Here is a 224,128-nt window from a genome sequence, read left to right on the forward strand (position 1 = left end):
TTGCCAGTTTCATCGATGAGCACTTGCGGCATCACGCGCATGCTCTGGTTGGCTAATGCAGGTAGAATCACGCCCTGACAAAAATCGGGGCGTTTTTTTATGCGTATTGGCCACGGCTATGATGTGCACCGTTTCGCTGAAGGCGATTTCATCACTCTGGGCGGCGTGCGCATTGCACACAGCTTCGGACTGCTCGCTCACTCTGACGGTGACGTCCTCCTGCACGCCTTGAGCGATGCCTTGCTTGGCGCCGCGGCACTGGGCGACATCGGCAAGCATTTCCCGGATACCGACCCGAAATTCAAGGGTGCCGACAGCCGTGCGCTGTTGCGTCACGTCGTCGCACTGGTTCATGCCAAAGGCTGGAAAGTCGGTAACGTCGATAACACCATCGTCGCCCAGGCGCCGAAAATGGCCCCGCATATCGAATCGATGCGCGCGCTGATTGCCGCGGATCTTCAAGTAGAGTTGGATCAAGTGAACGTGAAAGCTACCACCACCGAAAAGCTCGGCTTTGTCGGTCGCGAAGAAGGCATTGCCGTGCACTCCGTTGCCTTGTTGCTGCGCGCATGAACGAACTGCAATTGCTCGGCCCGCGGGCTTACGGTGAGGCCCTCGGCACGGCGGTCCTGAAAGCGATCGCGGAAGATTTCCAGGTCGACGAAGTCCTCGACATTCCCCTCAGCGGCGAAGGCGAACACCTGTGGATCTGGGTGGAAAAGCGCGGCCTCAATACTGAAGAAGCGGCGCGACGGATTGCCAAGGCTGCCGGCGTGCCATTGCGCACCGTCAGTTATGCCGGGCTCAAGGACCGTCAGGCGTTGACTCGCCAGTGGTTCAGCGTGCAACTGCCAGGCAAGGCCGACCCTGATCTGTCAGCGGCAGAAAACGATACGCTGAAGATCCTCAAGACCGCCCGCCACAAGCGCAAACTGCAACGCGGTGCCCACTCGGCCAATGGTTTTACGTTGCGCCTGACGCAATTTTCCGGCGACAAGGTCGCGCTTGAAGAGCGTCTGCAATTGATCGCCAAACAAGGCATCCCCAATTATTTCGGCGCCCAGCGTTTCGGTCATGACGGCGGCAACGTCATCGATGCTCGCGCCTGGGCCGCGCGCAAGGCCTTGCCGGAGCAGCGCAACGTGCGCTCGCGTCTGCTCTCCACGGCGCGCAGTTTTCTGTTCAATCAGGTGCTGGCCGCACGAGTTGCCGATGGCACCTGGCAGCGTGCCCAGGTGGGCGATCTGCTGGCGTTCACCGACAGCCGCAGCTTTTTCCCGGCAGGCGAAGCCGAGTGCAGCGACCCGCGCCTGGCGATTCTCGATCTGCATCCGACCGGTCCGCAGTGGGGCGAAGGTGACTCGCCGGCCACGGGCGTTGTCCATGAACTGGAGCAGGCCATCGCCGCACGCGAAGCGGATTTGCGTGACTGGTTGATCAACGCCGGAATGAGCCACGAACGTCGCATCCTGCGGCTGCCCATTGGCGGGTTGACGTGGCATTATCCCTCGCTGGACATTCTGCAACTGGAATTCGTCCTGCCGGCCGGATGCTTCGCCACCGTATTGGTGCGCGAGCTTGTTGATCTGGTGCCGGTGGGGCAGACGGACAGCCCATGCGTATTCTGATTTCTAACGACGATGGGGTAACAGCACCCGGTCTCGCCGCGCTTTATGCTGCGCTGGCGGATTACACCGAGTGCGTGGTTATCGCCCCGGACCAGGACAAGAGCGGCGCCAGCAGTTCGCTGACGCTCGACCGTCCGTTGCACCCGCAAATCCTGGCCAACGGCTTTATCAGCCTCAATGGCACGCCAACCGATTGTGTGCACCTGGGCCTCAACGGCCTGCTGGAGCGCGAAGCGGACATGGTGGTTTCCGGTATCAACCTGGGCGCGAACCTGGGGGACGATGTCCTGTATTCCGGTACAGTGGCGGCGGCCCTTGAGGGGCGTTTCCTGAAACATCCTTCCTTTGCCTTTTCGCTGGTCTCACGCCAGGTAGATAACCTTCCCACGGCTGCCCATTTCGCGCGCAAACTGGTTGAAGCCCATGCTGATCTGGATCTGCCACCGCGTACGGTACTGAACGTGAACATTCCCAATTTGCCGCTGGACCGTATCCGCGGTATCCAGCTGACTCGCCTGGGCCATCGCGCCCGAGCCGCGGCACCGATGAAAGTGGTGGATCCGCGGGGCAAGTCCGGTTATTGGATCGCCGCGGCCGGGGATGCCGAAGATGGCGGCCCGGGTACCGATTTCCATGCAGTGATGCAGGGTTATGTTTCGATCACGCCGCTGCAACTGGATCGCACCTTCAATGATGCCTTCAGAAGTCTGGACGGCTGGCTGGAGGGGGTTGCGCTGATGGGTCGCGAACAAGACGATATGCTGCGCCGCGGCATCGGCATGACCTCCCAGCGAACTCGGGAGCGGCTGATCCAGCGCCTGTACGAAGAAGGCATCTCCAACGCCAGGGTGCTGGAGGTCATTCGCCGGACCCCGCGCCATCTGTTCGTCGACGAAGCGCTGGCGCACCGTGCCTATGAAGACACCGCGCTGCCGATTGGCAACAACCAGACCATCTCCCAGCCTTATATGGTGGCGCGCATGAGCGAGCTGCTGCTGGAGGCCGGTCCCCTCGACAAGGTGCTGGAGATCGGTACCGGGTCGGGTTATCAGACGGCGGTGCTGTCGCAACTGGTCGAGCGTGTGTTCTCGGTCGAGCGTATCAAGGTTCTGCAGGATCGGGCAAAGGAACGTCTGGTCGAACTGAACCTGCGCAACGTGGTGTTCCGCTGGGGCGATGGCTGGGAGGGCTGGCCGGCACTGGCACCGTACAACGGGATTATCGTCACCGCAGTGGCGACCGATGTGCCCCAGGCACTGCTTGACCAGTTGGCACCGGGAGGCCGGATGGTGATCCCGGTCGGGGCCGGCGAAGTCCAGCAATTGATGCTGATCATCCGCGAGGAACAAGGTTTTTCCAGGCATGTCCTGGGGGCTGTGCGCTTCGTGCCATTGCTCAATGGGCCACTGGCCTGAGCATTTGTTTCGGCACGCTGAATTCTCTTCGATTGCCTTTGTCTTACAGCGGCATCGTTGTGTTAAACGGGATTCATCGTCAGGCAGCAAACGTGTGCGCGACACCGATTCGCCACATTAAAGGTAAAGCGGGCACGGCCCGTTATACTTGCGACAGTTCATTACCGGACTCCGGTATTTCACATTTTCAGCCACCACAGAGGGAGCGGCGGGTGAGTCTCACAGTCATTGCGCAGCGTATGAGTAAAACGAGCTTTCAGCGCCTGGTGACTGGCCTTGTCTTGAGCACGTTGCTGGTCGGTTGTTCCAGCAACAAGTCCAGCGATGTTCGTGTCGTCGACCGCAACAACGCCGCAACCCAGCGTCCGGCCGTGACCACCGGACAATACGTGGTTCGGCCCAAGGACACCCTGTTTTCCATTGCCTTCCGTTACGGCTGGGACTACAAGGCCCTGGCGGCACGCAACAACATTCCCGCGCCTTACACCATCCGCCCGGGTCAGACGATTCGCTTTGATGGTCGTACCGATTCAACGTCGACGGCGGTGGTCAGTTCGTCCAGCTCAACACCTTCGTCGTCGAGTAAAACCACGGTCATCCGTCGTTCGGCAAACGGTACGACCACCAGCACCACGACGGTTGTACCGTCCGTCGCGAGCAAGCCTGCACCCGCTCCGTTGCCCCCTCCCGGGCCAGCCCCGACCGGCTGGGGATGGCCATCTAATGGCATTCTGATTGGAAAATTCTCTTCAAACGGTAGTTTGAATAAAGGAATTGATATCGCCGGAGATTTGGGACAGCCTGTTTTAGCTGCGTCTGATGGGACGGTGGTATACGCCGGGAGTGGCTTAAGGGGCTACGGCGAATTAGTAATCATCAAACACAGTGAAACCTACGTCAGTGCCTACGGACATAACCGCAGGTTGTTGGTTCGGGAGGGGCAGCAGGTCAAGGTCGGACAGACAATTGCCGAAATGGGGTCAACGGGTACAGACCGGGTGAAACTGCATTTTGAGATTCGCCGCCAAGGTAAACCTGTAGATCCGCTGCAATTCCTGCCACGTCGTTGATCGCTTACCAGCCTGTTCCGTCGCGTAGAGGGGACAGGCTCCAGCGTTGCCAGGGATAAAGGCGCCGCTTGAGCTTGAGGTCGAACTCACCAAAGGACTATAACAATGGCTCTCAGTAAAGAAGTGCCGGAGTTTGACATCGACGATGAGGTTCTCCTGATGGAGAGCAGCATCGATACGGATTCGATGTCGAATGATGAAGGGGCGGCTCCACCTTCCGTTCGTGCCAAATCCAAACACTCCGCATCCTTGAAACAACACAAGTACATTGACTACACGCGGGCACTTGATGCCACGCAGCTGTATCTCAATGAAATTGGTTTCTCTCCCCTGCTATCACCCGAAGAAGAAGTTCATTTTGCGCGCCTGTCGCAAAGTGGCGATCCGGCCGGGCGCAAACGCATGATTGAAAGTAACCTGCGGCTGGTGGTGAAAATCGCCCGGCGTTACGTCAATCGTGGGCTGTCGCTGCTGGACCTGATCGAAGAGGGCAACCTCGGCTTGATCCGGGCGGTGGAGAAGTTCGATCCGGAACGCGGTTTCCGCTTCTCGACCTACGCGACCTGGTGGATTCGCCAGACCATCGAGCGCGCAATCATGAATCAGACCCGGACCATCCGGCTGCCGATCCATGTGGTCAAGGAGCTGAATGTGTACCTGCGGGCCGCGCGGGAGCTGACGCAAAAACTCGACCATGAACCCTCACCCGAAGAAATCGCCAACCTGCTGGAAAAACCGGTGGGAGAGGTCAAGCGCATGCTCGGCCTTAACGAACGGGTTTCTTCGGTCGACGTCTCGCTGGGTCCGGATTCGGATAAAACCCTGCTCGATACCCTGACTGACGACCGTCCAACCGATCCATGCGAACTGTTGCAGGACGATGACCTGTCCCAGAGCATCGATCAATGGCTCTCGGAACTGACCGACAAGCAACGCGAAGTGGTCATACGCCGCTTTGGCCTGCGCGGTCATGAAAGCAGCACCCTTGAAGACGTAGGCCTGGAAATCGGCCTGACCCGCGAGCGGGTCAGACAGATTCAGGTGGAAGGCTTGAAGCGGCTACGCGAGATCCTGGAAAAAAATGGTCTGTCGAGCGAGTCGCTGTTCCAATAAGGCACTCACTGCTCAGGCAATGAAACCCCCGACTGGTTCGGGGGTTTTTATTGCCTGAGCAGAAGACCGAATCCTCTCGGAATTTTGGTTTCGTGCTGTAAGCCCAGGCTTACACTTGCGTAAGTGTTCGTTATTTTTACACCCTGGCAATCGTCCATGTTGAACGTTTTGTGTGTTCATCTTTTTGATTTATATAACTATTTTTTATTATTAATGACGTGTGACAGTTGGAATTCGCGCCAAGGGGCCATTGATCCCGCAGGGGAACACTCTAGTATTGAGGTTGTGTCGATGGACAGACACGTCCTTCAAGGATGAGGGATATGGATATCGCAGGACGCGATTCATCAGGACGATGAAAAGGAACACAGGGAATAGGGAAAAAATGTGGGCGGGTCAAACCGCCCCTTTTTTTGCCTGCAGAAAAGCAAAAAGGCCCTTGTGGGGCCTTTTCAGAGAACGCGGGGGGTAATCAGCGCTCGAGGTCTTTGAGCTTGCTGCCTACAGATTTGTTGATGACGCGATCAAACTCTTCTGCATCAGGCATCGAATCTTTCTTCTCGGTGATGTTTGGCCAGATATCGGCCAACTCAGCGTTCAGCTCGATGAAGTTTTCCATGCCGGCCGGAACCTCATCTTCGGAGAAGATAGCCACGGCAGGGCATTCAGGTTCGCACAGCGCGCAATCGATGCACTCATCCGGGTGAATCACCAGGAAATTCGGGCCTTCGTAAAAGCAGTCCACCGGACAGACTTCTACGCAGTCGGTGTACTTGCACTTGATGCAGTTGTCGGTGACGACGAAGGTCATTTCTAATTTTCTCCTCAGGCGCGGCTTGCTGCGCCCCTTCTCGTAGGGGTCGCCAGGTTCGGGAGCGATAGTCTGCTGGCCAGGCTATTAGCCAGCAGCATCCCAAACCGCGCGAGATTCTAACAGCTTGCAAGCCGCTGCGTTAGATCCGTGTCTTTAGTGTATAGAGCATTTCGAGAGCACGACGTGGCGTCATGTTGTCCAGGTCGAGCTTGGCCAGGTCATCCAGCACCGGGTGCGGCAGGCTGGCAAACAGATCGCTTTGCTGCGGAGCCGCTGGTTTGCCCTTGGCCGGTGCCGGTGTTTCATGGGGCAGGGCGGTGTCTTCCAGGCGGCTCAAATGCTCGCGAGCACGGGTGATGACCTCGCTCGGTACGCCTGCCAGTTGCGCAACGGCCAGGCCATAACTCTGGCTGGCCGGCCCGGGCAGCACGTGGTGCAGGAACACGATGCGTTCGTTGTGCTCGGTGGCATTGAGGTGCACGTTGGCCACCAACGGCTGGGCTTCCGGCAGGACGGTCAGTTCAAAGTAGTGGGTGGCGAACAGCGTGTAGGCACGCAGGTGCGCCAGGCGCTCGGCCGCCGCCCATGCCAGGGACAGACCGTCGAAGGTGCTGGTGCCGCGCCCGACTTCGTCCATCAGCACCAGGCTGCGCTCGGTGGCGTTGTGCAGGATGTTCGCGGTTTCGCTCATTTCCACCATGAAGGTCGAACGCCCGCCGGCCAGGTCATCGCTGGAACCGATCCGGGTGAAGATGCGGTCGACCAGCGACAATTCGCAACTGGCTGCCGGCACGAAGCTGCCGATGTGCGCCAGGAGCACGATCAAGGCGGTCTGGCGCATGTAGGTGGATTTACCGCCCATGTTCGGACCGGTGATCACCAGCATGCGGGTGTTGTCGTCCAGGCTCAGATCGTTGGCCACGAATGGCGTGGTCAGCACTTGTTCGACCACCGGGTGACGACCCTGGGTGATGCGCATGCACGGCTCGCTGACGAAGCGCGGGCAGTTCAAGTCGAGGTTCAGTGCTCGTTCGGCCAGGTTGCTCAAGACATCCAGCTCGGCCAGGGCGCCGGCGGTGTCCTGCAACGGTGGCAGCTGGCTGATCAGGTCTTCGAGCAACGCTTCGTAGAGCATCTTCTCGCGGGCCAGGGCGCGGCTCTTGGCTGATAGTGCCTTGTCTTCGAACGCCTTGAGTTCCGGCGTAATGAAACGCTCGGCGCCTTTGAGCGTCTGGCGGCGAATGTAGTCGGCCGGTGCCGATTCCGCCTGCTTGCTTGGCAGCTCGATGAAGTAACCGTGGATGCGGTTATAGCCGACCTTCAGGTGCGACAGGCCGGTGCGAGCCTTTTCCCGTGCCTCGAGGTCGATCAGGAATTGCCCGGCGTTTTCGCTCAGCGACTGCAAATCGTCGAGTTCGCTGTCGTAGCCGGTTTTCAACACGCCGCCATCACGAATGACGGCGGGCGGGTTGTCGATGATGGCTTTTTCCAGCAGTGCCGCCAGTTCCGGGTAGGTGCTGGTGATGGTGGCGAGTTGCTGGAGGTGCGGGGCTTCAAGCTCCGTCATTGCCACTTGCAGTTCTGGCAGGGCGCCGAGGGCGTCGCGCAAGCGGGCGAGGTCGCGGGGGCGGGCATTGCGCAGGCCGATCCGCGCAAGAATCCGCTCGATGTCGCCGATTTCCTTGAGCTGCGGTTGCAGCCTTTCGAAGCGGTAACTGTCGAGCAGGCAAGTGATCGAGCTCTGACGCGCCAACAGCACCGTCAAGTCGCGCAACGGGCGATTCAGCCAGCGGGTCAGCAGGCGACTGCCCATGGCGGTCTGGCAGCGGTCCACCACCGATTGCAGGGTGTTGTCGCGGCCGCCGGCCAGGTTGGTGTCGAGCTCCAGGTTGCGACGGCTGGCGCCATCGAGCACCACGGTGTCGTCCAGGCGCTCATGACGCAGGCTGCGCAAATGGGGCAGGGCGGTGCGTTGGGTTTCCTTGGCGTAGGCCAGCAGGCAACCGGCGGCGCCGATGGCCAGGGTCAGGTTTTCGCAGCCGAAGCCCTTGAGATCCTGAGTCGAGAATTGCTGGCACAGGCTTTTGAGCGCCGAGTCGCGTTCGAAATCCCACGGCGCGCGGCGACGCACACCGCGACGTTTTTCCGCCGGCAAGTCCTTGGGCCAGTCATCCGGGATCAGCAGCTCCACCGGGTTGACCCGCTCCAGTTCCGCCAGCAGGTTTTCCCAGCCCTTGATTTCCAGCACGCTGAAGTTACCGCTGGTGATGTCCAGCACCGCCAGGCCGAACAGGCGCTCATCACCCAGGACTGCAGCGATCAGGTTGTCCCGACGCTCGTCGAGCAGCGCCTCGTCACTCACCGTCCCCGGTGTGATGATGCGCACGACCTGCCGCTCCACTGGCCCTTTGCTGGTGGCCGGGTCGCCGACCTGCTCGCAGATCACCACCGATTCGCCAAGCTTCACCAGTTTTGCCAGGTAACCCTCGGCGGCGTGGTAAGGAATCCCGCACATCGGAATCGCCTGGCCAGCCGACTGTCCACGGGCGGTCAGGGTGATGTCCAGCAACTTGGCGGCTTTCTTCGCGTCTTCATAGAAGATCTCGTAGAAGTCGCCCATGCGGTAGAACATCAGCTGGTCCGGGTGCTGGTTTTTCAGGCGCCAGTACTGCTGCATCATGGGGGTGTGGGAGGACAGGTCGGAGACGGCTTTATTCATCGGATTGTCAGGAAGCTCGTTGAAAGAGGTGGGGCAAAAGCGGGGCAATGGCCGGGCTTTTCCGCGATGGGCGCAAGGTTACCATGGGCGGTCTGCCCGACGCAGGCGCCACGGCCGGGTGACATCTTTTACGATGCAAAAAACGTGATATGTATCGATTATGCAAATCGGCATTGTCTTCATCGAGAAGAGTAAGCACTATGCGAGATATGCAAAAACGCAACGTGTCTACCGTATTAAGAGCATTGCTCGATCAGCACGGGATCTCCCCCACGGAGCTTCACCGTCGCACCGGCGTGCCTCAATCCACGCTCTCGCGCATTCTCAGCGGGAAGATCGTCGATCCTTCGGATAGACATATTTCGAAGATCGCCGAGTATTTCTCCTTGAGCACCGACCAGTTGCGTGGCCGCGCGGACGTCTCGTCTGCCGCTAATGCCGGGCGCGCTCCAGTGCATTCGGAACTCAAGGATATAAGTCTGTGGGATGACGATACCCCTGTCGATGACGACGAGGTGTCGGTCCCCTTTCTTCGCGAGGTTGAATTGGCCGCGGGATCAGGAAGATTCGTCATCGAAGAAAGCGAGCGCTCTAGCCTGCGCTTTGGCAAGCGAAGCCTGCGCCATAACGGTGTGCAGTTCGACCAGGCCAAATGCGTGACAGTGCGGGGCAACAGCATGTTGCCGGTACTGCGCGACGGCGCCACGGTCGGGGTCAATGCCGGCAAGTGCGGCATTGGCGATATCGTTGACGGCGACCTTTATGCAATCAATCACAACGGCCAATTGCGGGTGAAGCAGCTGTATCGCCTGCCGACCGGTATTCGCTTGCGCAGCTTCAATCGTGACGAGCATCCGGACGAGGACTACACCTTTCAGGAAGTCCAGGAGGAGCCGATTGTTATCCTCGGCCATGTCTTCTGGTGGGGCATGTACGCTCGCTAACGCCCTTGCGCTCAGATAAAAACCGCTTCCCGAGCGGTTTTTTTTCGCGTGCTGAAAACATCGGATCATCTTTCAATGCGTTAATGCATTGACTGATTATGCATCAATGCATAATCTGCTTGCCTGTCTATTCAAGAACGCGGAGTGACCGTTCACTCAAGGAGGCATGAAATGACCGTTGAGCAATATGCATTGCTGGACATGCCTCTGTGGCTGCTCATCAGTCTGCCAATACTTGGTGGCGTTACCGGTGAAATGTGGCGTGCCGATAAAGAGGGCGTTCGTGGCTGGCCCCTTGTCCGACGCCTGGGCCTGCGGTCTGGCTCCAGCATGATCTGCGGCGCCTCGGTCATCATGCTGCTGCATGCCGCCAATGTTTCCATCTGGGCTGCCTGTGCGGGTGGTTGTTTAGCGGCGATGGCCGGTACAGACGTGGTTCTAGGGTTGTATGAGCGCTGGATGGCCAAGCGTATGGGGATCGGACATCTTCCGTCCGGTGACGTCGAAGATTGATTCCCCGACAGGCCTTTTCCAGAGCCTCTGGTTCTTTACATTTTGATCGGTCCTGTCGCTTGCAAGTGCGGTCTGCTCGTGTACGGTTAACCTCATCCCGCCCGATCAGGAGATGACCGTGAACGAAATCACCCAGCTCGCCGCCGAACTCGGCAGACGCCTGCAGGTTCTCAATGCCCACGTCACCACGGCGGAGTCCTGCACCGGCGGCGGCATCGCCGAGGCAATCACCCGTATCCCCGGGAGTTCGGCCTGGTTCGAGGCCGGTTATGTCACCTACTCCAACCGGCAGAAAACCCTGCAACTGGATGTCCCGGTGGAGTTGTTCACCACCGTGGGCGCGGTCAGTCGCGAGGTGGTCGAGGCCATGGTCCGGGGGGCGCAGAAAAAAAACAGCGCGTATTTCTCCGTGGCGGTCAGTGGCATCGCCGGTCCCGATGGTGGAACGGCGAACAAGCCGGTTGGCACGGTGTGGCTGGCCTGGGGCGTCGGAGACCAGGTGTTCTGTGAACGGCAGCACTTCCCGGGTAATCGTGACGACGTCCGCCGACAAACGGTGAAGGCCGCGCTAGAGGGGCTGCTGCGGTATGCCGCGGCAGAAATCTCAAATCAGGGGTAGGCGATCCGGAATCGCTGTGGAATAATACTGGCTACTTATACAGGTGTTGGCCGTCAGGCCTTATTGATTACGTGAGGACTTTAATGGACGACAACAAGAAGAAAGCCTTGGCTGCGGCCCTGGGTCAGATCGAACGTCAATTCGGCAAGGGTGCCGTAATGCGTATGGGCGATCAGGACCGTCAGGCGATCCCGGCCATCTCCACTGGCTCTCTGGGTCTGGACATCGCTCTCGGCATCGGCGGCCTGCCAAAAGGTCGCATTGTTGAAATCTACGGTCCTGAATCTTCCGGTAAAACCACGCTGACCTTGTCCGTGATCGCCCAGGCTCAAAAAGCCGGCGCGACCTGCGCATTCGTCGACGCCGAACACGCCCTCGACCCTGAGTACGCCGGCAAGCTGGGCGTCAACGTCGACGACCTGCTGGTTTCCCAGCCGGACACCGGCGAGCAGGCCCTGGAAATCACCGACATGTTGGTGCGTTCCAACGCGGTTGACGTGATCATCGTCGACTCCGTGGCTGCCCTGGTGCCAAAGGCTGAAATCGAAGGCGAAATGGGTGACATGCACGTGGGCCTGCAAGCCCGTCTGATGTCCCAGGCGCTACGTAAAATCACCGGTAACATCAAGAACGCCAATTGCCTGGTGATTTTCATCAACCAGATCCGTATGAAAATCGGCGTGATGTTCGGTAGCCCGGAAACCACCACCGGTGGTAACGCACTGAAGTTCTACGCATCGGTTCGTCTGGACATCCGTCGTACCGGCGCGGTGAAGGAAGGTGATGAGGTCGTCGGTAGCGAAACCCGCGTCAAGGTTGTGAAGAACAAAGTGGCTTCGCCGTTCCGTCAGGCCGAGTTCCAGATTCTTTACGGCAAGGGCATCTACCTCAACGGCGAGATGATCGACTTGGGTGTTCTGCACGGTTTCGTCGAGAAGTCCGGTGCCTGGTATGCCTATGAAGGCACCAAGATCGGTCAGGGCAAGGCCAACTCGGCCAAGTTCCTGGCGGATAACCCGGAAGTCGCGGCAAAGCTGGAGAAGCAACTGCGTGACAAGCTGCTGTCCCCTTCGTCGGTAGCAGACGCCAAAGCTTCTGCGGTCAAAGAGACCGAAGACGACCTGGCTGACGCTGATATCTGATCGAAGCGATGACCGCCGTACTCGATACACTCGTCGCGGTGCGGCGAACCGCAATGGACCTGCTCGCACGGCGCGAGCACGGTCGTGTCGAGCTGACGCGTAAGCTGCGTCAGCGCGGCGCTCTCCCTGAGATGATCGAAACAGCACTCGACCGGTTGACGGAAGAGGGGTTGTTGTCCGAAACCCGTTACCTCGAAAGTTTCGTTTCCTACCGCGCCCGTTCCGGTTATGGCCCTTTACGCATTCGTGAAGAGTTGGGCCAACGTGGCCTGCAGCGCACCGATATTGAACTCGCCCTGCGTGAGAGCGGTATCGACTGGCAGGAGCAATTGATCGATACCTGGCGACGCAAGTTCTCAGGGCAATTGCCGGCAGACGCCCGGGAGCGAGCCAAGCAAGGCAGGTTCCTGGCGTACCGTGGATACTCCATGGAAATGATCAATCGCCTGTTCAGCGGTCGAGGGATGGACGATTGAACTGAAACGGCCCGCTATATCGATAGCGGGCCGTTTTTTTATGCCTCACGAAACCTTTGATGGCTCCCGGGTGCGTTGTTGCACCTGGGGTTTTGATTGTGCCCAGTTTTCCGGCAGGTTGATGTAGTCCACAAGCTCGCGCAGGCGGCCATGATTGCGGGCGTTGAAGTTGAAGACCAGCCGCACCAGATGGCTGAACTCGGCTTCGTCATGTTCCTCACTACTGTAAACGTGTTGATGGAAATGATCGCTCAGGCACAGGTCGGCGAAAGCCTGCTGCATGTGTTCGAGCGCGTGGTCGCTGAGTGTGTGATTCATGCGAATCAGGAACTGATGCTTTAGCCAGCGACTGGAGTGGAAGTTGCTGTAGAACTGGTTGATGTGCTCTACCGCTTCATCGACGTTGTAGACCAGTTTCACCAGCTTCATGTCAGTGGGCAGGATGTAGTGGTTTGCCTCCAGTTGCTGGTGGATGAAGTCCAGTGCGCCTTGCCAGAATTTGCCGCCCGGCGCGTCGAGCAGTACCACGGGCACCAATGGACTCTTGCCGGTCTGGATCAACGTCAGCACTTCCAGCGCCTCATCCAGCGTACCGAAGCCACCAGGGCACAGCACCAGGGCGTCGGCTTCCTTGACGAAGAACAGCTTGCGGGTGAAAAAGAAGTGGAAAGGCAGCAGGTTGGTCGTGCCGTCGACAGTGGGGTTGGCATGCTGCTCGAAGGGCAGGGTGATGTTGAAGCCCAGGCTGTGTGTCAGGCCGGCGCCCTCATGGGCGGCGGCCATGATGCCGCCACCGGCACCGGTAATGACCATCATGTCCGAGCGCACCAGCGCAGCACCGAGCTCTCGGGCCATGCTATAGAGCGGATGTTCCATGGGCGTGCGGGCCGAGCCGAAAACAGTGACCTTGCGTCGCCCCTTGAATTGTTCGAGCACGCGGAAAGCCTGTTCCAGTTCGCGCAGGGCTTGCAGGGTGATTTTGGCATTCCAGCGGTTGTGGTCTTCCTGGGCCATGCGCAGCACGGTCAGGATCATGTCGCGGTAGATCGGGATGTTCGGGCTGTTGGGTGAAATCAGCTTGAGTTGTTCTTCGACCTTGCTGATGAGGTCGTGGCCGCTTTCTTCAAAATGACGGCTCAGGAGGTCATTCGGTTGGTAAGGCATTCAACTTCTCCTTCTGCACAGAACCCTCGGCCCGACAACGTAAGTCGGTGCCACGACACTTCATGTGTCGCTGTCTGCCCAGGCCCATGCCTGGGCGATCTACTTGACCCGAAAGGCATCGGATCATCCAAACAGGCTCTGTTTTCCCTTGAATGAAAAAACGTTCGCACTACACGACAAGCAACGGCCAGCCCCTTTCCAGCCTTGAAGAAGTATAGGTGGATACCCTGAAATCCAGGTCTTCACAGTTATTTGCGCTGCCTTGATCATTGCGCCACAAAGTCTTTCCTGGCAACCGCTTATTGACGATTTGCAAGGTGCTTTCACCGCTCGTCTGAACGCACGTCGCATGTGCTGCACTCTGATTTACTAAGTTACAGGTGCAACACAACAACTTTGCGTCAACGGCAAGGCGCACGGTACAAGCGATTCAAGGATTTATCACTCAAACATGAGTGAGGTGCAGGGAGGCGGGAAACCATGGCCAGAGTCGTTCTGGAGATCGATACGCAACTGTATCGATTGCTGAAGTCATCAGCCGAGACCCATCATTTGAGTCTCGAGGATGAGTGCTGCCGTCGTTTGCGCGGTGGCGAACGCCGTTCGCATTACTTGCAGGCGCTGCTGGCGGAACTGCGCGCCGAAGATGAACAGCGGCGCGCCAAATCCAGGTGATTACTTTTTCTTCTTCGCCGGTTGCAGGCAATCCGATTCCTGGAAGCTTGCGGAGCCGACCGGGCGGTTGGTCTTCACCTCGGTGAAGTCGTAACGCATGATCGCGCCCTTGGCCATCAGCTTGCGAAACCCTTCGTTTCGGCAGACAGAAGCTCCCAACTGGAAGTACACGGCTTTCGGGTCTGCACGCATCTTGTCGGCGTGGCTGCTCTGCACGCTCAGGTGGTTGATCAGCTGTTTGCCGTCAACGGTATAGCCTTGATCGAGAATGTCTTCGTTGATCGCTCGAGGAGTGCCGACGCTGCTCTGGGCGGCGACGTTTTGCAGCATTTTGTTCAGTTCCGTGTCTTTCAAGGACGCAGCCTGGGCGTTGAAGGATGACGCCAGCAAAATGGCCGCGGTAGGAACGATAAGGCGCAGCATGAAACTCTCCTGGTTCAGTGATGCGGGTTGGACCCGTCACGTGACTGTGCGTTCAGTGGCGGCGAATTATAGGGGAGGCGGGCTGGACGGTACAGGCTTGCGCCGGGCGCTCTGGTAAACTGCTGGCACTTTTTACCCTGTCGAGTGTTTTTCGTGTCGATTTCCCTTCTGTGTGGGCGTTGCCCGCCATGAGTCATACCCCCGCGCGCTTTGCCTTGAATGCCGTAGCCCGCTTGCGCGATCAGCGTGAGGAGGAGGGCATCAAGCCGATTCAGGCCCGCGGCTGGCGCGCGACGCGCTGCCGTGACTGCCGGGTGATCGAGAGCCACTGCCTGTGCGCATGGCGTCCGCAGGTCGCTACCCGTTCCGGCGTGTGCCTGATCATGACCAATAAGGAAGTGTTCAAACCGAGCAACACCGGTTGGCTGATCGCCGACGTGGTGCCTGACAACCATGCCTTCATCTGGTCCCGTACCGAGACCGATCCGAAGTTGCTGGCGCTGTTGTCCGACCCGCAATGGCAGCCTTACCTGGTGTTTCCGGGGGAGTACGTCGAACCTGAACGCGTGACAAACACTGTGGACGTCGATGGCACGAAGCGCCCGTTGTTCATTCTGTTGGATGCGACCTGGACCGAAGCGCGGAAGATCTTTCGCAAGAGCCCCTATTTCGATCGATTGCCGATCCTCAGCCTTCTGCCGGAGAAACTCTCCCGCTACCGGTTGCGCCGCTCGACCCGCAGCGAACATCTGTGCACGGCGGAAGTGGCGGCGCTGTGCCTCGACCTCGCAGGCGATATCGCCGCGGCATCGGCGCTGGACGCCTACTTCGATGTGTTCAGCCAGCATTACCTCGACGCCAAACACCAGTTGGACATGAACGTTTCGACCCCGGCGCACGCCGAGTTGATGCCCTATGTCCGGTCGGTCACCCCATTGATGGACTGATTGTCGCGCATACTGCAATAAAGTGTACCGGCCATGCTGCTTGACCACCCCGGCTTCGCTGGGCATGCTTGGCGCCGATTAGGGTGCTGCCGGAATTTTCGACGCCGTTTTTTGCGTTGAGCGTGCCTTGTCAGTGCAGCTGCGTGGCTGTGTCTTGACTTGCTTTGGCGAGGTCCGAATGCATCGGGCGTCCCATGAAAAACAGGATCATTTGAAAAATGGCCACATACGAAATCCTGATTGCCGATGACCACCCACTTTTTCGTAGTGCCTTGCATCAAGCGCTGACCCTGGGCCTCGGCCCGGACGTGCGTCTGGTGGAAGTGGCGAGCATCGCCGAACTGGAAGTGCGCCTGACGGAAAAGTCCGACTGGGATCTGGTACTGCTGGACCTGAACATGCCGGGGGCCTACGGTTTTTCCGGGCTGGTCCTGCTGCGCGGGCAGTACCCGCAGATTCCGGTGGTCATGGTCTCGGCCCAGGAAGAGCCAACCATCATGGTCAAGTCTCGCGAGTTCGGCGCCAGTGGCTTCATTCCCAAATCCAGTGACTTGAGTGTGATCCAGAAAGCCGTGCGCGCCGTTCTCGATGGCGACGTGTTCTGGCCGCCGCAGGCATTTGAAGCGGTCAGCGTCTCGGATGAGGCCAAGGCGGCCAGCGAAGGTCTTGCCAGCCTCACCCCGCAACAATTTCGCGTGTTGACCATGGTCTGCGAAGGCCTGCTGAACAAGCAGATCGCCTACGAGCTGAGCGTTTCCGAGGCGACTATCAAGGCGCACGTGACCGCGATTTTCCGTAAACTGAATGTACGGACCCGGACTCAGGCCGCGCTGCTCTTGCAACAACTTGAGTCAATTTCCAGCCATTAAAGGCTGGCAAATTCACGCTTTTTTGACTTTGGTTGAACTAGCTTTCCCACTTCTTTTTTGCCAGTTGCCCACTCTATGTCACCTTTCAAAGGCCAGACCGGCCTGAAACGTATTCTCAATGCTTCCGGTTATTCGCTGGACGGCCTGCGCGCAGCCTTCACCGGTGAAGCCGCCTTTCGGCAATTGGTGTTGCTCAACGTCATCCTGATCCCTTTGTCGTTCTTCCTGAATGTCAGCCGGGTCGAACAGGCGTTGTTGATCGCGGTATGCCTGTTGGCGTTGATCGTCGAGTTGCTCAACTCGGCGGTGGAAGCGGCCATCGACCGCATTTCCCTTGAACGGCACCCGCTGTCCAAGAATGCCAAGGACATGGGCAGTGCCGCCCAGTTCGTGGCGTTGAGCATGATTGCCCTGGTGTGGGCGGTGATTCTGCTTTAAGCGATCGTCGGCAGCACGATCTCGTCGCTGCGCTGGACCCCGGCGGTGAAGGCGCGGCACAGTTCGAGGAACTCGCGCATCGCCGAGGTCTGATACTTCTGTTTATGCCAGATGAAATAAAACTGTCGCGCCAGATCCAGATCCGGCGTCTCGACAGGCACCAGGCTGCCGCGGCGGAATGCGTCGCGCAAAGCCAGCCTGGAAATGCAGCCAATCCCCAAACCTGATTCCACTGCGCGCTTGATCGCTTCGGTGTGCTCAAGCTCGAGGCGAATGTTTAACGAAGTGCGGTGATGGCGCATGGCTTGATCGAAGGTCAACCGCGTGCCCGAGCCCTGTTCGCGCAAGATCCAGGCTTCGTGGCTCAACTCGTCCATGGTGGCCGTGCCACGCTTGGCCAAGGGATGCTGGGGGGCGCAGAACACCACCAGTTCGTCCTCGACCCAGCTTTGTACTTCGATGTCCGGGTGACTGCAGTCGCCTTCGATTAGACCCAGATCAATTTCATAGTGGGCCACTTGTTGCACGATATTGGCAGTGTTCTGCACATGCAGTTTCACCTGGCTTTCCGGGTGGCGTTGCATGAAGCTGCCGATCAACAATGTGGCCAGGTAATTGCCGATGGTCAGGGTCGCGCCCACCGCCAGAGAGCCGAAACCGGACTTGCCATTGAGCAGGTCTTCGATTTCCTTGGCCTGGTCCAGCAGCGCCACCGCTTGCGGCAACAGTTGTTTTCCGAGGGCGTTGAGGCTCAACCGTTTGCCGGCGCGGTCGAACAACTGGCAGCTGCACTGGCGCTCCAGTTCGGTGATCGAGGTGCTCGCCGCCGATTGCGAGAGGTTGAGCAGGCCCGCGGCACGGGACACACTTTCCTGCTGGGCGACGGCGACGAATACTTGAAGTTGACGGAGAGTAAATCGCATATCGATATAACCGATAACCCTTATCTTAATAATCCATTTAACAGATATTGTCTCTGCCTTTAGAATGCGATGCAATTGCGCATATCACTGGCGCAGGCAAAATCTCCAGGAGTCCCACGTACATGAGCAACATGAACCACGAGCGTGTCCTCAGTGTTCACCACTGGAACGACACTCTGTTCAGCTTCAAGTGCACCCGTGATCCGGGCCTGCGCTTCGAGAACGGTCAGTTCGTGATGATCGGCCTGCAACAGCCCAACGGCCGCCCGCTTATGCGCGCTTACTCGATTGCCAGCCCGAACTGGGAAGAGCATCTCGAGTTCTTCAGCATCAAGGTGCCTGATGGTCCGCTGACTTCGCAGTTGCAGCATCTGAAGGAAGGCGACGAGATCATCATCAGCAAGAAGCCTACCGGCACGCTGGTACTGGATGACTTGAAGCCTGGCAAACATTTGTACCTGCTCAGCACCGGTACCGGCCTGGCGCCGTTCATGAGCGTTATCCAGGACCCGGAAACCTACGAGCGTTTCGAAAAAGTGATCCTGTGCCACGGCGTGCGTTACGTCAACGAAGTCGCTTACCGCGAGTTCATCACCGAGCACCTGCCGCAGAACGAGTTCTTCGGCGACGCGCTGCGTGACAAGTTGATCTACTACCCGACCGTGACCCGTGAGCCGTTCGAGAACGAAGGTCGCCTGACCGACCTGATGCGCAGCGGCAAGCTGTTCAGCGACATCGGTCTGCCACCGATCAACCCGCAGGACGACCGCGCCATGCTGTGCGGCAGCCCGAGCATGCTCGACGAGACCAGCGAAGTGCTGAACAGCTTCGGCCTGAAAGTTTCGCCGCGGATGCGCGAGCCGGGTGATTACCTGATCGAGCGTGCATTCGTCGAGAAGTAAGCACCAGTAACAGCTTTGTTTTACCTGTGGGAGCGAGCCTGCTCGCGATAGCGGTGTGTCAGTCGACGTCAATGTCGACTGTTACCCCTTCGCGAACAGGCTCGCTCCCACAGTTGTTTCTGTTGTTCAGCTTATTGCAGGAATGACTTCCAGGACGCGGATCAGCTCCGGTGTCGGGTAGTGCCAACGCACATCGACATCCCAGAACTGCGCGCCGTATTCCCGCTCGGGTGCAGGCGTCTGATAGGCCGGGCGCGGATCTTGCGCCAGGCATTGCTCGATCAACTCGACCAAGGGCTCTGCAAGGCGCTGGGCATGCTCCTGGGCCTGTTGCAGCGCTGTGTCCGTCCACTGCACGGGAATCAGTTGCGGCGCAGCGCTGGCGATGCTGTTGGCGGCGGTGTCGATGATGTCGGCGTAGGGCACGTAGGGTTTGATGTCGAGAATCGGCGTGCCGTCCAGCAGATCGATGCCCGAGATCCACAGCCGACCGGCTTCGACCTTGTCCAGTTTCACCACCGACTGCCCGATGCCATTGGGGCGGTGGGTGGCACGGGTGGCGAACACGCCCATGGACTTGTTACCGCCGAGGCGAGGAGGGCGAACCTTCAGGCGAGGCTTTTCCTCCAGGGCCTGGTGGAACAGGAACAGCAGCCACACGTGGCTGACCTGCTCCAGGCCCTGCACCGCGTCCCCTTGATCGAACGGCGCCACCAGTTCAAGCACCCCACGGGCGGCCGGGGCCAGTTGCGGCTGGCGCGGAATGGCGAACTTCTCCTTGAAGCAGGAGCGCACGAAGCCGATGGGGGAAACGCTGTAGGTCATGGTTTGGGATCGAGGCGGAATCAGGTAGGGCATGATGCCGTAAAGATCAAAAGATCGCAGCCTTCGGCAGCTCCTACAGAGGAATTCGTACGGCGTAGGAGCTGCCGCAGGCTGCGATCTTTTAAAGGCTGAACCCGCCATCCAGCGGAATGATATTTCCGGTCATGTAGGCCCCAGCGGTGCTCGCCAGACTGATCGCCAGCGCCGCCATCTCTTCCTCGCGCCCCCAGCGCTTCATTGGAATCAGGGCAGTATCCTGCGCCAGCGCCTGTTCATCATTGCCAATGTGCCGGGTCATCTTGCTCGGAAAGCGCCCCGGGGCGATCACGTTGACGTTGATGTGCTGGCTCACCAGTTCGCGCGCCAGAATCCTCGACAGTTGGTGCAACGCGGCCTTGCTCGGCCCGTAGGCATACGCCTGCTCGCCGAAGGAGGAAATCCCCGCCACCGACCCGATGTTAATGATCCGCGCCGGATTCGCTTCGGAACCGGCCTTGCGCAGCAGGGGCAGGAACTGCTGGATGCAGTTGAACACCGAGGTCACGTTGAGCTGCATGACCTTCTCCCAGCCCTTGATCGGGTAGCTCTCCAGTGGTGCGCCCCAGGTGGTGCCGGCATTGTTCACCAGAATGTCCAGATGGGTGATCTGCTCGCCCAGGCGCGTGGCCAGTTGAAGGACGCCCTCTTCGGTGGCGAGGTTGGCCGCGATGGCGCGGCAGCGGCCAAGTGCACCGAGTTCGTCAGCGGTTTGCTGGCAGGCTTCGACGTCGCGGGCGCAGACGTACACGGTGGCGCCGGCCTCGACGTAGGCCTTGGCGATCATCTTGCCGATACCACGGGTGCCGCCGGTCACCAGGGCGGTGCGGCCTTGCAGGGAAAAGTAGGGATGCATGGCGAATCCTGAGAACTGAGGTCTTAATACCCTAGTCGTCAGCCGCCAGAAGCGGAGCCACTATTTTTACGCGGAATGAGGGGCCATATGGCCCGGCCTTGAACTGCATGCGTGCAGTTCAAGGCCGGCGGGCGTTTACTGCGGGCGAACGCGCAGGGTCAGGCCCTTGAGGAAATTGCGCAGCAGCTGGTCGCCACACGGGCGATAGTTGGTGTGGCCGAACTTGCGGAACAGTGCGCTCAACTCTGGCTTGGACACCGGGAATTCGGCGGCCTTGAGGATTGCGTGCATGTCGTCTTCTTTGAGTTCGAACGCCACCCGCAGCTTTTTCAGGATGATGTTGTTGGTCACCGGCACTTCGATCGGCTGAGGCGGACGGCTTTCGTCCTTGCCACGCTTGAAGATCACCAGGCCATCGAGGAAATGCGCCATGACTTCGTCCGGGCAACGTACGAAGCCTTCCTCGTCTTCCTCTTTTTTGTCGAGGTAGGTCAGCAGGTCTGGCAGGGTCACGTCCATGCCGCCGAGCTTGATGATCTCGATGACTTTCTTGTCGCTGATGTCGAGCATGTAGCGCACGCTGCGCAGTACGTCGTTATGAATCATGTGTGCAGTCCTGATATTCGGCTGTGGGCGTCGCGGCCAGGCGCGGCGCCGAAATGTGTGGCGGCGAGAAAAGCCTTAGAACTTCTCTTTGCCGGACAGGTAGCGCCATTGCCCCACAGGCACTTTGCCGATGGACACGCCGCCGATGCGAATGCGACGGATGGCGACGACCTTGAGGCCGACTGCCTGGCAAAGCAGGGCGATGATGCCCGGCTGCGGGTTCTTCATGGCAAAGCGCAGGCGGTTCTCGTTCTGCCAGCTGGCCTTGACCGCCGGCAACTCCTTGCCCTTGTAGGTCAGGCCGTGGTTCAGGCGGTTCAGGCCGTGGGCCACCATCTCGCCTTCGACCTCGACCACATACTCTTGCTCGATCTTGCTGGAGTCAGCGGTGAGTTTGCGCAGGATTTTCCAGTCTTGGGTGAACACCAGCAGGCCGCTGGCGTTGGCCTGCAGGTCGGTGCTGGCGGTCAGGCGCAGGAAGTGCCCGCGCAACGGGCGCTTGCCGTAGCGGTGCTCTTCGCTCAGGGTCTCGGCGCCGAGGGTGGCCATGGCAGTGTCTGTGTCCATGCCGGCGGGCACGTTGAGCAGCAGGGTCACCGGTTCCGGCGCGGTGGCCTTGGCTTCTGGATCAAGCTCGACTTTCTGGGTGTCGACCTTGAATTGCGGCTCGTCGATGACCACACCGTCGACGGTGACCCAGCCGCCCTCGATGAACAGCTCAGCCTCCCGACGGGAACAGCCGACGAGTTCGATGAGGCGTTTGGAGAGACGAATCGGGTCAGTCATGTCATGGCCGTAACAAAAAGGGGGTGGGCATTGTACCTGCCTGGCGCCGGTTAATCCCGGTTCCATTTGTAGGAGCTGCCGAAGGCTGCGATCTTTTGATCTTAAAAGCAAAGATCGCAGCCTTCGGCAGCTCCTACACGGGTATCGGTGTTGTGTCATCCGAGCCGTGATTTTTGCTGGTTTTGACGCATACGCATGTGCAACAACGGATACGGCTGCCCCATGCCATCGACCTCCGAGCGACCGATGACCTCGAAGCCCTGCTTGAAGTAGAAGCCGAGGGCTTGGGGGTTCTGTTCGTTGACGTCCAGTTCGTCGGCGTTCAGGTGTTCCAGGGCATAGCGCAACAGTTTCTTGCCCAGGCCCTGGCCGCGATGGTCAGGGTCGATGAAGAGCATTTCGATCTTGCCGGCCGCGACGCCGGCGAACCCGGTGATGCGCTGGTTCGAATCCTTGGTGCAGATCAGCATCACCGAGTCGAGGTAGCGGGTCAGCACCAGGTTCTTCAGCAGTTCGATGTAGCTGTCCGGCAGAAAGTCGTGGGTGGCGCGTACCGAGGCCTCCCAGACCCGGGTCAATTCTTCGTAGTCGCCGAGTTTTGGCGTGTGGATGACTGAATGCTGACGCATGCCCGTCTGCCTCTTGTGCAGTGGTTGATAGGAATCCTTTCAACCTCAAACAATAGCCGTAAAAAAGCCCCGCATCTCGTCAAGAGAGCGGGGCTTTGCGTGTTTTTTGCGTTTAGATCTGTTCAGCCCACAGATCGTATTCGTCGGCGTCGGTCACTTTGCACCAGACCTTGTCGCCCGGCTTGAGGTTGCTGCCGTTGTCGATGAATACGTTGCCGTCGATTTCCGGGGCATCGAAGAAGCAGCGGCCCACCGCGCCTTGCTCGTCGACTTCATCGACCAGCACTTCGATCTCGCGGCCGATGCGCATTTGCAGGCGCGCCGAGCTGATGGCCTGCTGGTGCGCCATGAAGCGCTCCCAACGGTCCTGCTTGATGTCGTCCGGCACGACTTCCAGGTCCAGGTCATTGGCCGGTGCGCCTTCTACCGGCGAGTACTGGAAGCAGCCGACGCGGTCGAGCTGGGCTTCGGTCAGCCAGTTCAGCAGGTACTGGAAGTCTTCTTCGGTTTCGCCCGGGAAGCCGACGATGAAGGTCGAACGGATGATCAGGTCCGGGCAGATTTCGCGCCAGTTCTTGATCCGCGCCAGGGTCTTGTCTTCGAAGGCCGGGCGTTTCATCGACTTCAGCACTTTCGGGCTGGCGTGCTGGAACGGGATGTCCAGGTACGGCAGGATCTTGCCGGCGGCCATCAGCGGGATCAGCTCGTCAACGTGCGGGTACGGGTAAACGTAGTGCAGGCGAACCCAGACGCCGAGGGTGCTCAGGGCTTCGCAGAGTTCGGTCATGCGGGTTTTCACCGGAGCGCCGTTCCAGAAACCGGTGCGGTATTTCACGTCGACGCCGTAGGCGCTGGTGTCCTGGGAAATCACCAACAGCTCTTTGACGCCGGACTTGACCAGGCGCTGGGCCTCGTCGAGTACGTCGCCCACCGGACGGCTGACCAGTTTGCCGCGCATCGACGGGATGATGCAGAAGCTGCAGCTGTGGTTGCAGCCTTCGGAAATCTTCAGGTAGGCGTAGTGGCGCGGGGTCAGCTTGATGCCTTGTGGTGGCACCAGGTCGATCAGCGGGTTGTGGTCCTGGCGTGGCGGCACGACATCGTGCACGGCGTTGACCACTTGCTCGTACTGCTGCGGACCGGTCACGGCCAGCACGCTCGGGTGTACGTTGCGAATGTTGCCTTCTTCGACGCCCATGCAGCCGGTCACGATGACCTTGCCGTTTTCCTTGATGGCTTCGCCGATCACTTCCAGGGACTCGGCCTTGGCCGAATCGATGAAGCCGCAAGTGTTGACGACCACGACGTCGGCGTCCTGGTAGGTGGACACCACGTCATAGCCTTCCATGCGCAGCTGGGTCAGGATGCGCTCGGAGTCGACCAGTGCTTTTGGGCAACCCAGGGATACGAAGCCAACCTTTGGATTGGCCGGCGCAGGAGTGGTGGACATGTCTAACCTCGGTATTTTGTGACGTCGTTTGCCGCATAGGGCAAAACCGACGGACGGGCGCTTGAACTGCGCCTCTGATCAAAAAGTGCGCAATTCTAGCGATGAGTCGCTCACTTGACCAGCTTTATGCAGGGAAATACGACGAGTGCTGCGCTATGCTTCGCGCCGTTACGCTTTACTGATTTTTTACTGTCAACAAAACGTCTGTAACGTGAAGTAAAACAGCGCATGCTGCACGACAAAGCATAGTGCTTCTTTCAAAGAGGCCAGGGTCTGAGAAGTAGGAGTGGTGGATGGGTCAGGCAAGTAGTCAGGCTGCGGGTGCCGAGCATTCGGCGGTCAAGCCGATCGGCATGCTGGTCGCGGCAGTCGGGGTGGTTTATGGCGATATCGGCACCAGTCCGTTGTACACCCTCAAGGAAGTGTTTTCCGGAGGCTACGGCGTACCGGTCAACCATGACGGGGTGCTGGGGATTCTGGCACTGATCTTCTGGTCGCTGATCTGGGTCGTGTCGATCAAGTACATGATGTTCGTGCTGCGCGCCGATAACCAGGGCGAAGGCGGCATCATGGCCTTGACCGCACTGGCCCGGCGGGCGGCGGCGGGGCACGCCAAATTGCGTACGTTGCTGGTGGTCTGCGGGCTGATCGGCGCGGCGTTGTTCTATGGCGACAGCATGATCACCCCGGCGATCTCCGTACTGTCGGCGATTGAAGGCCTGGGGTTGGCGTTCGACGGGATCGACCATTGGGTGGTGCCTATCTCACTGGTGGTGCTGGTGGCCCTGTTCCTGATCCAGAGCCATGGTACGGCGCGCATCGGCATTCTGTTCGGGCCGATCATGGTGACCTGGTTCCTCGTACTGGGCGCACTGGGCGTCTATGGCATCAGCCAGCATCCGGAAGTCCTGCAGGCGATGAACCCGGTGTGGGGCGTACGTTTCTTCATGGTCCATCCGGGCATGGGGGTGTCGATTCTCGGTGCCGTGGTGCTGGCATTGACCGGTGCCGAAGCGCTGTACGCGGACATGGGCCACTTCGGCCGCAAGCCAATCGCTCGTGCCTGGTTCATCCTCGTGCTGCCGGCGCTGGTGTTGAACTATTTTGGTCAAGGGGCCTTGCTGCTGGGCGACCCGGAAGCTGCCCGTAACCCCTTCTACCTGCTGGCACCGAGCTGGGCATTGATCCCGCTGGTCGGGCTGTCGACCATGGCCACGGTGATTGCCTCGCAAGCAGTGATTTCCGGTGCGTTCTCCCTGACCCGCCAGGCGATCCAGCTTGGTTACATCCCGCGCATGCACATCCAGCACACCTCCAGCGCCGAACAGGGCCAGATCTACATCGGTGCGGTGAACTGGGCGTTGATGGTCGGCGTGGTGTTGTTGGTGCTGGGTTTCGAATCCTCCGGCGCCCTGGCTTCGGCCTATGGTGTGGCGGTGACCGGGACCATGCTGATGACCAGCATTCTGGTGTCCGCGGTGATCCTGCTGCTGTGGAAGTGGCCACCGGTGCTGGTGGTGCCGGTCCTGCTGGGTTTCCTGTTGGTAGATGGTGTGTACTTCGCCGCCAACGTGCCGAAAATCGTTCAGGGCGGCGCCTTCCCGGTCATCGCCGGTTTCGCGCTGTTTGTGCTGATGACCACCTGGAAGCGCGGCAAGCAGTTGCTGGTCGAGCGTATCGATGAGGGTGGCTTGCCGCTGCCGATCTTCATCAGCAGCATTGCCGTGCAGCCTCCCCATCGTGTTCAGGGCACCGCCGTGTTCCTGACGGCACGCCCGGATGCCGTGCCCCACGCGCTGTTGCACAACCTGCTGCATAACCAGGTGCTACACGAGCAAGTGGTGCTGCTGACGGTGGTGTACGAAGACATCCCGCGGGTGCCGCCAACACGACGGTTCGAGGTCGATGCCTATGGCGAAGGTTTCTTCCGGGTGATCCTGCACTTCGGCTTTACCGACGAACCGGACGTACCGAAAGCGCTGAAACTGTGCCACCTCGATGAGCTGGACTTCAGCCCGATGCGCACCACCTACTTCCTCAGCCGCGAAACGGTCATCGCCTCCAAGCTCGAAGGCATGTCGCGCTGGCGTGAGGCGCTGTTCGCCTTTATGTTGCAGAACGCCAACGGCAATTTGCGTTTCTTCAATCTGCCGCTGAACCGGGTGATTGAGTTGGGGACGCAGGTGGAAATGTAAGCCTCATCAAAAAGCCCCCGTTGCCATTGCGGCAGCGGGGGCTTTTGTGTTCTAGGGCAAGAGTAAGTTCAAAAGATCGCAGCCTTCGGCAGCTCCTACATTGGAATGTGTACACCCTGTAGGAGCTGCCGAAGGCTGCGATCTTTTTGGGAGGCTCTATCAGATCACTCCTGAGCGGTCGTTTCGGCTTCCTTCACCTGCCGCTTCTCAATCACATCCACCAGGCGCTTGGCCAGCGCCGGATAGTTCTCGTCGAAGTGATGACCGCCAGGCAGTTTGATGGCTTCGCCCACCGCCGTCTTGTCGGTGCAGCCACTCTCGTCGGTTTCTTCCTCACCGTAGATGCACACTACTTTGGCGGCTGGCAGCTTGGCCATTTCCGGGCCGGTGGCGGCTTCCTTGCCGGCGTTGCCGAGCCAGCCTTCGACTTCGATCTCGAAGCTGCCGGTACGGGCGAAGGCCAGCAGGATAATTGCGTCGACGCGTTGCTGTTCCGATTCGGCCAGGCGGTTGTAGATCGCCGGCAGTACGTCGGCACCGAACGAGTAACCGGTCAGGATGAAGCGTTTGGTGCCCCATTTCTGCCGGTAGTGTTGCATCAGTTCAGCCAGGTCCAGCGCGCTTTGCTCCGGGCTCTTGTGCTGCCAGTAGTAGCGCAGGGTGTCGATGCCGACCACCGGGTAGCCGATCTTGGCCATCTCGCCCGCCACGTCGCGGTCGAGGTCGCGCCAGCCACCGTCACCGGACAGGAACAGGGTCACGGTGTCCCCGGCCTGGCCTGCTGGCACTTCGACCACCGGGATCTGCAGGCCGCCAGCGGCTTTGTCGCCGCCGACGAGGATCTTGCGCAGTTCGTTGTTCAGCACCTGCGGCAGGTTGATGTCGTAGTCGCTGATGCTGGTTTCGGCGTTCGGTTGATCACGCACAAAGCCGGCGCTGGTGTCGTCCGGGTTGTCGTTCCACGCCGCCAGCCAGTGGCCGTGGGCGGCGCTTTTGGGCAACAGGTGCGTGCAGCCACCCTTTTCCAGGGCCAGGTCGACCGAGACGGCCTGGGCCTTGTCGTCCTTTTGCTCGGACAACCAGCGCCAGGCCAGCACGGCGCCAGGGCCGATGCCGCTGACCAGGGTCGCCGGGCCTTTGAGTTCCCGCAGCCCCGATTGCAGGGCACGGCTTTGCAGCAGGCAATCCTTGGGCAGGATCACCTGGACAATTTGCGCCGAACCGCTGCGGCTCAGGGTCATCAATTGCTTGTCGCTGAGTTTCTGGTCTTCGTTGACCGCCACCAGCACCTGGGCGCGTGGCGTGGTGCCGGGGATGACACGGGTCATCACCGCACCATCGGCCGGGGTCAGCAATTGGAGGGTCGGTTCCGGTGCCGGGCGTTTCAGGTACCAGAAACCGCCTCCGAGAATCAGGGTCACTATCACCAGCGTGCCCAATACATACCGCAAGGAGCGTTGAATCATCAGCGTTTCACCAATCCGGTCAAGCCGCCCGCGATCAGGGCGGCAGTGTCGGCCAGCGCAACCAGCGGATCGAGTCCGGCGGGCACGGCCATATAACGGGGTTCCCAATCAGGCTGGAACTTGTCTTTGAAGCGGCGCAAGCCCTGGAAGTTGTACAGCTGCTCACCACGGCGGAATACCATCGAGCCCAGGCGCTGGGTCAATGGCGCGCCGCGACGGGGTTGCAACCCCGACAACGGCACCATGCCCAGGCTGAAACGCGCGTATCCATGGTTTTTATAATGTTGAATCAGGCCGACCATCATGAACTCCATGGTCAGCTTCGGGGCATCCGGATGCGCACGCATCAGGTCGAGGCTGGCCAGGTCATGGCCGTAGGTCTCGAGCAGGTTGGCGAACGCCACCGGGCGCCCTTCGAAACGAATCACCGCGATGCGGAAATGCTTGAGGTAGTCATCGCTGAAGCGGCCCAGCGAAAAACCTTTCTCGCGGACGTTCTTGCCGGTCAGCCAGGCATCGGAAATCACCTTGAGTTCTTCCATCGGCGCCAGGCCCGGCTCATGGATTTCCAGGGACAGGCCGTCACGGGTGCCACGGTTCCAGGTGTAGCGCAGATCCTTCATCTCCTTGCCCTTGGCTTCGAGATCAAAACGCTTGAGGTCGACCCGGGCTTCTTCGCCGAGCTTGATCGCGGTCAGGCCGATGTCCATGTAGTACGGCAGGTTCTCTGCACGCACTTGATAGAACACGGGACGGGCGTGGTGGATGTCGCACAGGTCGCGGAACTGCCAGATCATTTCCGCCCGTTGCTGGCCCGGGCCGATCGGGTCATACAGCGCCACCAGGCTGCGGCCGCGACGGGCGTACATCAGGAAGGCTTCGTCATTGGGGTGAAACAGCAGCGCCTTGTCACCGGTCAGGGCCAGGCCGCCATCCGGTTGGGCCGATGCCATGAGGATCTTGCTGGCGCGCTCCAGTTCGTCGGGCGTGGGCAGGTGAATAACCGGGCGCGCGGTGCGCAGCAGCCAGGTCAGGGACACCACCACCAGCAGCACAGCGGCGCCGAGCAGCGAACGCAGGCCGCGAGGGGCGTCGGCGTCCAGGGTGAACTGCCACCAGAGTTGGTGGCTGTAGGGAACGTCCTGGTAGGCGAACAGCAGCAGCCACATCGACGCACCGAGTACGCACAGGCTGGCCACCAGATACAAGGGCGAGAAGGGCAGTTCGGTCAGGCGGCTCGGGCGATAGAACGAGCGGCGGAATACCCCGAGCAGGCTCGCCGTCAGCACCATCAGGCTGGCTTCTTCCCAGTCGAAGCCTTTGAGCAGCGAGAGCAGGGCACCCACCAGCAATAGAATGGTGGTCAGCATCCACGCGGCCGACAGCCGGCGACGCAGCCCCTGGGCCAGCAACAGGCAAAGTACACCGACCAGGCTGGCACCGAAGTGCGAGGCATCGACCAGTCGATGGGGGATCAGAAAACCGATGTGTTCCAGGCGGGTATCGATTTCCGGGGTGGCGCCGGAGAACAGCAGGACAACACCGGACAGGAACACCAGCACCGCCAGTATCGGAGCCGCCAGGCCCGAGGCCGCGCGCAACGTCTGGCGTGTCTGGAACAGGCGCTGGCCTTCGTTGATCAGCAACAACAGGCAGGCCACCAGCAAGGGCAAGACCACATAGATCAAACGATAGAGCAGCAGGGCAGCCGCCAGTGGCGCAGCGCCCAGGGTGTCGGAAAAGGCCGCCAGCAAAATGGCCTCGAACACCCCGACGCCGCCCGGCACATGGCTGAGCACGCCCGCGGCCAGGGCCAGCAGGTACACCAGAAGGAAAGCACCGAAGGGCGGTGTTTCCGGCAGCAGCAGATAGAGCACCGTGGCAGCGGCGGCGACGTCCAGGGCGGTGATGATCAATTGCAGGAATGTCAGGCGACGCCCGGGCAGGCGCAAGGTGCGGCGTCCGACCCTGACCAGCAGGTTGTCCGGGTAAGGCTGTTCCGGCAGCCGACGACGGTAGATACCGATGGCCAGCACCGAAAACAGCACGAGCACGGCGCTCGCCACCACACCCAGCAACGTCTCGGAGAGACCCAGGGCGGTGGACGCGGCTGGCAGGTCACTGAGCGTTGCCAGGGCGGCCAGGGGTGGCAGGGCGCAACCCAGCGAGAGGCTGGCGAACAACGTCATGCGCGCGACTTCAGCCGCTCCCAGGCCATGACGGGCATAGAGGCGATAGCGAACCGAACCGCCAGACAACATTGAAAGACCAATGGCGTTGCCGATGGCAAAGGCCGTGAAACCACCCAGCGCCAATTCACGCGGTGCCAGGCTCACTCCGGCATAGCGGCTGGCCGACCATTCGTAGCCGAGCAGAATGATGAAGCCCGCCACGGTAGCGCCCAGTGCGCCCATCAAGGCAGGTTTTGGAACATCGAGGATCGAATCGTGCAGCGCGTAAAGGTCGAGTTCGCTCAACAGGTGGCGACAGGCAATCAGCGCGATCGCGAACAGCAGCAGGGTGACCGCCAGGCCAATGGGTTGACGGTACTTGCTCAATCGATCAAGCAGGCGCAGGCGCTCGGCATTGATCGGTTGTTCCGCTGTGACAGTGTCTTGTGAATCAGACGAGTTGGCGCGCATCAATCACCTCTTGGATTGTGCGCGACAGGATGGAGGTATCCAGCCAAGTTACCAATCCCTGTAGAAAAAAATAATCACAAATATTAACGCCTATCACCGGAAGCGGGGACGGCGCGTCATCAGTCGTGAAGGCTTCAGCCTGCGATAGAGCATAGTTCGAACCCGGCGCATGGGGGCTTCCAAAACGGCTTGCTACACAGTGACAGGTCATTGTTGCGAAAGGACTTTTTCAACAGATACAAAAAAGGCCACTCTTTCGAGTAGCCTTTTTTGATGTTTGGTTGCGGGAGCCGGATTTGAACCGACGACCTTCGGGTTATGAGCCCGACGAGCTACCAGACTGCTCCATCCCGCGTCTGTGTGGCGGCATTCTATAGAGATACGCCGGGGTGTCAACCGTTAATCCTGAAGCAGGTCAAATAAACGTTGAATCGCGGCAAACGGTCGCAGGGATGGCCTAAGTTTCGGAATCAGAACGATTTCCGGTTTCGGTCCCGTTGAGCCCCAGGCCTTGTTCCTGCATTCGGCGCTACAAAGCGAGCGCGCACAAAAAAGGCCACTCTTTCGAGTAGCCTTTCTTGATGTTTGGTTGCGGGAGCCGGATTTGAACCGACGACCTTCGGGTTATGAGCCCGACGAGCTACCAGACTGCTCCATCCCGCGTCTGTGTGGCTCATTCTATAGAGATGCGCTCGGGTGTCAACCTCCAATTCCGATAAAACCTCTTCCTGTTCAATCGGTTAGCATTCAAAAGGGGCGATCGACAGGTCTGTGAGGCAGGCAGGACAAGGCCTGCGCGTCTATTGAAAGTAATTTTTCGATTGAAAAAATAAATTCACAATCGACTCTTCCTACGAATGGAAAAGAACATTCAGACTACTGGTGCTATATACAGGTGTCGGTGAGATACTGTTTATCCGGCACGCCATGACGCCTTTTCTTTGCCATGAACACGGCTTTGCTATGACTCAACGCAAGATCATCCACGTCGATTGTGACTGCTTCTATGCAGCCATCGAAATGCGCGACGACCCACGCCTCGCCGGTAAACCACTGGCGGTGGGCGGGTCGGCGGACCGGCGCGGGGTGATCGCCACCTGCAATTATGAGGCGCGAGCGTACGGGGTGCGTTCGGCGATGTCCTCCGGGCATGCCTTGAAGCTGTGCCCGGACCTGACCATCGTCAAGCCACGCATGGATGCCTATAGAGAAGCGTCCAGGGAAATCCACACGATTTTTCGCGATTACACCGAGATCATCGAGCCGCTCTCGCTTGATGAGGCGTACCTCGATGTGTCGGACAGCGCGCATTTCGCAGGCAGTGCGACGCGAATCGCCCAGGACATCCGGCGCCGGGTTTCCAACCAGTTGCATATCACCGTGTCGGCGGGTGTGGCGCCGAACAAGTTTCTGGCCAAGATCGCCAGTGACTGGAAAAAGCCCAACGGCCTGTTTGTCATCACCCCGGATCAGGTCGAGGACTTTGTCAGCGGTTTACCCGTGAACAAGTTGCACGGTGTCGGCAAAGTCACCGCCGACAAGCTCGGCAAGCTGGGGATCATCGATTGCCTGCAATTGCGCGAGTGGGACAAGTTGGCGCTGGTGCGTGAATTCGGCAGCTTTGGCGAGCGACTCTGGAGCCTGGCCCGTGGGATCGATGACCGTGTGGTACACAACGATAGTCGTCGTCAGTCGATCAGTGTTGAAAATACCTACGACGTTGACCTGCCGGACCTGAAGAGTTGCCTGGACAAGTTGCCCGAACTGCTGGAGACCCTGGCGGGTCGCATGGCGCGAATCGACAGCAGCTATCGTCCGGGCAAGCCATTCGTCAAAGTGAAGTTTCACGACTTCACCCAGACGACATTGGAGCAGGCCGGGGCAGGGCGGGATCTGGGCAGTTATCAGTTAATGCTGACTCAGGCCTTCAATCGCGGTGGTAAACCGGTGCGGTTGTTGGGTGTCGGCGTGCGGCTGGAGGACTTGCGGGGCGGGTTCGAGCAGATGGAGTTGTTTGAGCGGTAAATTCTGAAAAAAAGATCGCAGCCTGCGGCAGCTCCTACAGAAGAACGCGATCTGTTGTAGGAGCTGCCGCAGGCTGCGATCTTTTTTGGCGTTTAGTTCAGCCCCGGATTCGCCACCAGTCGCTCGCCATTGCGGGCCAGTGACTTGAGGAATTCGGCCTGCAATTCTGGATCATTGCGCGTCAGTTCGATCAGGCTCTGTTCCAGTTCGCTGGCTTCTTCTTCAAGACCCAGTTCCGACAGGCGCTTGACCCGGTGGACCCACTGATTGACTTCGTCGCCTTCGAGATCGTCATAAATCAGTCCGTGGGCCTCATAGAGCTTGCTGCGCAAGGTGCTGCTGACGGCTAGCGAGGAGTCAGTGTGTACGTCGTCCTGGGCATCCTCGACACGGATCAGCAGCCGGCTCAGATGATTGATGTCATGTTCGGCGAACGGGTTGTCCAACAGGTTCAGGCGCAACACGCCGTTTTTGTCGGTGGTCAGTTCGAACGTTTCCTTGCCGGCCTTGACCTCTACCGGGCGCTCGCTCCAGGGCAGGCTTGAATACTCCGTGCGTTTGTCGCGCTGGACTTCATCAATACCGGCCAGGTTCTGCTGCGCGCGACCGTGGGACTGTACGTTCATGAACGGGTTGAGCCCGGCAAAACCGTAGCTCAGCCAGTCCTTGGTCACGCTGTCCGGCAGATTGCCGAGGGCGAATACGTTGACCACGTTGGCACCGACACCCGCCACCACGGCCACCGCGCCCAGCGGGATTTCGTAAATCTCCCGCCAGGGTTGGTACGGCGTGTAGCGGTCGTAGTGACGCGTGACTTCGTACTCGGTGACTTCGAAAGTCTTCTGCTCGTGGATTTTCACCCGCCGTTGCGGAAGCTCAAGCACCTTGGGCTCACCGACATCGATCTGCAGGCTGTGATCGAGCAATTTGCGCTCGACCCGTTCCTCGTGCTCGCTGCGTTGTGACATGTGATTGGCACAGCCGCTGACCAGCAGGGCGCCGCACAAGGCGGCGCCACCGAGGCCTAAGGTGTTTCGCTTGAACATGACGTCTCTATATCTGCTATCAGCGGCGGATGCGGGCCTGAAGGAAGGACAGCACGTCGGCGACCGGCAGCGCTTGTGCCTCGGCCTCGGTACGGCCCTTGTATTCCAGGTTGCCTTCGGCCAGGCCGCGGTCGCTGACCACGATCCGGTGTGGAATGCCGATCAGTTCCATGTCTGCGAACTTGATGCCCGGGCTGGTTTTCTTGTCGCGGTCATCCAGCAGCACTTCGAAGCCGGCAGCGGTCAGTTCCGCGTACAGCTTGTCGGTGGCTTCGCGAACTTGCTCGGTCTCGTAGCGCAGCGGCACCAGGGCAATCTGGAATGGTGCGAGGGTGTCGCTCCAGATGATCCCTTTTTCGTCGTTGTTCTGCTCGATGGCAGCCGCCACCACGCGGGACACGCCGATACCGTAGCAGCCCATTTCCAGGGTGACCGGCTTGCCGTTCTCGCCCAGCACTTCGCATTTCATCGCTTTGCTGTACTTGTTGCCCAGCTGGAAGATGTGCCCGACTTCGATGCCGCGCTTGATCTCCAGGGTGCCCTTGCCGTCCGGGCTCGGGTCGCCGGCCACGACGTTGCGCAGGTCGGCAACGGTCGGAACAGGCAGGTCGCGCTCCCAGTTCACGCCGAAGTAGTGTTTGTCATCGATGTTGGCACCGATGCCGAAGTCGCTCATCAGCTCGACCGAACGGTCGATGATGATCGGCAGCGGCAGGTTCAACGGGCCGAGGGAACCGGCACCGGCGCCAATGGCGTCGCGCAGTTCGCTTTCCGAAGCCATGACCAGCGGGCTGGCAACGCCTGGCTGGTTGCCGGCCTTGATTTCGTTCAGCTCATGGTCGCCACGGATGATCAGGGCAATCAGCTTGCCTTTCTCTTCTGCGTGCACCACGAGGGTCTTGATGGTTTTCTCGATCGGCAGGTTGAAGCCTTCGACCAGTTGCGCAATGGTCTTGGCGTTCGGAGTGTCGACCAGGCGCAGTTCTTCGCTCGGTGCGGCGCGGGAAGTTTCGCGAGGCACGGCTTCGGCTTTCTCGATGTTCGCCGCGTAGTCAGAACCGTTGCTGAACACGATGTCGTCTTCACCGGACTCGGCCAGTACGTGGAATTCGTGGGAGCCGGCACCGCCAATGGAGCCGTTGTCGGCTTCTACAGGGCGGAACTTCAGGCCCAGACGGGTGAACACGTTGCAGTAGGCCTGGTGCATGCGGTCATAGGTGACCTGCAGCGAAGGCTGGTCGGCGTGGAACGAGTAGGCGTCCTTCATGATGAATTCGCGACCGCGCATCAAGCCGAAGCGTGGGCGGATTTCGTCACGGAATTTGGTCTGGATCTGGTACAGGTTGATCGGCAGCTGCTTGTAGCTGCTCAATTCGTTACGCATCAGATCGGTGATGACTTCTTCGTGGGTGGGACCGGCGCAGAAGTCGCGACCATGGCGATCCTTGAAGCGCAGCAATTCAGGGCCGTACTCTTCCCAGCGCCCGGATTCCTGCCACAGCTCAGCCGGTTGAGTGCTCGGCATCAACACTTCGAGAGAGCCGGCGGCGTTCATTTCTTCACGAACGACGGCTTCGACCTTGCGCATTACCCGCAAGCCCATCGGCAGCCAGGTGTACAGGCCCGAGGCAAGTTTGCGGATCATGCCGGCGCGCAGCATCAGCTGATGGCTGATCACGACCGCATCGGAAGGCGTTTCTTTCTGTGTGGCGAGCAAAAATTGACTGGTGCGCATGGTTGGCCGTTATCGATTGCTGATGACGAGAAATGACGGAGCATTGTACGGGCGAGATCCGCTGGCGTACAGGCGTGCGGTCGGCGGTGTGGCAGGAGGGCGCGATTCACTCGGCCCTCCGCGATTTTTCCTGCGTAAGGGGCTACGACTCTTCGGCGACCGGGGTCTGCATCGGTTCCGGCGTCGGTGTCGGGCCTTCACGGCGGTTCTCCTGGAACCAGTGCAAGGCGATCAACAGCAGGGTCGGGACGCCTAGCAGGGCGGTGATCAGGAAGAAGTTGTGGTAACCGAATTTTTCCACCATGACTCCGGAGTAGCCGCCGATCAGGCGTGGCAGCAACAGCATGATCGAGCTGAGCAGGGCGTATTGGGTGGCGGAGAACTTGAGGTTGGTCAGGCTCGACAGGTAGGCGACGAACGCCGAGGTCGCCAGGCCCGAGCTGAAGTTGTCCAGGGAGATGGTCAGCACCAGCATGTTCAGGTTGGGGCCCATGTCGGCGAGCATCAGGAACAGGATGTTGGTCGCCGCGGATGCGACACCGCCGATGAACAGGATCGGCAGGATGCCGAAACGCACGATCAACAGGCCGCCCATGCCGGCGCCGACCAGAGTCATGATCAAGCCGAAAATTTTACTGACGCTGGCGATCTGGTCCTTGGTGAAGCCCTGGTCGATGTAGAACACGTTGGCCATCACGCCCATGACCGTATCGGACATCCGATAGGTGGCGATCAAGCCGAGCAGCAGCAGCGCTTGCCAGCGGTATCGCAGGATGAAGTCGTTGACCGGTGTCAACACAGGCGCCAGGCCACGACGGCCCATGGCCGAGAGGCACAGGGCGGTGAGGGTGGTGTAGAGGATTGCGCGCAGGAAGGCGCGGTCCTCCAGCAACAGGTCGAGCAGGCTCACGCCCTGGAACAACACGCTGGCGAAGTCGGTGTTGTAGAGCTGGGTGAACATGGCTGGCACCGAAACCAGCAGCACGATCAGCACAAAGACCGATGCCAATTGATGCGCGAAGCTGTAACGACCGGCCTGCAGTTGTGTGCGCAATGGCACCGGCGGTTCGCGCATGAACAGGCTGGTCAGCAGTGCCGGAACCATCAGGGCACCGAACAGGATGTAAGTGCCGGCCCAGGCCGAGTGCTTGTAGTTGAAGCCGGTGGAGCCAAAGCCTTCGGCGAAGTAGAGCGCGCCTGCGGTAGCCAGCAGCGCAGCGACCCGGTAACCGGACATGTAGCTGGCGGCGAGTGCGGCCTGGCGGTTGTCTTCGGCGATTTCCAGGCGGTAGGCGTCGACCGCGATGTCCTGGGTCGCTGATGCGAAAGCGACGACGACGGCAATGGCGATCAGCCACGACAAATGCTTTTGCGGGTCGCAGAAACCCATCCCGATCAGGCCGAGGATGACCAGTGCCTGAGACAGCACGAGCCAGGATCGTCGTCGACCGAGTTTGCCGAGCAATGGCAGTCGCCATTGGTCGAGCAGGGGTGACCAGACCCATTTGAAGGCATACGCCAGGCCGATCAGGCTTGCATAGCCAATGGTTTCACGCGCCACGCCAGCTTCACGCAGCCAGACTGAAAGTGTCGAAAACACCAGCATGTAGGGCAAGCCGGCGGCGAAACCAAGCAGCAACAGCACGAGTGTCGAGGGGCTGGCATAAGCGGCGAGCGCGGCGCGCCAGGTTTTACGGGGCATGGGCTGGAGTCTGCCTCAAGAAATACGGAAACAAAGCGCGCACTCTAACCGCTGTGCTCTACCGGACGCCAGCCATGGCGCTGAATATCAACACGATTGTTCTGGATACTGATGCCCTCCATGCGTAATCGTGCGCGCTGCTCATCACCCGAAGGACTGCCCGCCGGCAGGCTGATACGCCCGTTTGCACCGAGAACACGGTGCCAGGGCAGCTTGCTGTCGCCGGGCAGTTGACTGAGGGTGCGACCGACCCAGCGGGCGGCGCGACCCAGTCCTGCAAGCTCGGCCAGTTGGCCATAGCTGACGACTTTGCCCTTGGGTACTTGGGCCAGTGTCAGATACAGCGCCGTGCGTCGGATTTGCGCTGCACTCTCGGGGTCTTCGGTTGGATCGGTCACGTCCGTCAGTCCTCGGGGAGATTGCTTTACCCTCTGTAGAGTAATTCCTGCGCAGGAAGTTGAGAAATGAACTCAACAGAAATAGTCGGGTCAGTCCTTGTCATGGCCTTGTTCCTACGGATAATGCCGACTTTTCTCGCAAGCCTGAGCCTGTATTTTGTTTATGTTGTCCAGATCCCTGCTGTGTCTCGCCGTCCTTGGCGCATCCTCTCCCTTGCTCGCCGATACCGTGTGGTTGAAGAACGGTGACAAGCTGAGCGGCAAGATCACGCTGTTCGATGGCGGCAAGCTGCTGATCCAGACCGAGTACGCCGGTGCGGTGACGATCGACTGGAAACAGGTCAAGACCCTGGACAGCGATCAGGAGTTGCTGGTCAAGCAGGATGCCTACACTGGCGAGAAGGCCAAGTCGCTGATAGCGGCGGACGCCGGCAAGGTCACGCTGGCCAACGGCGAGACACCAAAGACGGTCGAACTGGCAAGCATTCAGCAGATTCTCAAGCCAAAACCGGTGGTCGAGGATCTGGTGTGGAAAGGCAACGTCGATGTCGCGCTGGATTATCAACGGGCGGAAAACGACACCGATGACTACGACATCGATTTCAAGACCAGTGCGCGACACGGTCGCTGGCGGCACACCGCTGAAGGTGAATACAACCGTGAGTTCCAGGACGACGTGGTGACCACGGACAACTGGCGGGCCGAGTACTCCATCGACCGATTCCTGACCGAGCAATGGTTCTGGCAGGGACGTCTGGTCTACAAGCGCGACAAGGTCGAGGATCTTTCCCGGCAGCGCACGGTCGGTACCGGTCCCGGCTATCAGTTCTGGGATAACGAACTCGGAGCATTCTCCCTGGGCTCGCTGGTCAACCGCACGGATTATGAATTTTCCGATGGCAGCAATGAAAATTTCTACGCCCTGGCCATGACGTGGGACTACAACCGCTATCTGGTTGGCAAGCGTGTCGAGTTCTTTACCAATGGCGAGGTTGGCAAACCGCTGTCGGATGTAGCCGACTACGCACTCGATGCCGAGATGGGGTTGCGCTACAAGGTGACTGACTGGGCTTCGCTGAACCTGAAGGCGGAACGCGACATCATCAGCGGCACCGACGATTCGGATCTGGACAAGACACGCTACACCGCAGGGTTTGGCGTGACCTGGTAGGACGCTAAAAGATCGCAGCCTGCGGCAGCTCCTACAGGGGAGTTATGTTCACCCTGTAGGAGCTGCCGCAGGCTGCGATGTTTTTTACCTATGAAAAACACATAGGCACAAAAAAGCCCCGCTGTTGAGGGCGGGGCTTTTTACTAAAGCAAGTACAAGTTAGATAACTTGAACTTCTTCAGCTTGCATGCCTTTCTGACCGCGGGTAGCGATGAAAGAAACCTGTTGGCCTTCTTTCAGGCTTTTGAAGCCGTCGGATTGGATAGCTTTGAAGTGAACGAACAGGTCGTCACCGGATTGTGGAGTGATGAAGCCGAAGCCTTTTTCATCGTTGAACCACTTAACGGTACCGGTTTGGCGATTAGACATGGTGTAACTCCTTGAACAAAGATAACTGCGACTCAGGAAGAACCCTGGCCGAGACTGAGTGCAAAGAGCAGGAAAAATTCTTGTAGATGGTTGGATCGAAATTCAACATATCGTGTAGAGATTCTCAGTGACACAAGCAGCACAGTGACGCCACCTTAACCCTTTTTCCGGGACGTGCCAATGCTTCTTGCACAGGTTTCTCTGTTTTAAGGATCGGCGGTGTGACGGTTCGTCGCCAGAGCCCGTAATTCCTGCCTGTTCGGCGAGAATTGCACCGCGGACTTTGAACCCGGCGGCGCGCCCGGTAAGATGCCGGACAGAATTTTTCGACCTCGCTATTCAGGACACCCGCCATGAGCATCAAATCGGACAAGTGGATTCGCCGCATGGCGCAGGAACACGGCATGATCGAGCCTTTCGTCGAGCGCCAGATGCGCGGCAGCGACGATAGCCGTGTGATCTCCTACGGCGTGTCGAGCTACGGCTACGATGTGCGTTGCACCAATCATTTCAAGGTGTTCACCAACATCAATTCGGCCATCGTCGACCCGAAGAACTTCGACGCCGGCAGCTTCGTCGATATCCATAGCGACGTGTGCATCATTCCGCCGAACTCGTTCGCCCTGGCCAGCACCGTCGAATATTTCCGCATTCCGCGCAACGTTTTGACCATTTGCCTGGGTAAAAGCACCTACGCGCGCTGCGGCATTATCGTCAACGTCACGCCGCTCGAGCCTGAGTGGGAAGGCCATGTGACCCTGGAGTTCTCCAACACCACCAATCTGCCGGCGAAAATCTACGCGAACGAAGGCGTGGCGCAGATGCTGTTCCTTGAGTCTGACGAAGAGTGTGAAGTGTCCTACAAGGACCGTGGCGGCAAGTATCAGGGCCAGCGTGGCGTGACCCTGCCGCGCACCTGAGTCAACCGTCTGACAAATGTCGGGAATTCCTGAGCGGGCGTACACTCTATGGGGTGTACTGTTCCGATCCGCGCAAGGCGGGTCGGGCCATCGCTCAGGAGTGCCGAATGAAGATCGATCCGCGAATCAGTGCCGAACTGGCAAGGCTTGAACCCAATCAGGTTGGCGTTCTGGCCTGGTCCTTGTTGGCGCACCCGCCCGTCAGCATGGCAGGGGGTATTCCCGGCCAGCCTGATCCTGATACCCCGAATGAGCAGCCTAACGAACCGGGTGAGCCTACGCTGCCGGATGAGCCGCCGCCTGCACCTGTCGCCTGATTCTCAGTTATTACAGATCAAAAAAATGTGGGAGCGAGCCTGCTCGCGATAGCGGTCGATCAGTCAACTTCAATGCTGGCTGTACCGGCGCTATCGCGAGCAGGCTCGCTCCCACAGGTTTTGCTGTAGTCGTTACTTCAGGTTGCCGCTGAGGAACTGCTTCAACCGCTCGCTTTTCGGATTGCCCAGCACGTCTTCCGGCGCGCCTTCTTCCTCCACCAGGCCCTGGTGCAGAAACAAGACCTGGCTCGACACTTTGCGGGCGAAGCTCATTTCGTGGGTCACCATGATCATGGTCCGGCCTTCTTCGGCCAGGCCCTGGATCACCTTGAGCACTTCACCTACCAGTTCCGGGTCCAGCGCCGAAGTCGGCTCGTCGAACAACATGACCTCGGGCTCCATGGCCAGTGCGCGGGCAATCGCTACCCGTTGTTGCTGACCGCCGGACAGGAAGGCCGGGTATTGGTCAGCCACACGGGAAGCCAGCCCCACCTTGTCGAGGTAGCGCCGGGCGCGATCCTCGGCTTCTTTCCTGTCGCAGCCCAGCACCCGGCGCGGCGCCATGGTGATGTTTTCCAGCACCGTCATGTGGCTCCACAGGTTGAAATGCTGGAACACCATGGCCAGGCGGGTGCGAATCCGCTGCAGCTCATCGGCGTCGGCCACGTGCATGCCGTGGCGATCCTTGATCATGCGGATGTTCTGCCCGTCGAGGCTCATGGCGCCGTCGTTGGGTTGTTCCAGGAAGTTGATGCAGCGTAGAAAGGTACTTTTACCCGAGCCGCTGGCGCCGATCAGGCTGATGACGTCGCCGGTCTTGGCCTTGAGCGAAACACCTTTGAGGACTTCATGATCGCCGTAGCTTTTATGCAGGCCTTCGATGGTCAGTTTGTACATGGGGCGTGCATCCTCAAGGCGAAAGTAGATAGCCGCTGCGATAGGCTTCGGTGCCCGCGACATGGGCGATCACCATGCCGGCAGTGGCCATGCGGCGCAGCGAACGGGCATACATCAGCCCGGCTGTGGCGCAATGAACGGGAGTGACCAGATCGTTGACCGGATCAATGATCTCGGCGATCAGTTGCCCGGCTTCCAGGTACTGGCCCGGTAGCGCGCTGAACACCAGCAGGCCGCCCACCGGTGTGGCCACCGGTTCTACGCCGGCCAGCGGTGTCGCCGGGTAGGGCAGGTCGGGCAGGGGCGCGGTTTCGCCGGCGATCGCGCCGAAATGGATCAGGTAGTCGATCAGTGCCTGGCAATCGCGGCTGGCCAACGGGTGATTGACGTCGCCCTGGCCGCGCAGTTCGACGGTCACTGAAAAGCTGCCCGGCGGAATGTCGAAGTGCTCGCCGAAGCGTTCCTTCAACTGCCACCAGAGCAGGGTGAAGCATTCGTCGAACGACTGACCACCGGAATCGGTTGCCAGCAGGCTGGCTTGGGCGCCGATATAGCGGGCCAGCGGCTCGACCCGCGGCCAGGCATCCGGCGTGGTGTAGAGGTGAGCGACCGCTTCGAAATCGCAATGCAGGTCGAGCACCATGTCGGCGTCGCAGGCCAGTCGTTGCAGGGTCAGGCGCTGGGATTGCAATTGGGTGCCGGCGGTCTGCCGGGCCAGCGCATCGCGCAGGTTGCTGCGGATCAGTTGCAGGTTGTGCTGCGGATCGTCACTGAGCTTGCCTTCGATCGCGTTGCCGACTTCCTCACTGAGGTCGACGAACCAGCGGTTGAAGTTCTGGCCGCTTTCCAGTTCGTAGCGACCCAGCGGCACATCCATCAGTACCTGTTCCAGGCCCACCGGGTTGGCGATGGGCACCAGCACGATTTCGCTGCGCAGGCGACCGGCGGCTTCCAGTTCCGCCAGGCGTTGCTTGAGGTGCCAGGCCACCAGCATGCCGGGCATTTCGTCGGCGTGCAGGGAGGCCTGGATGTAGATCTTGCCGTTGGCCGGTTGGGGGCCGAAGTGAAAACTGTGGATTTGTCGTGCGGTCCCGGGCAGCGGGGCCAGCAGGTCATGTTTCTGGTGGCGCATCTGTTTTTCCTGAAACTGGTTGAGTCCTAGTGGGTCGGCCCGAGGAAGGCCAGCCATCGGCGTTCGGCAAGGCGGAACAGGCCGACCAGCGCAAAAGTGACGGTCAGGTAGATCAGCGCGGCGATGCCGAACGACTGGAAGGTCAGGAAAGTCGCCGAGTTGGCGTCCCGCGCGACTTTCAGGATGTCCGGGATGGTCGCGGTGAAGGCCACGGTGGTCGAGTGCAGCATCAGGATCACTTCGTTGCTGTAGTACGGCAACGAGCGACGCAAGGCCGACGGCATGATCACGTAGGCATACAGCTTCCAGCCGGTCAGGCCGTAAGCCTTGGCCGCTTCGACTTCGCCGTGGTTCATGCTGCGAATGGCCCCGGCGAAAATCTCCGTGGTGTAGGCGCAGGTATTCAGGGCGAAGGCCAGGATCGTGCAGTTCATCGCATCGCGAAAGAATGCGTCCAGTACGGGCTGGGCCCGAATGGCGGCCAGGCTGTAGATCCCCGTGTAGCAGATCAGCAACTGGATATAGAGCGGCGTGCCGCGGAACAGGTAGGTATAGAACTGCACCGGCCAACGGATGTAGATGCGCGGCGATACACGGGCGATGGACAGCGGGATCGACACGATAAAACCGAAGAAGATCGAAGCGCTGAGCAGCCACATCGTCATGGCCAGGCCGGTGATGTTGTTGCCGTCGCTATAGAGGAAGGGTTTCCAGTATTCCTGCAGAAGTTCGATCATCGTACGGCCTCCCGGGTACCGGCGGAGTAACGACGTTCGAGCCAGCGCAGAATGAAGTTGGATGCGCTGGTGATCAGCAGGTAGATCAGCGCGGCAAGCACCAGGAAGTAAAACAGCTGATAGGTGCTTTTACCGGCGTCCTGGGCAGCCTTGACCAGATCGGCGAGGCCGATGATCGACACCAGGGCCGTGGCCTTGAGCATCACCATCCAGTTATTGCCGATACCCGGCAGGGCATAACGCATCATCTGCGGGAACACCACGATCCAGAAACGCTGGCCGCGCTTGAGGCCATAGGCGGTGGCCGCTTCGACCTGACCCCGTGGGACGGCGAGAATCGCGCCACGGAAGGTTTCAGTGAAATACGCACCATAGATGAAGCCCAGGGTGATGACCCCGGCACTGAACGGGTTGATCTCGATGTATTCCCATTCCATGTAATCGGTAAAAGAGGTCAGCCAGGTTTGCAGGCTGTAGAAGATCAACAGCATCAGGACCAGGTCCGGAACGCCGCGAATGAGTGTGGTGTAGAGTTGGGCAGGCACGCGCATCAGTTTGACTTTTGACAGCTTGGCACTGGCGCCGATCAGCCCGAGCAACACGGCTACCAACAGTGACAACGCCGACAACTTGATCGTCATCCAGGTGCCTTGCATCAGCAGCGGACCGAAGCCCTTGAGGCTGAAGGCAGAGAGCCCCAGATTTTCTAATAGGTTTTCGAACATAAATCAGCAACCTGATCGGATGAAAAAAGCGCCCATCGAAAGATGGGCGCCGGGCATTATTTGCCGCTGTACAGATTCAGATCGCCAAAGTGTTTCTTCTGAATGGTGGCGTAGGTGCCATCATCGTGTAACGCTTTGATACCTTTATCCAAAAGTGCTTTCAGCTCGGTGTTACCTTTCTTAATGCCGATGGCCGTTTTGGCTGGCAGCAAAGCGTTGTCGACCGGCTTGCTGACGTCGTAGTCGGCACCCTGTGGCGACTTCAGGAAGCCCAGTTCGGCTTGCAACATGTCCTGAATCCCTGCGTCGAGACGACCGGAAGTCAAGTCGGCGTAGACCTGGTCCTGATTGGCGTAGGCCTGGGTTTTCACGCCGGCCTTGTCCAGAACGGCTTTGGCATAGGCTTCCTGAATGGTGCCTTGTTCGTAGCCGACGGTCTTGCCCTTGAGCGAGGCGACGTCTTCGGTCACGCCAGAACCTTTCTTGGACACGTAGGCGGTTGGGCCGGAGAACAGTTCGCTGGAGAAGTCGATGACTTTTTCACGGGCTTCGGTAACGGTCATCGACGAGATCACACCGTCGAATTTATTGGCTTTCAGGCCCGGGATCATACCGTCGAAGTCACTTTCGACCCATTTGCACTTGACCTTCAGCTCGGCGCAGATCGCGTTGCCCAGATCAATGTCAAAGCCTACCAGGCTGCCATCGGCCGCTTTCGATTCGAACGGTGCGTAGGAAGGGTCAACGCCGAAACGCAGTTCTTTGTACTCCTTCGCCATGGCGGAGCCGGCAGCCATGCACAACGCCAGTGCAGAAAGGGTCAGCAATGCTTTTTTCATTATTCAATCCCTAAAAACCAATATGAGCGCTTGTGGCGCAGAATTATTGTTACTGGAAAGCGTAAGACCTGTTGAAAGTAGCAATTTCCGAACCAGAGTGCCGAACAAGCGTTTTAAAAGGTGCTTGGAAATGGCCGGAGACAGATTTATGCACGAAAACGGGCGCAGGGAAATGGGTGCACCAAATCATCTCGCCACAAAAAACGGTTTGACTGAGCAGGGGCACCAGGCTCTCCACCGGGTGACACGACTCATCCTCGCGTCAGCGCAACGGCGATAGCGGTCTGACATTCAACCTCAATGTGAATGTCAGACCGCTATCGCGAGCAAGCTCGCACAACTAAAGGGCGCGGTTACTTTCCTGGGGTCAGCGTCAATCGCGCCTTGCCGTAGGCGTTGTCGAAGTTCTGCGGCTGCATCGGCAGGCTCATGTACTGGCCCTTGAGCCACGGCTCGATGCTGTTGAGGTAGTTCGGGCTGGCCGGGTTGCCGGACTGACCGGTGCCGTTCTGCGCCATCAGCGGTTCGGACTGGCCGAAGTCGACGATAAAGCGCATGGCTGGCGCCAGCGTGGTGTTGAAGTCCTGCCCCCAGGCGAAGGCGGCGGTGTTGAGCGTGGTGTGATCGCCACCGGCCGGCAGCGGTCCGCGTACGGTCTGGCCGCTGCTGTTTTTCCATTCATAGCGATGCAGTTTGCCCCACTGCCAGGCTCTGTGATCACCGCCCAACTGGCTGTCGCCTGTGCTGATCGCGGCGGCGAGGCTGCGAGCGAGGATCGCCGGCTTGTCTTCTTTCTGCGCGGTGCGCACGTCATCCCAGAACGGGCTGTCCTCACGCCCGAGCAAGTGATCGGCCTGGGCCGCGAAGGACAACTTGCCGTCGGCGACAAAGGCTTTCCACGCCGAGCTGGTTTCCGGGCCCAGTTCGTCGAGGAAGATCTGCCGCGTGCTTTCCTGCAGGAACAATTCGTAGATCGCCGCATCGGTGGAGCTCGGGCTGAGCTTGCCATCGAACGCCATCAAGCGGCTGTAGGCTTCATGTGCCTTGGTGCGATCGGCCGGCGGCAAGGCGTCCATGGCTTGTTTGAGCGGCTGGGCCATGCCCGGCGCTTCGAACATTTTCTTCAGCTTGGCAGCGAAGGTAGTGGTCTGGTCGTATTGCATGGCGATCAGGCTGCGGCTGTCGTGCTTGCCGGCGCCGGCCAGTTCGGCCAGGCGCTCGCCGCGCTCCGGAGCGGCCCAGGAATTGGACAACTGCATGCCGTAGCCATGGGGAATGACTCGCTGATTGGCGGTGCCGAGCCAGCCCTGGGCCGGGTCCTGGTCGTACGGGTGCAGCATCGGGTCGGCATAACCGTCCCAATCGTATCGTCCTTCCCAGCCCGGCGAAGGCAGCAGGCCTTCGCCTTCGCGGCGGTTCGGGTAACGGCCAGTGACTTGCCAGCCGATGTGACTGGCGTCGGCGAACACCAGGTTCAGCGCAATGGCGCGGATTTCGCGGCTGGCATCCGAGGCTTTCTCGACACTCTGGGCGCGGGACAGGTCGAAGAGCGCGTCCAGGGTTCTGTCGTCGGTGAAGTTCGGCGTCTGCAAGGCCAGGCCGAAACCATTGGCCAGCGTGGTGCCCTGGGCGCTGTTGAGCAGAGGGCCATGGCGGGTTTCGTACACCGCTTCACGAATCGACCGCTGGCCTTTGACGAAATAGGTTTCGTTGCGCACGATCGCCGGCTGCCATTTCCCGGCGTTTTCGTAGGTAAGCCCGTTGCCCAGGCGCTTGATTTTCTCCAGGAACAGGTCCTGGTTGTCGCCCATCACGGACGTCATGCTCCACGCCACTTTGCCGTTGAAACCGCCAAGCACCATCGGCAGCCCCGCGATGGTCACGCCGGACGCCTGATACTTCGGCGCGCGAATCTGCACGTAACTGAACAGCGAAGGCACGCCCAGCGGGCCGTGAGTGTCACTGGCCAGCAGGCTCTTGCCGCTGCGACTGCGTTGCGCGGCGATGGCCCAGTTGTTCGACGAGGTGGCGCCTAGCAGGTTGAGGTCCGATAGTTGTCCGGTGGCTTTGCTGAGTTCAGCCAGCCCCGGTACTTGCCCGTTGAGCTTGAGGCCTTGCAATTTTTCGCTTTCGGCGACCGGCAGTTTTTCGTCGGGAGCCGACGGCGTCAGCCACGCCAGTTTGTCGGTGGTGACGGTCTGGGCCAGTACCAGCGAGGAAACTTCTTCCGGCAGGTTGGTCGACTGGCTGAAGTTCAGCAGGCAGAAAATCAGCGCCGAATCCTCCGGCTGCCAGTATTCAGGCTTGTAGCCGGTGGCCGCCAGATCCGCCGGCAGTTTGTCGCGGTAGCGGAACAGGTAGGCGTTGACCCCGCGCGCATAGACTTCGAAGAAACGCTTGAGGCGCGGCGAAGAAGCCTTGTACAGCTCGCCAGCACTTTTCTTCAGGTTGACCGCCCGCATGTAGCGGTCGGCATCCAGCAGGTCGGCGCCGTGCATCTCGGCCAAACGGCCCTGGGCCAGCAGGCGCAGGGTGACCATCTGGGTGATGCGGTCGCTGGCATGCACGTAACCGAGAGTGAACAGCGCGTCGTGGAAGCTGTTGCTTTCGATCAGCGGCATGCCCATGGCATTGCGACGCACCGAAACGCTCTGCGCCAGGCCTTTGAGTGGTTGTACGCCGGAGGTTGGCGGGAGGGTGTCCTGGGCGTTGAAGTTCTGACAACCGGTCAGGCTCAACACACCGGCCACTGCTGCGGCAACGCCGAACCGGGGTAGAAAATGAGTAAGGGCTGGCGAGGCCATGGCAAAGCTCCTGCGGGGGTGGTAGCGCAATAAAGGCGCTACGTTAGTGAGCAGGCGATGGCCGCGCAAGCGGGGTAAGAGGTTATTTCAGGATTTGTCAAAGATCGCAGCCTCAACAGTGGCTTGCCAGCCGTAACTGGTGATATTGAAGTGCGACACGCTCAACAATCCAGGAAGACAGTCGGCATGGAGCTCAAGGCAAACGCGGCACTGGTCATCATCGATCAACAAAAAGGCATCCTGCATCCAAGGCTCGGTCGCAGGAATAATCCGGAGGCCGAAGCGCGCATGCTGGAAATGCTCGGCCATTGGCGGCGTACCGCCCGGCCGGTGATCCATGTGCAACACCTGTCCCGCTCGGAGGACTCGGTATTCTGGCCACTGCAGTCGGGGGTGGAGTTTCAGCAACGGTTCGAGCCAATGGCCGGTGAACGCTTGATCCAGAAGCAGGTGCCGGATGCGTTCTGTTCGACCGGGCTGGAGGCGCAGTTGCGCGAGGCGGGGATCGGGCAGTTGATCATCGTCGGTGTCGCAACCCACAACTCGGTGGAGTCCACGGCGCGTACCGCGGGCAACCTGGGGTTTGATACTTGGGTGGCCGAGGATGCGTGCTTTACCTTCGACAAGGCTGATTTCTTCGGCCATGCCCATAGCGCCGAAGAGGTGCATGGGATGTCGCTGGGGAATTTGCACGGTGAGTATGCGACGGTGGTCAGCAGTGCACAGATTCTGTCAGCCGACTAAGCACCTGTAGGAGCAAGCTCGCTCCCACAGGAGAGGATGGCAATTCAACAGGCGAAGCAAGTCTTCGCCAGAAGCATCAAGCGCCGTGGCACTTCTTGAATTTCTTGCCGTTGCCGCATGGGCACGGATCGTTGCGGCCGACGTCTTTCAATGCGTTGCGCACCGGTTCCTGGTGAGCGTGGCCGCAGTTCGGACCGTGGACATGGCCGTGGTCGTGATCATGGTGGTGATGGTCATGATCATGATCGTGGTTGCAGTCAGGGCCGTGGACATGGGGTTGCTGGGTCATCGGTGTTGCTCCGGAATTAAATCGGCGGCGATTATCACGCCATTGCGCGCCAGGTGCACGTAGTGGGCGATGAATATACCGGTTTCCAGTTCACCTTCCAGACGATAGGGAATAGGCTGATCGGATTTTTTCAGCAGTTTGGCCATTTCACGGACCTTGGACCACAGGTTGGTGCGGATCGGCACCTTGAAGTAAGCGCTGTGCCTGGGGCTGATGGTGAACCAGTGTTCGTACTCGCCATCGGCCAGCAGTATGTCACCCAGATGAACGCGGTACTCCAGGCTGCGCACCGTCAGGTCGCTGTCGTTGGGGTTGTCGATGCGAAAATGCAGGAGGAATTTCTGTTCCAGCATTTTGGCGCTGACCACCTCGATCTTCACCAGATGGACCTCGGGGTCCGGCAAGTCGTCGGCGAACCACGATGCACAGCCGCCGAGTCCCAGTGTCAGGAACAGCGTAAGCAGACAGCGTGCGCCGCGGCGGATGATCATCGTGGTGTTTCTCCCTTGAGCCCAGTCTAGACCCAAAAGATCGCAGCCTTCGGCCGCTCTTGCGCGGTGGACAGTCATTGCTTGTCCTAGCTGCTGAAATACCCCGCACAACACTTCTTGAACTTCTGCCCACTCGTGCACGGGCAGGGGTCATTGCGCCCGAGTTTGAGTTGCACGGTGGGGTCGATGAAATACCAGCGCCCGGTGTTCTGTACGAACGATGAGCGCTCTCGATGACTGTGCTCGCCATTACTGTCGTGCCAGCGCGCGGTGAAGGTCACGAACGCGTGTTCAGGCTGGCCGCCCAGCACTTCGGAGCTTTCGACCTCAAGGCCCAGCCATGTGCTTTGCGCACTCCAGTCGCTGATCGATTGACGGTCCAGGCCGGCCTGTTGGGCGGGCAGGGTGGTGGCTACCAGATAGTCGACCAACCCCAGCACATAGGCGCTGTAGCGCGAGCGCATCAATGCTTCTGCGCACGGTGCCGGGTGTCCGGCATGATAGTGACCGCAGCAGGCGTCGAGCAGGGTGCCGCTGCCGCATGGGCAAATGGATGTACTCATTGCATTACCACCAGTATTTCCCGAAGTTTTCCGGATTGGCCCAGAAGCGCGAGTTGAGCCAGTCGGGGACTTGTTTGTATTCAAGCAGATCGTAGGTGAACAGGGTCAGCACCTGTTCGTCCCGTTGGAAGCGTTCGCTGGCTTGCAGGGCCAGGGAGAAAAAGTCCGTTTCCTGCCAGCCACAGGCCGGCAGGTCCACCAGTACTGCGATGCGGCTGGCGTTGAGGTTGCGGATGCCGCCCAGCAGGTTCAGGCCGTCGCGCTTGGGCAAATGCTCCAGGCAATCGACTACCAGGGCCAGGTCGAAACGGCGGGCCGCCAGCTCGGCCGGCAGTGGCCCGGGGGCCGCGGAAGCGACACAGCTATCCGGGTGAGCGAGTTTGAAAGCCTCCAGTGCCGGGAATTCGCTGGCGCCGATCAACAACAGGCGTGCGGGGGCATATCGGTCAAGTAACGCGGCCAGTGCCTGTTGTGGCGTGCGTGAAGAAATACCTGCAGTCATCGAAGATCCTCAATCAGATCTGCCAAGACTAGCCTGCCCTAACGTTCGGGCCTAGAGCACCCTGGCGACAAAAGCGCCAACCTGCCGTTAATACGCGAATAAACAGCATGGCCTATTGCTGGCGGAGTTTAAAACTCGGGTCTTTACTACCTGAATCGGTTCTAAGCCGATCCCTCAGGAGAAAACTAGATGAGCATAGTTCGGACAGCATTACCCTTGGTTCTGCTAACCAGTGTCTTGACTGGTTGCGCAGGTTTGCAGAAAACCGACTGGCCGACCTGTGCGGCAGTTGGTGGTGTCGTGGGGGCGGGCATCGGTGCGACCGAAAGCTCGGCATGGGCAGGGTATGGTGCTCTGCTCGTCGGCGGTACGGCAGCGGCTTATTGCTGGGTGCACGGTGATGGCGATGAAGACGGCGATGGCGTACCGGATAGTCGCGACAAGTGCCCAGGCACGCCAAAAGGCGTTCAGGTCGATGCCAACGGTTGCCCACCACCAGCGCCTGTGGTCGAAGAAGCGGTTGTGGTTCAGGAAGAAACCATCGTCATCCGCGATGTTCACTTCCAGTTTGACAAAGCCACGCTTACCTCGTCCGACAAACAGGTACTCGACAAGATTGCCACTCGCCTGAAAGCCGAAGCCCCTACCGCTCAACTGACCGTGACCGGCCATACCGACAGCGTGGGCAGTGACACCTACAACCAGAAACTGTCGGAAAAACGCGCCCACTCGGTGGTTGAATACCTCATCGAGCAAGGCGTACCTCGCAGCAACTTCGTGTCGGTTGTCGGTGCCGGTGAAAGCCAGCCGGTTGCTGACAACAAAACCGCTGACGGTCGTGCACAGAACCGTCGTACCGAAATCAAAATCCAGCGTTAAGTCCCCCTCGCATCCGCGCCTTGTGCAGTCGCGGATGCGGGTCTTTACTCCTGTGTAACCGGTATTGGCCGGACACAGGAGCTTTCAATATGATCGTTCTCACAAGGACCGTCTTGCCGGTTCTGCTACTTGGCAGCCTCTTGACCGGCTGCGCGACCCACAGCGATGGCACTGCCCCCCTCAATCAACGCACCTGGCCAATTTGCAGCCTCATCGGCGGCCTGGTCGGTGGTGGTCTGGGCGCAATCGAGAGTGGTGCCTGGGCCGCGGGCGGGGCAGCGCTGGGTATCTTGTCCGGCGGCTTGATCTGCTATGCCCAGGATGGCGACGAAGATGGAGACGGCGTTTTCGACCGACGCGACCGTTGCGCTGATACCCCTGCCAATACCCCGGTCGACCATCGGGGCTGCCCGGTGCCGCAATACCCGGACAGCGTCCAGGTCGAGCCTGCGCAATCCGAAGTCATTACTCTGAGCGATGTACTGTTTGTCTTCAATCAATCCGAGCTGACCCCGACAGCGAAGAGTCAACTGGATGCGTTGATGAGCAAGTTCGAGGATGCCGATGTGGTCAGCATCAAGGTGGTCGGCCATACCGACAGCGTCGGTTCGGATGCCTATAACCAGGCCTTGTCGGAGCGGCGTGCCAGCAGCGTGGCGGAATACCTGTTGAGCCAGGGCGTGGCGCCGAACAAAGTCACCAGCGAAGGCCGGGGTGAGAGCCAACCGATTGCCAGCAACGAAACCGAAGAAGGTCGTGCGAAAAACCGTCGCGTGGAACTGCATATAAACCGCTGAGCCAAGAGATAGAGCCGTCGGGCGACGGGTATGATCGCTACGACGGCCGTTTGGCGGCCTTCATGAAGATTTTTCCGTTGCCCTCTGGCTTATCCCGCGTGGAAGCCGTTACTGTGCGCGCAAACAATAATTCTCATCGGGGGCGCGTATGAACGTCATATGGGGACTGGGGCGGTTACTGACCTTGCTGTTCTGGGCGGTAGTGCTGGTCAATCTGCTCACACCGTTTGTCTTTCCGCTGCACCCGTTGGTCAACCTGGCCGGCGGCCTGTTGGGGTTCATCCATCTTCTGGAAGCGTTGCTGTGCTATCGCAGCCTTCGAGGTCGCGCCCATCCCTGGCTTGACCGCCTGAAGATCGTCATTTTCGGCGTATTCCACCTGCAAACCATTCCAGCTCCCAGCGCTTCGAAGGCTTCCCATGCGTAAACTCTGTCTGCTCGTCGCACTCATCAGCCCATTGGCCAGCGCACAGGTGGTGAGTGTCGAAACCAACTCGCTGATGCGCTTGCCCAACACCGCCAGCACCCTGCAACTGGAACGCCTGGTGGTGGCCGATTACGGCACCTTGCTGATTCCTTCGAACGTCACGGAAGTCACCGTGGGTGAATTGCATCTGGGGCGTGAAGCGCGCATTGCCATCGTGCCGGGGGAACAGGCGCTGGCGCTGAAGGTTCGTCGCGCTGATTTGTCCGAAGGCAGCCAGATCACCTCCCGTGGCTCACCCGGGACTTACCAGAAGGCCGCTCGATCCGGACGCAGCCTTGATTTGCAGATCAAGACACTGAACGCAGCGCAATTGAACGTTGATGCTCGCGGTGGTGCGGGCGCACCGGGGTTCATTGGCCTTGACGGGGCCAACGGCCAGGAACCGGGCTGCACCTGGGGGCAGGCGGGGCGCGGTGCCGATGGCAGTGATGGTAGCAATGGCCAGCCGGGAGCACCGGGGGCGCTGGTCAAGCTGGCAGTGCCGCACGACTTCCCGGCGGACCGGATCAAGGTTCAGGTGGCGGGCGGTGCCGGTGGCCTGGCCGGCCCTGGCGGCAAACCGGGGGCGGGTGGCAAGGCCAAGGGTTGCCTGATCTACAAGGCCGATGGCGGCAAGAGCGGTAAACCCGGGGCTGACGGGCAGCCCGGGCCGGAAGGGGCTGCGGGTTCGGTGACGGTTCAGCGCTTGTAAAACTTACCAGGCCCTCTGTGGCGAGAGGGCAATCCCCCCCTGCCACACCCGTCCGGCAGATTCAGAACATCGGCCGAGCCGCAGCAATCGCTACCAAGGCCAATCCCACCAACAGATTGATCCCCACCAACTTGCGGATCCGCCCCAGCACCGCTGCACCAACGGGCCAATCCTGCTCGGCCACGGCAGTGCGCAGCTCCGGCAGCATCAACGCCTGAATCCGGATAAACAGCGCGGTCATCACCACATACAAGCCCATCATCACCTGCACATAACGTGGCGCAGTTTCAAAGCCACCGAAGTGCATGTGCAGCATGCCCACGCCGCTGACCGGCAACAGCACCACCGCCACCCAGACCCAGCGGAAAAATCCTTGAAACACTTCTACCCACAGCTTCAGCCGGGCAGGGCCTTCCAGTGCCGTCACCGCGGCGGGGCGCAGGACCATCCAGGCGAAAAACATGCCGCCGACCCAGACCAGGGCGGCCAGTACATGCAGGCTATAAATGAGGCTAAAAGGTGTCATTGGGTTACTCCGTTCTGCGCGGGATTCATTAGCGGGGTATGATAGCGACCAAACCGAACCACTGAAAATTTATCCAGCGTTTTTGCGCCCGACAATCCATGATCAGCACTGAACTCAAAACCACGATCCAGGGCGCCTACTCGCGTTTTCTCGAAGCCAAGAGCCTCAAGCCGCGTTATGGCCAACGCCTGATGATCGCCGAAGTCGCCAAGGTCCTGGGTGATATCGACACCGACGACGAAGGCCGGCGCAGTGGCGACCCCGCGATTGTCGCGGTGGAAGCTGGCACCGGTACCGGCAAGACCGTGGCCTACAGCCTGGCGGCGATTCCCACGGCGAAGGCCGCCGGCAAGCGCCTGGTGATCGCCACGGCCACCGTGGCCCTGCAGGAGCAGATCGTCTACAAGGACTTGCCTGACCTGATGCGCAACAGCGGGCTGAACTTCAGCTTCGCCCTGGCCAAGGGGCGCGGGCGCTACATGTGCCTGTCCAAGCTCGACATGTTGCTCCAGGAAGGCCACGCGCAGACCGCCACTGCTCAGTTGTTCGAAGAAGAAGGCTTCAAGATCGAGGTCGACGAGGCCAGCCAGAAGCTGTTCACCAGCATGATCGAGAAACTCGCCGGCAATAAGTGGGACGGCGACCGCGACAGTTGGTCCACCGCCCTGGAAGACGCCGACTGGGCGCGCCTGACCACCGACCACAGCCAGTGCACCAACCGTCATTGCCCGAACTTCGGCCAGTGCGCCTTCTACAAGGCCCGCGAAGGCATGGGCAAGGTCGACGTGATCGTCACCAACCACGACATGGTGCTGGCCGACCTCGCCCTGGGCGGCGGTGCCGTGCTGCCGGACCCGCGCGACACCATCTACGTGTTCGACGAAGGCCATCACCTGCCGGACAAGGCCATCGGCCACTTCGCCCATTACACGCGCCTGCGCTCCACCGCCGACTGGCTGGAGACCACCGCCAAGAACCTCACCAAGCTTCTGGCCCAGCACCCGCTGCCGGGGGACCTGGGCAAGTTGATCGAGCAGGTGCCGGAGCTGGCGCGGGAGATCAAGACCCAGCAGCAGTTCATGTTCACCGCCTGCGAGCAGATCGCCGACTTCAAGCCCGGCGAAGACGTCGAAGGCCGCGAGCGCCCGCGTCACCGATTCGTCGGCGGGGTGATCCCCGAGCACATGCGTGAAATGGGCATCGAACTGAAGAAGGGTTTCGCGCGGCTGACCGATCTGTTCACCCGCCTGACCGAGTTGCTCAAAGAAGGCATGGATGGCGAGGTCAACATTGGCATCGCCAGCAACCAGGCCGAGGAGTGGTATCCGCTATTCGGTAGTCTGTTGTCGCGTTCTTCCGGCAACTGGGAATTGTGGACTGCCTTCACCGTCGAGGACCCGGAAGACAACCCGCCGATGGCCCGCTGGCTGACCCTGGCCGAAAGCGGTTCGCTGTTCGACATCGAGGTCAACGCAAGCCCCATCCTCGCGGCGGAAATGCTTCGCCGCAACCTGTGGAACGTGGCGTATGGCTGCCTGGTGACGTCGGCGACCCTGACGGCCCTCGGCACCTTCGACCGCTTCCGCATGCGCGCCGGCCTGCCGAAAAAAGCCGTGACGGCCGTGGTGCCAAGCCCCTTCCATCACGCTGACGCCGGTGTGCTACGGGTGCCGAACCTGAACGCCGATCCCCGTGATGCAGCGGCGCATACCGCCGCGATCATTCGTGACCTGCCTGAATTGGTCGAAGGCTCGCGGGGCACGCTGGTGCTGTTTTCCTCGCGTAAACAGATGCAGGACGTGTTCGACGGCCTCGACCGCGACTGGCGCAAGCAAGTGTTCATCCAGGGCAACCTGTCGAAACAGGAAACCCTCAACAAGCACAAGGCGCGGGTCGATGGTGGGGATTCCAGCGTGTTGTTCGGCCTGGCGAGCTTCGCCGAAGGGGTCGACTTGCCCGGTGCCTATTGCGAGCACGTGGTCATTGCCAAGATTCCATTCTCGGTACCCGATGATCCGGTCGAAGCAGCGCTGGCCGAGTGGATCGAAGCCCGGGGCGGCAATCCGTTCATGGAAATCTCCGTGCCGGATGCCTCGCTGAAGCTGGTCCAGGCCTGCGGTCGCTTGCTGCGCACCGAAGAAGACCGCGGCACTATCACCTTGCTCGACCGGCGCCTGGTGACCCAGCGCTATGGCAAAGCCATCCTCAATGCGTTGCCGCCGTTCCGTCGAGAAATTTCCTGAAGCACCGGTGGGCAGTTTTGCCCGCCGCGTTGTCTATCTCTCTGCCATCGCTTTTCCACTGGCCCATTGAAGGTCGTTAGGGAGAATTTCGTTCTCATGATTTGCCGTTCGTTGCCTGCTGTTTTTGCCCTGATGTTCGCAACACCGCTGTTGGCCGCCCCCGCCGGCCAGCAGACGCTGTTCAACTTCGTGCGCCCCGCCGACGTGGTCCAGGTGGCGACTCAGGACGCCAGCCTGCCGCAATCCAACGCCGAGCAAACCCCCGAAGGCGAAGTGCTGCGCCGGGTGACGTTCAACCCGGTCGCCCGGCCGACGTTGCGCCTGACCCCGCAAACCGGCGCCTGGGACTGGTCGCAGTCGGGCGTCATGAGCCTGCGGATCCAGAGCGCGATGGACTGGGCCTTGACCCTGTACGTGACCATCCAGAGCAACGACGGCAAGACACTGGTCAGTCGCGTCGATCTGCCGGCGGGGCCTGCGCAAACCCTGTTGGTGCCTTTGCAAGCGACATCACCGCTGAGCCTGGGCATGAAGGCTGGCCCGCCTATGCCGATGACCGTTGAGGGGCAGCGAGTGTTGCTGGCCAGCAGCGCCGGTGAGCTGGATCGCAGCCAGGTGGTGTCGGTGAGCCTGTCGATGGACCAGCCCAAAGCCGCGCAAAGCATCCTGCTGGAACGCTTTGGTGTGCAGGACGGCGGGTCGGTCACCCAGGCCGTTTATGGCGGTTTGGTGGATGCTTACGGTCAGTCGACCCGGGCCAGATGGCCGGAAAAAGTCAGCAGCGACGAACAACTGAAAAGCGCCGCCAGCAAGGAGCAGCAACAACTGAAAACCTGGCTGGCCGAGCGCGAAAAGTCCTCCCTGGACAAGTTCGGTGGATTGACCAAAGGCCCGTCCTTCAAGGCCAGTGGCTTTTTCCGCACCGAAAAGCGCGACGGACGCTGGTATCTGGTGACACCGCAGGGCCATCCGTTTTATTCGCTCGGGGTTAACACCGTCGCTGCAGACGTCAACCCGACCTACGTTGCCGGTCGTGAATGGATGTTCGAATCCCTGCCCAAAGCAGATGACGCACTCGCCAGCCACTATGGCGAAGGTGACAACCGTGGCGGCAATGGTGCCGATCAAGGGCGTGGCTACAATGCCGGTCGCTGGTACGACTTCTACGGTGCCAACCTGCAGCGCCTGTATGGCGATCCGTGCGCGGAGGGTAGCGATACCAAGGCCGGTGTCGCCGCGGCGGCCAAAGCCGATGCGATTGAAGCGACAGCGACCAAGGCGGCGGAACAACCCGTTGTTCCTGCAACCGCCGAGTCTGGCATCGCCGAAGCGGCCAAGACTGAAGCCACGGTGGCGGATGCCACCGAGCAAAAACCTGCCGAACCGTGCAAGGCGCTGTTCGACGAGCAGCGCTGGGCCAGTCACACCCTTGATCGCTTGCAGGCCTGGGGCTTCAACACCATCGGCAACTGGAGCGTACCCGTACTGGGCGACGCTGATCGCGTGCCGTACACCTTGCCGCTGTCGATCGTCGGCGACTACGCCAGCATCAGCACCGGCACCGACTGGTGGGGCGGCATGCCCGACCCGTTCGACCCGCGTTTCGCCATGGCCACCGAGCGTGCAGTGGCGATTGCTGCCCGCGACCATCGTGACGATCCTTGGCTGATCGGTTACTACGCCGACAACGAACTGGCCTGGGCCGGTCCAGGCGATGACCCGAAAGCCCGTTATGCCCTGGCCTACGGCACCTTGAAAATGACCACCGACGTGCCGGCCAAGCGCGCATTCCTCAAGCAACTGCGTGACAAGTACCGCAATCAGGCGGGCCTGTCGAAGGCCTGGGGCATTGAGCTGCCAGCCTGGGAACTGATGGAGGATCCGGGGTTCGTACCGCCGCTCCCGAGCGCCGAGCACCCGGAAATCGAAGCCGACTTCAAATACTTCCAGAAGGTCTTTGCCGACACTTACTTCAAGACCATCTCCGACTCACTCAAGTGGCACGCGCCGAACCAGTTGCTGCTCGGCGGCCGCTTCGCGATCAGCACACCGGAAGCCGTGGAGTCCTGCGCCCAGTACTGCGACGTGTTGAGTTTCAACATGTACACCCTGCAACCCCAGGATGGTTACGACTTCGCCAAGCTGCGCAGTCTCGACAAACCGGTGCTGATCACCGAGTTCAATTTCGGTTCGGCCGATCGTGGCCCGTTCTGGGGCGGCGTTACGCCGTTGGCGAAGGAGGAAGACCGCGGTCCGGCGTACGCCAACTTCCTCAAGCAGGCATTGAGCGAGCCGTCGATTGTCGGCGTGCATTGGTTCCAGTACCTCGATCAACCTGTAACCGGACGCCTGCTTGACGGTGAAAACGGTCACTTCGGGTTGGTGGGCATCACTGATCTACCGTTCCAGGGTTTTGTCGACAGTGTTCGCAAGAGCAACCTGGCGACAGTCGAGCAACTGGGCAAAGAGGCCGAGAAGGCTGCAACCGCCGCCGACAAAGCCAGCCACGACGCCGAGGGCGGCCGCAAGGCCGAGGCCGGCAAGGGGCCGGGGAAAGGCGCGGGTGGGCACTCCGGCAAAGGCCATTAATCGCTGAAACCGTGTCATCGTTCTTCGCGAGCAGGCTCGCTCTCACTTTGGAATGCATTCTCCTGTGGGAGCGAGCCTGCTCGCGAAGGCGTCATTGGCATCACCACTGCATTTCAAGTTGATGGCAGGGCGACCGCCCGGCCCAACCCTGTTCCCAAAACCCTCAAGGGCTGGAACAATGCCGACCACTTTGTAGAGCGTTAATCCGGGGAGTTGCGGGTGCAGATTCAGGGTCATTACGAGCTTAAGTTCGAAGCGGTGCGAGAGGCGTTCGCGGCGCTGTTCGACGATCCCCAGGAGCGTGGCGCCGCGTTGTGCATCCAGGTCGGTGGCGAAACCGTTGTCGATCTGTGGGCCGGCACTGCCGACAAGGACGGGGCCGAGGCCTGGCATCGCGACACCATCGCCAACCTGTTCTCCTGCACCAAGACCTTTACCGCCGTCACCGCGCTGCAGCTGGTGGCCGAAGGCAAGCTGCAACTGGATGCCCCGGTTGCGCGCTACTGGCCTGAATTTGCCGCAGCGGGCAAAGCGTCCGTCACCCTGCGTCAACTGCTCTGCCATCAGGCCGGTCTACCGGCATTGCGCGAGTTGTTGGCCCCCGAAGCCCTTTACGACTGGCAAACCATGGTCGACGCCCTGGCCGCCGAAACGCCGTGGTGGACGCCGGGCGAAGGCCACGGTTACGCGGCGATCACCTATGGCTGGCTGATCGGCGAATTGCTGCGCCGTGCCGACAGTCGCGGGCCGGGTGAATCCATCGTCGCGCGGGTCGCCAAACCGTTGGGCCTGGACTTCCATGTGGGCCTGGCCGACGAAGAGTTCCATCGCGTGGCCCACATTGCGCGGGGCAAGGGCAATGTCGGCGATGCCGCGGCCCAGCGCCTGCTGCAAGTGACCATGCGTGAGCCAACGGCCATGACGACCCGGGCGTTCACTAATCCGCCGTCGATCATGACCAGCACCAACAAACCCGAGTGGCGACGCATGCAACAGCCGGCCGCCAATGGTCATGGCAATGCCCGCAGCCTGGCCGGATTCTACGCCGGCCTGCTGGACGGCAGCCTGCTGGAAAGCGAAATGCTCGATGAATTGACTCGCGAGCACAGCCTCGGCGAGGACAAGACTTTACTGACCCGGACCCGTTTCGGCCTGGGTTGCATGCTTGATCAACCGGATGTTGCCAATGCCACCTTCGGCCTTGGCCCGCGGGCGTTTGGTCATCCGGGTGCCGGCGGCTCCATCGGTTTTGCCGATCCGGAGCACGATGTGGCTTTCGGATTTGTGACAAATACCCTGGGGCCGTACGTCTTGATGGACCCGCGCGCGCAAAAGCTGGTGCGGGTTCTGGCCACTTGTCTGTAAAAGCGGCTATCGGGTTCCAGGGCTGGAACCCGATAACCTTTTCAGTTTCAAACCGTCTGCTTCTACCGGCCAATGTGGCCTGATTTTTTTGACTTCATTTTTGTGGATATCCAATGTCATCCAATAAAACCCTCGCTTTGGCCCTGTGCTTCGCTATTACCGGTTGCGCACAGACTCCACAGAAAGACGCGACGGCACCTGTCGCCAAGACTGAAAGCGGCAGCCACTGGTACTGGCCGTTCGGTTCCGACGACAGCGCCGGCAAGCCCGTGGCCAAGCCGGAGGTGAAGCCCGCAGTCAAACCCGTTGCGGCGGCCAAGGCTGAAACCGATAGCGGTAGCAAGTGGTGGTGGCCGTTCGGCGGTAGCGAGCAGAGCACCGCCAAAGTTGTGCCGATGCCTGACCCGAAAGTCACCCAGGCCTGGCTTGACGACTACGAACCGCGACTGCGCGAGGCGGTCAAGGGCAGCAACATGCAACTCGAGCGCCGCGAAAACGTGCTGGTAGTGACTGCACCGGTCGAAGGCTCGTTCAACCCGGATCGTCCGGCCATGCTGCTGCCGGTCACACTCGGTCCGTTCACCCGCGTTGCCAAGATCCTTGAAGCCGATCCAAAGACCGCTGTGTTGATCCTCGGCCACAGCGATACGTCCGGCGCGGCGCCGGCCAACGTCAAGCTGAGCCAGGAGCGTGCCCAGTCCGTTGCGGCGATTTTCCGTCTCAGTGGCTTGCAGCGTGATCGCCTGATGCTGCGTGGCCTGGGCGGTGACGCGCCGCGTGCCGCCAACGACAGCGTGCAAGGGCGTGCGTTGAACCGTCGCGTGGAACTGCTGGTGACCCCGCAAAACACCATGGTCGCGCTGCTGAGCAAGTACAATATGCCGGCTCCGGCACCTGTGACCATGGTCGCTGCCGCGGACGCCAAGCCGGTCGTCAAGCCTGTGACACCGGCCCCTGCGACTAAAAAGGCTGCTGTTCCAGCGACGAAAAAAGCGCCCGCGAAAAAAGCGTCGGCCAAGAAAGCACCTGCGAAAACCGCAACGCCGGCAAAAAAGACCACACCAGCCAAAGCCTCCACGGCTGACAAGAAAGTCGTCGCCACTGATACTGCAAAGCAGTGATTCGTTAACCAAAAGGAATGCGCCATGACCCAGGGCCTGGCTGATATGCGTCGTGACTACACCCGTGATGGCCTGACCGAGGCACAAGCCCCGGCCGAGCCGTTCGCACTGTTCCACCAGTGGTTCGCCGACGCGGTGAAAACCGAGCAGGCACCGGTGGAAGCCAACGCCATGACCCTGGCCACCGTTGACCAGGACGGTCGACCGCACTGTCGCATTCTGTTGCTCAAGGGCCTGGACGAGCAGGGCTTCACCTTTTTCACCAACTACGAAAGCGCCAAGGGCCAGCATCTGGCCGCGAATCCGTTCGCGGCCATGACGTTCTTCTGGCCGGCGCTGGAGCGCCAGGTGCGTATCGAAGGACGGGTGGTGAAGGTGACGCCTGAGGAGTCCGACGCCTATTATCAGGTCCGTCCGCTGGGCAGTCGCCTGGGGGCCTGGGCGTCACCGCAGAGCCGGGTGATCGCCGGTCGTGGCGAACTCGAAGCGCTGCTCAAGAATACCGAGCAACGTTTCAGCGACACCCAGCCCCATTGCCCGGAACACTGGGGCGGTTATCGCCTGCTGCCGGAACGCATCGAATTCTGGCAGGGCCGCCCAAGCCGCCTGCACGACCGCCTCAATTACCGCCAGCAGGGCGCCGACTGGATTCTTGAACGTCTGGCACCCTGAGCAGTCTACCGATCGGGATAGCCTGCCGCAGCGGCCTCCAGCCACTTCGGCAGGTCTCGACGCTTGATCTTCTGCGCCCGGGCACTCGCCAGTCGTTCGAGCATGAAGGCTTTTTTCTGCTCGTCCTTGCCCGCCAGCGCTAGCGCCAGGTCGCGGTCCATCCAGCGTTTGATCCGCACGTACAGCCACCAATGGAAGTACAAACCGGCAACAGTCGTGACGACGATGATAAAGTAGTCCATTGAAATCCTTGGCCAGTGGGGCAGTTTTCAGAGTTTGCCGCTACTGTGTGAGTTCGTGGAGGCGCCTTAACGGAGCCTGAATCAAAACAATTTTACCCGGGCGATGCCGTGACAGGCGTCAAGCCGCGGAGTTTAATGAACAACTGTTTCTTTGGAGTTGATGCTATGCGTAAGTCTGTCCTGCTGGTTGCTTCCTTTTCCACGATGGCGATGTTGCTCACTGGTTGCCAATCGAGCCTGACCGGTGACTCCTACTCCCGTGACGAGGCGCGTCGCGTGCAGACCGTTCGCATGGGCACCATCGAAGCATTGCGCCCGGTGAAAATCGAAGGCACCAAGACCCCGATCGGCGGCGCTGCAGGCGCAGTGGTCGGTGGCGTTGGCGGCAGCTCCATCGGTGGCGGCAAGGGCAGTATTGTTGCGGCGGTCATTGGCGCAGTCGCCGGCGGCCTGATCGGTTCGGCCGCGGAAGAAGGCCTGACCCGCACCCAGGGTGTGGAAATCACCGTGCGCGAAGACGATGGCAGCATGCGCGCCTACGTACAGGAAGTTCAGCCGAACGAAGTGTTCCGTGTTGGCGAGCGTGTGCGCATCGCAAGTGTGAATGGCACCAGCCGCGTTTCGCACTAAACGCAAACACTGGATAAACAAAAAACCCGATCAGGTGACTGATCGGGTTTTTTGTTTTGCGGCTCAGGCGAGTCTTGATTGGCGCCAGGGTTTATTGCGGTTTATCAGGAGGCCAGCGCACTGTTCTTGCGGCTCGCCATCGCCGTCACCACATAACCGATCAGCGCCGCCAGAATCGAACCGGTCAAGATCCCCATGCGGTCCATCCCGGCGAAATCACTCACGCCCGGCTCGAAGGCCAGCGAGCCGACAAAGAGGCTCATCGTGAAACCAATGCCACAGAGAATCGCCACGCCCAGTATCTGACCCCAATTGGCGCCTTGGGGCAGGGCGGCGATACCGGTTTTCACCGCCAGCCAGGTCAGGCCGAAGACGCCGACGGTCTTACCCAACAGCAACCCGATGGCGATGCCCATGGGGACGTGGTGAGTGAAGCTTTCAACGGTGACACCGCTCAGGGACAGGCCGGCATTGGCAAAGGCGAACAGTGGCAGGATGCCGTAGGCCACCCACGGATGCAGGGCGTGTTCCAGGGCCAGCAATGGCGAAGGCTCGGCATTTTTCGTGCGCAGCGGAATGCAGAAGGCCAGGGTCACGCCGGCCAGCGTGGCGTGGACACCGCTCTTGAGCACGCAGACCCAGAGGATCAAGCCAATGATCATGTACGGCCCGAGCTTAACCACGCCGAGCCGGTTCATCCCGATCAGCGCCGCAATACAGGTCGCGGCCAGCGCCAGGGACAGGGTCGACAGCGCGCCGGAGTAGAAAATCGCAATGATGATGATCGCGCCGAGGTCGTCGATGATCGCCAGGGTCATCAGGAACAGTTTCAGCGATACCGGAACCCGTTTGCCCAGCAGCGCCAGCACGCCAAGGGCGAAGGCGATGTCGGTGGCGGTCGGGATTGCCCAGCCGTTGAGGGCCGCTGGCGTGTCGCGATTGAGGTACCAGTAGATCAGCGCCGGCACCACCATGCCACCAATGGCGGCGGCACCGGGCAGGACGATTTGCGACGGTTTGGACAACTGGCCGTCGAGGACTTCGCGCTTCACTTCCAGGCCGATCAGCAGGAAGAACAGCGCCATCAGGCCGTCGTTGATCCAGAGCAACGCCGGTTTGGCGATTTTCAGCGCGCCGATCTGGGCCACCACGGGAGTGTCCAGCAGGCCGTTGTACAGCCACGACAGCGGCGAGTTGTTGATAATCAGAGCCAGAACGGCAGCGGCGATCAGTAACAGACCGCTGGCAGCTTCCAACTGAAAGAAACGCGTGAAAGTGCTACGCAGAGGCAAGGTCGCTCTCCATCTGTGAATTCAAAAGGTGTTACACCCTAACAAGTACTGTTAGTTGTTAAAACAAAAGTTATATTCTTTTTTGTTATATGTCGTTACAGACTGATCCCTCAGCATCGACCTGAGCCTAGCAGTTGCCGGGCGTATTGGATTTCAGCTGTACCTGTGCCGGACGCGGGTTTTTTCCTAAGCTTGTTGGATGAGCCTTTTCAAAAGGCCGACTCCTGCCCGATACAACGAGAAAACCATCATGAGCGACAACCGACAGTGGTCCCGCGAAGCGATCCGGATCATCGAAGCCGATTTCCAGCGCAGCGCCGACACCCACTTGATCCCCTTGCCGCTGCCGGGTTTTCCAGGCATCGAGTTGTACTTCAAGGATGAGTCCAGCCACCCCACGGGTAGCCTCAAGCATCGCCTGGCCCGTTCGCTGTTCCTGTATGCGCTGTGTAACGGCTGGCTCAAGCCCGGTGCGCCGGTCATTGAAGCTTCCAGCGGTTCCACGGCGATTTCCGAAGCGTACTTCGCGCGTATGCTGGGCTTGCCGTTCATTGCGGTGATGCCGGCGACCACGTCCAAGGAAAAGATCGCGCAGATCGCCTTCTACGGTGGTCAAAGCCACCTGGTGGACGATCCGACCCGGATCTATGCGGAGTCCGAGCGTCTGGCTCGAGAACATGATGGACACTTCATCGACCAGTTCACCTACGCCGAGCGCGCCACCGACTGGCGGGCGAACAACAACATTGCCGAGTCGATCTTTCAGCAGATGCGTTTCGAGCAGCATCCCGAGCCGAGCTGGTTGATTTCCAGCCCCGGAACCGGCGGCACCACGGCCACCCTGGGCCGATATGTGCGTTATCGCCAGTATGGCACCCGCGTACTGTGTGCCGATGCCGAGCGTTCGGTGTTCTTCGATTACTACCAGACCGGCGATGCCAGCCTGCGACTGGACCACGGCTCGCGTATCGAAGGCATCGGCCGGCCACGCGTGGAAGCGTCGTTTCTGCCCAAGGTGATCGACGCGATGGTCAAGGTGCCGGATGCCTTGTCACTTGCGGCCATGCACTACCTGGCGGAGCGTCTGGGACGGCATGTGGGTGGGTCGAGCGGGACCAACCTGATCGGCGCACTGATGGCCGCCCAGCACATGAACGCAGCGGGGGAGACGGGCTCGATGGTGGCGATTCTGTGTGACAGCGGCGAGCGCTACGCCACGACCTATTACGATCAGGACTGGCTCAAGGCTCAGGGGTATGAGTTGAGCGGTTTGGTGGCTGTTGTGGCGGCGACGGTGGAGCGGGGGGAGCCGTTGCCGGCGAGCGTGCTGCGCGCCAATATCTGACACAAATGAAAAGATCGCAGCCTTCGGCAGCTCCTACAGGAGATGGTGTAAATCCTGTAGGAGCTGCCGAAGGCTGCGATCTTTTACTTTAAACCTTAAGCCTCCAGGCCAAGGATATCCCGAGCCACAGCCTCGGCAATGCGAATCCCGTCAACACCCGCCGACAGAATCCCGCCCGCATAACCGGCGCCTTCACCGGCCGGGAACAAGCCCTTCACGTTCAGGCTCTGCAACGACTCGTTACGGGTAATGCGCAACGGCGAGGAAGTGCGGGTCTCGATGCCGGTCAGCACTGCGTCGTGCAGCGAGTAACCACGAATCTGCTTCTCGAACGCCGGCAAGGCTTCGCGAATCGCTTCGATGGCGAATGCCGGCAGCGCCAGCGCCAGATCACCCAGGGCTACGCCCGGCTTGTAGGACGGCTCGACGCTGCCCAGTTCGGTGGACGGTTTGCCCGCGATAAAATCGCCGACCAGTTGCGCCGGGGCTTCATAGTTGCTGCCGCCGAGCACGAATGCGTGGGATTCCAGGCGTTCCTGCAACTCGATACCGGCCAGCGGGCCGCCCGGATAATCGACTTCCGGGGTGATGCCGACGACGATACCGGAGTTGGCATTGCGCTCGTTACGCGAGTACTGGCTCATGCCGTTGGTGACCACGCGGTTCGGCTCGGACGTCGCCGCCACCACGGTGCCGCCCGGGCACATGCAGAAGCTGTAGACCGAACGGCCGTTCTTGGCGTGGTGCACCAGTTTGTAGTCGGCGGCGCCCAGTTTCGGGTGGCCGGCGTACTTGCCCAGGCGCGCACGGTCGATCAACGACTGGGGGTGCTCGATGCGGAAACCCACCGAGAACGGCTTGGCTTCCATGAACACGCCACGGCCGTGGAGCATGCGGAAGGTGTCGCGGGCGCTGTGGCCGAGGGCGAGGATCACGTGTCTGGAGTGGATCTGCTCACCGCCATTGAGTTCGACGCCGACCAGTTGGCCGTCTTCGATCAACACATCGGTGACACGCTGCTGGAAGCGCACTTCGCCGCCCAGGGCGCGAATCTGCTCACGCATGTTTTCCACAACGCCAGTCAGGCGGAACGTACCGATGTGCGGCTTGCTGACGTAGAGGATTTCTTCCGGGGCACCGGCCTTGACGAATTCGTGCAGGACTTTACGGCCGAGGAATTTCGGGTCCTTGATCTGGCTGTAGAGCTTGCCGTCGGAGAACGTCCCCGCGCCGCCTTCACCGAACTGCACGTTGGATTCCGGGTTGAGCACGCTTTTGCGCCACAGGCCCCAGGTGTCCTTGGTGCGCTGGCGTACTTCGGTACCGCGCTCGAGGATGATCGGCTTGAAGCCCATTTGTGCGAGCAACAACCCGGCGAAAATCCCGCACGGGCCGAAGCCGACAACGATCGGCCGCGCGCTCAGGTCGGCTGGTGCCTGGCCGACTTCTTTGTAGCTGACATCCGGCGCCACGCTGACGTTACGGTCATCGGCAAACTTGTGCAGCACCGCCGCCTCATCGCGAACTTCAAGGTCGATGGTGTAGATGAAGCACAGTTCGGAGGACTTTTTGCGCGCATCGTAGCTGCGCTTGAACAAGGTGAAATCGAGCAGGTCATCGCTGGCAAGCCCTAAGCGCTGCACGATGGCAGGGCGCAGGTCTTCTTCGGGATGGTCGATCGGCAACTTGAGTTCGGTGATTCGTAACATGGCGGGATCCGGTTCGCGGGGCGCACAACTGCGCCAGGGCGTTTGAAGCCCGCGATTATAAGCCTCAAAGGCGCAGGCCCGTGAGGCTTAAACGATCAGTCGTCGCGCGATCCGCCGAAATACCCGCAGCCGCGCTGCACCTGACCGTCGATGCGCAGTTCGGCGCTCATGTGCTGGATGCTGCCGGTGCTGCTGTCGACGCAACGTTGCGGTGCAACCCACAGTTCGATGTGCTGGTTGTTGGCTTCGGTACTGAGGTTGAAACGGCCATCGCCCAGTTGCTCCTCGACGTAAGGCACGGCCAGTGGCGGCTGGCCGGCCCGGTCGAGGACCATGCCTTTGCCGCTGACTTTCACGCTCCACTGCGGGGTGTGGCCGGCGGCGCGCAGGATCAGCAGCTTGAAATTCGGATCGTCGCACGCGTTGCCCGAGCGCTCGACGCGGTACAACTGCTCCAGATCGAGCTGGCCGTCACCACCGCTGCCGGCCACAACCCGCCCGCGCACGTCGGCAAACAGCTTGCCCTGCTTGTCCGCCAGGTTTGCGGCCTGCTGCAGGACGCTGGTACCGCCCGTGTCGTTGACCACGTAGCGGTTTGTCTGGTTGCACGGCTGGAACAGCAGTTTGCCGTCCGCCGCGGTCAACTGGCCTTGCATGCGTGTCTGGCCGACATGGGAGGCGTTCTGCCGCTCACCCTCGAACAACTGGCAAGCGGCGAACAGCGGAAGCAGGGCAACGAGGACTAAGGAACGGGCAACACGCATCTTGGGGTCTCCTGACAAGTGCCGCCACGTTACTCAGCCTGACCGTTCATCACAACCCGTTATCGTCTCCACTTTGTATTGGCGCGGAAGGATCGCAGCCTTCGGCAGCTCCTACGGAATACGCGCACGCCTCTGTAGGAGCTGGCGCAGCCTGCGATCTTTTGCTTTTCAGATGTGAAAGGTCTGACCTGTTTGCAGGCCTTCCACGCTTTTGGCGTAGGCCAAAGCCACATCCGCCGCAGGAACCGGCTTGAAGCCACGAAAATACGGCGCGTATTTGCCCATGGCTTCGACCAGGACATTCGGGCTGATCGAATTCACACGCAGGCCGCGGGGCAGTTCGATGGCGGCGGCGCGGACGAAGCTGTCCAGCGCACCGTTGACCAGTGCTGCCGAGGCACCGCTGTAGATCGGATCGTGGCTGAGCACGCCGGTGGTGAAGGTGAACGAGGCACCGTCATTGGCGAACTCGCGGCCAATCAGCAGCAGATTGACCTGGCCCATGAGCTTGTCTTTCAGGCCCAGGGCAAAGCTTTTTTCTGTCATCTCGTTGAGCGGTGCGAAGGTCACGTTGCCGGCGGCACACACCAGTGCATCGAATTTGCCGGTCTGCTCGAACAGTTTGCGAATCGAGGCGCTGTCACTGATGTCCACTTGAAAGTCGCCGCTGGTGCGACCGATGCGGATGATTTCGTGACGTTGCGACAGTTCCCTGTCGACGGCCGAACCGATGGTGCCATTTGCGCCGATCAAAAGAATTTTCATGGGGGGGATCCTCGTGTGGGTTGAACGAGGTTTCAGTTTAGGGTGGTTTTTTCTCCGGATAAGCGCACTAATAGGCAACCTTTGGTTTTCAAATGGAAACAATCCATGAGCGAGATGGATGACTTGGCGGCGTTCGCGGTATTGATCGAAGCGGGGAGTTTTACCCTGGCGGCGCAGCAGCTCGGTTGCAGCAAAGGCCAGCTGTCCAAGCGCATCAGCCAGTTGGAAGCGCAGTTTTCCGTGGTGTTGTTGCAACGCACCACCCGCCGCTTGAGCCTGACCGCCGCCGGTGCTGCGTTGTTGCCCCAGGCCCAGGCGCTGGTGGTGCAAGTCGAGCAGGCCCGCCAGGCCCTGGCGCGTCTGAAGGACGACATGGCCGGCCCGGTGCGGATGACGGTACCGGTGTCGCTCGGGGAAACCTTCTTCGATGGCCTGTTGCTGGAGTTCTCTGCCAAGTATCCCCAGGTACAGATCGAGTTGGAGCTCAACAACAGTTACCGAGAACTGTCCCGCGACGGCTTCGATCTGGCGATTCGTTCCGACGTGGCCATTGACCAGCGACTGGTGGCGCGTCCACTGCTGGCGTGGCAAGAACTGACCTGTGCCAGCCCGGCCTATCTGGAACAATACGGTGAACCGCAAACCCCCCAGGCGCTGGCCGAACATCGCTGCCTGCTCAACAGCCATTACAGCGGTCGCGAAGAATGGCTGTATCACCAGCAGCACGAGTTATTGCGGGTGCGGGTGTCGGGGCCGTTCGCCAGCAACCACTACAACCTGTTGAAGAAAGCCGCACTGGTCGGCGCCGGTATTGCGCGCTTGCCGTCCTACTGTTTGCCAACGGAACTGGCCGACGGGCGTTTGCGATGGCTCCTGCGCGATTATCAGACCCGCAGCATGCCGATGTACCTGGTGCATCCGTATCAGGGCGGATTGCCCAAGCGCACGCAGGTGCTGGCGGATTATCTGATCGGGTGGTTCAAGCGCAGTGGGGAGGTGCTGGATCGGCTTTGAACCATCACACGGACCCTGTAGGAGCCGCCGAAGGCTGCGATCTTTTGACTTTGGTTTTTTAAGATCAAAAGATCGCAGCCTTCGGCAGCTCCTACACCGATCTCATTCGCAGGCATAAAAAACGGCCCGCAAAGGCCGTTTTTTTGTTTACCGCAATGGCTCAACCACCGAGGTACGCTTCGCGCACTTTCGGGTCGGTCAGCAGGGCTTCACCGGTGCCTTGCATCACCACCCGGCCGTTCTCCAGAACGTAGGCACGGTCAGCGATTTTCAGCGCCTGGTTGGCGTTCTGCTCGACCAGGAATACCGTCACACCGTCCTTGCGCAGCTGTTCGATGATGTCGAAGATCTGCTGGATGATGATCGGTGCCAGGCCCAGGGAAGGCTCGTCGAGCAGCAATAGCTTGGGCTTGCTCATCAGCGCACGGCCGATGGCGAGCATTTGCTGTTCGCCGCCGGACATGGTGCCGCCGCGCTGGTTGAAGCGCTCTTTCAGGCGTGGGAAAAGTCCGAGAACCTTGTCCATCTGTTCCTGATAGTCGCCCTTGGCGGTGAAGAAACCGCCCATGGACAGGTTTTCTTCCACGGTCAGGCGGGAAAACACCCGGCGACCTTCCGGCACAACCGCGATGCTCTTGCGCATGATCTGCGAGGAGTCCTGGCCGACCAGTTCCTCACCCATGTAGCGGATGCTGCCGCTGTGGGCGCGCGGCGAACCGCAAAGCGTCATCAGCAGCGTGGACTTGCCGGCACCGTTGGCGCCGATCAGGGTCACGATCTCGCCCTGGCGGACTTCGACGTTGACGCTGTGCAGGGCCTGGATCTTGCCGTAGAAGGTGGAAACGTTTTCGAACTGCAGCATTTACGCTTCCCCCAGGTAGGCTTTGATCACTTCAGGATTGTCGCGGATCTGTTCCGGCGTGCCGTTGGCCAGGGGCGTGCCCTGGTTGATCACGACGATGTGGTCGGAAATGCTCATGACCAGCTTCATGTCGTGTTCGATCAGCAGCACGGTGACGTTGTGCTCTTCACGCAGCATGCTGATCAGCGCCTTGAGGTCTTCGGTTTCCTTCGGGTTCAGGCCGGCGGCCGGTTCGTCGAGCATGAGGATGCGCGGGCGGGTCATCATGCAGCGGGCGATTTCCAGGCGACGTTGCTGACCGTAGGCCAGGGTGCCGGCCGGACGGTTGGCGAACTCGCGCAGGTTGACCTTGTCCAGCCAGTACTCGGCGTATTCCATGGCCTCGCGCTCGCTCTTGCGGAACGACGGGGTCTTGAACAGTCCGGACAGGAAGTTGGTGTTCAGGTGACGATGCTGGGCGATCAGCAGGTTCTCGACCGCCGTCATGTCCTTGAACAACCGCACGTTCTGGAAGGTGCGCACCACGCCCTTGAGGGCGATCTTGTGGCCGGGCAGGCCTTCGATCGCCTCGCCGTCGAGCAGGATGCTGCCGCCGCTCGGCTTGTAGAAGCCGGTCAGGCAGTTGAACACGGTGGTCTTGCCGGCGCCGTTGGGGCCGATCAGCGCAACCACTTGTTTCTCTTTCACGCTCAAGGCAACGCCGTTGACCGCCAGCAAGCCGCCGAAGCGCATGCTCAGGTTTTCTACTTTGAGGATCTCGCGGCTCATTTGCGCAGCTCCATGTGAGGACGTTGCATGGGCAGCAGACCCTGAGGGCGCCAGATCATCATCAGTACCATCAAGGCACCGAACATCAACATGCGGTACTCACTGAACTCACGCATCATTTCCGGCAGCAGGATCATCACCACGGCAGCGAGGATCACGCCCAGCTGCGAGCCCATGCCACCCAGCACCACGATGGCGAGGATGATCGCCGACTCGATGAAGGTGAAGGACTCCGGCGTCACCAGGCCTTGACGGGCAGCGAAGAAGCTACCGGCAAAACCGGCGAAACTCGCACCCAGGGTGAAGGCCGACAGTTTGATGATGGTCGGGTTCAGGCCCAATGCGCGGCAGGCAATTTCGTCTTCACGCAACGCTTCCCAGGCACGGCCCAGGGGCATGCGCAGCAAGCGGTTGATGACGAACAGCGCACCCAGGGCAAGCAACAGCGCAACCAGGTAGAGGAAGATCACCTTATTGATCGAGTTGTATTCCAGGCCGAAATACTCATGGAAGGTCTGCATGCCTTCCGCGGCCTTGCGTTCGAAGGTCAGGCCGAAGAACGTCGGTTTCTCGATGTTGCTGATGCCGTTCGGACCGCCAGTGAGGCCGGTCAGGTTACGCAGGAACAAACGGATGATTTCACCGAAGCCCAGGGTCACGATCGCCAGGTAGTCGCCACGCAAGCGCAGCACCGGGAAACCGAGCAGGAAGCCGAAGGTGGCTGACATCAGGCCGGCGATCGGCAGGCAGATCCAGAAGCTCAGGCCGTAGTAGTGCGACAGCAGCGCGTAGCTATAGGCGCCGACGGCATAGAACCCGACGTAACCGAGGTCGAGCAGACCGGCCAGGCCGACCACGATGTTCAGGCCGAGGCCGAGCATCACGTAGATCAGCACCAGCGTGGCGATGTCCACCGCACCGCGAGAGCCGAAGAACGGCCAGACCAGGGCACCGGCGATCAGCGCGATGATGATCCAGCGCTGAGTGGTCGGCAGGGTCAGGAAGTTGCTGGCCTTGGCCGGGATCAGCGGCATGCTCGGCGAAGAGCGCCAGGCCGAGCTGATCTGCTGGTCGAATAGCACACGCAGGAACATCAGTACCGAGCACACCGCGATGGTGATCAGGGTGGCGTCGCTGGTGCCATGAACTTCGAGGTTGATGCCGACGATGGTCAGCTTCAGACCGAGTACCGGGTAGGCCACGGCCCACACCAGCAAGGCACTGAACAGTGCCTGTTTAAGATTCCTAGTCATACCTTCTCAACCTCCGGACGGCCCAGCAGGCCGGTTGGCCGGAACAACAACACCAGGACCAGCAGACCGAACGCCACGACGTCCTTGTACTGGTCGCCGAAGATATCGGCACCAAAGGCTTCCGCCACGCCAAGTACCAGCCCGCCGAGCATGGCGCCCGGAATACTGCCGATACCGCCCAGCACGGCTGCGGTGAAGGCCTTGAGGCCAACCAGGAAACCGGCGTTCGGGTTGATCACGCCGTATTGCATGCTCAGGAGCACGGCGGCAATGGCTGCCAGTGCCGCACCGATGACGAAGGTCAGGGCGATGATGTTGTTGGTGTTGATACCCAGCAGGTTGGCCATCTTGATGTCCTCGGCGCAGGCGCGGCAGGCGCGACCCAGGCGAGAGCGGGAGATGAACAGGGTCAGGCCGAGCATGGCGACCAGGGTCACCACGAACACCACGATTTGCATGTAGGAAATCAGCACTTCATGTGCGCCACCTGGCCCAAAGGCAAAGTTGCCCGGAATCAGGTTGGGGATGGATTTGTCCTTGGAGTCTTGCGCCAGCAGAACGGTGTTCTGCAGGAAGATCGACATGCCGATGGCGGAGATCAGCGGGATCAGACGGTTGCTGCCGCGCAAGGGGCGGTAGGCGATCCGTTCGATGCTGTAGCCGTAGGCACTGGTTACAACGATGGTGGCGAGAAAAGCGGCGGTCATCAACAGCGGCACGCTGTCGAGTCCCAGCATGGCCAGCCCGGCGATGGCGATGAACGCCACGTAGGAACCGATCATGTACACCTCGCCGTGGGCGAAGTTGATCATTCCAATGATGCCGTAGACCATCGTATAGCCGATGGCGATCAGGGCATACGTGCTGCCAATGGTCAGGCCATTAACCAGCTGTTGGAAGAAGTGATAGATGTCAGGCATTACAGCGCTCCTAAAAACCTGATACGCATTTCACTGGTGGAGTCATTTTCCCGCCCGGGCCCCGTGGATCTGCATCCACTTCGAATCCGGGGTTTGCCAGCGAACCGCTGATGACGGTTTTGAGATTTTCAGGTGGGGAGACTGGCGGATCACGCCAGCGCGGCCCAGATACGTTCGTAAAACAAAGCCCACGGCACGCCGTGGGCTTTGTTGGCAGTCAGTCAGGCAATGCCTTACTGAGGCTTGGCTTCAGTTTTTGGTTTGCCGAAGTGCCACTCGTAAACCACGAATTTGAAGTCTTTCAGGTCGCCTTTTTCGTCGAAGCTCAGGTCGCCGGTAGGCGTCTTGAAGGTGCCGGCGTGGATGGCTTCAGCCACTTTGGCGGAGTCTTCGGACTTGGCAGCCTTGATGCCGTCGGCGATCACGGTCACAGCCGAGTAGGCCGGGAACACGAACGGACCGCTCGGATCTTCTTTCTTGGCTTTGAACGCATCAGCCAGGGCAACGTTGGCCGGATCCTGGTCGAAGGATTTCGGCAGGGTCACCAGCAGGCCTTCGGAAGCGTCCTTGGCGATCTGCGAAATGGAGTCGTTACCCACGCCTTCCGGACCCATGAACCTGGCTTTCAGGCCTTTTTCCTGGGATTGACGCAGGATCAGGCCCAGCTCCGGGTGGTAGCCGCCGTAGTAGACGAAGTCGACGTTGGCTTGCTTGAGCTTGGAGATCATCGACGAGAAGTCTTTGTCGCCGGCGTTGACGCCTTCGAACACGGCGACTTTCACGCCTTTGCCTTCCAGGGTTTTCTTCACGGCGGTGGCGATGCCTTCACCGTATTGCTGTTTGTCGTGCAGAACAGCAACGATCTTCGGTTTTACGAAGTCGGCAATGTAGTTACCGGCGGCAGGGCCCTGGGCGCTGTCCAGACCGATGGTGCGGAACACCATTTTGTAACCACGGGCGGTGATGTCCGGGCTGGTGGCAGCCGGGGTGATCATGATCACGCCTTCGTCTTCGTAGATGTCCGAAGCCGGTTGAGTGGAGCTGGAGCACAGGTGACCGACTACGAACTTGACGCCGTCGTTGACGACCTTGTTCGCGACTGCCACAGCTTGTTTCGGATCACAGGCGTCATCGTATTCAACGGCTTCGAGTTTCTTGCCGTCCACGCCGCCCTTGGCGTTGATTTGCTCGATGGCCATTTTGGCGCCACTGAACTGCATGTCGCCGTATTGGGCTACAGGGCCGGTCTTGGGGCCGGCGATGCCGATCTTGATGGTGTCAGCTGCGAACGAATGGCTGGCAACCCCGGCCAGAACCATAGCGGCAAACAGTTTGGAAATCTGCTTAGTAGCCTTAGTCATAGTGCTCCACTCTTACTGTTGTAGTTTTTATAGTCCTGGCGCCGAAAGCAGCAGAACCGGGTCAGATATCTGCGACATTCCCCGGAAAAGTCCCTCGGCAACTGTACCGGTACAGTGTAGAGCGCCGATTGTCAGCCTGGGAAGGCAGCGCCGGGGGACAAAACCTGCAAGTGTCGCTTTATTGAAAGTAAAAGACAGAATTGCGGCGGGGTGTTGAGGGGCTTATAGCCATATTCAGTGCATTCCCTGGCTTTCCTGCGCTTTTCATTTCGGTCACTCAATTGCATCCGGGTTTTTCTGCCAGACCACCGACGTTATCATCTACGTCGATTTCTTTTCCGGACAGTCCCATGAATCAAGAACCTAGCACCCTCTATGCCAAGCTGCTTGGTGAAACCGCATCTATTACCTGGAAAGAGCTGGAGCCGTTCTTCGCCAAGGGTGCCCTATTGTGGGTCGATCCTGGCCTGGATCTGATCGCCGCCGCCGAGGCCGTGGCCCAGGATGAAGGGGAGAAAGTGGCTGCCTGGCTGGCCGCTGACAAGGTCGCCAAGCTGTCTGAAACGCGGGCGCTGGATCTTTTTGAGCGTGATCCGCAGTTGTGGGCCGTGGTTGTTTCGCCGTGGATTCTGATCCAGGAAAGAGCGCAGGTATAAAAGGCCGCACCTGATTGGTGCGCTTCTTTCGGAGGGAAAAGTGTGTAGCCGAGTAGCGTGATGGCATGTTGCCGTAGAGAAAGGCCACAGCCTCACGGTGACGTAAACGTAACGGGAACAGTTGGGAGGGCAGCTGAACGTCTGCTCAATTGTTTCTGAATGTTGGATAAAAGATCAAAAGATCAGATCAAAAGATCGCAGCCTTCGGCAGCTCCTACAAAGGCGCGCTGCGGTGTCATGTGAACCGCAGCCCGTAGGAGCTGCCGAAGGCTGCGATCTTTTCAGGCATACCTCATCAAGCCGTCTTGCCCGTATGGTTATTCAACGAAATAACCTTGGTCTTGCCGATGCGGTGACGGTAGATCTCACGCAGGTACTTGATCGATTTCTTCACGCAATCCCGGGACAGGCGGATGTCATTGATCGAGACAAATTTTTCCTTGTCGTTGATCAGTTCGCGGTACTTCTTCTCGTACATCGGCTTAATCGCGTACCAGTTGGTATCGAGGATCTTCGCCGGGTTCTCGAATTCGTTGAGCAATTCGTCGATGCGGTCTTCATCGAATTGTTCGTTGATGATGAAGTCCAGGATCGAGTTGTCCAGGGTCTCGTCGAATCGGTACGGGTTTTTCGCGAAGCAGCGCTTGATGAACGCCACGATCAGCGTCAGGAAGTCGTCCGACAGGCACGGGCTCTTGGCGATCAGGGTGGTCAGCGACAGGTTGGCCGAAGCACCGATCACCAACGCGTAGCGCTTGAGTGTAGTGTTGGGGAACAGGCTGTTGAGGTGGGTCTTCAACCGGTTCAAATCCATGTAGGACAGCTTGTAGTCCTTCGGCAACGAAACGATAGACACCACCGACGAGCAATTCTTGAAGAAGTGCAGGTCATGCAGGGCCGCCGCGTCGTAACCCGAGTTCTTGTACTGTTCCAGCGACGCGCGATAGCGCTTGGACTCGATCGGCAACAGGCTGATGCCTTCGATGGCCTGGGTGACCTTGTTGAAGTGCGGCAGATCGATCGAACGGAAGAACAGGTCGTCGATGTTCAGGCGCTGCGGCTCTTTCTCGAACACTTTGAATTTGTCGCTGCTCGGTGCCGGGGTTTCCGGCACCACGGACTCGGCGTAGGCAATCGCCACCGGGCCGGCCAGGCTCATGAACAGGTCATTGGCGTCCAGGCGGATGGTTTCGCCGATATCGATGCCGGCGCGACGGAAATAGTTCTGGTCGTAGTCAGTCGTAACTGCCTGCGCCGTCAGAATGTTGAAGATCTGCTGCGAGATGTACTGGTTGGCGTGCTTTTCCATGGCATTGACATCAATGTTCTGGATGTTGCCGTCATCGTTCTCTTCGGCGTAACGCATGATGTCGTTGGAGATCAGCATCATCGCGTTCCACGGGCGGATGCGGCCCATGACGCTGGCTTCGCTGCTGTCTTCGTTGGCGAAGTTGTAGGAGAAGTCCCACTCTTCCGACAGGTATTTGCACAGCAGTCGACCGGCGTTGATGTGCAACGCCTCGGACATTTCACTGCGGTGATCGGAAATGTTCGGCAGTACACAGATGCCACTGGTGAAGATCGGTTCGAAGACGAAGGAGTGGCCGCTCTTGCTGTCGTGCTCGTCCATCGGCTTGGTGTCGAACGTCTTGTTCATATACGAATGCTGCTGGGCCAGGCCGAATTCCGAGGCCATGCCCGAGCCGGTACCGCCGCCGGCACTGAAGATCGAGAAATACAGGCGCGACTGGTTGGCCTTGATGCCACAGCTGTCGATCAGGTACGAGTGAATCATCTTCCAGTCGGGGCTGGAGAAACGCTGGGTGTCCTTGTTCAGGATGATCTTGGCCAGGTACTGGCCGAGGATCGGCGCGTTACCGGCGCCACCGGCATGGACTTCCGACAGGTCCATGATTTTCATTTTGCTGTAGTCGCGCAGGAAGCCGCTTTTTTCGCCCTTGCGCGAGAAACGGATGCGTCCGGCGATGTCTTTGTCCAGGTCCCCGAGCATCACCAGCGGCTCGACCAGAAACACTGGCTTGGTGTTTTTGTTCTGGCCCAGGCGCAGGTTGTTACGGATCCACTGGGCCGGGCTGTAGCCCTTTTCGGTAAAACGCTTGTCCGGCGACAGGCGATCTTCGTTGTTGAATTCGTTGAGGTAGAACTTGCGGGCGTTATACACAAGCTCCGCCACGTCCAGCGCAATGTTCGAGCCGCAGCGGCCCAGGCCGATCAGACACACCGACGGGAATTCCTGATCGCTGTGCTGTTCGCTGTCGCCTTCCAGGTGCGGTGCGCGCGGGAACACCATGTCGCGCAGGCCGTCGAGGTTGTCGAGGATGCGGTCGGTGTTGGTTTCGGTGAAGTAGAGGTATTGCTGGGTCGCCAACGGGCGCGATTGAATCAATGGCTTCGGTGATGACGGGCTGTTGGCCGCGGGGCTCAACGTCAGATCGGTTACCGCAGTGGCCGGGTTGTTTTTAGAAGTCATTGTTCGCCATCTACCTGGGCTGATTGGTTGGCCGACTCGCAGTCGTCGAACCGTCACGGAATACAATCGCGTCTTTTTTCAGCGCGTACTTGGACCATGCCTTGGTCTTTAGCCTGAGCATTGCTCGGGGTGAATCCTTTCCTAAGTCATGATGAATCGGCCAATATTCGGTGATCTTTAATCAAGAAGAGGCAAAATGATGTCAACGCTACCTTCGCTAGGGTTTGCCGGGATCGGCCTGATGGGGCTGCCGATGTGCCGGCGCCTGCTGGCCGCGGGTTACCCGCTGGCGGTGTGGAATCGCAATCCGGACAAGTGCAGGCCGCTGGTGGAGGCGGGCGCGCGTCAGGTCGCCAGCCCGGCCGAGCTGTGCCGGCACGCTGACGTGGTGATGCTGTGCCTGGCGGATACTTCGGTCGTACGCGAGGTGGTATTTGGTCCGGCAGGCGTTGTGGAGGGCGCAAAAAAGGGCCAGCTGCTGGTGGATTTCTCCAGCCTGGAGCCCAACGCCACGCGGGAAATGGCCGCAGAACTTGCCGCTAGAACGGGCATGGGCTGGCTCGACACGCCGGTGTCCGGCGGCGTGGTCGGTGCCGAGGCTGGAAGCCTGGCGATCATGGTCGGCGGTGAATCACAGGATCTGGAGCGGGTCCGGCCTGTGCTGTTGAACCTGGGGCAGCGTGTAACACACATGGGCGGCGTCGGGGCAGGGCAGGTGACCAAGGCGTGCAATCAGATGATCGTCGCCTGCAATGCATTGGTGATTGCTGAAGTGGTCGCGCTGGCGGAGCGTTCCGGGGTCGATGCCAGCCTGATCGCCGAAGCGCTGGCCGGCGGCTTTGCCGATTCGAAACCCTTGCAGATCCTGGCCCCGCAGATGGCGCAAAACCGTTTCGAGCCGGTCAAGTGGCACGTGCGCACCTTGCTCAAGGATCTGGATACAGCGGTGAAGTTTTCCCGTGAGCAAGGCTCGGCAACACCGATCAGCGGCCTGGCCGCGCAGTTGATGCGCCTGCATGGAAGTCAGGGTTTCCTTGAAAAGGACCCGTCTACATTAGTGCAGATGTACCGTGAGCCAGGCTCAGCGTCGTGACGGTGCAGGTGTCCTTGCGCTGGTTGATTTCGTTCAGCACCGGAAGCAACTCGACCAGTGGCACCGGCCGGCTCAGCAGATAGCCTTGAACGAAGTCACAACCGTGGTTTTCCAGGAATTGGTACTGCTCGAAGGTTTCGACCCCTTCGGTGACCACTTGCAGGTGCAGGGTATGGGCCATGACGATGATCGCCTGGACAATCTCCATATCCTGGGTCGCCTTGGGAATGTCCTGGATGAACGAACGGTCGATTTTCAGCGTGTTAAGCGGCAAGCGCTTGAGGTAGGCCAGGGATGAATAGCCGGTGCCGAAGTCATCGATCGACAGCGAAACGCCGAGAGCGCGTATCTGCCGCAGTAGCACCAGGGTGTTGGCGATATTGCCCATCAAGGCGTTTTCGGTAACCTCCAGTTCCAGCCGGTGGGGCTGCACACCGGAGGCTCGCAATGCGTATTCGATTTCATCGGCCAGTTCTTCGCGCGCCAGGTTCAGGGGCGAACAGTTCACGGCGATCTTCAGGTCCTCACAGCCTTGGCGCGACAACTCGCCCAAGTCTTCGCAGGCCTTGCGCAGCACCCAATTGTCCAACTCGGCGATCAGGCCGTTGGCCTCGGCAATGGCGATAAAACGATCCGGTACGAGGAAACCGTGGACCGGGTGTTGCCAGCGGATCAAGGCTTCGAGTTTGCTGACCTGGCCGGTCTTGAGGTCATAGATGGGCTGGTAATAGAGCATCAAACCGGTGTCTTCACGCAGGGCGTGGCGCAACTCTTCTTCCAGTTGCAGCTCGAGTGTGGCGCGGGTCTTCAGGTTGGCGCTGAAAAAATTCAGTCCATTGCGACCGCTGCCTTTGGATTGATACAGCGCCAGGTCGGCGTTCTTCAACAGTTCCTCACAGGTCTTGCCGTCCTCCGGAAACAGGCTGATGCCGATGCTTGTGGTCATGACCATGCGCCTGCCGGCCAGCTCGATGGGCTCCTTCATCTTGAGCATGATGCGTTGGGCCATATGCCGCGCTTCTTCACGATCACGCAGGTCGATGAGCAGGCAGAACTCGTCACCACCGAAGCGCGCGACCACGTCCTCGTGACTGCGAATCGAGCTCTTGATGTGCCCGGCAAGCACCTTTAGCAGTTCGTCACCGGCATCGTGGCCAAGGCTGTCGTTGATCCGCTTGAAATGGTCGATGTCCAGGAACAGGACCGCCAGCATTCCACCTTCGTTGGTTTTCTCGATGAGTTTTTCGGCGAAGATCTGGTTGAACCCGCGGCGATTGATCAGGTTAGTCAGCGCGTCGTAGTGCGCCACCTGTTGCAGCGACATGCGCGCCTGGTCCAGCTGGCTGAGCAGGGAGTTGACCCGTTGCAGGTCGTGGTCCTTGTGTTGCAGTTTTTTGTCCGCCAGTGCCGCGCTGATGCTGCTGCCGATGATCAGCAGGGCCATGACCGTCACGGTCAGTGCCAGTTGCAGGTGGCTGTGTTCGCCCGATTGCTCCGGCACGCTGTCGCTGGGCAGCACCAGGTTGAAAGCGGCCATGGCCGTGAGGTGCATGCCGAGGATACCCGCCCCGAGCACCAGGCTGGCGCAGCATTTAAAGAGCTGATGCAGCATGCCGACGCCGTCGCGCAGATACCATGCCAGCAATAAGGCGGCCAGCGCGGCACCGATCGCGATCGCGATGGAAAGGGCAAACAGGCCCGGATGGTAATAGACCGAGGCCTCGGAGTGCATGGCCGTCATGCCCACGTAATGCATGGTCGCGATGCCCAGGCCGATTCCGATCGATGCCTTGAGACAGCGCTGCAAACTCAAGTCCGGGAGGCTGAGGGTATGCATGGCCAGCCACGCGGCGAGCAGCGCGATGGTCAGCGAAAACAGCGTGACAGGCAGTTGGTAGTGAAGATCGACAGGCGCCTGGAAGGCCAGCATCCCGACGAAGTGCATGGCCCAGATACCGCCGGCCAGGCATCCGCTGCCCACCCAGCGCCAGAGTGTCTTGGACGCGGACTTTTCAGCGTGAGCAACCCGTTCGGCCATGTCCAGTGTCGCGAAACAGCCGACACAGGCGACCAGATAAGCCAGCAGCACCAGAAAAGGGTCATGTGTGCAATTGAGTATGACCTGCCCGCTCTCTGGTAGCTCGGTAATGAAATGCAAACCAAGCCACTCCATAGCATGCCCCATCGTTATCCTTCAGGCCGGCGCAAGCAGCGACGGCGAATGCCTTGGAGTATAGAGGGCGTGGATGGAGCGCAAGCGGTAGTGGCACATTGGTACCAATGATTTTGACATTAGCCTGATAGCGATTAGTGCTAGTAGTCAGGCGATTTGCTTCTGAGGCGTCTCGAACGCAGGTTGCAGCGCCGGCAAGCCGAAAGCGGCACGGGCCGCATCGCAATCGGGATTGGCCAGGCCATCGACCCAGGAAGCGTCGAATTCCCGACAGGTGCTGGAGCGTTTTTCGTAAATCGAGCACTGCACCGTACTGCCCACGTCTCCGACCAGGCTGGTGCAGCGTACGGGTTTGCAGCCGGTGCCGAGCATCGCGACCCGACTGGGGCTGATCTGCTCGACAAGCTCATCGGGTACCGTCCCCCCGGACGAGGCGCATTCACCCCAGAAAAATGACACGCGAAAGTGAGAACAGCAGGCACCGCAATTCAGACACGGACTGGCTTCGGACATGGGCAATTATCTAAGGAGAAGTGGAGACACAGGGGGGGAAACAAGGCCGCTATTCTAGGCTTCGCCAACGGCTTGGGAAGGGGGGCTCAAAGGTATTTTTCATAGACCGGACGGGCTACGAAATACCCTGTGGGAGCGGCGGTGCGCGATGGGTTGATATCAGCCTGGCGAATAATGAAAGACAGTCGTGGCCGGCCTGTCTAGATTGCAAAGTCCGGGGGCAGTGACGCCCCAAAAACAATAAAAGAGACGGACCCATGCAGAACTCGACCCAAGCGGCCAATGCCTGGCGCATTCTGTTCCTGTTGTTCCTGGCCAACTTGTTCAATTTTTTCGACCGCACCATCCCGGCCATCATCATCGAACCCATTCGCATGGAATGGCACCTCAGTGATTTCCAGTTGGGGATCATCGGGACGGCATTCACCATCGTCTACGCCATTGCCGGCTTGCCGCTGGGGCGCATGGCCGATACCGGTTCGAGGAGCAAACTGATGGGCTGGGGGCTGGCGGTGTGGAGCGGGTTGACCGCCGTCAACGGCATGGTGGGCAGTTTCTGGAGTTTCCTGATCGTGCGCATGGGCATCGGCATTGGCGAGGCCAGCTACGCGCCAGCCGCCAACTCGCTGATCGGCGACTTGTTTCCGGCTCACCGCCGGGCGAGGGCCATGGGGATCTTCATGTTGGGGCTGCCATTGGGGCTGTTGCTGGCGTTCTTCACCATTGGCTGGATGGTCAAGGTCTTTGATAGCTGGCGCGCGCCGTTCTTTATCGCGGCGGTACCCGGGCTGATCCTGGCGATCTTCATGTTTTTCATCAAGGAACCCAAGCGCGGCGCCGCCGAGAGCGTTCAGGTTTCGCAGGAAAAGATCGATCGACCGATCCGGCGGGTACTGGCTGTGCCAACCTTCCTGTGGCTGGTGATGGCCGGCCTGTGTTTCAACTTCGCTACCTATGCCTGCAATTCGTTTCTGGTGCCGATGCTGCAACGCTACTTCCTCATGCCGTTGCAGGATGCCGCGGTCGCCACCGGGGTTATTGTCGGTGTGACCGGGTTGGTCGGCCTGACCCTCGGAGGCTGGATTGCGGACAAGATTCACCAGCGGGTCGCCAACGGGAGGCTGTTGTTTGCCGCCTTCAGCCTGGTGATTTCGACGGTTTGCACCGCATGGGCGTTGCATTCCGGGCGAATCGAGATCGGTGTGTTTGTTGCGGTGTTTAGCCTGGGTTGGTTGTTTGCCTACAACTTCTACACCTGCGTGTACACGGCGATTCAGGATGTGGTCGAACCGCGTTTGCGGGCAACGGCGATGGCGCTGTTCTTTGCCGGGCTGTACCTGTTGGGCGGTGGCCTGGGGCCGGTAGTGGTCGGGGCCTTGTCGGATCACTTCGCCCACACGGCGATGCTTGCGGCGGGCGCGGAGCAAATGACTGAGGCGTTTAAAGCGGTCGGCCTGCATGACGCGATGTACCTGATACCGGTGGCGTTGTTGCTCACCGTGGTGTTTCTGTTCCTGGCTTCGCGGTGTTTTGTGAGGGACGCCAAGCGGATGAAGGACGGGTTGGTGGCGGTGGTTGAGCCTGACAGTTCTGCGGTGACTGCTTAACCGCTATCGCGAGCAAGCTCGCTCCCACAGGTATCTCATAGGCACTGAAGATCCAATGTGGGAGCGAGCTTGCTCGCGATGAGGCCATCAGCAGCACTACTGAATTTGAAGTAAACAAAAAAGGCCCGCATCGCTGCGGGCCTTCTTTTCATAGCGGTGGAGGAGGGTTGTTAACCCGCCACCAGCACCCGAATCGCTTCCAGTCGCAGCGCAGCCTTGTCGAGCATGGCCAGGCCTTGCTCGCGTTGTTTGCGCAGGGCCACCAGTTCGCTGTCGCGCACGGTCGGGTTGACCGCTTGCAAGGCGGTCAGGCGCGCCAGTTCTTCGTCGGTATCGGCGGCCAGGCGACGTTGCGCCTCGGCGACACGTTCAGTGTGGCGCGGCAGGATCTTCGCTTCACCGGCGTTGATCCGTGGCGTCAGTTGGTCACGCTGGGCCTGGATGAACTTGTTGGCGCTGGCACGCGGCACGCTTTCGAGCTGGTCGTTCAAGGTCTCGAACGACACTCGGGCCGACAGGTCGTTGCCGTTGGTGTCGAGCAGGCAGCGCAGGGCGGCCGGCGGCAGGTAACGGCCCAGTTGCAGCGAGCGCGGGGCAACCACTTCGCTGACATACAGCAGTTCCAGCAACACGGTGCCCGGCTTGAGTGCCTTGTTCTTGATCAGCGCCACGGCGGTGTTGCCCATGGAACCGGACAGCACCAGGTCCATGCCGCCCTGGACCATCGGGTGCTCCCAGGTGATGAACTGCATGTCTTCGCGAGACAGCGCCTGGTTACGGTCGTAAGTGATGGTCACGCCTTCGTCATCGCCCAGCGGGAAGCTGGCGTCGAGCATTTTTTCGCTCGGCTTGAGGATCAGTGCGTTTTCCGAATGGTCTTCGCTGTCGATGCCGAAGGCGTCGAACAGGGTTTCCATGTAGATCGGCAGCGCGAACTGATCGTCTTGCTCAAGGATATCCTCCACCAGCGCATCGCCTTCGCCCGCGCCGCCGGAGTTCAGCTCCAGCAAACGGTCGCGACCGGTGTGCAGCTCGGCTTCCAGACGTTCACGCTCGGTGCGGGCTTCGTCGATCAGCGCCTGCCATTCGCCATCGTCGGCTTCTTCGAGCAGTGGCAGCAGGCGCGGGCCGAACTGGTGCTGCAAGGCGTTGCCGGTCGGGCAGGTGTTGAGGAATGCGTTCAGCGCTTCGTGGTACCACTGGAACAGGCGCTCTTGCGGGCTGGTTTCCAGGTATGGCACGTGCAGTTCGATGATGTGCTTCTGGCCGATCCGGTCCAGACGACCGATGCGTTGTTCCAGCAGGTCCGGGTGGGACGGCAGGTCGAACAGCACCAGGTGATGGGAGAACTGGAAGTTGCGACCTTCACTGCCGATTTCCGAACAGATCAGCACTTGCGCGCCAAACTCCTCATCGGCGAAGTAGGCAGCGGCGCGGTCACGCTCGAGGATGTTCATGCCCTCGTGGAACACCGTGGCCGGGATGCCGGAACGCACGCGCAGGGCGTCTTCCAGGTCCATGGCGGTTTCGGCGTGGGCGCAGATCACCAGTACTTTGGTGCGCTTGAGCATCTTCAGCTGGTCGATCAGCCATTCGACGCGCGGGTCGAATTTCCACCAGCGTTCCTCTTCGCTGGCGTCCGGTTGGGCCTGGAAGCTGACTTCCGGGTACAGCTCGGCGTGATCGCCCAACGGCAGTTCGAGGTATTCGTCCGGGCACGGCAGCGGGTACGGGTGCAGCTTGCGCTCCGGGAAACCCTGCACGGCGGCGCGGGTGTTACGGAACAGTACGCGGCCGGTGCCGTGTCGGTCGAGCAGTTCGCGCACCAGACGGGCGCTGGCTTCAGTGTCGCCATCATTGACCGCGGTCAGCAGGGCTTCGCCTTCATTGCCGAGGAAACCGTGGATGGTCTTGTGCGCTTCAGGCGACAGGCGTCCCTTGTCGAGCAGTTCCTGAACGGCTTCGGCCACCGGGCGATAATTTTCGCTCTCGGCGCGGAAGGCTTGCAGGTCATGGAAACGGTTCGGGTCCAGCAGGCGCAGACGAGCGAAGTGGCTGTCCTGGCCCAGTTGTTCCGGGGTGGCGGTCAACAGCAGCACGCCGGGAATGGTCTCGGCGAGTTGCTCGACCAGCGAATATTGAGGGCTGACCTGATCTTCATGCCACACCAGGTGGTGAGCTTCGTCGACCACCAGCAAGTCCCAGCCTGCCGCGAACAGCGCGTCCTGGGCCTTCTCGTCGTCCACCAGCCACTCAAGCGCGACCAGCGCAAGCTGGGTGTCTTCGAACGGGTTGCTGGCATCGCTTTCGATGAAGCGTTCTTCGTCGAACAGAGCGACCTGCAGGTTGAAGCGGCGGCGCATCTCGACCAGCCACTGGTGCTGCAGGTTTTCCGGAACCAGGATCAGCACGCGGTTGGCACGGCCCGAGAGCAATTGGCGATGGATCACCAGGCCGGCTTCGATGGTTTTGCCCAGGCCCACTTCGTCGGCGAGCAGAACCCGTGGCGCGATACGGTCGGCGACTTCGCGGGCAATGTGCAACTGGTGCGCGATCGGTTGCGCACGCACGCCGCCCAAGCCCCAAAGGGCGGACTGCAACTGGCGGCTGGTGTGTTCCAGGGTGTGATAGCGCAGGGAGAACCAGGCCAGCGGGTCGATCTGGCCGGCGAACAGACGGTCGCTGGCCAGGCGGAACTGGATGAAGTTCGACAGTTGGGTTTCCGGCAGGGTGACCACTTCGTTCTGTCCGTTGAGGCCGTGGTAAACCAGCAGGCCATCGACGTCATCGACTTCGCGAACAGTCAGCTTCCAGCCTTCGAAGTGAGTGATGGAATCACCGGGCGAAAACCGCACACGGGTGAGGGGCGCATTCCTTAGCGCGTACTGGCGAGTGTCGCCAGTGGCCGGATAGAGCACGGTCAACAAGCGGCCGTCCTGTGCCAGAACGGTGCCTAAACCCAGCTCGGCTTCGCTGTCACTGATCCAGCGTTGCCCCGGTTGATACTGCTGCGCCATGCTGCCTGACTCCCACCTGAAAAAGCGGGCTATCTTAACGGAATGAGGGCTTGAGGGCCAAAGGACTCTCAGAAAAACTCACAGTCATACGTTAGTCCACCTGTGCATGACGCGCCGCCCGGTGCACTAATGAGTGCCAAATGAGTCACAGTTTGCGACCGATGGCTCAAGTCGCCATCCCCGCAGCCGACAGCCTGCTGACAGGAGACTGAAAACCATGCTGCCACCGATGCTCCCCTTGAGTGCCGTGCCGATCACTTCACAGACCGACCCGATCCGTCAGCGTCCGGATATTCCTCCGGTGGTGCCGGTGCAGGAAAGCTCCAGTGAAAGCACCATCGATCTGCAAAAGCGCAATCCTGAAGAGGACGGGCTGGTGCTGCGCGAGGAACAGCGCCGCAGACAGGAGCAGGAACGACGTCGCCACGAGGCCGATCATGACCCCGAGGCTCACATGGCGATTCCCGGGGATGAACTCAATGCCGATAACACCGTGCCGGTGGCACCGCTGATGGAAGATCAGCCGCGGCAGGGGCTGTGGGTCGATATCGAGATTTGAGCGCAGGCTGGTCAGCTCAGTCATCAAGCCGCATTATTAACGCAGGGTTGCCGACCGCTACGGCAGCTGAAACTCATTTCAAGCGATGCACTGACCGCCATGAGCCAAGACGACAAACTGATTGACCTCAATGCCGAGCGCGCCAAGCGTGTTCATGACCTCAATGAAAAGCGGCTCAATGAAGTTCGCCAGGCGTTCGAACAGGCCATGCCGTTGGGCAAGGCTAAAAAAGCCGAAGAACAAACCGAAAAAACGCTGAAATCCCCCCGCATTCATTGATGCGGGTCAAACTTCTCCCTTCCTCTTGCCCAGTCTCGGGCGACATTGATCCCGGTCAATATTCTCTCCTGCCCGATTGGTTAACTTAGCCCTATCGCAACAGGGCAGGTACAGGAGACGCGTCATGTTTTTCGACAACGTGGTGATCGCCGGAGTGCTGACTGTCAGCCTCATGTTTGTATTTTTTGCAGGGTTCGGACTTTTTATCTGGAAGGATTCACACAAGCGGAAATAACCGCAGTTCTTTCCAGATGTAATGAGCACGCAAGGCATTTTGGGCAACTTCGGTTGCCCTTTTTTTTGCCTTTGAAAATCTGCCGGAGTGCATGGAGCCACTGTGGGAGACTTAAGTGTTTGGCAATAAAAAAGGCGCGTTCCTTGCGGAGCGCGCCTTTTCTGATTTGGCTGCTTATCAGCTGCCAAGGGCCTTCGAGGCCAGCCAGAACAACCCGGCCGACAGGGCCACGGTGGCTGGGAGGGTCAATACCCAGGCCAGCAGGATGGTTCTGACAGTGCCGCTTTGCAGGCCGCTCTTGTTGGCGACCATGGTGCCCGCCACGCCCGAGGACAGCACGTGGGTGGTGGAAACCGGCAGGCTGAAGATGTTGGCCATGCCGATCAGGCTGGCGGTGGTGATCTGCGCCGACATGCCTTGGGAGTAGGTCATGCCTTGCTTGCCGATTTTCTCGCCAATGGTCAGTACCACGCGTTTCCAGCCGACCATGGTGCCCAGGCCCAAGGCCAGTGCAACCGCCAGGATCACCCAGAACGGAGCGTATTCGGTGGTGGTGGTCAGGTCCTTGCGCAGTTTGTCCAGGTCAGCCTTTTCACGGGGGGCGAGCGTTGGCAGCTTGCTGACTTTCTTCGCCGTGTCGTCCAGGCAGAGCAGGTAGCGACGTACTTCGATGCGGCTTTCCGACGGCAGCGAGTGGTAGTCGGCTACACCCTTGAGGGTGCCGAGCAGGGCGGTGATGGTCGGTTCGGTCTGTTGCGGGTTGCAACGGAATTTCTCCGGCAGATCGCCATCCAGGCTCTTGCCCAGGGCCAGGAACTCGCCCAGTGTTTCGGAATTACGCTGGTAGAACTGGCTCAGGTGCAACGTGGCGTCGCGAGTCCGCTCGATCTGGTAGGTCGTGCTGTTCAGGTCGAGGACGAACTGCGCCGGCACGATACCGATCAGGACCAGCATGATCAGGCCGATACCTTTCTGGCCATCGTTGGAACCGTGCACGAAACTCACGGCCATGGCCGAGATCACCAGTACCAGGCGATTCCAGAATGGCGGGTGCTTCTTGTCGTCGATCTTGCGGCGCTGTTCCGGCGTCTTGTGCATCTTCGACAGTGGACGCCACCATTTAAGGCCGATCAGGATCAGCGCGGCGATCAGGAAGCCGGCCATCGGCGAGAACACAAGCGACATGGCGATATCGATCGCCTTCTGCCAGTTCACGCCATCGGCCAACGGTATGTCGTTGATCAAGGCGTTCGCCAGGCCCACACCGAGAATCGAACCGATCAGCGTGTGGGAACTGGACGCGGGAATACCGAAGTACCAGGTGCCCAGGTTCCAGGTAATGGCGGCGGCGAGCAACGAGAACACCATGGCCAGCCCGTGACCGGTGTTCACATTGATCAGCAGTTCTACCGGCAACAGGTGGACGATGGCATACGCCACGCCGACCCCGCCCAGCAGCACGCCGAGGAAGTTGAACACACCGGAGAAGAACACCGCCAGATGAGGCGGCATGGCTTTGGTGTAGATAACGGTCGCCACCGCGTTAGCGGTGTCATGAAAGCCGTTGATGAACTCGAAGGCGAGGACAAAGGCCAGGGCGAGCAAGAGGCTCACAAGCACCCAAGCATCCAGTCCGCTGAATAAATCGATCATGAAGGTTTTCTGACCCGGTCATAAGGGGGCGCGATTATGCCAGAAAAGACTGCTAATCAATGCACTAGCTGCTCATCGGTAACATTCTTCAACGAATTTTTTTGCCGCCGTGCCTGAAAACCCACGGTTTTGCTGCGTTTTTTAAGCCATTGATTTAATTGAAAAAACACACTGTCACAAAACCTTCACGGCCCGTTAAGAGGGGCTTGAACGGATGTGAGAAAAATCTGAGAAATAGGTCAGATCCCGGAATTCTGTCGGATTCGGCGACGGTGATGGCCGCTGCCCGCTCGTAGCGGGCGCGAAAGGCAGCATCCATACATCCCGCTTTTAGCGGGTGCAGAGGCAGGCCTTTGTCAGGATCAGGCCGAAGCAGTCATGGCTCTTCGGCTTTGAGTTCCTTTTCCATTTTTTGAATTTCCTGCTGGAAAACCTGATCCTGAACAGTGGCGCGTTTACGCCAGGGTTTGCGTTCCGGTTCGGGCTGAGCGGCGTAAGTGGTGACTTCTCCGCCGTAAACTTCCTTGTAACGTTGTTCCTGGCGCTCTAGTTCCGCGCGCAGTTCGTCTTTCGTCACAGTGCTACCTGATTGAGTTGGGATAAATTCTGGTGAAAACGCGCTGCATCAAATCGTTTGATCACGTTCGTCGAATGAGACAGTGCCGTCAAGGCATCGTTTTTGACAACAACGTGATCAATACTTCCATGTCACAGGCGGCCACGGCACCAGAGATAAACAGCTGACGTAGCTTCAGTTTCCTGGTTCGGCAAGCGCATCGGCAAGGCTGTGCAATGCGAATCTGGCGCTTGCAACGGGCAACGGCGATGGATCAGCGCATTGCCGGGCAGCGGGTTCGGCAAGTAAAAAACCGGAGCGCTACTAAATTGTATTATAGCGGCCGATTTGAAGAACACTATCTCCAAAGAGTTAAAAGTTGTTCTTGGTGTGTGACCGTTTTGTTGCCTGCAACTTTACAATGAAGTAGAGCGTCGACTGATACCAGATCGCTGCGATGCCTTTCTGACGCCATTAAGTCAGGTAAGTTTCGGTAATTGGATTGCCCCATTAAGTCCTGTGCCGAGTCGACGTAAACATAGGGGCGAGAGTCGGCGAAAACCGGGCGTCGGTGGATCGGGTTGTTCATAGGGTGGATTGCGATTATCGGTCGATCGTTCGATAATCGCACGGAGTTGGCAGGCCGGGCTTGAGCGTCAGGCGCCAGCCCTTTGTAATAGTCGCTGATCCGAATGGGTAAAAGGACCTTGTATGAACGATCAAATGCGCAATTCCTTCGCTTCAGTGGCTCCTCCCATCGTTGCCTCACCAGCCAAACGGATCCAGGCACTGACCGGCGACCCGGATTTCATGACGTCCCTGGCCCGTGGCCTGGCCGTGGTGCAAGCGTTCCAGGAGCGCAAGCGGCACCTGACCATCGCCCAGATCAGCCACCGCACGGAAATCCCCCGCGCCGCCGTGCGCCGTTGCCTGCACACCCTGATCAAGCTCGGCTACGCCACCACCGACGGCCGCACCTATTCGCTGCTGCCCAAAGTGCTGACCCTCGGTCATGCCTATGTGTCATCCACGCCGCTGGCGGTTTCCGCCCAGCCTTACCTGGACCGCATGAGCGAACAACTGCACGAGGCCTGCAACATGGCCACGCTGGAGGGTGATGACATTTTGTACATCGCCCGCTCCGCGACCACCCAGCGCCTGATTTCGGTGGATCTGTCGGTGGGTGGGCGCTTGCCGGCCTATTGCACGTCGATGGGGCGCATCCTGCTGGCCGCGCTGGATGACACGTCCCTGGGCGAATACCTTGACCACGCCGAATTGCAGGCCAAGACCAGCCGCACGATCCACACCCCCGAGGCGCTACTCGAATGCCTGCAAGAAGTACGACTGCAAGGCTGGTGCATCGTCGACCAGGAACTCGAGCAAGGGCTGCGTTCGATTGCCGTCCCGGTGTACGACGCTTCCGGGCAGGTGGTTGCGGCCCTAAACGTCAGCACCCATGCGGGGCGGGTCAGCCGCAATGAACTGGAGCAGCGTTTCCTGCCCGGTTTGTTGAGTGCCAGCCGAGACCTCAGCGCCCAGCTGTTTGCCTAAGCTGTTCGATAAACGCACAGAGTCGCGTTTATCGAATTGACGCTGTTTCCTCCGGATCATTACTGTCGCGGCTTCGTCAGCATCTGCTGACACCGTTCGACTGCGATCCGTGGAATAAAAATAATGAACCAGCCTCAGTCTGCTGTAGGTAACTGCCTCGACGTGCAGTCCTTCATCAATGCCCAACCCATTTCGCGCTACCAGTGGCGCGTGGTGATCCTGTGTTTCCTGATTGTCTTCCTCGATGGCCTCGACACCGCGGCCATGGGTTTCATCGCCCCGGCCCTGTCCCAGGACTGGGGTATCGACCGCGCCAGTCTCGGCCCGGTGATGAGTGCGGCGTTGATCGGCATGGTCTTCGGCGCACTGGGCTCCGGCCCTCTGGCTGACCGCTTCGGGCGAAAAGTCGTACTGGTCGGCGCGGTGCTCTTGTTCGGTGCCTTCAGCCTGGCCTCGGCCTACAGCACCAATGTCGATCAGTTGCTGGTGTTGCGCTTCCTGACCGGCCTGGGTCTGGGTGCCGGCATGCCAAACGCCACCACGCTGCTGTCGGAGTACACCCCTGAGCGCAAAAAGTCCCTGCTGGTGACCAGCATGTTCTGCGGCTTCAACCTCGGCATGGCTGGCGGCGGATTTATCTCGGCCAAGCTCATTCCGGCCTTTGGCTGGCACAGCCTGTTGCTGATCGGCGGAGTTCTGCCGCTGATCCTCGCCGTCGTTCTGCTGTTCTGGCTGCCGGAGTCGGCGCGTTACCTGGTGGTGCGCAACCGCGGCACGGACAAAGTGCGCAAGGCACTGGCGCCGATCGACCCGACGGTAGTGGCCCAGGCGTCCAGCTTCAGCGTGCCGGAACAGAAATCCGTGAAGGCACGCAATGTGTTCGCGGTGATCTTCTCCGGTACCTACAGCACCGGCACCTTGCTGTTGTGGCTGACTTACTTCATGGGCCTGGTAATCGTTTACCTGCTGACCAGTTGGCTGCCGACCCTGATGCGTGACAGTGGCGCGAGCATGGAGCAGGCCGCCTTCATCGGCGCGCTGTTCCAGTTCGGTGGCGTTTTGAGTGCGGTAGGCGTGGGCTGGGCAATGGACCGGTTCAATCCGCACAAGGTCATCGGCACTTTCTACCTGCTGGCCGGGGTGTTTGCCTACGCGGTAGGGCAGAGCCTGGGCAACATCACAATCCTGGCGACCCTGGTACTGGTAGCCGGGATGTGTGTCAACGGTGCGCAATCGGCAATGCCGTCACTGGCGGCGCGGTTCTATCCGACTCAGGGGCGGGCCACCGGCGTGTCGTGGATGCTCGGCATCGGCCGCTTCGGCGCCATTCTCGGGGCGTGGATGGGTGCGACGCTGCTGGGGCTGGGCTGGAACTTCGAGCAGGTGCTGACGGCGCTGGTGATTCCGGCGGCGCTGGCAACGACGGCGGTGGTGATCAAGGGCATGGTCAGTCATGCGGATGCGACCTGATTCCGGTTTGAAATAGTGGTGTAGCAGTAAAAGATCGCAGCCTGCGGCAGCTCCTGCAGGGGAATGTGTAAATCTGTAGGAGCTGCCGCAGGCTGCGATCTTTTGGGGGGCAGGCTATAAAGATAGCCAGGCAACAATATGTTCGATAATCGAACGGTTAGTCGATTATCGGATTGTTTGGCGTTTTGCACGGGCTTAATCTTCAGTCATTCCGGCGCTGCGCATCGGCGCCTTCTTCCACTGTCGGTTAACAATAAACGGGAGCCTGCCCCAATGGCTGAAATCCTTTCGCTGCACGACGCGGTGAAGCAATTCGTAAACGACGGCGATACGGTCGCGCTCGAAGGCTTTACTCACCTGATCCCGACGGCGGCGGGTCACGAAATCATTCGCCAGGGCAAGAAAGACCTGACCCTGGTGCGGATGACCCCTGACTTGATCTACGACCAGTTGATCGGTGCCGGTTGTGCTCGCAAGCTGATTTTCTCCTGGGGCGGCAACCCGGGTGTCGGCTCCCTGCATCGCCTGCGTGACGCCGTAGAGAAGCAGTGGCCCCACGCGCTGGAAATCGAAGAACACAGCCATGCCGACCTGGCCAATGCCTACGTCGCCGGCGCTTCCGGCCTGCCATTCGCGGTGCTGCGTGCCTACGCCGGTTCCGACCTGCCGAAGGTCAATCCACTGATCAAATCGGTTACCTGCCCGTTCACTGGCGAAGTGCTGGCCGCCGTGCCTTCGGTGCGCCCGGACATTACCGTGATTCACGCGCAGAAAGCCGACCGCAAGGGCAACGTGCTGCTCTGGGGCATCCTCGGCGTGCAGAAAGAAGCCGCACTGGCCGCCAAGCGCTGCATCGTCACCGTTGAGGAAATCGTCGACGACCTCAATGCACCGATGAACTCCTGTGTATTGCCAACCTGGGCCTTGAGCGCGGTTTGCCACGTACCTGGTGGTGCGCATCCTTCCTACGCCCACGGTTACAACGAGCGCGACAACCGCTTCTACCAGGCCTGGGACCCGATTGCCCGCGACCGTGAAACCTTCACCGCGTGGATCAACGAATACATCCACGGCAGCGCTGACTTCAGCGAGTTCCAGGCCAAACTGGCCGCCGCTTCGGAGGCGAAGTAATGACTTACACCACCAATGAAATGATGACCGTCGCCGCCGCTCGCCGTCTGAAGAACGGTTCGGTGTGCTTCGTCGGTATCGGCCTGCCGTCGAAAGCGGCCAACCTGGCGCGCCTGACTTCCTCGCCTGATGTGGTCTTGATCTACGAATCGGGTCCAATCGGTGCCAAGCCAAGCGTACTGCCGCTGTCGATTGGTGACGGTGAACTGGCGGAAACCGCTGACACCGTAGTCCCGACCGGCGAGATTTTCCGTTACTGGCTGCAGGGCGGGCGCATTGACGTCGGCTTCCTCGGCGCGGCGCAGGTCGACCGTTTCGGCAACATCAACACCACCGTCGTGGGTGATTACCACTCGCCGAAAGTGCGTCTGCCAGGTGCCGGTGGCGCGCCGGAGATTGCCGGATCCGCCAAGAGCGTGTTGATTATCCTCAAGCAGTCGTCGCGCTCCTTTGTCGACAAACTGGACTTCATTACCTCGGTCGGCCACGGCGAGGGCGGTGATTCGCGCAAGCGTCTCGGCCTGCCAGGCGCCGGTCCGGTAGGGATCATCACCGACCTGTGCATCATGGAACCGGAGGAGGGCACCCACGAATTCGTGGTCACCGCACTGCACCCGGGCGTGACCCGCGAGCAAGTGGTTGCGGCCACCGGTTGGGCGATTCGCTTTGCCGACCATGTCGAGCAAACCGCCGAGCCGACTGAAGTCGAACTGACCGCGCTGCGCGACCTCGAGGCCCGCACCGCTGCCGCACACGGCCAAGCCCCCGGAGAAGCGTGATGCGTGACGTTTATATCTGCGACGCGATTCGTACCCCCATCGGCCGCTTCGGCGGTGGCTTGTCGACGGTGCGTGCCGACGACCTGGCTGCCGTGCCGATCAAGGCCTTGATGGAGCGCAACCCGTCGGTGGACTGGAACGCCGTGGACGAGGTGTTCCTCGGCTGCGCCAACCAGGCCGGTGAAGACAACCGTAACGTCGCGCGTATGGCGCTGTTGCTGGCGGGCCTGCCGGAAAGTATTCCTGGCGTGACCCTCAACCGCCTCTGCGCTTCGGGCATGGATGCCATCGGCACCGCGTTCCGCGCCATCGCCAGCGGCGAGATGGAGCTGGCGATCGCCGGTGGCGTCGAATCGATGTCCCGTGCGCCGTTCGTGATGGGCAAGGCCGATGCCGCGTTTTCGCGCAACATGAAGCTCGAAGACACCACCATTGGCTGGCGCTTCATCAATCCGTTGATGAAAGCGCAGTACGGCGTGGACGCGATGCCGCAGACCGCTGACAACGTGGCCGACGACTACAAGGTGTCCCGCGCCGATCAAGACGCGTTCGCCCTGCGCAGTCAACAACGCACGGCCGCTGCGCAAGCCGCCGGGTTCTTCGCCGAAGAAATCGTTGAAGTGCACATTGCTCACAAGAAGGGTGAAACCGTGGTCAGCCAGGACGAACATCCTCGCGCCGACACCACCCTGGAAGCCCTGACCAAACTCAAACCGGTCAACGGCCCCGACAAAACCGTCACCGCCGGCAACGCCTCGGGTGTAAACGACGGCGCCGCCGCGTTGATCCTGGCCTCGGCCGAAGCGGTGAAAAAACACGGCCTGACTGCCCGCGCCAAAGTGCTGGGTATGGCCAGCGCTGGTGTTGCCCCGCGTGTAATGGGCATTGGCCCGGTGCCGGCGGTGCGTAAACTGATCGAACGCCTCGGTGTGGCGGTCAGCGATTTCGACGTGATCGAACTCAACGAAGCCTTTGCCAGCCAGGGCCTGGCGGTGCTGCGTGAACTGGGGATCGCGGACGACGCGGCCCAGGTCAACCCGAACGGTGGCGCGATTGCCTTGGGCCATCCATTGGGCATGAGCGGTGCGCGGTTGGTAATGACCGCTTTGCATCAACTGGAAAAAACCGGCGGCAAGAAAGGTCTGGCGACCATGTGCGTCGGTGTCGGCCAAGGTCTGGCTTTGGCGATCGAGCGCGTCTGACGCGCTCTGAAGACTTATAAGAACTGAGGAATGTTTCATGACTGACAAGCCTGGTTACCGTCGTCCGCAGGAAGGCACTCAACCGCCGTATCTGCATCCGACCTACCAATCAACCAACCTGCGCTCGCCGTCGAAACCGTTGGTGTTCCTGCCGCATTCGTTGTCGGAAATTACCGGTCCGACCATCGGCGCCGAGCGCGTCAATGAGAAGGACAGCGACCTGACCGCCCAGCACGAGGGACAGCCACAGGGTGAGCGCATCATCATCCACGGTCGCGTGCTGGATGAAAACGGTCTGCCGGTGCCCGGGATTCTGGTGGAGATCTGGCAGGCCAACGCCGCCGGTCGCTACGCCCATGCCCGCGACCTGCACGACGCACCGTTGGACCCGAATTTCACCGGCACCGGCCGCACCGTGACCGATGCCGATGGCTGGTACCAGTTCCAGACCATCAAGCCTGGTGCCTATCCGTGGGGCAACCACCACAACGCGTGGCGCCCGGCGCACATCCATTTCTCGCTGTTCGGGCCGAGCATCCTGACGCGTCTGGTGACGCAGATGTATTTCCCGGGCGACCCGTTGCTGGCGTACGACCCGATCTACAACTGCGTGCCCGATACCAGTGCCAAGGAGCGCTTGATCGCCGCGTTCGATCTGGAAAAAACCATCCCTTCCTATGCCCTCGGTTATCGCTGGGACATCGTTTTGCGCGGCCGCGACGCCACGCCGATGGAGAAATAAGATGACGCTGACTGCTACCACGTCCCACACCGTCGGGCCGTACTACCACATCGGCCTGACCTGGCTGAACCGCGAAAACCTGACCGTCGAACAAACCCTGGGCGAACGGGTGGCGATCACCGGGCAAGTGGTCGATGGCAATGGCGACATCGTCAACGACGCGATGCTGGAAGTCTGGCAGGCCAACGCCGCCGGCAAGTATGACCACCCGGAAGACGACCAGGACAAACCCCTGGACCCGAACTTCGAAGGCTTTGGCCGGGTGCCGGTGGATGCCGAAGGGCGTTTTCGTTTCACCACCATCAAGCCCGGTACGGTCGAGGGGCTCAAAGGCACGACCCAGGCTCCGCACCTGGTGGTACTGGTGTTTGCCCGTGGCCTGGTCAAGCACTTGCTGACGCGGATTTACTTTGATGGCGAAGCCGCCAACGTCAACGATCCGTTACTGGAATGCGTGCCGGCCGAGCGTCGCCATACGCTGCTGGCCAAGCGGGATGCGGCGGGTGTGTACCAGTGGAACGTGATTCTGCAGGGCACCGATGCCGAGACGGTGTTCTTCGACTATTAAGTGAACACCATCCCCTTGTGGGAGCGGGCTTGCTCGCGAAAGCGGTATGTCAGGCAACATTTTTATCAACTGACACTACGCCTTCGCGAGCAAGCTCGCTCCCACAGTGGATTTTTGTTGCTGACGTATTGTGGAACGGGAGTGTTGCTAAGTGTGTCTAGACTCTCACTGTCCCCAAAGAGTGAAAAAACAATGACAACACCCACTGCGTCCATAGCTCTTTATACCGGCGAAGAACGCAAGAAGCGGATCTTCGCCATTGTCGGTGCCTCGTCCGGCAACCTGGTCGAATGGTTCGACTTCTACGTCTACGCCTTCTGTGCGATCTATTTCGCACCGGCCTTTTTTCCGTCCGATAACCCCACGGTGCAACTGGTCAACACCGCTGGCGTGTTTGCCGCCGGGTTCCTGATGCGACCGATTGGCGGCTGGATTTTCGGGCGGTTGGCGGACAAGCACGGACGCAAGAATTCGATGTTGATCTCGATTCTGATGATGTGCTTCGGCTCGCTGCTGATCGCCTGCCTGCCGACCTATAACAGCATCGGGGTCTGGGCACCTATCCTGTTGCTGTTCGCCCGTTTGCTGCAAGGCTTGTCGGTGGGCGGTGAGTACGGCACTACCGCGACCTACATGAGTGAAGTGGCGCTCAAGGGCCAGCGCGGTTTCTTCGCCTCGTTCCAGTACGTGACCCTGATCGGCGGCCAGTTGCTCGCGGTGTCGCTGGTGGTGATCCTGCAACAGTTCCTCACCGAAGATGACCTGCGTGCCTACGGCTGGCGGATTCCCTTCGTGGTGGGTGCCATGGCGGCGCTGGTTTCGCTGTATCTGCGTCGTTCGCTGAAAGAAACCACCAGCAAGGAAATGCGCGAAAACAAGGATGCCGGCAGCATCAGCGCGTTGTTTCGCGACCATAAAGCCGCGTTCATCACCGTGCTCGGTTACACCGCCGGTGGCTCGCTGATTTTCTACACCTTCACCACGTACATGCAGAAGTACCTGGTAAACACCGCCGGCATGCCGGCCAAGACCGCCAGCTACATCATGACCGGCGCGTTGTTCCTCTATATGTGCATGCAACCGATTTTCGGCATGCTCGCCGACAAGATCGGCCGGCGTAACTCGATGCTCTGGTTCGGCGCCCTCGGCACGCTGTTCACCGTGCCGATCCTGTTGAGCCTGAAAAGCGTGACCAGTCCATTCCTGGCCTTCGTGCTGATTACCGTGGCGCTGGCAATCGTCAGTTTCTACACCTCCATCAGTGGCCTGGTGAAAGCCGAGATGTTCCCGCCCGAGGTGCGTGCACTGGGTGTCGGCCTGGCATATGCGGTGGCGAATGCAATCTTCGGTGGTTCGGCGGAATATGTGGCCTTGAGCCTCAAGGCCGTGGGCATGGAAAACTCCTTCTATTGGTACGTCACGGTGATGATGGCGGTGGCATTCCTGTTCAGCCTGCGCCTGCCGAAACAGCCGAAGTATCTGCAGCAAGACCTTTGATCTTCACGCGCGGGTCGCAAAGGCCCGCGCCTTCAGGAACTGTTTATGAACCAGCGACCGGGCAATCAATTGTTCGATGCCTATTTCACTGCCCGCGATATGCGTGAGGTGTTCTGCGATCAGGGCCGGGTCCAGGCCATGCTCGATTTCGAAGCGGCACTGGCCCGGGCCGAAGCGCGGGCAGGGTTGATTCCGTCGAGTGCTGTCGCGCCGATTGAAGCGGCTTGCCGTGCCGGGCTTTACGACTTTGCGGCGTTGGGCGAGGCGATTGCCACGGCCGGGAATTCGGCGATTCCGTTGGTCAAGGCGCTGGGCAAACAGATCGCGGCCACCGATGCCGAAGCTGAGCGCTATGTACATCTGGGCGCGACCAGCCAGGACGTGATGGACAGCGGCCTGGTGCTGCAACTGCGCCGCGCGCTGGAACTGATCGAAGGCGACCTGGCACAACTGGGGCAGACCCTCGCGTCCCAGGCCCAGCGCTACGCGACCACGCCATTGGCCGGACGCACCTGGCTGCAGCATGCGACGCCGGTCACCCTTGGCATGAAGGTCGCCGGCTGGCTGGGGGCAGTGACCCGCAGTCGTCAACGTTTGGCCGAACTCAAGCCGCGTGTGCTGGTGCTGCAATTTGGCGGCGCGTCCGGAACCCTGGCGGCCCTTGGCGAGCAGGCCATGCCGATTGCCCAAGCGCTGGCCGAAGAGCTGCAACTGACCTTGCCCGATCAGCCGTGGCACACCCAGCGTGATCGCGTGGTGGAGTTCGGCGCCGCGCTCGGCCTGATCGCCGGCAGTCTCGGCAAGCTTGGGCGTGATATCAGCCTGTTGATGCAAACCGAGGCCGCCGAAGTGTTCGAACCCTCGGCGCCGGGCAAGGGCGGTTCCTCGACCATGCCGCACAAGCGTAATCCGGTGGGCGCGGCGGTGCTGATTGGCGCGGCGACGCGTGTGCCGGGTCTGCTGTCGACGCTGTTCAGCGCCATGCCTCAGGAACACGAGCGTAGCCTGGGCCTGTGGCATGCCGAGTGGGAAACCCTGCCGGAGATTTGCTGCCTGGTGTCGGGCAGCCTGCAGCAAGCGCTGTTGATCGCCAAAGGACTGGAAGTGGATGCCGGGCGCATGGCTCGCAACCTTGATTTGACCCAGGGCCTGGTGCTCGCCGAAGCGGTGAGCATCGTCCTCGCGCAGCGGGTTGGGCGCGATACCGCGCACCATCTGCTGGAGCAATGCTGCAAACGCGCCGTTGCCGAACAACGTCACCTGCGCGCGGTCCTCGGCGACGAACCGCAAGTGACCGCCGAGCTGTCGGCGGCTGAACTCGATCATCTGCTGGACCCCGCCCACTATCTCGGTCAGGCCCAGACCTGGGTCGAGCGGGCGGTGGCTGAACATTCTGCATTGACTGCCTGAAGGAGACTTGCTGTGGCTTTTGTACAACTCGCCGAGGGCGAACTGCATTACCAACTCGATGGACCGGTCGATGCGCCGGTGCTGGTGCTGTCCAACTCCCTGGGCACGGACCTGCACATGTGGGACGCGCAGATCCCGGCGTTCACTGAGCATTTTCGCGTGCTGCGTTTCGACACCCGTGGTCACGGCCAATCGCTGGTGACGCCGGGCCCGTACAGCATCGAGCAACTGGGCCGCGACGTGCTCGCCTTGCTGGATGCCTTGCACATCGAGCGCGCGCATTTCTGCGGATTGTCCATGGGCGGGTTGATCGGCCAGTGGCTGGGGATCAATGCCGGCGGGCGCCTGAACAAACTGATCGTGTGCAACACAGCGGCAAAAATCGGCGATCCGTCGGTGTGGAACCCGCGCATTGAGATGGTGCTGCGCGATGGACAGGCGGCCATGGTTGCCCTGCGCGATGCGTCGATTGCCCGCTGGTTCACCCCGGATTTCTCCGAAGCCAACCCGGCGGCAGCCAAGCAGATTACCGACATGCTCGCGGCCACTTCGCCAGAAGGCTATGCGGCCAACTGCGGGGCGGTGCGCGATGCCGATTTCCGCGATCAGCTGTCTTCGATCAAGGTGCCGTTGCTGGTGATTGCCGGTAGTGAAGATGCGGTAACGCCACCGTCCGGTGGGCACTTTATTCAAGAGCATGTGCACGGGGCCGAGTACGCCGAGTTCTACGCCGCGCACTTGTCCAACGTCCAGGCAGGCAATGCGTTCAGCGAGCGCGTGCTGGCGTTCCTGTCGGCTGACTGAGGGTTTTCCTGTGGATGAGAAACAACGTTACGACGAGGGGATGGAAGTCCGTCGCGCGGTCCTCGGCGACGCCCACGTCGACCGCAGCCTGACCGCCCTGACCGAGTTCAACTCGGAGTTTCAGGAAATGATCACCCGCCACGCCTGGGGCGACATCTGGACCCGCCCGGGCCTGCCGCGCCACACCCGCAGCCTGATCACCATCGCCATGCTGATCGGCATGAACCGCGAGGGCGAACTCAAACTGCACCTTCGCGCCGCCGCCAACAATGGCGTGAGCCGTGGCGAGATCAAGGAAGTCATCATGCAGAGTGCAATCTACTGCGGGATTCCGGCGGCCAATGCGACGTTCCACCTGGCCGAGTCGGTGTGGGATGAGTTGGGGGTTGAGTCGCGGGAATAGGGTGGCAGCTTCAAAAAAGATCGCAGCCTGCGGCAGCTCCTACAGGGGTAAGTGAACACCTGTAGGAGCTGCCGCAGGCTGCGATCTTTTGATTTTTAAAGCAGGCTGATCGGATAGCTGATGATCACGCGGTTCTCATCGAACTCGTTGTTGCTGTAGTCGCGACGCATGGTCGAGTTGCGCCACTTCAGGTTCAGGTCCTTCAGCGCACCGCTTTGCACGGTGTAGCCCAGTTCACTTTCCCGTCCCCATTCCTTGCCATCGGTGATGCTACCGGTGTGCACATTGTCACCGCTGATGTAGCGGTTCATGAGGGTCAGGCCCGGTACGCCCACGGCGGCGAAGTTGTAGTCGTGGCGTACTTGCCAGGATTTCTCCTGGGCATTGTCGTAGCTGGAGTTGTAGCTGTCGTTGGCCAGTGTGCCGCCGCTGGTGCCGTTGACCCGCATCCAGGCGTTGTCGCCGGTGAGTTTCTGCAGTCCGACATAGAAGGTGTGGCCGCCGTGCTTGGCCGAAAACAGGCCGTACAGGGTCTTGTTGTCCAGCTCGCCGGCCTGGGCGCTGCCGTCATCCTTGCCGTAGAAGAAACCCAGGTTGGCGCCCAGGGTCCAGTCGCCGATCGGCTGGCTGTGGATCAGATTGATGAATTGCTGGCTGTAGATGTCCTTGAGCTCGGCATTCCACAGACCGATCTGGGTGCGCTTGTCGTTGAACACGTACTCGCCGCCCTGAAAGTTGAAACGGTCGGAGGTGAACGCGGCTTTGCCGGTCATCGACATGTCATCCATGCTGCTGTCGTCCCGTGGGCTGTTCTGGCGGAACTGGCCGCCGTAGAGCGTCAGGCCATTGATCTCCTTCGAGGTGATCTGGCCACCACGGAAGGTTTGCGGCAACGAGCGACCGTCGTCCGAACGCAGGATTGGCAGCACCGGCATCCACTCGCCGACTTTGACTTCGGTCTGCGACAGCTTGGCCTTGAACGCCACGTTGGTGCGGCCAAAGTTGTCTGCCGGGCGACCGTCATGATTCAGCGGCAGCAGTTGCGTACCGCCGGTGCCTTTACCGCCGTCGAGCTTCACCGAATACAAACCGAGCACATCCATGCCGAACCCGACGGTGCCCTGGGTGAAGCCGGATTTGGCGTCGAGGATGAAACTTTGCGTCCACTCTTCAGCCTTGCCCTGAGCCTTGGTCGGGTTGGTGAAGTTGCGGTTGATGTAGAAGTTGCGCAGGTTCAGGTTGACCTTGGCCCCTTCGACAAAACCCGACTCCTCGGCGTAGGCGGGCAGGGCGGCGCTGGCCAGGGCGGTGGCGATCAGGCCGGGAACGAAATACTGCGCGGTGGAAGACGTCATGAGCTCGGGTCTCTCTAATTCTTGGGGATAAAGCGCGGTGATGCCGCAACCCGGGGTTGCAGACGAATATTCGAAATCAGCACAAAACGAAGCGGGTCAGCCGGAGAGGGCAGGGCGCGGGGGCATGGTGTCGAACCTGTTGTTATTGGTTTTGTGGTTCGGATGGTGCGTGGAATGTACTGGATGGTTCAATCGTAATAAACGTGTTTTGGGCGATTATCGAACGCAAGATTGATTCGGGTTTTGTGGTGTGTTGGCCGGCCATAACGGACAACAAAGATTTTCAGACTGCCAACAAAAAGCCCACCAATCGGTGGGCTTCGTGTTTTCACAGCGCTATCAGAAGTACTTCATCTTCGGCGCTTCTTCTTTCAACGGCTCGTTCTTCGCCGTCTGTTCGTTCCAGCCACCACCCAGGGCCTTGTACAGGTTGACCTGGCTGACCAACTGCGCCAGACGGTCGGTGATCAACACCTGTTGCGCACTGAACAGCTGACGCTGGGCATCGAGGAAGGTCAGGTTGCTGTCGACACCGATGCGGTAGCGACGCTCGGCCAGGCGGTAGTAGTCCTGGTTGGCATTGACGAAATCTTTCTGCGCCTGCAACTGCTGGACGTAGGTCTGGCGGGCGGCCAGGCCGTCGGCGACTTCCTGGAAGGCCGTTTGAATGGACTTCTCGTAGTTCGCCACGCCAATGTCTTTCTGGATCTTCGAGTAATCCAGGCTGGCGCTCAGGGCGCCGGCGTTGAAGATCGGCAGGTTGATTTGCGGCTGGAACAACCAGGTGCCCGAGCCACCCTTGAACAGACCGGACAGGTCCGGGCTCAGGCTGCCCGCATTGGCTGTGAGGCTGATGCTCGGGAAGAACGCAGCCCGCGCCGCGCCGATGTTGGCATTGGCGGCCTTGAGGTTGTACTCGGCCTGAAGGATGTCCGGACGACGATGCAGCAGGTCCGACGGCAGGCCGGGCGGAACGTCGCTCAGCAGGTCGTCGTCAAGCGGTTTGGCTGCTTGCAGGTTGGCCGGGACGCCGGTACCGAGCAGCAGCACCAGGCTGTTTTCGTCCTGGGCGACCTGACGGGTGTACTTGGCCAGTTGCGCACGGGCGTTTTCCACCGAGGTACGCGACTGCGCCAGGTCCAGGGCCGAGGCGACGCCGACTTCGTTGCTGCGGGCGGTGAGCTTGTAGCTCTCCTCGAAGGCAGCCAGGGTGTCCTGGGTCAGCTTGTACAGTTCCTTGTCGGCCTGCCAGGTCAGGTAGGCATTGGCCACGCTGGCCACCAGGCTGATCTGCGTGCTGCGGCGGCCTTCTTCCGTGGCGAAGTACTTCTGCAGCGCTTCTTCGTTCAGGCTGCGCACCCGACCGAACAGGTCGAGTTCGTAGGCGCTGACGCCAACAGTTGCCGAGTAGGAACTGGTGATGCCTGCTTCGCCGGTCTGCGAAGCGTCAGCCGGAAGCCGCTGACGGCTGCCGGTGCCGTTGGCCGAGACGGCCGGGAACAGATCGGCACGGGAGATGCGGTATTGAGCCGCAAACGCGTCGATGTTCAGGGCCGCGACACGCAGGTCACGGTTGTTTTCCAGGGCCACCTGGATCAGTTGTTGCAGCGCCGGGTCATGGAAAAACTGCTTCCAGCCCTGCTCGGCAGCCGCTTGCGCCGGTGCCTGGGCCGGCGAGTATGCCAGGCCCTGCGGGTACTGGCCCGCCACCGGCGCTTCGGGCTGCTGATAATCAGGTATCAGCGAGCAGCCACCGAGCACGAAGGCGGCGACTGCCAGGGAGAGTAGCGACTTGCTCATTGGCCAGCCTCTTTAGGAGTTTCAGTAGCATCATCCTGGTCGGCGATTTTGCGCTGGCCTATGGACGACACGGTGACGAAGAACAGCGGGACCCAGAAGATCGCCAGCACAGTCGCCGTGATCATACCGCCGATCACGCCGGTACCGATTGCATGCTGGCTACCGGAACCTGCGCCCGTGGATATCGCCAGTGGTACCACACCGAGGACGAAGGCGAGCGAGGTCATGATGATCGGTCGCAGACGCATGCGGCAGGCCTCGATCGCTGCATCGCGCAGGCTACGCCCTTGTTCGTGCAGTTCCTTGGCAAATTCGACAATCAGAATGGCGTTTTTCGCCGCCAGACCGATAGTCGTCAACAAACCTACCTGGAAGTACACGTCGTTGGACAAACCGCGCAGGCTAGTGGCCATCAGTGCACCGATGATCCCCAGCGGCACCACCAACATCACCGCGATCGGAATCGACCAGCTTTCATACAACGCCGCCAGGCACAGGAACACCATCAGCAGCGACAGGGCGTACAGCGCCGGTGCTTGCGAACCGGACAGACGCTCTTCATACGACAGGCCGGTCCAGGAAATACCGACACCCGCCGGCAGTTTCCTGGCGATGGCTTCGACTTCGAGCATGGCTTCACCGGTGGAGTATCCCGGAGCCGGGGCGCCGAGGATTTCCATCGCTTCCACGCCGTTGTAACGGGCCAGTTTCGGCGAACCGTAGATCCACTCGCCCTTGGCGAACGCCGAGAACGGAACCATGGTGCCGGTGGCGTTACGCACGTACCACTTCTGCAGGTCTTCAGGGCTCATGCGAGCACCGGGCTGGCCTTGCACGTAAACCTTCTTCACACGACCGCGGTCGATGAAGTCGTTGACGTAGCTACTGCCCAAGGCAATCGACAACGTGTTGTTGATGTCAGCGATGGTCACGCCCAGGGCGCTGGCCTTCTCGTCATCGATCTCCAACTGGTATTGCGGTTCGTCGTTCAGGCCGTTCGGACGGACCTGGGACAGGATCTTGCTTTGCGCCGCCATGCCGAGGAACTGGTTGCGCGCCTGCATCAGTTTTTCGTGGCCGATACCGGCACGGTCCTGCAGGAACACGTCGAAACCGGTGGCGTTACCCAGTTCCAGTACCGCTGGTGGCGCGAAGGCGAACACCATGGCATCGCGGAAGGTGAAGAAGTGCTGCTGGGCACGGGCCGCCACCTTGAACACGTTGTTGTCGGCGTTACGTTCGTCCCACGGACGCAGCATGATGAACGCCATGCCCGAACTCTGGCCACGGCCGGCGAAGTTGAAGCCGGTCACGGTAAACACAGAGTTCACCGCATCGCCTTCGCCGCCATCCTTGCCAGGGCGCAGCAGGAATTCACGCATTTCATCCACCACCACCTGGGTGCGCTGGGCCGTGGAGCCGGCCGGGGTCTGCACCTGGGCGAACAGTACACCCTGGTCTTCTTCCGGCAGGAACGCCGTTGGAATGCGGGTGAACAGCCAGATCATGCCCACCACGATCAGCAGGTACGCCAGCAGATACGGGATCTTGCGCTGCAGGATATTGCCGACACCGCGTTCGTAGCCGCGAACGCCGCGGTCGAAATTGCGGTTGAACCAGCCAAAGAAACCACGCTTGGGTACACCATGCTCGCCTTTCGGGATCGGTTTGAGCATGGTGGCGCAAAGCGCCGGGGTGAAGATCAGCGCGACCAGTACCGACAGGGCCATGGCCGAGACGATGGTGATCGAGAACTGCTTGTAGATCACACCGGTGGAGCCGCTGAAGAACGCCATCGGCAACAGAACCGCCGACAGCACCAGGGCGATACCGACCAGTGCGCCCTGGATCTGGCCCATGGATTTCTTGGTGGCTTCCTTGGGCGACAGGCCTTCTTCGCTCATTACCCGTTCGACGTTTTCCACCACGACGATGGCGTCGTCCACCAGCAAGCCGATGGCCAGCACCATGCCGAACATGGTCAGGGTGTTGATGCTGAAGCCGGCGGCCGCGAGGATCCCGAACGTACCGAGCAATACCACCGGCACAGTCATCGTGGTGATGATGGTGGCGCGGAAGTTTTGCAGGAACAGGAACATCACCAGGAACACCAGCGCGACCGCTTCGACCAGGGTGTGAACCACGCCTTTGATCGATTCGGTCACCACCGGGGTGGTGTCGTACGGGAACACCACTTCCATCCCTTCAGGGAAGAAGGGCTTGAGGCTGTCGATGGTCGTGCGCAGGGCTTTTGCGGTGTCGAGAGCGTTGGCACCGGTGGCCAGTTTCACCGCCAGGCCGGAAGCCGGGGCGCCGTTGAACTGGGCGTTGATGCTGTAGTTCTCGCCACCCAGACCGACTTCGGCGACATCCTTGAGGCGAACCTGGGAGCCGTCCTTGTTGACCTTGAGCAGGATCTTGTCGAATTGCTCCGCGGTCTGCAGGCGGGTCTTGCCGATGATGGTTGCGTTCAGCTGGGTGCCGGGCAGGGCAGGCAGGCCGCCGAGCTGGCCGGACGACACCTGGACGTTTTGCGCGGCGATAGCGGTCTTGACGTCGATCGGGGTCAGGTTGAAGTTGTTCAACTTGGCCGGGTCGAGCCAGATACGCATGGCGTACTGCGAACCGAACACCTGGAAGTCACCGACACCGGCGGTCCGCGAGATCGGGTCCTGCATGTTCGACACGATGTAGTTGGACAGGTCGTCCTTGGTCATGCTGCCGTCACGCGACACCACGCCGATCACCAACAGGAAATTCTTCACCGCCTTGGTGACGCGGATACCCTGTTGCTGCACTTCTTGCGGCAGCAGCGGGGTGGCCAGGTTCAGCTTGTTCTGGACCTGAACCTGCGCGGTATCGGAGTTGGTGCCTTGCTCGAAGGTCGCGGTAATGGTCATGGTGCCGTCGGAGTTACTTTCCGACGAGACATAACGCAGGTGGTCGATACCGTTGAGCTGTTGCTCGATCACCTGAACCACGGTGTCCTGAACCGTTTGTGCCGAAGCACCCGGGTAGGTCACGGAGATCGCAATCGCCGGAGGCGCAATGCTCGGGTACTGGTTGATCGGCAACCGGAGGATCGATAGTGCCCCGACCAACATGATCACCAGGGCAATTACCCAGGCGAAAATCGGACGGTCGATAAAAAATTTCGACATGGTTTACTCCCCTTTGCCGCCAGACGCTTTATCAGCTGCCTGGGCGGGGGCCGGGTTCTTTGCGGCTACGTTGGTCGCTTCACTGGCCTTGACTTCGATGCCGGGTTTGACGAATTGCAGACCTTCGGTGATCAGGCGATCGCCGGCCTTCAGGCCGTCTTCGATCAGCCATTGGTTGCCGACGGTGCGGTTGGCCTTGAGTTGACGCAGTTCGACCTTGTTGTCCGGGCCGACAACCAGTGCGGTTGGCGTCCCCTTGAGATCGCGGGTCACGCCTTGTTGCGGGGCCAGGATCGCCGCGCTGTTCACACCGGCCAGCAACTTGGCGTGCACGAACATGCCAGGCAGAAGGGTGTGCTCAGGGTTCGGGAAGATGGCGCGCAGGGTGACAGAACCGGTGGTCTGGTCAACCGAGATTTCGGAGAACTCCAGCTTGCCGTCCAGCTTGTACTCGCTGCCGTCTTCGAGGGTCAGCTTGACCGAGGCTGCGTTATCGCCGGCCTTTTGCAGGCGACCGCTTTCCAGCTCACGGCGCAGTTGCAGCAACTCGACCGAGGACTGCGTCACGTCGACGTAGATCGGGTCGATTTGCTGGATCACCGCCATCGCGTCGACCTGGGCATTGCTGACCAGCGCGCCTTCGGTCACCGAGGAGCGGCCGATGCGGCCGGTCAGCGGGGCATAGACCTTGGTGTAGCGCACGTTGATCTGTGCGGTCTGCAGCGCGGCTTCCGATTGCAGGCGATTGGCCACGGCAGTGTCGTATTCCTGACGGCTTACGGCTTGTTCGTCGACCAGTTGCTTGTAGCGGTCGGAAATCGACTTGGTCGAACGCAGATTGGCTTCGGCGCTGGCGAGCGTTGCTTCATAAATCGACGGGTCGATCTGATAGAGCTGCTGGCCGGCCTTGACGTCACTGCCTTCCTTGAACAGGCGCTTGAGAATGATGCCGTTGACCTGCGGGCGGACTTCGGCAATGCGGAACGCACTGGTACGGCCTGGCAGATCGGATGTCAGGGTGAAAGCTTGCGGTTGCAGAGTCACGACGCCGACCTGAGGCGGTGGGGCGGCCGGTGCTGCCTCTTCCTTTTTGCATCCGCTGAGCAGCGATGCCAGGGCGACGGCGGCGACCAGAGCGGTAACAGCTGGCTTGAATTGCATGAAAATCCTCGGGTCAGGCGCGCAAGGTGCGCACTAGAAAGGTGGAAGGTTGAAAAATGTTTGCCGAGTGGATAAGTAGCTTGCTAAGGAATATACTTACGTACATGGCTGTTTGTAAATACCCAGGCTATGTACCCGCGCCGTTACACAAGCCGTTGAAAGGTTGAAATTGTAGGCCGGGGACGCCCCCCCAGAACGTTCGCCCCACTTTTATTCAGCCGATGTTCAGGCATCGCTGAAGCACCCTGATTGAGGTTGTACTGCCATGGTCCGTCGTACCAAAGAGGAAGCTCAGGAAACCCGCGCGCAAATTCTCGTGGCGGCCGAAAAGGCCTTTTACGAGCGAGGCGTGGCGCGCACCACCCTGGCGGACATCGCGACCCTGGCCGGCGTCACTCGAGGGGCCATCTACTGGCATTTCAGCAACAAGGCGGATCTGGTGCAGGCCATGCTCGACACCCTGCATGAGCCGCTGGAAGAAATGGCCAAGGCCAGCGAGAGCGAAGACGAACTCGATCCCCTGGGCTGCATGCGCAAGCTGTTGATTCATTTGTTTCATCAAATTGCGCTGGACCCGAAAACCCGACGCATTAACGAGATTCTTTTTCATAAGTGCGAATTCACCAATGAAATGTGCGATCTGCGCCAACAACGGGTGTCAGCCAGCCTCGAATGTAATGTGCGGATCGGCCTGGCCCTGAGCAATGCCGTGAACCGTGGCCAGTTGCCGGAAAACCTCGACACTGCCCGCGCCGCGATCAGCTTGCATGCTTATATTGATGGCATCCTGTACCAGTGGCTGCTGGCCCCCGACAGTTTTGAATTGCACGCCGAAGCCGAGCGTTGGGTCGATACCGGTCTGGATCTGTTGCGCTTTAGCCCCAGCCTGCGCAAATAAAGCAAAATGCGTAATCGGCGCCTTGTGTGTCAACCGTTGAAGCCGAAGATGAACAGTTCTTCACGCGCCCTTCCACAATGGGGTGCTTTTATATACTTACACTCGGCAGGTTGACAGGTAGCAAGCTCAGTAATTTGTAGTGAATTTGTGTCGAGTGCTGTGAGTACCTGCCGATGATCGTGGGGATAGTGTCAAACCGTCACATATTAAAAAGCCCCGGCTCTTTCGAGTCGGGGCTTTTGGTTTTCAACAGTTGTCGATTACAGCGTCGGGTAGTCGATGTAACCAACCGGACCCGGGGCGTAGAACAGTTCCGGGCGCGCTTCGTTCAGCGGTGCATCAGCCTTCAAACGTGCCGGCAGGTCAGGGTTGGCAATGAAAGGTACGCCGAATGCGACTGCATCGGCCTTGCCGCTGGCGAGCAACGCGTTGGCGCTGTCCTTGGTGAAACGCTCGTTGGCAATGTAAGGGCCGCCGAAGGCTTCCTTGAGTTGTGGACCGAGGCTGTCGGCACCTTCTTTCTCCCGCGAGCAGATGAAGGCAATGCCACGCTTGCCCAGTTCGCGAGCGACGTAGGTGAAGGTTTCGGCCAGGTTGTCGTCACCCATGTCATGCAGGTCGGCGCGTGGCGACAGGTGCACGCCCACACGGCCGGCCCCCCAGGTTTCGATCGCCGCGTCAGTCACTTCCAGCAGCAGGCGGGCACGGTTTTCCAGGGAGCCGCCGTAGTTGTCGGTGCGCTGGTTGGTGCTGCTTTGCAGGAACTGGTCGAGCAGGTAACCGTTGGCGGCATGGATTTCCACACCGTCGAAGCCGGCGGCCTTGGCGTTCTCGGCACCGACGCGGTAAGCGTCGACGATGTCGGCGATTTCAGCGGTTTCCAGGGCGCGCGGCACCGGGAAGTCGGCCAACGGACGCACCAGGCTGACGTGGCCCTTGGGCTGGATGGCGCTCGGGGCGACCGGGGCTTCATCGTTCAGGTACAAACCGTGGGAAATGCGACCCACATGCCACAGTTGCAGGAAGATCTTGCCGCCCGCGCCATGGATCGCCTTGGTCACGTTGGACCAGCCACGCACCTGATCGTTGGACCAGATGCCCGGGGTGTCCGGGTAGCCGACGCCCATTGGCGTGACCGAAGTGGCTTCGCTGAGGATCAGGCCGGCGGAGGCGCGTTGCACGTAGTACTCGGCCATCAGCGCGTTGGGCACGCGACCTTCGTCGGCGCGGCAGCGGGTCAGTGGCGCCATGATGATGCGGTTGGCCAACTCGAGGTCGCCCAGTTTGATCGGATCGAAAATAGTCGTCATTTAATGGCTCTCTTTTGGAGATCAGTTAGAAGTAGCTGGGGCCAGATCGGGATTGCCGCTCTGACGGAAAGTAATCAGGGTCACCAGCAGGGCGAGTACCGCCAGTACGGCTGCCGCGAGGGGCACGCTGGTCAGGCCGAAGCCGTGGGCGATCACGCTGCCGCCGACCCAGGCACCCACGGCGTTGCCGATGTTGAAAGCGCCAATATTCAGGGTCGACACCAGGTTCGGTGCGGCCTTGCCGAAGGTCACCACGTTCACTTGCAGCGCCGGTACGGCGGCGAAGCACGCGGTGGCCCAGAGGAACAGGGTGATTTCGGTCGGGATCAGCGCGACACTGGTCCAGGTCAGCACGGTGGACACCACGGCCATGGTGATGAACACGCCGATCAGCGTCGCGGCCATGCCTTTGTCGGCCAGCTTGCCGCCGATGATGTTGCCGACCGTCAGGCCCAGACCGATGAGCATCAGGGTCCAGGTCACGCCACGGGGCGAGACGCCGGTCACTTCACCCAGCAGCGGGGCGACGTAGGTGAACAGGGTGAACACCGACGCGGCAAACAGCGCGGTCATGCTCAGGGACAGCCAGATGCCGCCGCCCTTGAGTGCGGCCAGTTCGGCGCGCATGTCGAGTTTTTCTTCATCACGCTTGGCCGGCAGGAAGCGGATCAAGCCGATCAGTGCGATCACACCGATCACGGTCACGGCCCAGAAGGTCGAACGCCAGCCGGCTTCCTGACCGAGGGCGGTGCCCAGCGGTACGCCGAGGACGTTGGCCAGGGTCAGGCCGGTGAACATCAGGGCCACGGCCGAAGCGCGTTTGTTCGCAGGCACCAGTCCGGCGGCTACCACCGAACCGATACCGAAGAAGGCGCCGTGGCACAGGGCGGTGACCACACGGGCGAACATCAGGACGTTGTAGTCGCCGGCGACTGCGCAAAGCAGGTTGCCGACAATGAAGATGCCCATCAACGCCACCAGGGCTGCCTTGCGCGGCAGTTTGGCGGTGGCCAGCGCCATGAACGGCGCACCGATGGCCACGCCCAGGGCGTAACCGGTCACCAGCCAGCCGGCACCGGGAATCGACACACCGAGGTCAGCCGCCACGTTGGGCAGCAGGCCCATGATGACGAACTCGGTGGTGCCGATGGCGAAGGCGCTCAAGGCCAGGATGAGTAGCGAGAGGGGCATTGTTTAATTCCTTGTCGGCCGTTAAGGGTCAGAGCTCTTTACTGAAGGTTTTGAGGAACTCCTGAATGGTTTCCTCGTTACGTTTGAAAAAATGCCACTGGCCGACTTTACGGCTGCTGATCAGGCCGGCGCGTTGCAGGGTCGCCAGGTGTGCGGACACCGTGGACTGCGACAGGCCGCAACGTTGATCGATCTGCCCGGCGCAAACGCCGTGCTCGTTACTATGGGACTGGTCGGGAAATTCGACGGTCGGGTCCTTGAGCCAGTGCAGGATTTCTCGCCGTACTGGGTGTGCCAGGGCTTTTATTATTTCGTCGAGATTGATGGTCATGATGTGGGCTCGTGATGTTTAAAACGCTATATCGCGATGAGGCGAACTTTAAATCGGTATTTCGCGATATACAAATATGATTTGGCTCTGACCAGCTCACGTTTCGGTATATCGAGTTATAACGATATGGTGAGTGTAACAAGACAAGGGGGCAGTGCTAAGCTGCGCCCATGAACTATCTCGCACATCTTCACCTCGGTGGCCAGCGTCCTGGCCAATTGCTCGGCAGTCTGTATGGCGATTTCGTCAAGGGACGGCTGCAAGGGCAGTTCGCTCCGGAAATCGAGGTGGCTATCCAGTTGCACCGCAGCATCGACGTGTTCACCGATCGCCACCCGCTGGTGGACGTCGCGTTGTCGCGTTTTTCCCTGACCCGTCGTCGCTACGCGGGGATCGTGCTCGACGTGTTTTTCGACCATTGCCTGGCTCGTGACTGGACTCTGTACGCCGACCGGCCGCTGGAGCTGTTCACTTCAGACGTGTACCGGGTGCTGTCCAGCGAACGACAACTGCCGGAGCGGCTGGCGAAGATTGCGCCGCACATGGTGGCCAATGACTGGCTGGGTTCGTATCAGGAATTCGAAGTGCTGGAGCAGGTGTTGCGCGGGATCTCGCGGCGCCTGACCCGGCCGGAAGAACTGGCGGCGGCGATGCAGGAGTTGCGGCGGTTGTATGAACCGTTGAGCGAGGACTTCAGGTTGTTCTATCCGCAGCTACAGGATTTTGCCCGGAACTATCCAACACCATAAAACCAATGTGGGAGCGGCGGTGCGGCGATCCGACTTGCTCGCGAAGGCGTAGTATCAGGCGACATTGATATCGGCTGATACACCGCTTTCGCGAGCAAGCCCGCTCCCACAGGGTACTTCGGTGAATCGGAGATTGAATCAAGCCGCAATGGCAGGGCGCATCGGTGCGCGCTGAGGTTCTGCGACAGCTCCAAACAACGCCTTCTGCACCGCCTGCTGTGCCTCGAACGCCAGGGCCGCGCGTTCCCGACCTTCGCAAGCGATTGGCTTGAGCAGATGAATCTCCGCGCCGCCACGGTCATTGGCAAACAAGCGCATCAGATGCGAAAGCAAGTCATCGTCGCCAATGAACGGCGCCAGCGCGCAAGGCTGGCCGTCGCGCACATAACGAATCGCCACCGGCTGCATCGCCACTTCGGAATCGATGGCGGCGGACAGCAAGCGGCCGTGGAAAGTACGCAGCGAACGGCCGTCGGTGGTGGTGCCTTCCGGAAACATCAGCAGGGGGTGTGCCTGTTCCAGGTGACGGGTCATCTGCTTGCGGATCAACTGGCTGTCACCCGAGCCACGGCGGATAAACAGGCTGCCGGCCTTGGCCGCCAACCAGCCTGCCACCGGCCAGGTGCGCACTTCGGCCTTGGACAGGAACGACAGCGGCGTGAGCATCCCCAACAACGGGATGTCGGTCCAGGACACGTGGTTGCTGACCCACAGCATCGGCGTCTTCGGCAGCTCGCCGTGGACGGTCACGTCGAAGGGCAGGGCGTTGCTCAGGCGGGCCATGAAAAAACGCGACCAGCGCTGACGACGCGCCATCGAGTGGGCCAGGCCCAGGCGCTCGAACAGCCCGAACACACTGGCCATACAAAGGCCCAGCGTCACCACCAGCAGCACTCGCGCGATTCGCGCGTACACCCGCAGCCGGCTCATTACACAGCCGCCTTGAAGTGTTTGGCGTAACGCGGGCACAGCTCGTCGCGTTTGAGCAGGATGAACACGTCGGCGACCTGGAAATCTTCGTCCCAGCATGGCTCGCCGCAGATCTTGGCGCCCAGGCGCATGTAGGCCTTGAGCAGCGGTGGCATTTCGGCGATCACGTTCGAAGGGATGGCCAGGCTCGGCAGCGGGTTTTTCGGTTCGGCGCGCAGGTGTTCGGTGCACAGGTAGCGTTCGCGCAGACGCTGCATGATCGCGTGGGCCTGTACACCGCCGTCCTGCATCGGAATGCTCGCGCAACCCATCAGGTAGCTGTAGCCGCCCTGGTTCAGGACTTCGGCCAGTTCGCCCCAGAGCACGGCGATGGTGCCGCCGTTGCGGTAGGCCGGGTCGACGCAGGTGCGACCGATTTCCAGGATCGGGCCTTGCAGGTGCACCAGGCCGTGGAGGCTGAATTCTTCTTCGCTATAGAATTTGCCCAGGCTGCTGGCAGCCGTGTGGTCGAGCAAACGGGTGGTCGCCACCAGACGGCCGGTATTCAGGTCACGCACACCGATGTGGGCGCAGTGAACGTCGTAGTCATCCATGTCCAGACCCAGTTCCGCGCCTTTGAGCTTGGCGTTGAACTCACCGCTGAACACGTTGAAGCGCAAGGCCTGGGCCTCCTGCAATGCCTCGGCGCCCACCAGGCGTTCGGCTTGCAGGCGGCGTTCGTTGCCGGTGTCGCTGATGCGGGCGATCTGAGTCATGGCGAATCTCCGTGCGGGCTGCTCACCTGTCTTTGGGCTACAGCGAATCGACTTGTCTAGCCGTGTTGTGCAAAGTCAGGCTATGTAGCCCCGGTGTCATCGCCATTAAGCTTTGGTGATGCTTATATGACAGCCCTCGAGGAGCCCCTTATGCCCTGGCAAACCCTGTTGAACCGCCGTGATCGCTTGCCCGCCAACCCGGATCTGGCCGAAGGCTTCGCGACTTTGTTGCAGCAGTTGGGCACGGTCGCGCCGTTTGAACTGGCGGTGCTTGGCGGGCGGCTGATGGCGACGCCGGGGCTGGCGTTTCTGGTGGGGTATCAGGCGGCCTTGCGCATGCTCTGGCCAAGCGCGCCACTGAGCCTGGGTGCGCTGTGCGCCACCGAACAGCGCAGCCTGCGCCCGGCCGACATGCAAACCCGGTTGAGCGGTTTGCGCCTGAGCGGACGCAAGGATTTCGTCACCGCCGGTAATGCAGCCGACTGGCTGCTGGTGGCTGCGCGCAGTGAGGAGCCCGGCGCAGATCCACGCTTGAGCCTGGCGGTGATCTATCGCGACGAGCCGGGTGTGCGGGTGGAAAAGCTGGCGCCGATCCCGTTGATGCCGGACATCAGCCATGGCCGCCTGTTTCTGGATAACGCGCTGTGCGAGTTGCTCGCGGGGGATGGTTGGGACGCGTACGTCAAACCGTTCCGCACGCTGGAAGACATCTATGTACTGAGCGCCATGACGGCGTGGTTGTATGGCGTCGGTCAGGAATGCGATTGGCCGCAAGGCTTGCAACTGCGATTGCTGGGGTTGCTGGCGGGGTGTGCGGAAGCCAGCCGCCAGCCACCGACCCATCCGGCCGGGCATGTGATGCTTGGCGGGTTGTTTGCTCTGTTCGATGGGCTCAAGGCTGAGGTGAATGAAGCGCTGGCTGGAGGGCCTCCAGAGTGGGCGACGATGTGGCAGCGGGATCAGGCGGTGATGGATTTGGCGGCAGGGGCTCGGGGCAAGCGGTTGGCCAAGGCAATGGCAGACCTCTGACGATTCCGGGTAGGAGCTGCCGAAGGCTGCGATCTTTTGATCCTGTTCTTTTCGGTATGGCCAAAGAGCAAAATCAAAAGATCGCAGCCTTCGGCAGCTCCTACAAGGGTCGCGTGAGTGTCATTTAACTGGGCTAGGCTGATCCGGTTATTCCCTGTGAGCCCCCGCCATGCCCAAAGGCTTGTCCCTGATTTTCCTGCTGTTGCTCAGCCTCACGGCCCAGGCTGAAAACTGGCCCGCCGAGCAATGGCCGACCGCCCCGACGCCCGCTGGCCCGGCGCTTCAAGCCCTGGAAGCCTATGCCTTCCCACCCCGCGACGACACTACTCGCCAGGGCATTCGCACCGATGCCTTGCTGGTGATCCGCGACGGCCAGTTGATCTACGAACGCTACGCCGGCCCGACGACGGCCGAGACGCCGCACCTGACCTGGTCGATCAGCAAGAGCCTGATGGCGACGGTCCTCGGTGTGGCCTACGGCGAAGGCTTGTTCAAACTCAGCGACCCTGTGGCGAAGTTTTATCCGCCCCTGCAAAAATACCCCGACATGACCATGGCCGACCTGCTGCACTGGGCCTCGGGCCTGGACTGGCAGGAAGACTACGAATACGCGCCGCTAAAGTCTTCGGTGGTGGCCATGCTCTACACCCGTGGTCACCACGACATGGCGGCGTTCACCGCGGCCCATGCGGAGTACGCAGCGCCCGGCCAGGCATTTCGCTACTCCAGCGGTGACAGCAACCTGTTGTCCGCCGCATTGAAAACCATCGTCGGCCCCAGCCGCTATCCCGACTATCCGTGGACTGCGCTGTTCGAGCCGCTGGGCATTCGCCATGCCATTTGGGAAACCGATGACACGGGCACTTTCGTCGCTTCTTCCTATGCCTACCTCACTGCAAGGGACCTGGCCCGGGTCGGTCTGTTGATGGCCCGCGAGGGGCGCTGGGCAGGCAAGCAATTGCTGCCCAAGGACTGGGTGGCGTTCAACCGCGAGCTGTTCACTCACTATCACGCCGGTCAAGACGATGCCGTCCCCGGCGGCCAGTGGTGGCTCAATCGAGCTGTTGAGGGCGTGGCACGACCCTGGCCCGATGCCCCCGCCGACACCTTCGCCGCGTTGGGTCATTGGGGCCAGGCAATGTATGTGATCCCCAGTGAACAACTGGTGATCGTCCGCTACGGCGATGACCGTGACGGTCGTTACCGGCACAACCAATTGCTGCAGCTCGCGCTCAAGGCCTTTGCCGGGAAGGTGCGGCCATGAGCGGTTTCATTCGTCGTCGACCGGTCAGTTCCCTGTTGCTGATCCTGCTGATCGCCTTGCTCGGCTGGATCTGGCACGAGCGGGTGGCGTTGTGGGCGTTCCCCGACATCATCAGCGCCTACACCGCCAAGGAATACTGTTCGTGCCGCTACGTGATGAACAACGACGCCGAGTACTGCCGCGGCTATGTGAAACAGTGGCTGCCCGCCAGCGGCTTTACCGATGACCCGTTCGGCAAGCGCGTCACGGTCAGCGGCATGGGCCGCAGCAACAGTGCGGCGTGGATCGGCGAGCGCCAGGGCTGCCGCTTGCGGCCCTGATTTCCCTTCAGGTTCCACTCTGTGGAACCACATTCGATTGTCCTGGCGCGCGACTCGCGGTTATCTGGCGGTGAGCGCGACCTGCTGTCGCGAAATCACAGCGAACAACAAGAACGGGACTACACCCGGCCCGAGGACAATCGTCATGACCCGATATCAGCACATCCTTGCCTGGCTCAACGACGTGGCCAGCGACCTGCACGCCACCCGCCAGGACATCCACGCCCACCCGGAACTCGGCTTCGAGGAAAACCGCACTTCGGCGCTGGTGGCCAAATCCCTGGCGGATTGGGGCTACGAGGTGCATACCGGCATCGGCAAGACCGGTGTGGTTGGCGTGCTGCGTAACGGCAGCAGCCCGCGCAGACTCGGCTTGCGGGCGGACATGGACGCGCTGCCGATCAACGAGAACACTGGTGCAACTTACAGCAGCCAGCATCAGGGCTGCATGCACGCTTGTGGGCATGACGGCCACACCACGATGCTGCTGGGCGCGGCGCGCTACCTGGCGGCGACCCGCCAGTTCGATGGCACCCTGACGTTGATTTTCCAGCCTGCCGAAGAAGGCCAGGGCGGTGCCGAAGCGATGCTCGCCGATGGCCTGCTCGAACGTTTCCCCTGCGATGCGTTGTTCGGCATGCACAACATGCCGGGGCTACCCGCCGGCCATCTGGGTTTTCGTGAGGGGCCGATGATGGCCTCGCAGGATTTGCTTAACGTCACCATCGAAGGTGTCGGCGGCCACGGTTCGATGCCGCATCTGGCAGTCGACCCGCTGGTGGCGGCGGCCAGTGTGGTCATGGCCCTGCAGACCGTGGTCGCGCGCAACATCGATGCGCAGCAGGCGGCGGTGGTCACGGTGGGCGCGTTGCAGGCCGGGGAGGCGGCCAACGTCATTCCACAGCAGGCGATCCTGCGCCTGAGCCTGCGGGCACTGAATGCCCAGGTGCGCGAGCAGACCCTCGAACGCGTGCGCGCAATCATCGAATCCCAGGCCCGGAGTTTCGGATGCAGTTCGCGCATCGAACATCGCCCGGCCTACCCGGTGCTGGTCAACCACGCGGCCGAAACCGAGTTCGCCCGGCAGGTCGGTGTCGAGTTGGTTGGCGCTGATGCGGTGGACGGCAACACCCCCAAACTCATGGGCAGCGAAGACTTCGCCTGGATGCTGCAACGCTGCCCCGGCGCCTATCTGTTCATCGGCAATGGCGTGTCGCGGCCGATGGTCCACAACCCCGCCTATGACTTCAACGACGACATCCTGCTGACCGGTGCCGCGTATTGGGGCGCGCTGACCGAGAGCTGGCTCAAGCCTGCCTGACTCCTGGCACTTTCTACTGCCGCTGGACCGGGTGCGCGCTGCCGTGCCCGCCGTTTCCCAACAGGTTCTGGAGAGCTCCCCATGCACACTTCGAGCACAGGCGTTTCGCGCACCCGGCAGGTGGTCGCCGCGGTTATCGGCAACGCGCTGGAATGGTATGACTTCATCGTTTACGGCTTTCTGGCCAGCATCATCGCCCGGCAATTTTTCCCCTCTGACGACGAATACGCATCCTTGCTGATGGCCCTGGCAACTTTCGGCGTCGGCTTCTTCATGCGTCCGGTGGGCGGCATCCTGCTGGGGATGTATTCGGACCGCAAAGGACGCAAGGCGGCGATGCAGATGATCATTCGCCTGATGACCGTATCCATCGCACTGATTGCGTTTGCGCCGAACTACGCCGCTATCGGCATGGGCGCGCCGCTGTTGATCGTGGTTGCGCGGATGCTGCAAGGCTTCGCCACAGGTGGCGAGTACGCCAGCGCCACGGCGTTCCTGGTGGAGAGCGCCCCGGCACACCGCAAGGGTTTGTATGGCTCGTGGCAATTGGTCGGGCAATGCCTGGCGGTGTTCTCCGGGGCGGCGATGGTCGCCTTGTTCACCCACCTGCTGTCCCCTGAGGCACTGGAGAGCTGGGGCTGGCGGATTCCGTTTGTGCTGGGCTTGCTGATCGGCCCGGTGGGCTTGTGGATTCGCAAGCACATGGAAGAACCGGAAGAATTTCTCGAAGCACGCAAACAGGCCAAAGGCGCGAGCCCAAGCCTGATGCAAGTGATCCGCGAACACCGACGCAGCATTCTGGTGTCCATGGGCCTGGCCTGTGGCGCGACCGTGTCGTTCTACGTGGTGTTGGTGAACATGCCGACTTTCGCCCATAAGAATCTCGGCCTGCCGCTGGATCAGGTGCTGCTGGTGCAAATGCTCGCGGTGGCGCTGATGACCGTGATCATTCCCTTGTCTGGCGCACTGTCGGACCGCCTCGGCCGCCGCCCGGTGTTGATGGCCTTCACCCTGGCGTTTTTCCTGATGGTTTATCCCTTGTACGTGTGGGTGGCGGCGGCGCCATCGGTGGAGCGTTTGCTGGTGATGCAACTGTTGCTGTGCAGTGCGATCGGTGGTTTTTTCGGCCCGGCTCCGACGGCACTGGCCGAGCAGTTCCCGATCGAAGTGCGCTCCACCGGGGTGTCGGTGGCTTACAACGTCGCGGTCATGGTCTTCGGCGGGTTCGCGCCGCTGATCGTCACCTGGCTGAGCAAGGTTTTGGCGACTCCGGTGGCGCCATCGTTCTACGTGTTGTTCGCCTGCTTGCTGACGTTGCTCGGCACCTACTGCATGCAGGAAGCACCACGGGCAAAAAGATCCGTTGAACTCAATCTTGGGGTGAAACCTTGAGCAGCAATCCGATTGTTGAAATGGAGGCCGATGCGCTGTCCCGGGCCATTCATGGGCGGCAGGTGTCCTGTCGCGAGGTGATGCAGGCGTATCTGGCGCAGATCGAACGCTTCAATCCACAGGTCAATGCGCTGGTGTCCCTGCGTCCGGCCCAGGCGTTGCTGGCAGAGGCCGACGAGCGTGATAGCGAACTCAACCGGGGTCAGTCCCGAGGCTGGATGCACGGCATGCCGCAAGCGGTCAAGGACCTGGCGGCCACCGCCGGTTTGCGCACCACCATGGGCTCGCCGCTGTTCGCCGAGCAGGTTCCGCAACACGACGCCATCAGCGTGGCGCGGGTGCGCGACTGCGGGGCGATCATCATCGGCAAGAGCAACGTCCCGGAGTTCGGCCTCGGCTCGCAAACCTACAACAGCGTGTTTGGCACCACCACCAACGCCTACGACCCGACCCTGGTTGCCGGCGGCAGCAGCGGCGGGGCGGCGGTGGCGCTGGCGTTGCGCATGCTGCCGGTGGCCGACGGCAGCGACATGATGGGCTCGCTGCGCAATCCGGCGGCGTTCAACAACGTCTATGGATTGCGTCCGTCCCAGGGGCGCGTGCCGTTCGGGCCCGGGCCGGAAATGTTCGTCCAGCAACTGGCCACTGAAGGCCCGATGGGCCGCACGGTCACCGATGTTGCCCGTTTGCTCGGCACCCAGGCCGGGTATGACCCGCGCGTGCCGTTGTCGCTGACTGAAGACCCGGGGATATTTCATCAGTCGTTGCAGCAGGATTTCAGCGATGTGCGACTCGGCTGGCTGGGGGACTACAACGGCTACCTGCCGATGGAGCCCGGCGTCATGAGCCTGTGTGAATCGGCGTTGCAGGACTTCGCCGCCCTGGGTTGCAAAGTCGAGGCCTGCCAGCCGGACTTCTCCCTGGAACGCCTGTGGCAAACCTGGCTGGTGCATCGCCACTGGCTGGTGCAAGGCAGCCTCGGCGGGTTGTATGCCGATGCGCAAAAACGCGAACGACTCAAACCCGAAGCCCGATGGGAAGTCGAGGGCGGGCTGCGTCTGACGGCGGCGGATGTCTATCAGGCCTCGGTCAGTCGCAGCGAGTGGTATCGAGCGCTGAACGAATTGTTCGAACGTTACGACTTCCTGCTGCTGCCTACCGCCCAGGTGTTTCCTTTTGATGCACAAACCCCTTGGCCGCGCGTCGTTGGCGGGCAGGCCATGGACACCTACCACCGCTGGATGGAGGTTGTCATCGGGCCGACCCTGGCCGGGTTGCCGAGCATGAATGTGCCGGTGGGATTCAACCAGGCCGGACTGCCGATGGGCCTGCAAATCATAGGTCGGGCCCAGGCTGACCGCGCGGTGTTGCAACTGGCGTTTGCCCATGAGCAGTTGACTCAATGGGTCAAGCGCAGGCCGCCCGGCTGTCTGCAAAATGCCTGAGACTGGCCGACAGGCCCGCATCTTGCTGCGCAAAGTGAACATCCATGTGCGCTTAGGGAGATCGAACCTATGGAGAGCAAGGCAGAATCCGGCAGCGTGCGTTCCGTCGAGCGCGCCCTGGCGATTGTCGAGTTGCTGGGTGAGCATCAGGCGTTGGGGCTGGAGGAGTTGCACTACTTGACGAACCTGCCCAAGGCCACGGTGTCGCGCATGTTGCTGACGTTGCAGGAGCGGGGCTGGATCTATCGCGGCCTGAGCGATCGGCGCTACCGGTTGTGCGCCAAGCGCCTGTTTGGTGACAGCCAGCAGCGCTTCAAGCGGCGCCTGGTGGAGAACGCCGCGCCGCTGTTGCTGGAGTTGAGCGAGCGCACCGGGCTGGTGGCGGACTTGTCGTGTTTTGATGGCGAGCGGATCGAGGTCATGGAAAGCGCGATTCCCACGGTGCTGCGCAAGCGATACCCGAACAACTGTCAGATCGTCGGCCAGCACGCCAGCCTGTTCCATTCGGCCATGGGCCGGGCGTGCCTGGGCGAACTGGACAGCCATGAAGTGGAGCGTCTGGCCAGCCGTGAGCGAGTGACGGACGAAGCCTTGTTCAACACCACTGAGCAGGCATTGCATCAAGGCTTCGGGCAGCGCACCGAGGGTTATTGGGAGTATCCGGTGCGCCTGCCGTTCCTGATTCGCGCGGTGGCCCTGCCGATCCGCACCGATGGCCGCCTGGTCGGCAGCATGGCGCTGCACTGGCCGATGGATCAGGCGCCGGTGGAGCGGGTACTCAACCTGCACCTCAACAGCCTGGCCGCGACCATTGGTAATGTGCAACAGGCGATGGCCTGAGTGGAACTTGTGATGGTTTAGAGACTCAAGGCAACACATTTCTTGCAACCTGTGTCAGGCCGGTTAAGGTTCAGCACAGGTTTCTCTGCCTGACGAGTCTCTATGTTCAAGCGCTCCGCCCTCCGATCCCTCGTTTTTCTGCTACTGACGGGTGCCGCATTGTCGGCCCGCGCCGACTGGTACCTCGACGGCGAGTCTTCGCGCCTGTCGTTTGTCAGCACCAAGAATGCCAATGTCTCTGAAGTGCAGCGCTTCCTGGTCCTGCACGGCAAAGTCGATCCCGAGGGGCTGGCGCAGGTGGAAGTCGAGCTGGAGTCGATCAACAGCGGCATCCCGCTGCGCGATGAGCGCATGCGCAAGGAACTGTTCCAGATCGACCGGTTTTCCGACGCCTTGATCACCACGAAAATCGATCTGCGCCCGATCAACGACCTCGCTCCCGGCGCGCAACTGGAGTTGCGCCTGCCGCTGACCGTCGACCTGCATGGTCAGAAACACACGTACAACGCCCAATTGCTGGCGACCCGGCTCGATGACCGGCGCTTTCAGGTGGTGACCCTCGAACCGCTGGTGATCAATGCCGAGGATTTCGATTTGGCTCCCGGGTTGGAAGCGTTGCGCAAAATGGCCGGCCTGTCGGCGATCAGTCTTTCAGTGCCGGTGAGTGCGGTACTGATATTCACGGCGCGCTGACATGGCCGGAGCGATTTTTCCCTGGCGTGAAGGCAACCACTTCGAACTGCTGATCGATGGTCCGCAATTCTTCCCGCGCATGCTGGTGGCGATTGCCCGTGCCGAAGAACAGGTCGAACTGGAGCTGTATCTGGTGGAGGCGGGTGCCTGCGCCGAAGCCATGGTCCAGGCGCTGGTCCAGGCTGCCGAGCGCGGTGTGCGGGTGCGTTGCCTGTTCGATGACTACGGCAGCCTCGCGTTCACACTGACCTTGCGACAGCGCCTGATGGCGGCCGGGGTCGAATTGCGTTTCTACAATCGCCTGAACTGGCGGCGCTGGGTTGGTAATTTCTACCGCGATCACCGCAAGCTGTTACTGGTGGACCAGAGCCTGGCCGTGGTCGGCGGCACCGGTGTCACCGACGAGTTCTGGACACCGGGCGAAGACGTCAGCGAATGGCACGAAGTGATGGTGGAAATCACCGGGCCGCTGGTGCTCGACTGGCAGTTGTTGTTCGATCGTCAGTGGATTGCCAACCGCCATCGACGTGCCTGGCGACCGGCCTCGCATTTCGGTCTGCCGCGCCTGCCACGGGTGCCGTCCGTCGGCGAGGGCATGGGTCGGGTGGCCTATGCCGACGCCCGTCAACACCGTGACATTCTGCAATCGCTGGTGCGTGCCCTGAACAGCGGTCAACGACGGATCTGGCTGGCCACGCCGTACTTTCTGCCGACCTGGAAAGTCCGCCGTTCCCTGCGCCGGGCCGCTGCCCGTGGCGTCGATGTGCGGTTGCTGCTGACCGGGCCCCGTACCGACCATCCGTCCGTGCGCTATGCCGGGCATCGCTACTACCCGCGACTGCTCAAGGCGGGGGTGAATATTTACGAATACCAGCCGTGCTTCCTGCACCTGAAAATGGTCCTGGTCGATGACTGGGTGAGCATCGGCTCGTGCAATTTCGATCACTGGAACCTGCGCTTCAACCTGGAAGCCAACCTGGAGGCCCTGGACCCCGGATTGACCCGCTCGGTGGCGGCGAGTTTCGAACGGGACTTTGGGTTGAGCGAGCAAGTCAGCCTGGAGGAATGGCAGCGCCGACCGCTGTGGAAACGGGTCAAGCAGCGGGTGTGGGGATGGGTGGATCGGGTGGTGGTGAATCTGCTGGATCGACGGGGATAACCCGTATTTTTTGACCACCACAAACCACTGTGGGAGCAAGCTCGCTCCCACAGGGTTATTGCGGTGTTTGATTAATTACAGCAACTCAAAACTCTGCTGCGTCACGTCCTCTGAATCCAGGCCGATCTGCACGTTGAACTTGCCCGGCTCCGCCGCGTACTTGAGCTGGGTGTTGTAGAACTTCAGATCGTCCTCGGTGATGGTGAAGTGCACGACTTTCTGTTCGCCGGCCTTGATCATCACCTTCTGGAAGTTCTTCAGTTCCTTGATCGGGCGGATCATCGAGCCTGCCACGTCCTGGATATACAACTGCACCACGGTTTCGCCGTCGCGCTTGCCGGTGTTTTTCACTGTGACGCTGGCGTCGAGCTTGCCGGTCTTGTTCAGCGTGGTCGACGACAGGGCCATGTCGCTCAGGCTGAAGTCGGTGTAGCTCAGACCGTAACCGAACGGGTACAGGGGACCGGTGGTGTCATCGAAGTACTGCGAGGTGTAGTTGCCCGGCTTGCCCGGGGTGAACGGTCGGCCAATGGTCAGGTGGTTGTAGTAGGTCGGAATCTGGCCTACCGAGCGCGGGATGCTGATCGGCAGTTTGCCCGACGGGTTGTAGTCGCCGAACAGCACGTCGGCGATGGCGTTGCCGCCCTCGGTGCCGCTGAACCAGGTTTCCAGGATGGCGTCGGCCTGTTCCTTCTCTTCGAGGATCGTCAGCGGACGGCCGTTCATCAACACCAGTACCAGCGGTTTGCCGGTGGCTTTCAGGGCCCGGATCAGCTCGCGCTGGTTTTCCGGGATGTTCAGGTCGGTGCGGCTCGACGATTCGTGGGACATGCCACGGGATTCGCCGACGGCGGCAACCACCACATCAGCATCCTTGGCCGCTTTTACCGCTTCGTCGATCAGCACCTTCGCCGGGCGCGGGTCATCCACCACTTCCGGGGCGTCGAAGTTGAGGAAGTTCAGGTAACCGAGGATTTTCGGGTCGCTGGTGATGTTGGCGCCCCGGGCGTAGATCAGTGTCGATTTGTCGCCCAGGGCGTTGGTCATGCCGTCGAACAGGGTCACCGATTGAGCAGGGCGACCGGCGGCGGCCCAACTGCCCATCATGTCGATCGGTGCCTTGGCCAGCGGACCGACCAGGGCAATTTTCGCTGTTTTCTTCAGGGGCAGGGTTTCGTTGCTGTTTTTCAGCAGCACCTGGCTGCGGCGTGCCACATCACGGGCCTCGGCGCGGTGCAGGCGGCTGTCGGCGTAGGTGTCGACCGGATCATCCTCGGCCTTGCCGATGCGCAAGTACGGGTCCTTGAACAGGCCCATGTCGTACTTGGCGCCGAGCACCGCACGCACGGCGTTGTCGATGTCGCTCTGCTGGATCTCGCCGGCCTTCAGCAGCCACTGGCAGCTCTTTGCCGTACAGGGTGTCGTTCATGCTCATGTGGATGCCGGCCTTGATCGCCAGCTTCGCCGCTTCGCGACCGTCGGCGGCAACGCCGTGCTTGATCAGTTCGAAAATCGCCCCGTGGTCGCTGACCGCCAGGCCCTTGAAGCCCCACTCCTTGCGCAGCAGGTCGTTCATCAGCCAGGTGTTGGCGGTGGCCGGCACGCCGTTGATCGAGTTCAGCGCGACCATGACCCCGCCCGCGCCGGCATCGATGGCGGCGCGGTACGGCGGCAGGTAGTCCTGGTACATCTTGACCGGGCTCATGTCGACCACGTTGTAGTCGCGGCCACCTTCAACGGCGCCGTACAGGGCGAAGTGCTTGACGCTGGCCATGATGCTGTCGGCGGCGTTGGCGCCCGTGCCCTGGAACGCCTTGACCATCACACCGGCAATGCGCGACACCAGGTAGGTGTCTTCGCCGAAGCCTTCGGAAGTACGGCCCCAGCGCGGATCGCGGGAGATGTCGACCATCGGCGCAAAGGTGATGTCGAGGCTGTCAGCCGCGGCTTCCTTGGCGGCGATGCGCCCGGACAGGCCGATGGCGTCCATGTCCCAGCTCGAGGCCAGGGCCAGCGGGATCGGGAAAATGGTGCGGTGGCCGTGGATCACGTCGTAGGCGAAGAACATCGGGATCTTCAGGCGGCTGCGCATGGCCGCGTCCTGCATCGGGCGGTTTTCCGGGCGGGTGATCGAGTTGAACGTACCGCCGATGTTGCCGGCCGCGATTTCCTTGCGGATCATTTCGCGCGGCATTTCCGGACCGATGCTGATCAGGCGCAGTTGGCCGATTTTTTCATCGAGGGTCATTTGCTTCATCAGGTTGCTGACGAAGGCTTCCTTGTTCTCCAGGGGTGCGGGCGTCGTGGCGGCCAATACGTTATGACTGGCCAGGCTGACGAACAGGCCCAGCAAACACAGCTTCTTCATGAATAGTTTTCTCAAGGGCCCAAACGGCGATGTACACGCCGGCCAGCCAAAATTTAGGGAGCGTCTATTGTTGTTCGGGTGCCGGCTCAAAAGACCAGAGCCAAAAAACACAGCCAGATGGCGGATGCGTTTTCGCGCAGGGCCTCTTTTTAGCCCATCGGCCCGTTGCAATCCAGAGGCGCGGGCGATTATGCCCCAAGAGCCGGCCCAGAAGGTTTCACGGTCGGTTTTTTCATGAAATGCACAAGGGAGCATCATCCTGATGAATGTAAGTCCAACCTACCGCTCGCGTTTGCAGGTCGTCACGCTGCTGATGCTGGCCTCGTTGCTGACCGCCTGTGGCATCAACAACATCCCTACCCTCGACGAACAGGCCAAGGCCGCCTGGGGCCAGGTGCAGAACCAGTATCAGCGGCGCGCCGACCTGATTCCCAACCTGGTGGAAACCGTCAAGGGCTATGCGGCCCACGAGAAGGAAACCCTGACTGCCGTCATCGAGGCCCGGGCCAAGGCCACGTCGATCCAGGTGGATGCCTCGACTCTGGATGATCCGGAAAAACTCAAGCAGTACCAACAGGCCCAGGATCAGCTCAGCGGCGCCTTGAGTCGTTTGATGGTGGTCTCCGAGCGTTATCCGGATCTCAAGGCCAACCAGAACTTCCTCGCCCTGCAATCGCAGCTTGAAGGCACAGAGAACCGCATCAGCGTGGCCCGTCGCGATTTCATCCTCGCGGTGCAGAAGTACAACACCGAGATCCGCACGTTCCCCGGTCGCCTGTGGCACACCGTGATGTACAGCGACCTGCCGGTACGCGAGACCTTCGAAGCCACGCCGGGTTCGGAAAAGGCCCCCGAGGTCAAATTCTGAATCAACCCTGTAGGAGCTGCCGTAGGCTGCGATCTTTTGACTTTGATTTTTTCGCGAGCGCTAAAGGTCAAGATCAACAGATCGCAGCCTGCGGCAGCTCCTACAGAGCCAGGCTTGGAACGGAAGAGGTTGCCAATGCGTGTGTTTAAAACGGTCCTGTTGCTGTTGTTGTGGGTGGTGGCGATCGCTGCCCGGGCCGAGCTGAACTTTCCGGCGCTGACCGGGAGGGTGGTCGACAATGCGCAGATGATCGAGCCATCGGTGCGCCAGCAGCTCACCCAACAACTTCAGGCTCATGAGCAAGCCACCGGCGAGCAGCTTGTGGTCGTGACGTTGCCGGATTTGCAAGGCACCGACATCGCCGACTTCGGTTATCAACTCGGGCGCCACTGGGGCATCGGGCAGAAGGACAAGAACAACGGTGCCCTGCTGATCATCGCCCGGGACGAGCGCCGGCTGCGTATCGAAGTCGGTTACGGCCTGGAGGATCGCCTGACCGATGCCCAGAGTTCGGTGATCATCAACCAGGTCATCACCCCGTCATTCAAGACCGGCAATTTCAGTAAAGGCATCAGTGACGGCGTAGCGGCGATGCTGGTGGTGCTGGGCGGCACCCCCCTGGACGAACCCTCCACGGCGTATGAATCCAGAGGCGATCCGGGGGAGGATTTCATCGCGCGGCATCCCGGGTTGTTCGTGTTTTTGGTGATGTTATTCATCCTGACTGTTTTTGTGTGCCAGATGCTCGGTATCCTTCCTGCCGGCCGGGGCGGCTCCGGTGGATCCGGGGGCGGCTTTGGCGGTGGTGGATTTGGCGGCGGCGGTGGAGGGGGAGGTTTCAGTGGCGGCGGGGGCAGTTTCGGCGGGGGCGGTTCGTCCGGCGGCTGGTGATAATAAAAACGAGCAGGCACTTCACGACATGGCATTACTGACTGAACACGAACAACGCAAGGTGGCCGAGGCCATTGCCCGGGTCGAGCGCGAGACCGACGCAGAACTGGTGACCGTGCTCGCGGCCCGCGCCGACGACTATGCGTACATCCCGTTGCTGTGGGCCAGCCTGCTGGCGCTGCTGGTGCCGGGCATCGTGCATTACTTCACCGGTTGGCTGACCCTGCACAGCCTGCTGCTGGTGCAGTGGGCCATCTTCATCGTGCTGTGCCTGGTGTTCCGCCTGCCGAAAGTCACCACCCATCTGGTCCCGCGCTCGGTGCGACACTGGCGCGCCTCGAACCTGGCGCGTCGGCAGTTCCTGGAGCAGAACCTGCACCACACCGAGGGCAGCACCGGCATGCTGATTTTCGTTTCCGAGGCCGAGCGTTATGTGGAGATCCTGGTGGATGAAGGGATTTCCAGTCGCCTGGACAACAAGAACTGGGACGCGATCGTCGCGACGTTCACCCAGCAGGTTAAACAGGGGCAGACGTTGCAGGGCTTTGTCAGTTGCGTCGAGGCCTGTGGCGAGTTGCTCAAGGTGCATGTGCCGGTGACCCATGTGCGCAACGAGCTGCCGAATCGTCTGGTGGTGTTGGGTTAAGCCAGGGCTTCATCCACTTTTGTAATGCGCCGCGACACAGTTGCGGAGCGTTGTCCGCCGCGGAGCTTGTCTTCAACATCTCTCTCATGGTGCGCGCCCTGCGATGGGCGTTCTGTATAGAGGGAGTTCTTATGAAAACGCAACAATCGCTGGATACCCGGGTGGAGGATGCACCCGCAAACGCAATGTTTACTCCGCGAGTGCAACTGACAACGAAAGAGACACAAGCCCTGGAGTGGTGCCTCAAGGGCAAGACCACCTGGGAGATCGCCAGGATTCAGAGTTGCTCGGAATCCACCATCAACTTCCACTTCTCCAATATCCGTCGCAAGTTTGCCGTCAGATCTCGCAACGCTGCCGTGTTCAAAGCGCTGGAGTCGGGAGCCATCACTGTTGATCCATCGCAGTCGCGAGATAATCCATGAGCCTGACTGATTCGACCTACAACAGTATCAGCGGACTCATGGTGGGGTTGGGTATTGCGACGTTGCCGGTTATCAATGGAGAAGTCCTGTTCGGCGCGACGCTTGGCGCGTGGCTGGTCACGACCACTCGCGCCAACTTCAAGGCCTGGCAACGCATCGGTTCCTGGCTGTTGTCGGCGGGTGTCGGTTACCTGTTTGCCCCGGTCGCCCAGCCACTGGCGCCTTTTCTGACAGCCGGTGTGACGGCCTTCCTGTGCGCGCTGCTGGTCATTCCCATCAGCATCAAACTCATGCAGTGGATCGATGGCGCCGGCCTCGGTGACATCCTTCGTCATCTCAGAGGGCGAGGGCAATGACCTTTGAGATGGCGGCTCTGGTGTGGGTGACGGGGGTGGCTCACCTGATCAGTGCGTTCAGGCTGGCGTGTTACCAGCGCGACGAGCTGCGTTACAACTGGCGCGACAGGATATTGATCAGCTTGTGTGGCGCAGTGTTTTGCCATGCCGGCATCGATGTATTGCTGACATTCCTGCCGGTGAGCCCATGGCATGCAGGGGTGAGTGTTTTTTCATGCGTAATGATTGTTCGCAGTAGTGGCAACATTATTGTTTTGTGGCATGCCTTCAAGCATTGAAGCGTCGGACTTCAAGTCAGGTTTTGTTCGAGTGTCCAAGTGTTGCCAGGATGGCGGCCATTTCCGAAAGTTGCGTTTCCAGATCCCTCAGGCGTCGCTTTTCCTCCAATGCGCTTTGTATTGCGCAGCGGTCATCCTCATCAAGCAATCGCCACAGCGAAAGGATGGTGTTTTCCTGTGTTGTTGCAGTTTCCGCAACATTTGCAGTCGCGTTGACATGGGTTTGCCGCAGCATCGGCCCCTCGCCCAGCAGCAACCAGTCAAGGGAGATGCCGCGAGCTTGTGCAATGTCTACGCATAATGAGTATGGCGTGCTGTCACGGCCTTTCCAGCTACTGAGTGTCTGGGGGCTGATCTGTAGTGCAGTAGACAGGGAAGCGTCAGTTTTTGTACCCGTTACTTGCTTCAGGCGGGCCAAAACAGCTTGTGATTTTTTGCTACGCAATTTGAGCCTCTTCCTTTTGACATATGCTTTTTGAGTGCTTAACGTATGCGTAATGAGTACTTTTTTTCTTGTAAGTAATCAATCATCAACTATGAATCAGAAGAATACGATGTCGAAACTTCCTAATGGTATCAGGGTGATTTCCTACGAGCTTGGCTCGTATCTATTACGTGTCCGCCCGTTGCACTTCCTTTTGTCTGGCGGACGTTATTTGCAGCACCGGACTTTTACGAATTGTGTTTCAAACAGTATTGCGTTTGATCAATTCGATTACCACCGGATGGCCCAAGGGAAACATATATGAGTACTTACAAGATGGTGTGCCCGCACTGCCTGAGCAGGATGCGCATACGTACCAGCGAAGGACGGCATATTTTCCTGCGGGTGGCGTACCTGCAATGTACGTCGGAGGCCTGTGGCTGGTCGGTGCGGGCCGAGTTCGAAATGACCCATGAGCTTTCCCCCAGTGGCATGCCCAACCCGGCCGTGCATTTGCCGTGCGCCGGGCCTGATTTGCGCCGCGCCGCGAAGCCTGTCGCCGAGAGTGCTCCGGCGGCGCAAGCGCAACAGGAGCCTTGAGCATGAAGGAGGTTGATGAACAGGCCCATTTGAATGCGGAACTATTGGCCATAGCTCAGGCGTTTCTGGCCCGTCATGAAGGCGAGGGTGTGATTGATGATCAAGTGTTGTTCTGCCGTGCGGTGAGGCATTTGCAGAGTCTGGATATGCCGATGCACCAGGCGGAGCGGCTGGTCAGCCACGCGTACGGATTACTCAAGTCCAGCAACGATCGCCGACGTCTGGATCTGGCTGCAAGCTCCGAAACTGTCGCCGTGGTCACTGATCCGGTCAACGGTCTGACGTGGGCGGTGCCGGTAGGGTTGATCGTCAAGTTCGTCATCAACTCGCCGACCAACCGCAAACTTCGACTGGTGGAGCCATGATGTAGCGATGGTTGGATTCAGGTCCCGATCGGCGGGAACGGGGCCTGGCGCAAAATTACTCCGTGCCCAAAACACTCGTCCCCCCTAAAATACCCGGCATTCCCCGATTCGTATTGCCGAGGCCGTTTTTCCATGTCCGTCACCGCCACTCCCGCCAGCCTCGCGCCGGATCATCACGCCCAGTTCATCGACCTGCTGCAATCGAGCCTGGAGCACAACGCGTTCATCAAACTGGTGCTGGCCAAGTACGTGGGCGATGAAACGGACCTGCAGCGGATCATCATCAAGCCGGTGACGGTCAAGGCGCAGCCATGCCTGTCCTTCGTCTACCGCTACAAGACTCGCGATATCACCAAGAACCTGCCGCTGGCCGAAGGCGTGGCGAGCATTGCCGGGCTGCTGCCGGCGTCGTTCAAAAATGCGCATTTGTTGTCGTTGACCGACGAAGCCCAGCTCGAATACAGCAAAAAGGGCAAGTCATCGCTGTTCAAGAGCCAACCTCAGCAATTGCGCGAAGTGCCATCGGCCGAGCACAACCGTGAGAAAAACCGTTTTCTTGACCTGAGCCGGCCGTTTCTCGCCGACCTGGGTGTGACCAACAAGCAGCATGAGCTGATCCCGGCGATGTCGCGCAAGTGGAAGCAGATCAACAAGTTCATCGAAGTGTTCAGCCATGCGCTGACGTCGTCACCCCTGGCGCTGGACAAGCCGGTGCGTGTGGCGGACTTCGGATCGGGCAAGGGCTACCTGACCTTCGCCATCCACGATTACCTGCGCAACACCTTGAAGGCCGAAGGCGAGGTGACCGGCGTCGAACTGCGCGAAGACATGGTCAGCCTGTGCAACACCGCCGCCGCCAGGCTTGAACACCCCGGCCTGGTGTTCAAGTGCGGTGACGTGCGTAGCGTGGCGCCGAGCGAGCTGGACGTGATGATCGCCCTGCATGCCTGCGATATCGCCACTGACTATGCGATCCACACCGGCATCCGTTCCGGCGCTTCGATCATCATGTGCTCGCCGTGCTGCCACAAACAGATCCGCCTGCAAATCCAGAGCCCGGCGCTGCTCAAGCCGATGCTGCAGTACGGCTTGCACCTGGGCCAGCAGGCCGAGATGGTCACCGACAGTTTGCGCGCGTTGTTCCTTGAGGCCTGCGGCTACGAGACCAAGGTGTTCGAGTTCATCTCGCTGGATCACACCAACAAGAACAAGATGATCCTGGCGGTCAAGCGCGCCGAGCCGGTGGACCCGGCCCAGTTGCTGGCGAAGATTCAGGAGTTGAAGGATTTCTATCACATCAGCGAGCATTGCCTGGAAACATTGCTGCGCGCTGACGGTTATTTGAGCTGACCCAAAAAAGATCGCAGCCTGCGGCAGCTCCTACAGTGGTCCTGTGCATTCGTAGTAGCCGGTTGTTACCCACCCCACCGGATAAGGACTACCTTGAATACTCCTGCACGCCCACTTCCAGAGGAGTTCTCCCCATGGCTGCGAAAAAAATTCTGATGCTGGTCGGTGATTACGTCGAAGACTATGAAGTGATGGTGCCGTTCCAGGCGTTGCTGATGGTCGGCCACACGGTACACGCCGTTTGCCCGGACAAAGCCGCCGGCCAGACCGTGCGCACGGCGATCCATGACTTTGAAGGCGACCAGACCTACAGTGAAAAACCCGGTCACCTGTTTGCCCTGAACTTCGATTTCGCCAAGGTCAACGCGGCCGATTATGACGCGGTGCTGATTCCGGGCGGACGCGCGCCGGAGTACCTGCGCCTGAACGAAAAAGTCCTGGAACTGGTGCGCGCGTTCGACAAGGCCGGCAAGCCGATCGCTGCCGTGTGCCATGGCGCGCAGTTGCTGGCGGCCGCGGGTGTTCTCGAAGGTCGCGAATGCAGCGCTTATCCGGCCTGCGCTCCGGAAGTGCGGCTGGCGGGCGGTACGTATATCGATATTCCGGTGACGGACGGCCATGTCCAGGGCAATCTGGCCACGGCTCCGGCCTGGCCTGCGCACCCGAACTGGCTGGCCGGTTTCCTGGGATTGCTGGGTACCAAAATCACGCTGTAACGAGGCCGTGTCCATGTGCGAGCTGTACGTCAAAGCCGACCCGATACTCTACGAATCGCGCTCCCGCTCTCTGCGCATCTGCGGGGTGGTCACCACCCTGCGGCTGGAGAATCAGTTCTGGGACATCCTCAGCGAAATCGCCGAGGTCGACGGCATGACCACCAATCAGTTGATCGCCAAGCTGTATGAAGAGGTGATGGACTACCGCGGCGAGGTGGTCAATTTCGCGTCGTTCCTGCGGGTGAGTTGTACGCGGTATTTGAGCCAGCGACGGACGTCGGCACCGGAGCTGTCGGTGGTGCGGGCAGTGGTGAAGTAGTGAAAACTGCCGTTCAGGCGACAGAAATCCCGGCTTGGTCTTTACTGTGAAGCGCGAAACCTCTCAATCGCCAAGGAGAAACAGCATGTCCGGATGGTATGAAGTGAGCAAAAGCAGCAATGGCCAGTTCAGGTTTGTCCTCAAGGCAGCCAACGCCGAGACCATTCTGACCAGCGAGCTGTACACCACCCACGCCGCCGCCGACAAAGGCATCGCCTCGGTCCAGGCCAACAGCCAGCTGGATGAGCGCTACGAGAAGAAAACCACCAAGGATGGCCACCCGTATTTCAACCTCAAGGCGGGCAACCACGAGATCATCGGCAGCAGCGAGGCCTATTCCTCTGATGCCGCCATGGAGAAAGGCATTGCCAGCGTGAAAACTAATGGCCCGAGTAAAGTGGTCAAGGACAAGACCTTGCCGGTGCTTTGAACGCTACCTTCACATCCAGTACAAATCCTGTGGGAGCGAGCTTGCTCGCGATGGCGGTCAGACAATCAACATCTGTGTTGAATGTAATGGCCTCATCGCGAGCAAGCTCGCTCCCACAGGGGTAATGCGATCCGACAATGGCGCCAGCCGCGTCGCCGCTAAACCTCGACAGGAACCGTGAGCTTCGTGCCGCCCAACGCATGGCTCTTGGAATCGAAGAACCGCAACTCAACCCCCGTCCCCTCAAACACCTTCGCGTAATGCCGCTTCTGATGCTGGATGAAGGCCTTGCTGCGCGGGTAAATCGAGATTGCCACCACCTGTGGTTTCGCCAGGCGCAAGGCATGGATGATGTGGCTGTCCTGCTCCCCCAACGCATGGCCGAAGATGCACAGCGCCTGCCCGTGACCGAGTAATTGCTCGTAGCAGAACGACAGATAGTCCGAACTGCGAATGGTCTTGAGCTTGTCCGCACTCGGGCCTTCGTTGACGAACAGCGGTACGTCGTCCAGGGTCTTGATCGTGTTGTTGATGGCGAAACTGCCCAGCAAGGTGCCCTCGGTCGACATCAGCTTGCGCGCCGTACCATCCTGGTTGCGCACCAGATGCAGACCGCCGTGCAGGTACAGCAAACGGGTTTTATCGGTGGCGGTGTCGCTCAGGTCGAAACCGGGCTCGGCCCCCTGGAACAGATCGCTGATCGCTTCTGGCCGGTGTTGCACTGCCCAGTAGTTGAGCAAGTCGTAGTTGGTGGTGAACACCGTGCGGTAACTGGCCAGTTCCTGATTGATGGTCGCCAGTGTCGAAGGCACCACCAGCCGCCACGGGATATGCACCGCATGCACGGTGTTGATCAGCGCTTCCTTGATCGCGTAGTAGCGATTGCGCGGGGCGGCGGAGCTGACAGCCAAGGCCTTGTTGACCCGGCTGGTGATTTTCAGGGCGCTCAGTACCTGTTCGAAACTGCGGGTCTGCATCGCATCGAACACGCTCAGCTCGGACGGGCTCAGGGGTTTTTCTTCAACGGTGCGGGCGTTTTCGAACAGCGACTCGTAGCCGAAATCGTCCCACACCGCGCGACTGGCACCGTTGCCCACCAGCAAACCACTGAACGAAGCGGTGCTGCGCAAGGCGTTCCAGTCTTCAAGTTGAGCATCGACATCCTGGAAATCGGTCATTGCGGTCTTCGTCTCACGGCAAAAGGTCTGTGGGCGGCGACTTTATCACGACCGGTGACCGGACTACGGCACGACGCGGGTGAAGAACGCTATGCTGCGACTTCGCCTGAGCCGACTCGCCGAGTACCTGATGCTGCAAAAAAGCCTGATCCGCCGTCTCGACCTGATCACCCTGCAACTGTTCGTCGCCGTGCATGAAGAGGGTACGCTGACCCGCGCCGCCTCGCGCGAAGCGATTGCAGTCTCGGCGGCGAGCAAACGCTTGATGGAACTGGAGGAGGCGCTGGGCATCAGCCTGTTCGTGCGCCAGGCCAAGGGCATGTCCCTGACGCCGGCCGGTGAAACCCTGCTGCACCATGCCCGGCAGATGTTGTTTAACGTCGAGAAAATGGGGCTTGAGCTGGGGGAGCACAGCCACGGTGTGCGCGGCTATGTGCGGATGCTCGCCAACCTGTCGGCGATCATTCAGTTTTTGCCCGAGGACCTGCGGGATTTTTCCGAGCGTCACCCACAGGTCAAGACCGATCTCGAAGAGCGCCCCAGCTCCGGGGTGATTCAGGGGGTGCTCGACGGGGTGGCCGACTTCGGGATCTGTTCCATCGACAGTGACATCAAGGGCCTGCACAGCGTGCTGTATCGCCAGGACAAGCTGGTGGTGTTGATGCCGCCGTACCATTCATTGGCGGGCCGGTCGAGCGTGGCGTTCGCCGATACGCTGAGCAGTGATTACGTTGGCTTGCATGCCGCCAGTTCGATCAACATGCGCACCCACGCGGCGGCGCGCGAGGCCGGCAAGGTGCTGCGGGTTCGTATTCATGTGCCGGGGTTCGATGCGATGTGCCGGATGATCCAGGCCAACATGGGGATCGGCATTTTGCCGCACAGGGCTTATGAATTGTTTGGCCGGGCACTGGGTTTGCACGCGGTGCCGTTGACGGATGAATGGTCCGATCGGGCCTTGATCCTGGTGGTGCGCGATGAGGCGTTACTGTCGCCGGTGAGCAGGATGTTGTTTGAGCATTTGCGGGGGCCAGCCTGATAGTTCTTCGCTGACTAGGCCGGCCTCTTCGCGAGCAAGCCCGCTCCCAGACTGGATCTGTGTAGCGCTGAAAATCCCTGTGGGAGCGGGTTTGCCCGCGAAGGCGGCCCTGAGGTCGCGACAATCTCCCCGAGCGTTCGCATTTCGCGAACGCTCGTTGCCAACTGAAGGTTGGATTCCCGAGTCCCCTGTCCTCTAGCCTTGGCGCATATTCCAAGAACAAGAGGTACCCCGCGATGACTGCCCCCTTGAGTGCGATCAAAGTGATCGAGATCGGCACGCTGATCGCCGCGCCGTTTGCGGCGCGCATGCTGGCCGAGTTCGGCGCCGAGGTGATCAAGATCGAAGCCATGGGCCAGGGCGATCCCCTGCGCAAATGGCGCAAGCTGCATGAAGGCACCTCGCTGTGGTGGTACCTGCAATCGCGCAACAAGAAGTCCCTGGCGCTGAACCTCAAATCCCCCGAAGGCATCGAACTGGTCAAGCAACTGGCGACCAGCGCCGATGTGCTGATCGAAAACCTGCGTCCTGGCGCCCTGGAGAAACTCGGCCTGGGTTGGGACGTGTTGCACGCGCTCAATCCCAACCTCACACTGGTGCGGATCTCCGGTTACGGCCAGACCGGCCCGTACCGCGATCGTCCCGGTTTCGGTGCCATAGGCGAAGCCATGGGCGGGATTCGCTACACCACCGGTACCCCCGGTTCGCCGCCAGCGCGGGTTGGCGTGAGCCTTGGCGATTCCCTGGCGTCGCTGCACGCGGTGATCGGTGCGCTGATGTCGCTGCTAAGGGTCAAGACCGGGCAGGGCGGCGGGCAGATCGTCGATGTGTCCCTGGCCGAAAGCGTGTTCAACGTCATGGAAAGCCTGGTGCCGGAATACGACATGCTGGGCCATGTGCGCGAACGCAGCGGCGGCGCCTTGCCGGGCATCGCGCCCTCCAACACCTACCTGACGGCCGACGGCGCCTACGTGGTGATTGCCGGCAACAGCGATCCGATCTACAAGCGCCTGATGCAAACCATCGGCCGCCCCGATCTGGCCGATGCGCCGGAATTCGCCCACAACGACGGGCGTGCAGCCAAGAGCAATCTGCTCGACGCCGCCATTACCCACTGGACCAGCAGCCTGCCCATCGACGAAGTGCTGACCGCCCTTGAAGCCGCCGAGGTCCCGGCCGGCCGCATCTACTCGGTGGCCGACATCGTCGCCGATCCGCACTATCAGGCGCGGGACATGCTGCTCAATGCCGAACTGCCCGGTGGCGCCACGGTGAAGATGCCGGGCATCGTGCCGAAACTCTCCGAAACTCCCGGCGGCGTGAATTGGTCCGGTCCCGGTTTGGGTCAGCACACCGACGGCATCCTCGCGCAATTGGGCCTGACCGCGATGGACATCGAACGCCTGAAAGTCGAAGGAGTGGTGCAATGATCAGCGATTATTCCGACAGACTGATCGTGCAGGAAGTGTCCCCGCGCGACGGATTGCAAATCGAGCCGACCTGGGTTGAAACCGACGACAAGATTGCCCTGATCGATCAACTGTCGCAGGCCGGATTCAGCCGCATCGAAGCCGGTTCGTTCGTGTCGCCCAAGGCCATTGCGGCGCTGCGCGATGGCGAACTGGTGTTCAAGGGCATCGCCCGGCAACCAGGGGTGATCTACGTCGCGTTGATCCCCAACCTGAAGGGCGCGCAACGGGCGCTGGCGTGCCGTGCCGATGAGCTGAACCTGGTGATGTCCGCCAGCCAGACCCACAACCTGGCGAACATGCGCATGCGCTGTGAAGATTCGTTGGCCGCGTTCGGCGAGATTGTGCAATTCGTTGGCGACAGTCCTGTGCGACTCAACGCCAGCATCGCCACCACCTTCGGCTGCCCGTTCGAGGGCAAGATCGATGAGGACCGCGTACTGCAAATCGTCGAGGCCTATCAGGAACTCGGCATCCAGGGCATCACCCTGGCCGACACCACCGGCATGGCCAATCCGCGTCAGGTCGACCGCTTGGTGCGGCGAGTGTTGCAGCGTGTATCGCCAGTGGACCTGACCCTGCATTTTCACAATACCCGCGGCCTTGGGCTGTGCAACGTGCTGGCTGCCTATGAGGCCGGTGCCCGACGCTTCGACGCGGCTCTCGGTGGCCTAGGCGGCTGCCCGTTTGCGCCGAGTGCATCGGGAAACATCTGCACCGAGGATCTGGTGAACCTGTGCGATGAAGTCGGTATTCATACCGGCATTGATTTGCCGCTGCTGCTGAAACTGTCCCGAGGACTGCCGGCGCTGCTGGGTCATGAAGTACCGGGGCAACTGGCCAAGGCCGGGCGCAATTGCGATTTGCACCCGATCCCCACCTGACACCGCAGAGCCCCTGTGGGAGCGAGCTTGCTCGCGATGACTGAGTCACAGTCAACATCAATGTTGGCTGACCCGACGCAATCGCGAGCAAGCTCGCTCCCACAGTAAAAGCACTACCGCTGAGATACTCAACCAGACAACAAAAACAATCGGACACCCACGGGAAGTCCGCCTGGAGAAACGCAATGAGCCTTAATGCACTGGAGGCCGGCGCGAGCCCGGCCGTTAGCCACGACGAAGAAAAAGCCCTGGTCAGCAAAGTTGCCTGGCGCCTGATGCCGCTGATCATGGTCTGTTACCTGTTCGCCTTTTTCGACCGCATCAACATCAGCTTCGCCAAGTTTCAACTGCAGGCCGACCTGAGTCTGAGCGACACCGCTTACGGCCTCGGTGCCGGGTTGTTTGTGGTCGGTTATGTAATTTTCGAAGTGCCCAGCAACATGATGCTGTACAAGGTCGGCGCCCGGCGCTGGATCGCCCGGATCATGATGTCCTGGGGCCTGGCCACGGCGCTGATGGTGTTCGTCAACAGCGAATGGCAGTTCTACGTTCTGCGCTTCGTGATCGGCGCGATGGAGGCCGGTTTTGCCCCGGGCGTGCTGTATTACCTGACGTTGTGGTTCCCGCAGCACTATCGCGGGCGCATCACCTCGATGCTGTTCCTGGCGTCGGCGTTCGCCGGCCTGGTGGGCGCGCCGTTCTCGGGCCTGGTGCTGCAACACCTCGACGGCGTGCTGCAAATGCGTGGCTGGCACTGGTTGTTCCTGCTCGGTGGCGTGCCGTGTATCGGCCTCGGTTTGCTGGTGCTGACCCTGCTCAAGGATCGCATCGAAGATGCCCATTGGCTGACTTCATCGGAGAAGACCCTGCTGGCCAGCCGCATCGCCCGGCATGAGCCGCACAAGAGCGGTGGATCGCTGCTCGCAGCGCTGCGGATTCCGGGTTTCCTGACCTTGGGCCTGATCTATTTCCTGATTCAGGTGGCGTCCTACGGCTTGAATTTCTGGGCGCCGCAACTGATCCGCAGCGCCGGTACCGAGAGCCCGGTGATGATCGGTTTGCTGACGGCCATCCCATACATCTGTGGTGCCATCAGCATGGTGGTGATCGGACGCCTGTCCGATGCTACTGGCGAGCGACGCAAGTTTGTCGCCGGTCTAGTGGCGGTCGGTGCGATCGGGTTCTTCTGCGCGGGAATCTTCGCCAACCACACGACTTTCCTGATTGTCGCGCTGGGCCTGCTGGGTGCCGGGATCATCGCCTCCATCCCGAGCTTCTGGACCCTGCCGCCGAAACTGCTGGCCGGTGCCGGTGCGGGCGCTGCGGGCGGGATCGCGGTGATCAACACCCTGGGCCAGTTCGGCGGCATCGTCAGCCCGGTGATGGTCGGCCGGATCAAGGACCTGACCGGCAGCACCACACCGGCGCTGTATGTCATTGGTGTCTGTGCGTTGATCGCGGTGGCGCTGTTGCTGTGGGGGCTGCCGCAGAAGTTGCGCACACTCGACAAGTTTTAAAAGATCGCAGCCTTCGGCAGCGCCTGCTCGGACCACGCATCCCCGTAGGAACTGCCGGAGGCTGCGATCTTTTGACCTTCAAGAAGTCGCTGTCATCGCTTTTTGCGCCGCGTCACTGAACTGAATCAACACCACCCCGGCCATCAACAGCACCACCCCAACCACCTTTGGCAAAGTGACCTGTCGCTCCACCAACCCAAACCAGCCGTAGTGATCCAGCAACAGCGACGCCACGACTTGCCCCGCCAGCGCCAATGCCATGAACCCCGCGGCACCCAGCTTGGGCAGCAGTACCAATGCCAGGGAAATAAAGATCACCCCAAAAGCGCCACCGGCCCACATCCAGAGCGGAGCCTTGCTGATGAATGCCAGTGACGGCAATGGCAAGCGCATCGCAACGATGATCGGCAGCAGCACGATAACGCTCACCAACAGCGAAGCGAGCGTCGCCCACAACGGATGGCCCAACCCGCGTCCGAGGTTGACGTTGATCGCGCTCTGAAACGGCACCACCGCCCCGGCGATCATCGCCAGCCCTATCAGGCCGGCCCAATGCAACGTACTCATGATCGATCTCCAACAGGTTTTGCTGGACTCTAGGGTATTCGTCGCGCAGATTTAAATTCCGTTTTGTTATCCAGAACATGCAGCAAATGAATGATCTACGACGCATCGACCTCAATTTGCTGGTGATCCTCGACGCTTTGCTCAGCGAGCAGCACGTGACCCGGGCGGCCGAGCGTCTGCATTTGAGCCAGCCAGCAGTCAGCCATGCGCTGGCGCGCTTGCGTGACCTGCTCGGCGATCCGCTGCTGGTTCGCGCCGGTGCCGGCCTTGTACCGACTGCGCGAGCGCTGGAGCTGGTGGCACCGCTGGCCGAAGCCTTGGCCCAGGTGCAAGCGCTGCTGGCGCCGAACGCCTTCGATCCCGCGACCACCCGGCGGACCTTCCGCCTGGCGATGTCCGACTACGGCGCCGCCATTGTCTTGCCGGGACTGATCCGAACCTTGCGCCGCGAAGCGCCGGGCATCGACCTGCAAATCAGCCATGGCAGCCGCGAAAGCATGCTCGAAGGCGTGCTCAATGGTGACATTGATGTCGCCGCCGGGGTTTTCCCGGAAATGCCCAACGAATTGCGCAGCACCCCACTCTTCGAAGAGCACTACGCCTGCCTGGTGGACCGCAATAGCTTGCCCGCCGACGGTGGTCTCGACCTGCCCACCTACCTGGCTCGGCCCCATGTACTGCTGGAAATGCGCGGCAGCGGCACCCCGGAGATCGAACGCGCGCTGACCGCCTTGCGCGAACGCCGGCGTGTCGCCATCAGCCTGCCGCACTGGAACGTCGCCCCGCAGCTCATTAGCGGCACCGACCTGATCCTCACCGTCGCGTCGCGCGGCTTGCGCGATATTGGTGAGCCTTCATTGGTTGTCGTGCCGCCGCCGTTTCACATTCCGTCGTTCACCTTTGTGTTGGCGTGGCATAAACGGCGGGGTGGGGATCAGGCATTGAACTGGTTGAATGAGCGAGTCGTGCAGGGGGCCACCGCTGAAGAATTTCTGTCGCGATCAGGCAGCTGACAGTTGAAGACCTGATATAGACTGGTGGCCATTCACCATGCCGTTCATAAGGACTTTCCATGACCCCATCGTTGCTAATGGCCGTGCTTGCCTCGGGTTTTATCTACGGCATCACCCCGGGGCCGGGTGTGCTGGCAGTGTTCGGCATAGGCGCGGCCCATGGACGACGGGCCGGGGCGGGGTTTCTGTGCGGGCATTTGCTCGGCGATGTGGTGTGGTGCAGCACGGCGCTGATCGCGATTGTCGGTGCGCGGGAGATCGGCAGTACCGCGTTCGACGTGCTCGGAGTGCTCAGTGGCCTGTACCTGTTCTGGCTCGGCTGGCGTGCGGTGCGCGCCCGACGCAGCAGCGCGGATGCGCCACAGGGCCCGGCGCGACAGCCGTTCTGGCACGGCATTGTGTTTGGCTTGACCAACCCCAAGGCCTATCCGGTGGCGGTGGCAACGTTCACGGCATTGCTGTCGAGCCGCGCGGAACTGCTCAACTGGTCAATGCTGCCGGGGCTGATCGCACTGAGTTTCGTCGGCGGGTTGCTCGCCTACGCCATTCTCATTGGCGTTGTCGGTGCGCGGCGGGTGCGCAGCCTGTACCAGCGTCATGAATTGGCAATCACCCGGTTGTGCGGGGTGATGTTCATCGGTTTTGCCATCAACGCGTTGGTACATGCGTTGCCGGGGCTGATGCCGAACAAGGCTTGAACGAGATCACAAGGATGCAAGACTGACAGGGCAGGGATGATTGATGAGCGCTGTATTATCGGGACACCCACGCTGAACCATGGAAAACCGGAATTCCGCGCCGCTGGCGAGTTATATCGATCTGTTACTGGATGCCGTCTGTGCGGTGGATAAACAGGGCCGCTTCGTTTTTGTCAGCGCGGCGTGCGAGCGTATTTTCGGCTACAGCGCCGATGAGATGATCGGCGAGGCGATGATCGACATGGTGCACCCGGGCGACCGCCAGCGCACCCTCGACGCCGCCCGGGAAATCATGGACGGCGAGCCCAAGCTCAACTTTGAAAACCGCTACCTGCGCAAGGATGGCAGCGTGGTGCACATCCTCTGGTCGGCACGCTGGTCCGAGGACGATCAGTTGCGCATCGCGGTGGCACGCGACATCACCGAACGCAAGCAGGCCGAATCCCGGCAGGCAGCGTTGTATGCGATTTCCGAGGCTGCCCATGCGGCAGAGGATCTGCTGGCGTTGTTCAAACGCATCCACCTGATCATCGGCGAATGGTTGCCTGCACTGAATTTTTCCGTGGCGCTGTACGACGAGCACTGCGCGCAGCTGAATTTCCCTTATCACGTCGATGACCACGAGCCTCAGCCCGAACAGCCCGGAACCATGACCGGGCGTCTGTGTGCCGAGGTAATCCGCACGGGGTTGCCGATCCTGTTGACCCCGGATCAGTACCCACCTCCCGCCGGCTTCGAAATGCTGCAGGACGAACAGAACGCACCCTGTTGGTTGGGTGTGCCGCTGAATTCGCAAAACGGCACCATCGGCGCGTTGATCGTCAAAAGCATTCCGGGCGGCGAGCGCTACACCGAGCAAGACAAGGAACTGCTGCAATACGTTTGTGCCCAGGTCGCGACCGCCATCGAGCGCAAGCAATTGCACGCCCGCCTGCAACACATGGCCCAGTACGACCAATTGACCCAGTTACCCAACCGCGAGCTGCTGCGCGACCGGCTCAAGGTATCAATGCAAGCGGCCCGGGAGGACGGCGGGCGCATGGCGCTGTTGTACGTCGACCTCGACCGCTTCAAGCAAGTCAACGACACCCATGGCCACGCGGTCGGCGACATGTTGCTGCAAGCGGTGGCCAACCGGCTCAAGGGCTGCGTGCGGGAAACCGACACCGTGGCCCGCATCGGCGGTGATGAATTCGTGGTGTTGTTGCACAGCATTCACGCGGCGGACGATACCGATATCGTGGTTGAAAAAGTCCGTCAGGTCCTGGCCCAGCCCCTGCGACTGGACGGGCATAGCCTGAACATCCAGCCAAGTATCGGCGTCGCCCGATACCCCGATCACGGCACCGAAGAGAAGCAATTGTTCCGGCATGCCGACGAGGCGATGTACTGCGCCAAACGCGAGCATCACCTGCGACTCGTCTGAAAACCCGGGCACCGTTCGTCGTGGCATCCACGTAATTTTCTAAACCTTTTGGAGCGCGCAAATTCAGATTCTATGCGGGCGCAAGCTCGCCGCGACTACTACCAAGAGGAAGAGAATCATGCCTAATTCAAGAAACTCGAACTCGGGGAACTTCGCCAACGATCGAACGAAGGCCTCTGAAGCCGGTCGCAAGGGAGGGAAAACCACTACCACGACCGTCGATAAAGATCCGACGAAACCCGACATGGGTCGCAAGGGCGGTCAGAAATCCCGCTAAGGGGTTCAGGTGGTTTTGATTGAGAGGCGGGGGCGAAAGCTCCCGCTTGAATTTGAAGAGGAGGGCGCGACCATGAACCGGATGGCCACCCGATTATGTAGTACCAGTCTTGCCACGTTACTGGGCCTGTTTGCCAGCGGCGTCTTTGCCCAGTCGACTGCCGAATTCATCGACGAGGCCTCGGCAAAAGGTATCGCCGATATTGAAGCAAGTCGCCTGGCGCACCAGAAGGCCGAGTCCAAAGAGGTCAAGGACTACACCATTATCGTCATCAACGACCGTACCACCGCGAACCAGCACCTGGCGAAAATCGCCAAACAACTGGATATACCGGTCGCCCCCCGGGAAGAGATTGTCGAAAAGGCCAAAGCCCTGATGCCACAGGTCATGGACGGGGCGACCTACGACGAGGCCTATACCGCCAGTCAGGTGAAGACCACCCAGGAAGCCATCGATCAGTTGCAGCAGGAGGCGCAGACCACCGACGTGCCGCAAATCAAGGCATTCGCCGAAGAAACCCTGCCTAAATTGCAAAATCATCTGCAAATGGCCAAGGCGCTGCAAGCCAAAAGTTGAGCGCAAGATTTGAACATGAACGGCGCGGGGCTTGAGTCACGCGCCGTTTTTCTGTTCAGCACTGATCCAGATGTGGCTTGGGATTATGCGTTGGGTTCAGGCCATCGAGGTCGAACACCTGGTTCTCGCCCATGGCGCGGTAGTGCCTGCGCAGCGCCTCCAGTTGCTTGAGGTCCAACGCCTCAAGCCCGAGCATGGCCTTTTGCGCCTCCTTGTTCACCCGCAACAACTCATCGACTTTCAAGTGCAGGATGTCGGTGTCGCGGTTCTGCGTGTTCTGGATCAGGAACACCATCAGGAACGTGATGATGGTGGTCGAGGTATTGATGATCAGCTGCCACGTATCGTTGAAATGAAAAATTGGCCCGCTCAGCCCCCACAGGAAAATCAGGAGCAACGCGCTCATGAACGTCTTGGGGCTACCGGCCCAGAGGGCGAGTTTCTGCGCGATTTTTGCGAATTTCATGACCGAGTTCCTTTTGAGGGGGGCGCCTGATTTTTCAGACAGTGGCGGCGGGATGAAAATTCGGCTGGTGTTGCAACCCAATGAAGCGTGGAGGTGGGCAAGATCTTAATTTTGGGTGGGAATCTTCCTTTGTGTCGGTTTGTGTCTAGTATCAATGGCAGTCAAATTGCCAGCATGTGTTCACACGGATCGAAACCGGAAAAGAGGCTACTCATGGAATTCTTCGAAAAGTTAACAAGTCTCGCTGCCAAAGTTCGTTTGCAGAGCGCTGCCATTCAAACGGAAGAAGCGACCAAGAATGCTTTTGTCATGCCCTTTATCAGTACGGTACTGGGCTACGATGTTTTCGATCCGACGGAAGTGACACCTGAATTCGTTTGCGATATTGGAACGAAGAAAGGGGAGAAAATTGACTATGCAATCATGAAGGCTGGCGAGGTTCAGATCCTCATCGAGTGTAAAAAAATTGGTGAGCCGCTGCACATCAATCATGCCTCCCAACTGTTTCGCTATTTCCATGTCACCAGCGCTCGAATCTCCATTCTCACCAATGGCCAGGTTTATAAGTTTTTCACTGACCTGGACGCTCCAAACAAAATGGACGAGAAGCCATTCCTTGAACTCGACCTGCTGGATATCGACGAGTATTCCGTCCCAGAACTGGTGAAACTCACCAAATCTGCATTCGATGTGGAGTCGATTATCAGCGCCGCAGGTGAGCTGAAGTACGTCAGCCAAATCAAGAAGGTGATTGCTACTCAGGTCAGCAAGCCTGACGACGACTTTGTGAAAGTGTTTGCTTCTCGGGTTTACGACGGGGTGATTACTCAGAAGGTCCGCGAACAGTTCCATGAACTGACGAGAAAAGCTGTGGTGCAGTTTCTCAATGACCAAATCAATGACAGGCTCAAGTCGGCAATGAGTGGCACCATCCAGCCTGCGCTGGCCTCTTTACCAGTCGCTACTGGTGACACTGAACAACCCAATGTTCGAGATGAGTCGGAGGACAAGGTTCTGACGACATTGGAAGAGCTGGAGGGCTATCACATCGTCCGGGCTGTGGTTCGGTCGGTTGTTGATGCCAAGCGGATTGTTCAGCGCGACACACAGAGTTACTTTGGTATCCTGCTCGACGACAACAACCGTAAGCCGATCTGCCGACTGCACTTCAATCGATCACAGAAATATATCGGTATATTTGACGAAGAGAAGAATGAAACCCGGCATGCAATCAACTCCGTTGATGACATTTACGAGTACTCGGATCATTTGAAGAAGACTGTCGGGTATTACGATTAACGTTGTTATCCAGTAATTAAAAGAACCGGCCAATAGTGCCGGTTTTTTTGTTGAAGGGCTCATCGACGTTCTCCACCAAAGGTCAGGATAGGGCAACACCCTCCAGTCGAGGTATCGTAGCGATCCGGTTGCTGGTCTCGGCCAGAACGACATACCGACAGGAGAACGCAATGAGTTGGTCCGCCAAACAGTACGTCGCTTTTGAAGATGAACGCACCCGTCCCGCCCGTGACCTGCTGGCGGCCGTCCCCGCCGGAGACGTGCGCTCGGCCATCGATATCGGTTGCGGGCCCGGCAACTCCACCGAGTTGCTGGTGGAGCGCTTTGCCGATGCCAAGGTGCGTGGGCTGGACAGTTCCAGCGACATGATCGAAGCCGCTCGCAAGCGCTTGCCGCAAGTGCAGTTCGACATCGCCGACATCGACACCTGGAATGACAGTGGTCCCTTCGATGTGATTTTCGCCAACGCGGTGTTGCAGTGGGTGCCGGATCACGCGACTTTGCTACCGTCGCTGGTGAGCAAACTGGCGCCGGGTGGCAGCCTGGCCGTCCAGATGCCTGACAACCTGAATGAACACTCGCACCGCTTGATGCGCGAAGTCGCCGCTGATGGCCCATGGGTCGGCAAACTGGCAGGCGCCGCGGGGCAGAGGACTGAAATGGCCGATGCCAGTGGCTATTATTCGATATTGAAAGCCTGTTGCACCCGCGTCGATGTCTGGCGCACCACTTACCATCATCCGCTCGCAGGCGGCGCGTCTGGCGTGGTGGAGTGGTTCAAGGGCAGTGGCTTGCGGCCGTTTCTCGATCCGCTGGACGAGGCGGAACGGGCGCAGTATCTGAAGCAATATCAGGTTGCTATCGAGCGGGCGTATCCGGCCCTGGCCGATGGTTCGGTGCTGTTGCCGTTTCCGCGACTGTTTATCGTCGCGACCCGCTGATGCAAAACAGGGACAGTTGATGAGCGTCAACTGTCCCTTTTTACCGCTTGGAAAAATCACTGCGGCTTGTTCTTTTTTGAGCGTCGGGCACTCAAGTACTCAAAGGCAAACGAGGCAAAGCCGAACAACCCGATCAATGAAATGATCATGATTCCCAACTCTGAATTGTGCATGTTGATCTCGAGGCGAAGGATGAGCCGGGAGAATAAGGGAACTGTTGCCGGGCTCAACGCAGCTCTACGGCTTCTTTACTCGCTTGCGGTGATCTATACGCAAAAGATATGAGCGTCTGGGAGGCGACGAGTAATTGCAACCTGTGGTGAGGGAGCTTGCTCCCTCGCCACTATCGACCACGCTATCTCTTAACTGACCGCGTTTGGCCGATGTGACGTCAGGACGGTTCTGCGTCCATTCGGCGAGCGATCACATCCAGTACATCGCAACCGTCACGCAAGGGCACACAGCACAGCAACGCAAAGTCACTGAGTACAACCGAGTCAGAGGTCAGGTCGCCGCGCATCGCGAGGTTTTCAAGAAGCTGCGTCACGGCGCGAATTCTGTAGCTGGCGGTGCTGAGCAGGGAGTGCAGGGGTTGGGTGGTATTGACATACAGGGAGGGAAGGTCGTCGGCATTGCTGGTTAAAGCCATGAACTCTTTCATGAGTGATTCCTTGAATTGAGGTGAACTACCACTCAGTGTCGCCAAACAATGGGTGGCAGCTGTACGCAGGTTGGCGAACCGGGACAAGGCAAACCGGCAGACCCATAGGTCTCCCACGCACAGCCACCATAAACAGGTAGCCAAGTGCGTTCAGAAACGCTCCGAGATAGCTCGGAGGTTTCTATGCTTTGCCATCGAGTCGCCAAACCCGATACGCCATTTGGGCGCGATCGGACTATAGGTCTCATGGCAAAGGCACAGCAATGCGCAAGTGTACGGACAATTCCCAGTGTCGTGTAGGACGTTGCTTTTTCTGGCGTTGATCTCCGTTGGGCCTTTAAAAGTGGGCGCTTAACACTAGCGTTGACAGGCGCATCACCAAATCTCGCGCACAAAAAAAACCGGTCACCCGGACCGGCTTTCTCCTGAGTTGCAGATGTAAGCTATCCAGTTCTACCGGAGATCACTCTTCACCGGCCCCCATCAATTGATCCTCAAACGCCGAACGCACTGCATCCACAACACGTTGCGCCATGCGCTCATCTTCAAGTATTGGGTACCCTTTTTTCAGCTTGCCGGAGACCTTCCAACCGTTTTCCTTGATCGAGCGGATGATGCGATTGGCATCCTGATCCGGCATCTCGAGCACTTCTTTGAGTTGTTCCTGCGCTCGCTGAAAGATCACCAGTACTCTGGCCTCATCTGCCATCTCCGTACGAATCGTATGTTCGACAACGCGTGCGGTGTAGAGAACGTGCTCGGTCAGGTCTGGGTACCGCCAGGCAAAGCTTGCGTCTACGTATTCATCGAAGTTGAAATTGCTAAGCGTTCCGTCCTCGTAGGTCTCCAGTTCGCCAAACCGATAGGCTGCCGCGTAACGGCGCATGAACGGTCGTGAGAATACTTCAAGCGTACGATCGTAGCCGGCCCTGAAGTCGATCGAGCTGGTGATCGTGGCTGACACGGGCAGGATCACTCCATCGGGCACTGCCTCGTCTCGTATCAAGGTGTCGTTGATCAGGAAGCGATGAATCCGGCCGTTACCGTCACGCATGGGATGGATGTACACGAAGCCGAATGCAAGCACTGCGGCACGTGCTACTGACTCCGCTCCACGTGTAGCTATCTCGAACTCGTTGAGGCCGTCCAATAACTGGGCAAGATCTTCAAAGTGCGGGGCAATGTAATGCACGATGTCCTCGCGCATTGTGGCCTGACCTACAAATACCGGGGAGCGCCGCAAGCCGAGCCCAATGGCATCTCGACCCAGAATGCCGGCTTGCAGGGAACGTAGGCTGTCATTGCTTAATGGGGCTTCGATATGGCCGCAGTGCTGGGCAATGACATGCGCAAAACGCTGGATACGATCAGCCTGGTCGGCCTCTTTTTCGATGAGAAAGCTGGCTCGCGACTCCTTGAACGTCAACCAACTGGCCGTACGCATCAAGATATCGGCACCAAAGGTTCGATCCAACTCCTTCAACGCCGCGCCGAGATCGAATTGCAGAGCCTCTTTGACTGCCGCCGTACGACGAACCAAAGGGCAAAAACCGGGCGTACCGGGCAGGTTGTTTTTGACTCGCCAACGTCGAACTCGTGGTGGTTCGCTACGGGTGAGGTAGTCCTGCGCAGAAAGTGCATCGACATAGCCACCGTTGGTTACATCCGGCACATCCAGGCTTAGCCCTGTCAGCCATTCGTAGAGAAACCCCGTGCGGCGAGCGTATTGGCCGAAAGGCTCCCGTTGGCACCAGGCTACGATAGGGGCGGGACCGGTCTTCGCAAACAGGCGGGCAAAGAATTCGAGATGAATCTCTTCGTACTTGAGGCCGAATTCGAAATGCCCTGAAAAATCGTCGGCAGGCCGGTAGCTTGGGGGATACTGATTCTGCGTATGCCCGCTACTTTCGCGACTGACACGTGTCGTGCCAATCGTCGATTCGACGCGCAGTGGCTGTGCCAGAGCGATGTCGTACTGGTTTGCGAGTGCCTTCAAACCGACCTGCATTGATGAAATCCTTTACTGGGGCGATAAAAACGCTAACAAATGCCTGATCCTACGCGAAAACGTTAATTTTGCGGAGGTGAAAAGGCTAACGGTCACCGAAATTCGCTAACAAATCCCCATCTTGCGAAAAAAACGCTAACGGGACTTTTATAGTAGTCGCTTCTGCGCAGGAGCACTTTGCGTATGGATGGGCACCAGGTAAGCCTTCTAAACGGAAAAGTTGCGGAAGGTTCGGATGAAGGGAACCCCCTATACCTGCGAGTCCCTCAAATTGCGGACATAAAAAAACCGGCCATCAAGGCCGGTTTTTTCTGTCTCTGCATCCCCGTCAAAACCACCCTGACGTGAGATCAAAATTCGATTGGAGCGGGTGAAGGGAATCGAAGCGTCTAGTAAATACTGGGTCTTTGTGGTGATTAATGGGTAAGGCATACATGTAGGCATACAAAGTGCTGCCTGCTGTGTACTGGTTTCGAGTAGCAGACCCCGCAATTCAATAGGTCCTAAGCGTGGTAAAGACCCGACCAAAGACAAGTAACGATGACAGATAACTGCCCTCTCCTAAGGGGAAGGTTGGCAGTTCGAACCTGCCCTGGGACACCATATAATTCGGGCATCTCAAGACTTTTCCCTGACAGATCGGTTTAGCTGTGACAGCAGGGTGGCAGCAGGAGGCAAAAGAAAGCCCCGCCGGGCCATGCTCGGGCGGGGCTTTTTTTCCAAACACTTTCGCGGCGAAGATTACCCATCAACCAGTATGATGGGTGTGAGCCTGCAACGAACCCAGGTCCCCGGTGTGGATCAAGACGGCTCCTTCAATCACGTTTGGGTCGATTGATAGGCGCGTTGCAGCAGCTGATCGGTCTGGCTGAAGTCGAACACTGAAGCGTCCAGCGGACACAGCGGAGCGACTTCTAGGCAATTGCACAAACTTGCCCATCCATCGGCATTCATTCTGGCCAGCACGCTTTGTGGTCATGACCGGCAGAGATCGACCCATTGCGGTCGGTCAACATTGGGTGAAATTGGCCGATTGTTGCCTGTCGCGATGGGCCGAAATCGACTGTGGATTCAACCGCGTCATGCAGCCATCTAGTTAACAGGTGCGAACGCTTTAGGCGTTTTTTCAGGAAAATTCAATTTCAGATGAGGTCAGTCGCGCAAATGGATCTCCAGATCCAAACACCCAACCTTCAGGCATTGTCGTTTTCCAGCCACGCTGTTTTTCCAGCCGATCTTTTTCTTCTTCTGAAATAAGAACAATCGCAAGATGCCTGTCGATCATTTTTGCCACATCTTCGATCATCTTGCCTTCTTCATACATTTTTATGCTTTGGTCACGGATGAGGACACATGGCACAACGTGCTCTCTATAACTCCCACCGCTCGATGACTTCCCGCATATTAGCCACTCATCAGGAATTACGTGCTCAAAAATCCGGGTGCTGCCAACCCTGCCTTCCTCCCAATGATCACGAAAAATTTCCGCAAGTCTTTTTATGGCTCTCTGCTTCTTTTCCAGTAGCGTATGTTTAGTCATGTTGGTTGCCATTTTTGCTCCTGGCTTATTTGTTTTATTTATGCCTACAAATTCTGGGGCGGTTCAGAATGCGTAAACCGCAAAGTCCTCTCTCATAGTGGATGCCGACCTAAGGTACAAATCGGATCGTACTTTTGTTAATTGTCTTCATTAATCGTGGCTTACTCAAACCAGCCCCGATGGTATCGAAGATACTCGAGCGATATATTCTCTTTGAGCTGGTGTCATGTTGGGTGTGATCACGCCTGATTCTACTCGGTCTGACTGACAGCGGCCGACTGCGTTCCGTCATAGTGTCTACAAAGTCATGAGGGCAACTTACATTGACATAAGTTGCCGAAACGCAGTAATCGATCAACGAGGCAGGGCGCGATATTGCCCGGCTTTTTCTTCCACTCGGGCGTACCTCACTGCAGCGGTGCCGGAGAGCGCCCGAGACGCATTGTTTTCTAACAGCAAAGATTTTATGGGACTGATGATGTGATTTTGAACATCGTTCGGGCTGTTGATATCCGTTAGGCGTAGGCTATAGCACCACTCGCTGTCGTATTGCGTGTGTACCCAGCGAAATAGGCGTTCATCCTCAAGAACCAAGTCGTACCCAGTGTCCAGATCGATGGGAAAGCCCATCTGTATGTCTTCGAAGTCAATTGGGTTACCCCACTGTCCTATATGCAGCAGTGGTTCGTGATTATCATTTGCATTGACTCCTTCGCCTGTAAGGCTGATCTGAACCACAAGATAACTACCCGTCGAACGTTTCGGTTTGGAAATGATCGGTAGTGAAATACCGAGCTCGGTATAAACCCATTCGTGTTCATCAGTCGTGCGGCTGTCGATCCATTTACCTCCGGCCTTATAGCGCTTGGCGACTTCCGGAGACAGCATCGCACGGCTCAGTTCTTCTCTGATCAGATTAGCCAGATGTTCACATTCGGCACCGAGTCGGGAAACAAATCGAATTGCGTCTGTGATCGATTTACCAGTGTCGGTCGGGGATGTCACTGTTCTGAACTCCAAATGAAAGAAGGCAAGTGGGTCTTTAGCGTAGGGCAGACGGGCGGCTCCAGCGTTTTGAAGCCGTTTATGGGACTCCAGAAAGATGGCGATTGTTGAAGCGAGGGAGGGGGCGATAGATCCCTGAATCCCTGGAAACGCCTAATGCCCAGGTTCCTGAGAAGGGTAGTCACTTGGAATTTCCATTTCTCCAGTCCTGCGTCTCTTGAACAATCCAACTGTTTCAATACGTCGAGAATATTGATCCAAGACCGCAGGATCAAGCGGCCTTTCCAGATATTGTCTTGACTCATGGCATTTAGGCCAGCACTGATCTCAGGCGCGATGAAAACGTGGTGCGCAACTTTACGCTCGGCGTGAGTCAGAAACTCGCTCCATTGTCGGTGCAACTGATCATTGCCGCTTAGCGGGGCGTTCCATTTGAATTCCACCAGCACGATGCGGTGTTCTCCTGTTGGCCAATGCAACTCGACAAGGAGATCTGGTTCGATAGTTCGGCGTGGCCAGAACTCCATCTGAACACGGCTGATGGGGCCTGACGGAAGTGCTAATTCTTCTCCGACGTCACGTTCAATTAGCGCTCTCCAAAATGAGCCACTGGCTTCAGAGGGGAGGTAGTCCAACGGGCCCATGATTAAAGAGGTTATCTCATCCTCTTCGCATACTCGTTTTTCACCTACATCGCGGTGTCCGAGGTAGCGTCTATATAGGTGACTTTTTCCGTGGCAGAAGGAGTGGAGCATTCCGTTGGCTTCGCTTGTTGGAGTAAACAGTGATAATCGCGTTTTGCGCTCTTCTTGGCTAGGAGCATGCGATGCGATTTCCCGGCGCGAATGCAAAGCGTAGCAGTGACGAAGGCTAGGGTTCAGGTTGCCTGAACGGAAGACCGCTTTTGGCCGGTTGCTGTCTGTCAGGAAGGTCCGATTCCGACCCATTGCATACATTCGCTAACGACAACAAATGGCTGATAGTCGTAAGCGTCTGGCGAACACACCTATGAATGTGTTGAACCGAAGATAAGGGCATCAGCATTTCAATTGTCCATAGGCTCGGGCCATGACTTCCCAGGTTCTCGCGTCGGCAGGAATCAGATGCTCAATACGCAGCGACTCCATCGTAATGTCGAGAGGCATGCCAAATGTTGTAAAAGTTGACATGAATTTCAGTTCCCCGTGCCTTGAGTCGAGCCGCGTCAGTACCAACGGAGGCAGTTCGTTTGTCAACGTGGAAGCCTCTTGAGGCATGGGGAGGCTTTTCAGAAGCGTAGCGAGCCCCGGGTTGCTCAGGGCCTCTCTAGCTGCCCTTTGCCAAGCAATCAATCTGATTTCCTCGACGTTGTTCAGATGATCGCCCAACCCTCCAGGCTCCAGCAGCGTTACCAACAGATTTAGGCCTTCTGCCGCATCGGCACTCAGGCCGACCAGATCGAACAGCACTCCAGTGCTGGCGTTGGCTGCCAATATCTCCCACTGACTCCCCAAGACAATCGCTGGTGCGGGGTTGTTGGCATGAAGGAGGTGAGTTATAGCGTCACGAACAGCCTCCATGCTTGGCGAGGTAAGAGGTGTTGCTTCGTAGCGCGGTGCATAACCACTGGCGAGAAAGACACTGTTGCAGTGCTCTAGAGGCGCATCGAGTGCCATGAGTAGGTTATGCAGAGTGCCTGGGCTTGGCTTGGCGCGCCCTGTCTCGATGCAGCTGAGGTGGCGCTGAGAAATACCTGACATCAAGGCGAGGTCGAGTTGGCTCAATTTTGCCTGACGTCGCAGTTGACGCAACTGCTCACTTGCAGTGATGGAGGGTGTCGTTCGAGGAAAAGGTCGGGGGCTCATTGTTCGACTCTGACGGCGCGAATTGGCTGAGTCCATGACCTGTGAGGTCATTGATCTCGTCGTGACAATATCACTACCTTGTCAGCGTTGATCATCGCTTCTTGCTCAAGGAGGACAAATGAAAAGACCCTACCTCTCACTTGCCACATTGGTGATTTTTTCCTTGTATACGGCGGGTACCATGTTCGTTGCCGATCAATCGCTCATCGACTTCGGCCTGGAGTTAATATCCAGCCCGGACACTGCCCAAGTAGTTATTGACCTTTACCTGCTCGGCGTCCTCGCTTGCATCTGGATGTATCGGGACGCTCGTTCCAAAGGCCGATCTGCGGTCTCTCTTGTGCCTTACTTTCTGATAACGGCAGTCTTCGTATCGATTGGCCCATTGCTTTACCTCGTTATCAACGGATTCGCCAAGAAGAAGCTGCCTACGGATAGCACCGGTTACAGCATCAATATTTCGCGCAATCTCGACTAAAAGGAATGAAGAGGAAGTCCGTTGGCGTTTGGCAATTCCTTTGTTTCTAGATGTCCGGCCAACACGCCTTGCGTGATTGAATGGGCGCCCATCGATGCGGCAGCAACTCCGTAATCTCACTCGCCCGCTGCGTCGGCAGGCGAGTCAGAACATCCTTCAAGTAAGCATACGGATCATGCCCGTTCATGCGCGCAGACTGGATCAAACTCATGATTGCTGCCGCCCGTTTGCCGCTGCGCAGTGACCCGGCGAACAACCAGTTGGAGCGCCCAAGTGCCCACGGTCTTATCTGATTTTCGACCGCGTTATTGTCTATGGGCACAGCACCGTCATCGAGATAGCGCGTCAGTGCCATCCAGCGCTTGAGGCTGTAATCCAGAGCTTTGGCGATAGCCGACCCTTCGGGTACAAGGTCGCGCTGGGCCATCATCCAGGTATGGAGTGCGTCGATAAGGGGCCCCGCTTTTTCCTGACGTACTCGCCAGCGTTCTTCGTCGGTCATCTCCCGCGCCAGCCGTTCAATTTCGTACAACCCACCAATTGAGTGCAGCGCCTGCTCGGCCAGTTGGCTTTTGTTCGTCGCGTGCAGATCAAAAAACTTGCGGCGGGCGTGGGCCATGCAGCCGATTTCAGTGATGCCTTGCTGGAAGCTTGCTTTGTAACCACCAAAATCATCGCAAACCAGCTTGCCATTCCACGCGCCAAGGAAGTTGCGTGCATGCTCTCCCGCACGGCTTGGACTGAAGTCATAAACGACCGCCTTGAGCGCCGAATATGGCGTAGTGCAGTAGGCCCAGACATAAGCACGATGCGTTTTCCTCTCACCCGGGGCGAGCATCTGCACCGGCGTTTCGTCAGCGTGGATCACGCCTTGAGCAAGCACTGTTTCGCGTAGCGCATCGACCAAGGGCTGGAGCTGCACACCGGTTTGACCGACCCATTGCGCCAGTGTCGATCGGGCGATGGCGAAGCCGGCGCGGCCAAAGATTTTCTCTTGCCGATACAGCGGTAAATGGTCGGCAAATTTGGCCACCATCACGTGAGCCAGCAGCCCTGCCGTCGGGATGCCCTTATCGATGACCTGGGCGGGAACCGGTGCCTGAGTCAGTGTTTCACACTCGCGGCAGACCCATTTCCCGCGCACATGCTGCTCCACCGTAAACACGCCCGGCGTGTAATCCAGCTTCTCGCTGACGTCCTCGCCAACCCGCTGGAGCTGGCAGCCGCAGGCGCATTGGATGTTGTCGGGTTCGTGATAAATCACGGTACGCGGAAACTGCGCAGGCAAGGAAACACGCTTGGGCTGCTTGCGTGGTTCAGCTTGCGCAGCCGGCGGATTCAACGCCTTCAGCTCGGCTTCAATGGCCGCGATGTCGGTGTCGAGCAAGTCGTCGAGCAAGCTGCCTTGGTCGGGACTCAATTGCTCACTGCGCTTGGCAAACTTGTTACGTTTGAACCAGGCGATTTCGTGGGTGAGTTGCTCGATGATGGTTTGGTCGCGGTCGTTCTTCTTGCCCATCCTGTCGACTTGCTGTCCGAGCGAATCAACCTGGGACAGCAACTGCGCAGCGAAAGCGCGCAGTTGGTCGGGGGTCATCTGATCGAGATTGGGCGAGGAAGTCATGCCCTGGATTTTACCAAAGCGGATCGCCTGCGGCAGCAGGCCGAGGCGCTAATTACAGCTTCTAGAGCAATGTGATTGCACCGCCAGCCCCAACGCGTTGCCAAGGCAGACCGAGCACCAAAGCCTGAAGTTGCTCGGCATCCAGCTCCATCTCGCAGCCTAGTCGAATGCCTGGCCAGTGAAACTTTCCTTGGTTCAATCGACGAGCAGCCAGCCAGACGCCAATCCCGTCATGCACCAGCACTTTCATACGAGTGGCGCGGCGGTTGGCAAACAGATAAGCACAGTGCGGCTTCGCCGCACCGAACACCGCGATCACTCTGGCTAACGCGGTCTCGGTGCCGGCACGCATGTCCATGGGCTCGGTGGCAAGCCAGATGGCGTCGATGCGAATCATTGCGTGAGTCCACGGACAAAGCGAGCGCAGCCTTCAGGATCAGACATCGGCCATTTCACCGTGATCGATTGCTCGCCAAGCGGCAGCTCAATAATCGCCAAAGCTTCCGTCTGCCGCTTGGGTGCAGCTCTCAACGGAACGAAAGCCGGCAACGCTGCTGGCGGCTGGTCTCGGTAAAGCGGCAGCCACTTGCGGATCATGTTGGCGTTGATGCCGTGGCTGATGGCGACGCTGGATAGGGTTGCGCCCGGTTGCAGGCATTCCTGAACAACCTGGGCCTTGAAGGGTTTCGGATAAGAGCTTCGATGGCGCATGGAACTCCTGACGTTAAGGCCGATAGCGTCCGCTTAAAAATACGCGGACACCATCGCCCTTAATGCTGGAGTTCGGAAGGTGACTTCCCCAGACGCTTACTGATAGTCGTCATTCAGGCGCCATCATGACCGAGAGTGTCATCTTGATGAACTCTTCGTTTTTGTCGATGGCTTCCAGGGCTCCGCGCACGTTGTCAGCGACATCGGCTGACCCGCGTTGCTCGACCCAGTTTGAAAGCTCCAAGATGGCAGCTTCCAAAGCGAGCTGATTTTCATTGAGTTTGAACAGCAGGGAAGGGAGCAGGTCTGCGTTGGACATCTCGATTCCTCCGTGGAAAAGATCAGCGTAGTCCTTTAATGCCGTATTGTTATTCCCGCTCTAGCTGACGGGCATCTGATGTCACCGCCTCCATTATTGAGACCAGTTCCTCAAGCAGTACTGCGTAGTGGTGTGTCAGGTAGAGAGCAATGGCTTGATTTCGAAGAAGACGCATGAGGTACCCTTTGGCCACTACCAAGACCAGCATCGTTTCACCCAAGGTATCTTCGACTTGTTTGTAGTCGTGTTGCAGGTTTTCCATTTCCCGCTCCATGCGTGCAACATCCACTGCACTGACTTCATTGGCTGGCTTTTTCTTGTGTTCAATCAGCATCTCAGGACGAGACGCCGCCAACACCATTTGAGCGTAATTCCTGGTGAAGCAATTGGCCGAGATCATCATTTCAACCGTTTCGATCTGCCGAATTGGTTTCATCTGGCGAAGGCAGCGAAATACATCCTGCGACACCATTCGAACCTTAAGCATCTCCGCTGCCTCTGGTGCGATGCCCCGCAGTAGATTTTCTCGTGCGTGGACTCGATCCACATTGATACCTAGCACTGTTGCAATACGAGAGGCTTCGATACCCTTTTTCAACGCAGAGACGATCATTTTATGTTCTTGTATTGGCGTTAGTCGGTTGATTTGCCGGTTGTAAGTAAAGCCCTCGTCATCCGTAGAAATCAGGCAAAGGGCCTCAGTCGCACCGAGTGACTTGAGTGCTTCTAACCGAAGGTGTCCATCTAACAACATGAACGAAGATATCCCACCAGCGATGACCTGCTTGGGATGAACCACCAATGGTTCAATCACGCCGAGCTCTTTTATCGAGCTCAAAATACAGGCGTATTTTTTACTACCTAGCATCAGGTGATCGACCTTCCGTGATGGAAGAATCTGTTCCACCGGAATCGCAATGACACGTTGCTCGAAAGCCTGCTTGATCTCTGCCATCACTGCTTCTCCCCAAATATTCGGTCTGCGAGAGGCTTGGGTAAATCGGGGATTTCTTCGTTGCGAAGCAGGGTGCTAAAGTACTCATCGGCCATTAATTTGCGCATGGCCGTAACGATGATCAGCAGCCGTTGCTCGTTGATGTCCGACTTTTTGATCATGATTTTCTGGCGCCGCACTTCCTTTTGATAGGTGTTAAGGAGCTTCTGAGGTGTTGTCTTCTCCGTGTTCGCCGGTATTTGTCCATACTGCTTGCCGAAGATTCTCCGTCTATCAATCAAACGGCGTACTTTCATCAGTTGCTCGCCTTTCAGTAGACCGCTTTCGTAGGCGTCAATCATGGCTTGTTGGACTTCACTGTCCTTAGAGCGCGCGATGCCTATGGCCAGTTTTATGGACAGCCATCCTTTCTCGACTGCCGCAATAAGTCGCTCCTCTCCTTGGCGTAACAACACTAGAATTCCTTGGATGTAGCCACTATCGAGGCAGGTTTTTCCGGCTATTTGCTGACAGGTGTAGCCACGTTCCGAAAGAATTTGGATCGCAGTCAAAAGCTCGCGATTGGAATGCTTCCTGCGCGCCAGGTTCTCCACCAGACCGATCAGGTATCGATCCGCCTCGCTAGCACTCACAACGATGCAGGGTATTTTTTGCTCACCTAATGCTTGAAATGCCTCAAATCGACCCTGACCACAAACTATCTCAAACGCTTCACTGCCATCGGTTGTGGGCGCGACTGTTATCGGACGCTTAAGGCCTAAGGCTGAGATGTTTTCGACCAATTTGGCGAAGACTTGTTTGTTGCGTGCCCGGGGATTGAGTACACGGATGTCTTCCAGTGGAATGAGACGAATCGCCGACTCCTCTGCGACATGCATCCGGGCTCTGCGAGGGGTTTGAATTACTGTCATGCCACTCTCCTGTAATCAGCTCGACGCGTCAGTTCCGAGAGGATGTCCAATGTATCGAACCGGTAAATCTCGAGGCACGCCTGATTGTTTTCCGTCAGACGTAAGTGAGGGGATGCCATGTCGATGGTAGGTAGGATGTAGTAGTCCTGAGCTGCTGCTTCGAGCTCTTTCATTCGTACGGCGACGGTCAGGTCAGGATTCAGGCCTAAGTCGAAACGAATGTTCCAGCGCTTATAGCCAGCGATTGAAACCTGGCAGCGACATAGCACGAGAGAAATGGACAACTCCTGATTAACCAGCATGAGGTCGGTGTTCGGATCAACCGTAACATGGCCACCCACCTCTGCTACTTTCAAAATCGTTTGCTGAAGTAGCAGAGGGTGCATCTCGCGAAGTCTTTTGTTAGCTTCGATGTATTGGTAGTCGCGCGCAGGTGTGTAACCGATTAGGGAATAACAGCGAAGCAAGCTTCCAAATCGATGCTGGTAGGCACTGCTTGAAGGGCACCCCTCTGCCTCATCAATGACAAGACCCGACAAAAAACCGCGACGTTCATAGATGGCCTTCAATACGTGCAGCATTTCCTCATCGGGCATTCGATACGAGCGCGTTTGAATGATCGACTGGGCGGCTTGAAAGAGGATCGAGTTGACGATAGGGCTGAAGGCACCATTCGCCCGAACCCACTCATCGGGCGGGTTTTGGGTTCGCGTCTGTTTAAGTTTGAACGAGCTATGGTTCCACACGTTATTGCCGACGTACTTCTCGTTTATCAGTACTTGGTGCACGGTGCCCCGAGACCACTTTCTAGAACGATCATTGAGCACGCCTTGAGCATTTAACCAATCGGCGATCTCACGCTCACTTCTGCCTTCCTCCACGAACAGTCGGTAGATGTGCAACACCATTTCGACTTCGCCCGGTGGGCCAGGTACTAAAATTACGCGGTCTGTTTGAATGCTTTTATGTTCACCTACGCTCAGTTCGTTTTTTGGTGAACCGGTGCTGTCGATTAGTTGCCGCCTGAGTCCAAATCCCGCTGGCCCACCCTGACGATAACCAAGTTCGATGAGCCGAGACTGTCCTGCGAAAACCTTCACCGAGAGCTCCCGGCTGTATTCACCCGCCATCATCCGCTTCACGCTTTTGACGATGTTGGATACCGGCGAACCATCGTTGGTGAACTGCTCTGCACAGTATTGAACCGAGACACCTGCTTGTCTGCACCGCACTTCATAGCTGGCGCTGACGTCTGGATCTTGGAAACGGCCCCAGCGGCTGACGTCGTAGACCAGAACTGTCGAATAGTCGGCGCGACCACTCTCTACGTCGAAGAATAGTTGCTTCAGCGCATCTCGACCCTCCAGGCGAAGGCCACTTTTACCCATATCCGTGTAAACCTTAACGATCTCAAGAGCGTGGGTAGCCGCATAAATGCGAATGACGTCGAGCTGATTTTCGGTCGAGTACTGCTGGTGCTCGGTGGACATGCGGACATACGCGGCTGCCAAGGTCGTGCTTGATCCATTGTGAGCATCACCCGCGCTAATGAGCGTGTGCATCGACAACATCCTCAATCTAACCCACGGCTACTAGGGCGATATCAAAGCCGTGATTAGTCGCCACGTTTTTCGAAACAGCTCTATTGAAGGTAGAAGACCGGGGAGAGAAAAATGTTCACGAAAACGGGCAATTCTTTTCTGGCTCCAGAGCAATATGCAGCGGAGATTGCTAAAGCTCTTCATACGGAGCTTGGTGAATCGCACCAGGCGACGAAAACATTGATGCGTTGGACGTGCGCGAACGAGCGGACAGTTAAGAATTGGCTGGCCGGTAGTAATGGCCCGCGAGGCGAGCATTTGGTGGCACTGGTGAAGCACTCTGACCACGCCTTAGCTGCGTTTCTCGGAATGGCAGGAAGACCGCATGCATTGACTGCATCGGAGCTCCCATTGCTCAGGCAGAAGCTTCAAATGGCGTTAGAGGGGATTGATGCGTGCCTAACGCTTAGAGATTAATCTTTGCAACCTGACGAAAAACAAAAAAATTCACTTGTTGGAGTGACCGCTTTTGGCCGTTTTCTGTCTGTGGTCGAGGGCCGAAATCAACCGGTAAGCCGAGCCAGGGTCAGCGAATGAGACTACGAATAACGGCATTTATGGTAAATCCTGGGTTCCGCGGCGCAGAGTGCGATCATTTAGGCGCAATTGGCGTCCCTCCATTAAGCTCAATTCTCTTGGGATTAAATGAGCGACAGTCCGTGAGCCAGTCAATCGTCCCCCCCCCTTACCAGGGTTATGCGTGCTCGTTCTTCCTGACGCTGTGCTTGCTTCTGTCGGTCAGTTCTGTGCGTGCCACCGAAGATATCACCGCGATTCGACAAAGGGCCGAACAGGGCGATGCCGCTGCTCAGTTCAACCTCGGCCTCAGCTACGCCATCGGTGAGGGTGTGGCGCAGGACGCGAAGCAGGCGCTGGCCTGGTACCGCAAGGCCGCCGAGCAGGGCTTGGCCGAGGCCCAGTTCAATCTGGGTCTTAGCTACGCCAGAGGCTATGGTGTGGCGCAGGACACAAAGCAGGCGCTGGCTTGGTACCGCAAGGCCGCCGGACAGGACCATGCTACTGCCCAGTACAGCGTTGGATATAACTACGCCATGGGCTATGGCGTGGCGCAGGACGCGCAGCAGGCGATGACTTGGTACCGCAAGGCCGCCGAACAGGGCCTGGCCGAGGCCCAGTACGCCATTGGCCTCAGTTACGCCAAGGGCGAGGGCGTGGCGCAGGACGCGCAGCAGGCGATGGCCTGGTACCGCAAGGCCGCCGAACAGGGCCTGGCCGCTGCCCAGTACGCCGTTGGCCTCAGTTACGCCAAGGGCGAGGGCGTGGCACAGGACGCGCAGCAGGCGGCGGCCTGGTACCGCAAGGCCGCCGAACAGGGTTATGCCGCCGCACAGAACAACCTTGGTCTCAGCTACGCCAGCGGCGAGGGCGTGGCGCAGGACACACAGCAGGCGGTGGCCTGGTACCGCAAGGCCGCCGAACAGGGTTATGCCGCCGCACAGAACAACCTTGGTCTCAGCTACGCCAGCGGCGAGGGCGTGGCGCAGGACGCGCAGCAGGCGGTGGCCTGGTACCGCAAGGCCGCCGAACAAGGCCTGGCCGAGGCCCAGGTCAACCTTGGCGCCAGATACGACCAGGGCGAGGGCGTGGTGCAGGACGTGCAGCGGGCGGTGACCTGGTACCGCAAGGCCGCTGAGCAGGGCCATGCCCCTGCCCAATACAACCTCGGCGTCAGCTATGCCAAGGGCGAGGGCGTGGCGCAGGACGCGCAGCAGGCGGTGGCCTGGTACCGCAAGGCCGCCGAACAGGGCTATGCCCCTGCCCAATACAACCTCGGCGTCAGCTATGCCAAGGGCGAGGGCGTGGCGCAGGACGCGCAGCAGGCGGTGGCTTGGTACCGCAAGGCCGCCGAACAGGGCCATGCCCCTGCCCAATACAACCTTGGGCTCAGCTATACCAATGGCGCAGGCGTTGCACAGGATTCTCAGCAGGCGGTGGCTTGGTACCGTAAAGCCGCCGAACAGGGCCATGCCCCTGCCCAGACTAACCTTGGGCTCAGCTACGCGCGAGGTGAAGGCGTTGCGCAAGACTCTCAGCGGGCGGTGGCTTGGTACCGTAAAGCCGCCGAACAGGGCCATGCAGCTGCCCAGGCCAGCCTTGGTTTTAGCTATGCCAAAGGCCAGGGCGTGGTGCAGGACAATAAGCAAGCGGTGGCCTGGTACCGTAAGGCCGCCGAACAGGGCGATGACACTGCTCAGGCCAACCTTGGTTTTAGCTATGCCAAAGGCCAGGGCGTGGTGCAGGACGATAAGCAAGCGGTGGTCTGGTACCGTAAGGCGGCCGAACAGGGTAATGCCGCTGCCCAATTCAACCTCGCAAATAGTTTTACCAAAGGCCAAGGTGTTGTGCAGGACGATAAGCAGGCGGTGGTCTGGCTACGCAAGGCCGCCGAACAAGGGTATGCCGCTGCCCAGTACAACCTTGGGCTCAGCTTTTCCAACGGCGAGGGCGTTACACAGGACTCTCAGCAGGCGGTGGCTTGGTTCCGCCAGGCTGCCGGACAGGACCATGCCGCTGCCCAGTTCAGCCTTGGGCTCAGCTATACCAACGGCGAGGGCGTTACACCGGATTCTCAACAGGCGGTGGTTTGGTACCGCAAGGCCGCCGAACAAGGATACGCCGCTGCCCAGTACAACCTTGCCGTCAGTTACGTCAAAGGCGAGGGCATCGCGCAGGACTACCAGCAGGCGTATGTATGGTCATCGGTCGCTGTTGCAAATGGATATTCCGATGCCAATCAGTTTCGCGATCAGATCGCTGAGGGACTATCCAAATCCCAACTGACTGCGGCGCAAAGATTAGCGGAGCAGTATTTTGACGAATACCAGCCAAGGCGCAGGCTCAAGCAGGTGCAGCAACACTGAGTGCGGAATTTTCCTTACGTCGTCGCGTAACTCCTGAGTTATGCGACGACTCATTCGGGCCTGATGGTAACGGCTTTACGATGTCGGATGAGTCTGTCGCAGGTATTCAATTATCTGCGATATGACATGCGACAAATGTGGCATTGAGACGGAGGATGTTAAACCGATACCTGTCACGACTGACCGGAAATGGCCGATCGCAGTCATTCCGGCGCCATCATCACTGCAAGCGTCATTTTGATGAATTCTTCGTTCTTGTCGATCGTTTGAAGGGCACCGCGGATATTGCCGCCGATCTCGGCCGCTCCACGCTGCTCAACCCAAAGCTTGAGCTCCATGATGGCAGCCTCCAGAGCGAGCTGGTTTTCGTTGATCTTGAATAGCAGGGAAGGGAGCAGGTCTGAGTTTGGCATCGCGATTCCTCCATGGAGGTTTCAGCGTAGCAGCGGTATTAGGAAGTGACGAACGGTGGACAGGACGTCTAGAGAGGGAATGAAGCTTGTACCAACCTTTGTACCACTGATCGTGTAAAGCAAGTTGAAACCGGGTATTCCAAAGTAAGGGTGTGGCCGGTTTCATTGGTCCTGAGAACTTTTCCTTAGCTGACCCAGCTAAACAGCGGCATCGGCTAGGACATCATGCAGGCAGGTATTACCTTGGCCGGCTACGCGCACAACACCAGCGAACCCATCATCCGCAGCATCTACAATGCGTTGGATCGCTTGGGCTCTAATGGCAGGCAAGTGTAGCTTTCCATAGGCGCTCCTATCGCAACAGCGGGTGCGGCCCCCTCCTGTACAGGTCATATCCCGAAAGAACGCGCACATGCGTTCTGTAGTCCGGGACGCCCGGGCGCACTAGCACTAGGGATAATGAGGATGTAAATCAAAAAAGGTTGTCGTCATGATGCTCCCCTATGGTATTGGCCGCAAAGCCTTTCTTATTGGTGCATTCATGCGCTGGTTAAGTCCCTGATCCTGAGGACTGTGGTGGTTGAGCAGTTGGCGTGCCTGGCAGTTGCGCGAATGCCAAGGCCTGCACCGAGCAGTTCCGTAACGCGCTTGTGCAGATCTTCGTCAATCGGCCGGCCCTGATACTTACCGGCAGCTTTGGCCTTCTCGATACCCTGGGCCTGACGCTCGCGGCGTTGCTCGTAGTCCTTGCGCGCAATGGCGGCCATCATTTCCACCAGCATCGAGTTGATAGCACCAAGCATCCGCCCGGTGAACTCGTCGCCCTTCGTGTCCTGCATTCCCTGGTGACTGGTCGGGAGATCGAGCGCGACGATGCGCAGACCCTTGGAATCAATCGTGGCCTTGAGCTTCTGCCAGTCCTCCACCGGCAAGCGGGAGAGCCGGTCTATCGACTCCACCAGCAGCACGTCACCCTTACGTGCATCTTTGAGCAGACGCAGCAACTCAGGCCGGTCTGCGGAGGCGCCGCTGGCATTCTCCAAATACACACTCGCGATGACCTTGTTATGTTCGCTGGCGAACTGGTCAAGCGAGGCTTGGGCGCGGCTGGCGTCTTGTTCTTCGGTGGATGCTCGGAGATATGCGCGGATGAACATGATGTGCCTTCCGTATCACTTAGGGTGTTCTACTAATACTGTTGCACTATGAGTGTCACTTATCAAGCGGAAAGGGCAAATAAATTTGAATGTGCGCGTATCAGCTAAGGCATACCCTTTGTTACGTAGATAGGGTGAAAGCTAAATAGTGGCTTCAGTTGCCCAGGCCGGTGCTCGCGGGCGTACTGCTCCGAAAACTCTGGTATGGAGTAATCGTGGATTGCTAGAAAATCAGAGCGACTGAGCCCCAAAACCTGCAACCGTTCGCCAGAGCAGAGCGATAGTAATGGCAGCGTGTAAATGGCGAGCAACAGACTGTGCGAACGTCAGCAGCTTCAGCAGCGCACTGCGCCCCCTTTCAAGGTTAAAATCAGAACCTAACGAAAAGCCAATTTATGGCTTTTAATTTGTCTTTTAAATGGCTATATTGTCGACCATCAACACAACACGAGTGATGACGACATGCAAACCGCGCATCTGCAAAATCGAATGAGGCAACGTGGCATTTCAGAAGCCATGATCGGGGCGATTCTCACCCTTGGTGACTGGAATGCCCGGGGAGACAGACTTGTACTCCCGGAGCGCGCCATTGCCCCCTTGCTCCAACAGAAACGTGAAGAACTGAAAATGCTCGAGCAGCTGGCACGGCGTGGTGGTGCATCGCTTGTCATCGAGGGCGAGACCCTGATCACCGTCTACTCCAATACTAAGAGAACACATTCATGAGTCCTGAAAACGCCAGAAGCTTTTCGGTAAGCAAAGGGTCGATCCTCGATGGTGATTACAGCCTTGAGATACACCCCGACGCCTTTGCCGACACAGCCACCCCCGAATCGCTTCAACGGGTAAAAAGCGAGCGCAAATACAATGTGCGTATCAAGCAACACGACCTGTATCTGCTCGATGCCCTGACAGAGCACGAAGGCGTCTCACGCTCAGTGCTGATTAATAAGCTCCTGCATGACGTGTTGCTCGATGAGCTGATGAGCATTCCTGATCGAGACGCGCGGGCGCTGCTGGCCAAAACCGCCGATGAGCGCGCTGCTTACGATGCGTTGTCCCGACCTTGGGTATTCGATGCCATCGGTTCTGAGTGCCAGCACCTGTTGAAGAACATCCTGGCGTTCAACGTGCCGTATGAAATGATGCCGGATCCCAGCGCGCCTGAAGATGCCTACAACAGCGAAACATTCATTGGAATCAAAAAAAAGCTGGCAGGGGTGAAAAAATGAGCATCGGTATTCTTTCGACCGTCATCCAGGCTATTGGCGAAGCCCAGATAGAAGCACGGGCAGAACAACACACCATGGTCAATGTACGCCCCGGCGAAAAAGTCTCAGCTATGCTGGATCTAGTGGCTGAACTGTCCGGAAAAAGTGCAACTGGGCTTGTCGCCGAAGTCCTCTCATCGCGTCTGCAGGCCTATGTGGCCTCCACCTTCGAGTATGCCGATTCGATCATGGATGCCGCTGAACAAGCACTCAAGCAGGATTGCATGTTCCAACCTGGGTGCGCGTTGGACCTGTTGGCAAAGGCGAACGTGATCACTGTACAAACCGGGCTGCAGAACAAGCGTCCTTCGCTGTAAATACGCCACTCGGCCTAGACATAGCGCAATGAATTGGCAGATTCAAGGAGGGGACGTGGAAGTCAAAGAAGCGCAGGTTTACTTGACCAACAGCAGCATGGGTGCATTGAAACATCTCTATTTCGAATCGATCGACCAAGTGGATGAGCACGTCAGAAAGGCGGTCTATAAAGAAGACCTGGCCTGGATACTTTCAACGATAGAGTTGAAGTCGTTGTATGCCGAGTTGCTGGTGGCGTCCGGGATTGAACAATTCAGGATCTCGGGCACCAAGGCACAACGAAATGATGGCAGGCATCTGTTCAGAAGCAATGGGCCGCTGAAATATCACTTCGACAGCTCCTGCGACTACCTGAAGTCGGACTATTTGAATTTCACCATTCCGCCGGAAATCGAAGCCAAGGGCCCCGACGAGATCGAAAAATTCCGAGTGTTTGCAGAGGCAAACAAACACCTGTTGCAGGGTGATCAGGAAAAATTCCTAAACTCATTAGAAGCCCAGTTCTTGCTCAAAAACAGACCACAAAGGATTGAATACATTAATTCCGGCCAGAGCGAATTCAGTCTGCTTACTCTGGCGGCCCTGGAACAGGCACTGGAACAACACCTTCGCGAGGCCAAGGCATTTCAGGCGGCGCACCCTGAAGTCAAAAATCGGACCTTTGCGCCAAGGCGCGTGGTTGATAGCCCCCAGGCAAGTGACCTAGACAGGAAATGGCATAATGCCTACAAACGGGTATTGAAATCCATGCTTAGCCAGTATTACCGGAAAAGTCATGATCGATCTCATCAGGAGAGCTTTCTGAAATCGTTGGGCTTCGAAGCTTGCAAGGCGTGCTTGAAAGCCACCACCAGGGGCCTGTAGACGTCGAGGTGAACGCGATCGAAGATATGGCCTCTCAGGGTTTGTCCCAAGGATCGGCCGCGACCCCAAGCAGGCCCTCGCAAGGGCCACAATCGACCGATTCTGTTGAAAAAGTCGGTCTGCCCAAACTGCCTGATCATTGACTGGTGAAAACGCCTTTTTTGCACGCTGCTACGTGAAATCCGAGTCCGGGAAGCCCTGCCAAAAGTAAAGATTTCAATCTCGGACGCGTACTTTTCTGATGCGCAAACCATGGCCGACTTTTTCAACAGAATCGACCCAAAGCTGACTCCTGGGATTTCTCACCTCAGCCGGGAATTTGCACGCCACTGACGACCTATCGGTACGTCCGGAGAGGGGCATGGCTCAAGCAACGCTGTGCAATCTCAGATTAACGGTCACGGATTGCCATGAACTGAAAAAGCACTGTCGCCAAATGAAAGGCTGGCCCCCCTTCCGACTATAAACTGATCCTCAATATCTGCACGGCGCGTCCCGCTTGTTAGCCTGCTTGACTGGCAACGCCGTGATAACGTCCTTGGCTCATTCATGACACGAAGGTCAACATGCGCGCTCTTTATATACCTCTCGTCCTGACAGCAACTTTTTTGGCATCTGGTTGCAGCATCAAGCAAACCGTGACACCTGCTGAGCTGTCTTCCGAGATGACGCCAGAAATTTGTCTGATCCCCGCCGAAGGACTACGAGAGGGATTCAACACTACCTATGAAAACCTGCTCAAAAACAAAGGATTCCACACGCGTCAGATCCCACCAGGCAGCAGCCCGTCTAGCTGCCCTCTTTCGACGACTTATATCGGTACCTGGTCCTGGGACATGGCTATTTACATGAGCTATGCAGATATCCGTGTTTATCAGTACGGCCAGCAGGTCGGCCACGCTGAATATGACTCGCGTAGCGGTAGCGGCCGGGTAATTGATAAATTCATTATTGCTGAGAAAAAAATCACAGAGCTGACCAATCAGCTATTTCCAAATGGTGCTGCAGGTTTGAAGGGAGTTAAGAAGTCAAATTCCGGGACCGGTGCCGCACTCATGACAAAAGACGCTTACCAACAACAACAGATCAAACAGTTGGAACAGCAGGGCCTTCCCTATGAGGAGTACCAGAAGCGCTACAAGCGGATCATGGCTGAATAGGCTTTGGCGCAGTTGTAGTAGTGCTTAATGAAAAAAGGGGACGGATTAATTTTTCCAGTCGTGGCCAAATGAGTGTAAATCGGTTTCATGATTGTCTTCCAGTCGGCGACTTCTGGCCAAAAAAGACGTAGGCTGAGCGGTCGCTCGAGTGTTACTGCATGTAAGGCAGCAGCCTACTCATCCGTGTATCGGATTGCTGTGCCGCTAAAAGTGATCTTTTCCCAGCCCATCGAAGAGCTGACGGTGGTGGCGTAAGCGTTGGCGTTGAGGCCAGTAGCCGTTGCGGAACCGTACGCCGAGCCAGTGCTGTTACCAACCGTTACTTGGCCATAAGGCTGGGTGCCCTTACCGGTTAGTACAATTGCGTTTGCGCCAATCCTTGCGGCTTCTTCCTTCATGGCCGTAATCGCAGCGGCCTCAGTCTTTGCTTTCGTGAAGTAATCATCTGTTGCCGCGACGCCCTCAACCAGCGCAATTACGCTGTGCTTTTTCTGCGGTGGTTCCAGAAGCAGCGAGATCGAGCCTGGGTCTGTGGGTGGTAGCACACCACCTTCACCGATCAAAACGGATGTGCCGCTTGTAGAGCATCCAGTGATCAGAGTCGCGAGCATTAAAATCAACACTTTTTTCATAAAACCTCCCTTGGCCAACTCAAAATATGCCCCGATAACCACTCAGCTGACGAGAACTCACTATAGGAGCTGTCTACCGTTGATTAATTTCGATCTTCTGAGTCGGATCGGGGCTGTATTTTTGACGCTTCAGATTCGGATCACTCAAGGCTAGGCAAAAGAAAAATATCTCTGCTTCCCCACACCCGCCGTGTAGTGCGCATTCGTTCGCCTGCATATGGTCGAGGAGGATTTCCCTTCCCTGGGACACACAAAACGCGTTCGCCTCCTTCAACGCTTGCCCTTTCGCGGAGGCAGGACCACCGAATGGAACACGCGTTGAAATCGTGTAGGTGTCTGGGCCAACTTTTATGGGGCCAGAGTCAGCACAACCCGCCAACATCGCCACCACCAAAGCACCTACGAACAATTTCATATCGTTCCCTCGTTAAGATGTGGCGAGACTCTATCACCAACGCGAGAGCAGCACGAAAGCCGCGTAGGAGTGGGGATCTTCAGGTTCTTGGTCAGCTCTCTATCTAGGAGAAATGTCGATTCCGAGTGACGGCAATTAGCCGGTTGAATCCACATCCGATAGCCGTCACTCCGGCGTCATCATCACCGCGAGTGTCATCTTGATGAACTCCTCGTTGCGGTCGATCGCATCCAAGGCTCCGCGTACGTTTTCAGCGACATCTACAGCTCCCCTCTGCTCGACCCAATTCGTGAGTTCCATGATGGCGGCTTCTAGGGCGAGTTGGTTTTCATTGATCTTGAAAAGAAGGGAAGGGAGCAAGTCTGAATTGGGCATCGTAATTCCTCAGTGAAAAGGAAAGCGTAGCAGCATGAAAAACTCATCGAGCGAATCGATTGATGGAGGCTGGACACCTGTGTGCAAGGTGATTGGACCGCTGTGATAGTGTTCGGGATTGGAGCCGAAAACGGTTGCTTAAAATTTGCTACAGGGGGTGAGGGAGAAGGTGGAATTTCGTTGTGGTCGACCGGCAGCAGGCGACCGATTCTGTTGAAAAAGTCGGTCCCTCCAGACTGCCCGCATACTGACTGCTGAAAACCTCTTTTTAGCGCGCAGCTAAGTGAAATCTGAGTCCAGAGTCCTCTGTTCTAAGTAAAGATTTCAATGTCAAGCGCGTACTTTTCGGCCTTGGAAACCATGGCCGACTTTTTCAACAGAATCGACCCGAAGCTGCCACTCGCCAGCGGCAGCAATCGGTCAGGTTTGTGGGAGTCTATGTCAGTTCCCAGAAATAAATCCGTCGTTTTTTAATATGTTTAGTCGTCGATATTAATATCAGCTTCCGGATAATGTGGATCGAGATCAGGCGCAGGTGGAACTGTCACCTCAATAACGGCCCCGCCATATTTTTGAGCCAAAAAACGTTCGCGATATAAATAGAACGCCGCATCGCATACTTTCATAGTGAAGTATGTATTAAAACCGCCGCCTACGGCGGCTCCCATCAAGGGGACTGCTTGTGCTAGTTTAGCTTTGGTTAACCTTATTCCAAGAGCCTTGCAAATTTCTTTTATAATTTGTACGAATACGCTTTTCTCGAGTTGCTTCCATGTTGATTTTTTTGCGATGTCTTGGGCAATTTTAACTAACTGTGCCATAGCGAGAGCTTTAGACGCATCGGTAGGCGATGAGGCAAGCCCTAGAACGTTGAAAGCGAAGAGCCGCTCTTCTTGTCGTGAGCTATCAAAGCCGTAATATGCCGCATACTCACCAATCGCTCGTAGGTTAAGTGCGATAAGAGCAGGTATGTCAATAGCAATCCCGGGAAGCCCTAGCGTGCCCGTTCCAGCACCCTCGACAAGCGCGATCCCTTTGTATTTGGCAGCGAGCCAGCCCACGACCTTGTCTATATCCTCCAAATCTAACTGGATTAAGTCTTTGTGGGTTTTTACATCGCCATGGCCAACGGAGCGAAACTCTTCAAATATTGCTTCGGGGCGCACGCTCCATTGGGCTGCGTCGTTACAGATGCTGGTAAGCCCCTCAATAGATTTTTGGATCGCGAACCCTACACCTGGTGTATCCAGTAGTAAGTCTCCCGCTTTATCTAAAGGTTGGTTGATAATTTTCATCGCTTGCCCAAACCAGCCAATTTCGGGGTTTTTCCAGTTGTGTATCTCTTTTAGGGCGTGTTTTTCATAAGTGGATAGGTTGGGCATTTTTTTGGTCTCACTGGTGGCTGCGAGTGACTTGGCTGTATCAATAAGAATTCGAAAGCAAAATATTTAACGTCAATCAGAAAGCATTCTTAATGCTTGGCTAGGCGAACTGCTGGTGAGCGCGCTGCCACAGTTCGTGCACATCATCTATCAGGCTGACGGCAATCGACTCCCTCATAACCGGATCTCGGAGGAGCGCCAGGTCCTCATTGGAAGGGGCATGTAGGTTCACGTTGTACTTAGAGAACTTCCAGAACAGGCTGCCCGAATTGCGAGTGTTGCGTGCGATCTCTCGACTCAGCGCCAATAGGTGCTCCCGTTCTTCCGGGAACTGCTCACTGTCACAATAGTAGCCACAGTAGAGGCGGTGGTTGAGTTCGATGTACACGCCACCATTCATAAACGTGAAGGGGAAAGAGAGACCAATGTATTTGCTGTTTTTGGCTTTCTTGTAATAGGCGGAAACCGCCTCCTTCGTGGCCGAAATTTCGGGCTTGCCGAGGTGTGGATACCGGCTCGTTTGGCAAGCCGTCATGCGCTCCCAAATATCGAACTGTAGGTCGGCCAAGACGGACTTGAATGCATGGTTGATGTCGGCGATCACGAAGAGGTTCTCGCCCAGCAGGATCTGTTCTTTCAGCTTGTTCATGTAGATCTCGCCTTGGTCACTGGATGTCAACTTTTGGAGTAGCTCGATGTACTGGAAAACACTTTCCCGCACGCCGGGCTCGCGGGCAACCAGTGGGATACAGTCCTTCAGCCAAGCGATGATCTCGGCTTCGTAGCTGAGAAGAACTACAGGCAGGGACTTGCGACTCTGTTCACTGGGCTCGGAACCATCCAAGGTGAGGTACGTGGTCCAAATCTCGCCGTAGCCTTCCGCTTGCAATCGCTGGTGGTAGCGCCAGAGCTGTTCGTCCTGATCACCGGCGTAGATCTTGTTCTCGATGATCACTGCCTGCTTGAAATGGTTGCGGACCAGGATGTCGATGTTCTGGTACTCAACCTCGACTATCGCATTCTCTGAATCGAAGTTCTGGATGCCCAGTCGCTTCAACAGGAGATTCAGCAGCACTGCTCCCTGATTGTGGGTAGCCTTAGGGTCGAGCAGGAAGGCGAGGAAGCGCGAGTGAAGCCGAACCTCGTCACTTGAGCTGCGGAGTACGGAGAAGAGGTTGAAGCCTGCCGGGCGCTGATACCTCGCACGCAGCAGAGCCACGGTTTGCAAAAAATCGTCCATGAGAGAGGATCCCTGATTAAGGCCGAATTACGGCACGCAGTATCAGGGAAATCACGCTCCGAGGTAATGGCTATTTGATGTTGCTGGCATCATGCAAGTCTTGGTTTACAGTTGTGTCGACCGTTGAGACCTTGCCAATGAAGCGTTTTGCGAAGTCGCATCGCACTGAGTAATCCGGAATCTTTAGGCTGTAAATCAATCACTCAGCAGCTATACGCGTCTCTCCATTAAGCTGGTTCTATTGTGATCAGTGAGCGCTAGGACATGAGCCAGTCAACCGTAACCCGCCGTTACCAGCGCTATGCCCGCGCGGTCTTCCTGGCGCTGTGCTTACTAGAGCCGGCCAGCCATGTGTATTCCGCCGAGGAGCTCACCGCGATTCAGCACAGGGCCGAGCAGGGCGATGCCGCTGCCCAGTACACCCTCGGACGTAGGTTCGCAAACGGTGAGGGCGTAGCGCAGGATTCTCGGCAGGCGGTGGCTTGGTATCGCAAGGCCGCGAAACAGGGGCTCGTCGATGCCCAGTACAACCTTGGAATCTGCTACGACCAGGGTATAGGTGTTGGGAGGGACACAAAGCAGGCGGTGGCCTGGTTCCGCAAGGCCGCCGAACAGGGGCATTCCGATGCCCAGTTCCTCCTTGGCCTCGGCTATGCCTCCGGTAGTGGCATCCCACAAGACTACAGCCAGGCATATGTGTGGTTATCGGTCGCTGTTGCAAATGGAAATACCAGCGCCACTGAGGCTCGAGATCTGGTGGCTAAAAAACTATCCAATTCCCAACTTGAAGTAATGCAAAAACTAGCGGGACAGTATTTTGAAAAATACCAGCCAAAGAGATGAGTAAATCGGGGGGGCAGTAAAGGCATTGCGATGTCGCGTGAATCTGTCGCAGGTGCTCAATGATCTGCGGTATGAAATACGATAAATGTGGCATCGAGAAGGAGGGATGTTAATCCCCCCTCAGAGCAAAGATCTAGAACCTTAGCGAGGCGCGCGGGCGAGTTTGTACCATTCACGACTGACCGGAAATGGCCGATTCTGTTGAAAAAGTCGGATTTTCAGCTGGCCTGAACTCAGGCACGACCACCATCGGAGAACCTACTCACCACATCGAGTGGTTTCTCGGCTCTTCGTTGACCTTTGCTGCTCTGTTATTGGGCTAATTTGAGGTTTTTTGCTTCGTGCAGGCGCACCTATCCCGTGGCAGGTGGCCCTTGAGATGTAAATTTGGCCAGCCGTCGCAGGTTCTGCACCGCAGCGGCCAGCGTGAATTCATCAGTCGCGCCACTCATGCCACGTAGTCGCAGGCGATCCAATTTCAGGATGCGCTTGAGGTGGGCAAACAACATTTCGACCTTCTTACGTTCGTGGCGAGAGCGCACGTACGCAGGTGTCGCTGCGATTCGCCGAGCCACATCGCGCGCGGCTTCATGGACGCTGCGGGCGATCTTGCGGCACGCAGTGTTCGGGCAGCACTTGGCTTTCATCGGACAGGCAACGCAGTCGGTCTGCCGGGACCGGAAGATGAGGGTGTTGGCTTTGGTGACGTGTGAACGCTCATTTTTGAAGGCTCGCCATTCGCTGCGCAATGGGTTTCCGGCCGGGCAGCGGTATTCCTCAGCCTCTTCATTCCAGTGGAAATCGTTGCTCGAAAAACTGTTGTTCTTGCGCTCGGTTTTGTCCCACACCGGCACATGCGGCTCGATGTCTTTTTCCTCCACCATCCAGGCCAGCATCGGCGCGGTGCCGTACCCGTGCATCCCTGGTATTGCCCCTCCGCGCATCCCGTGTGGCGTCCTCAGAACACAGTCGAGCCAAAGGGATGCAAGGCGCTGAAACGGACTGCAATTAAGCGTGGGCAACCTGCAGCCCGCAGCTATTGAAAATGTCTGATTGATGTCATGACAGTAGCGATGGCATTGCGGCATCATGCAAGTGCTTCAGTTCCGTAACCTCGTTGCACTTGGCTTCTGCAACGGCCGCTGCTTGAATCGCTCCTGCCTTTGCTGCAATCGGACGGAAGTGATCGCCTACTCAAGGATATTTTGAATGACCAGGAATCTCGTTTTCGTCGATAGCCGCGTTTTTGACTACCAAAAGTTGATCTCCACTTTTGGGGCTGACATCCGATGGGTGCTGCTGGATGCTGACAAGGATGGCGTCTTGCAGATTCAAACAGCAGCTGCTGGCTATGAAAATCTGGATTCAATTCAAATCATCTCGCACGGCAGCCCTGGATCTCTGTACCTGGGGTCGACGGTTCTGGACTCCAGCAATCTATACCAATACGAAAACTCGCTGCAGGTCATCGGATCGACCCTGACTGAGACCGGAGACATCCTGTTCTATGGATGCAATGTGGCGCAGGGGGACCTCGGCCGGCAGTTCATCGACAGCCTGTCACAGATCACCGGAGCCGATGTGGCTGCATCGGATGACCTGAGCGGATCGACACGCCTGGGAGGAGATTCGCAGCTGGAAGTCCAGAAAGGAGAAATCGAGGCAGGCACGCTCGATCTCAGCAGTCAAGCCGGTACCTTGAGTGCAATCAATGGCACAGACGGCAACGACACTCTGGAAGGTACGGTCGATAACGACACTATCTTTGGTGGGGGCGGCTCTGACCAGATTACCGGTAGTGGAGGCGATGACTGGCTCGAAGGTGGTGACGAGGCGGATGACGCCTGGTCCGGTGACTCCATCCAAGGCGGCCCAGGTAATGACACGATTCTGGGCGGAGCAGGCGCTGACCATTTGTACGGCGACTCAGGCAACGACAACCTGGTGGGCGGAGACGGAGACGACTATCTAACCGAGCGATACTCAGAGGGTAATGACACGCTCCGGGGGAACGCAGGTAATGATAGGTTTTCCATTCAAACGGGCTGGTCAGGCATTCCTGAAACCGACTTGGCGTTTGGCGGAGAGGGTAACGACCTGTTCGACGTTATTATATGGAACCCCAATGGCAGTGTGAGTGTTGAAGGTGGCGCTGGAACTGACACCTTCAAGGTCAACCAGTATTTCTACAACAAAAGCTGGACGGTGACAGACTTCGCGGCCGGGATGGGGGGCGATGTCATTGATGTGTCCTCCCTGCTGGACGCCAGTGCTGGTGGTACCTTCGGATACTCTGGCGGCAACCCATTCGCTACAGGCTCGGGTTATCTGTCACTGGTGCAGTCAGGCGCCGACTCTTGGCTGCAATGGGACAAGGACGGCCTTGGAAGCAACTATTCAAACCAGACTGTCCTCGTATTGCAGGGCGTCAATAAGAGCAATCTGGATTTCAAAAACTTCTTGCATGGAATCGACCCCAGCGGCGCCGCTATCCCAGGGCTGTCTCTGACCGGAAGCGCAGGGGCAGATACCCTGGCAGGCAGTTACTTTAACGATACCATTTTGGGTGGGGGCGGCTCTGACCAGATTACCGGTAGTGGAGGCGATGACTGGCTTGAAGGTGGTGACGAGGCGGATGACGCCTGGTCCGGTGACTCCATCCAAGGCGGCCCAGGTAATGACACGATTCTGGGTGGAGCAGGCGCTGACCATTTGTACGGCGACTCAGGCAACGACAACCTGGTGGGCGGAGACGGAGACGACTATCTAACCGAGCGATACTCAGAGGGTAATGACACGCTCCGGGGGGACGCAGGTAATGATAGGTTTTCCATTCAAACGGGCTGGTCAGGCATTCCTGAAACCGACTTGGCGTTTGGCGGAGAGGGTAACGACCTGTTCGACGTTATTATATGGAACCCCAATGGCAGTGTGAGTGTTGAAGGTGGTGCTGGAACTGACACCTTCAAGGTCAACCAGTATTTCTACAACAAAAGCTGGACGGTGACAGACTTCGCGGCCGGGATGGGGGGCGATGTCATTGATGTGTCCTCCCTGCTGGACGCCAGTGCTGGCGGTACCTTCGGATACTCTGGCGGCAACCCATTCGCTACAGGCTCGGGTTATCTGTCACTGGTGCAGTCAGGCGCCGACTCCTGGCTGCAATGGGACAAGGACGGCCTTGGAAGCAACTATTCAAACCAGACTGTCCTCGTATTGCAGGGCGTCAATAAGAGCAATCTGGATTTCAAAAACTTCTTGCATGGAATCGACCCCAGCGGCGCCGCTATCCCAGGGCTGTCTCTGACCGGAAGCGCAGGGGCAGATACCCTGGCAGGCAGTTACTTTAACGATACCATTTTGGGTGGGGGCGGCTCTGACCAGATTACCGGTAGTGGAGGCGATGACTGGCTTGAAGGTGGTGACGAGGCGGATGACGCCTGGTCCGGTGACTCCATCCAAGGCGGCCCAGGTAATGACACGATTCTGGGTGGAGCAGGCGCTGACCATTTGTACGGCGACTCGGGCAACGACAACCTGGTGGGCGGAGACGGAGACGACTATCTAACCGAGCGATACTCAGAGGGTAATGACACGCTCCGGGGGAACGCAGGTAATGATAGGTTTTCCATTCAAACGGGCTGGTCAGGCATTCCTGAAACCGACTTGGCGTTTGGCGGAGAGGGTAACGACCTGTTCGACGTTATTATATGGAACCCCAATGGCAGTGTGAGTGTTGAAGGTGGCGCTGGAACTGACACCTTCAAGGTCAGCCAGTATTTCTACAACAAAAGCTGGACGGTGACAGACTTCGCGGCCGGGATGGGGGGCGATGTCATTGATGTGTCCTCCCTGCTGGATGCCAGCGCTGGCGGCACCTTCGGCTACTCTGGCGGGAACCCGATGCGCTTTGATCTTGGGTACCTGCGTCTGGAGCAAAGAGGAAGTGACACGTTGCTCCAATGGGACAAAGATGGAGCAGCCCAAGATGGTTACGGTTATCAAACCACATTGACACTCGTGGGCATTCAGTCGTCGTCCATCAATGCCTATAACTTCAAGCCGCTGACTATTGAAGGAACCGCTGGTGCAGATACGTTAGAGGGCGGCCTCGGGGTTGATACTCTGAGCGGCTTCGGCGGCGATGACATCTTGAATGGTAACTGGGGCGACGACTCCATGACCGGCGGCACCGGTAACGACACCTACTACGTCGATAACCTTGGCGACCTGGTCAAGGAAGTTACAGGTGAAGGCGTCGACAACGTCGTCGCTACCATCGACTACATCATAGCCGGCAACGTCGAAAATCTCGTGCTCGGCTCTGGAGCCTCCAAAGGAACAGGCAATGCCCTCGACAACGTCATGCAGGCCAATGATGCAGGCAATGAACTGGTGGGCGGGGATGGCAATGACCAACTCAAGGGCGGGAAAGGCAAGGATATTCTGTACGCAGGCACGGGCAACGACCGTGTCGATGCGGGGGATGGTGATGATCTGATAGTGGGGGGTGACGGCGCCGGGAACAACACCTATGTGGGTGGTGCCGGGGCTGATACCGTCAAATACACCAGTGTGGCAGCGAAAGTCGCGGTGAATCTCTCCGCAGGCACAGCTAGCGGCACCGATATCGGTACGGATGTTCTGTCCCAAATCGAAAATATCATCGGAGGCAAATCCGATGACAGTATCTCGGGTAGTTCCGGCAATAACGTACTCAATGGTTATACCGGTGCGGACACAATGATCGGCGGACTGGGCGACGACATCTACTATGTCGACAACGCCAGCGATGTGGTAACCGAGTCCAGCGATACCACCTCCGGCGGTATCGACACCATCATCTCCACCGTCACTCGCACCTTGGGTAGCTTCCAGGAGACGCTGACCCTGTCCGGCGCAGTAGCGATCAACGGCACCGGCAACAGCCTGGCCAACACCCTGCTCGGCAACGGTGCGGCCAATGTGCTCAGCGACGACAGTGGTGACGACATACTCAACGGAGGCGGTGGGGCGGATACGATGGGCGGTGGACTGGGTAATGACACTTACTATGTCGACAACGCCGCCGATGTGGTCAGCGAAATCTCCAGCACTGGCGGCGTCGATACCGTCATTGCCAGCGTCAACCGCCTCCTGGGCAACTATCAGGAGAATCTCGTCCTGTCCGGCGCCGCGGCTATCAATGGTACCGGCAACAGCCTGGCTAACACGCTGACCGGCAACAGTGCAGCCAACGTGCTCAATGGCAGCATTGGCGCGGACAGCATGGTCGGTGGACTGGGTAATGACACCTACTATGTCGACAACGCCGCCGATGTGGTCAGCGAAATCTCCAGCACTGGCGGCGTCGATACCGTCATTGCCAGCGTCAACCGCCTCCTGGGCAACTATCAGGAGAATCTCGTCCTGTCCGGCGCCGCGGCTATCAATGGTACCGGCAACAGCCTGGCTAACACGCTGACCGGCAACAGTGCAGCCAACGTGCTCAATGGCAGCATTGGCGCGGACAGCATGGTCGGTGGACTGGGTAATGACACCTACTATGTCGACAACGCCGCCGATGTGGTCAGCGAAATCTCCAGCACTGGCGGCGTCGATACCGTCATTGCCAGCGTCAACCGCCTTCTGGGCAATTATCAGGAGAATCTCGTCCTGTCCGGCGCCGCGGCTATCAATGGTACCGGCAACAGCCTGGCCAACACCCTGCTCGGCAACGGTGCGGCCAATGTGCTCAGCGACGACAGTGGTGACGACATACTCAACGGAGGCGGTGGGGCGGATACGATGGGCGGTGGACTGGGTAATGACACCTACTATGTCGACAGCGCCGCCGATGTGGTCAGCGAAATCTCCAGCACTGGCGGCGTCGATACCGTCATTGCCAGCGTCAACCGCCTCCTGGGCAACTATCAGGAGAATCTCGTCCTGTCCGGCACCTCAGCTATCAATGGCACAGGCAACAGCCAGGCCAACACGCTAACCGGCAACAGTGCGGCCAACGTGCTCAATGGCAGCATTGGCGCGGACACCATGGTCGGTGGACTGGGTAATGACACCTACTATGTCGACAGCGCCGCCGATGTGGTCAGCGAAACCTCCAGCACTGGCGGCGTCGATACCGTCATTGCCAGCGTCAACCGCCTTCTGGGCAATTATCAGGAGAATCTCGTCCTGTCCGGCACCTCAGCTATCAATGGCACAGGCAACAGCCAGGCCAACACGCTAACCGGCAACAGTGCGGCCAACGTGCTCAATGGCAGCATTGGCGCGGACACCATGGTCGGTGGACTGGGTAATGACACCTACTATGTCGACAGCGCCGCCGATGTGGTCAGCGAAACCTCCAGCACTGGCGGCGTCGATACCGTCATTGCCAGCGTCAACCGCCTTCTGGGCAATTATCAGGAGAATCTCGTCCTGTCCGGCGCCGCGGCTATCAATGGTACCGGAAACAGCCTGGCTAACACGCTGACCGGCAACAGTGCAGCCAACGTGCTCAATGGCAGCATTGGCGCGGACACCATGGTCGGTGGACTGGGTAATGACACCTACTATGTCGACAGCGCCGCCGATGTGGTCAGCGAAACCTCCAGCACTGGCGGCGTCGATACCGTCATTGCCAGCGTCAACCGGCTCTTGGGCAACTATCAGGAGAATCTCGTCCTGTCCGGCGCCTCAGCTATCAATGGCACAGGCAACAGCCTGGTCAACACGCTGACCGGCAACAGTGCGGCCAACGTGCTCGACGGCGGGGTCGGCAACGACATGCTGTCGGGTGGTGTCGGCAATGACCGCCTGGTAGGTGGGGCAGGCAAGGATGTCCTCACTGGTGGTGTCGGTAACGACATCTTCGACTTCAACGCTTTCAGCGAAACGGGACTGACCAGCACCAGCTGGGATGTGATCAGCGACTTCGTGCGGGGTAGCGATAAGATTGACTTGTCGACGCTGGATGCCAACACGGCCACGACTGGCAATGACTCCTTCCGTGAAATCATCGGCAACACCAGCGCCTTTACCTCGGCAGGACAGCTGAAGGTTGCGAACGGTGTGCTCTACGGCAACACGGATGCCGATAACACCGCCGAATTCGCCATACAGCTCATAGGAGTTACCAGCCTGGCGACTTTGGACTTCACCCTCTGACAGATAACAGAATAGGGGGGCTCTTTCGAGCTTGGTGAGCACTAGGATTTCTTCCGCTCGCTTCTCAGTGTCATTGTTCTGTCCGTAGATATGAGCAAGACCTCGTAGCGCCTCAATCTCATCATTGTCACAGTTAAGTGCACCTCAGGTGCTACACATAACAAGACAAAATGGGACGGACGAGTCTTGATTTCAGGGCTTAGTAAATGTGTTTTTCGTTGCACTTTGTCGGGGCAACTCAAAGTGATACGTACCAATAAACTCGGGGCAGGTAGGGGGCGTCTGCTTAGAGGACATATCTCGAATGACTGCTCCTGGCCGATTTCTGCCTGTCGCGATAGGCTGGAAACGACCCTTTGCAGCCTGTCGCGGTAAACGGCAATTTTCACCAGAAACTGAGGGGCTGGGGAGTCCGTCTCAATCGCTAATGTATCGGTCACGCCCTTGTTGTTTAGCTTGGTAAAGCAGCGAGTCAGCCCGGATCAGCATGTCCTGAAACGTGTCATCAGCGCCCCTCCAAGCGGTGACGCCCAGGCTGCAAGTGACCTTGATACGGGAAGTGGCGTAGTCGAGCGACAAAGTGTGCAGGGTCTGTATCACACGTTCGGCCATTAGTCGTGCGCCGGAGATTTCCGTGTCTGGCAGCAAAATGAGGAACTCTTCCCCGCCAAAACGAGCGGCCAGATCCTGTTGGCGAATAGTCCGGATAAGTAGCTGCGCGAAGAATTTCAATACCTCATCACCTCCGTCATGCCCGTAGGTGTCATTGACCTTTTTGAAGTGGTCGATATCCAGCATCAGCATGCACAACGAACCGTGTCTACGCGACGTTCTCGCCAACTCGGCGCCGGCTAATGTCATCGCTTCCCTACGATTGTACAAGCCAGTAAGAAAATCGCGGGTAGCGGCTCGATACTGCAACAGATAGGCATCGATCAGTTGTGCAACAAGCCAGTTGATGAGAAACAAGCAAGCCAGTATGCCAACCAACAGTAACAATCCGAGACCATTCCAGCTCAGGAATAGAGCGTTGAACGTCGGTATGAGTGGTTCGCTATAGAACTGCACCCGTAGAGCAAGCTGCGGATCGACGAAGTCTCGGACAAAACGCTCCTCGTCCTGCTTATTCGAGGCAGAAGTCGAACGCCAACCGGCGGCTGACCGTCCTGAGCTTTGCGCTGATACCAGTATTCGGCGGCAGCACCAAAGGTGTCGGCACAGGCTGTTTCTTTTGCGACCCGTTGGGCGGCTTTATGCTGTACCGGATCAGTGCCGCTGGCGACCAGGCGTTTAGCTTCTCGTGCCTTTTCGCGCGCCATGGCGCCTGAGAGATCAGGATAACCGCCAAGACCGTGCCAGCTCCACTTACCGTCCGGTTTCTTGTAGCGAAGCTCCCACGACTTGGTGCCGTTTGGCTTCACGCGAAAGTACAGGCCGTCCCCGTCCTTTTCCCTGTAGGCAGTCGCTTCCGGCTCCAGGCCGGACAGGGCTGTGTCGGATAGAGGGCGGCGCTTGATATCTTTCCGCTTCATTTTTTGTATGCCTAAGTTCGTCTCTTGCATGAGCATACAAGCAGGCATACATAATGCCAAGGCATACATAGGGGTATAGGGGTATATGCAGGCATAAAAAAACCGGCTCAATAGGCCGGGTTCTTTGGGGTTTCGGTGTTTGCAGGATTACTCGGGAGTACCTGAAAACATAATGTTGGAGCGGGTGAAGGGAATCGAACCCTCGTTATCAGCTTGGGAAGCTGGAGTAATGCCATTATACGACACCCGCTCAGAGCGGTGACTTTGTACCAGATACGGCCGCGAATTTGAAGTTTTTCTTTACGTGGAGCGGGTTTAACACGATATGACAAAAAGCCCGGACCCCATGACGGTCGATCGCGGGCAAACCTCGCGCCTGCAGAATACGTTTAACGCAGCAGGGCGGGGCTTGCTCGCGATGACGCTGTTTCAGATGGACAATGCATGGTGGTCCTGGACGTAGTGGTAACGCGGTCGGCTTTCATGCGGTGCCGGCTTCAGGAAGCCCATCAGTGCATTGCGGCTGTCCCGGCAAGCGGCTTTGTGTTCCATGTCGAGAAAGTGCCCGGTGGCCTGCAAGGTAGTGAAGGTGGCGTGTTGCACGTGATTGGCGAACAATCGGGCGCCATCGGCGGCGGTGTATTCGTCCCATTCGCCGTTCATGAATAACACCGGTACGTTGATTTTCTCCGCAGCTTTGAAAAAGCACTGGCGATCACTTTGCAGCAGGTCGTTGATGTGGAAGTGCATCTGCCCGTATTCATGCTCGGCCAGGGAACTGACGTGCCGATAATTGAAGCGTTTGAACAACGTTGGCAGGTGTTTGCCGATGGTGCTGTTCACCAGGTTGCCGACCCGGTCCCCGTCCCGGTTGCCGAGGTAATCCACGCCGCGCTCGAGGTAATCGAGCATATGCGAGTTGATTTCCGGGGAGAACGAGCTGATCACCGCTTTTTCAATGCGTCGCGGCTGTTGGGAAAGCGCGACCATGGTCGCGGCACCGCCCCAGGAAAACGACAGCACGTGTTCGGCGGCGAAGTGGTCGATCAGCTCAATAAGGATCTGCCCTTCGATTTCCTTGGTGAGCATTTTTTCATGCAGGTTGTGGGCTTTTGACCGGCCCGCGTAGGGCTGGTCGTAGCAGACGACGTTGAACTGCGGATGGAGGTTTTTCACGGTTTGTGCAAACGACGCAGTCGTGGCCATCGAGCCGTTGACCAAGATAATGGTCTTCTCTGCGGCGTCTGCGCGATAGAACTCCGTGTAAACCCGGTACTGACCCTGTATATCCAGCACAGCGATTTCTGGCCTCATGTCATAAGACTCCTGGCAAGCGGGTATGCGCGCAAATGAGATTGCACGAGCTTTGTGACAGGTAGGCATACGCCTGGAATTTGAGAGGCCCATGTCGATCCATTGCAGTCCGGTCGACGGGTATTGTTATTGGCGGGCAGTCTGCCGGATGAGGCCGGAACCCTTGGGTTCCTACCGGCAAAAAGTTTCTTAGAAGTATGGGGTGACTCGTCGGTCACATTTCGGCCGACGTCCTGATTCAAGCAGGGGTCACATCAATGCGCAAGTGCCTTTGGTAAATTGTTCGACAACTTCTGCTGAGCGGTCGCTGGCTTAGATCGATCCGATCTCTTCAGCGCTCAGTGGGCGGTATTCGCCCGGTTTCAACGCGTCGTCGAGCAGCAGCGGCCCCATGCGTTCGCGGTGCAGGCGCATCACCTTGTTGTTGAAGTGGCCGAACATGCGCTTGACCTGGTGATAACGGCCTTCGACGATGCTCAGGCGCGCGCATTTTGGCCCGAGCAGCTCTAGCCCGGCCGGTTGCGTGGTGAGGTCTTCGAAGGCGAAGTACAGCCCCTGGCTGAACGTGATCGCGTATTCGGGGCCGATGTCCTGCTCGGTTTCGACGTAATAGACCTTCGGTAGCTTGGTCTGCGGTTGGGTCAGGCGCCGCGACCAGCTGCCGTCGTTGGTGATCAGCATCAGGCCGGTGGTATTGAAATCCAGGCGTCCGGCGATGTGCAGTTCGTCCTTGTCCGGTTCATGGATCAAATCGAGCACGGTCGGGTGTTGCGGATCCCGGGTGGCGCTGACGCAGCCGGCGGGCTTGTGCAACATGAAGTGGCGCAGGGGTTTGCCGACTTGCAGCACCTCGTTGTCGACTTCGACGCGGCTGAATTCGCGGACTTCGCTGTGCGGGTCGCTGACGACGTTTCCGTCAACCCGGACGCGTTTTTCCACCAGCAACAGGCGTACTTGCTTACGGTTGAAGCACGGCAGGTTGCTGAGGAAGCGGTCGACACGCATGACTTAAGGATCGGTGAATAAAGGGGCGCGCATCTTACTTGATCGATTCGGGCGCTGCTTGCAACTGCGCCTCGACCTCGGCGCAACGCGGGCACAGGCACGAGGCGTCGCGCAGTTGCGCCGGCAGCGCCTGGAGCACGGCCGGGTCGATGCTGACGCCGTAGCACCAGCAGGCGCGGTCAGCGGTTCGCGGATCGGCCAGGGTGCAGTCGTTGGGGGCGCCGCAGGCGGGGCAGAGGTCAGGCTGGTTCATAGCTGGAGTGAGACATTTCCACACAGGTTCGGTTACGGCCACTTTGCTTGGCCCGATACATCGCATGATCCGCCCGTGACAGCAGGCTGTGCAAGGTGTCATCGGGCTGCAGGGTGGTGATACCGATGCTGACGGTCACATGCAAGGCCTGGCCGTTGTAGGCATAGCGCTGTTGTTCCACGTGCTGACGAATTTTCTCGGCAATCATCAGGCCAGTCCTGCCGTCGGTGTCCTTGAGCAGCACGATGAACTCTTCACCGCCCCAGCGGCAGACGATGTCGGAGTGCCGCAGGCAGCTCTTCAGATCCCGGGCAAAGCCAATCAATACCTGATCGCCGGCCAGGTGGCCATAGGTGTCGTTCAACACCTTGAACCGGTCGAGGTCCAGCAGCAAAGCGGTCAGCGGCCTGGGCTCGCGCCGGGCTTCTTGCATGGCCTGCGCGGCCAGCAGGTCGAAGCCGCGACGGTTGGGCAGTTCGGTCAGGCTGTCGAGGATGGCCTGGGCCTGGATCTTGTCCTGATAGCGTTTGATCACCTGGTTGAGCAGGGCCAGCACGATCAAGGTCACCAGCAGGCAGATCAGCAGGTTGAGGTACAGCGACTGGCGGATGTCACCGAGGGCGCTGTCTTCGCGTTTGTCGACGAACAGGTACCAGTTCAGCTCCGGGATAAACCGCACATTGAGGAAGTGTCCCTGGCCCTGCACGGAGTATTCATAGCTGCCGCTGTGGGGTTTGGGCAGCCGGCTGACCAGGTCTTTCATGCTGTCGAGTTCGTCGAGCTTCTGCCCGATATGCGCACCCTGCGGACCCCCTTCGGCACCGGTGAGCACCAGGCGCCCGAAGTTGTCGACGAAATACACACTGCGTTGATAACGCTGCTGGTACTTGTCGATCAGCTTGATCACGGCGTCAACGGTCAGGCCCACCCCGGCCGCGCCGATGAATCGGCTGTTGTAGTCGTAGACCTTGTAGTTGATGAAGAAGGTCAGGTTGTCCTTGTTGGCGAGGTCCGGGTCGACGTTGATCTCGTACGGATCCTTCATGTCCCGCACACGGAAGTACCAGGCGTCGCGGGGCTCGGTGGCCTTGACCTGCTTGAGCACACCCTTGGCGTGGTAGTAGGTCAGGCTGGTGTTGGAGACGAAGAATGCGGTGTAGGCGCCGTAGTGGGTCATGACCTCGTTGAGGTAACGGGTCATCTGGTCGGAGTCCTTTTCGCCGTTGACCACCCAGTCGCGCATGAAGGTGTCGCGGGCCATCATCGAGGAAATCAGGATCGGCCTGACGAGGTCTTTCTGGATTTCCGAGTAGACCGTGTCCGACGTCAGCGGCAGTTCGGTGTTGACGATGTTGTCGCGGATCGAGGCCCGGGAGGCGTAGTAACTGAGAAAGGAGGTGGCGAGGAAACCAGCGCCCAGCAACGCGACCAGCGTGAGCACCAACGAACGTTGAGAGTACAGCGGCGAGCGAAGCGACATGGTAGTTCCATTGGCAGTCATCCGATGGTTGCATTCTAATGGCACTGCGGGGAAATAACTGCTTCATGTGCGCCGCGAATGGTCGTTCCAATGTTCCACGGAGGTTGCAGGTGCTCCTTGTGGGAGCGAGCTTGCTCGCGATGGCGGTGTGTCAGTCACATCAATCGTGAATGTGCTGACGCTATCGCGAGCAAGCTCGCTCCCACAGGGTTGAGTGTGTTTAAGCCAGTGATTTCAGATACATCCGCCACCCGCCCAGATGGCTGATGTTCACCGCGCCCTCCAACCCATAGGCCTCGCAGATAAACCCGCTCTCCCAGTGACCGTCCGCCAGTTGCACCTTGCCCAACCCCAGTGGCGCCGGAATTCCGGTCAGGAACGAACCCAACTCGCTGCTCGGCAACTCCCAGACTTCCACCGCAATCGCCACGCCGCCATCCTTCACGCGGACCATGCCCGGACGAAACGGCGGGCTACCGGCCAGGGCATGGAGTTGATAATCCGGTGAGCTGAATGTCGTTTCCACCAAGCGGGCACCGCGCTGCTTGAGCTGCCAGTTCAACGCCAACCCGTCCAGGTGCGCACCACAGACCACCAGGCGCGCCCGATCGTGGCGGGCAACCGTCGCCGGTGCAGGCGCGGCCAGGCCTTGCTGACGCTGCAAGGCATCCGCCACGCTCAACAGGTACTGATCGGTAAAGGCGCGGCCAAACAGCGTCACGCCCCACGGCATGCCGTTGTCCATGAACGCGCTGGGCACGGCGACGGCGGCGTAGTCGAGCAGGTTCATGAAATTGGTGTAGTAGCCCAGTTCCGAATTGCGCAGCACCGGTTCGGCCTCGAGCTCCGCCAGCGTCACCGGGCGGCCGATGGTCGGCGTGACGACGCAATCCAGGCCTTCCAGTGCTGTGTCGCACAGGGCTTTGAGCGCTTGCAGCCGGTATTGGGCGCGGAAAGTTTGCACACCATCGACGGCGGGTGCCTTGGCCAACACGGCGCGAATCACCGGCAACACGGCCTCCGGGTTTTGCGCCATCAACTCCCCGGCCACGCTGTAGCGCTCGGCCACCCACGGGCCTTCATAGAGCAAGCGCGCGGCCTCCAGAAATGGCGACAGGTCCAGTTCCACCGCTTCGCCGCCGAGGGCCTTGAGGCGGTCGATGGCATCACCGAACAACAGCGGGCCTTCAGGGCAACCGAAGAATTGCAGGTCCTGTGCACGGGGTACGCCGAAACGGAAGGGGCGTGGGGTACCGAATGCCGAGCCGTCGTTCCACAGCGGGTTGCTGCGGCTGTATTCGTCCCGTGGGTCGAGGCGTGCGGTGAGCGCCAGTAACTGACTGGCTTCCCGCGCCGTGGCGGTGAAGGTGGTGACGCAATCGAGCGTGCGACAGGCCGGAACCACGCCGGCTGTCGAGATCAGGCCCTTGGTGGCCTTCAGGCCGACCAGGTTGTTCAACGCCGCCGGCACACGCCCGGAGCCGGCGGTGTCGGTGCCCAGCGCAAAGCTCGCGACCCCGAGCGCCACCGCCAGTGACGATCCGGCGCTGGAGCCGCCCGACGGATACTCCGGCAATACGCTGTTGGGGCACGCGCCGTACGGTGAGCGGCTGCCGTTGAGCCCCGTGGCGAACTGGTCGAGGTTGGTCTTGCCCAGCGGAATCGCACCAAGGGCCAGCAGTTGTTCGACGATGGTCGCCGAACGCTCCGGCACGTAGGCGAATGCCGGGCACGCCGCCGTGGTCGGAATGCCCGCCAGGTCGATGTTGTCCTTGATCGCGAACGGCACGCCATACAGCGGCAGGCTGTCGAGGTCGCGACCGTCGAGGGTGGCGAGATAAGGCTCCAGTTCATCGACACTGAGCAAGTGGATGAACAGGTGATAGTCCGGGTTCAGCGCGGCGGCTTTGTCCCGCAGTTGCAGCAGTAATTGCCGTGGCGTGGTGCGGCCTTCGCGATAAGCGCTGCGCAGGGCGTCGAGTTGCAGATTGATGTTCATGACATGCGTCCTTTTCAAAATGGGTTCAGTCAAGTTCCAGCACCACGACGCGCTGCCCGGCGCGCACCGCCGAACCCGGTTGCACGCGAATCTCGCGCACGACGCCGGCCAATGGCGCGAGCAGGGGGATTTCCATCTTCATCGACTCCAGGATCACCAGCACATCGCCGGCCGCGACACGGCTACCGGTTTCTACCTGGACCTGCCAGAGGTTGCCGGCGATGTGGCTGTCGACGCTCTGCTGGCCGTTTTCCAGCGGTACATCTTCGGTGGCCTCCGGGGCCAGCTCTTCACTGTCGAAATGCGCCTGGCCACTGGCGATCCAGCGTTCGCGCTCGGCATTGAATGCGCCTTTTTGCTGATCGCGAAACGCGTCGATGGTCTCGGCTTCCCGGGCCAGGAACGCCTGGTATTGCGCCAGGTTCAACTGACTGTGCTCGATGTTCAGGTCGAAGCGCCCGAGGGGGAAATCCCGGCGGATGCGCAGCAGTTCATCGGCGCTGACCGGGTAGAAACGGATCTGGTCGAAAAACCGCAGCAACCAGGGTTTGCCTTCGAACGCGGCGACTTCGCGATAGCGGTTCCACATCTGCAACGTGCGCCCGACAAACTGATAGCCGCCGGGGCCTTCCATGCCGTAGACGCACATGTAGGCGCCACCGATGCCTACTGAGTTTTCCGCGGTCCAGGTGCGCGCCGGGTTGTACTTGGTGGTCACCAGGCGGTGGCGCGGGTCGAGCGGGGTGGCGACCGGTGCGCCGAGGTAGACGTCGCCCAGGCCCATCACCAGGTAACTGGCGTCGAACACCGTGCGCTGCACTTCATCGAGGTTCGGCAGGTCGTTGATGCGGCGGATGAACTCCAGGTTGCTCGGACACCACGGCGCGTCCTTGCGCACGGTGGTCATGTATTTCTCGATGGCCAACTGGCACGCCGGGTCGTCCCAGGAAAGAGGCAGATGCACGATGCGCGAGGGCACTTGCAGGTCTTTGGCGGCGCACACGGCGTCCCATTCCCCGGCGACGATGCCGAGCAGGTCGGACAGCGGCAGTTGCTCGGGCTGATAGTGGATTTGCAGCGAGCGGATGCCGGGGGTGAGGTCGATCACGCCGTGCAGGTCTTTGCTTTCCAGCGCCTGCATCAGGGCGTGGGCGCGGAAGCGCAGGACCAGGTCCAGTTCCGGGGCGCCGATTTCCAGCAGCAGGTGGGTGTCGCCGGAAAGGCGCGCCACCAACCGCGTGTCGTCCTGCCCAATATCCAATACAACAGGCGACACCAAACCCTGTGGGAGCGGCGGTGCGGCGATCCGACTTGCTCGCGAAAGCGGTGCTTCAGACACATCAATGTTGACTGACACGCCCTCTTCGCGAGCAAGCCCGCTCCCACATTGATCCCATTTCAAGGCCAGGGGGCGGGCGGTCTTGATGTCGACGGGGGAAAACTGCACCTTGTCCCCAGCCTTGAGCTGCCCCAACTGCCAGAGATCCGCCTCGATCACCGTCACTGGGCACACGAACCCGCCAAGGCTCGGGCCATCCGGGCCGAGGATCACTGGCATGTCCCCGGTAAAATCCACCGCACCGATCGCATACGGGTTGTCGTGGATGTTCGACGGATGCAAACCGGCCTCACCACCGTCGGTACGCACCCACTCAGGCTTCGGTCCGATCAGGCGAACGCCGGTGCGGCTGGAGTTGAAATGCACTTCCCACTGCGTGGCGAAGAAGGTGCCGATGTAGTTTTCAGTGAAGTATTCCGGCGCGCCGTGGGGGCCGTAGATCACGCGAATCTGCCGAACTGCCGGCAACTCGGTGACCTGTTCTTCAGCCAGTTGCCGGCCGGCACTGCGGTCATTGAGGGCCGGCAGGTGCAACACATCACCGGCTCGCAACGCGCGACCACCGTGGCCGCCAAACTGGCCGAGGGTGAAGGTGCTTTTGCTGCCCAGATAGTCCGGTACCTGCAGGCCGCCACGCAGGCACAGATAGCTGCGCGCACCTGCGCCTGCGATGGTGCCAAGGCTCAACGTCGCGCCCGCTGGAATCAGCAGTGCCGAGTTCATCGGTACGCTTTCGCCGTTCAAAGCCAACGGAATCACCGCCCCGGTCACCGCCACCACCGCCTCGCAATTGAAGCGCAGCAACGGCCCGCTCATGGTGATTTCCAGCGCCGCCGCGCCTTCGTCATTGCCCAGCAAACCGTTACCCAGACGCAGCGCCCGACTGTCCATCGGCCCCGATGGCGGCACGCCGACCGCCCAGTAACCGAGACGGCCGGGATAGTCCTGAACGCTGGTCTGGGTGCCGGCGCTGAGTACCTCGAACGTGTTGGCCTGATAGATCAGCCCTTCCAGGCAACGGGTCCACGGCTGGCCGCTGGCGAAAGGCGCATCGAGCAGAATCTGCCGCAGGTAATCGCGGTTGGTTTCCACGCCATACAGCTGACTGTCGCCGAGGGCTTGATGCAAATCGGCGCGGGCCTCTTCGCGAGTCGGCGCCCAACTGATGACCTTGGCGATCATCGGGTCGAAGTAGGGCGGGATCTCGCAGCCAGCCTCGACCCAGGTGTCGACGCGCAGTTCAATGCCATTGGCCGCGGGGAAATCCACGGCGGTGAGCAAGCCGGGGCTCGGTTGAAAATCGCGGCCCGGATCTTCGGCATACAACCGCGCCTGGATCGCATGGCCCACCGGCTTCAAACCTTGCATCAGTTCGCTCAGGGGCGGCAGATCACCGGCCGCCAGTTGCACCATCCAGCGCACCAGGTCGACCCCCCACACCTGTTCGGTGACACCGTGTTCCACCTGCAAACGGGTGTTCACTTCCAGGAAGTAAAAGCGCTGGGCCTCGCTGTCGAACACAAACTCCACGGTGCCGGCGCTGCGGTAATTCACCGCCTTGGCCAGTTTGATCGCAGCCGCGCACAACTCATCGGCCATGCCGTCGGGCAGGTTTGGTGCGGGTGTTTCTTCGAGGACTTTCTGGTTGCGTCGTTGCACCGAGCAATCACGCACGCCGAGGGCGATCACTTCACCTTGACCGTCGCCGAATACCTGCACTTCCAGGTGCCGGGCGCGCTGGATGTACTTCTCGATGAACACCCCGGCGTCGCTGAAATTGTTCTGACCCAGGCGTTTGACCGCTTCGAAGGATTCGCTCAACTCCGCCGCACTGCGGCATACGCGCATGCCGATGCCGCCACCGCCAGCGGTACTCTTGAGCATCACCGGGTAGCCGACCTGCTCACCGGCCAGCAGCGCGGTATCGATGCTATCGAGCAGTTCGGTGCCTTCGAGCATCGGCACGCCGTGTTGTCTGGCCAGGGCACGTGCGGTGTGCTTGAGGCCGAACACCCGCAGTTGTTCGGGTGTCGGGCCGATGAAGGCGATGTTGACGGCCTTGCAGGCTTCGGCGAACGCGGCGTTTTCCGAAAGAAAGCCGTAGCCGGGATGGATCGCGGTAGCGCCGGTGGACTTGGCGATGGCGAGGATCTTGTCGAGCGCCAGATAAGTGCCGGCGGCCGAGCCTTCACCGAGGCTGTGGGCTTCATCGGCTTGCAGGATGTGCAGGCTGGCGGCATCGGCTTCGGAGTACACGGCAACGCCCTGCACTTGCAGCTCGCGCAAGGTTCGCAGGATGCGGCAGGCAATGGCGCCACGGTTGGCAATCAGGACTTTTTCGAACATGGCATAACCCCCGGAGGCGATAGCGCATCAGCCTCGACTGGGATGCGGGCCGTCCCGCAGTTTTTCTTGATGCACCAGGGCCGTCCCCGGTGAAAAAACAGTTCACTTCGCAACACCGCCGAACCCCTGTGGGAGCGAGCTTGCTCGCGATGACGTCAGCACTTTCAACATTGATGGTGACTGACACACCGCTATCGCGAGCAAGCTCGCTCCCACAGGGTTATCAGTGTTCTTGCGGTTTTAGGCACTGACCGGAACGGGCCTGGCACAGGGCAAACAACCAACGGCGCAGTCTCGGGAGTTTCAGTTCCATACCAGCAGCTCCGCAGGGGTGGGGTTGTAGGCGTTGCAGGGGTTGTTCAGTTGCGGGCAGTTGGAGATCAGCACGATCACGTCCATTTCTGCCCGCAGGTCGACGTACTTGCCCGGTGCCGAGATGCCGTCCTCGAAGGTCAGGCCGCCGTCTGCGGTGACCGGTACGTTCATGAAGAAGTTGATGTTCGGCCCGATGTCGCCCTTGCCCAGGCGGCCATCATGAGCACAGGCGCGCAGGTAGTTGTCGCGGCAGCTGTGCATGTAGCGTTTTTCCAGGGCGTAGCGCACGGTGTTGCTCTCTTGCGCGCAGGCGCCGCCCAGGGTGTCGTGACGCCCGCAGGTGTCGGCGACGATGGTCAGCATCGGCTTGCCGAGGTTGGAATAGAGCACGCTGCCAGTGCTCAGGTACACGCTGTTCTGCCGACGCAGGGTGCGCTGCACGTCGTAGCGCTCCCCGGGATTGGCGACGCTGTAGAACAAGGTGTCGACAGCCTGGTTGCCCTCAAGGTCGAGGATGCGCAGGGTCTGGCCGGCCTTGACCTCCATCAGCCAGGGCTCGCCGGCGGGGATGGTGGCGCGGTAGACGGCGGTTTCAGGTGACTGTGGAGCGGTAGCGATAGCGAGTGACATGGCAGCGATCCTCAGGCAAACAAACGGTCGGTGTTGATGAAGCCGCGCTCGTTTTCGGGGCGCGAGGTGCGGCAGTGTTCGGCGACGCTGGCGTCGGCGTTCATCCAGCTGAGCTTCAGCGGTTTCGGTGCATATTCCGGCGCCGGGTCCATCGGGTGCTGCAGGGCTGTTAGCACCACCAGGGTGTCCATCGGCGCGTACAGCTCGATGTAGTCGCCAGCCTTGGAATTGCCCTCGACGAAATGGAAGCGCCCGGCGTCATCGACGTTCACGCGGCTGAACAGGTTGAGGGTCATCAGCAGGTCGGACAGGCCCAGCCCCCACTTGCCCAGTTCCACCAACAGGTTGTCGGTACCGTTGCGGAAGAAGCCGTTGCGCAGTTCCTGATAGCGGCCCGCGCCGTACTTTTGCGCCACTTCTTCTGCGCAGAGCAGGCCGCCGAGGCTGTCGCTCCAGCCGCAGGTGTCGGCGGTGATGGCGGCCAGCACGCGGCCCATGTCCGAGTACAGGCAGTGGCCGGCGGTGAGCTTGGCGGTGTGTTGGCATTTGAGGCTGTCGGGCAGGTTCAGCCGTTCGGTTTTTTCATTGGCGTTGAGCAACGTCAGGCTGACGTTGGCGCCGCCACGCAGGTCGGTCAGGCGCAGCAATTGGCCGCGTTTGAGCACAAAGGAGCGATGGCCGCCGCCGGGGAGCATTTCCTCGGCGAAGGGGGGGAACAGTCGGGTCGAATCTGTCATTTTCAGAATTCCTCTAAGCGATACGAAGCGTGCCCGCCAAAGGCGCCGGCAGGGCGTCGACGGCGGCACGGGTGGCGCGGCGGTCGCTGTTCAAAGGGATGTCATAGGTGATGCGCGCGCCATAGCGGCCGGGTGCATGGGGGTCGAGGCGGACCTTGTCGAACACCAGCAGGCGGGTGCCGAGGCTGAAGCCTTCGGACAGGTCATGGGTGACCATGAACACCGTCAGTCGGGTCTCGCGCCACAGCTCCAGGAGCAAGGCGTGCATGTCTTTGCGGATGCCCGGGTCGAGGGCGCCGAACGGTTCGTCGAGCAGCAACACCCGCGGCTTCATGATCAGCGCCTGGGCAATGGCCAGTCGTTGTTGCATGCCGCCGGAGAGCTGCGCCGGGTACTTGTCCAGCGAGTGGCCCAGGCCGACTTTGTGCAGCAGCACCGAAGCCTGTTCACGGGCCTGTTTTTTCGCGCTGCCGAACAGGCGACCAAGCAACGGCGAGCGCGGCAGTTCGAGGCCGAGGGCGACGTTGTCCAGCACGCTCAGATGGGGAAACACCGAGTAGCGCTGGAATACCACGCCACGGCTGGCGTCCGGCTCTGCGGCCAAGGGCTGGCCGTCGAGCAGGATCTCGCCGCGACTGGCGCGTTCCTGGCCGAGCAACAGGCGCAGGAAGGTCGATTTGCCGCAACCGGAGGCACCCACGAGGGTGCAGAACTCACCTTCGTTGACGTTCAGGTTGAGGCCTTCGAGCACCACTTGATCGGCGTATTGCTGCCAGACGTTTTTCACCGTGATGAAGCTCATTTTGCCGCTCCTTCATACCAAGGGAACGCGCGACGGGTCAGCTGCTTGAGCCCCCAATCCATCAACCAGGCGAGCAGGGTGATCCACACCACGTAGGGCAAAATCACGTCCATCGCCAGGTAGCGGCGCACCAGGAAAATCCGGTAGCCGAGGCCGTCAGTGGAGGCAATGGCTTCGGCGGCAATCAGGAACAGCCACGCCGAGCCGAGCATCAGTCGCAGCGAGATCAACAGGCGTGGCAGCAGTTGCGGCAACACCACTCGCAGCATCAGGGTCCAGGTAGAGGCGCCGAGGGTCTGGGCCTTGATCAGCAACTCCACGGGAATTTCCCGGGCGCGCTGTTCCAGGTCACGGGCCAGCGCCGGAGTAATGCCGATCACGATCAGCATCACTTTCGACAACTCACCCAGGCCGAAGACGATGAACAGGATCGGCAGGATTGCCAGCGGTGGCACCATCGACAGCACGGTCAGCAAGGGAGACAACGGCGCACCGAACAACGGCAGGGTGCCGGCGGCGATGCCCAGGCACAGCCCGGCCAGGGCGCTGATGCCCAGGCCGATGGCCAGACGCTGCAAGCTGGACGCCGTGTCCTGCCAGAGCAGGTATTCGCCGGTGCGGCTGTCGGCCACGAAGGCCAGGCGTTTCACCGCATCGGTCATCTGCACGGCGCTGGGCAGCAGCTTGTCGTTGGGGTTTTCCGCCAGTCGCTCGGCCGAGCCCGTGAAGTAGGCGAACAGCACCAGGGCGAACGGCAGGATCACCAGCAGCAGGCGACTCGGGCGGTCCGGGTGACGGTTGATCAGGCGCATAACCAGTTCTCCTGATTACAGCTTGGCGTCGGCGGCCATCTGCACGTAACTCGGGTCGAAGCGCAGCTTGAGGTTGCCCTTGTCGCCGCTGGTCACGCCGTTGGCGAAGGCCATGCCGACCGCGCTGGTGTCCTTGGCGCCTTCACCCAGCAAGCCATGCTGGAAGGAAAATTCGGCGACCTTGCGCATGGTTTCCGGCAGTTGCTTGCTGGTACTGAACGCCAGGGCTTCTTTCGGGGTGGCGAACAATCTGGTGGTGTCCAGTTGCGCCTGGAAACCCGCCAGGTCAGTGCCCGAGGCTTTGGCCATGTGCTCCAGGGCCGCTTTGCTGGCGGCGTTTTTCGCGTTCATCAACTCGACCACTTCGAACCAGGCGCCGGTCAGTGCCTTGCCGAGGGCCGGGTTGTCTTTGAGGGTCTGGGAGTTGACCACCATCATGTCCATGATCTCGCCGGGGATCTGGCTGGAGTTGAACACTTCGGTCACCGCAGGCTTGGCCTTGATGTCCGAGAGCATCGGGTTCCAGGTGGTGACGGCGTTGACCTGATCGGTGTTGAAGGCGGCCGAGATATCGGCGTCGGAGGTATTGACCACTTTCAGGTCTTTTTCGGTGAGGTCCACCGAATCCAGGGCCCGGGCCAGCAGGTAGTGGGAGACAGAGAGCTCCACCAGGTTGACGTCCATGCCCTTGAGGTCGGCGACTTTCCTGCCTTCGCCCTTGAGCACGATGCCGTCGTTGCCGTTGGAGAAATCGCTGACGATCAGCGCGGTGCTGTCGACGCCGCCGGCGGCCGGAATGGTCAGCGCGTCCATGTTGGTCATGGTGCAACCGTCGAACTGCCCGGCGGTGTACTGGTTGATGGATTCGACGTAGTCGTTGAGCTGCACCACATCGATCTTGATGCCGTACTTCTTTGCCCATTTGTCGACGATGCCCTGGCTGCCGGCGTATTCCCAAGGCATCCAGCCTGCGTAGATCGTCCAGCACACGCTGAAGTGGTCTTTCTGTGCAGCCTGGGACGAGAAGCTCACGAAGGCGGTGAACGCCGCGGCGAGCAGGGCGGGTAAACGAAGCTGGGACATGGTGGTTCTCCAGTTGATCAAGGACGGACAGGAAGGCAGCGGCACCGCTAACGGTGGCTTGTCTCCCGGGCTTTTGTCCCGCCGTGTAACCTCAACTGGAGGTCGCCAACTCTCGGACCAGTCACTCGCGATTGCGAGCCGGAACCCTAGTCAGCCATTGCAAATTGTGGTGCCGCGAACCTGTAGTGACTCCTGCACGGCTTTACTAAAGCGAGAGGCGTGCCAAGTTGGCCCGAGCGCTCTAGCGTGGGGGGCAGGAAGGTCGACGGTGTTGGTTGGAAAGGCGCACTGCCTTGTGATGGTGCGTTGGTGCACCGCATTGGAACCTGTCCGCCGCTGATCAGAAGGAGGGTGCAACGTCGCACTTGGCAGGGGATTGCCAGTCAAAACAGGTGTCAGTCGATGTGTTTCGACTGCTGTTACAGGTCTTTACGGAGGCCGCCATGTTGCGACGATTATTGTTAGGTGCAGTGCTTGGTCTTGGATTGTCTGGCTGCTACTACTACGCCGGTCCTGCCGACCCCTACGGGGGACCTTATTACTACCCCGGCTACTACTCGCCCTATTACTACGGTTACTACGGTCCACGTTATTACGGTGGCTATCGCACCTATTACTACGGTGGGCATGGTTACTACCGTGGCCACGGCGGTGGGCATCATGGCGGTGGACATCGCGGTGGCCATCGTTGATCAGGGCGCGAATGGATGAAAAACCTTTCATCGGCCAGATGTTTCTACTTGTTTCGCGGACGCACCAGATTCCGAATTCGGTGTCTGATGTTTCGACAGTCAGCGAACATTTGACTGTCGCCTGCCAGCGTCGCTGGTGTGGCTTACCCGCGGTCCAGGAGGCCGCCATGCTCTGTCGAATTCTTCTGCTAGCTGTGTTTGGATTGTCCCTTGGTGGGTGCGTGCCTTATTACGATGAAGGAGGCAGTTACTACAGTTCCGAGGTCTATACCTCTCCATCGCCAACCTATTACGCCGGGGGGAGTTCCTACTACTCCAATGGTGGCGGTTATTACACACCGCCGCCCCGGTACTACGCGCCTCCAGCGCGCTACTACCAGCCGACACCGCGCTATTACTCACAGCCGCGGATCTATCAACCGTCGCGCTATTACTCGCAGCCGCGGATGTATCAACCCTCGCGCCATTACCAGTCGGCCCCTCGTTACAATCAGCCGTCTCGGGGTGACTACCGCATGCATCAGAACCATGGCTGGGACGGCCGTAGCCGCGGGAGCGGGAACAACGACTATCGCGGTCACGACGGTCGCGGCTATCGCAATGGGCGGGGTAACCACCGCTAATCATTAAACTGAATACAAAACCTGTGGGAGCGAGCAGGCTCGCTCCCACATTTTTATGCCCTGTCTTCAGTATTCCGACAAATCCGCCAGCGGATGTCGACCTTCCCACGCCTTGTGAAAGTGCGCTTCTACTACCGCGTCCGGCACGTTGTTGATGTCCGGCCAGTGCCAGTGCGGCTTCTGGTCCTTGTCGATCAACCGGGCTCGTACACCTTCGCTGAACTCCGGATGCCGGCAGCAGTTGAGGCTCAGGGTGTATTCCATCTGGAAGACTTCGGCCAGCGACAGGTGGCGGGCACGGATGATCTGCTCCCACACCAGATGAGCGGTCAGCGGCGCGCCTTCGCTCAGGGTCTTGGCTGCGCGGCTCAGCAACAGGTCGGTATGGTCACGCAAGGCGCTGATGGCCTTCCAGGCGCAACGCACGTCGCTGACATCCAGCAGTTCGTCGATCTGCTGTCGGCACGGTAGCCACTGGGCTTCGGGCATCTGTGCCACGGCTTCCTGCTGCAAGGCCTTGAGCAGGCTGTTGAGCTGCATGGGTGTCTGTTCCTGCCAGTTCAATTGCAACAGGCCTTCGATCAATTGCGGCTGCTGCTCATCGAGCAAGAAACGATCGGCCAGGTCCAGGTCGATGGCATCGCGGCCGTTCATGTGCGCTCCAGTCAGGCCCAGGAACAACCCGAGCTTGCCGGGCAGGCGCGACAGAAACCAGCTGGCGCCAACATCCGGGTACAGGCCGATGCTGATCTCCGGCATGGCCAGGCGACTGCTCGGTGTAACGATGCGGGTGCCTGCCCCTTGCAACAGTCCCATGCCGCCGCCGAGCACATAGCCATGGCCCCAGCAGATCAGTGGTTTCGGGTAGGTATGAAGTTTGAAGTCCAGGCGATATTCCGCCGCAAAGAACTGCGCAGCCAGTGGCGGTACTTCGCCCGGATGGACGCGACAGGCTTCCACCAGGCTGCGCACTTCGCCGCCGGCGCAAAAGGCCTTGGCGCCATTGCCGCGCAACAGCACGCAGACAATCTGCGGGTCCTTGGCCCAGGCTTCCAGGCGGTCGCGCAGGGCGTTGATCATTGGCAGGGACAGGGCGTTCAGGGATTTTTCGGCATCCAGGCTGGCGATGCCGATGCGTGCGCCGTCGGTGCCGGTGAGTTCTTCGAAGTGCAGATTCATCGTGACCTCGATCGGGAATTTGAGGGTTAAGTATGATCGCTGTGTGGGAAAGTGCCGGATCTGCATCAGATCAATTGACAAGCGTGATGCGCTTTCCTAGGGTTCGCCCCATTGTTTTTGCCGGATGTAACCATGACTGCTGATGACCGTATCAAACTCGAACCGGGCTGGAAGGAGGCACTGCGTGCCGAATTCGACCAGCCCTACATGGCAGAGTTGCGAAACTTCCTGCAACAGGAGCGGGCGGCCGGCAAGGAGATCTATCCACCGGGACCAATGATTTTCAATGCGCTGAATTCAACGCCACTGGACAAGGTCAAAGTGGTGATCCTCGGTCAGGACCCTTATCACGGCCCGGGCCAGGCCCATGGCCTGTGCTTCTCGGTGCAGCCGGGCGTACCGGCACCGCCGTCGCTGGTGAACATTTACAAAGAACTCAAGCGCGACCTGAACATCGACATCCCCAACCATGGTTACCTGCAGAGCTGGGCCGATCAGGGCGTGCTGATGCTCAACACCACCATGACCGTCGAGCGCGCCAACGCCAATGCGCACAAGGACAAGGGCTGGCAGTTTTTCACTGATCGAGTCATTGAAGTGGTCAGCCAACAGCAACCGCACCTGGTGTTCATGCTGTGGGGCGCCCATGCCCAGAGCAAACAGAAACTGATCGATGCCACCAAGCATCTGGTGCTGACCTCGGTGCACCCGTCACCGCTGTCGGCTTATCGCGGCTTCCTCGGTTGCGGGCACTTCAGCCGGACCAACAAGTTTCTGGAGCAGAATGGCGAGTCGCCGATCGAGTGGCGGTTGCCGCCGGTTTGATGGGAGTGTGCTGATTTTTGTGGCGAGGGAGCTTGCTCCCGCTGGGCTGCGAAGCAGCCCCAATTTCTGCAACCTGATTTCTTCTGACACACCGTGCATACAGGCTTTACGACTGCTGCGCAGCCGAGCGGGAGCAAGCTCCCTCGCCACAGGTCTATCAGGCTGAATCCGGATTCCGGTTCCAATACTTGAACAACGGCTCCGCCAGAAACAACACAAACAACAGCCGCATCACCTGCATCGCCGTCACCAGCGGTACCGACAGTTGCAGGGTTTCCGCCGTCAGGCTCATCTCGGCAATACCGCCGGGCATCATGCCCAAGGTCAGCGAACGCAGATCCAGATGGGTCAGCGCACTCAAGCCCAACGCCGCTGCCGTGGCGATCAACATGGTCAACACCGTGCCGACCAAAGTGCGCCCCATGAACGATGGCGCACGCCGGAAAAACTGCCGGTTGAAGTGACAGCCCAGACCGCTACCGATCAGCCATTGGCCAATCTGGCTGCCACCATTGGGCAAACCGATGTGCAGATCCCAGCCGATGCTGACTGCCGCGCTGACCAGCAAGGGCCCGAACAGCCAGGGGTTGGGTTGGCGCAAGCGCTCCCAGATCCAGGCGGCCAATGCGCCTGCCGGGAACAGCAAGGCCAGCCAGCGCCAGTCCACAACGGTGGCATGTAAAACCGGGGCACCATCGCCCAGTAAGTACTTGAAAGCTGCCGGCACGCACAGCACCACCACCAACACCCGCAAACTCTGCCCCGCCGCCACGCGGCTGAGCACCGCGCCATTGCGGGCGCCGAGGTTGACCATCTCCCCGGAACCGCCGGGCATGCTGGAAAAGAACGCCGTGGCGCGATCTTCACCGGTGCGGCGCATCAGCCACACGCCGACGACCGCCGACAGGCTGGTGACCAACGCACCGAAGAAGATCAGGCCGAAATGACTGAGTACCTGCTCCATCACCACTGGAGTGAAATGCAGGCCGATACCGATGCCGACGATCCACTGGCCGCACTTGCGGCCGCCGAGGATTTCGGCCAATTGCCAGGGTGTCAGGCAGCGCACGAGGATGATCGCCAGCAACGAGCCGACCATCCACGGCAAAGGCCAGCCGACCTGGCTGGCGAGGAAACCGCCCAGCAGGCCGACCAGCGGGGTTCCCCACCAGAGTTTGAGGGGGGACCGATCAGACATCGGCAATAACGCGTTGCGCGGCCGAACGTTTGCGCCAGATGCGGATGAGCGGCATCAGCAGCATGATCGCCGTCAGCACCCAGCAACCGAAGGTGATCGGGCTCGACCAGAGGATTTCCAGCGCACCGTTGGAAATCGACAGGGCGCGGCGCAGGTTCTGTTCCATCAGGCCGCCGAGGATGAAGCCCAGCAATACCGGTGACAGCGGGAAGTCCAGCTTGCGCAGGATATAACCGAAGATGCCGATGCCGATCATCAGGAACAGATCGAACGTTGTCGCGTGTACCGCGTAGACGCCAATCCCGGTAATGATCGCGATCACCGGCACCAGTGCCCAGTTCGGCACGGCGAGGATGCGGGTGAAGATGCGGATCATCGGGATGTTGAGGATCACCAGCATCACGTTGGCGATGAACAACGAAGCGATCAGGCCCCAGACGATGTCCGGCTGCTGTTGGAACAGCAGCGGGCCCGGAGTGATGTTGTACAGCGACAGGGCGCCGATCATCACCGCCGTGGTGCCGGAACCTGGAACGCCGAGGGTCAGCATCGGCACCAGCGCACCGCAGGCCGCGCCACCGATGGCGGTTTCCGGCGCCGCGAGGCCGCGCATGTCACCTTGCCCGAAAGTACCCTTGGCACCCGCCATGCGTTTCTCGGTCATGTAGGCGACGGCACTGGCCAGGGTCGCACCGGCACCCGGCAACACGCCCATGATGAAACCCAGTACGCCGCAACGGATGTTCACCACGAACACCGACGCCGCTTCCTTGAAGTTGAACATCATGCGCCCGGTGGCTTTCACCGCTTCCTGGCCGTGGTGGGTTTTTTCCAGCAGCAGAAGAATTTCGCTGATGGAGAACAGGCCCAGCACCAGCACGACGAACTGGATGCCGTCGGTCAGGTGGATGTTGTCCCCGGTGAAACGGTACACACCGCTGTTGGCGTCGATGCCGACGGTCGACAGGAACAGGCCGATCAGTGCCGCGATGAACGTCTTCAGCGGACGGTCGCCGGCCATGCCGCCGAGGCAGACAATCGCGAACACCATCAGTACGAAGTATTCCGCGGGGCCGAAGGCAATCGCCCATTTCGCCAGCAGCGGGGCGAACAGCACCATGCCGCAGGTCGCGATAAAGGCACCGATGAACGAGCTCCATGCCGACAACGACAGCGCTACACCGGCCAGGCCTTTACGGGCCATCGGGTAACCGTCGAGGGTGGTCATCACGGTGGACGCTTCGCCCGGGATGTTCAGCAGGATCGAGCTGATCCGGCCGCCGTATTCGCATCCCAGATATACCGCCGCCAGCAGGATCAGTGCCGACTCCGGTGGCAGGCCGAGGGCGAATGCGATCGGGATCAACAGTGCCACGCCGTTGATCGGCCCCAGGCCCGGCAACAGGCCGACCACGGTGCCGATCAGTGTGCCGCACAGCGCGGTCACCAGGTTGTACGGGCTCAGCGCGACGCCGAAACCCTGACCCAAATAGCCAAGAGTATCCATATCAGTTCTCCAGAACGTCGAGCACGCCCAGCGGCAGTGGAACGTCCATCAACTTGTCGAACAGCAGGTAGAGGCCGACGGCCATCAGGCTGATGATCACGATGCTTGGCACCCAGCGACCGCCATACAGACGGGCCATGGGCACGCCGATCAGGATGCTGGCGACGATGAAACCCAGGGGTTCGAATGTGCCGGCGAACACCAGCAACAGCACCACGCAGATGCCGATTTTGGTCAGGGTTTCGCGATCCAGCGGCGGCTCGTCAGCACTGTGCTTGATCGGCGCCGGACGGAACACCATGTACAACAGCGCCGAGCCCATCAGGCCAAGCATCAACAGCGGAAAGGCCCGAGGCCCCACCGGTTCGTAGGAAAAAGCCGCTTGATACGGCCACGCCATCAATGCCAGGCCGAGACAGGCCAGCAACAGCACCGAAGCAAAAATGCGTTGTAAGAGCATGGGAGAACTCCTGTGCCGCGACTCCGTGAAAGGGGAGCCGCAGCCGCTAGACAGAGACGATCACTGGATCAGGCCGAACTCTTTGGCCAGCACTTTGTAGTCCGCAACCTGCTTCTTCACGTAGGTGTCCAGTTCCGGGCCGGTCATGGCAAACGGGAAGAGCTCGCGCTGATCGCGCAACTTGGCGAAGTCTTCGGAAGCCAGCAGCTTGTCGAAGGCCGATTTCCACCAGGCATAGTCTTCGTCGCTGACTTTTGGTCCGAGGTAGAAGCCACGGACCACTGGCCAGACGATGTCGTAGCCTTGCTCGCGGGCGGTCGGAATGTCCTTCATTTCCGGCTCGTCCAGACGCTTGTCGGCGAACACTGCCAACAGGCGCATGTCGCCGCTCTGGATGTGTGGCATGGAGTCGGAAATGTCGGTGCTGCCGACCTGAATGTGACCGCCGAGCAGGGCGGTGGCGATTTCGCCGCCACCTTCGAGGGCGACGTAACGCAGGTCACGGGGGTTGATCCCGGCGGCCTTGGCGATCAGCGCGGTTTGCATCCAGTCCTGGCTGCCGACGGTGCCGCCGGAACCGATCACCACTTTGCTCGGATCTTTCTTCAGTGCCTGTACGAGGTCGTCGAGGGTCTTGTAGGGCGAATCGCTTTTCACTGCGATGGCACCGTAGCTGGTGCCGACGGCAGCGAGCCAGCGCACGTTGGTTTCATCGAAACGACCGAACTTGCCCTGGGCCAGGTTCAACAGCGAACCGCTGGACCAGGCCACCAGGGTGCCGGCATCGGCCGGACGCTGGGCGACCACCGCGTTGTACGCCACCGCGCCGACACCGCCGGGCATGTAGGTCACGCGCATCGGTTTGCTCAGCAGTTTTTCGTTGACCAGCGCGCTTTGCGCCAGTTTGCAGGTCAGGTCGAAACCACCGCCGGGCGAGGCCGGGGCGATGCATTCCGGGCGTTTTGGCTCGGCCATGAGTTGGCCGGCGAACAGCACACAGCTGGCGGCGAGGGCGAAACGGCGCATTGAACGATTCATTTTTGTCTCCACTGGAGTTTTTGTTTTTCGGGATGATTCAGGTGCGACGATTTCGCACGGCGCTGGCGCGTTCGAATCCGTACGGACTGAACGACGAGCAGCCGGCTTCGGCGCTGGCAAGCATAAACATCGGGGAGCGAGAGAAGGGGTGGGACGGGTAAGCCTGAAGCTGTATGGACAGCATGATGCAGTACCTCGGTTATTGTTCTTATTGGCGAAAACGCTTCGAGGCGTTTTTCGGTAGTTACATGTCAAAGCACGCTTTCAAACTACGATTCGATGGTTGGCAGTCGAAACCATCCGTGGGGCGACTCTAACGCCCCAACCTTTCGCTAACCTTTCATCGGGCTTTCACGGTTTTTTGGGCTTCACAGCGGCAATTGCGGCTGTAAACTCCGCGCCAAAGAATGGCGTCGGCCATCCCTGAACGAGGTAAAGATCCATGCGTGTCCTGCTCGTCGAAGACCATTTGCAGCTCGCCGAAAGTGTCGCCCAGGCGCTCAAGAGCACCGGGCTGACCGTGGATGTCCTGCACGATGGCGTGGCAGCCGACCTGGCGCTGGGCAGCGAGGAATACGCCATGGCGATCCTCGACGTCGGCTTGCCGCGCATGGATGGTTTCGAAGTGCTGGCGCGTTTGCGGGCGCGGGGCAAGAACCTGCCGGTGTTGATGCTGACCGCCCGCAGCGACGTCAAGGATAGGGTCCACGGCCTCAACCTCGGCGCCGACGACTACCTGGCCAAGCCGTTCGAATTGACCGAACTCGAAGCCCGGGTCAAAGCCTTGTTGCGCCGCAGCGTGCTGGGCGGTGAGCGCATTCAGCGTTGCGGTGTGCTGGCCTACGACCTGGAAACCCGGCGTTTCAGCCTTGGCGAAGAATTGCTGACCCTGACTTCCCGCGAACAGGCCGTGCTCGAAGCCCTGATTGCGCGCCCCGGTCGGGTGATGAGCAAGGAGCAACTGGCTTCTCAAGTATTCGGTCTCGATGAAGAGGCCAGTCCCGATGCCATCGAAATCTACGTGCACCGCCTGCGCAAGAAACTCGACGGCCAGCCGGTCGCCATCGTGACTTTCCGCGGCCTCGGTTACTTGCTGGAAAGCCGCGATGCATAAGCCCAGCAGCCTGCGCTGGCGGTTGCTGTGGAACCTGGCGCTGCTGCTGGTGGTGTTGATGCTGGCCAGTGGTTTGAGCGCTTACTGGAACGGCCGCGAAGCCGCCGACACGGCCTATGACCGGACGCTGCTGGCCTCGGCGCGAACCATCGCTGCCGGCGTCTCCCAACGCGACGGCACCCTGAGTGCCGACGTGCCCTACGTGGCCCTCGATACGTTTGCCTACGACAGTGCCGGGCGAATTTTCTACCTGGTCAACGACATCAATCAGAAGCTGATTTCCGGTTACGAAAACCTGCCGGCGCCACCGCCGGGAACGCCGCGCACCGATGACTATCCGGCGCTGGCACGTTTCTACAACGCGCAGTACCGTGGGCAGAACGTGCGTGTGGTGAGCCTGCTCAAACCCGTGAGCGAGCCGAACATGAACGGCATGGCGGAAATTCGCGTAGCGGAAACCGATGAGGCGCGGGTGAGCATGGCCCGCAGCCTGGCGGCCGACACCTTGCTGCGCCTGGGCATGCTGGCCATCGGTGCGTTGATGCTTGTGTGGTTTGCGGTGAGTGCCGCGTTGCGCCCGCTGGAGCGTTTGCGCACGGCGGTGGAAGAGCGCCAGCCGGACGATCTGCGCCCCTTGCCTCTGGTGGAAGTGCAGCGCGAATTGTGGCCGCTGGTGCGCGCACTCAATCACTTTACCGAGCGCTTGCGCGGCCAGTTCGAGAAGCAGGCGCAATTCATTGCCGATGCCGCTCACGAGTTGCGCACGCCGCTGGCGGCACTCAAGGCGCGCCTGGAGCTGGGCATGCGCTCGGCCGAACCCGATACCTGGCGCAGCACGCTGGAAACCGCCGCCCAAGGCACCGATCGCTTGACCCATCTGGCCAATCAGTTGCTTTCCCTGGCACGGGTCGAAAATGGCGCCCGGGCGATTGCCGAGGGCGGCGCGCAGTTACTCGATCTGAGTCAATTGGCCCGGGAACTGGGCATGGCCATGGCGCCGTTGGCCCACAAACGTGGTATCGCGCTGGCGCTGGAGGCGGATGAACCGGTCTGGCTGCGGGGCGAGCCGACGTTATTGAACGAGCTGCTGAGCAATCTGGTGGATAACGCACTGGCCCACACGCCGCCAGGTGGCAACGTGATTCTGCGGGTCTCGGCGCCCGCCGTGCTGGAAGTCGAAGATGATGGCCCGGGCATACCGCTTGAAGAACGCGATCGGGTATTCGAGCGCTTTTACCGACGCAATCAGCAAGTGGCCGGTTCCGGATTGGGGCTGGCAATTGTCGGTGAGATCTGCCGCGCGCATCTGGCGCAGATCAGTCTGCACGATGGTGAGCCCGCGGGGTTGAAGGTGCGGGTGAGTTTTGTTGCGGGGGATTGATGCAGCGTCTGTTCCGACGAAGGGGGCAACGCGGTCTTTGATCAGTAAAACATCGTGCGCGTTTCTTCCAGATCGGCACGCATCGCCTTGTCGTCAAAGTCGATCCCGAGTGCCTTGCAGGCCGGTACATTCAGCGCATCGGCACGGGTGTGCGGGTGATCGCTGTCCTGTAGACAATACAGGCTGGCCACCTGCACCAGATCCACATAGTCGACCTGCGCAGACTGGCGCTTGAAGTCCAGGTATAGCCGCGGCACTTGCACCAACATGTCTGGAAATTCCCAGACCTTGAGCAGTTTTTCGCCGATCAGCGGATGAATCTGGTCGATCACATGGTTGAGGCTGACCGGGTCGGACAGCAGCTCATAGTGATCTTCGGCGTAGGTCAGGATCGGCAGTACGCCGATCTGGTGCACCAGCCCACCAAGGGCCGCCTGATCGGGCTTGAGTCGGGTGTAGCGGCGGCACAAGGCGTAGCTGACGCCGGCGATTTCCAGGCTTTTGCGCCAGACATCGCGCATCTTCTGTTCCACCACGTCGGAGCGGGCATGGAATATCTGCTCCATGACCAGGCCGATCGCCAGGTTACAGCTGTAGTTGATGCCCAGGCGGGTGATCGCGGTATGCAGGTCGGTCACTTCCTGGGCTGCGCGCAACAGTGGGCTGTTGACCACTTTGATCAGGCGTGCCGACAGCGCGGTATCACGGCCGATCACTTTGCTCAGGGTGCTGACGCTGACTTCCGGGTTTTCCGCGGCCTTGCGAATTTGCAGGGCCACTTCCGGTAACGTTGGCAGAACCAGGTCATCGTTATTGATGGCCTCAACCAAATCCTGTTGGACCTTTTCCGCCAGCTCGCTCATTTAGTCTCTCTAGCTGTTGCGTCAAATACTGCCGTTATTGCTGGATTTCGCGGTCGCGGTCCAGTTCATAAGGCAGGTCGAGCAGCTGCAAGGACGGCCCTTCGAGCTCGCCCAGGTGGATGTCTCCACTTTCTGCTGCTTCGGCTTGCAACACAGCCAGGAGTTCAATGTTCTGCCCGGCGCGGGCCGCCAGCACCACTTCGCCGATGGCGCTGCCGTGAGTCGGGGAAAACAGCGGTGTACCAGGCTCAGGCAGTTCGTCGGCAGCCAGTTGCAGGCGGTACAGGCGGCGCTTGAGTTTGCCCAGGTACTGCATCCGCGCGACGATTTCCTGCCCGGTGTAGCAACCTTTCTTGAAACTCACGCCACCAACCGCTTGCAGGTTGAGCATCTGCGGGATGAACAACTCGCGGGTGCCGGGCATGACCTGCCCGATCCCTGCGCGGACCTGGCCCAGCAGCCATTGATTCAGGTCGCCTTCGCTCAGCAGCGTCGAAAGCTTGCCTTTGATCGCGCCGGCTTGACCGGCGGCGACCCACAGCTCGGCACGGTCAGGCGAGACACGGATAGCGATCAGCCCATCGCTGCGCACGACGCTGTCGGTTTCTGCCGGCAGGTCCAGGCCGAGGCTGACCAGTGCGGCGTCGCCATGGTCAACGCCGAAGCGGACCCAGGCGGCACTTTCGTCGGTCAGTTTCGACTTGGAAAACACCGCGTATTTTTTCAGGTCCGCCAGTTGCGGTTCGAGCAATTCGGTGGCCATGGCCAGGACCACGCCGTCATCCTCGAGCAGGATGCGGAAACTCGATTGCATCCGGCCTTTTTGCGTGCAGCGGGCACCGAGGCTGGCCCGGGAATCGCTCAGGTAGTTGAGGTTGCAGGTCAGTTGGCCTTGCAGGAATTTGCTGGCGTCCGCGCCGCGGACCGCGAGAACACCTTCATGAGAAAGGGTGCAGAAAAAAGCTGAATCGGCCATGGGTCATCGCAGGATAAAAAGTCTGGTGGACATCATAAGGGCCCGTCTTCGAAATGGGTAGTTAACAAAGGCTCGTCGGTGGTCGACCAAAGCCGACTGTTCGATAGGGCGCGGGCCTGTATACTTGCGGCCTATTTGAGGAGCGCTCCATGGTCGAAGATGTTGAACTGAATCGCCTCTACTGGCACAGCCGCCGCGGCATGCTTGAGCTTGACGTGTTGCTGGTGCCGTTTGTGAAAGAGGTTTATCCGCACCTCAACGAAGTGGATCGCGCCTGCTACGTCAGGCTGCTCGAATGCGAAGATCAGGACATGTTCGGCTGGTTCATGGAACGCGCCGAATCGGAAGATCCCGAGCTGCAACGCATGGTTCGCATGATCCTGGATCGTGTCCAGCCCAAGTAACGGGTTCGAATGCCGCTGGCATGCCTCACGGCAGTTGCTGGCGGCATATCTTCTGGCCCAGCTGTTCGCGTTGGGTTCCTTGTTTTTACTGTCAATTCCGGTCTGGGCCAGCGCGCTCGGCGTCGTGCTGTGCGTGGCTCACGGAGTCTGGCTGTTGCCCCGGCAAATCCTGCTGACCCACCCGCAGGCCTTTTGCGGCTTGCGGCGCGATGCCGATGGCTGGCAGCTGTGGAGTCGGGCCAGGGGGTGGCAGCCCGTGCAACTGAGGCCGGACAGCCTGGCGCTGCCAATGGTGGTGGTACTGCGTTTTCGACTGCGTGGCGAGCGCCGGGTCCGGGCCATTTGTGTGCCCCGGGATGCGCAGGCGGCGGATGTGCACCGACGCCTGCGGGTCCGGCTCAAATTCAGCCGACGTAGGTGGGCGGCACCAGAATAGTGTCCAGTGCGACCGGCAGCATGTCCGGGTAGTCGAGGGTGTAATGCAGGCCACGGCTTTCCTTGCGCTCCATGGCTGACAGAATCATCAGCTCTGCCACTTGGGCCAGGTTGCGCAGTTCGATCAAGTCTCGGCTGACCTTGTAGTTGCTGTAGAACTCGTCAATTTCATCCAGCAACAGTTGCACGCGGTGTTGCGCCCGTTGCAGGCGCTTGTTGGTGCGCACGATGCCAACGTAGTCCCACATGAATCGCCGCAGTTCATCCCAGTTGTGCGCAATGATCACGTCTTCATCGGAATCGGTGACCTGGCTCGCATCCCAGGCGGGAAGGGGGGCCGGCATCGGCACCCGGGGCAGCTGCTCGAGAATGTCCGCGGCCGCCGAGCGGGCATAGACGAAACATTCCAGCAGCGAGTTGCTGGCCATGCGGTTGGCGCCGTGCAGGCCGGTGAAACTGGTTTCGCCGATGGCATATAGCCCCGGCACATCGGTACGGCCCTGTTGATCGACCATTACGCCGCCACAGGTGTAGTGCGCCGCCGGAACCACCGGAATCGGCTGTTTGGTGATGTCGATGGAAAATTCCAGGCAGCGTTCGTACACCGTCGGGAAGTGCGTCTTGATGAAGGCTTCGGGTTTGTGGCTGATGTCCAGGTAGACGCAATCGACACCCAGGCGCTTCATTTCATGGTCGATGGCCCGGGCGACGATGTCCCGTGGTGCCAACTCGGCCCGTGGGTCGAAGCGCGGCATGAAGCGCTCGCCATTGGGCAGCTTAAGGTGCGCACCTTCGCCTCGCAGGGCTTCGGTGATCAGGAAGCTCTTGGCTTGCGGGTGATACAGGCAAGTAGGGTGGAACTGGTTGAATTCCAGGTTCGCCACCCGGCAGCCGGAACGCCAGGCCATGGCGATGCCGTCACCGCAGGCGCCGTCAGGGTTGCTGGTGTAGAGGTAAACCTTGGCCGCGCCACCGGAGGCGAGGATCACAAAACGGGCGCCGTAGGTGTCGACTTCGCCAGTGCCGCGATTGAGCACATAGGCGCCGAGGCAGCGATCACCTTCGAGTCCCAGGCGTTTCTCGGTGATCAGGTCAACCGCAACCCGTTGCTCCAACAGTTCGATGTTCGGTCGTTTCCTTGCCTGGTCGAGCAGGGTGGTGAAAATGGCCGCACCGGTGGCATCGGCGGCATGGATGATGCGCCGATGGCTGTGACCGCCCTCGCGGGTGAGGTGGAACTCGAACCCGCCATCTTCGGTACTCGACTGTTCATCGCGGGTAAAGGGCACGCCCTGGTCGATCAGCCATTGAATCGCCTCCCGGCTGTGCTCGACGGTAAAACGCACTGCGTCCTCATGGCACAGGCCGCCACCGGCATTGAGAGTGTCATCGACATGGGATTCAACGGTGTCGGTGTCATCCAGCACGGCCGCAACGCCGCCCTGGGCCCAGAAAGTCGAGCCATTGGCGAGGTTGCCCTTGCTCAGAACGGCGATGCGCAAATGACCGGGCAAGGTCAGCGCAAGGCTCAAGCCGGCAGCACCGCTGCCAATTACCAGAACATCGTGTTGAAACTGTTGGCTCATTTCAGGATTCCGCTCAAAGCGACCCGGGTCGGGGGTGGCGCAACTGGACTGTCGAGTCGATGCAGCCGCACAGCCCACTAGTATATAGAGGGGGGAGCGGCACAATACCCGAGCTGACATGGCATTGTGAAACTACCGTGACGCAAAATATCGGTCGCTTCGTCGGATGTTTTCTGCCCGTTGGGCGCGAGAATGACTGTATCGCCGATTTAACAGTCTTTTTCCCTTCACGGTTGCACAATGTCGGGTTGGCACGGCTATAAATATTTGGAACTTTTGCCAAAGGGCCAAGATCAATAGACGGTTGCCTGAAACAAGGGACAGTGTCGGCTTCAGTGCGGGATTGCAGTTCGATCCTCGCTGAAGAGTCCGATGACAAGATTATCCGCGCAGCCGGGTCAACTCGTGCTGCGCTTTTCGTGCGTGCCAAATCAGAGCCCGCAGGAAACTTGCCTGGAGGGGGAGAACTTTTGCGAAAAGACCGAGTCTATGTTTGCAAGTCTGGTGGTTTACTTCTGCAATCCTCCTCCGAGCTCATCGAGGAGTGTTCATGCTAACCCAGGAAGAGGATCAGCAACTGGTCGAACGCGTTCAGCGCGGCGACAAGCGTGCTTTCGATCTGCTAGTGCTGAAATACCAGCACAAAATTCTCGGGTTGATCGTGCGTTTCGTGCACGACACCCATGAAGCCCAGGATGTGGCACAAGAAGCCTTTATCAAGGCATACCGTGCACTTGGAAATTTTCGCGGAGACAGCGCGTTTTATACGTGGCTTTACCGCATCGCCATCAACACGGCGAAAAACTATCTGGTTTCACGCGGCCGTCGGCCGCCGGATAGCGATGTCAGTTCCGAGGATGCAGAGTTCTACGATGGCGATCATGGCCTCAAGGATCTCGAGTCGCCAGAGCGGGCCTTGCTGCGGGATGAGATCGAGGGCACCGTCCATCGAACCATTCAGCAACTGCCGGAAGATTTGCGTACGGCTTTAACTTTACGTGAGTTTGATGGTCTGAGTTACGAGGACATTGCGAGCGTCATGCAATGTCCGGTAGGCACCGTGCGCTCCCGGATCTTCCGCGCCCGGGAGGCCATCGACAAAGCCCTGCAGCCGTTGTTGCAGGAAAACTAAAGACAGCGGCGACAGCCAAGAGAGGAACGCCATGAGTCGTGAAGCCCTGCAGGAATCGCTGTCCGCAGTGATGGATAACGAAGCGGACGAATTGGAATTGCGTCGGGTATTGAATGCCTGTGACGATGTTGAAACCCGTGATACCTGGGCTCGTTATCAGATCGCTCGGGCAGTGATGCACAAGGATCTGCTGCTTCCACGCCTGGACATCGCCGCGGCTGTTTCTGCTGCCCTGGCTGACGAAGCCGTACCGGCAAAAGCCTCCCGTGGTCCATGGCGCAGCCTGGGTCGTCTGGCGGTTGCTGCTTCCGTGACCCTGGCGGTGCTCGCCGGTGTGCGTCTGTACAACCAGGATGAGATCGCCGGCGTCGAATTGGCCCAGCAATCCACCCAGCCCGGACTGGCCGTTCCTCAAGTAAAAGGCCCAGCCGTTCTGGCAGGCTACAATGAGAGTTCGGATGCTACCGGCCCAATGGCCAGCGGCGTATTGCAAGGTCAGCCAGGCTGGCACGATCAGCGTCTGCCAGGGTACTTGCGCCAACACGCACAACAGGCTGCACTGAAAGGCACTGAGAGCGCTCTGCCGTACGCTCGTGCCGCAAGCCTGGAAAACCGTTAAGGAGGATCATGCGCGCCATACCTCTACTTTCGCTTCTGCTCAGCGGCTGGTTCATCGTTCCAGCCCAAGCCGATGAAGCCCGGGACTGGTTGACCCGCCTGGGCCAGGCAGAGCAACAGCAAAGCTTTCAGGGTACTTTCGTCTACGAGCGTAACGGTAGTTTTTCTACCCATAACATCTGGCACCTCGTCCAGGATGGAAAGGTCCGCGAGCGCTTGATCCAGCTCGACGGTTCCGCTCAGGAAGTCGTTCGCATTGATGGGCAAACCCAATGCGTCAGCGGCACGCTGATAGCAGGGCTTGGTGACTCACCGAACTCCGCTGCCCGTGCACTCGATCCCCAAAAGCTCAAGAATTGGTATGACCTCGCCGTCATCGGCAAGTCGCGTGTCGCCGGGCGTGCGGCGGTGATTGTATCGCTGACACCCCGCGATCAGCACCGCTACGGTTTTGAACTGCATCTGGATAAAGAGACCGGCCTGCCTCTGAAGTCCTTGCTGCTGGACGACAAGGGACGGTTGTTGGAGCGCTTCCAGTTCACACAACTGGATACCGCTGACGCTCCTTCCGAAAAAGACCTGCAGGCCAGTAATGATTGCAAGCCGGTCAATCTTGAAAGTGACAAGGCTTCTGCCGTCAAGTCTGCCCAGGTCTGGCGTTCCGACTGGCTGCCGCCCGGCTTTGAGCTGACCAGCAGCACCGCTCGCAAGGATCCGCAGACCAAGACCCAGGTCAACAGCCTGATGTATGACGATGGCCTGACGCGCTTTTCGGTGTTCCTCGAGCCGTTGAATGGCGCAACAGTCACCGACACCCGTACTCAGTTGGGGCCGACCGTTGCGGTTTCCCGGCGCCTGGCCACGGCACAGGGCGACATGATGGTGACCGTCGTCGGCGAGATACCGGTCGGTACTGCTGAACGGATAGCGCTTTCGATGCGCACCGACGCCGCTGCAACCAAGCAGTGAGCTGAATTCGAAATGTTTCGTGAGCATTTCAATTTGCAAAAATCCCGTAAATTTCTTATAGGTCAGAGCCCCTCGGCTCTGGCCTTGTTTGTTGTTCCCGGAACAAAAATACCGGCGTATCGTTCCCGGTGTTCCTTGCTCCATATCGCTTAACCATGCTCGTCGTAACGGGAGCCGTATGTCGATACCACGCTTGAAATCCTGCCTTTCCATTATTGCCACCGTGCTGGTGCTCGGTCAGGCGGTCACCGCCCAAGCGGTCGAATTGCCTGACTTTACGCAACTGGTCGAACAGGCCTCGCCTGCAGTCGTGAACATCAGTACCACGCAAAAGCTGCCGGATCGCAAAGTCAGCCAGCAAATGCCCGATCTCGAAGGCTTGCCGCCGATGCTGCGCGAATTCTTCGAACGGGGCGTGCCGCCACAATCGCGCTCACCTCGTGACCGTCAGCGCGAGGCAACTTCCCTGGGCTCGGGTTTCATCATCTCTTCCGATGGCTATATCCTGACCAACAACCATGTGATCGCCGATGCTGACGAAATCCTCGTTCGCCTGGCCGATCGCAGCGAAATGAAAGCCAAGCTGATCGGTACCGATCCACGTTCCGACGTGGCGCTGCTGAAAATCGAAGGCAAGGATCTGCCCGTGCTCAAGCTCGGTAAATCCCAGGACCTGAAGGCTGGCCAATGGGTTGTCGCGATCGGCTCGCCGTTCGGCTTTGACCACACCGTGACCCAAGGCATCGTCAGTGCCGTAGGTCGCAGCCTGCCGAACGAAAACTATGTGCCATTCATCCAGACTGACGTGCCGATCAACCCGGGTAACTCCGGTGGCCCGCTGTTCAACCTCAACGGTGAGGTGGTGGGGATCAACTCGCAGATCTATACCCGCTCCGGTGGCTTCATGGGCGTGTCGTTTGCGATCCCGATCGACGTGGCCATGGATGTTTCCAATCAGCTGAAATCCGGTGGCAAGGTCAGCCGTGGCTGGCTGGGTGTCGTGATTCAGGAAGTGAGCAAGGACCTGGCCGAGTCGTTCGGCCTGGAGAAACCGGCCGGTGCGCTGGTTGCCCAGATCCAGGATGATGGCCCGGCTGCCAAGGGTGGCCTGCAAGTGGGCGACGTGATCCTGAGCATGAACGGTCAACCAATCGTTATGTCGGCCGACCTGCCGCACCTCGTTGGCGCATTGAAATCTGGTACCAAGGCCGATCTGGAAGTGATTCGTGACGGCAAGCGCAAGAATGTCGAGTTGACGGTCGGCGCGATTCCGGAAGAAGGCAAGGAACTGGACGCGCTGCCAAAATCCGGCATCGAGCGCAGCAGCAATCGCCTGGGTGTTTCCGTGGTCGAGTTGACTGACGAGCAGAAGAAAACCTACGACCTCAAGGGGGTGCTGATCAAGGAGGTGCAAGACGGCCCTGCCGCCCTGATCGGCTTGCAGCCCGGTGATGTGATCACCCACCTGAACAACCAGGCCATCGGTTCCACCAAGGAGTTCGCGGACATCGCCAAGGCGCTGCCAAAGAACCGTTCGGTGTCGATGCGGGTACTGCGTCAGGGTCGTGCGAGCTTCATCACCTTCAAGCTGGCTGAATAACCCGGTTGTTGGTTGAATAAAAAACCGCCTCGAAAGAGGCGGTTTTTTTTCGGAGTTTTTGTCGCCGGGGCGTCAGCCCATCATGTCCTTGATCATGCGCTCCTGTTCCATCAGCTCACGTTGCCGCGCGTCGATCCGCGAAGACAGCGGGAAGTTGCTGCCTGCCCGGCGTTTGGCGAAGTCCAGTTGCTGAATGGCCTGTTTGTAGTCGCCGACCAGCGCAAAGTATTCGGCGCGAGCCTGATGCAGGCCGATGATGTTGCCCGACAGGCCGCGCGTCTCGGCAACCTGATACCACACGTCCGGGTCATCCGGACGGGATTTGAGCAGGCCTTCGAGGGCTTTCTCCGCATCCGCAGTACGGTTTTGCTTGAGCAGCAGGTCGACGCGAATCTGGTTCAGCGGGTAGTTGCCAGCGTATTGGCCCATCAACCGGTCAACCCGGGACTGGGCATCCGCCAGGCGATTATTGGTGATATCCAGATCGACCTGAGCCAGGTTGTAGATGATTTCGTTGGGTGACTTGGCCAGCAACAGCTTGAGGTTTTCCCGTGCTTCGTTCAGTTGACCGCCCTTGATCTGGGCAATTGCCAGGCCGTAGCGCGCCACGTCGTTTTTCGGGTTTTCGTCGAGCTGGGCACGGAAGCGCTTGGCGCCGAGCCCCGGGGTTTCTTCATAGATCAACTGGACGCGCGCGCGAATCAGTTGATAGCGCATGCTGTCTTCGATGCCGCCCGCTGGAAACTGTTCGGCGCGGTTGCGGGTGTCGGCGATACGCGACTCGGTGACCGGGTGAGTCAGCAGAAATTCCGGCGGCTTGGCATCGTAGCGGTACTGACGCCCCAGGCGTTCGAACATGCTGGGCATCGAGCGGGGGTCGTAACCGGCCTTTTCCAGATTGAGGAGGCCGATACGGTCGGCTTCCTGCTCGTTCTGGCGGGAGAATCGCCGCTGTTCCTGGATGGCGGCGGCCTGTGTGCCTGCAATGGCTGCAATCCCGGCGTCACCGCCACCTGCGGCTGCCACCACGATACCCGCCAGCAATGCAGCCATCATGGGTACTTGCATGCGTTGCTGCGCTTCGACGCCCCGGGCAAAGTGGCGCTGCGACAAGTGAGCCAATTCGTGCGCCAGTACCGAAGCGTATTCGCCTTCGGTCTGGGCGTAGAGGAACAAACCACCGTTCACCCCGACGATCCCGCCGGGTGCCGCAAAGGCGTTGAGCTGCGGGCTGTTTATCAGGATGAACTCCAGGCGCCGGTCAGTGACCTGGCTGGTCTCCAACAGTCGGTAGACGCTGGATTCCACGTAATTCTTGAGTTGCGGATCGTTGAGCTGTGAAACCTGACTGCGCAACATGGCCAGCCAGGCGCGGCCGAGCTGGTACTCCTGTTGCGGTGAGACAATGGCAGAACTGGCGTCGCCGAGTGACGGCAGGTCGTCGGCGAAGCCCGGTGAGGCGAGCAGGCAAGCGAGCGTCAGCAGGGTAGGGCGCAAAAATGTCATGCACAAAGCCTTAGTCGACAAAGACCTTACTGTAGCCGGACACCGGCGTTGCGACCAGATATTCTAGGCATCTCAACCATCTGACCCGGAGTGATGCAATGACCGACGCTGTAGAGCATGACGTTGAACTGGATGCCAGTGGCCTCAATTGCCCATTGCCGTTGCTAAAGGCCAAGATGGAGCTCAACCGGCTGGCCAGTGGTGCGGTACTCAAGGTCATCGCCACCGATGCGGGTTCGCAGCGCGACTTTCGCACCTTTGCCCGATTGGCCGGTCATACCCTGCTTCGTGAAGAAGATGATGCGGGTGTTTACCGCTACTGGTTGAAAAAGGCCTGAACTCGGCTGCGTTTGCTCCTAAGGATTATTGATGTTCAAAGTGTTACGCGACTGGATTCAGCGCTATTTTTCCGATGAAGAAGCGGTGGTGCTGGCTGTCCTGCTATTTCTGGCATTCACCGTCGTGCTGACCCTGGGCGGTATGCTGGCGCCGGTGCTCGCGGGCATGGTGCTGGCGTACCTGATGCAGGGGCTGGTGGTGACCCTCGAGCGCTTGCGCGTGCCGGGCTGGGCAGCGGTGGGGCTGGTCTTTGCATTGTTCATGGGGCTGTTGCTGGTATTCATCGTGGTGGTCGTGCCATTGCTATGGCACCAACTGATCACCTTGTTCAACGAATTGCCCGGCATGCTTGCCAAATGGCAGTCGCTGTTGCTGTTGCTGCCCGAGCGCTATCCGCACCTGGTATCCGACGAGCAGGTGTTGCGGGCCATCGAAGTGGCGCGGGGTGAAATCGGCAAGTTTGGCCAGTGGGCACTGACGTTCTCGCTGTCGAGCCTGCCGTTGCTGGTGAACATCATGATCTACCTGGTGCTGGTGCCGATCCTGGTGTTTTTCTTCCTCAAGGATCGGGCCATGATCGGCCAGTGGGTGCGCGGTTACCTGCCCCGTGAGCGGGCGTTGATCACCCGGGTCGCTCATGAAATGAACCGGCAGATCGCCAATTACATTCGCGGCAAGGTCATCGAAATCTTCATTTGCGGTGGCGTGACCTACATCGCCTTTGTTGTTCTTGAACTCAACTACGCAGCGCTGCTGGCTCTGCTGGTGGGGATTTCGGTGGTGGTGCCTTATGTCGGCGCCGTGGTGGTGACCGTGCCCGTGTTTTTGATTGCGCTGTTCCAGTGGGGCTGGAGCGATCAGTTCATATACCTGATGGCGGTCTACGGGATCATTCAGACGCTGGATGGTAACGTGTTGGTGCCATTGCTGTTCTCGGAGGCGGTCAACCTGCACCCGGTGGCGATCATCTGCGCAGTGCTGTTGTTTGGCGGGTTGTGGGGCTTCTGGGGGGTGTTCTTTGCGATTCCCCTGGCGACGCTGTTCAAGGCTGTGCTGGATGCGTGGCCGCGCAAGGAGCCGGTGGTGGCACCGCTGCTTTAGATTGTAGAAAGATCGCAGCCTGCGGCAGCTCCTACAGATAAATGCGTAATCCTGTAGGAGCTGCCGCAGGCTGCGATCTTTTAAAGGTCAGGCTTTATTCAGGGCCTGAGCGGCAGCCAATACCGCATCAACATGCCCCGGCACCTTCACACCGCGCCATTCCTGACGCAGTACGCCGTTGGCGTCGATCAGGAACGTGCTGCGATCCACGCCCATGTATTCCTTGCCATAGAGCTTTTTCAGCTTGATCACGTCGAACAGCTGGCAGATGGCTTCGTCCTTGTCGCTGATCAGCTCAAAGGGGAATTCCTGCTTGCACTTGAAGTTCTCGTGGGATTTCAGGCTGTCGCGCGACACGCCGAACACTTCGGTATTGGCGGCCTTGAACGCAGCGTATTGATCACGAAAGCCCTGCCCCTCGGTCGTGCAGCCGGGCGTGCTGTCCTTGGGGTAGAAGTAGATCACCACTTGCTTGCCCTTCAGGCCGGCGAGGCTGACGGTCTGGCCGCTGGTGGCGGGGGCTTCGAAATCGGCAACCGGTTGGTCGATGGCAACGGCCATGAAAGCTTCCTTACATTGGGTTCTGTGGGCGCCAGGGTTCGATCAGGGCATCGAGGTTCAGCGCGTCGGCAAAATCCAGGAACTGATCGCGCAGCCAGCTGATTTGCACGCCGGCCGGCAAGGTCACGGTAAACGTGGCGTTGAGCATGGTGCCGCCGGTCTGCGGAGCCTGGTAGGTGTCGCAGGTCAGGTTTTCCAGTTCGACATTGTGGTCCATGAAGAACTGGCACAGCTCGTTGATGATGTCCGAGCGGTAGGCCGAGCTGACATAAGCGACGTACGGCAGGGCCTGGGGGCGGTTTTCCAGGGCCGCGCTGCGCACCACGTTGACCGTGAATGCATGCCGCTTGGCCAGTACAGGCAGGCTGCCTTCCAGGCGTGCCAAGGCATCCCAGCTACCGGAGATTTCCAGCACCAGGGCACTGCATTCGCCATGGCGGGTCAGGCGAGAGGTGACAACGGCGCAGCGGTTTTCATGGCTGGCGCGGCACAGGACGTTGGTCAGCTCCATGGGGTTGGCGCCGAGGGCACTGATAACAAGGAATTGTTCGCGAACTGTGGGGGTGGACATGCAGCATTCCTAAAGCGATGAGCGGTCGGTACGTCCAGAGGTCGTTATGCCGGGAGCGAGCCTGCGGATGCGAATTCAGAAAACCCCGGAAGGCAGGTTGCGACGTGCTCCGGCAGGGCGGGAGCGAGAGGCGGCAACGCTGGATCAGGGCTTGTGATGCCGAAAATGGAGGCTGAAACCCGACGCACGAGCTTGTCTGTACCGATCAAAGTCTGAAGGGTAGCGAAAACCGGCGCCAAGGGGAATGGCGGCAGCACAGTACTTCGCTTGTGCAAGCATCTTGGCGCCAGTACCATTACGGCTCTCTTTTTCCGGCAGGAGCGGTTTCATGATTGCGGGCAGTATGGTGGCACTGGTCACACCCATGGATGCACAGGGGCGTCTTGACTGGGACAGCCTCAGCAAACTCGTGGACTTCCACCTTGAAAACGGCACCCATGCCATTGTCGCCGTCGGTACCACCGGCGAATCGGCAACCCTTGATGTCGATGAACATATCGCCGTCATCAAGGCGGTAGTCAAGCAGGTCAATGGCCGTATTCCGGTGATCGCCGGTACCGGCGCCAATTCGACCCGCGAAGCCGTCGAATTGACCCGTAATGCCAAGGAAGCCGGCGCCGATGCCTGCCTGCTGGTAGTGCCGTACTACAACAAGCCGACCCAGGAAGGCCTGTACCTGCACTTCAAGCACATCGCCGAGTCGGTCGACATCCCGCAGATTCTCTATAACGTTCCTGGTCGCACCTCCTGTGACATGCAGGCCGAAACCGTGATCCGCCTGTCCACCGTGCCGAACATCATCGGTATCAAGGAAGCGACCGGCGACCTCAAGCGCGCCAAGGCTATCCTCGACGGCGTAAGCAAGGACTTCATCGTCCTTTCCGGCGATGATCCGACCGCCGTCGAGCTGATCCTGATGGGCGGCAAGGGCAACATCTCCGTCACCGCCAACGTCGCGCCGCGTGAAATGGCCGATCTGTGCGAGGCCGCCCTCAAGGGCGATGCCGAGACCGCACGGGCAATCAACGAAAAACTGATGCCGCTGCACAAGGACCTGTTCATCGAAGCCAACCCGATTCCGGTGAAATGGGCTTTGGTTGAAATGGGCCTGATGCACGAAGGCATTCGCCTGCCGTTGACCTGGCTGAGCACACCTTGTCACGAAACGCTGCGCACGGCCCTGCGCCAGTGCGGCGTCCTGGTTTAATTGAGGAAGTACAACGCATGAAGCGAATGGCCGGACTTTCCGCACTTGCCTTGATTATCTCCAGCACCAGTGGCTGTGGATGGGTCTGGGGCCCGGAAGGTTATTTCCGTGACCGTGGTAGCGATTACCTGGAAGCGCAACAGACTGCACCGATGCAAATACCGCAGGATATCCATGACGCCAAGCGTCTGGATCCGCTGTTGCCGATCCCGCGCAACGTGGCCGATGACACCGCCAAGGGCGAATACATCGTTCCTCGGCCACAGCCGCTGACCGCGGGTGCCGACGCCAGTGCCTACTCCCTGCAGAAGAGCGGCGGCTCCAGCTCCATCCTGGCGCAGAATCCGCCGGCTGAAATCTGGCCAGTGGCCGTTCAGTTCTTCCAGGACAACGGTTTCCGTCTGGATGAACAGCGTCCGCAAACCGGCGAATTCACCACGACCTGGCAGCATTCCGATGAACTGTCCGCGGCCGTGGCCAAGCGCCTGAGCGCGGCCGGTGTCAGCACGGACAGCGAAACTCGCGTGCGGGTGCGCATCGAGCCGGGCGTGCAGCGCAACACCAGTGAAGTCTATGTGGTCAGCGCCGAGCGTCCTGCCGGCAGCACCGCCGACGTGGCCTTCACCAACCGTTCGGTCAACACTGGCCTGGATGCGGCACTGGTCGACGACATGCTCGTGAGCATGAGTCGTATCTCCGAGAAGGGCGGTTCGGTCTCCATGCTGGCCTCTCGTGATTTCGACGCGCCTAGCCGTGTCAGCCTGAGTGAAGACGGCAGCGGCAACCCTGTGCTGAACGTCGGTACCGATCTGGATCGTGCCTGGTCAAGTGTCGGTCGTGCGCTGGAACAAGGCGAATGGCGTGTTGAAGACATTAACCGCAGCCTGGGCCTGTACTACATCAACCTGGCCGAAAAAGCCGAGAGCAAAGACGACAAGCCAGGCTTCTTCAGCGGCCTGTTCGGCAGCGCGCCGAGCAAGGAAGAGCTTGAGGCCCGCGCCGAGCGTTATCAGGTTCGCCTGAGCAAGGTTGGCGAGAACGTACAGGTCACCGTCGAGAAAAACATCAACACCGTGGCGCCGGCAGACGTGGCGCGTAAAGTGTTGAGCAAGATTCAGGACAACCTGGGCTGATCCTATGCGTTTTGCCGTTCTCGGCAGCGGTAGTCAAGGGAACGGCACGCTGATAGCCAGCGCTGATACGTACGTATTGGTCGATTGTGGTTTTTCCCTGCGGGAAACCGAAAAACGCCTGCTGCGCCTGGGTGTGAACCCTGCGCAGCTGAGCGCGATACTCGTGACCCACGAACATGCCGACCACGTGCATGGCGTGGGTTTGCTGTCTCGGCGCTACAATCTGCCTGTCTACCTCAGTCGCGGGACCTTGCGCGGGATGCGCAAACCGATTGAACCCGCAGGCTTTCTGGCCGGCGGCGAGCAGCTGCAAATCGGCGACTTGAGCATCGGTGTCATTGCCGTGGCCCACGATGCACAAGAACCGACGCAGTATGTTTTCAGTGATGGTTTACGGCGCTTCGGCCTGTTGACCGACCTGGGTTCGTATTGTGACAAGGTGCTGGACGGCTATCGGGACCTCGATGCGTTGATGATCGAGTCCAACCATTGCCGTGACATGCTGGCTCGCGGTCACTACCCGTACTTTCTCAAGCAGCGGGTGGGCGGTGAGCTGGGGCATTTGAATAACCACCAGGCGGCATTCCTGGTGTCCGAGCTGGGCTGGAAAGACCTGCAACACCTGGTCCTGGCCCATCTGAGCAGCAAGAACAACCTGCCGCAGCTGGCCCGGCAATGTTTTGTCGACACCCTCGGGTGCGACCCGGACTGGCTGCAACTGGCCGATCAAGATTCAGGGCTCGACTGGCGACACATCGCCTAGCCCATCTACTTAGCAAGCGGAGCCCATCATGGAAAAACGTGAAGAACTCTACCGCGGCAAAGCCAAGTCGGTTTACAAGACCGACGACGCTAACCGTTTGATCCTGCTGTTTCGCAACGACACCTCGGCGTTCGACGGCAAGCGCATCGAACAGCTCGACCGCAAAGGCATGGTGAACAACAAGTTCAACGCCTTCATCATGCAGAAGCTCGAAGCGGCCGGCGTACCGACCCAATTCGACAAATTGCTGGGCGACAACGAGTGCCTGGTGAAGAAGCTGGACATGATCCCGGTCGAGTGCGTCGTGCGTAACTACGCCGCCGGCAGCCTGGTCAAGCGTCTGGGTGTTGAAGAGGGCATGAAGCTCAACCCATACACCTTCGAACTGTTCCTGAAGGATGACGCCAAGGGCGATCCGTTCATCAACGAATCCCACGTCGTGGCCTTTGGCTGGGGCACCGCCGAGCAACTGGTTCGCATGAAAGAACTGTCGCTCAAGGTCAACGAAGTCCTGAGCAAGCTGTTCGACGACGCCGGTCTGCTGCTGGTCGACTTCAAGCTGGAATTCGGCGTGTTCCACGATGGTTCCATCGTGCTGGGCGACGAATTCAGCCCGGACGGCTGCCGTCTGTGGGACAAGGCCACCGGCAAGAAAATGGACAAGGACCGCTTCCGTCAGGGCCTCGGTGACGTCATCGAAGCCTACGAAGAAGTCGCCAATCGTCTGGGCGTACCGCTTTAACCGACGCAAGCATCTGATAGCACAGAAATATTTCGCTTAGGGGGTTCGCTTCCTGCGAAAGTGTTGTTATGATGCGCGCCGTTGGAGAGATGCCAGAGTGGCCGAATGGGACGGATTCGAAATCCGTTGTACCTTCACCGGTACCTAGGGTTCGAATCCCTATCTCTCCGCCATTATTGAACAAGACGAAGCCCCTGAAATGGTTAAACATTTCAGGGGCTTTTTCGTTTCTGTCATGTTGGTCGGGATGAAGTGCCCTTTATGCCGCGCCAGTCCGTTCCGGTTCTGCGCGTTCTCTGGCGTTTTCCGCGCGATACCCGTCATGCTCTCGGGATTCCTGGGTATCCATATGTCGTAGTGTTTTCTCGCCGTCGTTGTGCCTGCATGTCCAGGCGACGTGATTTGGATTCTGTGCTGTCCGATGCTTTATATAGGTGCTGGTGGTTTTCGTGGTGGCAGCCCGGGCGCTTTGGTAAGGCAGAAGAGTTTTCAGGTGGGGGGTTGACCACGTATTTAAATACTGTACTATTCGCCTCCCGCTAACGAGCAGTTTGATCTGGCTCTTGGTTTAAGTAGTTGATTTTGTTGAAAAATCAGAAACTTTTAAGGTTGCAAATTGAAAAGATGCGCTGTAAGATGCGCACCTCGGTTGAGACGAAAGATCTTAACCAGCCGCTCTTTAACAACTGAATCAAGCAATTCGTGTGGGTGCTTGTGGAGTCAGACTGCTAGTCAACAGATTATCAGCATCACAAGTTACTCCGCGAGAAATCAAAGATGTAACCAACGATTGCTGAGCCAAGTTTAGGGTTTTCTCAAAACCCAAAGATGTTTGAACTGAAGAGTTTGATCATGGCTCAGATTGAACGCTGGCGGCAGGCCTAACACATGCAAGTCGAGCGGATGACAGGAGCTTGCTCCTGAATTCAGCGGCGGACGGGTGAGTAATGCCTAGGAATCTGCCTGGTAGTGGGGGACAACGTTTCGAAAGGAACGCTAATACCGCATACGTCCTACGGGAGAAAGCAGGGGACCTTCGGGCCTTGCGCTATCAGATGAGCCTAGGTCGGATTAGCTAGTTGGTGAGGTAATGGCTCACCAAGGCGACGATCCGTAACTGGTCTGAGAGGATGATCAGTCACACTGGAACTGAGACACGGTCCAGACTCCTACGGGAGGCAGCAGTGGGGAATATTGGACAATGGGCGAAAGCCTGATCCAGCCATGCCGCGTGTGTGAAGAAGGTCTTCGGATTGTAAAGCACTTTAAGTTGGGAGGAAGGGCATTAACCTAATACGTTAGTGTTTTGACGTTACCGACAGAATAAGCACC

At 59.4% G+C, this 224,128-nt stretch carries 213 protein-coding genes, 4 tRNA genes, 1 rRNA gene, 4 pseudogenes and 1 riboswitch (2 of these 223 cut by a window edge); of the genes and pseudogenes, 115 read left to right on the forward strand and 107 right to left on the reverse strand.

What is annotated here, in order from left to right:
• The 7 genes and pseudogenes from fghA to rpoS all read left to right on the forward strand — a co-directional run.
• A protein-coding gene (gene fghA / locus AB4O40_RS23440) for an S-formylglutathione hydrolase (protein WP_056720943.1) crosses the window boundary here: on the forward strand, nt 1-56 show its end. The gene continues 790 nt to the left of window position 1, outside the view; the window shows 56 of its 846 coding nt (coding positions 791-846); the start codon falls outside the window, past its left edge; it ends in the stop codon at nt 54-56.
• A 43-nt stretch (nt 57-99) separates the two neighbouring features.
• Nucleotides 100-573 carry a 2-C-methyl-D-erythritol 2,4-cyclodiphosphate synthase gene (gene ispF, locus AB4O40_RS23445; RefSeq protein ID WP_056720941.1) on the forward strand — a complete coding sequence of 158 codons (474 nt, stop codon included), beginning with the start codon at nt 100-102 and terminating at the stop codon, nt 571-573.
• Complete coding sequence (truD, locus tag AB4O40_RS23450) at nt 570-1,628, forward strand: tRNA pseudouridine(13) synthase TruD (protein ID WP_056720940.1); 1,059 nt, start codon at nt 570-572, stop codon at nt 1,626-1,628. Before ispF ends, truD begins: the two co-directional genes overlap by 4 nt.
• Nucleotides 1,616-2,359: pseudogene (gene surE, locus AB4O40_RS23455) on the forward strand (5'/3'-nucleotidase SurE); the annotation flags it as partial. The gene truD and the pseudogene surE, both read left to right, overlap by 13 nt.
• A 48-nt stretch (nt 2,360-2,407) precedes the next feature.
• On the forward strand, nt 2,408-3,043 hold the full coding sequence (locus AB4O40_RS23460) for a protein-L-isoaspartate(D-aspartate) O-methyltransferase (protein ID WP_172435346.1): 636 nt from the start codon (nt 2,408-2,410) through the stop codon (nt 3,041-3,043).
• A 212-nt stretch (nt 3,044-3,255) separates the two neighbouring features.
• Nucleotides 3,256-4,113, forward strand: a complete 858-nt coding sequence (locus tag AB4O40_RS23465; RefSeq protein WP_082562880.1) for a peptidoglycan DD-metalloendopeptidase family protein — start codon at nt 3,256-3,258, stop codon at nt 4,111-4,113.
• 105 nt (nt 4,114-4,218) lie between these two features.
• Nucleotides 4,219-5,226, forward strand: a complete 1,008-nt coding sequence (gene rpoS / locus AB4O40_RS23470) for an RNA polymerase sigma factor RpoS (protein ID WP_056720931.1) — start codon at nt 4,219-4,221, stop codon at nt 5,224-5,226.
• A 472-nt stretch (nt 5,227-5,698) separates the two neighbouring features.
• Here the strand turns inward: rpoS and fdxA are convergent, their stop codons facing one another.
• Nucleotides 5,699-6,037 (reverse strand): ferredoxin FdxA, encoded by a 339-nt coding sequence (gene fdxA / locus AB4O40_RS23475; RefSeq protein WP_056720928.1) that lies wholly within the window; start codon nt 6,035-6,037, stop codon nt 5,699-5,701.
• A 142-nt stretch (nt 6,038-6,179) separates the two neighbouring features.
• Entirely contained in the window at nt 6,180-8,759 is a 2,580-nt protein-coding gene (mutS, locus tag AB4O40_RS23480; RefSeq protein ID WP_056720925.1) for a DNA mismatch repair protein MutS, read from the reverse strand.
• Between the two features lie 209 nt (nt 8,760-8,968).
• On the opposite strand from mutS, the gene AB4O40_RS23485 reads away from it, so the two are divergent.
• From AB4O40_RS23485 to recX, 5 genes are all read left to right on the forward strand, one after another.
• Nucleotides 8,969-9,703 carry a LexA family transcriptional regulator gene (locus tag AB4O40_RS23485; protein ID WP_056722271.1) on the forward strand — a complete coding sequence of 245 codons (735 nt, stop codon included), beginning with the start codon at nt 8,969-8,971 and terminating at the stop codon, nt 9,701-9,703.
• Nucleotides 9,704-9,874: 171 nt separating this feature from the next.
• Entirely contained in the window at nt 9,875-10,216 is a 342-nt protein-coding gene (locus AB4O40_RS23490; RefSeq protein WP_056720923.1) for a phage holin family protein, read from the forward strand.
• Between the two features lie 118 nt (nt 10,217-10,334).
• Complete coding sequence (locus AB4O40_RS23495; protein WP_056722269.1) at nt 10,335-10,835, forward strand: CinA family protein; 501 nt, start codon at nt 10,335-10,337, stop codon at nt 10,833-10,835.
• Nucleotides 10,836-10,918: 83 nt separating this feature from the next.
• Complete coding sequence (gene recA, locus AB4O40_RS23500) at nt 10,919-11,977, forward strand: recombinase RecA (RefSeq protein WP_046041172.1); 1,059 nt, start codon at nt 10,919-10,921, stop codon at nt 11,975-11,977.
• 8 nt (nt 11,978-11,985) lie between these two features.
• Nucleotides 11,986-12,453: a recombination regulator RecX gene (recX, locus tag AB4O40_RS23505; RefSeq protein WP_056720921.1), complete on the forward strand. Its 468-nt coding sequence runs from the start codon at nt 11,986-11,988 to the stop codon at nt 12,451-12,453.
• Nucleotides 12,454-12,498: 45 nt separating this feature from the next.
• Here recX and AB4O40_RS23510 read toward each other — a convergent pair whose 3' ends face one another.
• Nucleotides 12,499-13,617: an LOG family protein gene (locus tag AB4O40_RS23510; RefSeq protein ID WP_056720919.1), complete on the reverse strand. Its 1,119-nt coding sequence runs from the start codon at nt 13,615-13,617 to the stop codon at nt 12,499-12,501.
• Between the two features lie 480 nt (nt 13,618-14,097).
• Between AB4O40_RS23510 and AB4O40_RS23515 the strand changes: the two genes are divergently transcribed.
• The gene (locus AB4O40_RS23515; protein ID WP_056720917.1) at nt 14,098-14,292 is read left to right on the forward strand and encodes a hypothetical protein; all 195 of its coding nucleotides are present in this window, start codon (nt 14,098-14,100) and stop codon (nt 14,290-14,292) included.
• Here AB4O40_RS23515 and AB4O40_RS23520 read toward each other — a convergent pair whose 3' ends face one another.
• On the reverse strand, nt 14,293-14,715 hold the full coding sequence (locus AB4O40_RS23520; protein WP_056720915.1) for a PA3611 family quorum-sensing-regulated virulence factor: 423 nt from the start codon (nt 14,713-14,715) through the stop codon (nt 14,293-14,295). It lies immediately after the preceding gene.
• A 188-nt stretch (nt 14,716-14,903) separates the two neighbouring features.
• Between AB4O40_RS23520 and AB4O40_RS23525 the strand changes: the two genes are divergently transcribed.
• The 3 genes from AB4O40_RS23525 (at nt 14,904) to AB4O40_RS23535 (ending at nt 16,969) form a co-directional block, all read left to right on the forward strand.
• Nucleotides 14,904-15,662, forward strand: coding sequence for a tRNA-uridine aminocarboxypropyltransferase (locus tag AB4O40_RS23525; RefSeq protein ID WP_056720913.1), 759 nt, complete (start codon nt 14,904-14,906; stop codon nt 15,660-15,662).
• Between the two features lie 218 nt (nt 15,663-15,880).
• A complete protein-coding gene (erdR, locus tag AB4O40_RS23530; RefSeq protein WP_008054094.1) occupies nt 15,881-16,531 on the forward strand; it encodes a response regulator transcription factor ErdR in 651 nt (216 codons plus the stop codon).
• A 75-nt stretch (nt 16,532-16,606) separates the two neighbouring features.
• Nucleotides 16,607-16,969 carry a diacylglycerol kinase gene (locus AB4O40_RS23535; protein WP_015093791.1) on the forward strand — a complete coding sequence of 121 codons (363 nt, stop codon included), beginning with the start codon at nt 16,607-16,609 and terminating at the stop codon, nt 16,967-16,969.
• On the opposite strand, the gene AB4O40_RS23540 is transcribed toward AB4O40_RS23535, so the two are convergent.
• Complete coding sequence (locus AB4O40_RS23540; protein ID WP_056720912.1) at nt 16,966-17,892, reverse strand: LysR family transcriptional regulator; 927 nt, start codon at nt 17,890-17,892, stop codon at nt 16,966-16,968. The two genes, AB4O40_RS23535 and AB4O40_RS23540, sit on opposite strands and share 4 nt — an antisense overlap.
• A 122-nt stretch (nt 17,893-18,014) precedes the next feature.
• Between AB4O40_RS23540 and fpr the strand changes: the two genes are divergently transcribed.
• On the forward strand, nt 18,015-18,794 hold the full coding sequence (gene fpr / locus AB4O40_RS23545; protein WP_008054100.1) for a ferredoxin-NADP reductase: 780 nt from the start codon (nt 18,015-18,017) through the stop codon (nt 18,792-18,794).
• A 126-nt stretch (nt 18,795-18,920) separates the two neighbouring features.
• On the opposite strand, the gene tsaA is transcribed toward fpr, so the two are convergent.
• From tsaA to rimO, 6 genes are all read right to left on the reverse strand, one after another.
• Nucleotides 18,921-19,619 carry a tRNA (N6-threonylcarbamoyladenosine(37)-N6)-methyltransferase TrmO gene (gene tsaA, locus AB4O40_RS23550; protein WP_056720910.1) on the reverse strand — a complete coding sequence of 233 codons (699 nt, stop codon included), beginning with the start codon at nt 19,617-19,619 and terminating at the stop codon, nt 18,921-18,923.
• Between the two features lie 121 nt (nt 19,620-19,740).
• Nucleotides 19,741-20,511, reverse strand: a complete 771-nt coding sequence (locus tag AB4O40_RS23555; RefSeq protein ID WP_223542161.1) for an SDR family oxidoreductase — start codon at nt 20,509-20,511, stop codon at nt 19,741-19,743.
• Between the two features lie 135 nt (nt 20,512-20,646).
• A complete protein-coding gene (locus AB4O40_RS23560) occupies nt 20,647-21,117 on the reverse strand; it encodes a YehS family protein (protein ID WP_046816549.1) in 471 nt (156 codons plus the stop codon).
• A 75-nt stretch (nt 21,118-21,192) separates the two neighbouring features.
• Nucleotides 21,193-21,903, reverse strand: a complete 711-nt coding sequence (locus tag AB4O40_RS23565) for an rRNA pseudouridine synthase (RefSeq protein ID WP_056720907.1) — start codon at nt 21,901-21,903, stop codon at nt 21,193-21,195.
• Nucleotides 21,904-22,058: 155 nt separating this feature from the next.
• Complete coding sequence (locus AB4O40_RS23570) at nt 22,059-22,532, reverse strand: GNAT family N-acetyltransferase (protein WP_223542160.1); 474 nt, start codon at nt 22,530-22,532, stop codon at nt 22,059-22,061.
• 112 nt (nt 22,533-22,644) lie between these two features.
• Nucleotides 22,645-23,982 carry a 30S ribosomal protein S12 methylthiotransferase RimO gene (gene rimO, locus AB4O40_RS23575; protein ID WP_056720903.1) on the reverse strand — a complete coding sequence of 446 codons (1,338 nt, stop codon included), beginning with the start codon at nt 23,980-23,982 and terminating at the stop codon, nt 22,645-22,647.
• 293 nt (nt 23,983-24,275) lie between these two features.
• Here rimO and AB4O40_RS23580 point away from each other — a divergent pair, with 293 nt between their 5' ends.
• Entirely contained in the window at nt 24,276-26,177 is a 1,902-nt protein-coding gene (locus AB4O40_RS23580) for a potassium transporter Kup (RefSeq protein WP_056720900.1), read from the forward strand.
• Nucleotides 26,178-26,341: 164 nt separating this feature from the next.
• Here the strand turns inward: AB4O40_RS23580 and AB4O40_RS23585 are convergent, their stop codons facing one another.
• The 4 genes from AB4O40_RS23585 to AB4O40_RS23600 all read right to left on the reverse strand — a co-directional run bounded on the left by AB4O40_RS23585 (nt 26,342) and on the right by AB4O40_RS23600 (nt 30,948).
• A complete protein-coding gene (locus tag AB4O40_RS23585) occupies nt 26,342-27,643 on the reverse strand; it encodes a virulence factor family protein (RefSeq protein ID WP_460057813.1) in 1,302 nt (433 codons plus the stop codon).
• Nucleotides 27,643-30,285 carry a bifunctional lysylphosphatidylglycerol flippase/synthetase MprF gene (gene mprF / locus AB4O40_RS23590; protein WP_056720896.1) on the reverse strand — a complete coding sequence of 881 codons (2,643 nt, stop codon included), beginning with the start codon at nt 30,283-30,285 and terminating at the stop codon, nt 27,643-27,645. Before mprF ends, AB4O40_RS23585 begins: the two co-directional genes overlap by 1 nt.
• Nucleotides 30,286-30,563: 278 nt before the next feature.
• Nucleotides 30,564-30,640, reverse strand: a tRNA-Met gene (locus tag AB4O40_RS23595).
• Between the two features lie 231 nt (nt 30,641-30,871).
• Nucleotides 30,872-30,948 (reverse strand) — tRNA-Met (locus AB4O40_RS23600).
• Between the two features lie 300 nt (nt 30,949-31,248).
• Here AB4O40_RS23600 and dinB point away from each other — a divergent pair.
• On the forward strand, nt 31,249-32,310 hold the full coding sequence (gene dinB, locus AB4O40_RS23605) for a DNA polymerase IV (RefSeq protein WP_056720894.1): 1,062 nt from the start codon (nt 31,249-31,251) through the stop codon (nt 32,308-32,310).
• A 92-nt stretch (nt 32,311-32,402) separates the two neighbouring features.
• On the opposite strand, the gene AB4O40_RS23610 is transcribed toward dinB, so the two are convergent.
• The 4 genes from AB4O40_RS23610 to AB4O40_RS23625 form a co-directional block, all read right to left on the reverse strand.
• On the reverse strand, nt 32,403-33,356 hold the full coding sequence (locus AB4O40_RS23610) for a hypothetical protein (RefSeq protein ID WP_056720892.1): 954 nt from the start codon (nt 33,354-33,356) through the stop codon (nt 32,403-32,405).
• Nucleotides 33,357-33,375: 19 nt separating this feature from the next.
• Nucleotides 33,376-35,091 carry a proline--tRNA ligase gene (locus AB4O40_RS23615; protein WP_460057809.1) on the reverse strand — a complete coding sequence of 572 codons (1,716 nt, stop codon included), beginning with the start codon at nt 35,089-35,091 and terminating at the stop codon, nt 33,376-33,378.
• A 142-nt stretch (nt 35,092-35,233) separates the two neighbouring features.
• Entirely contained in the window at nt 35,234-36,793 is a 1,560-nt protein-coding gene (locus AB4O40_RS23620; RefSeq protein ID WP_056720887.1) for an AmpG family muropeptide MFS transporter, read from the reverse strand.
• A 44-nt stretch (nt 36,794-36,837) separates the two neighbouring features.
• The gene (locus tag AB4O40_RS23625) at nt 36,838-37,191 is read right to left on the reverse strand and encodes an MGMT family protein (protein WP_056720885.1); all 354 of its coding nucleotides are present in this window, start codon (nt 37,189-37,191) and stop codon (nt 36,838-36,840) included.
• A gap of 163 nt (nt 37,192-37,354) precedes the next feature.
• Between AB4O40_RS23625 and AB4O40_RS23630 the strand changes: the two genes are divergently transcribed.
• Nucleotides 37,355-38,362 (forward strand): DUF481 domain-containing protein, encoded by a 1,008-nt coding sequence (locus tag AB4O40_RS23630; RefSeq protein ID WP_056720883.1) that lies wholly within the window; start codon nt 37,355-37,357, stop codon nt 38,360-38,362.
• A 159-nt stretch (nt 38,363-38,521) separates the two neighbouring features.
• On the opposite strand, the gene AB4O40_RS23635 is transcribed toward AB4O40_RS23630, so the two are convergent.
• Nucleotides 38,522-38,731, reverse strand: coding sequence for a cold-shock protein (locus AB4O40_RS23635; RefSeq protein WP_002554837.1), 210 nt, complete (start codon nt 38,729-38,731; stop codon nt 38,522-38,524).
• A 353-nt stretch (nt 38,732-39,084) separates the two neighbouring features.
• Between AB4O40_RS23635 and dcd the strand changes: the two genes are divergently transcribed.
• A complete protein-coding gene (gene dcd / locus AB4O40_RS23640) occupies nt 39,085-39,651 on the forward strand; it encodes a dCTP deaminase (protein WP_007940589.1) in 567 nt (188 codons plus the stop codon).
• A gap of 107 nt (nt 39,652-39,758) precedes the next feature.
• Nucleotides 39,759-39,968, forward strand: coding sequence for a hypothetical protein (locus AB4O40_RS23645; protein ID WP_033047523.1), 210 nt, complete (start codon nt 39,759-39,761; stop codon nt 39,966-39,968).
• A 132-nt stretch (nt 39,969-40,100) separates the two neighbouring features.
• On the opposite strand, the gene AB4O40_RS23650 is transcribed toward AB4O40_RS23645, so the two are convergent.
• From AB4O40_RS23650 to AB4O40_RS23675, 6 genes are all read right to left on the reverse strand, one after another.
• Nucleotides 40,101-40,865: an ABC transporter ATP-binding protein gene (locus AB4O40_RS23650; protein WP_095965070.1), complete on the reverse strand. Its 765-nt coding sequence runs from the start codon at nt 40,863-40,865 to the stop codon at nt 40,101-40,103.
• Nucleotides 40,866-40,878: 13 nt separating this feature from the next.
• Complete coding sequence (locus AB4O40_RS23655; RefSeq protein ID WP_056720879.1) at nt 40,879-41,997, reverse strand: succinylglutamate desuccinylase/aspartoacylase family protein; 1,119 nt, start codon at nt 41,995-41,997, stop codon at nt 40,879-40,881.
• Between the two features lie 26 nt (nt 41,998-42,023).
• Nucleotides 42,024-42,734: an ABC transporter permease gene (locus tag AB4O40_RS23660; RefSeq protein ID WP_056720877.1), complete on the reverse strand. Its 711-nt coding sequence runs from the start codon at nt 42,732-42,734 to the stop codon at nt 42,024-42,026.
• On the reverse strand, nt 42,731-43,459 hold the full coding sequence (locus tag AB4O40_RS23665) for an ABC transporter permease (protein WP_056720874.1): 729 nt from the start codon (nt 43,457-43,459) through the stop codon (nt 42,731-42,733). Before AB4O40_RS23665 ends, AB4O40_RS23660 begins: the two co-directional genes overlap by 4 nt.
• 56 nt (nt 43,460-43,515) lie before the next feature.
• Complete coding sequence (locus AB4O40_RS23670) at nt 43,516-44,298, reverse strand: transporter substrate-binding domain-containing protein (protein WP_056720873.1); 783 nt, start codon at nt 44,296-44,298, stop codon at nt 43,516-43,518.
• A gap of 353 nt (nt 44,299-44,651) precedes the next feature.
• Nucleotides 44,652-47,102, reverse strand: coding sequence for a penicillin acylase family protein (locus AB4O40_RS23675; protein WP_223542156.1), 2,451 nt, complete (start codon nt 47,100-47,102; stop codon nt 44,652-44,654).
• Nucleotides 47,103-47,288: 186 nt separating this feature from the next.
• Here AB4O40_RS23675 and AB4O40_RS23680 point away from each other — a divergent pair, with 186 nt between their 5' ends.
• Complete coding sequence (locus AB4O40_RS23680; protein ID WP_223542155.1) at nt 47,289-47,846, forward strand: cysteine hydrolase family protein; 558 nt, start codon at nt 47,289-47,291, stop codon at nt 47,844-47,846.
• A 76-nt stretch (nt 47,847-47,922) separates the two neighbouring features.
• Here AB4O40_RS23680 and AB4O40_RS23685 read toward each other — a convergent pair whose 3' ends face one another.
• The 4 genes from AB4O40_RS23685 to AB4O40_RS23700 all read right to left on the reverse strand — a co-directional run bounded on the left by AB4O40_RS23685 (nt 47,923) and on the right by AB4O40_RS23700 (nt 49,691).
• The gene (locus tag AB4O40_RS23685; protein ID WP_015093814.1) at nt 47,923-48,135 is read right to left on the reverse strand and encodes an SEC-C metal-binding domain-containing protein; all 213 of its coding nucleotides are present in this window, start codon (nt 48,133-48,135) and stop codon (nt 47,923-47,925) included.
• Complete coding sequence (locus tag AB4O40_RS23690; RefSeq protein WP_056720865.1) at nt 48,132-48,626, reverse strand: LEA/WHy family protein; 495 nt, start codon at nt 48,624-48,626, stop codon at nt 48,132-48,134. The genes AB4O40_RS23685 and AB4O40_RS23690 overlap by 4 nt, the downstream gene beginning before the upstream one ends.
• An 86-nt stretch (nt 48,627-48,712) precedes the next feature.
• Nucleotides 48,713-49,189, reverse strand: a complete 477-nt coding sequence (locus AB4O40_RS23695) for a YchJ family protein (protein ID WP_056720863.1) — start codon at nt 49,187-49,189, stop codon at nt 48,713-48,715.
• A 4-nt stretch (nt 49,190-49,193) separates the two neighbouring features.
• Nucleotides 49,194-49,691, reverse strand: a complete 498-nt coding sequence (locus AB4O40_RS23700; RefSeq protein WP_056720861.1) for a DUF6231 family protein — start codon at nt 49,689-49,691, stop codon at nt 49,194-49,196.
• Between the two features lie 189 nt (nt 49,692-49,880).
• Here AB4O40_RS23700 and AB4O40_RS23705 point away from each other — a divergent pair, with 189 nt between their 5' ends.
• From AB4O40_RS23705 to AB4O40_RS23720, 4 genes are all read left to right on the forward strand, one after another.
• The gene (locus AB4O40_RS23705) at nt 49,881-50,570 is read left to right on the forward strand and encodes an OmpA family protein (protein WP_056720858.1); all 690 of its coding nucleotides are present in this window, start codon (nt 49,881-49,883) and stop codon (nt 50,568-50,570) included.
• 89 nt (nt 50,571-50,659) lie between these two features.
• Nucleotides 50,660-51,367 carry an OmpA family protein gene (locus AB4O40_RS23710; RefSeq protein WP_056720855.1) on the forward strand — a complete coding sequence of 236 codons (708 nt, stop codon included), beginning with the start codon at nt 50,660-50,662 and terminating at the stop codon, nt 51,365-51,367.
• A 148-nt stretch (nt 51,368-51,515) separates the two neighbouring features.
• A complete protein-coding gene (locus AB4O40_RS23715) occupies nt 51,516-51,794 on the forward strand; it encodes a DUF1145 domain-containing protein (protein ID WP_056720853.1) in 279 nt (92 codons plus the stop codon).
• Nucleotides 51,787-52,545, forward strand: a complete 759-nt coding sequence (locus tag AB4O40_RS23720) for a collagen-like triple helix repeat-containing protein (protein ID WP_056720851.1) — start codon at nt 51,787-51,789, stop codon at nt 52,543-52,545. The genes AB4O40_RS23715 and AB4O40_RS23720 overlap by 8 nt, the downstream gene beginning before the upstream one ends.
• A gap of 61 nt (nt 52,546-52,606) precedes the next feature.
• Here AB4O40_RS23720 and AB4O40_RS23725 read toward each other — a convergent pair whose 3' ends face one another.
• Nucleotides 52,607-53,071 (reverse strand): CopD family protein, encoded by a 465-nt coding sequence (locus AB4O40_RS23725; protein WP_056720849.1) that lies wholly within the window; start codon nt 53,069-53,071, stop codon nt 52,607-52,609.
• Between the two features lie 98 nt (nt 53,072-53,169).
• Here AB4O40_RS23725 and dinG point away from each other — a divergent pair, with 98 nt between their 5' ends.
• The 5 genes from dinG (at nt 53,170) to pdxH (ending at nt 61,061) form a co-directional block, all read left to right on the forward strand.
• A complete protein-coding gene (dinG, locus tag AB4O40_RS23730) occupies nt 53,170-55,314 on the forward strand; it encodes an ATP-dependent DNA helicase DinG (protein WP_007992389.1) in 2,145 nt (714 codons plus the stop codon).
• 96 nt (nt 55,315-55,410) lie between these two features.
• Nucleotides 55,411-57,903, forward strand: coding sequence for a beta-galactosidase (locus tag AB4O40_RS23735; protein WP_223541663.1), 2,493 nt, complete (start codon nt 55,411-55,413; stop codon nt 57,901-57,903).
• A gap of 219 nt (nt 57,904-58,122) precedes the next feature.
• Complete coding sequence (locus AB4O40_RS23740) at nt 58,123-59,268, forward strand: serine hydrolase domain-containing protein (protein ID WP_460057791.1); 1,146 nt, start codon at nt 58,123-58,125, stop codon at nt 59,266-59,268.
• 113 nt (nt 59,269-59,381) lie between these two features.
• Complete coding sequence (locus AB4O40_RS23745) at nt 59,382-60,389, forward strand: OmpA family protein (RefSeq protein ID WP_460057788.1); 1,008 nt, start codon at nt 59,382-59,384, stop codon at nt 60,387-60,389.
• Nucleotides 60,390-60,413: 24 nt separating this feature from the next.
• Nucleotides 60,414-61,061 carry a pyridoxamine 5'-phosphate oxidase gene (gene pdxH, locus AB4O40_RS23750; protein WP_056720842.1) on the forward strand — a complete coding sequence of 216 codons (648 nt, stop codon included), beginning with the start codon at nt 60,414-60,416 and terminating at the stop codon, nt 61,059-61,061.
• 5 nt (nt 61,062-61,066) lie between these two features.
• On the opposite strand, the gene AB4O40_RS23755 is transcribed toward pdxH, so the two are convergent.
• Nucleotides 61,067-61,303, reverse strand: coding sequence for a hypothetical protein (locus AB4O40_RS23755; RefSeq protein ID WP_056720840.1), 237 nt, complete (start codon nt 61,301-61,303; stop codon nt 61,067-61,069).
• Between the two features lie 165 nt (nt 61,304-61,468).
• On the opposite strand from AB4O40_RS23755, the gene AB4O40_RS23760 reads away from it, so the two are divergent.
• On the forward strand, nt 61,469-61,933 hold the full coding sequence (locus tag AB4O40_RS23760) for an outer membrane lipoprotein (RefSeq protein WP_056720838.1): 465 nt from the start codon (nt 61,469-61,471) through the stop codon (nt 61,931-61,933).
• 104 nt (nt 61,934-62,037) lie between these two features.
• On the opposite strand, the gene nhaA is transcribed toward AB4O40_RS23760, so the two are convergent.
• Nucleotides 62,038-63,225, reverse strand: a complete 1,188-nt coding sequence (gene nhaA, locus AB4O40_RS23765) for a Na+/H+ antiporter NhaA (RefSeq protein ID WP_056720836.1) — start codon at nt 63,223-63,225, stop codon at nt 62,038-62,040.
• 247 nt (nt 63,226-63,472) lie between these two features.
• Between nhaA and AB4O40_RS23770 the strand changes: the two genes are divergently transcribed.
• Nucleotides 63,473-64,570: a PLP-dependent cysteine synthase family protein gene (locus AB4O40_RS23770; RefSeq protein ID WP_177336453.1), complete on the forward strand. Its 1,098-nt coding sequence runs from the start codon at nt 63,473-63,475 to the stop codon at nt 64,568-64,570.
• 95 nt (nt 64,571-64,665) lie between these two features.
• Here the strand turns inward: AB4O40_RS23770 and AB4O40_RS23775 are convergent, their stop codons facing one another.
• The 3 genes from AB4O40_RS23775 to AB4O40_RS23785 all read right to left on the reverse strand — a co-directional run bounded on the left by AB4O40_RS23775 (nt 64,666) and on the right by AB4O40_RS23785 (nt 67,808).
• Nucleotides 64,666-66,279, reverse strand: coding sequence for an NAD(P)/FAD-dependent oxidoreductase (locus AB4O40_RS23775; RefSeq protein WP_056720832.1), 1,614 nt, complete (start codon nt 66,277-66,279; stop codon nt 64,666-64,668).
• Between the two features lie 95 nt (nt 66,280-66,374).
• Entirely contained in the window at nt 66,375-67,043 is a 669-nt protein-coding gene (locus tag AB4O40_RS23780) for a COG3650 family protein (RefSeq protein ID WP_056720830.1), read from the reverse strand.
• A 168-nt stretch (nt 67,044-67,211) separates the two neighbouring features.
• Nucleotides 67,212-67,808: a short chain dehydrogenase gene (locus AB4O40_RS23785; protein ID WP_460057782.1), complete on the reverse strand. Its 597-nt coding sequence runs from the start codon at nt 67,806-67,808 to the stop codon at nt 67,212-67,214.
• Nucleotides 67,809-67,913: 105 nt separating this feature from the next.
• On the opposite strand from AB4O40_RS23785, the gene AB4O40_RS23790 reads away from it, so the two are divergent.
• A complete protein-coding gene (locus AB4O40_RS23790) occupies nt 67,914-68,822 on the forward strand; it encodes a LysR family transcriptional regulator (protein WP_460057780.1) in 909 nt (302 codons plus the stop codon).
• 160 nt (nt 68,823-68,982) lie between these two features.
• Here the strand turns inward: AB4O40_RS23790 and AB4O40_RS23795 are convergent, their stop codons facing one another.
• The 5 genes from AB4O40_RS23795 to AB4O40_RS23815 all read right to left on the reverse strand — a co-directional run bounded on the left by AB4O40_RS23795 (nt 68,983) and on the right by AB4O40_RS23815 (nt 73,986).
• Nucleotides 68,983-69,684: an ABC transporter ATP-binding protein gene (locus AB4O40_RS23795; protein WP_015093834.1), complete on the reverse strand. Its 702-nt coding sequence runs from the start codon at nt 69,682-69,684 to the stop codon at nt 68,983-68,985.
• Nucleotides 69,685-70,452, reverse strand: coding sequence for a high-affinity branched-chain amino acid ABC transporter ATP-binding protein LivG (gene livG / locus AB4O40_RS23800; protein WP_056720826.1), 768 nt, complete (start codon nt 70,450-70,452; stop codon nt 69,685-69,687).
• Nucleotides 70,449-71,705, reverse strand: a complete 1,257-nt coding sequence (locus tag AB4O40_RS23805) for a high-affinity branched-chain amino acid ABC transporter permease LivM (RefSeq protein WP_056720824.1) — start codon at nt 71,703-71,705, stop codon at nt 70,449-70,451. Before AB4O40_RS23805 ends, livG begins: the two co-directional genes overlap by 4 nt.
• A complete protein-coding gene (gene livH, locus AB4O40_RS23810) occupies nt 71,702-72,625 on the reverse strand; it encodes a high-affinity branched-chain amino acid ABC transporter permease LivH (protein WP_007947264.1) in 924 nt (307 codons plus the stop codon). Before livH ends, AB4O40_RS23805 begins: the two co-directional genes overlap by 4 nt.
• A gap of 233 nt (nt 72,626-72,858) precedes the next feature.
• Nucleotides 72,859-73,986 (reverse strand): branched-chain amino acid ABC transporter substrate-binding protein, encoded by a 1,128-nt coding sequence (locus tag AB4O40_RS23815; protein WP_056720823.1) that lies wholly within the window; start codon nt 73,984-73,986, stop codon nt 72,859-72,861.
• Nucleotides 73,987-74,336: 350 nt separating this feature from the next.
• On the opposite strand from AB4O40_RS23815, the gene AB4O40_RS23820 reads away from it, so the two are divergent.
• On the forward strand, nt 74,337-74,642 hold the full coding sequence (locus AB4O40_RS23820; protein WP_056720820.1) for a DUF2288 domain-containing protein: 306 nt from the start codon (nt 74,337-74,339) through the stop codon (nt 74,640-74,642).
• Nucleotides 74,643-74,937: 295 nt separating this feature from the next.
• On the opposite strand, the gene AB4O40_RS23825 is transcribed toward AB4O40_RS23820, so the two are convergent.
• Nucleotides 74,938-77,133, reverse strand: a complete 2,196-nt coding sequence (locus AB4O40_RS23825) for a hypothetical protein (protein ID WP_056720819.1) — start codon at nt 77,131-77,133, stop codon at nt 74,938-74,940.
• Nucleotides 77,134-77,329: 196 nt separating this feature from the next.
• Between AB4O40_RS23825 and AB4O40_RS23830 the strand changes: the two genes are divergently transcribed.
• Nucleotides 77,330-78,226, forward strand: coding sequence for an NAD(P)-dependent oxidoreductase (locus AB4O40_RS23830; protein ID WP_409078231.1), 897 nt, complete (start codon nt 77,330-77,332; stop codon nt 78,224-78,226).
• Here AB4O40_RS23830 and AB4O40_RS23835 read toward each other — a convergent pair.
• Both AB4O40_RS23835 and AB4O40_RS23840 read right to left on the reverse strand, forming a co-directional pair.
• A complete protein-coding gene (locus AB4O40_RS23835) occupies nt 78,183-80,399 on the reverse strand; it encodes a putative bifunctional diguanylate cyclase/phosphodiesterase (RefSeq protein ID WP_317850372.1) in 2,217 nt (738 codons plus the stop codon). The genes AB4O40_RS23830 and AB4O40_RS23835 overlap by 44 nt on opposite strands.
• Before the next feature lie 147 nt (nt 80,400-80,546).
• Nucleotides 80,547-80,912: a YkgJ family cysteine cluster protein gene (locus AB4O40_RS23840; RefSeq protein WP_046043993.1), complete on the reverse strand. Its 366-nt coding sequence runs from the start codon at nt 80,910-80,912 to the stop codon at nt 80,547-80,549.
• 257 nt (nt 80,913-81,169) lie between these two features.
• Between AB4O40_RS23840 and AB4O40_RS23845 the strand changes: the two genes are divergently transcribed.
• Complete coding sequence (locus AB4O40_RS23845) at nt 81,170-82,519, forward strand: spinster family MFS transporter (RefSeq protein WP_460057770.1); 1,350 nt, start codon at nt 81,170-81,172, stop codon at nt 82,517-82,519.
• A 170-nt stretch (nt 82,520-82,689) separates the two neighbouring features.
• On the opposite strand, the gene rapA is transcribed toward AB4O40_RS23845, so the two are convergent.
• Entirely contained in the window at nt 82,690-85,536 is a 2,847-nt protein-coding gene (gene rapA / locus AB4O40_RS23850) for an RNA polymerase-associated protein RapA (protein WP_056720815.1), read from the reverse strand.
• A 217-nt stretch (nt 85,537-85,753) separates the two neighbouring features.
• Between rapA and AB4O40_RS23855 the strand changes: the two genes are divergently transcribed.
• The 3 genes from AB4O40_RS23855 (at nt 85,754) to ccoM (ending at nt 86,609) form a co-directional block, all read left to right on the forward strand.
• The gene (locus tag AB4O40_RS23855) at nt 85,754-86,095 is read left to right on the forward strand and encodes a hypothetical protein (RefSeq protein WP_056720814.1); all 342 of its coding nucleotides are present in this window, start codon (nt 85,754-85,756) and stop codon (nt 86,093-86,095) included.
• Between the two features lie 99 nt (nt 86,096-86,194).
• Complete coding sequence (locus tag AB4O40_RS23860) at nt 86,195-86,374, forward strand: hypothetical protein (protein ID WP_460160160.1); 180 nt, start codon at nt 86,195-86,197, stop codon at nt 86,372-86,374.
• Between the two features lie 124 nt (nt 86,375-86,498).
• Complete coding sequence (ccoM, locus tag AB4O40_RS23865; protein WP_007976669.1) at nt 86,499-86,609, forward strand: cytochrome c oxidase subunit CcoM; 111 nt, start codon at nt 86,499-86,501, stop codon at nt 86,607-86,609.
• A gap of 177 nt (nt 86,610-86,786) precedes the next feature.
• On the opposite strand, the gene AB4O40_RS23870 is transcribed toward ccoM, so the two are convergent.
• On the reverse strand, nt 86,787-88,262 hold the full coding sequence (locus AB4O40_RS23870; RefSeq protein ID WP_056720812.1) for an inorganic phosphate transporter: 1,476 nt from the start codon (nt 88,260-88,262) through the stop codon (nt 86,787-86,789).
• A 376-nt stretch (nt 88,263-88,638) separates the two neighbouring features.
• Nucleotides 88,639-88,839 carry a hypothetical protein gene (locus AB4O40_RS23875; RefSeq protein WP_008054177.1) on the reverse strand — a complete coding sequence of 67 codons (201 nt, stop codon included), beginning with the start codon at nt 88,837-88,839 and terminating at the stop codon, nt 88,639-88,641.
• 690 nt (nt 88,840-89,529) lie between these two features.
• Here AB4O40_RS23875 and pcaR point away from each other — a divergent pair.
• The 11 genes from pcaR (at nt 89,530) to pcaC (ending at nt 100,378) form a co-directional block, all read left to right on the forward strand.
• Nucleotides 89,530-90,372 (forward strand): pca regulon transcriptional regulator PcaR, encoded by an 843-nt coding sequence (pcaR, locus tag AB4O40_RS23880; RefSeq protein ID WP_008054175.1) that lies wholly within the window; start codon nt 89,530-89,532, stop codon nt 90,370-90,372.
• Between the two features lie 123 nt (nt 90,373-90,495).
• Nucleotides 90,496-91,842 carry a 4-hydroxybenzoate transporter PcaK gene (locus AB4O40_RS23885; RefSeq protein WP_056720808.1) on the forward strand — a complete coding sequence of 449 codons (1,347 nt, stop codon included), beginning with the start codon at nt 90,496-90,498 and terminating at the stop codon, nt 91,840-91,842.
• A gap of 273 nt (nt 91,843-92,115) precedes the next feature.
• Nucleotides 92,116-92,973, forward strand: a complete 858-nt coding sequence (locus tag AB4O40_RS23890; RefSeq protein WP_008054173.1) for a CoA transferase subunit A — start codon at nt 92,116-92,118, stop codon at nt 92,971-92,973.
• Nucleotides 92,973-93,752, forward strand: a complete 780-nt coding sequence (locus tag AB4O40_RS23895; protein ID WP_056720807.1) for a CoA-transferase subunit beta — start codon at nt 92,973-92,975, stop codon at nt 93,750-93,752. The genes AB4O40_RS23890 and AB4O40_RS23895 overlap by 1 nt, the downstream gene beginning before the upstream one ends.
• Entirely contained in the window at nt 93,749-94,954 is a 1,206-nt protein-coding gene (gene pcaF / locus AB4O40_RS23900) for a 3-oxoadipyl-CoA thiolase (protein ID WP_460057760.1), read from the forward strand. The genes AB4O40_RS23895 and pcaF overlap by 4 nt, the downstream gene beginning before the upstream one ends.
• 37 nt (nt 94,955-94,991) lie before the next feature.
• The gene (gene pcaH / locus AB4O40_RS23905) at nt 94,992-95,696 is read left to right on the forward strand and encodes a protocatechuate 3,4-dioxygenase subunit beta (RefSeq protein ID WP_056720805.1); all 705 of its coding nucleotides are present in this window, start codon (nt 94,992-94,994) and stop codon (nt 95,694-95,696) included.
• A gap of 1 nt (nt 95,697) precedes the next feature.
• Nucleotides 95,698-96,264: a protocatechuate 3,4-dioxygenase subunit alpha gene (pcaG, locus tag AB4O40_RS23910; RefSeq protein WP_056720804.1), complete on the forward strand. Its 567-nt coding sequence runs from the start codon at nt 95,698-95,700 to the stop codon at nt 96,262-96,264.
• 192 nt (nt 96,265-96,456) lie between these two features.
• A complete protein-coding gene (locus AB4O40_RS23915; RefSeq protein WP_056720803.1) occupies nt 96,457-97,761 on the forward strand; it encodes an MFS family transporter in 1,305 nt (434 codons plus the stop codon).
• 45 nt (nt 97,762-97,806) lie between these two features.
• A complete protein-coding gene (locus AB4O40_RS23920; protein WP_056720801.1) occupies nt 97,807-99,171 on the forward strand; it encodes a 3-carboxy-cis,cis-muconate cycloisomerase in 1,365 nt (454 codons plus the stop codon).
• A 12-nt stretch (nt 99,172-99,183) separates the two neighbouring features.
• Nucleotides 99,184-99,975, forward strand: a complete 792-nt coding sequence (gene pcaD / locus AB4O40_RS23925; protein ID WP_056720799.1) for a 3-oxoadipate enol-lactonase — start codon at nt 99,184-99,186, stop codon at nt 99,973-99,975.
• A gap of 10 nt (nt 99,976-99,985) precedes the next feature.
• Nucleotides 99,986-100,378, forward strand: coding sequence for a 4-carboxymuconolactone decarboxylase (gene pcaC, locus AB4O40_RS23930; RefSeq protein ID WP_056720797.1), 393 nt, complete (start codon nt 99,986-99,988; stop codon nt 100,376-100,378).
• Nucleotides 100,379-100,473: 95 nt separating this feature from the next.
• Here the strand turns inward: pcaC and AB4O40_RS23935 are convergent, their stop codons facing one another.
• From AB4O40_RS23935 to emhA, 4 genes are all read right to left on the reverse strand, one after another.
• Nucleotides 100,474-101,733 carry an OprD family porin gene (locus tag AB4O40_RS23935; protein WP_056720795.1) on the reverse strand — a complete coding sequence of 420 codons (1,260 nt, stop codon included), beginning with the start codon at nt 101,731-101,733 and terminating at the stop codon, nt 100,474-100,476.
• 339 nt (nt 101,734-102,072) lie between these two features.
• On the reverse strand, nt 102,073-103,533 hold the full coding sequence (emhC, locus tag AB4O40_RS23940) for an efflux RND transporter outer membrane subunit EmhC (RefSeq protein ID WP_056720793.1): 1,461 nt from the start codon (nt 103,531-103,533) through the stop codon (nt 102,073-102,075).
• Complete coding sequence (gene emhB / locus AB4O40_RS23945) at nt 103,530-106,694, reverse strand: efflux RND transporter permease subunit EmhB (RefSeq protein ID WP_056720791.1); 3,165 nt, start codon at nt 106,692-106,694, stop codon at nt 103,530-103,532. Before emhB ends, emhC begins: the two co-directional genes overlap by 4 nt.
• A gap of 3 nt (nt 106,695-106,697) precedes the next feature.
• Nucleotides 106,698-107,855: an efflux RND transporter periplasmic adaptor subunit EmhA gene (gene emhA, locus AB4O40_RS23950; RefSeq protein WP_056720789.1), complete on the reverse strand. Its 1,158-nt coding sequence runs from the start codon at nt 107,853-107,855 to the stop codon at nt 106,698-106,700.
• A 265-nt stretch (nt 107,856-108,120) separates the two neighbouring features.
• Between emhA and emhR the strand changes: the two genes are divergently transcribed.
• The gene (emhR, locus tag AB4O40_RS23955; RefSeq protein ID WP_223541656.1) at nt 108,121-108,753 is read left to right on the forward strand and encodes an efflux system transcriptional repressor EmhR; all 633 of its coding nucleotides are present in this window, start codon (nt 108,121-108,123) and stop codon (nt 108,751-108,753) included.
• 260 nt (nt 108,754-109,013) lie between these two features.
• Here emhR and AB4O40_RS23960 read toward each other — a convergent pair whose 3' ends face one another.
• Genes AB4O40_RS23960 through AB4O40_RS23970 form a run of 3 tightly spaced genes read right to left on the reverse strand, consistent with a single transcriptional unit; the run spans nt 109,014 to nt 111,585 of the window.
• Nucleotides 109,014-110,063, reverse strand: a complete 1,050-nt coding sequence (locus tag AB4O40_RS23960; protein WP_056720785.1) for an alkene reductase — start codon at nt 110,061-110,063, stop codon at nt 109,014-109,016.
• Between the two features lie 21 nt (nt 110,064-110,084).
• A complete protein-coding gene (locus AB4O40_RS23965) occupies nt 110,085-111,254 on the reverse strand; it encodes an MFS transporter (protein WP_056720782.1) in 1,170 nt (389 codons plus the stop codon).
• Between the two features lie 28 nt (nt 111,255-111,282).
• The gene (locus AB4O40_RS23970) at nt 111,283-111,585 is read right to left on the reverse strand and encodes an ArsR/SmtB family transcription factor (RefSeq protein WP_007983055.1); all 303 of its coding nucleotides are present in this window, start codon (nt 111,583-111,585) and stop codon (nt 111,283-111,285) included.
• Nucleotides 111,586-111,755: 170 nt separating this feature from the next.
• Here AB4O40_RS23970 and AB4O40_RS23975 point away from each other — a divergent pair, with 170 nt between their 5' ends.
• On the forward strand, nt 111,756-112,334 hold the full coding sequence (locus AB4O40_RS23975; RefSeq protein ID WP_223541655.1) for an acyl carrier protein phosphodiesterase: 579 nt from the start codon (nt 111,756-111,758) through the stop codon (nt 112,332-112,334).
• Nucleotides 112,335-112,472: 138 nt separating this feature from the next.
• Here AB4O40_RS23975 and AB4O40_RS23980 read toward each other — a convergent pair whose 3' ends face one another.
• Both AB4O40_RS23980 and olsB read right to left on the reverse strand, forming a co-directional pair.
• Nucleotides 112,473-113,264: a lysophospholipid acyltransferase family protein gene (locus AB4O40_RS23980; protein WP_223541654.1), complete on the reverse strand. Its 792-nt coding sequence runs from the start codon at nt 113,262-113,264 to the stop codon at nt 112,473-112,475.
• Nucleotides 113,264-114,019, reverse strand: coding sequence for an L-ornithine N(alpha)-acyltransferase (gene olsB / locus AB4O40_RS23985; RefSeq protein WP_046041475.1), 756 nt, complete (start codon nt 114,017-114,019; stop codon nt 113,264-113,266). The genes AB4O40_RS23980 and olsB overlap by 1 nt, the downstream gene beginning before the upstream one ends.
• Nucleotides 114,020-114,169: 150 nt before the next feature.
• On the opposite strand from olsB, the gene AB4O40_RS23990 reads away from it, so the two are divergent.
• The 9 genes from AB4O40_RS23990 (at nt 114,170) to AB4O40_RS24030 (ending at nt 123,482) form a co-directional block, all read left to right on the forward strand.
• The gene (locus AB4O40_RS23990; RefSeq protein ID WP_414918557.1) at nt 114,170-115,048 is read left to right on the forward strand and encodes an acyl-CoA dehydrogenase family protein; all 879 of its coding nucleotides are present in this window, start codon (nt 114,170-114,172) and stop codon (nt 115,046-115,048) included.
• A gap of 169 nt (nt 115,049-115,217) precedes the next feature.
• Nucleotides 115,218-116,312, forward strand: coding sequence for a serine hydrolase domain-containing protein (locus tag AB4O40_RS23995; RefSeq protein ID WP_223541652.1), 1,095 nt, complete (start codon nt 115,218-115,220; stop codon nt 116,310-116,312).
• On the forward strand, nt 116,309-116,632 hold the full coding sequence (locus tag AB4O40_RS24000; protein ID WP_056720773.1) for a hypothetical protein: 324 nt from the start codon (nt 116,309-116,311) through the stop codon (nt 116,630-116,632). Before AB4O40_RS23995 ends, AB4O40_RS24000 begins: the two co-directional genes overlap by 4 nt.
• Nucleotides 116,633-116,777: 145 nt before the next feature.
• Nucleotides 116,778-117,953, forward strand: a complete 1,176-nt coding sequence (locus AB4O40_RS24005) for a M20 aminoacylase family protein (RefSeq protein WP_056720771.1) — start codon at nt 116,778-116,780, stop codon at nt 117,951-117,953.
• A gap of 81 nt (nt 117,954-118,034) precedes the next feature.
• Complete coding sequence (locus AB4O40_RS24010) at nt 118,035-119,345, forward strand: citrate-proton symporter (protein WP_056720769.1); 1,311 nt, start codon at nt 118,035-118,037, stop codon at nt 119,343-119,345.
• A gap of 20 nt (nt 119,346-119,365) precedes the next feature.
• The gene (locus AB4O40_RS24015; protein ID WP_056722266.1) at nt 119,366-120,790 is read left to right on the forward strand and encodes an amidase; all 1,425 of its coding nucleotides are present in this window, start codon (nt 119,366-119,368) and stop codon (nt 120,788-120,790) included.
• Nucleotides 120,791-120,859: 69 nt separating this feature from the next.
• The gene (locus AB4O40_RS24020; RefSeq protein ID WP_056720768.1) at nt 120,860-121,630 is read left to right on the forward strand and encodes an IclR family transcriptional regulator; all 771 of its coding nucleotides are present in this window, start codon (nt 120,860-120,862) and stop codon (nt 121,628-121,630) included.
• Between the two features lie 102 nt (nt 121,631-121,732).
• A complete protein-coding gene (locus tag AB4O40_RS24025; protein ID WP_056720766.1) occupies nt 121,733-122,323 on the forward strand; it encodes a YceI family protein in 591 nt (196 codons plus the stop codon).
• Between the two features lies 1 nt (nt 122,324).
• On the forward strand, nt 122,325-123,482 hold the full coding sequence (locus AB4O40_RS24030) for a phospholipase D-like domain-containing protein (RefSeq protein ID WP_056720764.1): 1,158 nt from the start codon (nt 122,325-122,327) through the stop codon (nt 123,480-123,482).
• A 75-nt stretch (nt 123,483-123,557) separates the two neighbouring features.
• Here AB4O40_RS24030 and bglX read toward each other — a convergent pair.
• Nucleotides 123,558-125,850 (reverse strand): annotated as a pseudogene (bglX, locus tag AB4O40_RS24035) (beta-glucosidase BglX).
• A gap of 262 nt (nt 125,851-126,112) precedes the next feature.
• Between bglX and AB4O40_RS24040 the strand changes: the two are divergent.
• The 6 genes from AB4O40_RS24040 to AB4O40_RS24065 all read left to right on the forward strand — a co-directional run bounded on the left by AB4O40_RS24040 (nt 126,113) and on the right by AB4O40_RS24065 (nt 129,314).
• Nucleotides 126,113-126,718, forward strand: a complete 606-nt coding sequence (locus AB4O40_RS24040) for a LemA family protein (RefSeq protein WP_056720761.1) — start codon at nt 126,113-126,115, stop codon at nt 126,716-126,718.
• 135 nt (nt 126,719-126,853) lie between these two features.
• A complete protein-coding gene (locus AB4O40_RS24045; protein ID WP_460057740.1) occupies nt 126,854-127,609 on the forward strand; it encodes a TPM domain-containing protein in 756 nt (251 codons plus the stop codon).
• A gap of 28 nt (nt 127,610-127,637) precedes the next feature.
• Nucleotides 127,638-128,255 (forward strand): TPM domain-containing protein, encoded by a 618-nt coding sequence (locus tag AB4O40_RS24050; protein WP_056720756.1) that lies wholly within the window; start codon nt 127,638-127,640, stop codon nt 128,253-128,255.
• 131 nt (nt 128,256-128,386) lie between these two features.
• Nucleotides 128,387-128,680, forward strand: a complete 294-nt coding sequence (locus AB4O40_RS24055) for a helix-turn-helix domain-containing protein (protein ID WP_082562879.1) — start codon at nt 128,387-128,389, stop codon at nt 128,678-128,680.
• Entirely contained in the window at nt 128,677-129,036 is a 360-nt protein-coding gene (locus AB4O40_RS24060) for a putative holin (RefSeq protein WP_056720754.1), read from the forward strand. The genes AB4O40_RS24055 and AB4O40_RS24060 overlap by 4 nt, the downstream gene beginning before the upstream one ends.
• On the forward strand, nt 129,033-129,314 hold the full coding sequence (locus AB4O40_RS24065; RefSeq protein ID WP_223541818.1) for a phage holin family protein: 282 nt from the start codon (nt 129,033-129,035) through the stop codon (nt 129,312-129,314). Before AB4O40_RS24060 ends, AB4O40_RS24065 begins: the two co-directional genes overlap by 4 nt.
• Nucleotides 129,315-129,330: 16 nt before the next feature.
• Here AB4O40_RS24065 and AB4O40_RS24070 read toward each other — a convergent pair whose 3' ends face one another.
• The gene (locus AB4O40_RS24070; RefSeq protein WP_223541819.1) at nt 129,331-129,759 is read right to left on the reverse strand and encodes a helix-turn-helix domain-containing protein; all 429 of its coding nucleotides are present in this window, start codon (nt 129,757-129,759) and stop codon (nt 129,331-129,333) included.
• A gap of 300 nt (nt 129,760-130,059) precedes the next feature.
• On the opposite strand from AB4O40_RS24070, the gene AB4O40_RS24075 reads away from it, so the two are divergent.
• The 6 genes from AB4O40_RS24075 (at nt 130,060) to AB4O40_RS24100 (ending at nt 133,518) form a co-directional block, all read left to right on the forward strand.
• Nucleotides 130,060-130,338, forward strand: a complete 279-nt coding sequence (locus AB4O40_RS24075) for an Ogr/Delta-like zinc finger protein (protein WP_056720750.1) — start codon at nt 130,060-130,062, stop codon at nt 130,336-130,338.
• Between the two features lie 2 nt (nt 130,339-130,340).
• Complete coding sequence (locus AB4O40_RS24080; RefSeq protein ID WP_056720744.1) at nt 130,341-130,703, forward strand: hypothetical protein; 363 nt, start codon at nt 130,341-130,343, stop codon at nt 130,701-130,703.
• Between the two features lie 132 nt (nt 130,704-130,835).
• The gene (locus tag AB4O40_RS24085) at nt 130,836-132,053 is read left to right on the forward strand and encodes a class I SAM-dependent methyltransferase (protein WP_223541820.1); all 1,218 of its coding nucleotides are present in this window, start codon (nt 130,836-130,838) and stop codon (nt 132,051-132,053) included.
• A gap of 134 nt (nt 132,054-132,187) precedes the next feature.
• A complete protein-coding gene (locus tag AB4O40_RS24090) occupies nt 132,188-132,769 on the forward strand; it encodes a DJ-1/PfpI family protein (protein ID WP_008051822.1) in 582 nt (193 codons plus the stop codon).
• Between the two features lie 13 nt (nt 132,770-132,782).
• Nucleotides 132,783-133,088: a ribbon-helix-helix domain-containing protein gene (locus AB4O40_RS24095; protein WP_008051823.1), complete on the forward strand. Its 306-nt coding sequence runs from the start codon at nt 132,783-132,785 to the stop codon at nt 133,086-133,088.
• 85 nt (nt 133,089-133,173) lie between these two features.
• The gene (locus AB4O40_RS24100) at nt 133,174-133,518 is read left to right on the forward strand and encodes a YegP family protein (protein ID WP_056720740.1); all 345 of its coding nucleotides are present in this window, start codon (nt 133,174-133,176) and stop codon (nt 133,516-133,518) included.
• 158 nt (nt 133,519-133,676) lie between these two features.
• Here AB4O40_RS24100 and AB4O40_RS24105 read toward each other — a convergent pair whose 3' ends face one another.
• Nucleotides 133,677-134,696: a DUF4917 family protein gene (locus tag AB4O40_RS24105; RefSeq protein WP_223541821.1), complete on the reverse strand. Its 1,020-nt coding sequence runs from the start codon at nt 134,694-134,696 to the stop codon at nt 133,677-133,679.
• A gap of 130 nt (nt 134,697-134,826) precedes the next feature.
• Between AB4O40_RS24105 and AB4O40_RS24110 the strand changes: the two genes are divergently transcribed.
• From AB4O40_RS24110 to AB4O40_RS24125, 4 genes are all read left to right on the forward strand, one after another.
• Nucleotides 134,827-135,735 (forward strand): LysR family transcriptional regulator, encoded by a 909-nt coding sequence (locus tag AB4O40_RS24110; RefSeq protein WP_056722260.1) that lies wholly within the window; start codon nt 134,827-134,829, stop codon nt 135,733-135,735.
• Between the two features lie 236 nt (nt 135,736-135,971).
• Entirely contained in the window at nt 135,972-137,165 is a 1,194-nt protein-coding gene (locus AB4O40_RS24115) for a CaiB/BaiF CoA transferase family protein (protein WP_056720737.1), read from the forward strand.
• Nucleotides 137,162-138,088: a hydroxymethylglutaryl-CoA lyase gene (locus AB4O40_RS24120; RefSeq protein ID WP_223541822.1), complete on the forward strand. Its 927-nt coding sequence runs from the start codon at nt 137,162-137,164 to the stop codon at nt 138,086-138,088. Before AB4O40_RS24115 ends, AB4O40_RS24120 begins: the two co-directional genes overlap by 4 nt.
• A gap of 185 nt (nt 138,089-138,273) precedes the next feature.
• A complete protein-coding gene (locus AB4O40_RS24125; protein ID WP_223541823.1) occupies nt 138,274-139,605 on the forward strand; it encodes an MFS transporter in 1,332 nt (443 codons plus the stop codon).
• A 78-nt stretch (nt 139,606-139,683) separates the two neighbouring features.
• On the opposite strand, the gene AB4O40_RS24130 is transcribed toward AB4O40_RS24125, so the two are convergent.
• Nucleotides 139,684-140,172 (reverse strand): DMT family transporter, encoded by a 489-nt coding sequence (locus tag AB4O40_RS24130; protein WP_056720731.1) that lies wholly within the window; start codon nt 140,170-140,172, stop codon nt 139,684-139,686.
• A gap of 77 nt (nt 140,173-140,249) precedes the next feature.
• On the opposite strand from AB4O40_RS24130, the gene AB4O40_RS24135 reads away from it, so the two are divergent.
• The 5 genes from AB4O40_RS24135 (at nt 140,250) to AB4O40_RS24155 (ending at nt 144,162) form a co-directional block, all read left to right on the forward strand.
• The gene (locus AB4O40_RS24135; protein ID WP_056720729.1) at nt 140,250-141,185 is read left to right on the forward strand and encodes a LysR family transcriptional regulator; all 936 of its coding nucleotides are present in this window, start codon (nt 140,250-140,252) and stop codon (nt 141,183-141,185) included.
• Between the two features lie 59 nt (nt 141,186-141,244).
• Nucleotides 141,245-141,883 carry a LysE family translocator gene (locus tag AB4O40_RS24140; RefSeq protein WP_056720727.1) on the forward strand — a complete coding sequence of 213 codons (639 nt, stop codon included), beginning with the start codon at nt 141,245-141,247 and terminating at the stop codon, nt 141,881-141,883.
• Between the two features lie 79 nt (nt 141,884-141,962).
• Entirely contained in the window at nt 141,963-143,309 is a 1,347-nt protein-coding gene (locus AB4O40_RS24145) for a sensor domain-containing protein (protein ID WP_223541824.1), read from the forward strand.
• Between the two features lie 118 nt (nt 143,310-143,427).
• Nucleotides 143,428-143,586 (forward strand): KGG domain-containing protein, encoded by a 159-nt coding sequence (locus AB4O40_RS24150; RefSeq protein WP_082562877.1) that lies wholly within the window; start codon nt 143,428-143,430, stop codon nt 143,584-143,586.
• Between the two features lie 72 nt (nt 143,587-143,658).
• Entirely contained in the window at nt 143,659-144,162 is a 504-nt protein-coding gene (locus AB4O40_RS24155) for a DUF4142 domain-containing protein (RefSeq protein ID WP_056720724.1), read from the forward strand.
• 55 nt (nt 144,163-144,217) lie between these two features.
• Here the strand turns inward: AB4O40_RS24155 and AB4O40_RS24160 are convergent, their stop codons facing one another.
• Entirely contained in the window at nt 144,218-144,628 is a 411-nt protein-coding gene (locus tag AB4O40_RS24160) for a low affinity iron permease family protein (RefSeq protein ID WP_056720722.1), read from the reverse strand.
• A gap of 213 nt (nt 144,629-144,841) precedes the next feature.
• Between AB4O40_RS24160 and AB4O40_RS24165 the strand changes: the two genes are divergently transcribed.
• Entirely contained in the window at nt 144,842-145,927 is a 1,086-nt protein-coding gene (locus AB4O40_RS24165; protein ID WP_056720720.1) for a type I restriction endonuclease, read from the forward strand.
• Between the two features lie 170 nt (nt 145,928-146,097).
• The gene (tam, locus tag AB4O40_RS24170; protein ID WP_056720718.1) at nt 146,098-146,868 is read left to right on the forward strand and encodes a trans-aconitate 2-methyltransferase; all 771 of its coding nucleotides are present in this window, start codon (nt 146,098-146,100) and stop codon (nt 146,866-146,868) included.
• Nucleotides 146,869-147,259: 391 nt separating this feature from the next.
• Here tam and AB4O40_RS24175 read toward each other — a convergent pair whose 3' ends face one another.
• The 6 genes from AB4O40_RS24175 to AB4O40_RS24200 form a co-directional block, all read right to left on the reverse strand.
• A complete protein-coding gene (locus AB4O40_RS24175; RefSeq protein WP_007997797.1) occupies nt 147,260-147,529 on the reverse strand; it encodes a hypothetical protein in 270 nt (89 codons plus the stop codon).
• A gap of 463 nt (nt 147,530-147,992) precedes the next feature.
• A complete protein-coding gene (locus tag AB4O40_RS24180) occupies nt 147,993-149,537 on the reverse strand; it encodes a Fic family protein (protein ID WP_223541825.1) in 1,545 nt (514 codons plus the stop codon).
• A 1,126-nt stretch (nt 149,538-150,663) separates the two neighbouring features.
• Entirely contained in the window at nt 150,664-151,089 is a 426-nt protein-coding gene (locus tag AB4O40_RS24185) for a hypothetical protein (protein ID WP_460057719.1), read from the reverse strand.
• Nucleotides 151,090-151,431: 342 nt separating this feature from the next.
• A complete protein-coding gene (locus AB4O40_RS24190) occupies nt 151,432-152,082 on the reverse strand; it encodes a hypothetical protein (protein ID WP_460057716.1) in 651 nt (216 codons plus the stop codon).
• Nucleotides 152,079-153,029: a hypothetical protein gene (locus tag AB4O40_RS24195; RefSeq protein ID WP_460057713.1), complete on the reverse strand. Its 951-nt coding sequence runs from the start codon at nt 153,027-153,029 to the stop codon at nt 152,079-152,081. Before AB4O40_RS24195 ends, AB4O40_RS24190 begins: the two co-directional genes overlap by 4 nt.
• Nucleotides 153,030-153,119: 90 nt before the next feature.
• Nucleotides 153,120-153,926, reverse strand: a complete 807-nt coding sequence (locus AB4O40_RS24200; protein ID WP_414913374.1) for an MmyB family transcriptional regulator — start codon at nt 153,924-153,926, stop codon at nt 153,120-153,122.
• Between the two features lie 118 nt (nt 153,927-154,044).
• Between AB4O40_RS24200 and AB4O40_RS24205 the strand changes: the two genes are divergently transcribed.
• A complete protein-coding gene (locus AB4O40_RS24205) occupies nt 154,045-154,404 on the forward strand; it encodes a DUF2834 domain-containing protein (protein ID WP_093215836.1) in 360 nt (119 codons plus the stop codon).
• Nucleotides 154,405-154,450: 46 nt separating this feature from the next.
• Here AB4O40_RS24205 and tnpC read toward each other — a convergent pair whose 3' ends face one another.
• The 7 genes from tnpC to AB4O40_RS24240 form a co-directional block, all read right to left on the reverse strand.
• Nucleotides 154,451-156,028: an IS66 family transposase gene (tnpC, locus tag AB4O40_RS24210; RefSeq protein ID WP_414913365.1), complete on the reverse strand. Its 1,578-nt coding sequence runs from the start codon at nt 156,026-156,028 to the stop codon at nt 154,451-154,453.
• A 61-nt stretch (nt 156,029-156,089) separates the two neighbouring features.
• Nucleotides 156,090-156,425 carry an IS66 family insertion sequence element accessory protein TnpB gene (gene tnpB / locus AB4O40_RS24215; RefSeq protein ID WP_047542313.1) on the reverse strand — a complete coding sequence of 112 codons (336 nt, stop codon included), beginning with the start codon at nt 156,423-156,425 and terminating at the stop codon, nt 156,090-156,092.
• Nucleotides 156,422-156,739: an IS66-like element accessory protein TnpA gene (tnpA, locus tag AB4O40_RS24220; protein ID WP_414913366.1), complete on the reverse strand. Its 318-nt coding sequence runs from the start codon at nt 156,737-156,739 to the stop codon at nt 156,422-156,424. The genes tnpB and tnpA overlap by 4 nt, the downstream gene beginning before the upstream one ends.
• Before the next feature lie 109 nt (nt 156,740-156,848).
• Nucleotides 156,849-157,058: a hypothetical protein gene (locus AB4O40_RS24225; RefSeq protein ID WP_460057710.1), complete on the reverse strand. Its 210-nt coding sequence runs from the start codon at nt 157,056-157,058 to the stop codon at nt 156,849-156,851.
• A gap of 49 nt (nt 157,059-157,107) precedes the next feature.
• Complete coding sequence (locus AB4O40_RS24230; protein ID WP_460057707.1) at nt 157,108-158,013, reverse strand: plasmid partitioning protein RepB C-terminal domain-containing protein; 906 nt, start codon at nt 158,011-158,013, stop codon at nt 157,108-157,110.
• Nucleotides 158,013-158,924, reverse strand: a complete 912-nt coding sequence (locus tag AB4O40_RS24235; RefSeq protein ID WP_460057704.1) for a ParB/RepB/Spo0J family partition protein — start codon at nt 158,922-158,924, stop codon at nt 158,013-158,015. Before AB4O40_RS24235 ends, AB4O40_RS24230 begins: the two co-directional genes overlap by 1 nt.
• Nucleotides 158,921-160,414 (reverse strand): recombinase family protein, encoded by a 1,494-nt coding sequence (locus AB4O40_RS24240; protein ID WP_460058055.1) that lies wholly within the window; start codon nt 160,412-160,414, stop codon nt 158,921-158,923. Before AB4O40_RS24240 ends, AB4O40_RS24235 begins: the two co-directional genes overlap by 4 nt.
• A gap of 183 nt (nt 160,415-160,597) precedes the next feature.
• On the opposite strand from AB4O40_RS24240, the gene AB4O40_RS24245 reads away from it, so the two are divergent.
• Both AB4O40_RS24245 and AB4O40_RS24250 read left to right on the forward strand, forming a co-directional pair.
• Nucleotides 160,598-160,942: a hypothetical protein gene (locus AB4O40_RS24245; RefSeq protein WP_460057701.1), complete on the forward strand. Its 345-nt coding sequence runs from the start codon at nt 160,598-160,600 to the stop codon at nt 160,940-160,942.
• A 242-nt stretch (nt 160,943-161,184) separates the two neighbouring features.
• On the forward strand, nt 161,185-163,407 hold the full coding sequence (locus tag AB4O40_RS24250; protein ID WP_460057698.1) for an SEL1-like repeat protein: 2,223 nt from the start codon (nt 161,185-161,187) through the stop codon (nt 163,405-163,407).
• 203 nt (nt 163,408-163,610) lie between these two features.
• Here AB4O40_RS24250 and AB4O40_RS24255 read toward each other — a convergent pair whose 3' ends face one another.
• Nucleotides 163,611-163,820: a hypothetical protein gene (locus AB4O40_RS24255; RefSeq protein ID WP_460057695.1), complete on the reverse strand. Its 210-nt coding sequence runs from the start codon at nt 163,818-163,820 to the stop codon at nt 163,611-163,613.
• Between the two features lie 539 nt (nt 163,821-164,359).
• On the reverse strand, nt 164,360-164,977 hold the full coding sequence (locus AB4O40_RS24260; RefSeq protein WP_460057692.1) for a recombinase family protein: 618 nt from the start codon (nt 164,975-164,977) through the stop codon (nt 164,360-164,362).
• A 462-nt stretch (nt 164,978-165,439) separates the two neighbouring features.
• Here AB4O40_RS24260 and AB4O40_RS24265 point away from each other — a divergent pair, with 462 nt between their 5' ends.
• The 5 genes from AB4O40_RS24265 (at nt 165,440) to AB4O40_RS24285 (ending at nt 168,590) form a co-directional block, all read left to right on the forward strand.
• A complete protein-coding gene (locus tag AB4O40_RS24265) occupies nt 165,440-165,703 on the forward strand; it encodes a hypothetical protein (RefSeq protein ID WP_460057689.1) in 264 nt (87 codons plus the stop codon).
• Nucleotides 165,700-166,209 carry a hypothetical protein gene (locus AB4O40_RS24270; protein WP_460057687.1) on the forward strand — a complete coding sequence of 170 codons (510 nt, stop codon included), beginning with the start codon at nt 165,700-165,702 and terminating at the stop codon, nt 166,207-166,209. Before AB4O40_RS24265 ends, AB4O40_RS24270 begins: the two co-directional genes overlap by 4 nt.
• Nucleotides 166,206-166,565 carry a hypothetical protein gene (locus AB4O40_RS24275; protein ID WP_460057685.1) on the forward strand — a complete coding sequence of 120 codons (360 nt, stop codon included), beginning with the start codon at nt 166,206-166,208 and terminating at the stop codon, nt 166,563-166,565. Before AB4O40_RS24270 ends, AB4O40_RS24275 begins: the two co-directional genes overlap by 4 nt.
• A gap of 55 nt (nt 166,566-166,620) precedes the next feature.
• The gene (locus AB4O40_RS24280; RefSeq protein WP_460057683.1) at nt 166,621-167,430 is read left to right on the forward strand and encodes a hypothetical protein; all 810 of its coding nucleotides are present in this window, start codon (nt 166,621-166,623) and stop codon (nt 167,428-167,430) included.
• A 566-nt stretch (nt 167,431-167,996) separates the two neighbouring features.
• Nucleotides 167,997-168,590 (forward strand): Sbal_3080 family lipoprotein, encoded by a 594-nt coding sequence (locus AB4O40_RS24285; RefSeq protein ID WP_110661029.1) that lies wholly within the window; start codon nt 167,997-167,999, stop codon nt 168,588-168,590.
• Nucleotides 168,591-168,763: 173 nt separating this feature from the next.
• Here AB4O40_RS24285 and AB4O40_RS24290 read toward each other — a convergent pair whose 3' ends face one another.
• The 5 genes from AB4O40_RS24290 to AB4O40_RS24310 form a co-directional block, all read right to left on the reverse strand.
• Nucleotides 168,764-169,222 (reverse strand): hypothetical protein, encoded by a 459-nt coding sequence (locus AB4O40_RS24290; RefSeq protein ID WP_460057680.1) that lies wholly within the window; start codon nt 169,220-169,222, stop codon nt 168,764-168,766.
• Between the two features lie 73 nt (nt 169,223-169,295).
• Nucleotides 169,296-169,637 carry a hypothetical protein gene (locus tag AB4O40_RS24295; RefSeq protein WP_110661027.1) on the reverse strand — a complete coding sequence of 114 codons (342 nt, stop codon included), beginning with the start codon at nt 169,635-169,637 and terminating at the stop codon, nt 169,296-169,298.
• A gap of 165 nt (nt 169,638-169,802) precedes the next feature.
• Complete coding sequence (locus AB4O40_RS24300; RefSeq protein WP_150782939.1) at nt 169,803-170,012, reverse strand: hypothetical protein; 210 nt, start codon at nt 170,010-170,012, stop codon at nt 169,803-169,805.
• A gap of 479 nt (nt 170,013-170,491) precedes the next feature.
• Nucleotides 170,492-171,394 carry an EcsC family protein gene (locus AB4O40_RS24305; RefSeq protein ID WP_460057675.1) on the reverse strand — a complete coding sequence of 301 codons (903 nt, stop codon included), beginning with the start codon at nt 171,392-171,394 and terminating at the stop codon, nt 170,492-170,494.
• Between the two features lie 100 nt (nt 171,395-171,494).
• Nucleotides 171,495-172,634 carry a PDDEXK-like family protein gene (locus AB4O40_RS24310; protein WP_460057672.1) on the reverse strand — a complete coding sequence of 380 codons (1,140 nt, stop codon included), beginning with the start codon at nt 172,632-172,634 and terminating at the stop codon, nt 171,495-171,497.
• A gap of 264 nt (nt 172,635-172,898) precedes the next feature.
• Between AB4O40_RS24310 and AB4O40_RS24315 the strand changes: the two genes are divergently transcribed.
• Nucleotides 172,899-173,477, forward strand: coding sequence for a tetratricopeptide repeat protein (locus AB4O40_RS24315; RefSeq protein ID WP_460057669.1), 579 nt, complete (start codon nt 172,899-172,901; stop codon nt 173,475-173,477).
• Nucleotides 173,478-173,830: 353 nt separating this feature from the next.
• Here the strand turns inward: AB4O40_RS24315 and AB4O40_RS24320 are convergent.
• Nucleotides 173,831-174,400: pseudogene (locus tag AB4O40_RS24320) on the reverse strand (transposase); the annotation flags it as partial.
• Between the two features lie 286 nt (nt 174,401-174,686).
• Here AB4O40_RS24320 and AB4O40_RS24325 point away from each other — a divergent pair.
• Nucleotides 174,687-180,626: a DUF4347 domain-containing protein gene (locus AB4O40_RS24325; RefSeq protein ID WP_460057666.1), complete on the forward strand. Its 5,940-nt coding sequence runs from the start codon at nt 174,687-174,689 to the stop codon at nt 180,624-180,626.
• A gap of 417 nt (nt 180,627-181,043) precedes the next feature.
• Here the strand turns inward: AB4O40_RS24325 and AB4O40_RS24330 are convergent, their stop codons facing one another.
• The 14 genes and pseudogenes from AB4O40_RS24330 to AB4O40_RS24395 all read right to left on the reverse strand — a co-directional run bounded on the left by AB4O40_RS24330 (nt 181,044) and on the right by AB4O40_RS24395 (nt 196,273).
• The gene (locus tag AB4O40_RS24330) at nt 181,044-181,625 is read right to left on the reverse strand and encodes a GGDEF domain-containing protein (protein WP_460057663.1); all 582 of its coding nucleotides are present in this window, start codon (nt 181,623-181,625) and stop codon (nt 181,044-181,046) included.
• 295 nt (nt 181,626-181,920) lie between these two features.
• Nucleotides 181,921-182,158, reverse strand: a pseudogene (locus AB4O40_RS24335) (Arm DNA-binding domain-containing protein); the annotation flags it as partial.
• Between the two features lie 176 nt (nt 182,159-182,334).
• Nucleotides 182,335-182,408 (reverse strand) — tRNA-Gly (locus AB4O40_RS24340).
• A 179-nt stretch (nt 182,409-182,587) separates the two neighbouring features.
• Nucleotides 182,588-183,472 carry an alpha/beta fold hydrolase gene (locus AB4O40_RS24345; protein ID WP_056720712.1) on the reverse strand — a complete coding sequence of 295 codons (885 nt, stop codon included), beginning with the start codon at nt 183,470-183,472 and terminating at the stop codon, nt 182,588-182,590.
• Nucleotides 183,473-183,784: 312 nt separating this feature from the next.
• Nucleotides 183,785-184,477, reverse strand: a complete 693-nt coding sequence (locus tag AB4O40_RS24350) for a pseudouridine synthase (RefSeq protein WP_223541826.1) — start codon at nt 184,475-184,477, stop codon at nt 183,785-183,787.
• 34 nt (nt 184,478-184,511) lie between these two features.
• A complete protein-coding gene (locus tag AB4O40_RS24355) occupies nt 184,512-184,730 on the reverse strand; it encodes a cysteine-rich CWC family protein (protein WP_056720708.1) in 219 nt (72 codons plus the stop codon).
• Nucleotides 184,717-186,210, reverse strand: a complete 1,494-nt coding sequence (locus AB4O40_RS24360) for a sensor domain-containing diguanylate cyclase (protein WP_056720706.1) — start codon at nt 186,208-186,210, stop codon at nt 184,717-184,719. The genes AB4O40_RS24355 and AB4O40_RS24360 overlap by 14 nt, the downstream gene beginning before the upstream one ends.
• Before the next feature lie 220 nt (nt 186,211-186,430).
• Complete coding sequence (atzF, locus tag AB4O40_RS24365; protein ID WP_223541827.1) at nt 186,431-188,209, reverse strand: allophanate hydrolase; 1,779 nt, start codon at nt 188,207-188,209, stop codon at nt 186,431-186,433.
• 25 nt (nt 188,210-188,234) lie between these two features.
• Complete coding sequence (gene uca / locus AB4O40_RS24370; protein WP_460057657.1) at nt 188,235-191,894, reverse strand: urea carboxylase; 3,660 nt, start codon at nt 191,892-191,894, stop codon at nt 188,235-188,237.
• A gap of 303 nt (nt 191,895-192,197) precedes the next feature.
• On the reverse strand, nt 192,198-192,839 hold the full coding sequence (locus tag AB4O40_RS24375) for an urea amidolyase associated protein UAAP2 (protein ID WP_460160114.1): 642 nt from the start codon (nt 192,837-192,839) through the stop codon (nt 192,198-192,200).
• 11 nt (nt 192,840-192,850) lie between these two features.
• The gene (locus AB4O40_RS24380) at nt 192,851-193,576 is read right to left on the reverse strand and encodes an urea amidolyase associated protein UAAP1 (protein ID WP_056720698.1); all 726 of its coding nucleotides are present in this window, start codon (nt 193,574-193,576) and stop codon (nt 192,851-192,853) included.
• Between the two features lie 13 nt (nt 193,577-193,589).
• A complete protein-coding gene (locus tag AB4O40_RS24385) occupies nt 193,590-194,378 on the reverse strand; it encodes an ABC transporter ATP-binding protein (RefSeq protein ID WP_056720696.1) in 789 nt (262 codons plus the stop codon).
• The gene (locus tag AB4O40_RS24390) at nt 194,375-195,190 is read right to left on the reverse strand and encodes an ABC transporter permease (RefSeq protein WP_056720695.1); all 816 of its coding nucleotides are present in this window, start codon (nt 195,188-195,190) and stop codon (nt 194,375-194,377) included. The genes AB4O40_RS24385 and AB4O40_RS24390 overlap by 4 nt, the downstream gene beginning before the upstream one ends.
• A 15-nt stretch (nt 195,191-195,205) precedes the next feature.
• Nucleotides 195,206-196,273, reverse strand: coding sequence for a putative urea ABC transporter substrate-binding protein (locus AB4O40_RS24395; protein ID WP_223541829.1), 1,068 nt, complete (start codon nt 196,271-196,273; stop codon nt 195,206-195,208).
• A gap of 60 nt (nt 196,274-196,333) precedes the next feature.
• A riboswitch (guanidine-I (ykkC/yxkD leader) is annotated at nt 196,334-196,434 on the reverse strand.
• A 282-nt stretch (nt 196,435-196,716) separates the two neighbouring features.
• Between AB4O40_RS24395 and AB4O40_RS24400 the strand changes: the two genes are divergently transcribed.
• The gene (locus tag AB4O40_RS24400; protein ID WP_082562876.1) at nt 196,717-196,965 is read left to right on the forward strand and encodes a hypothetical protein; all 249 of its coding nucleotides are present in this window, start codon (nt 196,717-196,719) and stop codon (nt 196,963-196,965) included.
• Nucleotides 196,966-197,132: 167 nt separating this feature from the next.
• Nucleotides 197,133-197,588: a hypothetical protein gene (locus AB4O40_RS24405; protein WP_082562875.1), complete on the forward strand. Its 456-nt coding sequence runs from the start codon at nt 197,133-197,135 to the stop codon at nt 197,586-197,588.
• Between the two features lie 66 nt (nt 197,589-197,654).
• On the opposite strand, the gene AB4O40_RS24410 is transcribed toward AB4O40_RS24405, so the two are convergent.
• Nucleotides 197,655-198,767: an enoyl-CoA hydratase/isomerase family protein gene (locus AB4O40_RS24410; RefSeq protein WP_223541831.1), complete on the reverse strand. Its 1,113-nt coding sequence runs from the start codon at nt 198,765-198,767 to the stop codon at nt 197,655-197,657.
• 132 nt (nt 198,768-198,899) lie between these two features.
• Between AB4O40_RS24410 and ung the strand changes: the two genes are divergently transcribed.
• The gene (gene ung, locus AB4O40_RS24415) at nt 198,900-199,592 is read left to right on the forward strand and encodes a uracil-DNA glycosylase (protein WP_007979816.1); all 693 of its coding nucleotides are present in this window, start codon (nt 198,900-198,902) and stop codon (nt 199,590-199,592) included.
• 157 nt (nt 199,593-199,749) lie between these two features.
• Here the strand turns inward: ung and AB4O40_RS24420 are convergent, their stop codons facing one another.
• From AB4O40_RS24420 to AB4O40_RS24435, 4 genes are read right to left on the reverse strand one after another with little or no spacing between them, the layout of a single operon-like run.
• The gene (locus AB4O40_RS24420; RefSeq protein ID WP_460057646.1) at nt 199,750-200,790 is read right to left on the reverse strand and encodes an AbrB family transcriptional regulator; all 1,041 of its coding nucleotides are present in this window, start codon (nt 200,788-200,790) and stop codon (nt 199,750-199,752) included.
• The gene (locus AB4O40_RS24425; RefSeq protein WP_056720684.1) at nt 200,783-202,297 is read right to left on the reverse strand and encodes a tripartite tricarboxylate transporter permease; all 1,515 of its coding nucleotides are present in this window, start codon (nt 202,295-202,297) and stop codon (nt 200,783-200,785) included. Before AB4O40_RS24425 ends, AB4O40_RS24420 begins: the two co-directional genes overlap by 8 nt.
• A 1-nt stretch (nt 202,298) precedes the next feature.
• Nucleotides 202,299-202,757, reverse strand: coding sequence for a tripartite tricarboxylate transporter TctB family protein (locus tag AB4O40_RS24430; protein WP_007979809.1), 459 nt, complete (start codon nt 202,755-202,757; stop codon nt 202,299-202,301).
• A gap of 60 nt (nt 202,758-202,817) precedes the next feature.
• Nucleotides 202,818-203,795 (reverse strand): Bug family tripartite tricarboxylate transporter substrate binding protein, encoded by a 978-nt coding sequence (locus tag AB4O40_RS24435; RefSeq protein WP_056720680.1) that lies wholly within the window; start codon nt 203,793-203,795, stop codon nt 202,818-202,820.
• 442 nt (nt 203,796-204,237) lie between these two features.
• Here AB4O40_RS24435 and AB4O40_RS24440 point away from each other — a divergent pair, with 442 nt between their 5' ends.
• Nucleotides 204,238-204,909 carry a response regulator gene (locus AB4O40_RS24440; RefSeq protein WP_056720678.1) on the forward strand — a complete coding sequence of 224 codons (672 nt, stop codon included), beginning with the start codon at nt 204,238-204,240 and terminating at the stop codon, nt 204,907-204,909.
• Nucleotides 204,902-206,290, forward strand: coding sequence for a sensor histidine kinase (locus AB4O40_RS24445; RefSeq protein WP_056720677.1), 1,389 nt, complete (start codon nt 204,902-204,904; stop codon nt 206,288-206,290). Before AB4O40_RS24440 ends, AB4O40_RS24445 begins: the two co-directional genes overlap by 8 nt.
• Before the next feature lie 41 nt (nt 206,291-206,331).
• On the opposite strand, the gene AB4O40_RS24450 is transcribed toward AB4O40_RS24445, so the two are convergent.
• Entirely contained in the window at nt 206,332-207,153 is an 822-nt protein-coding gene (locus AB4O40_RS24450) for an HDOD domain-containing protein (protein WP_056720675.1), read from the reverse strand.
• Between the two features lie 34 nt (nt 207,154-207,187).
• Entirely contained in the window at nt 207,188-208,129 is a 942-nt protein-coding gene (gene ygfZ, locus AB4O40_RS24455; protein WP_056720673.1) for a CAF17-like 4Fe-4S cluster assembly/insertion protein YgfZ, read from the reverse strand.
• 149 nt (nt 208,130-208,278) lie between these two features.
• On the opposite strand from ygfZ, the gene AB4O40_RS24460 reads away from it, so the two are divergent.
• A complete protein-coding gene (locus AB4O40_RS24460; RefSeq protein WP_007898624.1) occupies nt 208,279-208,533 on the forward strand; it encodes an FAD assembly factor SdhE in 255 nt (84 codons plus the stop codon).
• Nucleotides 208,517-208,969, forward strand: coding sequence for a protein YgfX (locus AB4O40_RS24465; RefSeq protein WP_056720671.1), 453 nt, complete (start codon nt 208,517-208,519; stop codon nt 208,967-208,969). The genes AB4O40_RS24460 and AB4O40_RS24465 overlap by 17 nt, the downstream gene beginning before the upstream one ends.
• On the opposite strand, the gene nadB is transcribed toward AB4O40_RS24465, so the two are convergent.
• The gene (nadB, locus tag AB4O40_RS24470; protein ID WP_056720670.1) at nt 208,938-210,554 is read right to left on the reverse strand and encodes an L-aspartate oxidase; all 1,617 of its coding nucleotides are present in this window, start codon (nt 210,552-210,554) and stop codon (nt 208,938-208,940) included. The two genes, AB4O40_RS24465 and nadB, sit on opposite strands and share 32 nt — an antisense overlap.
• A 550-nt stretch (nt 210,555-211,104) precedes the next feature.
• On the opposite strand from nadB, the gene rpoE reads away from it, so the two are divergent.
• From rpoE to AB4O40_RS24490, 4 genes are all read left to right on the forward strand, one after another.
• Nucleotides 211,105-211,686: an RNA polymerase sigma factor RpoE gene (rpoE, locus tag AB4O40_RS24475; RefSeq protein WP_003172477.1), complete on the forward strand. Its 582-nt coding sequence runs from the start codon at nt 211,105-211,107 to the stop codon at nt 211,684-211,686.
• Nucleotides 211,687-211,717: 31 nt separating this feature from the next.
• On the forward strand, nt 211,718-212,305 hold the full coding sequence (locus tag AB4O40_RS24480; protein ID WP_056720668.1) for a sigma-E factor negative regulatory protein: 588 nt from the start codon (nt 211,718-211,720) through the stop codon (nt 212,303-212,305).
• Nucleotides 212,306-212,313: 8 nt separating this feature from the next.
• Nucleotides 212,314-213,273, forward strand: a complete 960-nt coding sequence (locus AB4O40_RS24485; RefSeq protein WP_056720666.1) for a MucB/RseB C-terminal domain-containing protein — start codon at nt 212,314-212,316, stop codon at nt 213,271-213,273.
• A gap of 184 nt (nt 213,274-213,457) precedes the next feature.
• Nucleotides 213,458-214,873 carry a DegQ family serine endoprotease gene (locus tag AB4O40_RS24490; protein ID WP_460058051.1) on the forward strand — a complete coding sequence of 472 codons (1,416 nt, stop codon included), beginning with the start codon at nt 213,458-213,460 and terminating at the stop codon, nt 214,871-214,873.
• Nucleotides 214,874-214,945: 72 nt separating this feature from the next.
• On the opposite strand, the gene AB4O40_RS24495 is transcribed toward AB4O40_RS24490, so the two are convergent.
• Complete coding sequence (locus AB4O40_RS24495; protein WP_056720662.1) at nt 214,946-216,379, reverse strand: M48 family metalloprotease; 1,434 nt, start codon at nt 216,377-216,379, stop codon at nt 214,946-214,948.
• 98 nt (nt 216,380-216,477) lie between these two features.
• Here AB4O40_RS24495 and AB4O40_RS24500 point away from each other — a divergent pair, with 98 nt between their 5' ends.
• The gene (locus AB4O40_RS24500; protein WP_007996208.1) at nt 216,478-216,717 is read left to right on the forward strand and encodes a sulfurtransferase TusA family protein; all 240 of its coding nucleotides are present in this window, start codon (nt 216,478-216,480) and stop codon (nt 216,715-216,717) included.
• Nucleotides 216,718-216,748: 31 nt separating this feature from the next.
• A complete protein-coding gene (locus tag AB4O40_RS24505) occupies nt 216,749-217,819 on the forward strand; it encodes an AI-2E family transporter (protein WP_056720660.1) in 1,071 nt (356 codons plus the stop codon).
• Between the two features lie 87 nt (nt 217,820-217,906).
• Here AB4O40_RS24505 and AB4O40_RS24510 read toward each other — a convergent pair whose 3' ends face one another.
• Nucleotides 217,907-218,380, reverse strand: coding sequence for a peroxiredoxin (locus AB4O40_RS24510; RefSeq protein ID WP_056720658.1), 474 nt, complete (start codon nt 218,378-218,380; stop codon nt 217,907-217,909).
• Nucleotides 218,381-218,390: 10 nt separating this feature from the next.
• Complete coding sequence (locus AB4O40_RS24515) at nt 218,391-218,951, reverse strand: glycine cleavage system transcriptional repressor (protein ID WP_007979776.1); 561 nt, start codon at nt 218,949-218,951, stop codon at nt 218,391-218,393.
• A gap of 328 nt (nt 218,952-219,279) precedes the next feature.
• Here AB4O40_RS24515 and dapA point away from each other — a divergent pair, with 328 nt between their 5' ends.
• From dapA to AB4O40_RS24545, 6 genes are all read left to right on the forward strand, one after another.
• Nucleotides 219,280-220,158 carry a 4-hydroxy-tetrahydrodipicolinate synthase gene (gene dapA / locus AB4O40_RS24520; RefSeq protein ID WP_056720657.1) on the forward strand — a complete coding sequence of 293 codons (879 nt, stop codon included), beginning with the start codon at nt 219,280-219,282 and terminating at the stop codon, nt 220,156-220,158.
• 17 nt (nt 220,159-220,175) lie between these two features.
• Complete coding sequence (gene bamC, locus AB4O40_RS24525; protein WP_056720655.1) at nt 220,176-221,291, forward strand: outer membrane protein assembly factor BamC; 1,116 nt, start codon at nt 220,176-220,178, stop codon at nt 221,289-221,291.
• Nucleotides 221,292-221,295: 4 nt separating this feature from the next.
• Nucleotides 221,296-222,054 (forward strand): MBL fold metallo-hydrolase, encoded by a 759-nt coding sequence (locus AB4O40_RS24530; RefSeq protein WP_056720652.1) that lies wholly within the window; start codon nt 221,296-221,298, stop codon nt 222,052-222,054.
• Between the two features lie 28 nt (nt 222,055-222,082).
• Nucleotides 222,083-222,796 carry a phosphoribosylaminoimidazolesuccinocarboxamide synthase gene (gene purC / locus AB4O40_RS24535; protein ID WP_007944067.1) on the forward strand — a complete coding sequence of 238 codons (714 nt, stop codon included), beginning with the start codon at nt 222,083-222,085 and terminating at the stop codon, nt 222,794-222,796.
• A gap of 83 nt (nt 222,797-222,879) precedes the next feature.
• Nucleotides 222,880-222,969: transfer RNA gene (locus AB4O40_RS24540), tRNA-Ser, on the forward strand.
• Nucleotides 222,970-223,630: 661 nt separating this feature from the next.
• Nucleotides 223,631-224,128 (forward strand): 16S ribosomal RNA (locus tag AB4O40_RS24545) (it continues 1,039 nt past the right edge of the window).

It is taken from the genome of Pseudomonas sp. S2_F07, from assembly GCF_054668325.1.

Excerpts from the sequence above, each read along its gene's own strand:
- ispF (WP_056720941.1), top strand. The coding sequence starts at position 100 with ATGCGTATTGGCCACGGCTATGATGTGCACCGTTTCGCTGAAGGCGAT.
- truD (WP_056720940.1), top strand. The coding sequence starts at position 570 with ATGAACGAACTGCAATTGCTCGGCCCGCGGGCTTACGGTGAGGCCCTC.
- AB4O40_RS23460 (WP_172435346.1), top strand. The coding sequence starts at position 2,408 with ATGACCTCCCAGCGAACTCGGGAGCGGCTGATCCAGCGCCTGTACGAA.
- rpoS (WP_056720931.1), top strand. The coding sequence starts at position 4,219 with ATGGCTCTCAGTAAAGAAGTGCCGGAGTTTGACATCGACGATGAGGTT.
- fdxA (WP_056720928.1), bottom strand. The coding sequence starts at position 6,037 with ATGACCTTCGTCGTCACCGACAACTGCATCAAGTGCAAGTACACCGAC.
- mutS (WP_056720925.1), bottom strand. The coding sequence starts at position 8,759 with ATGAATAAAGCCGTCTCCGACCTGTCCTCCCACACCCCCATGATGCAG.
- AB4O40_RS23485 (WP_056722271.1), top strand. The coding sequence starts at position 8,969 with ATGCAAAAACGCAACGTGTCTACCGTATTAAGAGCATTGCTCGATCAG.
- AB4O40_RS23490 (WP_056720923.1), top strand. The coding sequence starts at position 9,875 with ATGACCGTTGAGCAATATGCATTGCTGGACATGCCTCTGTGGCTGCTC.
- recA (WP_046041172.1), top strand. The coding sequence starts at position 10,919 with ATGGACGACAACAAGAAGAAAGCCTTGGCTGCGGCCCTGGGTCAGATC.
- recX (WP_056720921.1), top strand. The coding sequence starts at position 11,986 with ATGACCGCCGTACTCGATACACTCGTCGCGGTGCGGCGAACCGCAATG.
- AB4O40_RS23510 (WP_056720919.1), bottom strand. The coding sequence starts at position 13,617 with ATGCCTTACCAACCGAATGACCTCCTGAGCCGTCATTTTGAAGAAAGC.
- AB4O40_RS23515 (WP_056720917.1), top strand. The coding sequence starts at position 14,098 with ATGGCCAGAGTCGTTCTGGAGATCGATACGCAACTGTATCGATTGCTG.
- AB4O40_RS23520 (WP_056720915.1), bottom strand. The coding sequence starts at position 14,715 with ATGCTGCGCCTTATCGTTCCTACCGCGGCCATTTTGCTGGCGTCATCC.
- AB4O40_RS23525 (WP_056720913.1), top strand. The coding sequence starts at position 14,904 with ATGAGTCATACCCCCGCGCGCTTTGCCTTGAATGCCGTAGCCCGCTTG.
- erdR (WP_008054094.1), top strand. The coding sequence starts at position 15,881 with ATGGCCACATACGAAATCCTGATTGCCGATGACCACCCACTTTTTCGT.
- AB4O40_RS23535 (WP_015093791.1), top strand. The coding sequence starts at position 16,607 with ATGTCACCTTTCAAAGGCCAGACCGGCCTGAAACGTATTCTCAATGCT.
- AB4O40_RS23540 (WP_056720912.1), bottom strand. The coding sequence starts at position 17,892 with ATGCGATTTACTCTCCGTCAACTTCAAGTATTCGTCGCCGTCGCCCAG.
- fpr (WP_008054100.1), top strand. The coding sequence starts at position 18,015 with ATGAGCAACATGAACCACGAGCGTGTCCTCAGTGTTCACCACTGGAAC.
- tsaA (WP_056720910.1), bottom strand. The coding sequence starts at position 19,619 with ATGACCTACAGCGTTTCCCCCATCGGCTTCGTGCGCTCCTGCTTCAAG.
- AB4O40_RS23555 (WP_223542161.1), bottom strand. The coding sequence starts at position 20,511 with ATGCATCCCTACTTTTCCCTGCAAGGCCGCACCGCCCTGGTGACCGGC.
- AB4O40_RS23560 (WP_046816549.1), bottom strand. The coding sequence starts at position 21,117 with ATGATTCATAACGACGTACTGCGCAGCGTGCGCTACATGCTCGACATC.
- AB4O40_RS23565 (WP_056720907.1), bottom strand. The coding sequence starts at position 21,903 with ATGACTGACCCGATTCGTCTCTCCAAACGCCTCATCGAACTCGTCGGC.
- AB4O40_RS23570 (WP_223542160.1), bottom strand. The coding sequence starts at position 22,532 with ATGCGTCAGCATTCAGTCATCCACACGCCAAAACTCGGCGACTACGAA.
- rimO (WP_056720903.1), bottom strand. The coding sequence starts at position 23,982 with ATGTCCACCACTCCTGCGCCGGCCAATCCAAAGGTTGGCTTCGTATCC.
- AB4O40_RS23580 (WP_056720900.1), top strand. The coding sequence starts at position 24,276 with ATGGGTCAGGCAAGTAGTCAGGCTGCGGGTGCCGAGCATTCGGCGGTC.
- AB4O40_RS23585 (WP_460057813.1), bottom strand. The coding sequence starts at position 27,643 with ATGATTCAACGCTCCTTGCGGTATGTATTGGGCACGCTGGTGATAGTG.
- mprF (WP_056720896.1), bottom strand. The coding sequence starts at position 30,285 with ATGCGCGCCAACTCGTCTGATTCACAAGACACTGTCACAGCGGAACAA.
- dinB (WP_056720894.1), top strand. The coding sequence starts at position 31,249 with ATGACTCAACGCAAGATCATCCACGTCGATTGTGACTGCTTCTATGCA.
- AB4O40_RS23610 (WP_056720892.1), bottom strand. The coding sequence starts at position 33,356 with ATGTTCAAGCGAAACACCTTAGGCCTCGGTGGCGCCGCCTTGTGCGGC.
- AB4O40_RS23615 (WP_460057809.1), bottom strand. The coding sequence starts at position 35,091 with ATGCGCACCAGTCAATTTTTGCTCGCCACACAGAAAGAAACGCCTTCC.
- AB4O40_RS23620 (WP_056720887.1), bottom strand. The coding sequence starts at position 36,793 with ATGCCCCGTAAAACCTGGCGCGCCGCGCTCGCCGCTTATGCCAGCCCC.
- AB4O40_RS23630 (WP_056720883.1), top strand. The coding sequence starts at position 37,355 with ATGTTGTCCAGATCCCTGCTGTGTCTCGCCGTCCTTGGCGCATCCTCT.
- AB4O40_RS23635 (WP_002554837.1), bottom strand. The coding sequence starts at position 38,731 with ATGTCTAATCGCCAAACCGGTACCGTTAAGTGGTTCAACGATGAAAAA.
- dcd (WP_007940589.1), top strand. The coding sequence starts at position 39,085 with ATGAGCATCAAATCGGACAAGTGGATTCGCCGCATGGCGCAGGAACAC.
- AB4O40_RS23645 (WP_033047523.1), top strand. The coding sequence starts at position 39,759 with ATGAAGATCGATCCGCGAATCAGTGCCGAACTGGCAAGGCTTGAACCC.
- AB4O40_RS23650 (WP_095965070.1), bottom strand. The coding sequence starts at position 40,865 with ATGTACAAACTGACCATCGAAGGCCTGCATAAAAGCTACGGCGATCAT.
- AB4O40_RS23655 (WP_056720879.1), bottom strand. The coding sequence starts at position 41,997 with ATGCGCCACCAGAAACATGACCTGCTGGCCCCGCTGCCCGGGACCGCA.
- AB4O40_RS23660 (WP_056720877.1), bottom strand. The coding sequence starts at position 42,734 with ATGATCGAACTTCTGCAGGAATACTGGAAACCCTTCCTCTATAGCGAC.
- AB4O40_RS23665 (WP_056720874.1), bottom strand. The coding sequence starts at position 43,459 with ATGTTCGAAAACCTATTAGAAAATCTGGGGCTCTCTGCCTTCAGCCTC.
- AB4O40_RS23670 (WP_056720873.1), bottom strand. The coding sequence starts at position 44,298 with ATGAAAAAAGCATTGCTGACCCTTTCTGCACTGGCGTTGTGCATGGCT.
- AB4O40_RS23675 (WP_223542156.1), bottom strand. The coding sequence starts at position 47,102 with ATGGCCTCGCCAGCCCTTACTCATTTTCTACCCCGGTTCGGCGTTGCC.
- AB4O40_RS23680 (WP_223542155.1), top strand. The coding sequence starts at position 47,289 with ATGGAGCTCAAGGCAAACGCGGCACTGGTCATCATCGATCAACAAAAA.
- AB4O40_RS23685 (WP_015093814.1), bottom strand. The coding sequence starts at position 48,135 with ATGACCCAGCAACCCCATGTCCACGGCCCTGACTGCAACCACGATCAT.
- AB4O40_RS23690 (WP_056720865.1), bottom strand. The coding sequence starts at position 48,626 with ATGATCATCCGCCGCGGCGCACGCTGTCTGCTTACGCTGTTCCTGACA.
- AB4O40_RS23695 (WP_056720863.1), bottom strand. The coding sequence starts at position 49,189 with ATGAGTACATCCATTTGCCCATGCGGCAGCGGCACCCTGCTCGACGCC.
- AB4O40_RS23700 (WP_056720861.1), bottom strand. The coding sequence starts at position 49,691 with ATGACTGCAGGTATTTCTTCACGCACGCCACAACAGGCACTGGCCGCG.
- AB4O40_RS23705 (WP_056720858.1), top strand. The coding sequence starts at position 49,881 with ATGAGCATAGTTCGGACAGCATTACCCTTGGTTCTGCTAACCAGTGTC.
- AB4O40_RS23710 (WP_056720855.1), top strand. The coding sequence starts at position 50,660 with ATGATCGTTCTCACAAGGACCGTCTTGCCGGTTCTGCTACTTGGCAGC.
- AB4O40_RS23715 (WP_056720853.1), top strand. The coding sequence starts at position 51,516 with ATGAACGTCATATGGGGACTGGGGCGGTTACTGACCTTGCTGTTCTGG.
- AB4O40_RS23720 (WP_056720851.1), top strand. The coding sequence starts at position 51,787 with ATGCGTAAACTCTGTCTGCTCGTCGCACTCATCAGCCCATTGGCCAGC.
- AB4O40_RS23725 (WP_056720849.1), bottom strand. The coding sequence starts at position 53,071 with ATGACACCTTTTAGCCTCATTTATAGCCTGCATGTACTGGCCGCCCTG.
- dinG (WP_007992389.1), top strand. The coding sequence starts at position 53,170 with ATGATCAGCACTGAACTCAAAACCACGATCCAGGGCGCCTACTCGCGT.
- AB4O40_RS23735 (WP_223541663.1), top strand. The coding sequence starts at position 55,411 with ATGATTTGCCGTTCGTTGCCTGCTGTTTTTGCCCTGATGTTCGCAACA.
- AB4O40_RS23745 (WP_460057788.1), top strand. The coding sequence starts at position 59,382 with ATGTCATCCAATAAAACCCTCGCTTTGGCCCTGTGCTTCGCTATTACC.
- pdxH (WP_056720842.1), top strand. The coding sequence starts at position 60,414 with ATGACCCAGGGCCTGGCTGATATGCGTCGTGACTACACCCGTGATGGC.
- AB4O40_RS23755 (WP_056720840.1), bottom strand. The coding sequence starts at position 61,303 with ATGGACTACTTTATCATCGTCGTCACGACTGTTGCCGGTTTGTACTTC.
- AB4O40_RS23760 (WP_056720838.1), top strand. The coding sequence starts at position 61,469 with ATGCGTAAGTCTGTCCTGCTGGTTGCTTCCTTTTCCACGATGGCGATG.
- AB4O40_RS23775 (WP_056720832.1), bottom strand. The coding sequence starts at position 66,279 with ATGTTACGAATCACCGAACTCAAGTTGCCGATCGACCATCCCGAAGAA.
- AB4O40_RS23780 (WP_056720830.1), bottom strand. The coding sequence starts at position 67,043 with ATGCGTGTTGCCCGTTCCTTAGTCCTCGTTGCCCTGCTTCCGCTGTTC.
- AB4O40_RS23785 (WP_460057782.1), bottom strand. The coding sequence starts at position 67,808 with ATGAAAATTCTTTTGATCGGCGCAAATGGCACCATCGGTTCGGCCGTC.
- AB4O40_RS23790 (WP_460057780.1), top strand. The coding sequence starts at position 67,914 with ATGAGCGAGATGGATGACTTGGCGGCGTTCGCGGTATTGATCGAAGCG.
- AB4O40_RS23795 (WP_015093834.1), bottom strand. The coding sequence starts at position 69,684 with ATGCTGCAGTTCGAAAACGTTTCCACCTTCTACGGCAAGATCCAGGCC.
- livG (WP_056720826.1), bottom strand. The coding sequence starts at position 70,452 with ATGAGCCGCGAGATCCTCAAAGTAGAAAACCTGAGCATGCGCTTCGGC.
- AB4O40_RS23805 (WP_056720824.1), bottom strand. The coding sequence starts at position 71,705 with ATGACTAGGAATCTTAAACAGGCACTGTTCAGTGCCTTGCTGGTGTGG.
- livH (WP_007947264.1), bottom strand. The coding sequence starts at position 72,625 with ATGCCTGACATCTATCACTTCTTCCAACAGCTGGTTAATGGCCTGACC.
- AB4O40_RS23815 (WP_056720823.1), bottom strand. The coding sequence starts at position 73,986 with ATGACTAAGGCTACTAAGCAGATTTCCAAACTGTTTGCCGCTATGGTT.
- AB4O40_RS23820 (WP_056720820.1), top strand. The coding sequence starts at position 74,337 with ATGAATCAAGAACCTAGCACCCTCTATGCCAAGCTGCTTGGTGAAACC.
- AB4O40_RS23825 (WP_056720819.1), bottom strand. The coding sequence starts at position 77,133 with ATGACTTCTAAAAACAACCCGGCCACTGCGGTAACCGATCTGACGTTG.
- AB4O40_RS23830 (WP_409078231.1), top strand. The coding sequence starts at position 77,330 with ATGATGTCAACGCTACCTTCGCTAGGGTTTGCCGGGATCGGCCTGATG.
- AB4O40_RS23835 (WP_317850372.1), bottom strand. The coding sequence starts at position 80,399 with ATGGAGTGGCTTGGTTTGCATTTCATTACCGAGCTACCAGAGAGCGGG.
- AB4O40_RS23840 (WP_046043993.1), bottom strand. The coding sequence starts at position 80,912 with ATGTCCGAAGCCAGTCCGTGTCTGAATTGCGGTGCCTGCTGTTCTCAC.
- AB4O40_RS23845 (WP_460057770.1), top strand. The coding sequence starts at position 81,170 with ATGCAGAACTCGACCCAAGCGGCCAATGCCTGGCGCATTCTGTTCCTG.
- rapA (WP_056720815.1), bottom strand. The coding sequence starts at position 85,536 with ATGGCGCAGCAGTATCAACCGGGGCAACGCTGGATCAGTGACAGCGAA.
- AB4O40_RS23855 (WP_056720814.1), top strand. The coding sequence starts at position 85,754 with ATGCTGCCACCGATGCTCCCCTTGAGTGCCGTGCCGATCACTTCACAG.
- AB4O40_RS23860 (WP_460160160.1), top strand. The coding sequence starts at position 86,195 with ATGAGCCAAGACGACAAACTGATTGACCTCAATGCCGAGCGCGCCAAG.
- ccoM (WP_007976669.1), top strand. The coding sequence starts at position 86,499 with ATGTTTTTCGACAACGTGGTGATCGCCGGAGTGCTGACTGTCAGCCTC.
- AB4O40_RS23870 (WP_056720812.1), bottom strand. The coding sequence starts at position 88,262 with ATGATCGATTTATTCAGCGGACTGGATGCTTGGGTGCTTGTGAGCCTC.
- pcaR (WP_008054175.1), top strand. The coding sequence starts at position 89,530 with ATGAACGATCAAATGCGCAATTCCTTCGCTTCAGTGGCTCCTCCCATC.
- AB4O40_RS23885 (WP_056720808.1), top strand. The coding sequence starts at position 90,496 with ATGAACCAGCCTCAGTCTGCTGTAGGTAACTGCCTCGACGTGCAGTCC.
- AB4O40_RS23890 (WP_008054173.1), top strand. The coding sequence starts at position 92,116 with ATGGCTGAAATCCTTTCGCTGCACGACGCGGTGAAGCAATTCGTAAAC.
- AB4O40_RS23895 (WP_056720807.1), top strand. The coding sequence starts at position 92,973 with ATGACTTACACCACCAATGAAATGATGACCGTCGCCGCCGCTCGCCGT.
- pcaH (WP_056720805.1), top strand. The coding sequence starts at position 94,992 with ATGACTGACAAGCCTGGTTACCGTCGTCCGCAGGAAGGCACTCAACCG.
- pcaG (WP_056720804.1), top strand. The coding sequence starts at position 95,698 with ATGACGCTGACTGCTACCACGTCCCACACCGTCGGGCCGTACTACCAC.
- AB4O40_RS23915 (WP_056720803.1), top strand. The coding sequence starts at position 96,457 with ATGACAACACCCACTGCGTCCATAGCTCTTTATACCGGCGAAGAACGC.
- AB4O40_RS23920 (WP_056720801.1), top strand. The coding sequence starts at position 97,807 with ATGAACCAGCGACCGGGCAATCAATTGTTCGATGCCTATTTCACTGCC.
- AB4O40_RS23935 (WP_056720795.1), bottom strand. The coding sequence starts at position 101,733 with ATGACGTCTTCCACCGCGCAGTATTTCGTTCCCGGCCTGATCGCCACC.
- emhC (WP_056720793.1), bottom strand. The coding sequence starts at position 103,533 with ATGAGCAAGTCGCTACTCTCCCTGGCAGTCGCCGCCTTCGTGCTCGGT.
- emhB (WP_056720791.1), bottom strand. The coding sequence starts at position 106,694 with ATGTCGAAATTTTTTATCGACCGTCCGATTTTCGCCTGGGTAATTGCC.
- emhA (WP_056720789.1), bottom strand. The coding sequence starts at position 107,855 with ATGCAATTCAAGCCAGCTGTTACCGCTCTGGTCGCCGCCGTCGCCCTG.
- emhR (WP_223541656.1), top strand. The coding sequence starts at position 108,121 with ATGGTCCGTCGTACCAAAGAGGAAGCTCAGGAAACCCGCGCGCAAATT.
- AB4O40_RS23960 (WP_056720785.1), bottom strand. The coding sequence starts at position 110,063 with ATGACGACTATTTTCGATCCGATCAAACTGGGCGACCTCGAGTTGGCC.
- AB4O40_RS23965 (WP_056720782.1), bottom strand. The coding sequence starts at position 111,254 with ATGCCCCTCTCGCTACTCATCCTGGCCTTGAGCGCCTTCGCCATCGGC.
- AB4O40_RS23970 (WP_007983055.1), bottom strand. The coding sequence starts at position 111,585 with ATGACCATCAATCTCGACGAAATAATAAAAGCCCTGGCACACCCAGTA.
- AB4O40_RS23975 (WP_223541655.1), top strand. The coding sequence starts at position 111,756 with ATGAACTATCTCGCACATCTTCACCTCGGTGGCCAGCGTCCTGGCCAA.
- AB4O40_RS23980 (WP_223541654.1), bottom strand. The coding sequence starts at position 113,264 with ATGAGCCGGCTGCGGGTGTACGCGCGAATCGCGCGAGTGCTGCTGGTG.
- olsB (WP_046041475.1), bottom strand. The coding sequence starts at position 114,019 with ATGACTCAGATCGCCCGCATCAGCGACACCGGCAACGAACGCCGCCTG.
- AB4O40_RS23990 (WP_414918557.1), top strand. The coding sequence starts at position 114,170 with ATGCCCTGGCAAACCCTGTTGAACCGCCGTGATCGCTTGCCCGCCAAC.
- AB4O40_RS23995 (WP_223541652.1), top strand. The coding sequence starts at position 115,218 with ATGCCCAAAGGCTTGTCCCTGATTTTCCTGCTGTTGCTCAGCCTCACG.
- AB4O40_RS24000 (WP_056720773.1), top strand. The coding sequence starts at position 116,309 with ATGAGCGGTTTCATTCGTCGTCGACCGGTCAGTTCCCTGTTGCTGATC.
- AB4O40_RS24005 (WP_056720771.1), top strand. The coding sequence starts at position 116,778 with ATGACCCGATATCAGCACATCCTTGCCTGGCTCAACGACGTGGCCAGC.
- AB4O40_RS24010 (WP_056720769.1), top strand. The coding sequence starts at position 118,035 with ATGCACACTTCGAGCACAGGCGTTTCGCGCACCCGGCAGGTGGTCGCC.
- AB4O40_RS24015 (WP_056722266.1), top strand. The coding sequence starts at position 119,366 with ATGGAGGCCGATGCGCTGTCCCGGGCCATTCATGGGCGGCAGGTGTCC.
- AB4O40_RS24020 (WP_056720768.1), top strand. The coding sequence starts at position 120,860 with ATGGAGAGCAAGGCAGAATCCGGCAGCGTGCGTTCCGTCGAGCGCGCC.
- AB4O40_RS24025 (WP_056720766.1), top strand. The coding sequence starts at position 121,733 with ATGTTCAAGCGCTCCGCCCTCCGATCCCTCGTTTTTCTGCTACTGACG.
- AB4O40_RS24030 (WP_056720764.1), top strand. The coding sequence starts at position 122,325 with ATGGCCGGAGCGATTTTTCCCTGGCGTGAAGGCAACCACTTCGAACTG.
- AB4O40_RS24040 (WP_056720761.1), top strand. The coding sequence starts at position 126,113 with ATGAATGTAAGTCCAACCTACCGCTCGCGTTTGCAGGTCGTCACGCTG.
- AB4O40_RS24045 (WP_460057740.1), top strand. The coding sequence starts at position 126,854 with ATGCGTGTGTTTAAAACGGTCCTGTTGCTGTTGTTGTGGGTGGTGGCG.
- AB4O40_RS24050 (WP_056720756.1), top strand. The coding sequence starts at position 127,638 with ATGGCATTACTGACTGAACACGAACAACGCAAGGTGGCCGAGGCCATT.
- AB4O40_RS24055 (WP_082562879.1), top strand. The coding sequence starts at position 128,387 with ATGAAAACGCAACAATCGCTGGATACCCGGGTGGAGGATGCACCCGCA.
- AB4O40_RS24060 (WP_056720754.1), top strand. The coding sequence starts at position 128,677 with ATGAGCCTGACTGATTCGACCTACAACAGTATCAGCGGACTCATGGTG.
- AB4O40_RS24065 (WP_223541818.1), top strand. The coding sequence starts at position 129,033 with ATGACCTTTGAGATGGCGGCTCTGGTGTGGGTGACGGGGGTGGCTCAC.
- AB4O40_RS24075 (WP_056720750.1), top strand. The coding sequence starts at position 130,060 with ATGAGTACTTACAAGATGGTGTGCCCGCACTGCCTGAGCAGGATGCGC.
- AB4O40_RS24080 (WP_056720744.1), top strand. The coding sequence starts at position 130,341 with ATGAAGGAGGTTGATGAACAGGCCCATTTGAATGCGGAACTATTGGCC.
- AB4O40_RS24085 (WP_223541820.1), top strand. The coding sequence starts at position 130,836 with ATGTCCGTCACCGCCACTCCCGCCAGCCTCGCGCCGGATCATCACGCC.
- AB4O40_RS24090 (WP_008051822.1), top strand. The coding sequence starts at position 132,188 with ATGGCTGCGAAAAAAATTCTGATGCTGGTCGGTGATTACGTCGAAGAC.
- AB4O40_RS24095 (WP_008051823.1), top strand. The coding sequence starts at position 132,783 with ATGTGCGAGCTGTACGTCAAAGCCGACCCGATACTCTACGAATCGCGC.
- AB4O40_RS24100 (WP_056720740.1), top strand. The coding sequence starts at position 133,174 with ATGTCCGGATGGTATGAAGTGAGCAAAAGCAGCAATGGCCAGTTCAGG.
- AB4O40_RS24105 (WP_223541821.1), bottom strand. The coding sequence starts at position 134,696 with ATGACCGATTTCCAGGATGTCGATGCTCAACTTGAAGACTGGAACGCC.
- AB4O40_RS24110 (WP_056722260.1), top strand. The coding sequence starts at position 134,827 with ATGCTGCAAAAAAGCCTGATCCGCCGTCTCGACCTGATCACCCTGCAA.
- AB4O40_RS24115 (WP_056720737.1), top strand. The coding sequence starts at position 135,972 with ATGACTGCCCCCTTGAGTGCGATCAAAGTGATCGAGATCGGCACGCTG.
- AB4O40_RS24120 (WP_223541822.1), top strand. The coding sequence starts at position 137,162 with ATGATCAGCGATTATTCCGACAGACTGATCGTGCAGGAAGTGTCCCCG.
- AB4O40_RS24125 (WP_223541823.1), top strand. The coding sequence starts at position 138,274 with ATGAGCCTTAATGCACTGGAGGCCGGCGCGAGCCCGGCCGTTAGCCAC.
- AB4O40_RS24130 (WP_056720731.1), bottom strand. The coding sequence starts at position 140,172 with ATGAGTACGTTGCATTGGGCCGGCCTGATAGGGCTGGCGATGATCGCC.
- AB4O40_RS24135 (WP_056720729.1), top strand. The coding sequence starts at position 140,250 with ATGCAGCAAATGAATGATCTACGACGCATCGACCTCAATTTGCTGGTG.
- AB4O40_RS24140 (WP_056720727.1), top strand. The coding sequence starts at position 141,245 with ATGACCCCATCGTTGCTAATGGCCGTGCTTGCCTCGGGTTTTATCTAC.
- AB4O40_RS24145 (WP_223541824.1), top strand. The coding sequence starts at position 141,963 with ATGGAAAACCGGAATTCCGCGCCGCTGGCGAGTTATATCGATCTGTTA.
- AB4O40_RS24150 (WP_082562877.1), top strand. The coding sequence starts at position 143,428 with ATGCCTAATTCAAGAAACTCGAACTCGGGGAACTTCGCCAACGATCGA.
- AB4O40_RS24155 (WP_056720724.1), top strand. The coding sequence starts at position 143,659 with ATGAACCGGATGGCCACCCGATTATGTAGTACCAGTCTTGCCACGTTA.
- AB4O40_RS24160 (WP_056720722.1), bottom strand. The coding sequence starts at position 144,628 with ATGAAATTCGCAAAAATCGCGCAGAAACTCGCCCTCTGGGCCGGTAGC.
- AB4O40_RS24165 (WP_056720720.1), top strand. The coding sequence starts at position 144,842 with ATGGAATTCTTCGAAAAGTTAACAAGTCTCGCTGCCAAAGTTCGTTTG.
- tam (WP_056720718.1), top strand. The coding sequence starts at position 146,098 with ATGAGTTGGTCCGCCAAACAGTACGTCGCTTTTGAAGATGAACGCACC.
- AB4O40_RS24175 (WP_007997797.1), bottom strand. The coding sequence starts at position 147,529 with ATGAAAGAGTTCATGGCTTTAACCAGCAATGCCGACGACCTTCCCTCC.
- AB4O40_RS24180 (WP_223541825.1), bottom strand. The coding sequence starts at position 149,537 with ATGCAGGTCGGTTTGAAGGCACTCGCAAACCAGTACGACATCGCTCTG.
- AB4O40_RS24185 (WP_460057719.1), bottom strand. The coding sequence starts at position 151,089 with ATGGCAACCAACATGACTAAACATACGCTACTGGAAAAGAAGCAGAGA.
- AB4O40_RS24195 (WP_460057713.1), bottom strand. The coding sequence starts at position 153,029 with ATGGGTCGGAATCGGACCTTCCTGACAGACAGCAACCGGCCAAAAGCG.
- AB4O40_RS24200 (WP_414913374.1), bottom strand. The coding sequence starts at position 153,926 with ATGAGCCCCCGACCTTTTCCTCGAACGACACCCTCCATCACTGCAAGT.
- AB4O40_RS24205 (WP_093215836.1), top strand. The coding sequence starts at position 154,045 with ATGAAAAGACCCTACCTCTCACTTGCCACATTGGTGATTTTTTCCTTG.
- tnpC (WP_414913365.1), bottom strand. The coding sequence starts at position 156,028 with ATGACTTCCTCGCCCAATCTCGATCAGATGACCCCCGACCAACTGCGC.
- tnpB (WP_047542313.1), bottom strand. The coding sequence starts at position 156,425 with ATGATTCGCATCGACGCCATCTGGCTTGCCACCGAGCCCATGGACATG.
- tnpA (WP_414913366.1), bottom strand. The coding sequence starts at position 156,739 with ATGCGCCATCGAAGCTCTTATCCGAAACCCTTCAAGGCCCAGGTTGTT.
- AB4O40_RS24225 (WP_460057710.1), bottom strand. The coding sequence starts at position 157,058 with ATGTCCAACGCAGACCTGCTCCCTTCCCTGCTGTTCAAACTCAATGAA.
- AB4O40_RS24230 (WP_460057707.1), bottom strand. The coding sequence starts at position 158,013 with ATGGCAGAGATCAAGCAGGCTTTCGAGCAACGTGTCATTGCGATTCCG.
- AB4O40_RS24235 (WP_460057704.1), bottom strand. The coding sequence starts at position 158,924 with ATGACAGTAATTCAAACCCCTCGCAGAGCCCGGATGCATGTCGCAGAG.
- AB4O40_RS24240 (WP_460058055.1), bottom strand. The coding sequence starts at position 160,414 with ATGTCCACCGAGCACCAGCAGTACTCGACCGAAAATCAGCTCGACGTC.
- AB4O40_RS24245 (WP_460057701.1), top strand. The coding sequence starts at position 160,598 with ATGTTCACGAAAACGGGCAATTCTTTTCTGGCTCCAGAGCAATATGCA.
- AB4O40_RS24255 (WP_460057695.1), bottom strand. The coding sequence starts at position 163,820 with ATGCCAAACTCAGACCTGCTCCCTTCCCTGCTATTCAAGATCAACGAA.
- AB4O40_RS24260 (WP_460057692.1), bottom strand. The coding sequence starts at position 164,977 with ATGTTCATCCGCGCATATCTCCGAGCATCCACCGAAGAACAAGACGCC.
- AB4O40_RS24265 (WP_460057689.1), top strand. The coding sequence starts at position 165,440 with ATGCAAACCGCGCATCTGCAAAATCGAATGAGGCAACGTGGCATTTCA.
- AB4O40_RS24270 (WP_460057687.1), top strand. The coding sequence starts at position 165,700 with ATGAGTCCTGAAAACGCCAGAAGCTTTTCGGTAAGCAAAGGGTCGATC.
- AB4O40_RS24275 (WP_460057685.1), top strand. The coding sequence starts at position 166,206 with ATGAGCATCGGTATTCTTTCGACCGTCATCCAGGCTATTGGCGAAGCC.
- AB4O40_RS24285 (WP_110661029.1), top strand. The coding sequence starts at position 167,997 with ATGCGCGCTCTTTATATACCTCTCGTCCTGACAGCAACTTTTTTGGCA.
- AB4O40_RS24290 (WP_460057680.1), bottom strand. The coding sequence starts at position 169,222 with ATGAAAAAAGTGTTGATTTTAATGCTCGCGACTCTGATCACTGGATGC.
- AB4O40_RS24295 (WP_110661027.1), bottom strand. The coding sequence starts at position 169,637 with ATGAAATTGTTCGTAGGTGCTTTGGTGGTGGCGATGTTGGCGGGTTGT.
- AB4O40_RS24300 (WP_150782939.1), bottom strand. The coding sequence starts at position 170,012 with ATGCCCAATTCAGACTTGCTCCCTTCCCTTCTTTTCAAGATCAATGAA.
- AB4O40_RS24305 (WP_460057675.1), bottom strand. The coding sequence starts at position 171,394 with ATGCCCAACCTATCCACTTATGAAAAACACGCCCTAAAAGAGATACAC.
- AB4O40_RS24310 (WP_460057672.1), bottom strand. The coding sequence starts at position 172,634 with ATGGACGATTTTTTGCAAACCGTGGCTCTGCTGCGTGCGAGGTATCAG.
- AB4O40_RS24315 (WP_460057669.1), top strand. The coding sequence starts at position 172,899 with ATGAGCCAGTCAACCGTAACCCGCCGTTACCAGCGCTATGCCCGCGCG.
- AB4O40_RS24325 (WP_460057666.1), top strand. The coding sequence starts at position 174,687 with ATGACCAGGAATCTCGTTTTCGTCGATAGCCGCGTTTTTGACTACCAA.
- AB4O40_RS24345 (WP_056720712.1), bottom strand. The coding sequence starts at position 183,472 with ATGAGGCCAGAAATCGCTGTGCTGGATATACAGGGTCAGTACCGGGTT.
- AB4O40_RS24350 (WP_223541826.1), bottom strand. The coding sequence starts at position 184,477 with ATGCGTGTCGACCGCTTCCTCAGCAACCTGCCGTGCTTCAACCGTAAG.
- AB4O40_RS24355 (WP_056720708.1), bottom strand. The coding sequence starts at position 184,730 with ATGAACCAGCCTGACCTCTGCCCCGCCTGCGGCGCCCCCAACGACTGC.
- AB4O40_RS24360 (WP_056720706.1), bottom strand. The coding sequence starts at position 186,210 with ATGTCGCTTCGCTCGCCGCTGTACTCTCAACGTTCGTTGGTGCTCACG.
- atzF (WP_223541827.1), bottom strand. The coding sequence starts at position 188,209 with ATGAACATCAATCTGCAACTCGACGCCCTGCGCAGCGCTTATCGCGAA.
- uca (WP_460057657.1), bottom strand. The coding sequence starts at position 191,894 with ATGTTCGAAAAAGTCCTGATTGCCAACCGTGGCGCCATTGCCTGCCGC.
- AB4O40_RS24375 (WP_460160114.1), bottom strand. The coding sequence starts at position 192,839 with ATGTCACTCGCTATCGCTACCGCTCCACAGTCACCTGAAACCGCCGTC.
- AB4O40_RS24380 (WP_056720698.1), bottom strand. The coding sequence starts at position 193,576 with ATGACAGATTCGACCCGACTGTTCCCCCCCTTCGCCGAGGAAATGCTC.
- AB4O40_RS24385 (WP_056720696.1), bottom strand. The coding sequence starts at position 194,378 with ATGAGCTTCATCACGGTGAAAAACGTCTGGCAGCAATACGCCGATCAA.
- AB4O40_RS24390 (WP_056720695.1), bottom strand. The coding sequence starts at position 195,190 with ATGCGCCTGATCAACCGTCACCCGGACCGCCCGAGTCGCCTGCTGCTG.
- AB4O40_RS24395 (WP_223541829.1), bottom strand. The coding sequence starts at position 196,273 with ATGTCCCAGCTTCGTTTACCCGCCCTGCTCGCCGCGGCGTTCACCGCC.
- AB4O40_RS24400 (WP_082562876.1), top strand. The coding sequence starts at position 196,717 with ATGTTGCGACGATTATTGTTAGGTGCAGTGCTTGGTCTTGGATTGTCT.
- AB4O40_RS24405 (WP_082562875.1), top strand. The coding sequence starts at position 197,133 with ATGCTCTGTCGAATTCTTCTGCTAGCTGTGTTTGGATTGTCCCTTGGT.
- AB4O40_RS24410 (WP_223541831.1), bottom strand. The coding sequence starts at position 198,767 with ATGAATCTGCACTTCGAAGAACTCACCGGCACCGACGGCGCACGCATC.
- ung (WP_007979816.1), top strand. The coding sequence starts at position 198,900 with ATGACTGCTGATGACCGTATCAAACTCGAACCGGGCTGGAAGGAGGCA.
- AB4O40_RS24420 (WP_460057646.1), bottom strand. The coding sequence starts at position 200,790 with ATGTCTGATCGGTCCCCCCTCAAACTCTGGTGGGGAACCCCGCTGGTC.
- AB4O40_RS24425 (WP_056720684.1), bottom strand. The coding sequence starts at position 202,297 with ATGGATACTCTTGGCTATTTGGGTCAGGGTTTCGGCGTCGCGCTGAGC.
- AB4O40_RS24430 (WP_007979809.1), bottom strand. The coding sequence starts at position 202,757 with ATGCTCTTACAACGCATTTTTGCTTCGGTGCTGTTGCTGGCCTGTCTC.
- AB4O40_RS24435 (WP_056720680.1), bottom strand. The coding sequence starts at position 203,795 with ATGAATCGTTCAATGCGCCGTTTCGCCCTCGCCGCCAGCTGTGTGCTG.
- AB4O40_RS24440 (WP_056720678.1), top strand. The coding sequence starts at position 204,238 with ATGCGTGTCCTGCTCGTCGAAGACCATTTGCAGCTCGCCGAAAGTGTC.
- AB4O40_RS24445 (WP_056720677.1), top strand. The coding sequence starts at position 204,902 with ATGCATAAGCCCAGCAGCCTGCGCTGGCGGTTGCTGTGGAACCTGGCG.
- AB4O40_RS24450 (WP_056720675.1), bottom strand. The coding sequence starts at position 207,153 with ATGAGCGAGCTGGCGGAAAAGGTCCAACAGGATTTGGTTGAGGCCATC.
- ygfZ (WP_056720673.1), bottom strand. The coding sequence starts at position 208,129 with ATGGCCGATTCAGCTTTTTTCTGCACCCTTTCTCATGAAGGTGTTCTC.
- AB4O40_RS24460 (WP_007898624.1), top strand. The coding sequence starts at position 208,279 with ATGGTCGAAGATGTTGAACTGAATCGCCTCTACTGGCACAGCCGCCGC.
- nadB (WP_056720670.1), bottom strand. The coding sequence starts at position 210,554 with ATGAGCCAACAGTTTCAACACGATGTTCTGGTAATTGGCAGCGGTGCT.
- rpoE (WP_003172477.1), top strand. The coding sequence starts at position 211,105 with ATGCTAACCCAGGAAGAGGATCAGCAACTGGTCGAACGCGTTCAGCGC.
- AB4O40_RS24480 (WP_056720668.1), top strand. The coding sequence starts at position 211,718 with ATGAGTCGTGAAGCCCTGCAGGAATCGCTGTCCGCAGTGATGGATAAC.
- AB4O40_RS24485 (WP_056720666.1), top strand. The coding sequence starts at position 212,314 with ATGCGCGCCATACCTCTACTTTCGCTTCTGCTCAGCGGCTGGTTCATC.
- AB4O40_RS24495 (WP_056720662.1), bottom strand. The coding sequence starts at position 216,379 with ATGACATTTTTGCGCCCTACCCTGCTGACGCTCGCTTGCCTGCTCGCC.
- AB4O40_RS24500 (WP_007996208.1), top strand. The coding sequence starts at position 216,478 with ATGACCGACGCTGTAGAGCATGACGTTGAACTGGATGCCAGTGGCCTC.
- AB4O40_RS24505 (WP_056720660.1), top strand. The coding sequence starts at position 216,749 with ATGTTCAAAGTGTTACGCGACTGGATTCAGCGCTATTTTTCCGATGAA.
- AB4O40_RS24510 (WP_056720658.1), bottom strand. The coding sequence starts at position 218,380 with ATGGCCGTTGCCATCGACCAACCGGTTGCCGATTTCGAAGCCCCCGCC.
- AB4O40_RS24515 (WP_007979776.1), bottom strand. The coding sequence starts at position 218,951 with ATGTCCACCCCCACAGTTCGCGAACAATTCCTTGTTATCAGTGCCCTC.
- dapA (WP_056720657.1), top strand. The coding sequence starts at position 219,280 with ATGATTGCGGGCAGTATGGTGGCACTGGTCACACCCATGGATGCACAG.
- bamC (WP_056720655.1), top strand. The coding sequence starts at position 220,176 with ATGAAGCGAATGGCCGGACTTTCCGCACTTGCCTTGATTATCTCCAGC.
- AB4O40_RS24530 (WP_056720652.1), top strand. The coding sequence starts at position 221,296 with ATGCGTTTTGCCGTTCTCGGCAGCGGTAGTCAAGGGAACGGCACGCTG.
- purC (WP_007944067.1), top strand. The coding sequence starts at position 222,083 with ATGGAAAAACGTGAAGAACTCTACCGCGGCAAAGCCAAGTCGGTTTAC.